Below are 230,686 nucleotides of genomic sequence, written 5' to 3'. Positions count from 1 at the left end.
CCTCGGCTTCGGCGCAACGGAACAACTGCTGACCGACGCCGCGAACCGTCTCGCACAGACCAGGATGTGATCGCAAGTCGCCCTCCCGCTCCATTCAGAGCGCGGAGGGCTGACGTTCCCAGGCTATGCCACTACGTTGATCCGCCTCACCGCAGACTGCTGACTGACGTCATCCAGGCGTTCAACGGTGTAAGCAATCTCGACCGTTGTCCCATGATGTTCACGCCAGAACCGGTGAGGGACAATGAAACTCAGCGGTCGCCCGGCCATCTCCGAAGTGATTTCAAGATCATCCCGGTGACTGAAAAATTCACCGTCAAGCTTGAGATAGACCAACTCATCCTCCTGCACTTGCGCGTCCTCAATGCGAATGCAAACCCCGTCTACCGAATCCTTCACTGATAACACGTCTTCAATCGCTTCAACGACATCCGGCGCAGCGAGTTGAGCACGCACCGCAGGCCCGATGAAAACTTTCGCTGGCTCCGACGTGCGAACCGTTCCACAGGGATATTCAACACGGTAGGCGACGACGACCTCACCACCGCGATGCGCTTCGATGCAACTGCCCGGCACCCAAAACGACAGATTCTGTGCAACGGCATAGGCCTCCACTTTCAACGTATCGGTAAAAATCTCGGGTGAGGTATCTCCATGCCAGGACAACATCACCCGATCACCCGCAGACATTCGCGCATAAGGCTGCAACATAACCAATGTGCCCTCGGTCACTCGCGACGGCTCCAGCGCTCCGTTTACCGATCCTTCTATCTGTGGCGCCAGCAATTGCGCGCGGACATCCCCCACTGATAACTGCAGGCGTGCGGATTCCACGGGGCTGGTCGTCCGCGCACTTTGCAGTGACCAGTAGACCTGCAGTGACCCCCCATCCAGTGCAGCTACATGCATGCCCTTGATGACGAAGATGACTTCTTTGCCAATCTGGGCCTGACTGACGAATCGAACCTTCTCGTATTGATAGGCGAAGCCTTCGATATCCAGTCCCTCCCAGTTCAACGTCAGCTGATCACCACAATGCATGTTGGCATAAGGGGCAATGCGAACGACGGCCCTGGCCAGCGAAGGCTCCAGGACGCTGCCCTCCAACCCGTCAATCGTCGGCGCGATCAGAGGCTCGATAGATATTTCGGCAACTGCGGACTGACGCATCCGCCAGCAAAACTCGATTTCATGGCTGTTCATTTCGTCTCCACTCCCTGGAAAACGTGCCGTTCCGAATGACGGCACTGACATCTACATTGAGGACCTCTTTGGGTGTTCTGGATGTCAGTCGAATACACCGCGACAACGGCGTAACCGCCACTCGCAAAGTAGGCAACTACGGCGTTCGCACTGTTATGCCGACAAACGACCCAATGAACTTCCGATTCGGATTTCACGCGTCTCCGAAATTTCGTACACCTCGTAGTCCATTTTCAAACACCAAGTGAAGCCTCTTCGTACTTCTTCAACGAGATGAGTGTTTTAGAGTGGCCCGGTGATTTCCCGATGAACTTCTACGAAAAAGGTAAGAACATGCAACGGAATGCTACAACTCGTTATCCAATCCTGTTGGTCCACGGTCTGTTCGGGTTCGAGCGTATCGGTCATTTCGAGCTGTTCCATGACGTCAGGTGCGCGCTTAAAGCGGCCGGCTGTCGATTGTTTGTTCCACACCTTTGCGCCACTCACAACAACGAAATCAGGGGTGAGCAATTGCTGTCACAGATTGCCTGCGTGCTGCGAGGCACAGGTGCGAAAAAAGTCAATCTGATAGGACACAGTCAGGGCGCCTTGGCTGCTCGCTATGCAGCAGCGCTTGCACCAGACCTCGTCGCTTCAGTTACATCCGTCAGTGGCCCGAATCATGGCTCGGAGCTCGCCGATTTTCTGCGCAAGGCACTGATTCCCGGCAAGCTGCCGGAAGTCGTTGCGCAGAATGTCGCGACACAATTTGCCGATCTTCTGTGCCTGCTCAGCGGCAGCGTGGCATTACCGCAGAATGCGCTGTCCGCCCTCAATGCGCTGACGACCGTTGGCGTTGGTCAATTCAATGACAAGTACCCACAAGGTCTGCCGCAAACATGGGGAGGCCACGGCGCCGAGCAAGTCAACGGCGTGCGTTATTATTCATGGAGTGGAGTTGTTCCGCAATCGACGCAGCCAGCACTGGATCCCGTCCAGGGCATCTGTCGGGCCCTGGCGCAATACTTCACCACCGAACCCCAGCAGAATGACGGTTTCGTCGGACGGTTCAGTACGCATCTGGGGCATGTAATACGCTCTGACTATCCAATGGATCATCTGGCCAGCCTGCGGCGTACCGCTGGGGCAGCGGTGCCTTCACCCGATCCGATTGAGCTGTATGTTGAACATGCACGGCGCCTGCGAGCGGCGGATCTCTGAACCGGATCCGCCATCAAGAATGGAACTTTGCCGAGAATTCGCCCACTGATTCCGGTAGGCTCCACCTTTTATTGAAACAGTTCGGAGAATTTCCCATGGCTAAAGCCACTGCCCGCCACATCCTGGTTTCCAGCGAAGACAAGTGCAACGAACTCAAGACTCAGATCGAAGGCGGCGCCGATTTCGCTGAAGTCGCCAAAGCCAACTCCACCTGCCCGTCCAGCCGTCAGGGCGGCGATCTGGGTTCGTTCGGTCCAGGCCAGATGGTCAAGGAGTTCGACACCGTGGTGTTCAGCGCGCCGATCAACGTCGTGCAAGGCCCGGTAAAGACTCAGTTCGGTTATCACCTGCTGGAAGTCACCAGCCGTCAGGACTGATTCGTCGTCCGATCGCTACAACGGCCCGCCTTCTGGCGGGCCGTTGTGTTTCAGTTACATATACGGCTGGCGAGTGGCGCGCGGCTCGCGTACAACTTGCGCTTATCGATTTTCCGTTCCAAGGCTGACGATGCGACTGGTTTTTCCCACACTGATGCTCACCGCCCTCGCCCTGCTCACGGGTGCCGCCGGTGTGACAGCTGCGCCGCAACACGCTCTGACCGTCTACGGCGAACCGGCCAAGTACCCCGCCGGCTTCAGCCATTTCGACTACACCAATGCGCAAGCGCCGAAGGGCGGGACAATGCGTCGTTCGGCGATCGAAATCGGGCACTTCGACCATTTACTGCCTTATATAGACAAAGGCATCGGTGTAACACAAATCGACGGGCTCCTTTACTCTCCACTGGCGCAGCGCTCGCTGGACGAGCCATACACCGTCTATGGCCTGGTCGCACAACAGATGGAACGCTCGGACGACGGTCTTTCGCTGCGTTTCTTCATCAATCCAAAGGCACGTTTTGCCGATGGCAAACCAATCACCGCCGAAGACGTTCGCTACACCTACAACCTGCTGATGACCCAGGGCAGCCTGCGTTATCGCACCCAGTTCGCCGACGTCAAAGGCGTTGAAATCGAAGGCCCACTGACCGTGCGCTTCGACTTCAAAAGCAACGAAAACCGCACCTTGCCGCTGGATATCGCGACCCTGCCGGTGTTTCCCGAACACTGGTGGAATAGCCGCGATTTCGCCGGTGGCGGTGGTTATGAACCGCCGCTGGGCAGCGGGCCGTACCGGGTCGGCAAGGTCGATTCCGGGCGCAGCATCACCTTCGAACGCAATGGCGACTGGTGGGGCAAAGATCTGCCGGTCAGTCGCGGCCTGTATAACTTTGACCACTTCAGCATCGAGTACTTCGGCGACACCGACGTCGCCCGCCAGGTTCTGCGCGGCGGCGCCTATGATTACAACCGCGAGTTTTCCGCGACCGGCTACTCGATCGGCTACGACAGCCCTGCGCTGAGCGATGGTCGCTTGCAGAAAGCCCACTTGGCCACCGAAGCACCACAGTCGGCCCAAGGCTTCGTGTTCAATCTGCAAAAGCCGATGTTCCAGGACCGTCGCGTGCGCCAGGCTCTGGCGATGCTCTGGGATTTCGAGTGGAGCAACCGGCAGATGATGCGCAACGTGTATATCCGCCAGCAGAGTTACTTCTCCAACACCGACCTGGCCGCCCGACAGTTGCCCGACGCACAGGAACTGAAAATCCTTGAACCACTGCGCGATCAGATTCCCGAAGAAGTGTTCACTAAAGTCTTCGAAGCGCCGAAGACCGATGGCAGCGGCATCATCCGTGACAAGCAATTGCAAGCACTCGATTTGCTTGAGCAGGCCGGCTGGAAACCGGACGGCGATCAACTGGTCAACAGCGCCGGTGAGCCATTGAGCTTCACCTTTCTGGTCAGCCAGAACGGCATGGACCGCCTGCTGCTGCCATACAAGCGCACGCTGAAGCAGATCGGCATCGAACTCAACATCCGCCGCATCGACTCCTCGCAGTATGTAAATCGCCTGATGAGCCGCGATTACGACATGATCGTCACCGGCTATCCCGTCACCACGTCCCCTGGCGGTGAATTACTCAACTACTTCGGTTCAGTGGCAGCCAACGATCCGGGCGCGAACAATTACATGGTGCTGAAAAACCCGGCGGTCGACACGTTGATAAACGGCCTGATCCGCGCCTCGAGCCAATCGGACATGCTGCATTACGCCCATGCGCTGGACCGGGTACTGCAATGGAATTACTACTGGATTCCCAATTACTACCCGCCGGGGACCTCAACTGTCTGGTGGAACCGCTTCGGTATTCCTACGGTACAGGCGAGTAATGACGAAGCCATCGAGAGCTGGTGGGAAATCAGCCGGACGCCGCTGACCAATCAGCAAATGACCGCTGAAAAAATCACTCGCAGCAGACCCGGAGGGCCGCACTGATGTGGGGTTACATACTGCGGCGCCTGCTGCTGATCATTCCGACGCTGGTGATCATCCTGCTGGTCAATTTCGTGATCATTCAGGCCGCGCCCGGCGGACCGGTGGAACAAGCGATCGCCCATCTGCAAGGCATTGGCGGTGCCAGTGTCGGTGGCGGCGCCAGCGAGACATCGAGCAACGCTTCGCGCGCCAGCCGTGGCCTCGACCCGCAACTGATCAAGGACATCGAAAAGCAGTACGGTTTCGACAAACCTGCCCACGAACGCCTGTGGCTGATGCTGAAAAACTACGCGCAGCTGGATTTCGGCAAGAGCTTCTTCCGTGGTGCAACGGTCACCGACCTGATTCTGGAAAAGATGCCGGTGACCATTTCCCTCGGGCTGTGGGCGACGCTGATCACCTACCTCGTTTCGATTCCGCTGGGCATCCGCAAGGCGGTGCACCACGGCAGCCATTTCGACATCTGGAGCAGCACAGCGATCATCATCGGTTACGCCATGCCGGCGTTTCTGTTCGCGATGTTCCTGATCGTGGTATTTGCCGGCGGCACTTCGCTGAACTGGTTTCCGGTGCGCGGGCTGGTTTCGGACAACTTCGAATCGCTATCGACGCTGGGCAAGATCGCCGATTACTTCTGGCATCTGGTGCTGCCGGTCACCGCGCTGGTGATCGGTGGATTCGCGACTTTGACGATCCTGACGAAAAACTCGTTTCTCAATGAAATCACCCGACAGTACGTAGTGACGGCCCGGGCCAAAGGCTTGAGCGAACGTCGCGTACTGTACGGGCATGTGTTTCGCAACGCGATGCTGCTGGTGGTCTCAGGGATACCTCAGGCGTTCATCAGTGTCTTCTTCGCCGGTTCGTTATTGATCGAAGTGATCTTCTCCCTCGATGGCCTTGGGCGCATGAGTTACGAAGCAGCGGTATCGCGGGACTATCCAGTGGTGTTCGGCTCGCTATTCATCTTCACGCTGTTCGGCCTGCTGATAAAACTGATCGGCGACCTCTGCTACACCCTGGTCGACCCGCGTATCGACTTCGCCGCGAGGAATGCCTGATGTTCAAGCTCTCGCCTCTGGGTCGCCGACGTTTCGAACGTTTCAAGAAAAACCGCCGCGGCTGGTGGTCGCTGTGGTTGTTCATTGGCCTGTTCATGCTGACACTGGGTGGCGAGTTGATCGCCAACGACAAGCCGTTGATGGTCAGTTATCAGGGCCAGTGGTACTTCCCGGTATTCAAGCGCCACACCGAGCAGGAATTCGGTGGGCAACTGCCCTTTCAGGCCGATTACCGCAGCGAGTACGTGCAGAATCTGATTCGCAAGGACGGCGGCTGGTTGCTGTTTCCGCCGATTCCGTTCAGCGACGACACACCCAACTATGATCTGAACAAGCCAGCACCGAGTCCGCCGACTTCAGTGAATTGGCTGGGTACCGACGATCAGGCACGCGATGTGCTGGCACGGGTCATCTTTGGTGCTCGGGTGTCGATTCTGTTTGCCCTGATGCTCACATTTGTCAGCGCGCTGATCGGTATCGCAGCCGGCGCGTTACAGGGCTATTACGGTGGCTGGGTCGATCTGCTGGGTCAGCGGGTGCTGGAAGTCTGGTCCGGACTGCCAGTGCTTTACCTGCTGATCATTCTCTCCGGTTTCGTCGAGCCGAATTTCTGGTGGCTGCTGGGGATCATGGCACTGTTTTCCTGGTTGGCGCTGGTGGACGTGGTGCGCGCCGAGTTCCTGCGCGGGCGCAATCTGGAATACGTCAAAGCCGCACGTGCCCTGGGCCTGACTGACCGCAAGGTGATCTTCCGGCACATTCTGCCCAACGCAATGAACGCGACGCTGAGTTACCTGCCGTTCATTCTGACCGGAGCGATTTCGACGCTGACCGCACTGGATTTCCTAGGCTTCGGCATGCCGGCCGGCAGTGCCTCGCTGGGTGAACTGATCGGTCAGGGCAAGCAGAACCTGCAAGCGCCGTGGCTCGGGTTGACCGCGTTCTTTACCCTGGCGCTGATCCTCTCCTTGTTGGTATTCATCGGCGAAGCGTTACGTGACGCTTTTGACCCTCGATCCTGAAGCGTGACCATGACAGAAAACCTGATTGAAATCCGCAACCTCAATGTCGCCTTCCATGGCCAGACCGTGGTGCGTGACCTGTGCCTGGATATCCGCCCCGGTGAGTGCCTGGCACTGGTGGGCGAATCGGGCTCGGGGAAATCGGTGACCGCGCATTCGATCCTGCAGCTGCTGCCCGATACTGAGGCGCAAACCCGTGGCAGCATCCGCTATCGCGGACAGGAACTGCTCGGTGCAGACCCGAAAGTCTTGCGTGAGCTGCGCGGCAATCGCATTGCGATGATCTTTCAGGAGCCGATGACGTCGCTCAATCCGCTGCACACCATCGAAAAGCAGATCGGTGAAACCCTGTTATTGCACCGTGGCCTCGGCGGCAAGCAAGCGCAGCAGCGCATTCTCGAATTGCTCGGGCTGGTCGGCATCCAGAAACCCAAGGAACGCTTGAAAGCCTATCCGCACCAACTCTCTGGCGGGCAACGGCAAAGGGTGATGATCGCCATGGCCCTGGCCTGCGAACCGGAGTTGTTGATTGCCGACGAGCCGACCACGGCGCTGGATGTCACCGTGCAACGCAAGATTCTCTTGCTGCTCAAATCTCTGCAGCAACGCTTGGGCATGTCGCTGCTGCTGATCAGCCACGATCTCAATCTGGTGCGCAGCATCGCGCAACGAGTGTGCGTGATGAAGGCCGGTGAGATTGTCGAGCAGGCACCGTGCGAGACCCTGTTTACCGAACCCCGGCACCCTTACAGCTGCGTACTGTTGAATGCTGAGCCGGAAGGTGAAGCACTGCCCCGTGACGAACGTGAAAATGTGCTGGAAGTGGCTGACCTGCGCGTCGATTTCCAGGTCGGTGGCGGACTGTTTCGCCGCAAGCAATATTTGCGCGCGGTCGACGGCATCAGCCTGAACATTCAGCGCGGCAAGACCTTGGGAATTGTTGGCGAATCCGGTTCAGGCAAGTCGACGCTGGGACAGGCGATCCTGCGCTTGCTCGACTCCGAAGGCAGTATTCGCTTTCAGGGCGAAGCACTTGATGGCCTCAATCAGAAGCAATTGCGGCCGTGGCGCCGAAAGATGCAAGTGGTGTTTCAGGATCCGTTCGGCAGCCTGAGCCCGCGCATGTCGGTCGCACAGATCATCAGCGAAGGCCTGGAAGTGCATTGGGAATCGACGGCTGACGAATGCGACGAGCAGGTCATTCGCGTCCTCAAGGAAGTCGGTCTGGATCCGGACAGCCGCCATCGTTATCCGCATGAATTCTCCGGCGGCCAGCGCCAACGCATCGCCATCGCCCGGGCTCTGGTGCTGAAACCGGCGCTGATTTTGCTTGACGAACCGACCTCTGCGCTCGACCGCACCGTGCAGAAACAAGTGGTCGCCCTGCTCCGTGATCTGCAGGAAAAACACGGTCTGACCTACCTGTTCATCAGCCATGATCTGGCGGTGGTGCGCGCCCTCGCCCATGACATGATCGTGATCAAGGACGGCCAGGTCGTCGAACGGGGTGCCAGTCACGACGTGTTCGATAACCCGCAGCACCCGTACACCAAAGAGCTGTTGGCGGCGGCGCATCCGGGGTAGGTTTTTTCTGCTAATTCGCGGCGCGGCATTCGCGAGCAGGCTCGCTCCCACATTTGGAATGCAGGCCTCTGTGGGAGCGAGCCTGCTCGCGAAGGGATCGGTACCGGCAACAAACAATCAGGACCAGACTCGATGAACACCACCGAAAGCCTCAAGGACTATCAACGGGTTCGCACCCTGGCGATCCGTTCGCTGTTCGAGATCATCGAGCAATCCAGTGAGGGGACGGTGATTGTCGATCGCGATGCGAATATCGTCTGGATGAACGAACGCTATGCCCGGCGCTTTGGTCTCGAATCGGCGGCAGGCGCTATCGGCAAACCCTGCGAGAGCGTCATCCCCGGCAGTCTGCTGCGCGAGGTGGTACGCACTGGTCGGCCGATTCTGCTGGACATGCAGGACACGCCGAAGGAACCGCTGGTGGTGATGCGCCTGCCGATCCACGACGACGCCGGCAGCGTGATCGGCGCCATCGGCTTTGCCCTTTTCGACGAGTTGCGCACGCTGTCGCCGATGCTCAAGCGCTACCTGAGCATGCAGGAAGAACTCGCCTCGACCCGCTCGCTGCTGCGTGCGCGGCAGACCAAATACAACTTCGCCCATTTCATCGGCACCAGCACCGCCAGCCTCGAAGTCAAACGCCGCGCTCGGCGCAGCGCCAGCGCTGATTCGCCGGTGTTACTGCTCGGCGAGACCGGTACCGGCAAGGAATTGCTCGCGCAGGCAATCCATAGCGCCTCGCCACGGGCGCACAAAGCCTTTGTCAGCATCAACAGTGCGGCGATTCCCGAGGCGCTGCTGGAAGCCGAATTTTTCGGCACCGCACCCGGCGCCTTCACCGGCGCTGACCGCAAGGGGCGCACCGGCAAACTGCAGATCGCTCAGGGCGGCACGCTGTTTCTCGATGAGATCGGCGATATGCCGTTGCCGCTGCAAAGCAAACTGCTGCGCGTGTTGCAGGAAAAGGAGTTCGAACCGGTCGGCTCCAACGAAGTGATCCAGAGCGATGTGCGGGTGATCGCCGCGACCTCGACGGATCTGCAGGCGGCGATCAAGCGCGGCGAATTTCGCGCTGATTTGTACTACCGCCTCAACGTACTGCCGATCCAGGTGCCGCCGCTGCGTGAACGTCTCGATGATCTGCCGGCGCTGAGCGAGGCGATTCTGGAAGAACTGCGCAGCCAGCATGAACTGCACCGCGATGCGCTGGCGTTACTGGCCCAGCATGCCTGGCCAGGCAACATTCGCGAGTTGCGCAACGTACTGGAGCGGGCTGCGTTGCTTAGTGATGATCTGCTGTTGACTGAACAGGATATTCGCGGGGCGATTGGCACGTTTACTCCAGTTGAGCGAACGGCCGAACCGAGCATGCGAGCCTGCGCTGGGGAGACATTTGCACAGGCGCGGGCGCGGTTTGACCGGCAGTTGATCGAGTCGACCCTGGCGCAGTGCGCGGGGAAAGTACCGGAGGCTGCGGCTCGGCTAGGGCTGGGGCGGTCGACGTTGTACAAGAAAATGGCTTCGCTGGGAATCGTTGAGTCTACATAAAGAGATATCGAATCTCTGTATCAAGACATAACAGAAGCTTCGCGAGCAGGCTCGCTCCCACAGGGGAATGCATGTCAACTGTGGGAGCGAGCCTGCTCGCGAAGGCGCCGGCCCATTCAAAGAAAATCTCAACAAAGAGACAAAAACAGCTCCCAGAACGCGACAGAGATCTAAATTCCTTATATTTCAACCAGTTAGAAGATTGGCACAAAACTCGCTACGTCCTCTCCACAACCGTTCCACCCACAAAAATAACAATCCTGGAGAGACACACCATGAGTGTGATCATTGCCTTGGCAGCCCTGACGCTGCTGATGCTCGCCGCCTACCGTGGCTACAGCGTCATCCTCTTCGCCCCGATCGCCGCCCTCGGCGCGGTCCTGCTCACCGATCCGTCCGCCGTTGCCCCCGCGTTTACCGGGGTGTTCATGGACAAGATGGTCGGGTTCATCAAGCTCTACTTCCCGGTATTTCTCCTCGGCGCGGTGTTCGGCAAGCTGATCGAGCTTTCGGGTTTCTCACGCTCGATCGTGGCTGCTGCGATTCGCTTGCTCGGGACTAAGCAAGCGATGCTGGTGATCGTGCTGGTCTGCGCCCTGCTGACTTATGGCGGCGTGTCGTTGTTCGTTGTGGTCTTTGCCGTTTACCCGTTTGCAGCGGAGATGTTCCGCCAAAGCAATATTCCCAAGCGCCTGATCCCGGCGACCATTGCCCTCGGTGCGTTCTCCTTCACCATGGACGCCCTGCCCGGCACGCCGCAGATCCAGAACATCATCCCCAGCACCTTCTTCAACACCACCGCATGGGCCGCGCCTTGGCTGGGCGTGATCGGCACGATTTTCGTGTTCTGCGCCGGCATGCTGTTTCTGCAGCGTCAGCGCAACAAGGCGCAACGTGCCGGCGAAGGCTACGGCACCGAACTGCGCAACGAACCGGAAACCGCAGAAGATCTCAAGCTGCCGAACCCCTGGATTGCGCTGTCGCCATTACTGGCGGTGGGCATCATGAATCTGCTGTTCACCCAGTGGATTCCGCAGTGGTACGGCAAGACCCATAGCCTCGCGCTGCCGGGCATGGCCACGCCGGTCACTACCGAAATCGCCAAGCTCACGGCGATCTGGGCGGTGCAGGCGGCGTTGCTGGTCGGCATCCTCATGGTCCTGGCGTTCGGCTTTCAGGCGATTCGCAGCAAACTCGCCGAAGGCAGCAAAAGCGCGGTCAGTGGCGCGTTGCTCGCGGCCATGAACACTGCTTCTGAGTACGGCTTTGGTGCAGTCATCGCGTCGCTGCCGGGGTTCCTGGTACTGGCCGACTGGCTCAAGCAGATTCCCAATCCACTGGTCAACGAAGCGATCACCGTGACGCTGCTGGCCGGCATCACCGGCTCGGCGTCGGGCGGCATGAGCATTGCGCTGGCGGCGATGTCCGAGCAGTTCATCAGCGCGGCGCATGCGGCGAATATTCCGCTGGAAGTGCTGCATCGCGTCGCAGCCATGGCCAGTGGCGGCATGGACACCCTGCCGCACAACGGCGCGGTGATCACGCTGTTGGCGGTGACCGGGCTGACGCACCGCGAAGCCTATAAAGACATTTTCTGTATTACGCTGATCAAGACCCTGGCGGTTTTCGTGGTGATCGGCACTTTCTACGCCACTGGCATTGTGTGAGGTATTCATGACCACTCTTTCCGGCAAGACAGCTTTGGTGACCGGCTCCACCAGCGGCATCGGCCTGGGCATTGCGCTGGGCCTGGCCAAGGCCGGCGCCAATCTGATTCTCAATGGCTTCGGCGACGCCTCGAAAGTGATCGCCGAAGTCGCTCAGTACGGCGGCAAGGTCGGCCATCATCCCGCCGATGTCAGCGACCCGGCGCAGATCGCCGACATGGTTGCTTACGCCGAGCGTGAGTTTGGCGGCGTCGACATTCTGGTCAACAACGCAGGTATTCAGCACGTTGCGGCGGTGGAAGAATTTCCAGTGGAGCGCTGGGATTCGATCATCGCGATCAATCTCTCGTCGGTGTTTCACAGCACGCGGTTGAGCCTGCCGGGCATGCGCAGCAAGAACTGGGGCCGCATCATCAATATCGCCTCGGTGCATGGTCAGGTCGGTTCTACCGGCAAAGCCGCGTATGTCGCCGCCAAGCATGGTGTGATCGGCCTGACCAAAGTGGTCGGGCTTGAAACCGCCACCAGCAATGTCACCTGCAATGCGATCTGCCCCGGCTGGGTATTGACGCCGTTGGTGCAGAAGCAGATCGATGATCGCGCGGCCAAGGGCGTCGACCCGCAGCAGGCGCAGCATGATCTGCTCGCCGAAAAACAACCGTCGCTGGAGTTCGTCACCCCGCAGCATCTGGGTGAGCTGGTGCTGTTCTTGTGCAGCGAAGCTGGCAGCCAGGTGCGCGGCGCGGCGTGGAATATCGATGGTGGCTGGCTGGCGCAATAAACACCTGGCCATTGTGGGGGCGATCTCCCTGGCCTGTACGAATCAGATAAGAAGAGGCAAGCCCATGTCCGACATTCTCTGGCAACCCGACGCCCAGCGCATCGCCGGTTCGCGTATGGATGCCTTCCGGCGCGATATCAATCAGCGGCATTCGCTTAAGCTCGACGGCTACCCTGCCCTGCACCAATGGAGCATCGATCAGCGCCCGGCGTTCTGGCAGGCGATCGTCGATTTCTTCGACATCCGCTTCCACACTCAGCCCGACGCCGTCTTGCGTGAAGGTGCAGAAATGCCCAGCGCCGAGTGGTTCCCCGGCGCGACCCTGAACTTCGCCGAACACCTGTTGCGCCGCCGCGACGATGCCGTGGCCGTGATCGCAGTTGCAGAGAATGGTCAGCGCGAACAACTGACCTGGGCCGAGTTGGCCGAACAGGTCGCCGGGTTTCAGGCGAGCCTGCGCGCTGCGGGCGTCGGTCGGGGTGATCGCGTGGCGGCTTGCATGCCCAACACCTGGCAAACCCTGGTGGCGATGCTGGCCACCACCAGCCTCGGCGCGATCTGGTCCTGCTCGTCGCCCGACTTCGGTACCCACGGCGTGATCGATCGCTTTGGCCAGATCGAACCGAAAGTGCTGCTCACCTGTGCCGGTTATCAATACGCCGGAAAAACTCTGGATCAGACCGCCAAGCTCAACGAAATCCTTGCACAACTGCCGTCACTGCAGCAGTTGATCATCGTCCCGTACGCCCGTCCGCAAGCGCGCATCGAGGATTACCAAACCCTAGCCGATGTCTGCTTCTGGGAAGATTTTTATCAACCCGGCGGCGAACCGGATTTCACCCCGGTGCCGTTCAATCATCCGCTCTACGTGCTGTACTCCAGCGGTACCACCGGCGTGCCGAAATGCATCGTCCACAGCACCGGCGGCGTGCTGCTGCAACACGTCAAAGAGCACGGCCTACACTGCGATCTCGGTCCCGGTGACCGTTTGTTCTACTACACGACCTGCGGCTGGATGATGTGGAACTGGCTGGTCTCGGCACTCGCAGTCGGCAGCGCCGTGGTGCTCTACGACGGCTCGCCGTTCCACCCGGATCACCAGCGCCTGCTCGACCTGATCGACGATGAACGCATCAGCGTGTTTGGCACCAGTCCGAAATTCCTCGCGACGCTGGAAAGCAGCGGCGCCAGGCCCCGCGAAAGTCATGACTTGAGCAGTTTGAAAACCCTGCTGTGCACAGGCTCGGCTTTGTCACCGCAAAGCTACGATTTCGTTTATCGCGACTTCAAAACCGAGGTGTGTCTGGCCTCGATGTCCGGTGGCACCGACATCGTTTCGTGCTTCGTCAATGGCAACCCGCTGTCAGCGGTACGGCGCGGAGAAATCATGGGCAAGAGCCTGGGCATGGCCGTCGAGGTGTGGAACGACGCTGGCCAGCCGGTTGTCGGTGAGAAAGGTGAACTGGTCTGCACGCGGCACTTCCCGGCGATGCCGATCGGGTTGTGGAATGACCCCGACGGCACAAAACTCCGCCAGTCCTACTTCAGCCTGTTCCCCGGCGTCTGGGCACAAGGTGATTACGCCGAACAGTTGCCCCATGGCGCGATGATGATCCATGGCCGCTCGGATGCGGTGTTGAACCCGGGCGGCGTACGCATCGGCACGGCGGAAATCTATCGGCAGGTCGAGAAAATCACTGAGGTACTGGACAGCGTCGCCATCGGTCAGCAATGGCAGGAGGATGTGCGCGTCGTGTTGTTCGTGCGTTTGCGCGACGGCGTCGAGCTGGATGAAGGGCTTGAACAGCGAATCCGTGAAGTGATCCGCGCCAACACCACGCCCAGGCATGTTCCCGCACGCATCGTCGCAGTAACCGATATACCGCGCACCATCAGCGGAAAAGTCGTGGAGCTGGCGGTGCGCGACGTCGTGCATGGGAGGCCAGTGAAAAATACCGACGCACTGGCCAATCCCGAAGCGCTGGAGCAGTTTCGGGATCGGCCGGAGCTCGGCGACTGAGCGCCGCCAACATCACTGCCCCATGCCAGCGTGGGGCATCGATACAGATCATTCGCCGTTCAGTTGAATGAGAACCTCTTTCTCTATTGTACGACCGGTGTGACTGGCAACAGCTGCCTTCAGGATTTCGATGTTCTTGAAGTACGCAGCGGCATCACTTCCCACTTGACTCAGCAGAGCAGTCAGCAACGCATAAGAGTCGGCATTCGACCGGGCTTCATATGCACTATGAAAACCTCCGCCCGCCTTGGGCAGGCGCCCCGCCGCAAGATTCAGCAAAGGTGCTACATCCAATACCGCAGCGCTGTTCTGCATACTCGCCGTGGCGACAATCAAATCGGTCTTGCCTGACCCTGCACGGAACATCTCATGAAGCAGATCGTCAGCAACCTCACCATAATTGAAACCTGCTGCGTTGAAACGGCGATTGAGATTTTGATTACTGATGCTCAGGTACTGTAAATTTTCCTTCTCGTGCAAACCGGCTTTCTTCCATTCGCTGTATTGTGTCTGGTTGACTTGAATGGTTTGATCATTGACCTTCGCACTGTCCAATACGAAATTGCTGACCGACGTGTCGAGGATGTTGAGGCGGACAGCCGTCAATGCAGTCGCAAACTCATCACGCCCTCCAGGGGAGCTACCTAAAAATAAGCCAATAGCAAGATCAGTCTTGGTATTGAGCTTTGGCTGATTGAGAAGTTTGATAGCCGCGTCAACCTTTTCCCGCATAATCGGCAAACTGTTCTGAATGATATGCCGCGTATAGCTCTCGGGACGCACGCTAGGCACAGTGAATGCTTGCTGGAACTGAAAGTCCGCAAGTTTTTTTCCCCACGGTGTACCGCGTGTACTGATCGCATACCATTGATTGTTTCTACTCATCGCACATACGTTAACCACATCGGCGGCACTGGCACGCGGTCTCCATTTACCTTGACCGGTTTGGGGCAAACTCGCTAATTGAACAAAGTCTACGGATTGACGCCTGCCAGTCATTCGATGTAATTGAGAGGTAGCCGTTTCAAGCAGTTTGAGGCCATCCTTGCTTAATTCAAGTCCGCTTTTCAAAAGTGACTTGGTCGCGAGGTATCCGGCCGTCGGAAGACCATCTATAGGGTTTAATGTCGACACTGTCAGCTTCAATGAGTACTTCACGACGCTAGCTAGTTTCGCCGTCAACGAAACTGTTCTTGCTGCAATTGTCAGAATTTTTGCCGGGGCGCCCAATATGGTAAAGAAAATCCCGATAGCATCCATCGTGCAAGCATAAATGCCATCCACGACTTTGTCGCGCTCGCCCGAAGCAAGGTCTTCAATGCATCGTTTGAAAGGCACAATCAGATCAACTACAAATGTCACCCATTCGTCGGTTTTCTTGGTAAGAGACTCTCTTTGTGTGAGCTCAGTAAACGCTAATGTGAGCTCATCAATACTACCGACAGGCCGATGGGTAACCACGAATTGCGCAATATTATTTATATGCTCGCTGATAAAAAACTGATAAAGGCTGTGCTTTTTTTCTGGCGCAGTTGTCGGCGCTGCGAGCGTACCCAGCTTTTCTATGACCATGATATCGGAGGCATCAGGACGGGGGCGTTTACCCTGTGTATAGCTCTGGAAGTCAGTCGGAACATGATGGGTTTCAGGCAGAGGAAAAAAGGCATCATTGCTATTACCTTTAAAATCCAGCCTGGCTGGCATATTCATCTTTTGCGTTTTCAGAACCAAGTCACCCAGAGCATCATTTCTTCGACACTCGCCCACGAGACTGAATAACTCATAACACAGAAATTTATTGTCACCACAAGAGGCGATCATAATCACCGCGAAGCGACCCCTTGCCTGATCTTTCTTTGCTTGAACCTCGACAAGTTGAGGCCCCTTGTTGCCTACGCCAATCAAGTTGTAATTGCTAGCTGGATAGACTAGCTCAGTGACTGGCGCCCGAACAGTAAAGAAAGTTATCTGGCTTTTGGAAAATACGTCGCGATCCTGACGTGGCATGCCCGACAACGCCAGTTTTATATTGGAAGCTATCGCCTTGTGAATGTTCCGGTGATACTTTCGAACCTCATCCTCAAAGACACTTTGATTATTCGCCAGCCCCATCAATTGTGGATACTGGCTCAGAATGTGTGGTGTTTCATTCCAGTCCCATACGCCCGAAGTCAGTTCACCCTCAATATGCAAATCCAGCATGGATACTCTTGTGTTGGAAAAGGTCTCCGGCCGAAGTATCGGATCCTCAAGGAAGTCACATTCCGGTACAGCTTTTTGCAAAGCCGTCAGCGCTAGTTTCTTCCGATTGGGTACAGGCGTGGAAAACGCCTCTACGCCGTTGACCATCGTTTCTACATGCATTCGATAAGCACCCAAAGCCCTCTCGGCAGCACTCGCGACGCAAGCATTCAGATCACTCTGGACGATTACCTCGTTTATCAACGCCCAATCGATGATGACACCAACTGCCGCCAGGCCCTGAAGCTGGCTCAATGCATGACTGATCGAACCCATGTCGGCAAATAGCATCACGTCATCGTAATCCACAAAGCGTGACGCTCCTCTGACGCTGAGCTCGATCATGCCGACCGCCTGAGTAAAGGTTACCCATCCGATTGATCCAGCCGTGAGCCACTTCGGCACATTATTGATCAGCAGCGCCGGGGCCCGCGCCGACAGTAGCATGTGTGAAGCTAAAGGCACCAATACGCGGGTCACGCTTTTTTGGCTGACAAGATGCTGCTCAAAGCTCTGCCGAATACTGGCCAAGCTCTTATCAGCGGCAACAGCAGGATGATAGAGATCATAGCCAGCGATCAGGTTGCGCTGTGTTTCGCTGCCGATACCTGGATCAAGCTGAAGAAGAACGGCCGTATAGAGAACTTGCGCGTAGTCATTCGCGTCGCACGCCTCCCCGGCACCAGCGCCCCACCACGCGAGTGCGTCAATATACCTCTTCGCCAAATCGTAGGAATAATCATGATGCACGAGTTCCTGCAAGACCTCATCGGCAGTTTCCCAATCAATACCATCGTGTAAAACAGGCTTGACGTTTTCATACAACATGCTCAGCAAGCTCTTTCCATCAGGAACCAGCCTTCCGGTCAAAGTTCGAATCTCTCGACATTGAGCCTCGGTCAATGCGGCTGAGCCACCCTCATGCCCGTTTATGTACTCCCAGTAATTGGCGATACGGTTGCTACTTCGAAATTCCCATTGCAGAAAAGTCAATAGACGTTCCAGTTGTTCGACATCAGTTGGGACGAGCAGTCCATGAAAACGCAGCCACTGAGCATAACTGGCGTCATCCACTACCGAGCGGACTGCTCCACCCGTTTGCTCCGCACCCTGCATAATCAGTTTCAGGACCGTTTGTGCACTCGGATCAGAATGGATTTGCTGTCGAATGCTATCAGCGCCACTGCCGTTATCGATCCAAACGTCCAGTCCGGCGCTGGTGACGATTGCAACTGCATCACGATGGTAAGACTTGATCAGATTCGCCAGCATCCCGCTGAAAGTCTTGTGCACATAATAAAAAGACGAGTCTTCGTGCAGGGTCAGAGTGATTGCGTCCATATCGAGCAACACCGCACTTTGTCGCACCTTATAGAGTGCGTAAAGCACTGAAGTTATTCTCTTCCGCTCCACCGCATCAGCTTTGATACATAGTTGATTGTCCTGCACAGTCGTAACTGCACCACCAGCAACACCACTTCTTATCTTCACGCCCTATCCTTATTTAAATTCAGTCACGCCACAATCGGCGCCTCAAACTTTAGACAGAACAGAACATCAATCAACCAGTTAGTTATTAGTCAAGATTTCAGAATACAATTTTAAGCCAAACAATTATCAACCCAGCAAGAACTCCCTCAATCAACCAACCCCCAATCGCCCGGCGAACTATCATTAACCCTATCGTCCGAATGCAGCTTTATTCGCAGCCTTAAATTATTCACAGAATCTGCGTATTTAATTGCCTCGTCCACGCTAACAACACCTTCTACAACCAGTTTATAAAGTGCGGAATCAAATGTTTGCATGCCTGCAACTTCCGACTTTTCCATGACGCTTTTAAGTTCTCCCAGTTCATTCCGTCGAACCAGATCTCCCACCGTTGGCGTGCCTAATAACACCTCCACAGCCGCCCTGCGTTGTCCGTCAATGGTGCGCACCAAACGCTGAGAGACAAATGCTTTCAGGTTGTTGCCCAATGTCTGCAAAAGCTGTTCGCGCTTCTCCTCGGGAAACATATTGATAATTCGATCGAGCGCCTGATTGGCATTGGTCGCATGTAACGTGGACAACACAAGATGGCCGGTATCAGCGAATGACAAGGCATGCTCCATGGTTTCGCGATCGCGTATTTCGCCAATCAACACCACATCCGGTGCCTGGCGCAGAGTGTTCTTCAGTGCAGCATGAAAGCTGCGCGTATCGACGCCAACCTCACGCTGATTGATGATCGAGCGCTTGTGCCGATGGATATATTCGATCGGGTCTTCGATGGTGACGATGTGCCCGGCACTGTGGCGATTGCGGTGATCGATGAGTGCCGCCAGCGAAGTCGACTTGCCTGAACTGGTAGCGCCTACAAACAGAATCAGCCCTCGCTTGAGCATCACCGTTTCGAGCAACACCGGCGGCAGCTTCAGGTCTTCGAATCGGGGTATGTCGACCTTGACGTTGCGGATAACGATCGAAACGTCGTTGCGCTGCTTGAAAATGTTCACCCGGAACCGGCCGACGCCCGTTCGGGAGATTGCCAGGTTCATTTCCAGATCCCGGTCGAACTCCCGGCGCTGCTCGGCGTCCATCAGGGAGGCGGCGATGGCTGCGGTTTCGCCGGGTTTGAATGGCTGATCGCTGAGCGCCGTCAGCACGCCATCAATGCGCGCACTCGGCGCTGCGCCGGTAGAGAGGAACAGATCAGAACCGTTTTTTTGCGACAATATTGTCAACAGTGCATCGATTTCCATGGCTGAAAGCACCCGCGAAGCATTGGATGAGCAGATTTGGCCTACGCTTGGCGCGGCTCCTGCAACAATGATAGACCCCGTCTCACCGAACCACGCTCAGGATTGAAACATGAACGCTGTACCCACCACCGATGACGCTCAGGCCCTGATTGCCCGCACCGACTGGAGCCGCAGCCCGCTGGGCGCCGCCGGCACCTGGCCGCAGAGCCTGCGCACGGCGGTGGATATCGTCATTCATTCGCCGATGCCGATGCTGCTGTTGTGGGGCCCGCAACTCACGCAGATCTACAACAATGGCTTTGCCCTGCTCGCTGGGAGCAAGCATCCCGAAGCGTTCGGGCAACCGACGCATGAGGTCTGGCCGGAAGTGCGGGATTTTGCCGAGCCGATTTACCAGGCGGTGCTGAAGGGTCAGGTGCGCAGCTTCAGCGAGCAGCGCTTCAGCGTGCAGCGGGACGGCAAAAAAACCGATTTCTGGCTGGATCTGACCTACAGCCCGATTCGCGACGAAACCGCACAGGTCGCCGGGATTCTGATCACCGCCATCGAAACCAACGAGCGCCGACGCATCGCCCTGGAATTGCAGCGCCGTTCCGAGGAAAGCCTCAAGGCCCAGCGCCAGTCCGAGGAGCGTCTGCAACTGGCGCTCGCTGCCACCGACGCCGTCGGCACCTGGGATTGGGACATTGGCGAAGACCGTTTCATCGCCGATGCGCACTTCGCCGAATTGCACGGCGTCGATCCGACCAGGGCCGGGCAGTTGCCAATCAGCGAATATATGCACGGGGTGCACCCCGAAGACCGCGCCATGGTCGCGCGCGGCATCAAGCACTGCATCACCCACGGCACCGAGTACGCTGAGGAATATCGCCTGCTGCAGGCCGATGGCACACTGCGCTGGGTATTCGCACGCGGGCGCTGCTACAAGGATCACCATGGTCGGCCGACGCGCTTTCTCGGCGCGGCGCTGGACCTGACCGAGCGCAAACACACTGAACAGGCGCTGCGTCAGAGCCAGACCGAATTGCAGTTGATCATCAACGCCATGCCGATCCTGATCAGCTACGTCGACGCCGAAGAACGTTTTCGCCTGAACAACGCGGCCTATCTCGACTGGTACGGGCTGACCCCGCAAGAGCTGTACGGCCGCACAATTCGCGAAGTCATCGGCGAAGAGGCGTATTTCCTGCGCGCACCTTTTATCGCTGAAGCGCTGGCCGGACGCTCCTGTTCCTTCAGTTTCTACACGCCGCACCGCGACGGCAGCACCCGTCACGCCTTGATGAACTATCTGCCCCGTCATGGCGCGGACGGTGCGGTCAAAGGTTTTTACATTTTTGTCATCGATGAGACCGAGCGCAAAAAAACCGAAGAAGCCCTGCGCAATCTCAATGAAACCCTCGAGGAGCGGGTCAGTGCCCGCACCGAACAACTGGCCCAGGCCAACCAGCGCTTGCAGAACGAGATGTTCGAGCGCGAGCGCGCCGAAGATGCTCTGCGCCACGCGCAGAAAATGGAAGCGGTCGGCCAGCTCACCGGCGGTATCGCTCACGACTTCAACAACATGCTCACGGGCATCATCGGCAGTCTGGATTTGATGCAGCGCTATATCGCCAACGGTCGCGCCGACGAGATTGGCCGGTTCACCGAGGCGGCGGTGTCATCGGCCAATCGCGCAGCGGCGCTGACCCATCGCTTGCTGGCGTTCTCGCGGCGCCAGTCGCTGGACCGCAAACAACTGAACGTCAATGAACTGGTGCACTCGCTGGAAGACCTGATCCGGCGCACCAAGGGCGATGCCATCGATCTGCAATTGCGCCTGCCCGACGACGTGTGGCCAGTCAGCACCGACGTCAGTCAGCTGGAAAATGCCCTGCTCAACCTGGTGATCAACGCCCGCGATGCGATGCCGGAGGGCGGCGCGTTGCTGATCCAGACCGCGAACGTGTACCTCGACAGCAGTGACATCACCATTCTCGAAACGGTGAAGGCAGGGGAATACGTCATGCTCGCAGTCAGCGATAACGGCACCGGCATGACGCCGTCAATTCGCGCCAAGGCGTTCGACCCGTTTTTTACCACCAAGCCGATCGGCCAGGGCACCGGACTCGGGCTGTCGATGATCTACGGATTTGCCCAGCAGTCCGGCGGTCATGTCAGCCTCGACAGTGTGCCGGGGCAAGGCACCTGCGTACGTCTGTACTTACCGCGTTTGCTTGAACTGGATGCCGAGGCGGTGTCGGTGAAGAATGCCGAACCGATCGCTTCATCATCGACCGGTGAAACCGCGCTGGTCGTCGAGGATGATCCGGCGGTGCGCATGCTGGTGCTCGATCTGCTCAAGGAACTGGGCTACAAAACCTTCGAAGCGGAAAACGCCCAGACCGCCCTGCCCTTGCTCGAATCCGCACAACGCGTCGATCTGCTGGTCACTGATGTCGGGCTGCCGGGCATGAATGGTCGCCAGTTGGCGGAGATCGCTCGCCAGCATCGTCCGGACCTGAAAGTGCTGTTCATGACCGGTTACGCGCAAATTGCTGCCGAGCGCCAGGGCTTTCTCGAAGCAGGCATGGACATGGTCGCCAAGCCGTTTGTCCTTGAAGTGCTGGCGAGCAAGATCCGCAAGTTGAGCACCCCGACCCCGTGACTTGAGGCATAATCGCGCGCCCCGCCGTCACCCCGTTATCAGGTATCGCACGATGAAAGCCCAAGCCCGCCACATTCTGGTGAAAACTGCCGAAGAGGCCGAACAACTCAAACAGCGCATCGCCAAGGGCGAAGCGTTCGATGTGCTGGCGAAGAAATTTTCCACCTGCCCGTCCGGCAAACGCGGCGGCGACCTGGGCGAAGTGCGGCCGGGGCAGATGGTCGGCGCGATTGATGCAGTGATTTTCAAGAAACCGCTGCGCACCGTGCATGGGCCGATCAAGAGCAAGTTTGGTTATCACCTGGTGCAGGTGTTTTATCGGGATTGATCGGTGCTCCTGTGTAGGAGCTGACGAGTGCGACGAGGCTGCGATCTCTTGACCTTGGCGTTGCGGATCAAGATCAAAAGATCCGCAGCCTTCGGCAGCTCCTACAGGGAGTGCATTTCAGGCTTTGGGGATCAGCGCCCCGGGCACCTGAATCACCCGACTGGCCAATTCATGTCCCGCTTGCGCCGCCTCTGCCGGACCGCCGCCGAGCAAGCGCCTGGCCAGATACGCGGCGCTGAAAGAATCCCCCGCCGCCGTGGTGTCGACGACCTTGTCGACCTTGTGCGCCGGCACTTCAAACGCCTCACCATTGCAACGGATCAGGCACGCCTCGGCGCCACGCTTGAGCACGACTTCCGGTGTGCCGAACTGGGCATACGACGCAAACACCTCAGCGCAATCGGCAAACCCGAACAGCGCCTGTTCGTCATCCACGGTGAGTAACGCCAGATCCACATATGGCAAGACGCTGCGATATGCCGCCCGCGCCTCTTCCACCGACGCCCACAGGCGTGGGCGGTAGTTGTTGTCGAAGACAATACGCGCATCACGCTGCCGGGCTTCGCTCAATGTCTTGATCAAACGGGCGCGGCCTTGCATGCCAAGCACGGCGAGGGTGATGCCGCTGAAATACAGCACGTCGTAATCCGGCAAGGCCGCGAGGATCGGCTCGGCCGCAGGCGTGGTGAAGCAATCGCGTACAGCCGCTTCGTTGCGCCAGTACAGGAAACGCCGCTCGCCGCTGGCGTCGGTCTGGATGCAGTACAGACCGGGCAGCCGACCGGGCAAACGCTGCACCAGATCAAGGCCGATGCCTTCGCTGCGCCAGATCTGGCACATCGCGTCGCTGAAACTGTCGTCGCCCAGCGCGGTGACGTAGTCGACGTGCGCCTTATCGCCCAGCGCACGGGACAGATACACCGCTGTGTTGAGGGTATCGCCACCGAAGCTTTGCTGCAGACTGCCATCGGCGCGTTGCTGCAGTTCGATCATGCATTCGCCGATCAGGGCGATGCGTGGGGTGTTGCGGAGGATTTTCATTGGGTGGGATCTCGGGTGGTTCAGTGGAGGCTAAGCGGGCCTCTTCGCGAGCAGGCTCGCTCCCACAATGGAACGCATTGATCTTGTGGGAGCGAGCCTGCTTGCGAATAGCCGCCGCAACGCAATCTCAAGCCTTAGAAGCAAGTCTCCATGGCCTCGATAACCGCCAACTGCTCATCCACCAGCAACCCTACCCGCCACTTGTCAAACGTCAGGCACGGATGCGATGTACCAAAGGAAATGATGTCGCCCACCCGCAACTCGACACCCGGCGCCACGGTCATGAACGCATGCTGATCCATCACCGCCGTGACTTTGCAGGCGCCGACATCATCACCCGCCGCCGGCACCACGCCGGCCTTGTAGCGCAACAACGGCACCGGCAAACCGGCATCGAACGCGACGTCACGCTTGCCCAGAGCAATCACCGCAAAACCCGGCTCCGGCAGCGACTGCACATGGGCCCAGACTTCCAGCGCCGGACGCAGGCCTTCGTGCAGGTCGCTGCGACGGTCGAGCACGCAGCACTGCGCCTCTTTGTAGATGCCATGGTCGTGCGCCACGTAACTGCCCGGGCGCAACACGCTGAGGAAACGGCCAGCGGCGTTCTGGGTTTCGAAGGATTCGGCGATCAGGTCATACCAGGCCGAACCCGACGCTGTGATGATCGGTTTGGCGATAGCAAAAGCGCCGCTGTCCTGCAACTGCACCGCCAGGCGTACCAGCGACGCGGCGAACTCGCGAATGCCACTGACCGCATGATCGCCGTGGATCACGCCTTCGTAACCTTCGATGCCGGTGAGGGCCAGCGCCGGTTGCGCGTCGATGGCCTTGGCCAGTTCGATGACTTCCTGCTCGCTGCGGCAACCGCAGCGGCCGCCAACCACGCCGTATTCGATCATCACGTTGAGCTTGACCCCACGGGAAGCGAAGTAAGTCCCGAGGTCGGCGACGTTGTCGGGGTGATCGACCATGCAATAGAAATCGAACGCCGGATCAGCGAGCAGATCGGCAATCAGCGCCATGTTCGGCGTGCCGACCAATTGATTGGCCATCAACACCCGGCGTACACCGTGGGCATAAGCGGCGCGGGTCTGGGTAGCGCTGGCGAGGGTGATGCCCCAGGCGCCGGCCTCGAGCTGTCGCTTGAACAGTGCCGGGGTCATGCTGGTTTTGCCGTGGGGCGCCAGTTCGGCGCCGCTGTCGCTGACAAATTTCTGCATCCAGTGAATGTTGTGCTCCAAGGCCGCGCGGTGCAGCACCAGCGCCGGCAGGCTGACGTCGCGGGTCAGTTGCGCGCCGATCACGGCATCGCCTTTTTCCACAGCAGAGTTGATGGCAGTCGTCATGGTCCAATCCTCACAGTCGCGGCCGCAGGCAGCCGCGGTTATTCGTTGATACGCCGGGCGAGGCTGTTGGCGCTCTCGATCAGCACCCGGCGATAGTCGTTGTAATTGTTTTTCGCGTCGGCCCGTGGGGCGACGATGCACAACGTGCAAATGGCCACGCCTTGCGGGTCTTTGACCGGCGCGGCGAAGCAGTGGGTGAAGGTGTCGGCGACGCTGTCGAAGGAGAAGAAGCCATCGATACCGGCCTGGCGAATCTCCGCCAGAAAGCGTTCCAGTGGCAGGCGTTCGCCGTCCGGCAGGATGTAGTCGTCCTCGTCGATCAAGTCGATGATCTGCTGATCGCTCAAATGCGCGAGCAGCAGGCGCCCAGAGGCCGTCCACGGGATCGGCGCGTTTTCGCCAATATCGGAGGAAATGCGGAAATGCCGTTCGCCCTCCTTCATCAACGCTACCGTGTACTTGCGCCCGTTGAGCAGGCACATCTGCGCGGTTTCGCGGGTCTGGCTGACGATTTCCTGCAGGGCGTGATCGGCCTCACGGCTGAGGTCGAAATGGCGCAGATGCGCCTGGCCGAGGAAGTACAACTGGCGGCCGAGATAGACGTGGCCGTCCTTACCCACCGGCTCGAGAATCCGCCGCTCCAGCAAAGATGCGACCAACTCGTAGACCGTGGATTTCGGACTGCCGATGCCGTTGGCGATGTCATTGGGGCGCAAGGGCTGGCCGATTTCCTTGAGAAAATCGAGGATATCGAACGCCCGGTCCAGACCGCGTGCCCGGCGTTTGATGGTGTCTTCGGTCATGTCATTACTCACTCGATATTTCCTGTAGGAGCTGCCGCAGGCTGCGATCTTTTGATCTTGCCTTTCTGGCGCATCCAAAAATGCCAAAAGATCGCAGCCTTCGGCAGCTCCTACAAGAGCCGCGGTGTATCAGGCCTTCTTCTTGTAGGCAATGCAGTCGATCTCGACCTTGCAGTCAACCATCATGCTCGCCTGCACACAGGCCCGCGCCGGGGCGTGTTCGGGCTTGAAATACTCGGCGAAGACCTTGTTGAAGCTACTGAAATCCCGTGGATCGTCCAGCCAGACGCCGGCGCGGACCACGTCTTCAAGGCCATAACCAGCTTCCTCGAGAATGGCGATCAGGTTCTTCATGGTCTGGTGGGTCTGCTCGACGATACCGCCAACGATGATCTCGCCATCCACCGCCGGTACCTGGCCGGACACATGCAGCCAGCCGTCCGCTTCGACAGCGCGGGCGAAGGGACGTGGCTGGCCGCCGGCGGCGGTGCTGCCGGTGCCGTAACGCGTAATGCTCATGGGTGTTTCTCCTGATTGCAAAAGTGCAGATTCAAAACCGCGTGCTCTTGAGAAATTCCGCCAGACGCGGCGATTGCGGGCGTTCGAACAGTTCCTTGGGAGGCCCCTGCTCTTCGATGCGCCCTTGATTCATGAAAACGATCTTGTCCGACACCTCGAAGGCAAACCGCATTTCGTGGGTCACCAGCAACATGGTCATGCCGTCCTCGGCCAGGCCCTTGATCACGTTGAGTACCTCGCCGACCAGCTCCGGATCGAGGGCCGAGGTGACCTCGTCGAAGAGCATCAGGCTCGGGTTCATCGCAATGGCCCGGGCGATGGCTACGCGCTGTTGCTGACCACCGGACAATTGACCGGGAAAGTGATTGCGTCGCTCCAGCAGGCCGACGCGCTCCAACCATTTTTCGGCGAGTACCACGGCTTCGTCCTTGTGCATTTTCTTCACCTTGAGCAGGCCCAAGGTGACGTTCTGCAACGCGGTCAGGTGCGGAAAGAGATTGAATTGCTGGAACGCCATGCCGGTCATCGCACGATGCCGGGCAATGACCTTTTCCGCATGGCGCACGCGTTTGCCGTTGAGCTCCTCGTAGCCGATGGACTCGCCGTCGAGCAGGATCTGCCCGCCCTGGAATTCTTCGAGCATATTCACGCAACGCAGCAGCGTGGTTTTACCCGAGCCACTGGAGCCGATCAGCGTGACGACGTTGCCGCGCTGCATGCTCAGGTCGACACCCTTGAGCACTTCCACCGCGCCGTACTGTTTATGCAGGCCGCGAATGTCCAGCAATGCCTGATCCTGTGAAGCAACTTGAGCTTGAGTCATGGCAGGGCCACCCGCTTTTCAATGTGCCGGCCGAGTAATTCGATGCCGTAGTTGATGACGAAGAACAGAAAACCGGCGAACAGGTAGAACTCCAGGGTCATGAAGTTCCGGGCGATGATCTGTTGCGTGCTGAGCAGCAATTCGGCGACGCCGATCACCGAGAGCAAAGTCGAAGCCTTGACGATTTCGGTGGACGAATTGACCCAGGTCGGCAGGATCTGCCGCAGTGCCTGAGGCAACAGGACGTAGCCGAGGGATTGGTAGAAAGTCAGACCGATGGCGTTACCCGCCTCCATTTGCCCGCGCGGCAAGGCTTGCAGCGCGCCCCGGACGATCTCGGCGACGTGCGAACCGCAGAACAGCGTCAGGCCCAGCGCGCCGGCCTGAAACGCGCTGATCTGCCAGCCCAACGCCGGCGCCATATAGAAGCAGGCCAGCACCAGCACGAATACTGGCGTGCCGCGAATCAGATCGACGTAAACGCGGAACGGTGCGCGCATCCAGAATTTGCCATAGGTCAGGACCAGACCGGCAACCACGCCGAGCATGGTGCCGAGCACAATGGCCAGCGCCGAGACCTGCACACTGGTCAGAAAACCCTGCCACAACGGCTCGCGGGCGAGCCACAATTCATGCAACCAACTGGGCGATTGGTACATCGCAGCCTCCTATCGGCGGATCGCCAGACGCTGCTCGAGGTAACGCAGCAGCATGGCAATGAGGTAACAGGCCGCGACATACAACGCCGTGGTCACCAGCCAGGTTTCGATCACCCGGTAGCTTTCGACGTTGATCTTGCGCGCGTAATAGGTCAGCTCCGGCACTGCAATCGCAGCCGCCAGCGAGGTGTCCTTGAACAGCGAAATGAAATTGTTCGACAGCGCCGGCAACACGTTGCGCAGCATCACCGGCACCGTGACGTACGCCTTGACCTGCCATTCGCCGAGGCCGATCGCCAGCCCCGCTTCGCGCTGGCCTTTGGGTATGCTCAGCAAACCACCCCGAAAGACCTCGGTCAGGTACGCGCCGGCATACAGCGACAGCGTGATGATGAACGACGGAATCTTGTCCAGACGAATCCCCAGACTTGGCAAGGCAAAGTAGATCAACAGAATCAACACCAGGATCGGCGTGTTGCGCACCACCGTAACGTACACCGAGGCCAGCACCCGCAAGGCGCGATGCCTGGAAAGCAAGGCAAACGCCATCAGCAGGCCGATCACGCAGCCGATGGCGATCGACACCAGCGCCAGCTGCAAGCCCAGACCGAGCCCCGCCAGCAAGGTGTCGAAATCGCGCCACACGGCGGCAAAGTTCAACTGATAGTTCATGGTCAGCAGCACCTTGAGCGGGGCGACGGCAATCGCCCCACTCTCACGGGATCATTTGAATTCGACTGGGAAACCGATGGCTGGAGATGGCAGATCAACACCGAACCATTGTTTGAACGAGGCGGCGTAGGTCGGGAACTCAACTCCGGTCATGGCTTCATGCAGCGCGGTGTTGACGAAGTTCAGCCAGTCCTGATCGCCACGTTTGACTGCGCAAGCGTAGGTCTGCGGGCTCCAGGCATAGCTCGGGCTGCGGTAACGGCCAGGGTTCTGCACCATCAGGTATTTGACCGACGATTGATCGGTGGCGGCGGCATCGGCGCGGCCGGAGTTCACCGCCTGATACATCAGGTCAACGCTGTCGTACTGGTCGACCTTGGCTTTGGGCAATGCCTGATGTACCAATTCTTCGGCGTAGACGTTCTGCAGCACCGCAACGGTGACGTCATCGCCCGCCGCTTGCAGGTCTTCGATTTCCTTGTATTTGCTGTTGTTCGGCAACAGCAGGCCGACGCCTTCGCGGTAGTACGGCAAGGTGAATGCCACCTGCTGCGCGCGGCTGGCTGTGACGGTGATGAACTGGCAGCTCATGTCGACCTTGTCGGTGAGCAGATTGGGAATCCGTGCATCGGACGACTGCACCACGAACTCGACTTTGCTCGGATCGTTGAACAGCCCCTTGGCCACCATCCTGGCGATGTCGATATCAAAACCCTGCAACTTGCCGTCCGCGCCCTGAAAGTGCCACGGCGCATTGGTGCTGCCGGTGCCCACGATCAACTTGCCACGGGCCAGAACACTGTCGAGCTTGCTGTCGGCAGCCTGGGCAACGCCCATGACCGAGGAAGAAGCCGCAAGAATAAAAACACACGCTTTGAACAACGAAGGACGGCGATGCATGGCAAGCACTCCAGAATTGTGTTTATTCCGCTATACCGGAACACGGCTTGTTACTACGGAATAGACAGCAGAAAGTGTGCCACAGGAATCAGGAGAAATCTGTAGTCGCGGTGAATGCTTTGGTAATCAAGGAGATATGGGTTTGCGGACTCACTGATTGGTCCGACCCAGCACGCAGGAAGTTTCCTGCGATCACTGATGAAGGGGTGATTCGTTCCCAACTTGGGTCAGATGGCGTCGTCATGGTGCGAAGCAGGGTTACAGTTGAGCAATACCTGTGTCAGCGTTTGAGTGCCTGCCTGTACACATCACCACCCTGCCGTTTCCCGGTCGCTATCACCGTAACGGCCAGTACCTCGTCCCTGACCCGATAGACCAACCGATATCCAGCGCTTCGAAGCTTGATTTCATGGGCGTTACTCAATCCTTTCAGACGAGCCGCCGGAACGTGCGGATTTGCCAGCCTTTTTAATCTCGTGGCTACGGAGGCCACCTGTAATTTCTGACAGTAGACCGCGACGCCCCAACTCCTCTAACGTCAAGGAGCCTACTCGCTCGTTGAAAAGGACCCTTCGATGAACGCCTCAAACACAACCCCCACACTGGCCCCGGTTTACCGCAAAGCCCTGAAAACCTGGCGCCCGGTCATTCTGTATTTCGCCAATAATCACCGCCCCGCCTGCGAATGGACCGGGCCTATCTTTCGGCGGATTGCCGAGCCTTATTGACTGCGCGCCAACATTTACATGCTCGACACCAGCCAATCGCCTCGCCATCCGAACGTGACCGGCACGCCTACAGCGCTGTTCTACAAAAATGGCAGGCTGCTCAAAAAACTCAAAGGTATTGGCACTGAAGAAACCCTTGCACGGGATTTCGCGATGCATATCGGCAAGACCAAAGCGCCCGTTGCCGCGCGCAAACGAACGCATGACCTGCCTTGGCTGCGTCAGACACTCCGTACTTTGCGTACCGTTCCACGTGGACGCCTGCGCCGGATGTTCTGAACGACGCTCCCCAGAGCTGTGAAGTGCCTGCCAAATCACCTTCGCGAGCAGGCTCGCTCGCACATTGAACCGCGTTGCAATATGGGAACGAGGCTGCTCGCGAAAAGGCCGGCACAGCTTGTAGAAAACGCACGGATTACGCGGCAGCGCGCTCCAGCAACACCCGCGTCACCCGCCGCTCTTCCACCGCTTTGACGGTCAGTTGCCAGCCTTCGTATTCGAGCCGATCGCCGGTCATCGGCAAGCGATCCAGCAGGCTCATGACCAACCCGGCCATGGTCTGATAATCCTCGGTCGGCTCAGCATCGAAGCCAGTACGCTGGCGAACGCGAGCCAGGGGCAGCGCGCCGCTGACCAGAAAGCCGCCGCGCTCTTCGACCACGTCCGGGCCTTCGATTTCGCTGGCGTCGGGTAACTCGCCGGCGATCGATTCGAGGATGTCGGTCATGGTCAGTACCCCGACGAAATCGCCGAACTCATTGACCACAAAAGCGATGTGCGTCGATGCCGCGCGCATTTGCTCCAGCGCATTGAGGATCGAATAACTGTCGAGCAGATTGATCGTCTTGCGTGCCAGATGCTCAAGACTCGGCTCGTTGCCGGCCAGATATTCCTTGAGCAGTTCCTTCTTGTGTACGAAGCCCAGCGGCTCATCCACCGCACCATTGCGAATCAACGGCAAGCGCGAGTAAGACGAATGCATCAACTTCGTGCGAATGGTTTCGACTTCGTCGCCGAGGTCGATCAGATCGACATCGGCGCGCACCGTCATCAGGTTACGAATCGGCCGCTCCGCCAGTTGCAGCACGCCGCTGATCATCACCCGCTCACGACGATCGAACAGCTCGGCAATCGGCGCTTCACCGTTGTCGAGCAAATCGGATATCTCCTCGCCGACCTCCTCCACCGCCAGCTTGCGCCCGCCGAGCAAGCGCATCACCGCATGCGCGGTGCGCTCGCGCATGGGTCGCAAGCCCTGCATCGAACGTTTGCGCCGTGCCCGGGCGATCTGGTTGAACACCTCGATGAGGATGGAGAAACCGATGGCCGCGTACAGATAACCTTTCGGGATGTGGAAGCCCAGGCCTTCTGCAGTCAGGGCAAAGCCGATCATCATCAGGAAGCCCAGACACAGCATGATCACGGTCGGGTGCGCGTTGACGAAACGGGTCAGAGGTTTGCTGGCGACGATCATCAGGCCGATGGAAATGATCACGGCGATCATCATCACCGCCAGCTCATCGACCATACCCACGGCGGTGATCACCGCGTCGAGAGAGAACACCGCATCGAGCACCACGATTTGCGCCACGATCGGCCAGAACAGCGCGTAGGCGGCATTGGTCGAGCGCTCACCGACATGGCCTTCGAGGCGTTCATGCAGCTCCATCGTCGCCTTGAACAACAGGAACACACCACCAAACAACATGATCAGATCACGCCCGGAGAAACTCTTGTCGAACACCTCGAACAACGGCTGCGTGAGCGTGACCAGCCAGGAGATGCTCGCCAACAGGCCCAGGCGCATGAGCAAGGCGAGCGACAGGCCGATGATGCGCGCGCGATCACGCTGATGCGGCGGCAGCTTGTCGGCAAGAATTGCGATGAACACCAGGTTGTCGATACCCAGCACCAATTCCAGCACGATCAGAGTCAACAGGCCTAACCAGGCCGTGGGATCCGCTAACCATTCCATAAAACGTCTCGATCTCTCTTCAGTGAATTCAGGCTGCCGGACACGGCGAAGTGCAACGCGAAGGCTCAAGAGCCGCGTTATCAACCATAGTCGGGAGTCGGAAGACGGGATGCTGCGAATGAATCAAGACCGCGCGAAGGCGTGCTGGAGAATGTTGACTGGGAGGCTCCGAGAGGGTGTCCATGTAAATCCTGAATGAAAAATGGCCTTGGAGCGTACAAGGTCGACGGGGCTGTTCCCCAGCGGCAAATCATTTCAAAATTTGTATGAATGAACTCAACCGGAGATTTTCAGCGCTGCTGAAGAAGCCTTCGCGAGCAGGCTCGCTCCCCCAGGGTTTGAGCGGCGCGGCGGATTTCAACGTAAACCCGGCTCATCGATATGCTGATACTGCGCCTGCAGCGCGGTCGCCAGATCTTTCGCTCGGCCCAGTCGAATCGGCCCGCGCTCGATGTCGATGAGCAATCCGGGGCACGCCAGCACGGGCAACCCCGACACGTCTTTCAGGCGACCATCGGTCACGATCAGGCAACGCTGCAATTCGGCGGGAAAGCGCTTGCGCCGCACTGTCAGCCACTGCTGCGCCTGCGCCAGCGCCGCGAGCAACGGCGTACCGCCACCGGCACCGAGACCATCGAGCCAGACACTCAGGCCGCTTGAGGCCTTTAATCCTTGCACCTGCCACTTCGGTGCAGTACCACTGGCCGTCAGCAGAGCCAGCCGCGCCCGCTGGCGGTAAGCGTCGTCGAACAGTTGCGCGAGCAGACCCTTGGCATCGCTCAAGGCCTGATGGCGGCGGGTCGATGCCGACGCGTCGACGATCACCAGCCAGATCTCATGGGGTGAACGGGTGCGCTGTTGAAACAATAGATCAGCGCGGCTGCGAGGGCGACCATTGAGCAGCGTGCCCGGCCAGTTTACCGAACCGCTGCTGGCGCTCTGCCGTTGGCCCTGGCGGCCATTGTCGAGTTGTCCGGCCCGGGAACTGGCATTCGCCCCCGCCTCGGATCGGGGGCGAATGCCTAGGGCTTTTTTGCCAGCGGCGGCCAGCCCGGAACTTCGCGGCGGGCACCGGTGGCTTGCGCCGTCGCCGGCAACTCGCCCCATTGGCCCTGCCCTTCGCTGGGTTTGCTCTCTGTACCTGACGGCGCTGACGCAGACGATTCTGCCTGGGTCGAGGGTTGCTCGCGACGGCGATGGCGCAAGGCAAATTCGGCCACTGCGTCGATATCCTCTTGCGCAATCGCATCCGCCCCACGCCACGCCGCATGGGCGCGAGCTGCGCGCAACCACACCAGATCGGCGCGCAAGCCATCGACGCCAGCGGCGAAGCAACGCTCGGTAATCAGCGCCAAAGCCGCATCATCCAGCGGGATGGCTGCCAAGCGCTCGCGGGCGTTTTCACAACGCGAACGCAACATCTGCTGCTGGCTTTCCCATTGCGCGCAGAACCCTTGTGGATCACTGTCGAAATCCAGCCGCCGGCGAATGATCTGTCCGCGCTCGGCAGGCGCGGTATGCCCGCTGAGGGCGACATTCAAACCGAAACGGTCAAGCAGCTGCGGCCGCAATTCGCCCTCTTCCGGGTTCATGGTGCCGATCAGGACAAACCTCGCCGAATGCCGGTGGGAAATGCCGTCACGCTCGATCAGGTTGGTGCCGCTGGCGGCGACATCGAGCAGCAGGTCCACCAAGTGATCGGACAGCAGATTGACTTCATCGACATAGAGCACGCCGCCATCAGCCTTGGCCAATACTCCGGGGGAGAATTGCGCGCGACCGTTGCTCAGGGCAGCGTCGAGATCGAGGGTGCCGACCAAGCGCTCTTCAGTAGCGCCCAACGGCAAAGTCACGAACTGGCCACTGGCGAGCAGATCCGCCAGGCCCCGGGCCAACGTCGACTTGGCCATCCCGCGCGGCCCTTCGATCAGCACGCCACCGATTTTCGGGTCGATGGCAGTCAGGCACAGGGCGAGCTTCAAGTCATCAGCGCCGACCACGGCGGAGAGCGGGAAATGCGGGGTGTCGATCATGGGTTTCTCTTTCGTGGTCGTGGATGGTCATCACGTTGTGGTGTGTCAGTTGTTGCCCTCACCCTAGCCCTCTCGCAGAGGGAGAGGACTGGGGTGAGGGTAGCTTTTTAGCGGCTACATATCTTCCTCGATATCCAACAGCAGATTCTCCAGCGCCTCTTTATAAGCCCCCGGCTCCTGCCACATCCCGCGCTGCTGCGCTTCGAGCATGCGTTCGGTCATGTCACGCAACGCATGGGGATTATGCTCACGGACAAAATCCCGGGTCGCTGGATCCAGCAAATAGGCATCTGCCAGCAACGCGTACTGATGATCATCGATCAACTGTGTAGTCGCATCGAAAGCGAACAGATTATCTACCGTCGCGGCCAGTTCGAACGCGCCTTTGTAGCCGTGACGCTTGACCCCGTCGATCCACTTCGGGTTGGCCGCGCGCGAGCGCACCACGCGGTTCAGCTCTTCTTTCAGGGTACGAATCTTCGGCAGATCCGGCTGGCTGTGATCGCCGTGATAGCTGGCCGCCGCCTCGCCTCGCAGGCTCTCCACCGCCGCCAGCATGCCGCCCTGGAACTGGTAATAATCATTGGAATCGAGCAGGTCATGCTCGCGATTGTCCTGGTTTTGCAGCACTGCCTGCACCTGGCTCAGGCGCTGACTGAATTGCTCGCGGGCGGCCGTACCTTCGTCAGCGCCGCCATAGGCGTAGGCGCCCCAGTTCAGGTAGACATCCGCGAGGTCTTCGCGGGTTTGCCACAGGCGCCCGTCGATAGCGCTTTGCACCCCGGCGCCGTACGCCCCCGGTTTGGCGCCGAAGATGCGCCACCCGGCCTGACGCCGCGCGGTGTCCTCATCGGCGCCCGATTGCAGCAGCGCTTCACGTTCAGCGCGCACTTTGGCGGCCAGCGGGTTCAAGTCGTCCGGCTCGTCCAGCGCGGCCACCGCTTGCACGGCGGCGTCGAACAGGCGGATCAGATTGGCAAAGGCATCACGAAAAAACCCCGAAACCCGCAGTGTCACGTCAACACGCGGGCGATCGAGCAGACTCAGCGGCAGAATTTCGAAATCATCCACGCGCTGACTGCCCGTGGCCCAGACCGGACGCACGCCCATCAGCGCCATGGCCTGGGCGATGTCATCGCCACCGGTGCGCATGGTTGCGGTGCCCCACACCGACAAGCCCAACTGGCGCAAGTGATCGCCATGATCCTGCAAGTGTCGTTCGAGAATCAGCGTTGCCGACTGGAATCCGATGCGCCACGCGGTAGTTGTCGGCAGGTTGCGTACATCGACCGAGTAGAAGTTGCGCCCGGTGGGCAGCACGTCAAGGCGGCCACGGCTGGGCGCGCCGCTGGGGCCGGCGGGGACGAAACGACCGTTCAAGGCGTCGAGCAGACCGCGCATTTCGGCCGGCCCGCAGGCGTCGAGACGTGGAGCGACGACTTCGCGCAGATGATCGAGTATCGAATCAACCTCAGCCCACCCCAATCCCTGTAGGAGTGAGCCTGCTCGCGATAGCGGTGTGTCATTCAACATTGAATTGCCTGACACACCGCTTTCGCGAGCAGGCTCGCTCCCACAGGGTACATTCAGTGATTGGGAGATCAGGTCTGCGGCAAACAATTCGAGGCGCTCGCGGGTGTCGCCGGCGGTGCGCCAGACTTCTTCGCTGACGGCCTGCAACTCGGTCGGCCGCGGGCCATTCCAAGGATCTGCCAACGCACAATCCAGGGGGTCGAAGCCCAACTCAAACGCCTTGGCCAACGCTCGCAACAAGCTCGACTGCGCGCCCTTGCCGTCACCGCGCGGGATGCGCAGCAACGCCAGCAACGTGTCGATGCGCAAGCGCCCGCCCGGCGATTCGCCGAAGATGTGCAACCCATCGCGAATCTGCGATTCCTTCAGATCGCAGAGATAAGTGTCCAGACGCGGCAACCAGATCGCCGCATCGGCGTCGCTGTCCAGCGCGGCATCCAGTTGCAATTCGCGGTCGATCTGCGTGTCACGCACCAGTTGCAGAATGTCGCGCTGCAACTCACGGGCGCGGCGTGGATCGAGCAGTTGCGCCTCGTAATACTCGTCGGCGAGCAACTCCAGATTGCGCAGTGGCCCATAGGTTTCGGCGCGGGTCAGTGGCGGCATCAGGTGGTCGATGATCACCGCTTGCGTGCGCCGTTTGGCCTGGGCGCCCTCGCCCGGGTCGTTGACGATGAACGGATAGATATTCGGCAGCGGCCCGAGCAGCGCGTCCGGCCAGCAATTCTCCGAAAGGCCAACGCCTTTGCCCGGCAGCCATTCGAGATTGCCGTGCTTGCCGACGTGGATCACGCCGTGGGCGCCGTAGGTGTTGCGCAACCAGAAATAGAACGCCAGATAGCCGTGCGGCGGGACCAGATCCGGGTCGTGATACACCGCGCTCGGATCGACCTGATAACCCCGGGCCGGCTGAATGCCGACAAAGGTCAGACCGAAACGCAGACCGGCGATCATCAGACGGCCGTCGCGGCACATCGGATCGTTGTGTGGCGATCCCCACCGTTCGACCACCGCCGCGCGATTGGTCTCCGGCAGCGCGTTGAACATTGCCAGATAATCGTCCATCGCCAGGCTCTGCTGACAGGGGCGCAGATCGAGGCTGTCGAGGTCGTTGCTGACGCCGCCGAGCAGTTGCTGGATCAGCTCGGTGCCGCTATCGGGCAACTCAGCGGTGATCGGATAACCCTCGTCGCGCAGAGCACGCAGGATGTTCAGCGCCGCCGCCGGCGTATCGAGACCAACACCGTTGCCGATACGGCCGTCGCGAGTCGGGTAGTTGGCGAGGATCAGCGCGATGCGTTTTTCGCCATTGGGCACACGCGCCAGAGCGATCCAGCGCCGCGCCAGTTCGGCGACGAAATCCATGCGTTCGGGCTGGGCGCGATAGCAGACCACATCGGACTGACTGCGCTCGCTGCGCCAGGCCAGATCCTTGAAGCTGATCGGTCGGCTGATGATGCGCCCGTCAAGTTCCGGCAAGGCAATGTGCATCGCCAGATCGCGCGGCCCCAGGCCCTGTTCGCTGTCGCGCCAGCCGGGCTCATTGTCTTGGGCGCAGATGGCTTGAATCACCGGAATGTTGCGGCGGAACGGGCGCAAATGCGGCGCTTCGGGGCTGGACTGAGCGAAACCGGTAGTGTTGAGGATCACCCCCGCTTCGACCTCGTCGAGCCAATCCTCGACCGCCGACAGGCAACCGGCTTCTTTCAGACTCGCCACCGCGATCGGCAGCGGATTGAGTCCGGCCGCCTGCAAACGCTGACAGAACACATCGATGAAAGCGGTGTTCGCCGCTTGCAAATGCGAGCGATAAAACAACAGCGCCGCCACCGGTTGAGCGGGTCGCCATTCGGTTTGCCAATCGCTCAGGGCTGCGCTGGTTTTCTGTGGGTGATAAATCGCCGTGCGCGGCAGGGTGTGCGGTTCGCTCCACGGGTAATCGCGGGCGAACCATTGGTTGCCCAGGCAACGGAAGAAATCCAGCGCGTTGCCCATGCCGCCTTGACGCAGAAATTGCCAGAGTCGATCGCGCACTTCGGCGCTGACTGTGCTCAAGTCGCTGAGCTCGGGGTCCGGGCGGTCATCGCCGGGCACCAGGATCAGCTGTACGCCGCGCTCCGACAACTCGACCAGCCGCTCGACGCCGTAGCGCCAATAGGCAATGCCGCCATGCAGCGAGATCAGAATGACCTTGGCGTGGCGCAGCACTTCGTCGACATACAGGTCGACCGAGGCATGATTCTGCACCTGCATCGGGTTGGCCAGACGCAGGCTCGGATAATCATCGGGCAGTTGCTGCGCAGCCTCGGCGAGCAGCGCCAGGCTGGAATCGCCGCTGCACAGGATCACCAGCTCGGCGGGGGTTTGTCCGAGGTCGGCAATGTTGTCGTCCGAGACGAATCCGCCAGGCTGGGTCCTGAGCAGGTGCATGGCTTAAACGCTGAGCGCAGCGCGCAATTGCGCTTCGAGTTGTGCCGCATCAAGCTCCTGACCGATCAGCACCAGGCGCGTGACGCGCGCTTCCTCGGCACCCCACTGGCGGTCGAAATGCCTGTCGAAACGTGTACCGACGCCCTGGATCAGCAGGCGCATTGGTTTGCTCGGGATAGCGGCGAAACCTTTGACGCGCAGGATGCCGTGCTGCACCACCAGTTGCGTCAGAGCATCGAGCAGCAGGCTTTCATCGGCTTGCGGCAGTTCGATGGAGATCGAGTCGAAGGCGTCATGATCGTGATCGTCGTCATCACCGTCGTGATGGTGATCGTGGTGACTGTGGCGGCTGTCGATGTGCTCCTCGGAGCCGGCACCGAGACCGATCAGCACGTCCAGCGGCAGGCGGCCGTTGCTGGCCTCGATGATTTTCACCGCTGGCGGCAGCTCTTCGGCGACTTCAGCGCGTACCCGAGCGAGATCTTCCGGGCTGGTCTGGTCGGCTTTGTTGAGGATGACCAGGTCAGCACTGGCCAGTTGATCGGCGAACAATTCGTGCAGCGGCGACTCGTGGTCGAGGTTCGGATCGAGTTTGCGCTGGGCATCGACCTGATCCGGAAACGCGGCGAACGTACCAGCAGCAACAGCCGGGCTGTCGACCACGGTGATGACAGCGTCGACGGTGCAGGCGCTACGGATTTCTGGCCACTGGAAGGCTTGCACCAACGGCTTGGGCAGGGCCAGACCGGAGGTTTCGATAAGGATGTGATCAAGATCACCGCGACGGGCGACCAGTTCGCGCATTACCGGGAAGAATTCTTCCTGCACCGTGCAGCACAGGCAGCCGTTGGCCAGCTCATAAACGCGGCCACTGGCCTCTTCTTCGGTGCAGCCGATGGTGCATTGCTTGAGGATTTCACCGTCGATGCCGAGCTCGCCGAACTCGTTGACGATCACCGCGATACGCCGGCCCTGAGCGTTGTCGAGCATGTGCCGCAGCAGCGTGGTTTTGCCCGAACCGAGGAAACCGGTGACGATGGTGACGGGGAGTTTGGCCAGTGTTTTCATCGGTATGCCCTTTGGCAAGCGGCGGGCATACGGGACGAGAACCGGCAGCGCGCGTGCACGCCGGAAGCATTCGCCACCGGATCACCCCGCCCGGTTGTAGTGAGAATCTGTGACGAGGCAGGTCTCCTGGCTGACGGCGTTCAGGCGCGGGGCCTGGCATTCGCTGCGCCTTCCCGCTGCTCATCGGTTGAGCTGGCAGTGGCGTGGCAACGAACATCACCGTTCACAGTTGCGGGGGCAGCCGCGGCTTCGACCGCGTTCCCTTCTTAGCTTCGGCAAGTGCCGAAGAACCTCGAAAGCGCAAGGCTACGCATGCCCGGGGGGCGGGTCAACATCTGCAACGATCTCGTTATATGGAGATGAACTTTCATATATATACGACGAACCCCTGTCAGTTATTTGTAAGTTATTTCCTACATACATGAATACGCACACTAATAACTCAATCACGCTAAAGCCTGAACCAGAGCCATTAATCCAACGAATTACATTTCTTTACAAAAACCAAATTGATAAATCGAAACAAGATATGAACTATAAATATTCATACGGATTATGAATCACACATAAAAGGATTTTCGGCATGCCTGATTTTCGTCAGCGTTCAATCCTGTTTTTTCATACCCACTCTGTCAGCGAGCCAGCACCATGAGTGCTGGCAACGCATTACGGCAATCAGACGCAGCCGTATTAAAACAACTTTCCGAATTACTGGTTAATTGCCACTACGCGCACAGTTACGATTATCCATCGGCCGAACTTGCATCGCTTGGCCAAACAGAGTTCCGCAATTTCAATGCAACCTGGGAGCGTTTGTGCCCGGATACGTATTTGAGCGTGCAGCACGGTAGCCGCGAGAGGCGCATCTGCAAATTCGAATATCGCCACCGCGAAGGCAAGTGGGCGCCGCTGCCCGATTGCCACTTCTTTCAGACCGAAGCGCACAACCCGCTACTGGGCGGCGTCCAGCGCACCTACCAGCGCAGCGAAGCGACGTTCATCGAGTCCGCAGTGTTGCGCTCGTTGCTGGCCGCCGATCTGGCGCTCATGGAGTTGACGGTCGGGCGGCGCGACTGGCTGGTGACCTGCCACCAGTTCCGCATTCTCTGCGATCCAGGCACTGACGGGCACGCCACGCCGGAGGGCCGGCATCGGGATGGGCATGACTTTGTTTTTCAACACCTGATTGATCGCCAGCATGTCATCGGCGGCGAAAGCCGGGTATTTCATGACGAACGCGGCTGTGTGTTCAGCGCAACGCTTACGGACTATCTGGAAACTATCGTCCTGAATGACCGAATACTTACGCACGAAGTTTCTTCCTTGCAAACATCAGGCATTCATTCCGATCGCGGCAGCCGCGACATGTTGATTATCGACTTCGACCTGGCGGACTACTAATGAATCATTCAAATCATGCACTTCCCATTGCCATGCCTGACACACATGATTTTATTCTGAAGCAGTTCCAGCAAGCCTGGTCCAGGCGAACTTGCACTTTGTCATTGACGGCCAATGAAAACATCTTGTCAGATACTGCGCGCACGCTCGGGCAAAACCGCCACTACGAGCGCTATCTGTTCAATGCCAAGACCATTGACGGGCAGCGCTACGCCGCCGAATTCAACGGTATGCAGGTCGAACATTTTCCTGAAGTCGAAACATTGAAGGCGTTGGCAACGCAAGCCGCGCAGGCAATGTTCAACGCGCCATTTGTCGAATACCGCGTGCTATCCGGCGTCCATTGCACCTTGAGCGTATTGGCTGCCCTGACTGAATCAGGGGCCACCATTGTGTCGCTGGCCCCCGAGAGTGGCGGGCATTTCGCCACTGGGCCACTGGTACGACGAATCGGCAGGCACTGCGTTTATTGCCGGCTGACAACAGACGGGCAAATCGATCTGGCGTATTTCGAGCAGGTCGTTCGGTCACTCGCTGCGCCTCCTTCGGCAGTGCTGCTCGATCATGGCCTGACCATCCGCGCCATCGCTATCAAGCCGTTGCGCGCGTTACTCGACCGCTGCGGCCTCGAGCACACCCTGATTCTTTATGACGCCTCACACACCTTGGGACTGATCGCAGGTCAGGCATTCCCGAATCCGCTCGACGAAGGTGCCGACATCCTGCAAGGCAATACCCACAAATCCATGGCCGGTCCGCACCGGGCGCTGATCGTCACGCGCCGCGCCGATCTGGCGCGGTCGATCGAGCAAACGCTCAGCGGCGGGCTGGTGTCATCGCCGAATCTGCCCGGTTTGCTGCAACTGTTCGTCACCCTCATCGAAACCGAGTGTTTCGGCCAGGCCTACGCCCGGCGCATGTGTGCCAATAGCCAGCAACTGCACGACGCGCTGGCCGACATGCCAGGCTGGAGACTGCACCCCACCGACACCCACTTGCTGCTGCTCGAAGGTGAACAGGCCAGGCAAGCGGCGCAGCAGCTCAATGAGCTGGGCATCCGAGTCAACAACAAGCAAGTGAACGGTCGCGACTTCCTGCGCTTCGGGCTTCAGGAAATCACTCGTCTGGGCATCACCACAGAGGATCTCGAGGCATTGGCGCAAATCATCCGTAACGTCCTGATCCGTGGTGCGAATGGCATCGACCGCATCCGCCTGGCACATATTTGCCAGCGTTTGAATCAGGTTCATTACAGCTTCGACCGGGAGAGTCGCCAATGAGCGCGCCAGCCTGCCTGATTCTGGGCAACGTCCGTGATGGCGAGTACGAGGGCCTGCTGGCCGAGGGCATCAAACCACTGCTGATTGCCGACAGCCGCGTAACCAGCAAGATTGCCGACGCGAAGCGGATTTCGCCGGTCGCGCTGTACGACTTTTCCAAAGGACTGACCGCCGAACTGGTTGAACTGACGCAACAGTTGCTGCACGAGCACCGCTTCACCAGCGTGCTGAACTTCCGTGAAAGCTACGTCGCAACCACGGCCCGGCTGTGCACGGCGATTCCGGCACTGGCTCATTTGCACCGCAACGTCGAAAACACGCTGGACAAGCTCCTGCAGCGTCAACGCTTTCAGCAATCGGACAACCCTGATCTGCACGTGATGTCGCGCGAGGTACGCATCGACGATCTGCTGGCGCGCCCCGCCGAGCTGCCCTACCCGTTCATTCTCAAACCGGCCAGCCTTTACAGCAGTCTGTTTGTGCGCTGCATTCATGACCAACGGGATCTGCTCGACTATGCCAGCCACGAATGGCCACTGCTGCAGCGTTATGTCGCCGGCAAGGACCGCGAGAGCGATCAACTGCTGCTGGAAGAATTCCTTCACGGCTCCAACCACTCCATTGACTGCGCGATCGAACCTGACGGCACGATCCACAGTTTTGCAATCGTCGACGTCATCGCTGGCGTCGATATCGGTCGCGCAGACTTCCACCACTTTGCCCGTTACACACCCTCGACGCTTGCAGCCGATGCGGATCTGCACGAGCGCTGCCAGCGTCTGGCCCACGATGCCGTCAAAGCGCTTGAGCTCAAGGGCACCTTTGCCCATGTCGAATTCATTCTCACCGCCAACGGCCCCAGAATCCTTGAAGTCGGTGCACGCCCGGGAGGCAGCCGGATTCACGTCATCCGGCAAGCCTGGGGCGTGGCGCTGGACGTCTGCTACCACCGGGCGCTCAGCGCACAAACGCTGCCGTCGGCCAGTGACACGCCTACACCGTTCGGCATCGCCACACCCTTCGCCCGCTCTGACCGTCTCTTTGATGGGGTGTACGACGCCGAACGTCTGACCGATGTGCCGGGTTTTCAGCGCTGGTATGCCTACGTGAATCCGGGAGATGCCATCGGCCCGGTCAGCCACGGCTTTCAAAACTATCTCTACGTCGAATTCAAACAGCCCGACACGGCAAGCTTGCGTCAATCACTGCTGGCGGTCGCCGACATCGATGTCTACGGCGAAAACGCTACTGCAACCAATACCAGGCATGTTCTGGTAATCGGCGGGCGCGATTCAGGACTGGATTGGGACACTGCGCGCCAGCTGCGCTTTACCCTTGTGCAACAGCCGACGGCGGTCACGGACTACCAGCGTCAACATGCCACCCTGGTGCTGACGACGGACATCGCCGATCTGTCGGCCTACAGCGAAACCATTGCGCGGCTGCACCGGCAACGCCCCTTCGACGCCGTTGTATCGTTCTCGGAACTGGGTCTGTTGCCCGCCTCGCAACTGGGGCAAAAGCTGGGCATCAGCCACAACAACGTGCGCAGCGTCGAAGTCAGCCGCGACAAATTGCGCTTCCGCCAGTTGCTCCAGGGCAGCCGCTACGAACTGCCGGCAGACGCGGTCAGCAGCGTTGAACAAGTTCGCGCCTTCGTCCTTCGCCACGGCCCGGCCATTGTCAAACCCGTCGATGGCTCAGGCAGCCTGGGCGTCTACGCCATCGACACGCCGGAAGATGCCGAGCGTCTGCCGCTTGCAGGCAACAATCTGATCGAAGCGTTCGCCCGGGGTGACGAATACAGTGTCGAGTCCCTGAGCCTGGACGGACACCATCAGATTCTCGGTATCACCCGCAAACACACCAGCGGCGCGCCGGGCTACGTTGAGACCGGACATGATTTTCCCGCCACGCTCGACAGCGCCAGTCGCGCCCGGATCGAAGAGGCAGTGCTGTGGCTGCTTGAGCGCATGGGCAATCGTTGGGGGCCGGCGCATACCGAGATCAAGCTCGACGGTTCACGCCTGCATTTCATCGAAACCCAGACCCGCTTCGGCGGTGACCAGATCTGGGAAATGGTCTGGAAAACCACCGGCGTGCATCTCGCCGCCAGCACGATCGCCGGCATGACCGGCATTGCGCTGCCGACGCCCGCAAAACAGTTTGTGAAAATGGCCATCCGCTACATCGAAGCGGACCCTGCAACCGATCCGCAGCCACTCAAGGCAAGCCTGCTGCGACAACCATTCGCCTTGCGGGCAAGCCTCAATCACGAGAAGTTCGGCCACCCCATCCACCGCTCCGCCGATCGCCACGGCTACGTATTGCTCGCCTGCTGTGAAGCGGATGACCCGGTGCTTTTCAACGCGGCGATTTCCAACCCACCTTTCAATCCCCAAGGACAGGTGCAATGAGCAGAGACGAAACGCTGTACCACATCGATGGACCGATCAGCCCTGACTTTCCGCTGATCTCGTTTTCAACCAATGTGTACGACAATCCCGCAGACATCCTTGGTTCGATCACTGATCTGGCCCGGCACTTCAAGGCAGTGGAGTTTGAAATCGGCGAGGACGCCGAACAGGTGTTCTGGTCTCTCGACACCGGGCAGCGCGCTGAACTTGCCCGGCAGATTCACCACTTCATCCAGCACAAAGGCATCACGCTGACAGTGCATGCCGGGTGGTGGGGGCGACAGTACAACCTGTGCTCTGCGGATCAGGCCGAGCGTGCCCAGGCCGTCGACTGCCTGAGCGCAGCCGTGGAGTTCTCGCGCGCGGCCGGTGCGACCAGCGTGACTTTTCATCCCGGTTACAAGGATCATCTGGAAAACGCTGAATTGCTCGACAACCTCATCGCGTCCATTAATCAGGTCAAGGCGCGTTGCAACACGACGGGCATCGCTTTGTGTTTGGAAAACATGGGTGGCCAGCGTCCGAAGTTCCCGGTTTTCACAGTCGAGGAACACTTGCGTTTCCATCGCGAGACCGGTTGCTTCGTGACCATCGACGTAACGCACCTCTGCTCGCTGATGCCCTACGGCGAAGATTTGTTCGCAGCTATCGCCACTTTGGCACCGGTGACCCGCCATCTGCACATTGCCGACCTCAACGACACGCACCACCAACATCTGCCAATCGGCGAAGGCAATCTGCGCTTGAGCGACGTGCTCAATCGCTTCGCGGTCAATGGCTATCGAGGCGTGGCGGTGGTGGAGGAATTCATTCCGCGCTTTTCCACCGAGTATTACCTGGAGAAGGCGCTGGCCTACAAACAAGGCGTAGAGACCTTGCTTGCCGACGCGCGACAGAACACCCATGCCGGCTGAATCCAGTCTGGCGAAAGCTGGATCACAGAGCGAGATAGCGACGGGCATCCGCGACGCGCTGCCCTTCGTGTTCTCGCTGTTGCTGACGTTCACACTGATCGGCATGCTCGGGCGCCGTCATGGTCTGGAACTGCCGGCCATGGTGGTGTTCAGCGGCACGGTGATGGCCTCGCCGTTGCAACTGACGCTGCTGGAGACGCCCGCGCACCTGCTCAATGCCTTTGGCGTGCTGGTCTCGGCGCTGAGTATCAACCTGCGTTTTCTGGTATTCACTCTGAGCCTGAAATCCAGCCTCGACGGCCCGGTCAAAGCGTTCATCCCGGCGCTGGCGGTGATGGCCAATGCAGCCTTCACGCTGATGTCGATTCGCAAGGAGCAGCAATCGATCAGCCGTCCGTACGCCAACACTGTGTGTTTTTTGCTGTATGGCGCCGCTCTGCTTGGCACCGTGGCCGGCTACTGCTTCGCCAGCCTGGCCGACAATGCCTTGATGGATCACGCCAACGTGGTGATCGCGATCTTTCTCAGCGCTTCGCTGGGCAAGATGGCCCGCGACCGTCAGAGCTTCCACGGCCAATGGATTGCCGGCCTGGCCAGCGTTGCAAGCTTGTTATGGCTCGGCGAAATCAGCCTGCTGCTGGTGCTCGCCGTCACGGTACTGACGAGTTATGCCTATGACCGACCCTAGTACGTTCTGGCTGTACGTGTCGATTTGCGCGCTGGTGTCGGCAATCTGTCGTTTGCTGCCCCTGGCGGTCGACGTCGAACGGCTGTCCGGCGGTGCGCGCACGTTCATTGACCGACTGGGCAAATACACCTCGGTGGCGATGCTGGTGAGTTTGCTGGCGGCAGCGCTCTATCCCTTGGCCAGCCAGCACGCAGAGAACCTGCCGTGGATGGCGCCAGTGGTGCTGGCCTGGCTGCTGAGCCTGACGCCACTCAAGTCCTACTACGCGTTTCTGATCGCTTTGGCGCTCTACGTGCTGCTCGTAATGCGCTAGCGGTCGATTGACGACAATCGCCGCCCATGTTCTCCTGCACACCTTGTTACGGGTGCCCTTCACAGGGTGAAACGGGAAACCGGTGAATCATGTGCTTTACTCAAAGCCATGTCAGTCCGGTGCTGCCCCCGCAACGGTAAGCGAGCGAAGCGTCAAATCCACTGTGCCCCGGCATGGGAAGGTGACGCTTGCAGGTCGGCGACAAGCCAGCCCCTCGCAAGCCCGGAGACCGGCCCGCAACATCCAGCGCGCACCAGCGCCGCTGACCACAAACAAACCCGCGGTGGGCGGGCGCTGTTCGAAATCCCTGCGTGCCCGGCTCGCGGGGTTTTTCATGCGCTCTGTTTACCCGCTGACATTTCAGAGGGAAGCGCTATGTCGATCATCAGCAATACCGTCAGCCACACTGACCACATCTCCAGCAGCACCACCCTGGGCCAGCGCGTAGCTGCCGCCCTCTTCGCCTCGATCCTCGGTGCCAGCCTGGTCTGGTTCGCCGGTTTCTCGCACATCGAAGCGGTGCACAACGCCGCCCACGATACGCGCCACAGTGCCGCGTTCCCGTGCCACTGAGGCCTGCCGACATGATCAAGCGTATCGCGCAAACCGCAGGATTCACCGGCTTGCTGGCCGCCCTGCTCCTGACTTTGCTGCAGAGTTTTTGGGTCTCGCCACTGATTCTTCAGGCCGAAACCTTCGAGAAATCCGAACCGGTCGCGCAAGTCCACGAACATGCTGCTGGCACTGCCGCCCACAGCCACGATGGCGAAGCCTGGGAGCCGGAAGACGGCTGGCAGCGCGTGGTCTCGACCACTGGCGGTAATCTGGTGGTGGCGGTGGGTTTCGCCTTGATGCTCGCCGGCCTGTACACCCTGCGCGCGCCGACCAAGACCTCGCAAGGCCTGCTCTGGGGTCTGGCCGGTTATGCCACGTTCGTTCTCGCACCGACGCTGGGGCTGCCACCTGAATTGCCGGGCACTGCGGCTGCTGATCTGGCTTCTCGGCAGATCTGGTGGATCGGCACTGCCGCTTCGACCGCTGTCGGTCTGGCGTTGATCGCCTTCAGCCGCCACTGGCTGATGAAGCTTCTCGGTGTGGCGATTCTCGCCGTGCCGCATGTGATCGGCGCACCACAACCGCAGGTGCATTCCATGCTCGCGCCAGAGGCACTGGAAACCCAGTTCAAAATCGCTTCGCAGCTGACCAACGTCGCGTTCTGGCTGGCCTTGGGCCTGATCAGTGCGTGGTTGTTCCGCCGCAAAAGCGCAGGCCAATATCAGGCATGACCGATGACCGCGCAGCGCCGACCCTCGTGGTCGGCCTCGGCTGCCAGCGCGGCTGCCCGGCCAGTACGTTGCGCGCGTTACTCGATCAGGCGTTGCAGGCGCATCGCATTGAACTGCGAGCAGTCAGGGCTTTGGCCAGTATCGATCTCAAACGCGACGAACCGGGTCTGCTGGAACTGGCCACACAACTGAACCTGCCACTGCAGTATTTCAACAGTGCCGAGCTGGCGCCCTATCAACAGCGTCTCAGCCATCAATCGCAGATCGCCTTTGAGCGCACCGGCTGCTACGGCGTGGCGGAAAGCGCCGCGCTGGCGCTGGCCGAGCAACTGATTCAGGCACCGGTGAAACTGCTGATACCCCGGCAGAAATATGCGCAGGCCACGCTGGCCTTGGCTGGCGCCGGTTAAAATCCCGATAATCCCCGCCATCGATCATGAGCACGCTTCATCTGAGGTGCGGCTGCGCTTCTTACCAAGGATTCAACGATGACCGTCTACTTCATCGGCGCCGGCCCCGGCGACCCCGAACTCATCACTGTCAAAGGCCAGCGCCTGATTCGCAACTGCCCGGTGATTATCTACGCCGGTTCGCTGGTGCCGACGGCGGTTCTGGAAGGACACCAAGCCGAAATCGTGGTCAACAGCGCTGAGCTGCACCTTGAGCAGATCATCGATTTGATCAGGAGCGCCCATGCCAAAGGCCAGGATGTGGCCCGTGTGCACTCCGGAGATCCAAGTCTGTACGGAGCGATTGGTGAGCAGATTCGCTATTTGCGTGAGCTGGGCATTCCTTTCGAGATCATTCCCGGCGTGACGGCTACAGCGGCATGCGCAGCGCTGCTCGGCGCCGAGTTGACCTTGCCGGACATCTCGCAAAGCGTGATTTTGACCCGTTACGCCGACAAGACCGCGATGCCGGCCGGCGAAGAACTGGCCAGTCTGGCGCAGCACCGCGCGACCATGGCGATCCACTTGGGGGTCAATCATCTGGAGAAGATTCTGTCTGAACTGCTGCCGCACTACGGCGCGGATTGCCCGATTGCCGTTATTCACCGCGCGACATGGCCGGATCAGGATTGGGTGGTTGGTACGTTGGCGGACATTGCCGACAAGGTCGAGGCCAAAGGCTTTCGACGTACGGCGTTGATTCTGGTCGGGCGGGTGCTGGGCAGTGAGGTGTTCAGCGAATCTTCGCTGTATCGCGCCGGGCATGCACATCTTTATCGCCCTTGAAGGCGCTTTGGCGAGCAGGCTCGCTCACACATCGGATTGCATCTCATTGTGGGAGCGAGCCTGCTCGCGAATGGGCGGCAAATGTTGCCCATAAAAAAACGGCGCTCACGGGGCGCCGTTTTTCATGTTCGCAGCGAACGCCTTAGTAGTAGGCGTTTTCTTTCTGCGTATGGTCGGTCACGTCGCGAACGCCCTTGAGCTCAGGAATGCGCTCGAGCAAGGTGCGCTCGATGCCTTCCTTCAAGGTTACGTCGGCCTGGCCGCAGCCCTGGCAACCGCCCCCAAACTGCAACACGGCAATGCCGTCCTCGACCACATCGATCAGGCTGACCTGACCGCCGTGGCTGGCCAGCCCCGGGTTGATCTCGGTTTGCAGGTAGTAGTTGATGCGCTCGTTGACCGGGCTGTCGGCATTGACCATCGGCACTTTGGCGTTCGGCGCCTTGATGGTCAGCTGGCCGCCCATGCGGTCGGTGGCATAGTCGACAACGGCGTCGTCAAGAAACGCTTCGCTGAAGGAATCGATGTAGGCAGTGAAGCTTTTCAGCCCCAGCGCGGTATCTTCAGGCTTCTCTTCGCCCGGCTTGCAGTAGGCAATGCAGGTTTCGGCGTACTGGGTGCCAGGCTGGGTGATGAAGACGCGGATGCCGATGCCCGGGGTGTTCTGCTTGGAGAGCAGATCGGCCAGGTAATCATGGGCGGCGTCGGTAATGGTAATAGCGGTCATAAAAACTCCTCGCAGGCTTGGGCGCAGTTTACGCCAATCGGCGCGGCTGACAAAGTCCTAGTATTTTTGTCAGGAAAGAATCTCGGCACACGCCGGCGAATGCTCAAAGGTTCTCGTACCGGTTCATATCCAGCACACCCTCTTCCACCGGATCGGTTTCGTGGATGTACTGGCTCAGATCATGGAAATACCGCCAGAACTGCGGATGACTGCGGCGAATGCCCCAGCGTTCGACGATTTTTTCGAAGCGATTGGCATCCCTGGCGTTCTCCATGGCATCGACAAACGCCGGCACCTGCTCGGCCGGTACGTTGAACATGAAGTTCGGGTAACTGGTAAGTACGCCCGGATAGACAGTCAACGTGTCGAGCCCCGGCTGATAGCGCCGCGACTCACCCAGCAGAAACGCCACGTTGCTGTGCGCACGGTTGCGCAGCAGGCTGTAGACCTCGCGCTTGCCGCTGGCAGTTTCGACGCGCAGCAAGGTCGCCTCGGGCAACTGGTCGATGACTTTCAGCCCCGCTGCCGGTCGCGAGGCCAGACGGCTCAAGGCCTGCTCGGCGTTCTGCAATGCCGGATCGATATTCGGCCGTGAGCAATAAGCGCCGTCGCAGCGATTGATCGGGTCTGGCCGCGCGTTCAGATCGCCGTAGCGCGCCAGCAATTGCATGGCGAAATCGCGTTTCGGGTCATTTCCGTCAAGTTTCAGCGCGGTCGGTTTGTCGTCGTCGATGGCCTCGTAATCCAGCCACATCTTGAACTGGCCGCCGTCCTGATACCAATCGTTGAGGTAATCCTCGCGCGAGTCGGCGGGCATCAGGCGCAGGAAGTTCTGTTCGGCACCGTTGCGGATCAGGTCGAAATACAGACGAGTCTGCGCCTGATGGGAGACGTTGCCGAACACATCGAAGTTGACCGCTAGCTGGTAATAGGTGCGCTCGAGCAGCGGATAGTCGAATAGCCACATGGTTTGCGGCACTTCACCGATCAAACCCTTGGTAACCGAGGCGCTGTCGAAATGGCGGAAAATGCTCAGCAAGGCGTTGTCGTTGCCGGCCCACAGCGTCGACCAGCTCGGCGCCGGCAGATCGGCGTAGCTGTCGCGGCGCAGGGCTTCGTATTCGTTGCGCTTGTCGCGGTAGTCGCGCCACAGGCTCAGCACGCTGCCGACGTCGTCGTTCTGCCCCGGCATCGCCAGCAGCGGCGTGGCCTGGCCGCGGTAGTTCGGGTCGGTGATATAGAGGTCATGTTCCGGCGCCTGGAACAGCGCCCAGAAGTTGTCGCGGATCACATCGGTCGCGATCTGCCCACGGCACACCGGCCCACGAATGAAGGTGCGGACGAAGTATTCAGCGTTATCGAGCATGAACTGATAGCGCGCCTGTGCCGGAATCGCCTCGAAGGTGGCAAATGGATTGGCACGGCTTTGCGGCCCGTAACCCGGCAGCGCATTGACCTGCCAGTTGCCGCTGTAGAACAGGCTTTTGATGCGGGCCATTTTCGCCGCGCTCAGCGGGTAGGTGATGTGCGTCTTGTGCACGATCACCCCCTGCACCGGCCACAAGCGGTAATACACCTGCGTGCCCGGATCGTCGTTGGGACGGCGAGTGGCGATCAGGTCGATCGGTTGGCCGCTCGGCGTACGCGAACGCACCCACTGGAAATAATGCCCCGGCTCACCATCCTTGAAATAGATGTGCGCCAGGTACCAGTGCTCGAACAACCAGCGCCCGACCAGACTCTGCCGGGCACCGGGGGCGTTGAGCAGGTTTTCCCACTGCAGAATTTGCATGGCCTCTTTGGCACTCGGCGCCAGGCTCTGCTCGTCAATCGGCGCGCCAGACGCCAGCCAGCGCTGCAAGGTCTGGTATTGCTGGTCGGTCAGGCCAGTGACCGCCAGCGGCATGCCCTCTTTCGGGTGCGCGCCGGCATATCCGTCGAACTCCGCAGGCATTGCGCATAGATTATTGCGATTGAGCCCCAGGACAATGTCTTCGGGCAGCTTGGCGTTCGGCGTCAGCGGCGTCTTGTGGCCGAGTTCAAGCATGCGCGCCATCAGTGCGGCCTGACTGCCCTGGGCGTCGAGGACCGAATAGAAGTCTTTCTGCTGCCAGGCGCGCTTGCCGAAGGCGTCGTAAAACAAACGCGTGGTCGGTGCAGCCTGGGTGCGTTCGCCGTCGTACACCGGCATCTTGCTCGCGCCACGGGCGGCGCCTTCGCCACTGCCCAGATTGAGCTGACAGGCCGAGTCATAGCAGGCATGGCAGGCTACGCACTTCTCGGTGAAGATCGGTTGGATATCCCGGCTGTAGGAGATAGCAGAAGAAATGGCAGGATCTTGCGCCGCGACGCTTCCACTCAGGACCAGCAACCATAAACTGATGAAGCGGTGCGGCATGCTGCTGGTCTCGATTGTAAAAAAGGCTGCAATTCTACCGTTATGACGCTCGTACCAACATGAGCGATATTCATGCAAAAGCTGCGCATGCTCCAAAAGCGCACAGGTTTGCTATGATCGCGCTCCTTCGTAATGGTCTTTTCGAGTAGTCCACATGTCCGATCGCAGCGTCCGCCTTCAAGCTCTCAAGCAAGCCCTCAAAGAGCGCATCCTGATTCTCGACGGCGGGATGGGCACGATGATCCAGAGCTACAAGCTCGAAGAGCAGGATTATCGCGGCAAACGCTTCGCGGACTGGCCGAGTGACGTCAAGGGCAACAACGACCTGCTGGTGATCACCCGTCCGGACGTGATCGGCGGTATCGAAAAAGCCTATCTGGACGCCGGCGCCGACATTCTCGAAACCAACACCTTCAACGCCACGCGCATTTCCATGGCCGATTACGGCATGGAAGAGCTGGCGTACGAGTTAAACGTAGAAGGCGCACGCCTGGCGCGCAAGATTGCCGACGCCAAGACCGCCGAAAACCCGGCCAAGCCGCGCTTCGTTGCCGGCGTGCTTGGCCCGACCAGCCGTACCTGCTCGCTGTCGCCCGACGTCAACAACCCCGGTTACCGCAACGTGACCTTCGATGAGCTGGTGGAAAACTACACCGAAGCCACCAAAGGTTTGATCGAGGGCGGCGCCGACCTGATCCTGATCGAAACCATTTTCGACACGCTCAACGCCAAAGCGGCGATTTTCGCCGTGCAGGGCGTGTTCGAAGAACTGCACCTCGAACTGCCGATCATGATTTCCGGCACGATCACCGATGCCTCCGGTCGCACCCTGTCCGGCCAGACCACCGAAGCGTTCTGGAACTCGGTGGCTCACGCCAAGCCGATTTCCGTAGGCCTGAACTGTGCCCTCGGCGCCAGCGAATTGCGCCCGTACCTGGAAGAGCTGTCGAACAAGGCCAGCACCCACGTTTCGGCGCACCCGAACGCTGGCCTGCCCAACGAATTCGGCGAGTACGACGAACTGCCCTCGCAAACCGCCAAAGTCATCGAAGAATTCGCCCAGAGCGGTTTCCTCAACATCGTCGGCGGCTGCTGCGGCACCACGCCGGGCCACATCGAAGCCATCGCCAAAGCCGTGGCCGGTTACGCGCCACGTCAGATTCCGGACATTCCCAAGGCCTGCCGCCTCTCCGGTCTGGAGCCGTTTACCATCGATCGCAGCTCGCTGTTCGTCAACGTCGGCGAGCGCACCAACATCACCGGTTCCGCAAAATTCGCCCGCCTGATCCGTGAAGACAACTACACCGAAGCCCTTGAAGTCGCTCTGCAGCAGGTCGAGGCCGGCGCGCAGATCATCGACATCAACATGGACGAGGGCATGCTCGATTCGAAGAAGGCCATGGTGACCTTCCTCAATCTGATCGCCGGCGAACCGGATATCTCGCGCGTGCCGATCATGATCGACTCGTCGAAATGGGAAGTGATCGAAGCCGGTCTCAAGTGCATTCAGGGCAAGGGCATCGTCAACTCGATCAGCATGAAAGAAGGCGTCGAGCAGTTCATCCATCACGCCAAGCTGTGCAAGCGCTACGGCGCTGCGGTGGTGGTGATGGCCTTCGACGAAGCCGGCCAGGCCGACACCGAAGCGCGCAAAAAGGAAATCTGCAAACGCTCCTACGACATTCTGGTCAACGAAGTCGGCTTCCCGCCGGAAGACATCATCTTCGACCCGAACATCTTCGCCGTCGCCACCGGCATCGAAGAGCACAACAACTACGCCGTCGACTTCATCAATGCCTGCGCCTACATCCGCGATGAACTGCCGTATGCACTGAGCTCCGGCGGCGTGTCCAACGTGTCGTTCTCGTTCCGTGGCAACAACCCGGTGCGTGAGGCGATTCACTCGGTGTTCCTGCTCTACGCGATCCGCGCCGGGCTGACCATGGGCATCGTCAACGCCGGCCAACTGGAGATCTACGATCAGATCCCGGTCGAGCTGCGCGACGCGGTCGAAGACGTGATCCTCAACCGCACCCCGGACGGCACCGACGCCCTCCTCGCCATTGCCGACAAGTACAAGGGCGACGGCAGCGTCAAGGAAGCCGAGACCGAAGAGTGGCGCAACTGGGACGTCAACAAGCGTCTGGAACACGCGTTGGTCAAGGGCATCACCACGCACATCGTCGAAGACACCGAAGAGTCCCGGCAGTCGTTTGCGCGGCCGATCGAAGTGATCGAAGGCCCGCTGATGTCCGGCATGAACATCGTCGGCGACCTGTTCGGCGCCGGCAAAATGTTCCTCCCGCAAGTGGTGAAATCCGCCCGCGTGATGAAGCAGGCCGTGGCGCACTTGATTCCGTTCATCGAACTGGAGAAAGGCGACAAACCGGAGGCCAAGGGCAAGATCCTCATGGCCACGGTCAAAGGCGACGTCCACGACATCGGCAAAAACATCGTCGGCGTGGTGCTTGGTTGCAACGGCTATGACATTGTCGACCTCGGCGTGATGGTCCCGGCCGAGAAGATCCTGCAGGTCGCCAGGGAAGAAAAATGCGACATCATCGGCCTTTCCGGCCTGATCACCCCGTCGCTGGACGAGATGGTCCACGTTGCCCGTGAGATGCAGCGCCAGGATTTCCACCTGCCGCTGATGATCGGTGGCGCAACCACCTCCAAGGCTCACACGGCGGTGAAGATCGAGCCCAAGTACAGCAACGACGCGGTGGTCTACGTGACCGACGCCTCACGCGCCGTTGGCGTGGCGACGCAGTTGCTGTCCAAGGAGCTCAAGGCCGGTTTCGTCGAGAAAACCCGTCTGGAATACATCGACGTGCGCGAGCGTACCTCCAACCGTAGCGCCCGCACCGAACGCCTGAGCTACGCTGCCGCCATCGCCAAGAAGCCGCAATTCGACTGGGCCAATTACCAGCCAGTCAAACCGACCTTCACCGGCAGCAAGGTGCTCGACAATATCGATCTGAAGGTGCTGGCCGAATACATCGACTGGACGCCGTTTTTCATCTCCTGGGACCTGGCCGGCAAGTTCCCGCGCATTCTCGAAGATGAAGTGGTCGGTGAAGCCGCCACCGCGCTGTACAAGGACGCCCAGGAAATGCTCGCCAAGCTGATCGACGAAAAGCTGATCAGCGCCCGTGCCGTGTTCGGTTTCTGGCCGGCCAATCAGGTCAACGAAGACGACATCGAGCTGTACGACGATAACGGCAAGCCGCTGGCCAAACTGCATCACCTGCGTCAGCAGATCATCAAGACCGACGGCAAACCGAATTTCTGTCTCGCCGACTTTGTGGCGCCAAAGGACAGCGAAGTCACCGACTATGTCGGCGGCTTTATCACCACCGCTGGCATCGGCGCCGAAGAAGTGGCCAAGGCCTATCAGGACGCTGGCGACGACTACAACTCGATCATGGTCAAGGCCCTCGCCGACCGTCTGGCCGAAGCGTGCGCGGAATGGCTGCACCAGCAAGTGCGCAAAGAGCACTGGGGTTACGCCAAAGACGAGACCCTCGACAACGATGCGCTGATCAAAGAGCAATACCGTGGCATCCGCCCCGCTCCCGGCTACCCGGCTTGCCCGGATCACACCGAGAAAGCCGCGCTGTTCACCTTGCTTGACCCCGAAGCAGCTGAAATGCGTGCCGGACGCAGCGGCGTGTTCCTTACCGAGCACTACGCGATGTTCCCCGCCGCTGCGGTCAGTGGCTGGTACTTCGCCCATCCGCAGGCGCAGTACTTTGCCGTGGGCAAGATCGACAAGGATCAGGTGCAGAGCTACACCGCGCGCAAAGGCCAGGACCTGAGCGTCACCGAGCGCTGGCTGGCGCCGAACCTGGGTTACGACAGCTGATACACAGCGAAAGCCTGGGAGCCGTGCGCTCCCAGGCTGCTTCAGGCATCAGGTTCGGGGTTGAGAAGGCCCGGGTTGCGGTGACGATGAGCCCGCTTGCGTGGTGCTCGCCGGGGTTTGTGCCACCGCCGTACGTGTCAGCTCCTTGAGTTTGAGGTTCCGTGCTTCGGCGGTTTCGATTTCCAGTTGATTCATTGCAGCCAGATATTGATCAAGCACGTCCTGACTGTCATCTCTGCGCGCATACGCATCTTCAACCTCCTCCTGACGTCGGGTCGCGTTGCGTTCCAGCTCATCGAACACTTCGGGATGCTGGTCGCGCAGGTAACGCACCCAGTAGTCACGGGAAATCAGGTCCTCGATAAACAGGTCGGACGCCTCGTCCGCCAGTACGGAGGCGCGGGCGTTGAGCAGGGTCCGCCCGCGAATCGGCGTGGCGTACAACATGTGTTCCGGTTGCGCGGGCAATTCCAGGCCGTCAGGCCAGCCGCGGATCATGCCGATCCGGTACTGCAGGCGGATCTCCGCCCGATCCTTGTTTTTCCCGGCCGCCTCGGCAAGCCGGTCGACCCGCTCCAGACGGAACAGACGCCGGGTCAGGTCCAGCAAGGCTTTGCCGCGCTGTTGCGGACGATGGAGCGGTACGTCGCGCAGAGCATTGAATTCATAGACGCGGGTTTCCAGTTCACTGAACGACAGAATCCGGCCATCGCCACAGGTGCCATGGGTATCGGCGTTGGCAAACAGCAACTGGCGCAACTCGCTGTCTTCTGTCGCCGCCTGTATCACCTGCCATACCCGGTGCGTCAGGTCGGCGCCCGACAGCTGGTACTCGGCGGTATAGCGCAATGTCGAGAGCAAATGGAAAAACGACTCATGCCCGACCTGTTCAGCCAACTGCAGCCAGAGCGCATATCGCTCCACACGGACATCCGAAGGCGTGTAGGTCAGCCAGATGTCCATGGCCGGAGCAGCCACATCCTGCAGCGGGTTATCGATGACTTCATCGGCCTCGACAACTGCGTGAGTATCATGGCCGTCGCTGTCCGAATCTGAATCCGAGTCCGAGTCCGAACCGGATTCACTTTCAGAAACCAGCCGCTGCGCCATTTCCTGGTCCAGCGTCGTACTCGAATAGCCCATCACGTCACGGTTGCCGTGAGCCGCACTGTGATCACGCAGTTGTTCCAGACTGTTGAGCGTCAGGGTGTTGTCGGAAAGGTCGGTGCCCGCCACCAGGCCCTCGTGATTGCCACCCAGCAGCCGGTCCGGAAACTGCGTGATGTCATTGCCTGTCAGATTCAATGTGCGCAGCTGTGCCAGTTCCAGCACGCCGTCCGGCCAGGCATCGAGACCGTTATGAGCAAGGTCGAGGGTTTCGAGCTGAACGAACACGCTGGCGTCGAAAACGTCGAGCCGGTTGTGACTCAAATCCAGCAAGCGCAAGCGAGGGGTAGCGACCAGGCTTTGCAACGTTAGCGCGTCCTCCAAGCGGTTACCGCTGAGTTCCAGACGCTCAAGGCGGCTCAGGCTTTTCACGGCATCCGGCAGCAGCTGTAACGCGTTGCCGTTGAGTTTCAGTGCGGTCAGTTCAGGGAACGCGGTGCAGAACAGATTGAAACTGTCGACGGTGAACCCGAGGCCGGTCAGGTTCAGTGTCCGGACATGCGTAAACACCGTCTCCAAGCGGGGCAACTGGCCGATCTGCAGTCCGGTGAAGTCCAGCGTGTGGCCCGCCCCTGTACCAGATCCGGTCAATCCGTCCTGCCAGCAGTCACGAATTTTCTGCGCCACCGATTGCCGGCTGAACGCCGACTCCCGATTGCCGTTGATTTGCACCTCGCGGGTGAATATCCAGTCGTTCAGCTCACGAACCAATGCCTCGCTCGCCTGAAGCCATTCAATGAGCCGGGTGTCGATCTGGGCCTCGGTCATGCCCGCATTGCGCAATCGCGTCACACAGGCTGTTGCCTGATCTGCCGAGAGCGCCGGGTTCAGGTCCTGCACTCGACTGACAAATCCCTGAGCGCCCTCCAGCGCCGGCGTCCGCCGAGGCAGCGGCAGTAGGTATTCGGCCAGAGAGCCTGCGGTTTCGGGAGACATGCCGATGGTTGAAAATGGCGGTGAGCCGCGCTCGAAGCGCTCCAGCGCGCCGGCGGGCAAACCTCTGATACCTTCGATCCGGCGCTGCGCAACCGTGAGCGCTGCCCTTCCTTCGGGGCTGAAGGCATTGTTGGCCAGATCGGTTCTGAGCAAAACATCCTCGTGAGCGAGCACGTGCTCAGGCAGCGCGCTGATCGAGTTGTAACGCAGATCGAGCCATTTCAGCTGCGGCAGACTTTCAGCGCCTGATGGCCACGCATGCAGTCCGGTCGAGGTGAGCCTGAGTGACTGCAGCCGGGTCAGTGCGGACACGTCGATTGCGGCCAGCGGATTGAGGAAAGCGTTGAAGTGTTGCAGCTGTGCCAACGCGCTGAGCTGGCGCTGCACCGTGGGAGTGACGACGATGCGGTTGTACGAAAGGTCCAGACTCGTCAATTGGACAAAATCCTCCGGCGCGATCGGCACCTCAGTAAGGCCACAGGCTGTAATTTCCAACGTCTTGGCCCCGCTGAATGCCTGAAGGAAGCCACGGACCTGCTCGGCCGGTACCGCCAGACGATCCAGGCGAACGGTCTGCACCTGGGAAAAACTGCCAGCCGGTAACCGGGGCAATTCGCTCACAGACGATTCACCTTGAATCCAGGCGGTATCGAGCAACTCGAAAATCGTCGCATCGTTGCCATCTACCCGGGGCGCCCAAGTGAAAAAATTCGCTGGTCGAGCATCGGCATTTACGCCGTAGCGCTGACGAACAGCGGCACGCCAGTGTTTCTCCAGCGCGCGGACCACTCTGATATTGGGCGGCAGGCTCCAGCTTGGCAGCGGTGCAGCCTTTCTCAATCCGCTGGACAGCGTCGGCTGGTAAAACTGGCGAAAAATACCCGCGTGCTCAAGCCGCAACGCCTCGACAGCGGCGAGGCGGGTCTGCGGTGTATCCCACAGATTCATGATCCGCTGCGGCAATGGATTCACATGGCCCGCCTCGCCTGTCAGGAACTCCAGCTCCCCGGCGCAATACCTGCGTACCATCAAGTCAAGATCGACCAGATGCCCCCAAGGGCCGAGGTAATTTTTCACGTAGTCGTAAGCGGGCTTGAATGCCTCGTGGGAAAACTTCGACCAATCCAGCGACAGGCCCACCCACACCTGTTCATGCCCGGCATAGAGTGTCGGGGGGACAGTCGCGATGGCTGTCTGTGACAGGTCCAGCCTTTGCAGGTTCGGCAGGCTTTCCACAGACACCGGCCACTGCGTCAGGCCCGGCGCGGCAATTCTGAGTCTTTTCAGCTGCTGCAGCGTACCCAGCTCAAGCGCTGGCGCGTCGGCGTCCAGCCGTACCAGTTCGAGATCAAGCTCTTGCAGCGTCGTCATTGCGGCCAAACCCTGCGAAAAACCAGCATTCAGGGACTGCGCGCCGGTTCTGAACCGCAGTCTTCTCAGCGAGGGCATGGCACTCACCGCTGAGGGCAGTCTGGTCAGTGATTGCTCCCGCCCTATGAAGGAGCCGAAAGCGCTGCCTCGCTCGCCGAGGGTCAACTGCACCACGTTGGGAAAGCGCGACAGAAACGCGTCGGCGTCGATATCCGTCATGCCGTCACCGCTCAGGGTCAAGTCGCGAACATGGGAAAAATCTGCCTCAATCGTTGGCAATGGGTAATAGCTTACGATCGTCAGCCTGGCGGCACTTTGATCGTCAGCGGCTAGCGGGGCCCTGCGCCAGCATGCTTCCAGCGCACTTGCCGTTTGCGATCTCTGGAACATTGCAGATAAATCACTGGCCGCCGTGTGCGAAGGTCCCACCCATCCTTCAAGCGTCGCTTTGAGCCGCTCCCATTCCTGACGGCGCGACTGCACCATTTCAAAGATTTCACCGTTGCTTTTGCCCAGGCGTACCTGCTGCAGAACAAACCCGTTCGCTTGTTCAACTGTCAGCTCTGGATAGACCTCGCGCAATCGATCGACCAACTCGGGATTAAACGCGGCGCCACGCCCGCTGGCCCGATAGCCGATCGCCCTTTCGCTGATGCGCGCCGGAGGCCTGAGCCACTTCGCCTGCGGCTCCAGTAAAAAGAGCGCTTTACTTTGATGTTGATCGGCGTACGCAATGATCGCTTGCTGCAGCTCAGCCCACTGGCCGACTGCCGGCAGCCCGAGGCTGCGGCGTGCCTCGTCGGGCAAGGCGTGCATGATCGATGCGTAAAAATTGTCGCCGTGGCGCGGCAGGCTGTTGAGCTCTTCGCCACGGTCATTGAAAGCCTGGAATTGCGCACCTTTTTTGATCAGGTACTTTTTCTCGCCACCGGCCTCGGTACCCACACTGTCGAGCAGCGAACCTTCGAGACTGCCTTCGCGCACCTCCAGCCGCAAACCAGCAGGCCAACCGGGCAAGTTTTCCAGTGTCTGCAGTGCCAGACGCCGGCTATCTGCCGTAGCGATATTCTCACTGCGCAGGCCGGCGAAAGCCCTGACCTGTCGGCTTTGCCGTGTGTACCAGCGCGCTTGCTCGAGCATGCGCAGCGGCGCGCGTTTTGTGGTCGTCAGCTGTTCCAGTTCACCAGAGCTGGCGTGGGCGAGGACGTCCAGAGCAGCCGACTCGGTGAGTCCCACGCAGGCATTTTGCAATCGCTTGACCAACGGGTCCGCAGGTTCGGTCCCTTTGTAGATGCTGTCGTAGATCGCCGATTGTCGGGTTTGTGCGTAATCCGCTATCTGCCTGGCAAATTCGCCAGGCCTGTCCTCAGGCACCCGTGCGCCCTGCTCCCCAAGCAGCCCGGTGATTTCAGCTTCGTCAAGTGCTGCCAGAATGACGGCCGGCAGTTCTCCGCTGAGGATATCGGCCCGGGAGACTTGGATCGGTGCTCTGACACGACTGCCCCGTACCCGACGCGCACCGCCGTACTTCACGGATTTGCCGGACACGTACGCGCCGTCGAATACCTCAAGCACCCGATTGGCCGGCCATAGCGGCATTTCAGTAACCAATGGCAAGGCATACGAATACATCTCGTCGATCGGTTGCGTACCGCGCAACTGCTCGATGACCCGCCCGGCGCCAGAATCGGCCTTGAGCATGCGCATGGCTTGCAGCAGCTGCGGCGGTGGCGATGCGTGATCGAGGTGCATCTTGCGCAACGCGTCATCGCTGACGCCACTGATATCGGCGGCCCTGATCAGCTCGCTGTCGGAAAACGCTTCGCTGCGCGGCCCCATTCGCCGCAGCAGGGTCAGACGGTCCCACGCCAGAGGTCGCTCCAGGGTAAAACGCCAGGCCCCCACACCATTGCTCTCCAGCACAGGCTGATACGCGCCGGCATTGGTTGGATGCTGGATGCGCCATTTACCGAGCGCTTGATCGTACCTCTGTTGGTAAAGCTTGCCGTCGAGCCGGATGTACGTGTTGCCGTCTACCACATACTGGCCCGCTTCATTCGGGGCGAGGCTGGCGTCCAGGCTCACGCTGGATTGATAAGCGCCAAGATCAGGCTTCCACAGCCGGGTTTCACCAGTGGGCAGCGACACCGGGCTCAACTGTTCGAGCACCGGCACAGCCCGGGCGCCGGTAAATGTCTGCACACCGGCGCCGACACCCGCCATGACGCCGATCAGCGCCAGATTCTCCGCCACGTCGATCAGATGGTCTTTTGCTGCCCGGCGATCACCTTCACTCCATTCGACAGCACCCTCAAGGGTTTCGTAGAGCAGCTGACTGGCCATGGCCACCATCATCACTTCGCCGAGTACCGGGACGAACATCGACACCAGGTTCAAGCCGAGCATGCCAACCTGCATCAGGTGGGCGAGCTTGGCGTCACGGGCTTTCGTATCGACGTCGGCCGTCGGCACGGCGTGACTTCGCGCATCGGCAATCGCTTTGTCGCGGTTCTGGGTGAACAGATACTCCCAGAGATCTTCATTCGCCGCCCACAGCCCCCGCCCCGCGCGCCCGATTGTCGACGGAGCGATATAAGGATCAGCCACCGGTTCGAGTTTGACCTTGCGCTCAGGGGGCACTTCACTGATTTTGGTGAAGGCCGAACCGGGGCTGATCGCATCGATGACAGTGGCCCAGGGCGAACGCCAGAATTGCCAGACATCTTTGGGCGAGTCGGCCGCCTCTTGGGTGAATTGACTGAAGTAGTAAGGGCGCTGGTCGCAGGGCAGAAACTGGCTGAGAAACTGTTGGTACCGGGTCGGCGCTGCGCCAGACGCCTCGGTCGCATCGCGGGCGGTCAGCAGGCGTTTGAATTCGCTACGCATCTGCTCATAGCTATAGCGCTTGAGCGGGTGATGTGGATCGTGAGGGATGTACAGGAGCAGCTCATCGCTGTAGCGGTACTTCTCGCAGATCACGAACGCGACGCAACCGGTCAGGCGTTTCTTCATCAAGCCCAGGTCTTTGAACCAGACCTGTTTGTCGCCCATCCACGGATGCATCTCGCCATTGATAACCGACAGGATCATCGTGTAATCCGCCGGTTCGATGTCTTTTTGCAGCAACGCCTGTTCAGCCGCCGCGCGCATCGTGGCTTTCTGGCTGGCTATGAACGGATCGCGGAGTGCGTCTTCTGCCGCCGCATCGGCCGGATGAAAGAATGCCTGCAGATACGTCTGATATTGCTTGCCGATATCCAGGCTGCGGCAAAGCCCCAGGAACTGGCTGACCGTCACGCCAATGCTCACTGATTCGAAAGTGGCCGCAGTCTGGGTCGCCACGAGGAAACCGGACGTCTCGTGATAGGCGCCCGCTTCGCATTCATAGGCTTCAAAATTATGCAGCGCCGCATCGAGCATCGACAGCTTGAGGAACTCAAACGATGCCAACTCTATTTTCAGCACGCCAACATCCACGGGGCGCTTGAGGCACAGCTGGGTTTTGTCGACGTCCACCTGCACCTGATACTGGTCCTTGAGCGCCTTGATCAGCAAGGGCCGGGCAAAAGCCTCGATTTGCTGGAACGACGCCAGACTTTCGTCCAGAGCGTTCTGCGCGGTGACGCTGGCGATAAAACTGTCGGTCAGGGCGGTGCGCTGCGCGGGCATGGCGTCCTGATACCAGGCCGGCAGCGTGGTCGAAACACCTTTTAATGCCTGACGGCGTTGCGTCGATGCGCCGCTCAGCCATGCCGGGACGGATTTCTGCAGAAACCCGCTGTGAATGCTCTGTGTCGCGCTGAGTCTGGCGGGCGGGGTCGACGCCTCGGGCGGCGCCGGTGAATGAGTCGGGATAGCGTCCATGGTCACTCCTTGTTAATGGAGTGGTTAGCAGACCATCTGCCGCTATCCCTTCGGTGGTAGCCGGCTATCGCTCAAGTGTCGATAGGTAAGCGGAGGCAAATGTCCCAGCCGAAGCGCAAACGCCCGGCGCGCTAGTCAAATCGGTGATGAAGGACCCGGTCGTGGCGAATGACGGCGCAGTCGAGAGGAAGGTGTTGCGACGGGTTTGAACCGTCGGGTGCAGAGTTGACTATGCTTGTAACGCACGATTTTGCGGAGAGGGATTTATGGACGATCCAGTCGACAACAAACCGCCGACCTTCTGGCAGATGCTGCACAGCGTCATGGCCGCAGCATTCGGCGTACAGAGTGGCAAAAACCGGGAAAGGGATTTCACCCACGGCAAGCCCAGCCATTTCCTGATACTGGGCGTTTTGTTCACAGCCGTTTTCGGTCTGACGCTGTTCGGTATCGTCAAACTGGTGCTGCATCTGGCCGGCGTTTGAAGTGGATATGAGAAATCCGGGCCTTGGCAAAGCGATCGAGCCTTGTCACTGGCGAACCACCGGCTACAGGCGTGCGGTCAGACCCGGAGTTTCGCTCACTGGTGGCTGACCCAGAAGACCGCTGTTCCTACAACGAGAATAATCAGGAACAAAATGGCCCACGCATCGACGCTGCTGTCGCTTTTCCTGGCTTTGGTCGGGTTGCTCATTGCATCGCCTCTTGTCGGTTTTATCGGTGATTGCACATAGACTCGATCAGAGTAAAGACGATGATTGTCCGCACGACAAATGTGGATTAGTTGCAAGCCATTCGCGTTAGGCGATTTGGTTCTTTACATATACTCAAACATCACTTTTGCGCATAACTGCAAACGGGTATATTGCCCCGGCTCCGTGACGGAGTGCGCGGCCGTGCGCGCAGAATTGCAGAGGCAACATCGGACTCCAGCAAGCGAAAACGCAGCGTTTTCCGAGTAGCCCAAGCCTGAGAACAGGACTTATATGTACGTATACGACGAGTACGATCAGCGGATCATCGAGGACCGCGTCAAGCAGTTCCGTGATCAGACCCGACGCTATCTGGCAGGTGAGCTGAGCGAAGAAGAATTCCGCCCCCTGCGCCTGCAAAATGGCCTGTACATCCAGCGCTTTGCGCCGATGTTGCGCGTGGCGGTGCCTTACGGCCAGCTCACTTCGCGCCAGGTGCGCATGATGGCCAAAATCGCCCGCGACTACGACAAGGGCTACGCCCACATCAGTACGCGGCAGAACGTGCAGTTCAACTGGCCGGCGGTGGAAGACATCCCGGACATCCTCGCCGAACTCGCGACCGTGCAGATGCACGCTATCCAGACCAGCGGCAACTGCCTGCGCAACGTTACCACCGACCAGTTTGCCGGCGTCGCCGCCGATGAAGTGATCGACCCGCGTCCATGGTGCGAAATCGTCCGTCAGTGGACCACCTTTCACCCGGAATTCGCTTACCTGCCGCGCAAATTCAAGATTGCCGTGAATGGCTCGACCAGCGACCGCGCTGCCATTGAAGTTCACGACATCGGTCTGGAACCGGTCTACAACGCCGCTGGCGAGCTGGGCTTCCGCGTGCTGGTCGGCGGTGGTCTCGGTCGTACGCCGGTGGTCGGCGCGTTCATCAATGAATTCCTGCCGTGGCAGGACCTGTTGAGCTACCTCGACGCCATTCTGCGTGTGTACAACCGCTATGGCCGTCGTGACAACAAATACAAGGCGCGGATCAAGATCCTCGTCAAGGCGCTCACGCCAGAAGTGTTCGCGCAGAAAGTCGACGCGGAAATGGAGCATCTTCGCGGTGGCCAGACCACGCTGACCGAAGCCGAACTGCATCGCGTCGCCAAGCACTTTGTCGACCCGGACTACAAGGTCCTCGACAACCAGACCGCACAACTGGCCGATCTGGACAAAGAGCATCCGGGCTTCGCCCGCTGGCGTAGCCGCAACACCTTGGCGCACAAGAAGCCGGGCTATGTCGCTGTAACGCTGTCGTTGAAGCCGACCGGTGTTGCCCCGGGCGACATCACTGACAAGCAGCTCGACGCTGTGGCCGATCTGGCCGACCGCTACAGCTTCGGTCAACTGCGCACCTCTCACGAGCAGAACATCATCCTCGCCGATGTCGAGCAGAGCCAGCTGTTCACCCTGTGGGGCGAGTTGCGAGAAGGCGGTTTCGCCACGCCGAACATCGGCCTGCTGACCGACATCATCTGCTGCCCGGGCGGTGACTTCTGCTCACTGGCCAACGCCAAGTCGATCCCGATTGCCGAGTCGATCCAGCGTCGCTTCGACGATCTGGATTACCTGTTCGACATCGGTGAGCTGGACCTGAACATCTCCGGTTGCATGAACGCCTGCGGTCACCACCACGTTGGCCACATCGGCATTCTCGGCGTCGACAAAAAAGGCGAAGAGTTCTATCAGGTTTCCCTCGGCGGCAGCGCCAGCCGTGATGCGAGCCTGGGCAAGATCCTCGGCCCGTCCTTCGCACAGGAAGCCATGCCTGACGTGATCTCGAAGCTGATCGACGTGTACGTTGAACAACGCACCGAAGACGAGCGCTTCATCGACACCTATCAGCGTATTGGCATCGACCTCTTCAAGGAACGCGTCTATGCAGCGAATCATTAAGAACAACGAAGTCGTCGACGAGACCTGGCACTTGCTGCCGAAGGATTTCAACATCGATGAGATCAGCAACTGCGACGATCTGATCGTTCCTCTGCAGTTGTGGCGCGAGCACAGCCGCATGCTCAAGGCCCGCGACGGCGGTCTCGGCGTATGGCTGGATGCTGACGAGGAAGCAGAAGAAATCGGTGAAGACGTCGGTGAGTTTCAAGTGATCGCGCTGAATTTTCCGGCGTTCACCGATGGCCGCAGTTACTCCAATGCCCGTCTGCTGCGTGACCGTTATGGTTTCAAAGGCGAGTTGCGCGCGATTGGCGATGTACTGCGGGACCAATTGTTCTACATGCATCGCTGCGGTTTCGACGCCTTTGCCATTCGCGCGGACAAAGACCCGTACGAAGCACTGGAAGGTCTCAAGGACTTCTCGGTGACCTACCAGGCCGCCAGTGACGAACCACTGCCGCTGTTCCGTCGGCGCTGAGCCTAGAGCTTTTGTTGCGGACACAAAAACGCCGGTCATATGACCGGCGTTTTTTTATGCCTGGTGTTTACCAAAAGCGTTGCTGGGTAAGACGACTCCACCAGCTCAACAGCACGCGGTCCACCGAGCCACTGGCAGCCATGCCGATGCGTTCCTGCAGGCTTTTGCGCTCGGCGTAGTGCAGGTGATAGACCTCCGCCTGTTTGGCTTTCTGCGCCAGGTATTCATCGCTGGTCTTCAGTTCGTCCACCAGTTGGTTTTCCAGCGCAGCGATACCGAGCCACACCTCACCGGTAGCCACCTCATCGATCGCCAGTTGCGGGCGATAACGGGCGACGAAGTTTTTGAACAGGCGATGGGTGATGTCGAGGTCCTCCTGAAACTTCTCGCGGCCCTTTTCAGTGTTTTCGCCAAACACGGTCAGAGTGCGTTTGTATTCACCAGCGGTCAGCACTTCGAAATCGATATCGTGCTTTTTCAGCAGGCGATTGACGTTGGGCAATTGCGCGACCACGCCGATAGACCCGAGGATGGCGAACGGAGCGCTGATGATCTTGTCGCCGATGCACGCCATCATGTAACCGCCACTGGCTGCGACCTTGTCGATACAAACGGTCAACGGCACGCCCGCATCACGGATTCGGGCCAGCTGTGACGACGCCAGACCGTAGCTGTGCACCATGCCGCCGCCACTTTCCAGACGCAGAACCACTTCGTCTTTCGGCGTGGCCAGGGTCAGCAGCGCGGTGATCTCGTGGCGCAGGCTCTCGGTGGCGGAAGCCTTGATATCGCCGTCGAAGTCGAGCACGAACACCCGAGACTTGGTCTCAGGCCTGTTCTTCTGTTTCTTCGCGCTTTTTTCCGTTTTCGCTTCGCCCTTGCGTAAAGCCTTGAGCTGATCCTTGTCGAGCAGGGTCTGCTCCAGCCGTTCACGCAGACCCTTGTAGAAATCGTTGAGTTTACTGACCTGCAACTGGCCCGCCGATTTGCGTCGACCCTTGCTGCGCAACGCGGCGAAACTGGCCAGCACCACCAGAATGGCGATCACCAATGTGACAGTCTTGGCCAGAAAACTGGCGTATTCGGTGAAAAAATCCACAGAGACTCCTCAAAGCAATGCGTGAAACTGTAATACACGCGGAATGGCTCCAGCATACCCATGCGCCGGCTCATCGGCCAGCCGTGAAACCTCTGGCAACATGCCTGTAACGGGCATTTCAAACAAGCGTATGTTTTTTCATTGACAGCCTTACGCCATCCTCATAACCTCGCCTGACCTTCAACGTACCGGGACGACGCGGACGTGGGCAGCATCTACTTGATACGACATGGCCAGGCCTCCTTTGGTGCAGACGATTACGACGTGCTGTCACCCATCGGTGTGCGTCAGGCAGAAATCCTCGGCCAGCACCTTGCCGATCTCGGCATCAGCTTTGATCGTTGCCTTGCCGGTGACCTGCGTCGTCAACAGCACACGGCCACCAGTGCACTGGAGCAATTCAGCGCCAGAGGCCTGCCGGTACCCGTTCTGGAAACCGATTCCGCCTTCAACGAATTCGATGCCGATGCGGTGATCCGCGCCCTGCTCCCGGCCATGCTGCCGGAAGAGCCGGAAGCCCTCGACATCCTGCGCAACGCCGCGCAAAACCGCGGTGAATTCCAGCGCATCTTCGCCCTGATCGTCGAGCGCTGGCTTGCTGGCACCTACGACACACCCGGACTGGAAAGCTGGCTGGGTTTCGTCGAGCGGGTTCAGGCCGGGCTGCACCGCATCCTCGACCTGGCGGAAAAGAACCAGAAAATTGCCGTGTTTACCTCCGGCGGTACCATCACTGCCCTGCTCCATCTGATTACGCAAATGCCTGCCAGACAGGCCTTTGAATTGAACTGGCAAATCGTCAACACCTCGCTCAACCAATTGAAGTTTCGTGGTCGCGAGGTGGCTCTGGCTTCCTTCAACAGTCACGCACACCTGCAACTGCTGAAGGCCCCGGAACTCATCACTTTTCGCTGAGTCCGGCTTACTGTGACCCTGGCTGTAACCACCCAGCTCCCATGACCAAGAAAGGATCGAACCATGACCTCCGTAGCTGATGCCGTAAAAGCAATGCAAGCCAAGTTCAACCCAGCCGCCGCTGCCGGTCTGGACCTGGTCTTCGGTTTCAACATCACCGACGAAGACAAGCAATACGCACTGATCGTCAAAGACGGCACCTGCGACATCCAGGAAGGTGAAAACCCGGACGCCAACTGCACGCTGGTGCTGGACAGCCAGACCCTCAAAGACATCGTCAGCGGCGAAACCGACGGCATGCAAGCCTTCATGGGCGGCAAGCTGCGCGTTGAAGGCGACATGATGCTGTCGATGAAACTGTCCGAGCTGTTCCCTTCGTAAGAAGCTGCCTGGTCAAACACAAATCCCGCCCTTTTGGCGGGATTTGTCGTTGTTGCAAGGGGAATCAGCGCAGGGCTCGGCTTCGCGCTCCGCTCGCGGAGGTACGATCAACCCTCCTGCAACAACCGCGTATCCAGCCCAAACCGCTCTTGCGAAACCATCCTGAACTGACCCTCCGCCAGATCGCAACTCACCAGTAAATTCCACGAGTGCCGCGTTGCCACCGAAGGCACCAGAACAAATGGATGTTCAGCCAACAGTGCATCGGCAAACTTTCGCTGGTTGGGCGAGGTTTTGATCGGGGTGAGCCACTGCGGGTTGGGCACATCCTCAGGCTGCACGATTCTGACGCTGGCGTCGTGGGTGATCTCAAAACAGGTCAACACATAGGGCTCCTGATCAAGCGCATCAAAACTGCCGTGGGCCGCCACTTCCAGAATCGCCGTGGATGGGTCGACCGACGCATAAACGACTCTGCGCCCAGGCGTATTCCAGCGGCCGCCGTCCAGTTTCGAACCCAGCCCGCTATTCCAGGTAGCGCTGTACATCTCGCGATCCAGCCGCCAGGCATACCAGCGATCATCCCAGGGCAAGGGATTCATTGATAAACCCCGTATTTGATCTGGTTCAGATACTCCTCCACCATCCTGAATCCCAACGCATGCCCGACCAGATCGAGCGGCACATGACCATAGAAGTATGTGGCGCTTTGCTGCAGCCATGACTCGGCCTTGGCCTGTCGCCCGAACACCTCAATGGCCAGCTCCAGCGCCGCGGCATATTGGTAGGCGATGATGCTCTGTGGCGTGTCCAGGCGCACCGGAACGCCCTCCTTGAGCAGACGTCGCACAGTTCTCACAGATTTGCCGGTGATACGTTTGACCATCTCTCCCTGTTGGTACAGCGCGGAGGTTGCGATCATGTTGACCACATCGAGCAGCTCAAATCCTTCGCTTGTGCAGCGCAGGACGAGCATCGGGTCGTCGCCGGTGTCCTGCCCACGCAGAAGCAACTCCGAAGGCGTACCCTCGAGCTTCTTCAAGCCTGTGAGCCGCGGCGCTTTGGCGGTTGGCATGGCGACGTCCTCCGAGGGGCATCTGGCGCGATCGTCGCGCCAGTAGTGGCGAGGGGAGTAAGCAGGCGTGTGGTTTTCAATCAGTGGGATTCGCATAGTCCATCCTTTGTCCGGTCCAGAGCGATCTGTGCGCTCGATGACTTCAATGTCAGGACTGATGCTATAGACCCAGCGTCCGACGACCAACCTGAAAAAGTCGTCAGAAATATCCCCTCATCTGATCAAAACGCTCCTGTTTCCGTAGGACCCAAACGCAATTTTCAGCGGTGTAATCCGTTGCTGCTTTCAAGTTGGGGCTAGGGACTTTTGACTTACAATGCGCTCCACCTCCAGATACCGGCCCTGCTCCATGGACATCGACCTCGCCCGCACTTTCCTCGAAATCGTCCGTCACGGCAGCCTCGCCGCCGCCGCGCAGAAGCTGTTCGTCACGCAAACCGCGATCACCGCACGGGTGCAGAAGCTCGAAAGCCAGTTAGGCAGCACGCTGTTCGTGCGCAATCGCGCCGGAGCGAAGTTGACGGCCAATGGCGAAGCGTTCGTGATTTATGCCAATCAATTGGTACAGACCTGGGAAGCCGCGCGCCGCGACTTGCCGCTGCCCGAGGGTTATCACAACGTTCTGCACATCGGTGGCGAGGTCAGCCTGTGCAATCCGCTGATGCTCAGTTGGGCGGCGGAACTGCGCGAGAAAATCCCCGGCCACGCGTTGCGTATGGAAATCCGCGATGGCGAAAATCTGTTGCGTCAGCTCGAACTCGGTGTGCTCGATGCCGCGCTGGTTTATCAACCGGAATACTGGCCGGGCCTGCAGGTCGAGCAAGTGCTGGAAGAAAAACTGATTCTGGTGCGCGCGCCCGAGCGTCCGGAGCCTTACGTCTACATCGACTGGGGCCCGGATTTCCGCCGTCAGCACGACGCCGCCCTACCGGAAAAAGCCAAAGCCGCGCTGAGCTTCAACCTTGGCCCGCTGGCCCTGCAATACATCCTCGAACATGGCGGCAGTGGTTATTTCCGCACCCGGGTCGTGCGCACTTATCTGGAAACCGGCGCGCTGGAAGCCGTCACCAAAGCGCCGGAATTCGGTTATCCGACCTACTTGGTGTACTCGCGTGATCGCGACTCGGCCGTGCTGCAACAGGCCTTCGATCTGTTGCGCGAAGTAATCCGCACCGATGACGACTGGTCGCAACGCTGGAATCCGTTGAGCTGACGGACAGCTTCAGTCCAGAGCATGGCGCTTAAGGCCGCAACGTTCGCCCTGCACAAGTCAGCGGATCGGCTAATCTGCCGGGTATAACAACAATACCCGCAGGTGAAACGCATTGAGGCAGACCACCGAGGCATTCCGCGGCCGTTACCGCGCGGCCATTCATCCTTTATACAACCCGTGGCTGCATGGCGCGTTCGTGCTGCTGTTCGGGATTCTCGCGATTGCTGCGTTCTGGCACACAGTAGATTCGGTGAGCTGGCTGGAGTGGCTGACCGTGCCGCTGAGCCTGTTGTTGTTCAACTTCGGCGTGTACATGGTCCATCGTCATTTGGGTCATCACAAAAAAGCTTTCGCGAAGATGTTCTACGCGCGGCATGCCGGCGACCATCACAGTTTTTTCACCCCCGGCAACATGAGCTACGACAGCGCTCGGGACTGGCGGGTGATTCTGTTTCCAGCCTGGCTGATCGTCATTCATACGCTATTGATCACCCTGCCGCTGTGGTGGCTGCTCGCGCAGATCAACGCCAATGTCGCCGGGCTGTTCGCCGGGTGCATGGTGCTTGGCTATCTGCTCTACGAAGTGTTCCATGCCTGCGAACATCTGCCGCCGCAAAATCCGTTGGCCCGTTTGCCGTGGATCCGCCAGATGCGCCGTCTGCACGAATTGCATCACCGCCGCGAGCACATGCAGGAGCGCAATTTCAACATCGTTCTGCCCTTGATGGACTTCCTGTTCGGCACGCTGTACCGCGAGCCGGAACCCGCCCCTTTGAGTCATTCGAAAATGCCCATGACGCGCATGCAGCACCAGATCGATATCCCCGGCGAACCGGTCGCCGTGCTGGCCTATGCCGCCAGCGTCAGTCACTGGCCGGAATGGCATCCCTCTTCATTGAAGATTGACGGCCCGCAAGGTCCACTGCATGCCGGGGCGCGTTTCGAAGAGGATATCCATGCCGGCGGACGTGCCGGTCACTTGCGCTGGGAAGTCACTGAATATCTGCCGGGACGGCGCTGGTGCGCACGCGCGCAAAGTGATCATGGCCTGTCCCTGCGGCTGACTTACGAGTGTTCGGCGGAGGCTGGCGGCACGCGATTCCTGCGTACGCTGGAGTATCGCTTTGACGGCTTGCTCATGCGTCTGGCTAATCGCCTGTTGCTCAAGCGGCGCATCGAGCGCGAGTCTGCCGCGTCCATGCTCGCCCTGCGCTACAAGGCTGCCGAGCGTATCGGCACGGCGAGGGCCAGCGTGTGAAACTACGTTATGTGCTGTGCCTGCTGATCGTTCTTGTCATCGCCTTCTTGTTATTGCTGCCGACCAAAGTCGAACCGGTGGCCTGGACGCCGCCACCGGCGCCGTCGTTGAGAGACGGGATCTACGCGGACAACCAGCGCCTCAAAGGTGTGGCGAAGGTCGGGCCGAGCGACATCGAAGGGCCGGAGGCGTTGCTACTGGAAGACGAATTCCTCATCACCGGATTGCACGACGGCCGATTGATTCGCAGCAGCCTCGACGGTACGCAGCGCAAGGTTCTCGCCGACACCGGCGGCCGCCCGTTGGGCCTGGCCCGTCATCCGAACGGCATGCTGGTGATTGCCGACGCGGTCAAAGGTTTGTTGTCTCTCGATGCACAGGGCCGCGTGATCCCCTTGACCACCGAAGCCAACGGTTTGCCATTTGGCTTCACTGATGATGTAGCGGTCGACAAGTCCGGCCACTATGCCTATTTCAGTGATGCCTCGAGCCGCTGGGGCTATGGCCATGACGGTGAGGCAATCATCGAGCACGGCGCCGACGGCCGTTTGCTGCGTTACGACTTTCAGAGCGGCAAGACCAGCGTGCTGCTCGACAAGCTGCAGTTCGCCAACGGTGTCACCCTGGGCCCCGACGAAGCCTACGTGCTGGTCAACGAAACCGGCGCTTATCGCATCAGCCGCTACTGGCTGAGCGGACCGAAGGCCGGCACCAATGATGTGTTCATCGACAACTTGCCGGGGCTGCCGGACAACCTCTCGTTCAATGGCAGCAATCGTTTCTGGGTAGCGCTGTACGCACCACGCAATGCCCTGCTCGACGGCACGGCTGAACATCCGTTTTTGCGCAAGATGATCGTGCGGGCGTTGACGGTTTTGCCCAAGCCTGTCGAAAAGCGCGGGTTTGTGCTGGGACTGGATCTGGACGGCAAGGTAATTGCCAGTTTGCAGGATGCGAGCGATGGCAATTATTCACCGATCACCACGGTGCGCGAGTATGGGCAGTGGTTGTATTTCGGCTCGTTGAAGGCGACGCATATGGGGCGGATGGGATTGGATTCGGCGCTGAAGTAAAACAGTAAAATTTTCACCATATGGACCGACGCTATCGCTGGCAACCCAGCTCCCACAGTGTCCATGTGAACTCCAAATATGTGTTCACCAGAAGAACCTGTGGGAGCTGGCTTGCCAGCTCCCACAGTGTCCAGGTGAACTCCAGATATGTGTTTACCAAAAGAACCTGTGGGAGCTGGCTTGCCAGCGATAGCGCATTTCAATGTGGGAGCGAGCCTGCTCGCGAAGGCGGTCTGTCAGTTGCCGGAACGGTCGAACTTCTCCGGATCTTCATCCTCCGGCAGCTCTTTCACGGTTTTTTCCGGATGCGCAGTGGTATGCGCCGGGCTGTTCGGTTCAGGACGGGTAGGAATCGGGTCGAAGCCGCCCTGCTCTTCACTGGGGAATTTGGGGTCGTTCATGAGGCACCTCGCAACGAGTCGATGGTTTGCAGACTCTGCACATTGGAGGTGCCATTGACCGTTGCCGTTCCCTTCAAAGTGTGACCGCAGGTCGGGCGATTACTGTCCCGTCAGCGGCTGCCCGGCCAGTTGGGCAACGATCTGTTCCTTGACGATCACACGCTTCTCTTTGAGCTTCTTCAGCTCGTCGTCAGTGGGGGCGTCTGACTGCGCGTTCTCGGCTTCGACCACAGCCTTATCCACGTCGAAATACTTGTTGAGCAGCGAGTCCAGCTTCGGATCCTCGGAGCGTTTTTGCTCGATCTCTTCCTTTTTGCACCCCAGGTCCTGATACAGATCATGTGAAACCGGCATGAAACACCTCCATCAAATTGATCGACAACCAGCGCGACCGATGCGCTGACTCTTTATCAGCATGGCCTTGCGCAACGGCTTCTGTCGACACCCTGTCAGACCAGCGGTTGCCGTTCGTCGCCCTGTCGGAAATGCGATAAAACCTTTGGCTTCTGCGTTCGCTCCATTGGATAACGCTCACAAAAACCTGCGTGGAGATACCCAATGGACGGATTCAACCTGCGTCATCTTGCTCTGGCTGTTGCCCTGTCTGCCGGCATGGGCAGCGCCTTTGCCGCGACCGACAACGATTTTGTCGATAACGCCGCCGCCGGTGGCATTGCTGAAATCGAAACCAGTCGCCTGGCCCTGGAAAAAAGCCAGTCCGCTGACATCAAAGCCTTTGCCAACCAGATGATCACCGATCACAGCAAGGCCAACGACGAACTGGCGGCGATTGCCAAAGCCAACGACATCGAAGTTCCGGACACCACCACCCTGGTCAAACAAGCCAAGGAAAAGATTCTCGACATGCGCGATGAATCCTTCGATGCGGCCTACGCCAACAACCAGGTCAAGGCGCACGAAGAAACCATCGAGCTGTTCAAGAAACAGGCGAACACTGTGACCGATGACAAGGCCAAAGGCGCAACCGAACTGAAAGCGTTCGCGCAGAAAATGCTCCCGGCGCTGGAAAAACATCTGGCCCACGCCAAAGAGCTGCAAGCCAAACACCCGAGCAAGTAACCGCCCGGCAATAAAAAGGCCGCATCATCCGATGCGGCCTTTTGCGTTTTGGCGATCAACCGCCATCGGTGTCGATATCGGCGTCGGTGCTTTCGCCCGGTTCAGGACGATCCGGGTCAGGCTTGAATCCAGGGCTGAAGTCGTTGCTGTTGTCATTGTGATGCTGTTTCTGATCGACCTCGGCAGCCGCGCTGTCCGCCCGTCCTTCTTCGGCCGGTGCAGGCTGGAATTGCCCCGGCGTTTGCGGGTCGATGGCCGGGTCGTTGCGGTTAATTGACTCTGAGGACTGATTTTGCTGTTGCGGCGCTTGCTCGTTCATATCCACCTCATTCATAGTCCTGCCTCCTTCTTCCAGCGCGACTGGAAAACGTCGGGCATGCAGATTCGAAGCCTGACGCCGTAGATTCGTTCAAAAGATCGTTGCCTGCCGCCACGCCGACTAGAGTTACCGGGGCGTTCGACGCGGCAGGCAGAAAAAATCACCGCTGGCTGAACAACTATTTCAAGCGGCAAATGTCAGTCAAATCGCGCCGCTCATTTCGCCGAGCCGGCCCCTATACGTAACGGAGCGACACGCACATGGCAGCACTGCAGAACAGCACAGTTGAAGCAATCAAGAACAATCAGGCTCAACTGTTGAGCGAATGGACCAAACGCCTCGAGGCCAGCGGCGCCACGCGCAATCTCAAGGAACACGACCTCGCTCAGCAAACCCGCGACCTGCTGAGCCTGCTGCTCACCGGTCTGGAAAACGGCAACGGCAGCAAGATTGCCGCCGCTGGCTGGGAAGATACCCGTCAGTTCCTTGAAAAGCTGTCGCAGAGCCGCGCCCTGCTCGGCCAGGATTCCCAACAAACCGCCAACTTCATCTTCGCCTTGAAAGGTCCGCTGTTCGCCCTGTTGCAAAATCATTATCAGGATCAGCCGGCACTGCTCGCCGAGCAACTGCTGGAAGTTTCCGAACTGCTCGACACGGTCGGCATGCACACCATCGGCACCTTCCAGAAATCCCGTGAAGCGGTGATCAAGCGTCAGCAGGAAGAATTGCTGGAACTGTCGACGCCGGTGGTCAAGCTGTGGGATGGCGTCCTCGCCCTGCCAATGATCGGCACCCTCGATTCGCAGCGCACCCAAGTGGTAATGGAATCGCTGCTGCAACGCATCGTCGACACCGGTTCGGAAATCGCCATCATCGACATCACCGGCGTGCCGACCGTTGACACCCTGGTCGCCCAGCACCTGCTGAAAACCGTGACCGCAATCCGTCTGATGGGCGCCGATTGCATCATCAGCGGCGTGCGTCCGCAGATTGCGCAAACCATCGTGCACCTGGGTCTGGACCTGCAAGGCGTAGTGACCAAGGCCAATCTGGCCGACGCATTGAAACTGGCCCTGACTCGCCTGGGCATCAGCCTCGGCAAAGCGGTCTGAGCCGATGGAGCGTATTCCGATTCTTCAGATGGGCGATTTGCTGTTGGTGACCATTCAGGTCGACATGCACGATCAACTCGCCATGACCCTGCAGGACGATCTGTCCGAGCGCATCAGCCGGACCTCGGCGCGTGGGGTGTTGATCGACATCTCGGCGCTGGACATGGTCGATTCTTTCATCGGGCGCATGATCGGCACCATCTCGGGTTTGTCGAAAATCATGGACGCCGAAACCGTGCTGGTCGGCATGCAGCCGGCGGTGGCGATCACACTCGTCGAGCTGGGCATGACTTTGCCGGGCGTCAGCACGGCCCTCAACGTCGAACGCGGAATGAAACTGCTGCAGGATCGAGTACGCGAGCAATGACCGTACGCAGCAGCGGCACTCAACCCATTCTCATTGAGCAGGACGTCGTGCTGGCCCGCCAGACCACGCGCAAGCTCGCCACCGAATGCGGCATGCGCCTGATCGACCTGACCAAACTGGTCACCGCCGTCAGCGAGCTGGCACGGAACACCATGGTTTACGGCGGTGGCGGCGACATGGACTGGCAGATCCTCGAGGAAAACGGCCGGGTCGGTTTGCGTATCACTTTCCGCGACGAAGGCCCGGGCATCCCCGACATCAAACTGGCGATGACCGACGGCTGGACCTCCGGCAGCGGTCTGGGTCTGGGCCTGACTGGTGCCAAGCGTCTGGTCAATGAATTCGAACTCGACACTGAGCCCGGCAAAGGCACACGCATTACGATCACCCGATGGACATGAATATCACCGGGTCGTTGACCCAGGTTCTGCCGATCGAGGACAGCAGCCAGATCGGCCACGCACGGCGCACCGCGCAGAAACTCGCCGAGCAGCATGGCTTCGACGAAAACGATGCCGGCCGTGTGGCGCTGGTCGCGACGGAACTGACGAGCAACGTACTCAAGCATGCCCAGCGCGGTGAGTTTCATCTGCGTGTCCTGGCTCGGCCGGATAACGGTTTCGGCATCGAAATGCAGACCGTCGATCGGGCTCAGGGCTTTGATCTGGATGCCTGTCTGGCGGATGGCTTTTCCACTGGCGGCACACAAGGCATCGGCCTCGGCGCCGTATCGCGGCAGACCAATGTGTTCGATGTCTACGCCGACCACCGTGGCGCGGTGTTGCTGGCGCGAATTTTTCCGCGCAACGATCGTCAGGCCGATATCCGCTTCGGGGTCAGTCAGCATTCGCTGCATGCCGATCCAGCCTGCGGCGATGTCTGGCACCTGGCGTATCAAGACTGTCGAATCAGCGGGCTGGTGGTCGATGGCCTCGGCCATGGCGAGGACGCCGAGCGTGCGGGCCTGGCCGGGGCACAGGCATTCGCCCGGGCACCGTTTGCCGATCCTGTGGTATTGATGGAAGACCTGCATCAGGAAATGCTCGGCACGCGCGGCGGCGCAGTCGCTTTCGCGCAGTTCGACAGCCAGCGCGATGGCCTCACGTTCGCCGGTGTCGGTAATATCGGCGCCAGCTTGCTCGACCCGGCAAAGTCACGCGGGCTGGCCTCGCATCCCGGCATCGTCGGCGGCCAGTACCGTAAAGCCAAACCCTTTGACTATGCTCACGTGAACGGACATTTATTGATCATGTACAGCGACGGCTTACAGTCCCGTTGGAATCTCAAAGACTACCCCGGCCTGGTGCATCGCCATCCGTCCGTGATAGCCAGCGTCCTGCACCGCGATTTCTGTCGTGGCCGCGATGACGTGACGGTGCTGGTCGTTGACCTGGAGGCCACCCATGGCTGAATCGACAACCCTGAGCCCTGCTGAACAGGCGGTGCTCATCGCGCAGTTGCAGCGTGAAAACACCGCCCTGCGCGAAGAGCTCGATGAAACCAACCAGGGCGTGCTGGCGCTGTATGCCGAACTTGATAACCAGGCCGACGAACTGCGTCAGGCGTCGGATCTCAAGAGCCGTTTCCTGTCGTACATGAGCCATGAATTCCGCACGCCGCTGGGTTCGATCCTGAGCATCAACAGTCTGCTCGCTGACGAACTCGACGGCCCGCTCAGTCCTGAGCAGCACAAGCAAGTGGCGTTTGTCAGCACGGCTGCCCGCGAGCTCAGCGACATGGTTGATGACCTGCTGGATCTGGCGAAGATCGAAGCCGGGCGCATCAGCATCTCGCCGGCCTGGTTCGACATGTTCGACCTGTTCTCGGCCCTGCGCGGGATGTTCCGGCCGATCGTCGATGCTTCGGCGGTGGATTTGATTTTCGAAGAGCCGCTGGGCCTGCCGCGTCTGTATACCGATGACAAGAAGCTCGGGCAGATCCTGCGCAACTTCATTTCCAACTCGCTGAAATTCACCACCCGTGGCGAAGTGCGGGTATCGACGCGCATGGAAGGTGAAGACAAGGTGCGCTTTGCCGTCAGCGACACTGGCATCGGCATCGCGACCGAGCTGCATGACACGCTGTTCGAAGATTTCTCACAGGTCGATTCACCACTGCAGAAACGTCTGCGCGGCACCGGTCTGGGTCTGTCACTGTGCAAGCGTTTCGCCGCCCTGCTCGGCGGTGAAGTCGGGGTAGACAGTACGCCGGGCGTGGGCTCGACGTTCTTTGTCATCATCCCGCTGGCGATCGCTCTGGAGAACGTCGATGAATCGTGACATCCGCCTGTTGATCGTCGATGACAACGTCGCTACCCGTTACGCACTGCGTCGGCGCCTGGAGCGCCATGGCTACACGGTGCTCGAAGCCGGCACCGGCAGCGACGGTCTGGCCCTGATCGAGAGCGAAGCCCTCGATGCGTTGATCCTTGATGTCAACCTGCCGGACATGAGCGGCTTCGACATCGTCCGCCTGCTGCGCGCCGACCCGCGCACTGCGCTGTTGCCGGTGATTCATGTGTCAGCGGCGTCGATCCAGACCGGCGACATCATCACCGGCCTCAACGCGGGCGCCGATGCCTATCTGATTCACCCGGTCGACCCCGATGTGCTCTTGGCGACGTTGCGTACCCTGCTGCGGGTGCGCGACACGGAGAATGCCCTGCGCGAGAGCGAGGCACGTTTCCGCGAGATTTTCGCCAATGTCTCGGCACCTATCGCGGTGCTCGATGCCAACCTCAAAGTACATGAATGCAATCACGCCTTTGCTCAGTTGATTGTCGATAACCACGATCCGCAGGCGCTGCGAGAATGCTTCGCTGAGGATCAGTGCTCGATTCTCGATGAGTTGCGCTTGCGGCTGGTCGACGGCGAGCGCTGGAAAGGCACGCTGAACATGAGCGTGCAGGGTGAAATTCGCGAAACCGAATGGCAGATTTCGCCGTATCGCACGCCAGAGCTGAGCCTGGTGTTCGTCGAGGACGTCACCGAACACCGCCACCGCGAGCGCTCGCACCTGGCGCGGCTGGATGACACCACCACGCAACTGGCCAAGGAGGTCGCCGAACGCGTGCATGCCGAAGCGCAATTGCTGCAAGTGCAGAAAATGGATGCACTGGGCAAGCTCACCGGCGGTATCGCTCACGACTTCAACAATCTGCTGACCGGGATCATCACCAGTCTGGAACTGATCCAGAAACGCGTGGCCGATGAGCGTCTGGACAAAGTGCAGTTCTATACCGAAGCGGCGCTGAACTCAGCGATGAGCGCGGCCTCGCTGACCCATCGCCTGCTGGCATTCGCCCGTCAGCAGCCGCTCGATACGCGGCCGGTGGACATCAACGAGCATGTCCGCTCGCTGGAAGAATTGCTGGTGCGCACCATCGGCGAGCGCATCACCCTCAAGCTGGAACTGACCAACAAACCGGCGATTGCGCTGGTCGACCCGGTGCAGCTGGAAAGCGCGGTGCTCAACCTGGTGATCAACGCCCGCGATGCCCTGCCCTCCGGCGGCAATATCTGGGTCAATACTTACGCCGCTTATTCCCACGGCGATCCGAATCTGGCCGATGGCGCTTACGTGGCGCTGTCGGTACGCGACGACGGCACCGGCATCGAACACAACGTGATCGACAAGGTGTTCGAGCCGTTCTTCACTACCAAGCCGCTGGGCCAGGGCACCGGGCTCGGTCTGTCGACGATCTACGGTTTTGCCCGTCAGTCCGGCGGTGACGCGCACATCCGCAGCGTCGCCCGCCGTGGCACCGAAGTGACCATCATGCTGCCCGGCACCAACGACCCGACCGGCGCCGACGCGCCAGTGCCGGTGCCCGACGCCAAAGGCAGTGGCGAGCATGTGCTGATCGTTGAGGACATGGCCACGGTGCGCTTGTTCGTTACCGAAGTGCTGGAAGACGCCGGCTATCGCTGTACGCAAGTGGCGGATATCGAATCGGCGCTGGAGCGCTTGCAGAATGACCCGTCGATCGACCTGCTGCTATCTGACGTCGGCTTGCCGCGCATGAGCGGCCGTGAACTGGCGGATGTTGCCCGTGGCTGGCACGAAGGGCTGCCGATCCTGTTCATGACCGGCTACGCCGAAACCGCGCTCAACCGCCAGGTCTTCCTTGGCACCGGCATGGACATGCTGGTCAAACCGTTCCAGATCAGTGAACTGCTCGACAAGGTCCGCCGCACAATCGATGGCGCCTGAACTGACGCCAATCCCCCTGTGGGAGCGAGCCTGCTCGCGAAGGCGTCCGTCCAGTCAGCTCATCTGCGACTGACACTCCGCTTTCGCGAGCAGGCTCGCTCCCACAGGGGATCCGGGTGTAACAACCTTTTCCGGGTACACCTTTCAAATCTGTGGGAGCTGGCTTGCCAGCGATGGCGGCCAGCAAGGCGCTGCAGTTATCGGCTCAAAGCCCGAGCCAGAAACGGCGCAGTCTTGCTCTTCTTGCTCGCCGCAACTTTCTGCGGTGTGCCGGCGGCGACGATCCTGCCGCCCTGATCGCCGGCCCCGGGGCCGATGTCGATCACCCAGTCGCTCTGCGCGACCACACGCATTTCGTGTTCGACGACGATCACCGTGTGCCCCGCCGTCACCAGCGTATCGAGTTGTTCCAGCAAGCGATCGACATCCCTCGGGTGCAATCCCGTGGTCGGCTCATCCAGTACATACAAGGTCGCGCCACGCTGGCTGCGCTGCAACTCGGTCGCCAGTTTGATTCGCTGCGCCTCACCGCCGGACAGTTCCGTGGCCGGTTGCCCCAGGCGCAGGTAGCCCAGGCCAATATCGCGCAGCACTTCCAGCGAACGACGAATCCCCGCCTGCTCGGCAAATACCGCCACCGCTTCATCGACGGTCAGTTGCAACACCTGAGCGATGCTCAAGCCTTGCCAGAGAATCGCCAGGGTCTGCGGGTTATACCGCGCGCCGTGGCACGTTGGGCACGGCGCATACACGCTGGGCATGAACAGCAATTCCACGCTGACAAACCCCTCACCCTCGCACGTGGCGCATCGGCCCTTGGCGACGTTGAAGGAAAACTGCCCGGCGTCATAGCCCGCCGCTTGTGCCTCGGGAGTCGCGGCGAACAGCTTGCGCACGTTATCGAACAAACCGGTGTAGGTCGCCAGATTGGAGCGCGGTGTACGGCCGATCGGTTTCTGGTCAACCTGCACCAGCCGTTTGATCGACTCCAGGCCAGCGCTGATCTGGCCAGTGCTGGGCGGTGGCGTGTCATCTTCCAGGCTCGGTTCTTCTGGCTCGGCCTCGGCCACCGGACGGCCCAACTGCGCGCCGACCAGTTCCAACAAGGCCTGACTGACCAGACTCGACTTGCCAGAGCCCGATACGCCGGTCACCGAGGTGAAACAGCCCAAGGGGAATTCGGCGCTGAGATTGTTCAGGTTGTTGCGCGTGACACCATCCAGTTTCAGCCATCCGCTCGGCTTGCGCGCGCCGCGCTCAGGGCGTTGGTTTTCCGCGAACAGATAGGCGCGAGTCTGCGAGTCTGCAACATCAGCAAGCCCCGCAGGCGGACCGCTGTACAGCACGCGCCCGCCCTTCTCGCCTGCCGCCGGACCGACGTCGATCAGCCAGTCGGCGCGGCGCATGGTTTCGACATCGTGCTCGACCACAAACAGCGTATTGCCGTCCGCCTTCAACCGTTGCAAGGCCTCGAACAATGCCTCGCCATCCGCCGGATGCAGGCCGGCAGATGGTTCATCCAAAACATAAATCACCCCGAACAGCTGCGACCCCAATTGCGTGGCAAGGCGCAAACGCTGCAATTCGCCAGACGACAAGGTTGGCGTACTGCGTTCCAGCGCCAGATAACCCAGGCCGAGATCGGTCAGGGTGCTGACCCGCTCCAGCAGATCTTCAGCAATGCGCTGCGCCGCCAGACGTTTCTCCAGCGACAGGTTCGGCGTGTGGCGCACGTCCGGCGCGCTGGCATGACCGCTGGCGCCATGCGCGACCCGTTGCTGACGGGCCTCGCGGGTTTGCGCATGACTGAGGGTGTCGCCTTTCTCCTCGGCCTGTTCAAGATAATTCGCCGCTGCCACCGGCCGCAGTACATCGGCCACTTGCAGCAACGGCATCTGCGACAGCTCACCAATGTCGTAACCGGCAAAGGTCACCGACAACGCCTCGCGCTTGAGCCGTTTACCCTCGCACACTGGGCACGGGCTGCCGCGCATGAACTGCGAAACACGCTTCTTCATCAGCGCACTTTGCGAGTGGGTGAAGGTGTGCAGGATGTAGCGCCGCGCGCCGGTGAAGGTGCCCTGATAACTCGGTTCCATCTTGCGCTTGAGGGCGACGCGGGTTTCTTCCGGGGTCAGCCCGGCGTACACCGGCACCGTCGGCGTTTCTTCAGTGAAGAGAATCCAGTCACGCTGCTTTTTCGGCAGTTTTTTCCATGGAATGTCGACGTCGATGCCCATGGTCACGAGGATGTCGCGCAGGTTCTGCCCCTGCCACGCCAACGGCCAGGAGGCCACCGCGCGCTGGCGGATGGTCAGGTTCGGGTCCGGTACCATCAGCGCTTCGGTCACTTCATAGACGCGGCCAAGTCCGTGACACTCCGGGCAGGCGCCTTGTGGTGTGTTCGGTGAAAAGTCCTCGGCATACAACATTGGCTGCCCCGGCGGGTAACTGCCGGCGCGGGAATAGAGCATGCGAATCAGGCTCGATAACGTCGTCACGCTGCCCACCGACGAACGCGCGCTCGGCGTGCCGCGCTGCTGTTGCAAAGCGACGGCGGGCGGCAAGCCTTCGATGGAATCGACATCAGGCACGCCAACCTGATCGATCAGCCGCCGCGCGTACGGCGCAACCGATTCGAAATAACGCCGCTGGGCCTCGGCGTACAACGTGGAGAACGCCAGCGATGACTTGCCTGAACCGGAGACACCGGTGAACACCACCAGCGCATCGCGCGGAATATCGACGTCAACGTTCTTCAGGTTGTGTTCGCGGGCCCCGCGCACACGGACCATGCCGGCGGGTGCTTTGGAATTGCGCTTGGAAGTCATCGACCTGCCTTGGTTGGAAAACAGTGGCAGCGCTCGGCCTCAAGTGCCGAGCACCTCGCAAATCATCTGCAGTAACGCTTGCGGGCTGTAGGGTTTGCCGAGCAGATGCGTATCGGGGCTGAGCTGGTGGTCGCGGGAAATGATGTCGCGGGTATGCCCCGAGGTGAACAGCACTGGCACCGGCGGCGTCTGCACCTTGGCCCATGCGGCCAGATCCGAACTCTTGATCAGGCCGGGCATGACCACGTCGGTGAAGATCAGATCGATCTCGATGCCTTCCAGCAACATCTGCATGGCGACGTCGCCATTACAGGCGGTCAGCACTCGATAACCTTCTTCGCGCAGCAACTCGACTGCCGAAGCGCGCACTGCGTCATTGTCTTCCACCACCAGAATGGTTTCGTGGCCGCCGCTCTTGCGTTCGCCGACACTGGCGGCCTCTTCGCGAACCGGACGCAGGCTGCGCGGAAAATACAATTGCACCCGCGTGCCGGCGCCGAGCTTGCTGTCGATCTCGACGTGGCCGCCGCTCTGTTTGACGAAGCCGAAAACCATGCTCAGACCGAGCCCGGTGCCCTGCCCATCGGCTTTGGTGGTGAAGAACGGTTCGAAGACCTGTTCGAGCATCTGCGGGGCAATGCCCACGCCAGTGTCGCTGACCGCCACACGGACATACTCACCGGCAGAAATGCCTTTGCCTGCACAGAACTCGTTGTCGAGACGAACATTGGCCGCGCTGAGGCCGATAACGCCCTCGCCCTTCATCGCGTCGCGGGCGTTGATGGCCAGATTGAGGATGGCGTTTTCCAGTTGGTTGCGATCGACGTTGATGTGCCACGGCTGCGGCGGCAGTTGCACGTCGATCTGAATGGTTTCGCCCAAGGCGCGTTGCAGCAATTCGCCGACGCCTTCGAAAATCTGTTCCGGGTTGCACACGGCGGGTGAAAGCGGTTGGCGTCGGGCAAACGCCAGCAGTTGCGAAGACAGTTTGGCGCCGCGCTCGACCGCTGCCAGCGAAGCCCCGACCCGGCGCTGTACGTTGGCATTGTTCGGCTCATGGCGGGCAAGCAGATGCAGGTTGCCGGCGATCACTTGCAGCAGATTGTTGAAGTCGTGGGCGACGCCGCCGGTGAGGCCGCCGATCGCTTCAAGTTTTTGCGATTGACGCAATTGCTCTTCCGCAGCCAGTCGCGCATCCACTTCGGCGGCCACGCGCTGTTCGAGGTTGCGGGTGAATTTGAGCAGTGATTCTTCGGCGTTCTTGCGCTCGTGGATGTCAATCAGCACACCGGGGAAGCGAAACGGCTTGCCATTTTCATCGAACTCGCAGGCACCACTGGCCAGCACCCAAAGGTACTGGCCGTCGCCACGCTGCACGCGGTATTCGGCGTTGTAGGGTTCGCCAGTGCGCACGCAATGGGCGACCCGCTCCTGCACCCACCGATGATCCTCGGGATGGATGCGCGATTCGGCGATTTCCTGTGGCAGATCGCTCAGATCCTGGTCTGCGGGATAGGAGAAGGTACGGGCGAATCGCTCATCGGCGGACAAGCGATTGTTCTTGATGTCCCAGACAAACGAGCCCAGCAATGCGCCGGCATTCAAGGCCAGACGCACGCGCTCGTTGTCGGCGCGATAGGCGTCTTCCGCCGCTTGGCGCAGGCGCTCGGAATGCACCAGTTCGGTGGTCTCGACCACCATCGCCATGACGCCGCCGGGCACGCCTTCATCGTTGGCCACCGGGCTGTAATACAAATCCATCCAGACATCTTCGGGCACGCCATCACGCAGCAATACCAGCTCTTTGTTGCGATAGGACAAGGTGCCGCCGGCCAGGCAGGTGTCGACGACGTGACGGTTGAATTCGGCGACTTCCGGCCAGCCCAGTTCTACTGGCACACCGAGCAGATAGGGATGGCGACCACCGGCGAATTCGGAATAGGCGTCGTTGTAGATCATGTAGCCGGCGTGGCCCCAGAGCATCACCATCGGCAACGGCGAAGCCAGCATCAGTTGCACAGTGTTGCACAGGCTGGCCGGCCAGTCGGTGAGCGGACCCAGTTCCGTGTGGCTCCAGTCGAACGCACGGATGCGTTCGGCCATTTCGCCTTTCCAGCCCTCACAGCCGTGGCTTTCGGATAAAAACTGCATCGCCTGACTCAGTGTCCTTTTTTGCGGTTTTCCGATCTATCGCAACGCTACAACGACGCGACGCCCGTGTGTTTCGAGGCTCTGAAAGCGCATTGGTTTCATTGGAGGTATAGCCGATTTGCAACGCCGGGCCATTCAGACGCCAATCAAGTGTTTGAGCGGGTGATAGCCGGTTTTCATTTTTGCAGCAGCGTCAAGAATCGCTTTCTCGATTCCGTTGAGGTGCGTGCAGGTCAGCTCGATCGCGGCGCTCTGATTGCCGGCCTCAATGTACTCGAGCAGGCGCAGGTGTTCATCGTCGCGGCAGGCCTGGTGACTGTCGTCGTCGAGCGCGGCGGCATACAGCGAGGCGCGCGAGATCAGCTTCTGGAACCAGTCGAGCAGCACCGGATTGTTCAGGCTGCGCGCCAGTTTGAGGTGGAATTCGCCAAGCAAGTGGATCAGCCGTTCATGGTCGCCGGCCGCATGGGCCGCATCCTCCAGCAATAAGTGCTCGCGCAGGTCCTGCATGACAACGGTGTCTTTGCGTCGGCACAGTTCGGTGACGATGCCGATCTCGATCAGCCGCCGGGTTTCGAACAGCGAACGCAGCTCTGCGTCACTGGGCAAAGAAACCGACGCGCCTTTGTTGGGCTCGGTCGTCACCAGGCCATCGGCCTCCAATTGCTTGAGCGCAGCCCGCACCGAGGTGCGGCTTACATTGAACAGCTCAGCCAGCGAGGCCTCGCCCAGCTTCATGCCCGGGCGCAACGAACGCTTGCTGATCGCCGCGTAAACCCCCTGGTAGACGCGGTCGACCGTGGTTTCCAGCTTCTTTTCGCTCATTCGAACACTCCTTTGGCCTCGGGCAATTCATCCTGGCAGTGGCCGGCCATGGAGATTGATGGGATTCCCGTGCCCGTGTGAAGCGCAGAATATCTGCCTTCGGCCCAAAGGTGCAGCCTTTTGATTTGTATCTGTTTTGAACACTGAGCCCAAAACCTGTGGGAGCGGGCTTGCTCGCGAAGGCATCGGCACATTCAACATCGACATCGCCTGACCCACCGCTTTCGCGAGCAAGCCCGCTCCCACAATAATCCGGGACAAACCCACAATCTTCAGCGCAACCAAAATCCCTGTGGGAGCGGGCTTGCCCGCGAAGGCGTCGGTACATCCAACACCATCATCGCCTGACCCACCGCTTTCGCGAGCAAGCCCGCTCCCACAATAATCCGAGACAAAGCCACCATCTTCAGCGCAACAACAATCCCTGTGGGAGCGGGCTTGCCCGCGAAGGCGGCGGCACATTCAACATCGACATCGCCTGACCCACCGCTTTCGCGAGCAAGCCCGCTCCCACAATAATCCGGGACAAAGCCACCATCTTCAGCTCCACCAAAATCCCTGTGGGAGCGGGCTTGCTCGCGAAGGCGGCGGCACATTCAACATCGACATCGCCTGACCCATCGCTTTCGCGAGCAAGCCCGCTCCCACAATGATCCGGCGCAAAGCCGCCATCTTCAGCGCCACCAAAATCCCTGTGGGAGCGGGCTTGCTCGCGAAGGCGGCGGCACATTCAACATCGACATCGCCTGACCCATCGCTTTCGCGAGCAAGCCCGCTCCCACAATAATCCGAGACATACCAGCGATCTTCATCCCAAACAAAATCCCTGTGGGAGCGGGCTTGCCCGCGAAGGCGGTGGCACATTCAACATCGACATCGCCTGACCCACCGCTTTCGCGAGCAGGCTCGCTCCCACGATAATCCGAGACAAACCCACCATCTTCAGCGCAACCAAAATCCCTGTGGGAGCGGGCTTGCTCGCGAAGGCGTCGGTACATTCAACATCATCATCGCCTGACACTGCGCTTTCGCGAGCAAGCCCGCTCCCACAATAATCCGGGGCAAACCTACAATCTTCAGCGCAACAACAATCCCTGTGGGAGCGAGCCTGCTCGCGAAGGCGGTGTGTCAGGCAACTCGATTGGGACTGTCACAGCGTTTTCGGTGCAGGCTTTCTCACAAAGGATCAGTGAAAATCCCGGCTCTGCACGTGAATGCCATTGAGCAGCGGGCTGAGGTCGCTCATGCGCCCGGCGATCAGGTGGCGCACATCGCCTTCGCGTTCCCAGCGGCCGTCGACCTTGAGCAATTGCGAACCCACCAGCACCTGTCGCTGACGCTCGGCCAGGTCACGCCAGACCACCACGTTGACGTTGCCGAACTCGTCTTCCAGGGTCACGAACGTCACGCCGCTGGCCGTACCGGGGCGCTGTCGGCCGGTGACCAGACCGGCCACGCTGACCGGCCGGCCATGTTCGATATCCATCAATTCCCGAGAGCTGCGGCAGCGCCGGGCCTGCAACTCGCCACGCAACAAGGCCAACGGGTGCGGCCCGAGCGTCGTCCCCACTGTGGCGTAATCAGCATGCAAGTCTTCGCCGACGCTGGGTTTGGGCAGGACGATTTTGACTTCTTCCTCGTTGGGCAGGCCGGCAAACAGGCCGAGTTGTTTCTGTACCCCAGCCACTTCCCAACGCGCGCGATGACGATGCCCGGCCAGGCCGCGCAAGGCGCCGGAGTCAGCCAGCAAGGCCTGCGCACGACTGTCGAGGGCGGCGCGCTCACCGAGATCAGCGACATCGGCAAAGGCGCCGTGTCGCCGCGCGGCTTCGATGCGCCGTGCGTCCTCTTCGCGAAAACCCTTGATCATGCGCAGGCCCATCCGAATCGCCGGCTGCCCGGCACTCAGCGGTTCGAGGCTGCAATCCCAGTCGCTGGCGCGCACGTCCACCGGACGGATCTGCAATTGGTGCCGGCGCGCGTCCTGCAGAATCTGGTCCGGACTGTAGAAACCCATCGGCCAACTGTTGATCAGTGCACAGGCGAACGCCGCCGGCTCGTGACACTTGAGCCAGCAACTGGCGTAGGTCAGCAAAGCAAAACTGGCGGCATGTGATTCGGGGAACCCGTAACTGCCGAAACCCTTGATCTGCTCGAAGATCTGCGCGGCAAATTCCGGCGTGTAGCCGTTCTTTTTCATGCCAGCGGCGAGGCGTTCCTTGTGCGGTTCCAGTCCGCCATGGCGTTTCCACGCAGCCATGGAACGGCGCAGCTGATCGGCCTCGCCGGGGCTATAGTCGGCAGCGACGATAGCGATCTGCATGACCTGTTCCTGAAACAGCGGCACGCCCAGGGTTCTTTCCAGCACGACTTTGAGCGCTGGCGACGGATAGGTTTCCGCCTCTTCGTTATTACGTCGGCGCAGGTAGGGATGAACCATGCCACCCTGAATCGGCCCGGGCCGGACGATCGCCACCTCAATCACCAGATCGTAGAACGTCTTCGGTTTCAGGCGCGGCAACATCGACATCTGTGCCCGCGATTCGATTTGAAACACCCCGACCGTATCGGCACGGCTGATCATCTCGTAGGTCGGTTTGTCTTCGGGCGGGATTGTCGCGAGCGTCAGATCCAGATCGCGATGCCGGCTCAGCAGGTCGAAGCAACGGCGAATCGCACTGAGCATGCCCAAGGCGAGAATATCCACCTTGAGCAGGCCGACCGCATCGAGGTCGTCCTTGTCCCACTGAATGATCGTACGGTCGGCCATCGCCGCGTTTTCGACCGGTACCAGGGTGTCCAGCGGTTGCTCGGAGATTACAAATCCACCGGGATGTTGCGACAGGTGCCGGGGGAAGCCGATCAGTTGCCCGGTCAGGCTCAGTACACGGCGCAGCACCGGGCTCTGCGGATCGAAGCCACCTTCGCGCAAGCGTTCCAGCGGCGGCGTTTCATCGCTCCAGCGACCGCAGCAGTCGGCCAGCGCGTTGACCTGATCCGGCGGCAGGCCGAGCGCCTTGGCCACATCGCGCACGGCGCCGGTGGCGTGATAGGTGCTGACCACCGCCGTCAACGCCGCACGCCGCCGGCCGTAACGGTTGAACACGTATTGCAGGACTTCCTCGCGGCGCTCGTGCTCGAAATCAACATCGATGTCCGGCGGCTCGTTGCGTTCCTTGGACATGAAGCGTTCGAACAATAGCGTGGTGCGCTCCGGGTCGATTTCGGTAATACCCAAGGCATAACACACCGCCGAGTTGGCTGCCGAACCACGCCCCTGACAGAGGATTTTCTGTGTGCGGGCAAAGCGCACCACGTCGTGCACGGTGAGGAAATAGCTTTCGTAGCCGAGTTCGGCGATCAATTGCAGCTCGTCATCGATCTGCTTGAGCACCTTGGCCTGAGGCCCTTTCGGCCAGCGCCAGGCAATGCCCTCCTCGGTCAGATGGCGCAACCAGGAACTGGCATTGTGACCAGCAGGCACCAGCTCTTTCGGATATTGATAGCGCAGCTCGCTCAGATCGAAGGTGCAGCGCCGGGCAAGGTTGGCCGACTCTTCGAGCAAGGCTGGCGGGTAAAGCTCGCGCAGCTCATCAAGGCAACGCAAATGCCGCTCGCCATTGGGGTGCAGGCGCAGACCCGCTTCGGCCACGGGGACGTGATGACGGATCGCGGTCATGGTGTCCTGCAAGGCACGGCGGCCACGGGCGTGCATGTGCACATCGCCGCTGGCCACGGCTGGTACCTGCAACTCAGCCGCCAGAGCCAACAATGCCGCCAACCGCTGCTGATCGTCCTGGCCGCGATGCAGTTGCACCGAGAGCCACAGGCGGTCGCCGAAGATTCGTTTCAGCCAGCGCCCTTCTTCCTGGTCATCCACTGAATCGGGCACCCACAACACCAGCAAACCCGGCAGCGCTTCGGCGAAGTCTTCGCGCAGCACCTGATACTGGCCTTTTTGCGTACGCCGCCGAGCCTGGGTAATCAAGCCGCACAGGGCCTGATAACCCGCAAGGTTTTCCACCAGCAGCACCAGTTTCGGGCCGTTTTCGATACGCACCTCGCTGCCGATGATCAGCGGCAACTCGACGGACTTTGCCGCTTGCCAAGCACGGACGATTCCGGCGAGGGTGCATTCGTCGGTAATCGCCAACGCCTGATAGCCGTGCTTTTTCGCCCGCTGAAACAACTCCAGTGCGCTTGAGGCGCCGCGCTGGAAACTGAAATTCGACAGGCAATGCAGTTCGGCGTAATCGGCACTCATGCGAACCAGCCCTGCAGCCACAACGGACCGCCCTCACCCACCGCCCGCCAGGCCCAGCCTTGCTGCCCGGCGCGGTTCTGGATCAGGTAATAATCACGCCGCACGTCACCCCCGTCCCACCAGCCGGATTCGATGCGCTCCGGCCCCATGAGAATCCGTGCCGAACCTTCCGGCACGCTTTGCGGTTCGTTGAGCAGCCAGCCCGGGCGCTGGACACTGGGCAACCCCGTGCAAGGCTGTTTGTCGACGGCGCTCTGCCAAGCGCACTCAGGACGATGATCGGGCTGAAAGCGCAAGCCCTGCACCGCGTCATCACCCAGCCGTGCGCGCAGACGTTCGCGCAATTGCTCCCAGGGCAAGGTTTGCTGCGGGCGATCGTCGAACAGTTCCTGATACTGCGGAACGAAACTCGGCAGGTCTTCGGCGCGCAAGCGGAAACCACGCACCGGCGCCTCGACCTGGACTTGCTCCAGCCGGCCACGGGCCAGTTCGAAGAGCATCGCCGCGTCACGTTCGGCGCTGAGCAGGCCGACCTTGATCACCGTATCCGGCAGCCCGGCGTGTTCCAGAAGCAAATCGAAACGCTGCACGCCACTGTCTCGCCCGCAAAGAAACGCTGACAGATCGCCGGTCAGACGCCGTAACGGGAACAACAAGGCCTGATGGGACTGCACGTCGTAATTCAGCTCGATGCGAATATCGAAACGGTCGGGCGGAAGATAGAAGGCCAGCGCCAGAGGGCGTGCGCCGAACAGCGTGTCGAGGTGCTTGAGCATCTGCGCTTCGAAACGCCGGGCCAGTGCCTGGCGTGGCAGGCTTTGCACCTGACTGAGATTGCGCAGCCCCATGCGCGTCAACGCCGTGGCGACATTCGGCTCCAGCCCGACACGATCAACCGGCAATTGCCCGAGATGATGCTGCAAGGCTTCGCCGTCCGGCACTACCAAGCCATCGTAGGCATTGGCCAGCACCCGCGCGGCCACCGGGTTCGGCGCGGCGACGATGCGGTGACGAAAGCCGAGGTCTTTCAACTCCTGGCGCAAGCGAGCTTCAAATTGCGGCCAGGTACCGAACAGGCCCAGGCTCGATTCGATCTCGAAGACCACGGTGCGCGGGTAATGCACGCTGACCTGTGCGCTGAAACGATAGGCCCACGCGGCGAGAAACTGCTGCCAGTGCTCAACCTCGGCCACCTCGTAATCGGCGGTGGCAAAGCCTTTGCTCATGGCTTGCGCGGCGGTCATCGACATACCGGGACGCAGACCGAGTTTGCGCGCCGCCGGATTCACCGCTTGCAGCACCCGGCGCTGGGCCGGGCCACTAAGCAGGACCAGCGGCTCCTCAGGGTCTGGGCGCTGCCGCAGCACAGCGTCGAGGGCCAATTGCGGAAAAAGGATACATACCCAGCGCATGACGGTCAGTGCCCCACGGCAAAGGCAATCGGCGTCGCACGCGACAGCCCGCCTCGGCACTTGAGCACGCGTAGCTGCGCCGGTTTGGCATCGATGGCAATGCGTAACGCTGCCGGTGACGGGTTGACCGCCTCGCTTAACGGGCGCCAGGCAAAGGCCAGGGTCTGGCCGGTTTCCGCCGCCACCTGCATGCGCCGCAAGGCGCGGTCATCGGCCTTGTTCGGCCAGCACAGCACCGCGCCGCAACTGCCCGAGCGCAGGCACTGCTCCGCAGCCCACAAGGCATCGCGTTCGCTGGCCTGTATAACGGACAACTGGCGCAGATCGACTCCGGCGTTGGCCCAGGCCTGCGGGTACGGCACGAACGGCGGCGCCACCAGAACGATGCGCTCACCGGCCGCGGACAATCGCGCCAGGGTCGGCCAGACCAGTTGCAACTCGCCGACACCGGGGCCGGCCAGGAGAATTTCACTCAACGCCGCTTCCGGCCAGCCACCGCTGGGCAGCGCTGCGTCCAGTGCCGCATGCCCGGTCGGCTGCGGGCTCGCCGCGGGTGGCGCAGGCCTGCCGCGCCAGACCTGGCCACCATTGAACAGCGTATCCAGTGCAACGACGGCGCCCATCAGCCTTGCCTCACCAGACCACAGAACACGCCTTCGATGGCCAGATCCTGATCATCACGCACGACAATCGGTTGATAGGCCGGGTTGCGCGGCAGCAGGCGCACTTCATCCCCTATTCGTTCGAAACGCTTGATGGTGACTTCACCGTCCAGACGCGCAACGACGATCTGGCCGTTGAGCGCCTCGGGATTGCGCCGCACACCGACCAGATCACCGTCGAGGATGCCGTCTTCGATCATCGAGTCGCCCTGCACTCGCAGCATGTAATCCGGGGTGCGGGAGAACAATGCCGGATCGAGTAGCAAGCGGTTATGGATGTCGGCATCGGCGCCAATCGGCGCGCCAGCGGCCACGCGACCAAGTACGGGGATCTCCAGCAGCTCCGGACGCGCCGGCTGACCGAGCAAACGAATGCCACGGGCCTGATGCGGGTTGACCTCGATGAAACCGGCTTCGGTGAGCGCCAGCACATGCTTGCGCGCCACGCTGCGTGAGGCAAAACCAAAAGCCTCGCTGATTTCAGCGAGGCTTGGGGGCTGACCGTGTTCGGCGATGCGATCGCGGATGAAGGTCAGAATGGCGGTACGGCGGGGAGTCAGATCAGTCATGGAGTACATTTGTACTCCTGTAGGAATTTCCTGACAAGAACCGCCAGTCGGCGCAAGCCGAAGCAGGAGCTGCCATCTGATCAATCTGTGAACACAGTCCCTGTGGGAGCGAGCCTGCTCGCGAAGGCCTCGGCACACATTCAACATCATCGCCGCCTGACCCACCGCTTTCGCGAGCAAGCCCGCTCCCACACTGATCCGGGGCAAATCGACAATCTTCAGCGCAACCAAAATCCCTGTGGGAGCGAGCCTGCTCGCGAAGGCCTCGGCACATTCAACATCATCATCGCCTGACAGCCCGCTTTCGCGAGCAGGCTCGCTCCCACACTGATACGGGACAAATCGACAATCATCATCGCAACCAAAATCCCTGTGGGAGCGGGCTTGCTCGCGAAGGCGGCGGCACATTCAGCATCATCATCGCCTGACAGCCCGCTTTCGCGAGCAGGCTCGCTCCCACACTGATACGGGACAAATCGACAATCATCATCGCAACCAAAATCCCTGTGGGAGCGGGCTTGCTCGCGAAGGCGTCGGCACACATTCAACATCATCGCCGCCTGACCCACCGCTTTCGCGAGCAAGCCCGCTCCCACAATGATCCGGGACAAATCGACAATCTTCAGCGCAACCAAAATCCCTGTGGGAGCGGGCTTGCTCGCGAAGGCCTCGGCACATTCAACATCATCATCGCCTGACACGGCGCTTTCGCGAGCAAGCCCGCTCCCACAATAATCCGGGGCAAAGCCACCATCTTCAGCTCCACCAAAATCCCTGTGGGAGCGAGCCTGCTCGCGAAGGCGTCGGAACATTCAACATCATCATCGCCTGACACTGCGCTTTCGCGAGCAAGCCCGCTCCCACAATAATCCGGGGCAAAGCCGCCATCTTCAGCGCAACAACAATCCCTGTGGGAGTGGGCTTGCCCGCGAAGGCGGCGGCACATTCAACATCATCGTCGCCTGACAGCCCGCTTTCGCGAGCAGGCTCGCTCCCACAATAATCCGGGGCAAAGCCACCATCTTCAGCGCAACAACAATCCCTGTGGGAGCGGGCTTGCCCGCGAAGGCCTCGGTACATTCAACATCATCATCGCCTGACACTGCGCTTTCGCGAGCAAGCCCGCTCCCACAATAATCCGGGACAAATCGACAATCTTCAGCGCAACCAAAATCCTTGTGGGAGCGAGCCTGCTCGCGAAGGCCTCGGCACATTCAGCATCATCATCGCCTGACAGCCCGCTTTCGCGAGCAAGCCCGCTCCCACAATGATCCGGGGCAAAGCCGCCATCTTCAGCGCAAGCCCGCTCCCACATTGACAGGGGACAAATCGACAATCTTCATCGCTCCCACAGGGGGCCAGGAAAAGTCAGGAACCCAGTTGCGCCAGATACGCCCACGGGTAAATCCCGCGTTGATGCCCGTCGCTGAACACCAGTTGCACGCCATAACCCTGCGGGGTGACCTCGATCAGGCGCACGCGATCATCAACCAGCGGCGTGACGCCGCGCAGGCGAAACGCGCTGCATTGCGAGCACGGGCATTGCCGGCGCAGATCGGCATGCGTGAGCAGCGATTCACGCCCGTCCGGCCAGCTCAGGCGCAACGTGCGTGCACTCTGCGAGTTGCCTACCGCCAGCGGATTCATTGCAACTGACTCAACGCGATGCGCACGGCTTTACGCACTTCCGGATCGCCGTCGTCCTGCGCCGCCTGCAACGCGGCCATGGCGCCGCGATCGTTCAATTCACCGAGGGCCAGCGCAGCTTCCTTGCGCAGGTTGCTGATGCGATGGCCGAGGGTGTCGATCAACGCGTCGAGCGCCGGGACGAAACGCAAACGGCCGAGGCTGCGAGTAGCGCGCAGGCGCACTTGCCAATAATCATCGCTCAGCGCATCGACCAAGGCCGGGCCGGCGTCGCTGTGGCCAACCTTGCCCAGCGTGGTCGCAGCTTCTTCGCGCACTTGCCAGGCAGGGTCGTGCAAAGCCTGGCGCAACGCCGGCAGCACTTCGGCATCGCTGGCCAGACCGAGCGCACCGGTGGCGGCGCGGCGCACTTCGGTGTCCGGGTCGTCGCTGGCCAGGCGCGCCAGGGCTGGCAGCGCGTCGAGCTGTTTGAGCCAGCCGAGCACGCCCACCGCTTCGCGACGCACATTGGCATCGGCATCCTCCAACGCGGCGACGGCAGCCGGCGCGGCCTCGGCGAAGCGCAATTCGCGTAACGCCCGAAAGGCGGCGATGCGCACACTGATATCGGCATGTGTGGTCCACGGCAGAATGACCCGCCCCGCCGCCGCAGTCTTGAGCAGGCTCAGACTTTGCGCAGCCGCCGATTGCACCCCGGGCGCCGGGTCCGTCAGCGCTTCGCACAAGGCTTGCACGACCGCTTCGTCCTCCCACGCTTCGAGCAATCGTGCGGCCTCAGCGCGAACGTCCTCGGCGGGATCCTGCCGGAGTCGATCAACCAGCCAGAGCAAACCATCCGGCTCCTCCAGATCGGCCAGATCGATCAGGGCAATGCGCCGCACGCCGGCGTCTTCAGCCGTCAGGCGCGGTTGCAGGGCGAGTATCTCTTCGTTGTCGGTCACAGCAAAAATAGAGGTCATAGGGCAAATCGCGGCAAAGGGTTTTCAGGAGGCAGGCCGAGCGGATTGAGGCGCGGCAGCGGTCGGTCGTTGTCGTGGCGCAGCAGGTCGAGGCAATGGCGTTTCAGGCGCGCGAATTCCGGGCTGGTCACCAGTCCACTGGTACGCGGACGAAGGAAGTCCAGACGCAAGTCTTCGATGATCCGCCCCGGTCGCGCGCTCATCACCAGCAAGCGATCGGCGAGAAACAATGCCTCATCGATGTCGTGGGTGACGAAAACCACCGTGGTGCGGATGCGCGTCCAGATGTCCAGCAGCAGTTCCTGCATGTTCAAGCGGGTCAACGCATCCAGCGCGCCGAACGGCTCGTCCATCAGCAACAGGCGCGGGCGATTGACCAGCACCCGGGCGATCTCGACCCGTTGCTGCATGCCCCCGGAGAGTTGATCCGGCCAACGTTCGGCAAAGCCTTCGAGGCCGACCAGTTTGAGGATTTCATCAGCGGCGCGATGCCGCTCAGCCTTGCCGACGCCGCGCATCTTCAGGCCGAAGGCGACGTTGTCGCGCACCGTGCGCCACGGAAACAGCGTGTGATGCTGGAATACCATGCCGCGCTGTGGTGATGGGCCGGCCACCTCGGTGCTGTCGACTTTCAGGCTGCCGGATTTCGCGCTCAAGTGGCCGGCCAGGGCGCCGAGCAAGGTCGACTTGCCACAACCGGACGGGCCGAGAATGCACACGAACTGGCCGGGTTCGATCTGACAATCGAGGCCCTGCACCGCTTCGAAAGCCTCGCGGCCCTGGCCGAGGACGATGGACAACTGGCGAATGTCGATCCGCCCTTCCGGGGTTTGCATGACGCTCATCAGGCTTTGCCTCGCGGTCGATGCCAAGGCGTGAACAAGCCGCCCAGGCGTTTGATCAGCCAACTGCTGCCCATGCCCAACACGCCGATCAGGAGCATGCCGACGACAATGTCGGCGTAGTTCTGAATGGTGTAGGACTCCCAGGTGTAGTAACCGATACCGAACTGCCCGGAGATCATTTCCGCCGTCACCAGACAGAACCACGAAGTGCCCATGCCGATCGCCAGACCGGTAATGATGCTCGGCGCAGCGCCCGGCAGAATCACTTCCAGCAGAATCGCCCGACGCCCTGCCCCGAGGCTCTTCGCCGAGGCAATCAGGCGCGGATCAACGCCTTCGACGCCGTGCACGGTATTGAGCAGGATCGGGAACAGCGCGCCGGTGAAAGTGATGAAAACCATCGACAACTCCGAGGACGGAAACATCAGGATCGCCAGCGGAATCCACGCGACGGCGGGGATCGGGCGCAGGACTTCCAGTGGCGGCAACAGCAAATCCTCAGCCCATTTCGACCGGCCGATGGCCAGGCCCAGGGCGATGCCGATGATCAACGCCGCCAGATAGCCGGCGAAGACGCGGCCCAGGCTGCTGCTCAGGTGCTGCCAGAGTTTGCCGGAGTCGCCCAGCCCCAGCGCGGCTTCGATCACCGCCAGTGGCGTCGGCACGTTGGCGAAGGTGACCAGGCCGAGGTTCCAGTGGTGGCTGGCGGCGAGTTGCCAGAAGAGCAGGCAGAGCAACAGCGAGCTCGTCCTCGGAATCCAGCGCAAACAGGATCGATACACGAATATTCCTCTCAACCAGATCCCTGTAGGAGCTGCCGAAGGCTGCGATCTTTCGATCTTGATCTTAAAAAACAAAGTCAAAAGATCGCAGCCTTCGGCAGCTCCTACAGGGGGAATGCAGTGTTTTTTGGGGTTAGCGCGCAGCAACGACCTGCGCAGTGGCATCGCTGAAATCGAACACTTTGCCACCCTGCGTCGCAGCGTATTGTTGGGCCTGGCCCTTGAGCAGAAATGCGCTGAGGCGACCCTTGGCATCGCTGGCAAACCACGCCTGCTCAGCGAGCAACTTGATCCCACTGTCACTGGCCTGCGCATACACCGCCCGAACGTTCTTGCCCTCCTGCTTCAACCCCGCCAACGCGGTGAACGCCGCTTCAGCCGAGCCGTAACGGCGGACTTTTTCCTCGCCACGCACCCAGATTTCCGCGACATGGCTGACATCGGTGATGGCTTTGCCCGTCGCCGCATCCACACCCGGCAACGGCGTCTGCGCGTAGTTGGCCAGTTGCGCGCTGTAATCGAGGTTCGAAGCCTTGAAGGCGGCGCGGATGTACTGGTCGTCGATGAAGCTGTTCAGGTCGAGGCCGCGATCGGCTTTCTTCAGCAGCTTCAAGGTATCGATGGCGGTGCCGACGGCCTGGCGGTATTCAGGTTTCCAGCTCAGGTCGCGGGTCTGCACGCCCAACGGGCCGTGGAACAGGTAGTTGACCTCAGCATCGACGCCGGTGACTTTGGCGATCAGTTCGCTGTACTTCTCCGGTTCGGCCGCGAGCAGTTGGTTGGCTTCGATGCTGGCACGCAGGTAGGCGACGACGATTTCCGGATACTTCCTGGCGTAGGCCTGATCCACCAGTGCGCCATGGAAGGTCGGTGCGTTGGCCTGGGCGCCGTCGTAGATCTTGCGGGCGAAGCCACGGCTCGGGAACAGCTCGGCGAAGGGCACAAAATCGGCGTGGGCGTCGATTTTTCCGGCCTGCAACGCCGAGCCGGCGACTTCCGGTGGCTGGGCGATGATATTGACATCCTTGAGCGGGTCCCAGCCCTGCTCTGCCACGGCGCGCAACAACATGCCGTGGGCGGTGGAGGCGAACGGCACCGAGATGGTCTTGCCCTTGAGCTCACTCAAGCTCTGCACGGCCGAGGCGCTCGGCACGACGATGCCGTTACCGCTGCCCTTGATGCTGCCCGACAACACGCTGATGAACAGGCTGTGCTTGCCCGCCGTTTCGAATGCCACACCGTTGAACGCACCGGGGAAATCGGCCATGGCACCGAAGTCGAGTTTGCCGGCGACCATCTCGTTGGTCAGCGGCGCGCCACTGGTGAAGTTCTTCCACTGCACGTCGTACTTCGCGTCTTTGTAGACGCCGTCGTGGGGCAGGTATTTTTCCAGCAGACCGAGTTCACGGATCAACAGGCCGCCGGCGGCGCAGTTGATGGTGGTGTCCTGTGTGCCGATGGCGATGCGGATGGTTTCGGCCGAGGCCGACAAGCTGAATGAAGCCAGTACCAGACCGGCGAGTGCTGCACGCAACATGAGTGTTTCCCCTCGAATCATTTGTTAGAAGTTCGTCTCCGCCGCGATCAGGGCGCGGTGGGAAACGAGGGGTTTTCGGTGAATCCAGCGTCCGGGTTTTCCGGGTAGCTAATGGCTTGCCACACCATTGAATGTGGGAAACCTTTGTGGGAGGGGGCTTGCTCCCGAATGCGTTTTTTCAGTCAAGGGTGATGCCAGCAATGCCGGCCTCTTCGGGAGCAAGCCCCCTCCCACCTTCGACCGGGTTTCAACGCAGGAGATAAGGGATGTCGACCTTCACCGCGCCCGTCGGGCAATCCTTCTCGCACGGCATGCAGTACCAGCATTCATCGAACGCCATGTAGGCCTTTTGCGTGGCCGGGTTGATCGCCAGCAGGTCCATCGGGCAGACGTCGACACACACGGTGCAACCCTTGTCGGCGATGCATTTGTCCTCGTCGACGGTGACCGGCGCGTTGGACCGGAAGAAAATTTCCTGAGCTTGATAAGCCATGGTTCGGACTCTCTGAAAAATGATGTCTCAAGCGGCGAAGGCACCGACCCGCAGGCGGTCATAGGCCTGCATTTCTTCGGCATCGAGCGGGATGATGTAAGGCTCGACGGCTTTCTTGAAACTGGTCATCTTGCCGTCCTCGCCCTTCTTCAGATGGCAATGGCAGAACCACTCGGTGTCGTTGCGTTGCGGATGATCGACACGGTAGTGGTACAGGCCCCAGCGGCTTTCAGCGCGGAACAACGAGGCGCGGGCGGCCATTTCGGCGCAGTCGCGGATCACGCTGGTTTCCATCGCACGCATCAATTCGTGAGCGTTGTTGGCCTTCATCTGTTCAAGATCGCGCTCGATGTCGCTGAAGCGTTGCAGGCCGATCTGCATTTTTTTGGTCACTTTCGGCGGTTGCAGGTAATCGTTGACGAAGCGCCGCAGCTTGTACTCAACCTGCGCCGGCGGCAGACCGTCTGCGCGATCGAGCGGCGCATAGACCCGGGCTTTCTCCTTGGCGATCTGCTCGCTGTCCAGTGCCGAAAACTCGCGACCGGCGACAAAGTCCGCCGCGTTGTGCCCGGCGAACCAGCCATAAGTGAACGCGCCAAGCATGTAATTGTGCGGCACCGCAGCCATGTCGCCGGCCGAATACAAGCCTTTCACTGAAGTCTCGGCACGCTCGTTGACCCACACGCCGGACGCCGAGTGGCCGCTGCAAAAGCCGATTTCCGAAATGTGCATTTCAACCATCTGCGTGCGGTAGTCGGTGCCACGGTTGGCGTGGAACTGGCCACGGCTCGGGCGCTCGTTGCTGTGCAGGATTTCCTCGATGTTCTGGATGGTTTCCTCGGCCAGGTGATCGAGTTTGAGGAACACCGGACCGTTGCCGCTCTCCAGTTCCTGATGGAACTCCCACATCATCTGTCCGCTCCAGTAGTCGCACTCGATGAAGCGTTCGCCCTTGTTATTGGCGGTGTAGCCCCCCAGCGGGCCGGTGACGTAGGCGCAGGCCGGGCCGTTGTAATCCTTGATCAACGGATTGATCTGGAAGCACTCGAGATTGGCCAGCTCAGCGCCGGCGTGATACGCCATCGCGTAGCCGTCACCCGCATTGGTCGGGTTTTCGTAGGTGCCCATCAGGTAGCCCGACGACGGCAGACCCAGGCGTCCGGCCGCGCCGCAGGCGAGAATCACCGCTTTGGCCTTGATCACATGGAAGTCGGCGGTGCGGCAATCGAAGCCCATCACACCGTTGACCGCGCCCTCCTCGTCAGTCAGCAAACGCGTGCAGACCAGGCGATTGGTAATGCTCACCCGCGCACGTTTCAACTGCCGATACAGAACTTTCTTGATGTCGTGCCCTTCCGGCATTGGCAGTACATAGGCGCCCATGTGGTGGACCTTTTTCACCGCGTAGTCACCGGTTTCGTCTTTCTCGAATTTCACGCCCCAGCGGTCGAGTTGTTCGATGGTTTCAAAACTGTGCGTCGCATAGGCATACACCGCAGCCTGATTGACGATGCCGTCGTTGGCGATGGTGATTTCCTTGGTGTATTGCTCCGGCGTCGAGTGGCCGGGGATGATCGCGTTGTTCAGGCCGTCCATGCCCATGCTGATCGCGCCGCTGCGTTTGACGTTGGCCTTGTCGACCAGCAATACGCGCAAATCGCGGTTCTTCTCTTTGGCCTTGATCGCCGCCATCGGCCCGGCCGTACCGCCGCCAATCACGACGATGTCGTATTCCTGTTCTAGAACGTTGCGGGTCATGCCTGCTCCCCTTTTTGCCGGTCGATCCGCAGGCGGTACTGGAACGCATCGCCACGGTAATAAAGGTGTTCGAAGTCCAGCGGCTGGCCTTGCGCATCGTGGGTCAGACGCTCGATGCGCATGATCGGCGATCCGGCTTCGACGTTGAGCGCCTGGGTCAGATCGCTGTCGGCCAGTACCGCGTCGATGGCCAGATCGGCGTGGCCGAGGGCGATGCCGCAATCGTTTTCCAGAATCAGAAAGATGTCGCGAGTGACCAGATCGGCCTTCTCTAGCCGTTCGCCGACCGCTTTGGGCAGGTAGGTGATTTCCAGCGAGATCGGCTCGCGATTGATCAGCCGTACGCGTTTGATCTGCGCGACGATCTCGCCTTCAACCACCTGCAGGCGCTCGGCCACACGCTTGTCGGCCGGAATGAATCTGAAACTGCGCAGGCGGTTGATCACCTCATAGCCGCGCCCGGTCATCGACTCGGCAAGGCCTTGCAGGCTGCTGACGTTCTGAAAGGTTTTCGGCTTGGCGACGAAGGTGCCCTTGCCGTGGATCTTGAAGATCAGCCCTTCCTTTTGCAGATCGCCCAGCGCCTGGCGCACGGTGATGCGGCTGACTTTGAACAGCGCACCCAGCTCGCTTTCGGAAGGCATCTGGCTGTCTTGCGGGTATTCACCGTCGAGAATCCGCGCACGCAGGACATCACGCAGTTGGGTGTGCAGCGGAACGCTACTGAGGGAGAGAACGTTATCGGTCATCGCGGGATCACTTGTTATAACGAGTTATGACGTGATCTTAGAGACGTTATGACGAGGTTGAGAAATATTGTTTGGGCATAACCTTAGATGCGCGTTGCGCCGGAAGACCTGTGGGAGCGAGCCTGCTCGCGAAAGCATTCTGTCAGTCAATACCTCCGTGACTGACACACCGCTTTCGCGAGCAGGCTCGCTCCCACAGGGGATTGTGAGCTATTCAGCGTCTGAGGATCCGGTCCATGACCCAGTCGGTCTTGACGGCTTGCTCGGCCACGGCAGGATGGTCGGATTCACCCCGAATATGCGCATTCATCGCCAGCACGTGATGCCACTGGATATGCTCGTGATGGGCAATCTCCAGGCTGAGTTGCTCATCGGCATCCAACTGCACCGGATGCTCGTCAAACACGGAAAAACCGATGCGCCCTTTGCTGCCGATGATCTCGACGCGATCCTCACGGCGGTCCGCAACAAAGTTCCAGCAGCCCATGCCCAGCGCCCCGGAGGCGAACCGCCAAGTGGCGCTGACCGCATCTTCCGCCGCGTACAAACCCGCCTGATGCGAAGTGAAACCAGCGACTTCGACGATGTCGCCAAGCAGATACTGAAACAGGTCCAAACCATGGCTGGCCAGATCGGCAAAGTAGCCGCCGCCCGCCACCGCCGGATCAGTGCGCCAATTATCGCGCCCTTCGAGATCCACGAGTGACGGCGCTTTGGTCAGCGTCCAGCTCAGGTGGCGGACGTCACCTATGCGCCCCTGCTCCAGCCATTGCCGAACCTGGGCAAAACGCGGCAGCGAGCGGCGGTAATACGAAACGAACAAGTGCAGACCGGCTGCGGCAAACGCTTGCTGCATCGCGCGGCTTTGTCCGGCGTTGAGCGCCATGGGCTTTTCCACGCAGCAATGCTTGCCGGCGGCGGCGACTTTCAGGCTGTAGGCGTGGTGGCTGTCGGGTGGCGTGGCGATGTACACCGCGTCCACTTCGGGATCGTTGATCAGTGCATCGACATCGGTGTAGACGCGGCTGATACCGTGACGCGAAGCGTAATCGGTGACGGCTTCGAGGCGTCGCCCCATCACCGCGACCAGCGCCGAACCCGGGGCCTTGTAGAAAGCCGGCCCGCTCTTGCGTTCAGCGACGCTGCCGCAACCGATCATGCCCCAGCGCACCACATTCATATTCAGTCCTCAGCCGATGCGCAACGCGCGCAAATCAAGGCGTCCGTCCTTGAGTGGCGGACACCAGTAGTAACCGCCGGTGATCGGTCGGCTGATCTGGTACAGGCCATCGGCGATACCGTCCTCCAGGCCGCTCATGCGCCGCAGCTGTGCTTCGAAGGCATCGAGGGAGAAACCGAAAGCGAGGAACATCAAACCGGCACGATCGCCTTCGATCCACGGCATCGAGCGGCGCACGACGAACGCTTCCGGCGCGAAGCTCTCCTGCGCGGTGCGTTTGACGTGGGCGGAGATTGGCGCGTCGTCGATTTCTTCGTTATCGCTCAAGCGCCGTCCCATGATGTCGTCCTTGGCGCCGGCAGACAGGCGATGAAAACCCTTGAGGTCGTGCTGCCATTGCTGGATCGCGGCGAAGCTGCCACCGACCAGCCCGTCAGCGCCTGAGCTCAGCAGCGCGGCGGCGACAGCGGCGTCATCGTGGGGGTTTTCCGTGCCGTCCTCGTAACCGGTTAGGTCGTGGCCGTCCATGTGGCGGAAGGCTTCCTGCATCTCGACCAGACGCAAGGCCGGGGCCAGCGCGGCTTCGATAGCGTTGCAACGATTCAGCAGCTCACCCCGGTCGACACCGTGCAACCAGATCCACAGGGCGTGCTGGGTCGACGGGTTGTTCACGCCGACGCCAGTCAGCGCCGGGAAGCTGCGCAGGCCGGCGACTTCGACATTCAGCGCCTTGGTCAACGACTCACCAAAACCGAGCACCGCCGACTTGCCATCCACCAGCATCAGCAGGCTGTCGATCGCTTGCGGCAAGGCTTCAACCGACGCCAGGGCGAAAAACAGATGACGTGCTTGCGCAGGAACAGGGTGGCGAGAATGCCCGGCTGGTAGTAACTCATGTGAACTCCTTGAAAAAGTGCGCGGAGTTTACCTGTAGCCGGATCGTTTGTGTGGGTGGCGAGAGCGTCGTCGTTCAGCCTTCAACGCCTTCGATCAACGCCTTCAAAGCCAGCGCATCGGCTGTGGCGGCACCGCTGGCGGTGTTATCGAAGATGCACCAGATGTCTTCGCCGTCGGCCCTGGCGCGCCGCAGGTTCTGAGCAAGCTGTTGCAGATAGGCCGCTTCATAAGCGCTGTGATAAATCCGTGGCGAGCCGTGTAGGCGCCAATACTGCAGACCTTGCCAGCCACCCGGCGCGGTGTCGGTGCTGATCCGCGAGGGATCGACCACCGCTTGCGCAATCTGCAGATCCACCAGCATTGCCTCAGCCTCAACCCACGATTGGTGTCGTGGCTCCAGCACCACACTGCCTTTGAACCGCTCGCGCAGGGCACGAAAAAACGCCTCGGCGACCGGCGCCTCAAAGGCCAGTTTCGGTGGCAGTTGCACCAGCAGGCAGCCCAGTCGATCACCCAAGCCTTGGCACTGTCCGAGAAACTCATCAAGGGCAGCTGCGCTGTCCGCCAGCCGTTGCTCATGAGTGATGAGCTTCGGCACTTTGACTGCGAAGCGAAAGTCCGGCGCCACCGTGTCGGCCCAGCGCTCGTAGGTCTGGCGCCGATGCGGACGGTAGAACGAGCTGTTGATCTCCACACAGTTGAAGCGCGCGGCGTAGCGTTGCAGGTGCGAGCCATCGGCGGGGAATGCCGGCCAGTGCTCGCGAGCGAGACTCCAGCCGGCGCAACCGATGTAGATCGATGGCGCGTTCAAGCGCACACCTTCACTTCTTCCCGGGCAACACGGCGCCCAGCACCTGCTTGGCAGTCTGCACGATCACCCCGGCTTCGTCCGGATCGCCTTTGAGCAGGGTCGTGGCGAATTTCTTCGCTTGCTCAAGCTTGATGTGCGGCGGAAGCGGCGGCACGTTGGGGTCGGTCTTGAACTCGATCAGCACCGGTACTTCCGAGGCAAGCGCCTGTTCCCAGGCCGCCGCCACCTCTTCTTCACGATCAACGAAGATTCCCTTCAGGCCAATGGAAATCGCGAACAGGTGATACGGCACGTCGGGAATGCTTTGCGACGCCTCGAACTTCGGATCCCCCTCCATCACCCGCTGCTCCCAAGTGACCTGATTGAGGTCTTCGTTGTTGAATACCGCGCAGATCCATTTCGGGCTCTGCCATTGGCGCCAGTATTTGGCGACGGTGATCAGCTCGGCCATGTTGTTCATCTGCATCGCGCCGTCGCCGACCAGGGCGATGACCGGACGCTCGGGAAAGGCGAATTTCGCTGCGATCGCATAGGGCACCGCCGCGCCCATCGAAGCCAGGCCACCGGACAACGAGCACTTCATGCCGCGACGGATTTTCAGGTCACGGGCGAACCAGTTGGCGCAGGAGCCGGAATCGCTGGTGATAATCGCCTGCTCGGGCAAACGCGGTGACAACTCATAGACCACCCGTTGCGGGTTGACCGGATCGGCTTTGGCCATCGCGCGTCTTTCCAGGGTTTTCTCCCAAGTGCTGCGCCAGCCTTCGATCTTCTTGCGCCATTTATTCGAGGTTTTCTGTTCCAGCAGCGGCAGCAACGCGGCGAGAGTTTCTGCTGAATCGCCGACCAGATTGACCTCCATCGGATAACGCAGGCTGAGCATGTCCGGCTGCAAGTCGATTTGCACCCCGCGCGCCTGGCCTTCCTTGGGCAGAAACTCGGAATACGGGAAGCCCGAACCGATCATCAACAAGGTGTCGCACTCGCTCATCAGCTTATAGCTGGGCTCGGTGCCGAGCAGGCCGATGCTGCCGGTCACCCACTGCAAATCGTCGGGCAATGCGGCTTTGCCCAGCAGCGCTTTGGCGACACCGGCGCCGAGTTTTTCCGCCACGGCGATGACTTGATCAGTCGCCTCCAGCGCGCCTGCGCCGACCAGAATCGCGATTTTCTCGCCGCTGTTGAGGACCTCGGCGGCGCGTTGCAGATCGCTTTCATAAGGCACGACTTTCGGCTTGCTGTAACCGACGCCGGAATGCGCGGTGCCATGGGCGCGCGCCGGTTGCTCGTAGGGCAGATCCTGCAAATCGTTGGGCAGAATCAGTGCGGTGACGCGGCGCTCGCCTACCGCAGTACGCACCGCACGATCAAGCAGATGACGCACCTGCGACGGCGCCGAGGCCTGCTGCACAAACGCACCGGCGACGTCCTTGAACATCGATACCAGATCAAGCTCCTGCTGGTAGTGGCTGCCCAGCGCCGTGCGTGCCTGCTGACCGACAATGGCGAGCACTGGCATATGGTCCATGCGCGCGTCGTAGAGGCCGGTGATCAAGTGCGAAGCGCCGGGGCCGGAGGTGGCGATGCACACGCCCAGCTCGCCGGTGAACTTGGCGTGGGCCGAAGCCATGAATGCAGCCATTTCCTCGTGCCGTGCCTGAACGAATTCGATCTTGCCTTTGGCCCGACTCATGGCACCGAACACGCCGTTGATGCCATCGCCCGGATAGCCAAAAATCCGCGTCACGCCCCATTCGCTGAGCCGTTCAACCAGAAAATCCCCTACTGTCATCGTCATCTCGTTCCTCGCCATTGGCCGGTGCATGGACATGTAAGGGTCTGGACAGCCCGTTGCGCAGTGAAGTTTCGCTGGATTGTCCGGGCATCAACTTCGGCGCCGTGTTTGCGCGGCAATGATTTTTGAGGCGTGCGCCCTGCTCTGTGGTCGATTGAGAAATGATCTAAGGAGGATGGGCCATGACTGAAGTGCAAACCCTGCTGCTCGAACGCCATGACTGGGTACCGAACAATCCGCGTTTGCCGGTGCTGATCTATCGCGGCGCGGTGGCCATCGAGGGCGACGACCCGGCGGCGCGCTTCGAGCAGACGTTCGGCGCCAATGGCTGGCCGGCGCAGTGGCGCTACGGGATTTACGACTATCACCACTACCACACCGAAGGCCATGAAGTGCTTGGCGTGGCGGCGGGTCAAGCGCGGTTGATGTTGGGCGGGCCTGACGGGCAAATTGTCGACGTCAGTGCCGGCGATGTGTTGCTGCTGCCGGCCGGGACCGGGCACTGCAATCTGGGATCGAGCAAGGATTTTCTCGTGGTGGGTGCTTATCCGCCGGGGCAGCAGGCGGATATTTGCCGCGCCGCGCCGAGTGATGCGCAGTTGGCGCGGATCGTGGGGCTGGCGTTTCCTGAGACAGATCCGGTGCAGGGAGTCGGGGGTGCTGTTGGGCAATATTGGAGCCGTTAGGCGCGGCGACCCTGGCGACGCTGGCGACGCTTTCGCGAGCAGGCTCGCTCCCACACTGAATTCGGGTGAACCCTGTCTCTCTGTCCAATACATACCCCTGTGGGAGCGAGCCTGCTCGCGAAGACGGCGGATCGGTTTGCATCATTCGATATGAATAACCGCACTCACCGCTGGCACCCGGCGGAATTTTTCCCTACGGTGTCCATCTGTTCTCTCCCAGCATCGACGAGGTCCGTTTCATGAGCAATGCGTCTTACGTTCCGCCCAAGGTCTGGAAACACGAAGCCCCGTCCGGCGGCCACTTCGCCAGCATCAACCGCCCGGTTGCCGGGCCGACTCATGACAAAGAGCTGCCGGTCGGCAAGCATCCGTTGCAGCTGTATTCGCTGGCCACGCCCAATGGCGTCAAGGTCACGATCATGCTCGAAGAGTTGCTCGCGCTCGGGCACAGCGAGGCCGAATACGACGCCTGGCTGATCCGCATTGGCGAGGGCGATCAGTTCTCCAGCGGCTTTGTCGAGGTCAATCCGAACTCGAAAATCCCGGCGCTGCTGGATCGCAGTGTCGAGCCGCCGATCCGGGTGTTCGAGTCCGGCTCGATCCTGCTCTATCTCGCGGAAAAGTTTGATGCCTTGCTGCCCAAGGATCCGGCCGGTCGCACCGAAACCCTCAACTGGCTGTTCTGGCAAATGGGCTCGGCGCCGTATCTGGGTGGTGGCTTCGGGCACTTCTACGCGTATGCGCCGGATAAACTCGAATACCCGATCAACCGCTTCACCATGGAAGCCAAACGGCAACTGGATGTGCTCAACCGCCGTCTCGCCGACAACACCTATCTGGCGGGCGACGAGTACACCATCGCTGATATCGCCGTGTGGCCCTGGTACGGGCAACTGGTGCGCAACAATGTTTACTCGGCGGCGGAGTTTCTCGCGGCGCATGAGTACACCCACGTGCAGCGCTGGGCCGAAGAAATCGCCAAGCGGCCGGCGGTCATGCGTGGGCAACGGGTGAACCGCACCTGGGGTGATGAAGACAGTCAGGTGCCGGAGCGGCATTCGGCAGAAGATCTGAATTGAACCAGACGCGGTCTGTCTGACCGACCACCGGGCAAAAATGTGGGAGCGGGCTTGCTCGCGAATGCGGTGGATCATTCAACCAACGTGTTGTCTGACCCAACCCTTTCGCGAGCAAGCCCGCTCCCACATTTGCTTGCGGAGGCCATCAAATCCAATTGTGAAAAAATCATTAACTAACTGACCCGTACGGGTTTATTCCCTCGGAAACTTCCTACATACTAATGCGAATAATTCTTACATGCACTCGCATCAGTTTCGTTTGGGTAATCTGGGGAAGCAGATAGATGTCGTTTCACACGATCCACCGCCGTTCGAACCTTTCACCTAACCTCCTCGCAATCGCCATCGGCATGGCCAGCATCGCACCTGTGCTGGCGGAGGAAGCTGCCTCGACTGCGCCCGCCAATGGCCCGCTGGAACTGCAAGCGACCGAAATCGGCGCCACGCAGATGAGCAGCACCACCGAAGACTCGCAGTCCTACACCACCGGCCCGATGCAGACCGCGACCAAGCTGTCGCTGACCATGCGCGAAACGCCGCAGGCGGTGACAGTGATCACTCGCCAGCGCATGGACGATCAGAACATGACCAGCGTCAACGATGTGGTGCGCGGCACGCCGGGGTTGTTCCTCAGCGAGGCCAGCGGCCCGGGCCGGCAGACTTACAAGGCGCGCGGTTTCGACATCGATAACATCATGTACGACGGCCTGCCCAGCTCGTATTCGCCATTCACTTTGGCAGTGCAACCGAACCTGGCGATGTTCGACCGAGTGGAAATCGTCCGTGGCGCAACCGGCCTGGTCACCGGTGCCGGCAATCCGTCGGCGGCGATCAACATGGTCCGCAAGCGTCCGACCGCCGATCAGCGCGTAACCCTCACCGGTGCCGCCGGCAGTTGGGATGACTACCGTGGCGAAGTCGATGCCTCCAGTCCCCTGAACGAAAGCGGCACCCTGCGTGGCCGGGTGGTGACTTCTTATCAGGGCGCGGACAGTTTCCGCGACAAGGAAGAAAATGATCACGGCCTGTTTTATGCCATCGGTGAAGCGGACCTGAGCGACAGCACCACCGCGACCCTCGGCTTCTCGCGGCAAAACGATCAGACCAACTATTTCTGGGGCGGCCTGCCGATCGGCGAAAACGGCCACCACCTCGACCTGCCCCGCTCCACCTACCCGGGCACCGATTGGGAAAACCGCAAGCTGCAAGTCGACACCGTGTTCGGTGAAGTCGAACACCGTTTCGACAACGACTGGAAACTGCACCTCGGCGGCTCGACGTCGACACTCGAGGGCGAATTTTCCGGCACGTACCTGTCGCGCTACAACGGCCCGCTGGAAACCACCGCCTACCAGTCGCATCACACCGACAAGCAACGCGCCTTTGACGGTTTCGCCAGCGGCCCGTTCGAAGCCTTCGGCCGCACCCACGAATTGGTGGTCGGCGCGAGCAATCGCGTGTACGACGCCACCACCAGGGAATACTCGCCCTACGACACCGGCCTGCCGATCGCCGCGCCCAAGCCTGACTTCGTCCGTAGCGGCAAGTCGCGCAACGTCACCACCCAGGATGCGGTTTACCTGACCACGCGCTTGAGCCTGGCCGACCCGCTGACGCTGATCCTCGGCAGCCGCCTGGACTGGTACGACTACGACGATCGCAGTGCCGACGGCGACTTCAAGGTCACGCGCAACCTGACCCGTTACGCTGGCCTGATCTACAAACTCGACGACCATCACTCGGTCTACGCCAGCTACACCGACATCTTCACCCCGCAAACCCAGAAGGACCTCGGCGGCAAAGTGCTGGAGCCGATCGTTGGTGAAAACTATGAAGTCGGCATCAAGGGCGAGTATTTCGACGGAGCGCTGAACGGCAGCCTCGCGGTGTTCCAGATGGACCAGACCAACCGCGCCACCCAGGCAGCGACGCAGCTCGGCTGCCCGGAACTGACCTGCTACGAAACCTCCGGCAAAGTCCGCGCTCAAGGCGTTGACATGGAACTGCAGGGTGCACTGACCGAGCAATGGCAAGTCGGCGCCGGCTACACCTACACCCGAGCCCACTACATCAAGGACGAAAACCCGGCCAACAATAATCAGAAGTTCGACACCGATATGCCGGAGCACCTGTTCAAGGTCTCCACCGTCTACCGCTTCAAAGGCCCGCTGGAAAAACTGCGCGTGGGCGGCAACATCTACTGGCAGAGCCGCATGTACAACGACATCGCTCTGGCCAATGGCAGCAGCTACCGCCTGCAACAGGGTGGCTATGCGACCACCGACTTGATGGCCGGTTACGAGGTCAACAAGCACCTCGACCTGCAGGTCAACGCCAACAACATCTTCGATCGCAAGTACTACTCCTCCATCGGCACCGACGTGACCTGGGGCTCGACCGACAACTACGGCACCCCGCGCAGCTACATGATGACCGCGAAGTACAAGTTCTGAGTCGATAGCGTTCAGCCTGTAACACCAAGGGCGCCGGGACTTTCCCGGCGGCCTTTTTTGCATGTTCATTAGGCATGGCCGGGAATTACCGATAGTCTCTGGCGACACTATCGCGAAGCACCGGCCATGTCCCAGACAGATTTCACTTCCGACCTCGAAGCCATTGGCAGCATTGACGCTGTGCCAGTGATCCTGAGCATGGTCAAGCACATCACCGGCATGCGCTTCGCAGCGGTTGCACGGGTTACCGAGAGCAAATGGATTGCCTGCGCCGTTGATGACTCGATCGACTTCGGATTATTACCCGGCGGCGAGCTGGTGCTCGAATCGACCATCTGTCATGAAATCCGTCAGCATCATCAGCCGGTGATCTTCGGCCATGCCAGCCAACATCCGGTGTTCTCCACGCATCACACGCCGAAAACCTACGGCCTGGAAAGCTACATTTCCATTCCGATCATCAAGGCCGATGGCGAGTTTTTCGGCACACTCTGCGCCATTGATTCGGTCCCGGCGAACCTAGATGATCCGGCCGTCGAGAAAACCCTCACCCTGTTCGCCCAATTGATTGCGATGAGCCTGGATACCCAAGGCCATTTGCACGCGACCAAAACCGCGTTGGCCGATGCCAATGAATTGGGCCGTCTGCGCGAGCAATTCATAGCCGTACTGGGCCATGACTTGCGCACGCCGCTCAGCGCCATTCGCATGAGCGCCGACCTTTTACAAAGCAAAGCCGAGGACAAGCGTTCGCGCACGCTACTGTCGGCGATCCGTACCAGCTCAGTGCGCATGGGCGTGCTGATCGAAAACATCCTCGACTTTGCCCGCGGCCGGCTCGGCAGTGGCATCCCGGTGCAGCGCAAACTGGTCGATGATTTACAGCAAACGCTGCGCCAGACCCTCGAAGAAATCCAGGTGGCGTACCCGCAGGCGAGGTTTGTTGCCGCGCTTGAGGTGCCGGCCGGCGTCTATTGCGACCCGCTGCGCATCAGTCAGTTGTTGTCGAATCTGCTGGGCAACGCGGTCACCCACGGTTCCATCGCCGAACCGATCGTGCTCAAGGCCTGTGCCGAGGGCGACGAAATCGTTATCTCGCTGACCAACCAGGGCACGCCGATCCCGCCTGCGCTGATGCCGCTGCTGTTCGAACCGTTCTCGCGTTCCGAAGCAGGCCAGCGTCATGAAGGGTTGGGATTGGGCCTGTACATCGCCGGGCAGATTGCCAATGCGCACAACGGCACCTTGAGCGTGACGTCCGACCGTGAAGCGGGCACCTGCTTCGTGGCGCGCTTCCCTGCGCGCTTCAAGTGGGTCTGAGCGCCGTTCTAAGTATTCAGGGGAGTCTGCGGCGTGTCCGGGTTGAGCTGGCGGCGACGGAACTGGCCCGGCGGCTGGCCATGAATCTGGCGAAATCGCCGGGAGAAATAAGCCTCATCGGCGAACCCGCACAACCGCGCCACTTCGCCCACCGAGCGCGTGCTGTTGAGGAGGAAATTGCGCGCCGCGTGCATGCGCCGTTCCAGCACCAGCTCGGTGAAGGTCTTGCCGATTTCCTTGCGCAGCCAGTGCGTCAGGTAAGTCGGTGACAGATAGGTCGCAGCAGCGACTTTGATCAGGTTGAGATCAGGATCGGCGATGTTCTTCCGCAAGTACTCGAACATTCGGCTCAAGGCGTCGCGACGGCTGTTCTCGGCAGCATTCTCTTCCGCCAGGCGCTTGAGCGGCTCGGCATAGAGAAAACACACGCTGCCGATCATCTGCAGCAAGAGCCCCTTGAGCATTTCCCGCGTGCCGAACTGACGGTTCTCATCAAGTGCGCGCATCTGCTCGATCAAACCGCAGACTTGAGCGAAATCCTCATCGTCCAAAATGAAATCCAGGTGTTCCTGAAAGCGGAACGGCGACAGTTCAGGCGCGAGCAGGATCGACACTTCTTCCAGATCCATCGGGTCGCACTGTAGATGCGGCAAGAGAAACGTCTGGGAAAAATTGATGACGATGAAATTGCTGTCCTCGGGATGCGGAATCACATGTACCCGATGCGGCAGGATGAACGCCAGGGTGTTGCGCGGAAATGGCCGCTGCACGCTGCCGATGTGCTGCACGGTGTCGCCACCGAGGTTGATCTGGATCTGGAAGTACTCATGCCGGTGAGGAGCGGTTTCGGCGCGTCGGCCCTTTTTGTCGCGAATGTAGAAATCGGTCAATTCGCTGCGTTGCTGCATGACGTAGGTCGGAATACGGCTGGGTGAAGACATGGGTAGGAGGTCCTCCGGGCAGTGAGGTGGCGCTTGTCATCTTGCAGGGTTGAGCGGTGGTCGGCAATGAGTCATACGATGACGACGGCGTTTGCAGTTGTTTTCTGATGATGGGTGCCGAAAGCGCGTGTCCAAAAGCACAAATAGCTAATTCTCAAAGCAAAGGTATTTAATTCAATAGATTAGGTGATCTTTCTAATTCCAATTATTAAAACTTAACGTATTTATCTTTTTGGACACTCTCGCCAAATCCGCTTTTTTCAAGAAAAAACGTTCTAACCCGCCGGTTGATTTAGAAACGTTGTACGACCACTGTAATGATCAACGCAGCCCAACCTCTTTCAAAAACAATCAAAGGTGCGCACGTCATGATCCTGCTATTTCCCCTCGCCGCCCCGCCCGACCTCCCCTTGAAGTCAATTGCACAAAGACGTTCCTGAACGTCTGAAACCCGCGCTGCAACCCGTTCGATTGCCTTGCCCCACACGTTGCGGGCAACGGCATCGGCTGCTCGAAAAATCTCGACTCTTCTAACAATAACGAGGTCTCCGCATGTCCAACTCCCATTCCTCCAGTGCCACTGTGCCGCCGGTGATAGCCGGCGCACGCGATGCCGTTTCGGCGCAGCGTCTGCCTACCCGGCGGCGCTGGTTCATGCTGTCGTTGCTGCTGATCGCGACGATCATCAATTACATCGACCGGGTGAACATCTCGATCGCCGCGCCGTTCATGGCCAAGGATCTGGGTCTGGACAAGATCGAGATGGGTCTGATTTTCTCCGCCTTCGCCTGGACCTATGCGCTGGCGCTGGTGCCGGCGGGGTTTATCGCTGACCGGTTTGGCTCGCGCTTCACCTACGGCGTATCGCTGATCAGCTGGTCGACCGTCACCGTTTGCCAGGGTTTCGCCACGGGTTTTGCCTCGCTGTTCGGCCTGCGGCTGGCAGTCGGCGCCATGGAAGCTCCGGCTTTCCCGGCCAACAGCCGCGCCGTGACGGTGTGGTTCCCGGCGCGGGAACGCGGGATGGCCAGCAGCATTTACGTGTGCGGTCAGTACCTCGGCACGGCGCTGTTCACCGGCGCGCTGCTGTGGCTGGCGACCACTTTTGACTGGCGCCACGTGTTCTACAGCACCGGCGCACTCGGCATCGTCTTCGGTGTGCTGTGGCTGTACCTGTATCGCGATCCGCTGAACTGCAAAAAAGTCAGCCAGGAAGAATTGAAGTACATCGAAACCGGCGGCGGTCTGGTCAAGAGCAGCCAGGAGCGCACCCGTTTCAACTGGCGGCAGATTGCCGAGCTGTTCAGCTATCGGCAGATCTGGGCGATCTGCATCGGCAAGTTCGCCAGCACCTCTGCGCTGTACTTTTTCCTCACCTGGTTCCCGACCTACCTGATCGAAGAACGCAAACTGACCATGATCAAGGCCGGGATCTTCGCCGTGCTGCCCTTCGTCGGTGCCACCGTGGGGATTCTGCTGGCCGGCATCGTTTCCGACCTGCTGATCCGTCGCGGCTACTCGATGTCGTTTGCGCGCAAGCTGCCGCTGGTGGTCGGTTCGATGCTGGGCATGTCGATCGTGCTGGTGAACTTCACCGACTCCAACCTGATCTGCATCGCCGTGTTGACCATCGCCTTCTTCGCCCAAGGCATCGCATCTTCGTCGTGGGCGGCCGTCTCGGAAGTGGCGCCGAAAGAGCTGATCGGCCTCACTGGTGGCATTACCAGCCTCGCCGCGAACATCGGCGGCATCGTCACGCCGATCGTGATCGGCGCCATCGTTCACGCCACCGGCACCTTCGCCTATGCCTTCTGGTTCATTGGCGGCGTGGCGCTGATCGGCACGCTCTCCTACTCGTTGCTGCTCGGGCGCCTGTATCGCATCGAACTGAAGGTGCGCTGAGCTCAAAAAACCGGATTTGTCCAAACGCAGGCGGCTTTCGTCCAACTTCGCCGACGCCAGCCGCCGTACGCTGCCCTTTCAAACAGGATGACCCGCAGGATGAACATGACTGAATACGTCTTTACCCCGGATCTGCCCGTGACCTTGCCGGTACTCGGCACCGAGCAACGCTTCCCGGTCGGCCGGGTGTTCTGTGTCGGCCGCAACTACCCATGGCCGGACACTCAAGGCCAGTCGCGCCAGCCGCCGGTGTTTTTCATGAAACCGCCGAGCTGCGTGGTCGATGCCGTCGGCGACGTCGCCTTCCCAACAGTGTGCGAGGACTTCGTTCACGAAATCGAACTGGTCGTCGCCATCGGTGAAGGCGGCGCCAATATCCCCGAGGATCAAGCGCTCGCCTACGTGTGGGGCTACGCCGCCGGCCTCGACCTGACCCGCCGCGATGTGCAACGCGCGGCCAAGAGCAACGGCCTGCCGTGGGAAGGCGCCAAGGTGTTCGACGGCGCCGCGCCGATGACCGCCGTGGTCCCGGTGAGCCGCTGCGGCCATCCCGAAGGCGAGTTGTGGCTGAACGTCAACGGCGAAGAACGCCAGCGCGACAACCTCGACAGCCAGATCTGGTCGGTCAGCGAAGTGATCAGCCGCATCTCGCAATCCGTGGCCCTGCGCGCTGGCGACCTGATCATGACCGGCAGCCCCGCCGGCGTTGACAGTCTGCAACCCGGCGACGTGATCAACGCCGGCATCGACGGCATCGGCCACCTGGAAATGCGCGTCGGCCCACGGTCCTGATACCAGCGGATTGAGAAAAAAGGAGAACAACAATATGACGACCCCTTTGAAAGTCGCGCTGGTCACCGGCGCCGGCAGTGGCATCGGCCGCGCCGTGGCGCTGGGCCTGATGGCCGACGGTTTCACCCTTGTACTCGCCGGACGCCGGCCCGAGCCGTTGCAAGCGCTGGTCGAACTGGCGCAGAGCCAGGGTCATCAAGCGCTGGCGGTACCCACCGACGTGCGTGATCCGGCCAGTGTCGACGTGCTGTTCGCGACGATTGCCGAGGTCTACGGGCGCCTCGATGTGGTCTTCAACAACGCCGGCGTCAACGCCCCCGCCGTGCCGCTGGACGAGCTGACCTTCGAGCAGTGGCGCAACGTGATCGACACCAACCTCAACGGCGTCTTCCTGTGCGCTCGCGGCGCCTTCGGGCTGATGCGCAAACAACAGCCACAGGGCGGGCGGATCATCAACAACGGTTCGATTTCCGCACACACGCCGCGTCCGTTCAGCAGCGCCTACACCGCGAGCAAACACGCCGTGCTCGGCCTGACCAAATCCCTGGCGCTGGACGGCCGCGAATTCAACATTGCCTGCAGCCAGATCGACATCGGCAATGCCCTGACGGAAATGTCGGTGCGCATGACCAAAGGCGTACGCCAGGCCAACGGCAGCATCGCCGTCGAGCCGATGGTCGACGTCAAACACGTCGCCGATGCAGTGCGCTACATCGCCGGCCTGCCGCTGTCGGCCAACGTCCTGAACATGACCGTCATGGCCAGCGCCATGCCGTTTGCCGGCCGCGGTTGAGCCGGCCTTTTTATTGCGTAACGAGGTAGCCATGAAGCCAGAAATCCTGCAACTGAGCCCGATCCTGATCCCGGAAATCAACGCACGTCTGGACGAACTGTTCAGCGTACGCCGCTACTTCCAGCAAGCGGACAAACCCGCCTACATAAAAGAACACGGCGCCAACATCCGCGGCGTGATCACCGGTGGCCACACCGGCATCAGCCAGGCGCTGATGGCGCAACTGCCGAACCTGGAAGTGGTCGCGGTCAACGGCGTCGGCACCGACGCCGTCGATCTGGCCTACGCCCGCGATCGTGGCATCCGCGTCACCGCCACCATCGGCGCCCTCACCGAAGACGTCGCCGACCTCGCGATCGGCCTGCTCATCTCGGTCTGTCGGGGCCTGTGCACCAGCGACCGCTACGTCCGCTCCGGCCAATGGCCGCAAAGCCCGACCCCACTCGCGCCCCTGCCGCTGGCCCGGCAAGTCTCAGGCATGCGCATCGGCATCGTCGGCATGGGCCGCGTCGGCCGCGCCATCGCCACCCGCGCCGCCGCCTTCGGCTGCCCGATCAGCTACACCGACCTGCAACCAATGAGCGACGTCCCCCACACCTTCATCGCCGACCTCAAACAACTGGCCCGCGACAGCGACGCCCTGATCCTCGCCGCTGCGGCGGACAAGGGCGAAGCGATCATCGACGCGCAAGTGCTGCAAGCGCTGGGTAAAGACGGTTATCTGGTCAACGTCGCCCGGGGCAAACTGGTGAATGAGGCGGATCTGGTGGCCGCGCTTGCGGCTGGCGAGATTGCCGGGGCTGGGCTGGATGTGTTTGTCGATGAACCGAATGTGCCTGAGGCGTTGTTTGGTAATGAACAGGTGGTGCTGCAACCGCATCGGGCCAGCGCCACGCTTCAAACACGCACGCGGATGGGGGAAATGGTCGTGGCGAGTCTGGTAGATACGTTTGCGGGAAAAGTGCCGGTTGGGTGTGTGACGGGGTGAACCGGTTCCGGAGCGCTGTTCGCAATCGCGGCACATACCGCTTTCGCGAGCAGGCTCGCTCCCACAGGTTTGATTGCGTACATTCAGTGAGAACCGGGTCGGCTGTCAGGCCGCCTTCGCTGGCAAGCCAGCTTCCACAGAAAAGCAAAAGCAAAAGCAAAAGATCGCAGCCTTCGGCAGCTCCTACACACGATGAGCGTTAGCTCGAGTAAAGCTTTTGATCCTGGAGCCCGTCGGCAGGCTGAGTGGAGGGATTGATCCGGGGGTGGGAGCGCAGCGACCGTACGACGCAGTCGTACACAGCGCAAGGAGGTGCAGCGAAGCAAACCGGAGCCGCTGCGCCCGGATCGATCCCGGAGCGAAGGAACCCCGAGCCCCAGCGAGCGGGCCGAACGTCAGGGCGCAGCCTTTTGGTTACTTTTTGGCGTTTGAAAAAGTGACCCGCTGTAAGAGCGGAACCGTAATCAGTCACACCCGCAGAAACGGATATACACCCAAAACCCGAAGAGCATGGTCGGCCCAAAGGCCGCCAAGTCCACAAAAAAAACCCCACAACCGAAAACCAGTGTGGGGCCAAAAAATTGGTTGGTTGCGGCCAACCAAAGGAGCTCTATCAAAAAACCATCCAGGCGCTCAGATCAAATGCACTCCTGAGCCGCCCGCTCAAAACTCGAAGGCAACAGATTCGACGCCAGCAAATGCCGCTCATAAATGAACACCTTGCCACCCTTCCCCGCCTTGTACGCCTCCAGCACGTTGTCCGCCGCCACCTTGCTCGGCACCACAATCCGATAACTGCGCTGACTCTGCGAAACCGTCGGATTCAACGCACTGCCCTGCAACTTCGGCACCACGCAATCGGCGTACTGCGCCGGCGTCTTGCTGGTCTGCAACGTCAGAGTCGGATCGTTCGGCGCCGAAGCACAACCGCCGAGCAAAAGGGAAACAAAAGCCATGGCTGGCACGAATAAAGGACGCATCGGGGTAATCCTGAAAATAAAGGTTCGGTTCAACCGGCAACGGTTCGACTTCACGGGATCGCCGCTGCCATTCAATTTTTTGGAGAATCAGCTCGACGCCACCAGGGCCTTGAGCGACACATCGAATTGCTTCAGCGCATTGAGTTGCAGATCACGCTGCTGATTGATCTGTGCCGCGATCTGCGGCGCCGCCCGGTCATGCACCCAGACCGAAGGCAGCTCCTGCTCGATTGCCCCCTCGGCCTTGCCGATGTATTGCAGGTCGGCGTCGTAGAACCGTGCAGAGAAGCGCGCCTCGACCAGACTGTTGCGTTGGGTCAGCAAGCGATTGAAGGTATCGAGCTTGACCACCACATCCGGATGGGCCTGAAGCAGCTCATCCAGATTGTCGTAAACGGTCACCGAGACGAACTGTTGCTGCAGCGAACTCACCAGCCAGTCGAGCGCCAGTTCCGGGTCGGAGCTCCCAACAAAGGCGTCGCGAATTCGCGAATCCAGCGCATCTTTCGCGCCATTGAGCGCCATGTCGTGGTAGCGCTCCAGATATTGCAGGTTCTGCAGTGTGTTTTCGCTCAACAACACCCCAACGGTCTGCGTATGCTGCAACGCCGAGGCACTGGCGGCGATGGGTTGCAGGTGACACGACCGGGCGTCGTCTGCGTAAGCCGGTGCGGTAACCACCCCGCCCATCAGCAGGGCGATCATTGCCAGTCGAGTCAGAATGTTCATCGCGCAATTTCCTTGAGCTGCGTCTTCGATGGAGGCGATTTTCCGCCGATCGCTGACAAAGCAGAACTTGCGTTTCTTGATGGTCACTATTACTTCCAGCAATAGTTGCGTGTCGCGCAGACTGATGCACACTGGATGCATCCAAGAAAAATGATGAGGGTCTCGCCTTGAGAACGTTCGATCTGATCCGTGACGCCGTGCTGCCCGATTTCCGCGAGCGCGTGGCCGAATATCTGGTGCAGTACGAAAGCATCCTGCTGGACAAAAACACCCGCGATGCGCAACTGATCCGCGACACTGCCCAGCAACTGCGCGGTTACCTGCGCGGGCTCAACACCACACGAGTGCTGGGCATGGCCTATTGGGAAGAGCTCGATCGCCGCGTGGTAGACACGTGGCTAAGCCCGAAAGAGTGACCGCCGGAGCGCCAGTGGTCTGCCCGGCGACGCGCCCCCTGCGAAAAACCTGACCAAACGCTTACAATCGCAGGCCTATTGCCATACATACAGGCTTGCCCGGAAATGCCGCTCGACCCGCCAACGATGCTGACCATCACGATCGCCCTCGCAGCCGCTGCCGCGCTGTATCTGGCGGTCGAATGGCGCAGCATCCGTGAGCCTTCGCTACTGTTCTGGAGCGCCGGTTTCGCCACCATCACCATCGGTTCCACCCTCGCTCTGCTGCGCAGCAGCGGTTTTCTGCTGCTGGGCATCTGGTTCGCCAACGGCCTGCTGGTGACCGCACATTTCTTTTTCCTGCTCGGCGTGGCGCGTTTCACCCAGACCCGACTGTCGCCGGCGTGGTATCTGATTTTCGCGACGTGGCTGATCATGTTGACGTTGCCGGACGGACCGCTGTGGTCCAAGGCCATGCTGGTGGCCAACTCGCTGCTGGTAGCCATCCCCACGCTGAAGGCCAGTTCGCTGCTGCGTCCGCACGGCAAGTCATTGAGCGTCGGCGCGGTGCAACTGCGCTATGTGCTGCTCGGCCACGGCATCTTTTATGTGGCCAAGGCTCTGACCGTAGTGATCCCCGGCACGCTGATCGATCTGGCGGCGTTTCGCGGCGAGATCATTCAGATCTCGCTGGTCGAAGGCGCCATGGCGATCATGTTGATTGCGCTGTCGATGACCGGCACCGAGCGTTATCGCCGGGAAAAGCAGATCGCCCGCCTCGCCGAGCGCGATCCGCTCACCGCCCTCTACAACCGCCGCGCCCTGGAAAAACGCACGCCACGCCTGTTGGCCGGGGTATCGGCGCAAAGACCGGGTGCGCTGCTGTTGATCGATATCGACAACTTCAAACTGGTCAACGACCAGTACGGGCATATCGCCGGCGACCGCTTGCTGATTGCCTTGAGCGAGATGATCCGCGCCCAGCTGCCGGCGAATGCGCTGACCGCGCGCCTGGGTGGCGATGAGTTTTTGATGTTGCTCAACAACGCCTCGCCCGAAGCTATCCTTGAACTGGGCAATGCCTTGCGCGAACAGTTTCTGGCCCTGGCGTCGCACACCTATCCCACGTCCGCTGCGGTGACCTTGAGTATCGGCGGCGCCCTGTTCGACAAACCACCAGCCAGTCTGGATGCGCTGATCGAACTTGGCGACGCCGCGCTCTACGAGTCCAAACGCGGCGGCCGCAACCGCTTGCGCCTGTCCGGCCTCGCCACTCCAGGATGACCCACAGCATGTCCAGCCACGACACCCCGCTGCAAGACCTCGCCGCCCCCGAAGGCGTTTGCTACGGCTGCGGCGGCCGCAACCCGCACGGCCTGCACGTCAAAAGTCGCTGGGACGAAGACGGCAGCCATGTGATCGCCGAACACGTGCCCGAAGCCCAATACTGCGGCTGGCCGGATCTGGTCTACGGCGGGCTGATCGCCATGCTGGTCGACTGTCACTCCAACTGGACCGCCATGGCCTGGCACTACCGCGCAGAAAACCGCGAAGCCGGCAGCCTGCCGCGCATCGACTGCGTCACCGGTAACCTTGGGATCAAGTTCATCAAACCGACACCGATGGGCGTACCACTGCTCTTGCGCGCGCGGGTCGAAGGTGAGGTCGGGCGCAAGACCCGAGTGATTTGCGAGGTGTATGCAGGGGAAGTGCTGACGGCGGCGGGCGATTCGGTGTTTGTGCGTGTGGATACGGGGCAGTTGGCCAATGCGGCGCATGGCCGCTGAGCTTGGCTCGCTCTGTAGGAGCTGCCGAAGGCTGCGATCTTTTGATCTTGCTTTGGTCAAAAAAAATCAAAGTCAAAAGATCGCAGCCTTCGGCAGCTCCTACATTTGGATCGCCTGCTCTCAACGCGACAAGGTTGTCGCATTCGCCCGCGCCGCATGCAGCTTCTTATAGCTCTCAATCAAGCGCAAATGCCGATCCAGCTCTTCCAGCTTCATGCTCGTCGGCGTCAAACCGTAAAAGCGCACACTGCCATTGACCGAACCAATCGCCGCATCCATGCGTTCGTCGCCAAACATCCGACGGAAGTTGGCCTCGTAGTCTTCCAGCTCGAGATCCTCGTCCAGCTCCATTTCCAGCACCACATTCACAGCCTGATAAAACAAGCCGCGCTCAACGGTGTTGTCGTTGTATTGCAGGAACGCTTCGACCAGATCCTTCGCCTCGTCAAACTTCTGCAGCGCGAGGTAGATCAGCAGGCGCAGTTCGAGAATCGTCAATTTGCCCCACGGAGTGTTGTCGTCGAACTCGATGCCGATCAGCGTGGTGATATCGGTGTAGTCATCCTGCTCGCTGCGTTCCAGGCCCTGGACCAGATTGCGCAGGCCCACCTTGCTGAGGTTGTGCAGGTTGAGAATGTCGGCGCGAAATTGCAGGGCTTTGTTCGTGTTGTCCCAGATCAGGTCTTCGATCGGGTAGATCTCCGAGTAATCTGGCACCAGGATGCGGCAGGCCTTGGCGCCGATGTGCTCGTAGACGGCCATGTAGACTTCCTTGCCCATGTCTTCGAGGATGCCGAACAGGGTTGCTGCTTCTTCGGCATTGGAGTTTTCGCCTTGGCCGGAGAAGTCCCACTCGACGAATTCGAAGTCTGGTTTGGCGCTGAAGAAGCGCCACGACACCACGCCGCTGGAATCGATGAAGTGCTCGACGAAGTTGTTCGGCTCGGTGACTGCCTGCCCGGAAAAGGTCGGCTGCGGCAAGTCGTTTAGGCCTTCGAAGCTGCGGCCCTGCAAGAGTTCGGTCAGGCTGCGTTCCAGCGCGACTTCCAGGCTCGGGTGCGCGCCGAACGAGGCGAAGACGCCGCCGGTGCGCGGGTTCATCAGGGTCACGCACATCACCGGGAATTCACCGCCCAACGAGGCATCCTTGACCAATACCGGGAAGCCCTGCTCTTCCAGGCCTTTGATGCCGGCGAGGATGCTCGGGTATTTCTCCAGCACTTCTTGCGGTACGTCCGGCAGGGCCATTTCGCCTTCGAGAATCTCGCGTTTGACCGCGCGTTCGAAAATCTCCGACAGGCACTGCACCTGCGCTTCGGCCAAGGTGTTGCCGGCACTCATGCCGTTGCTCAGGTAGAGGTTTTCGATCAGGTTCGACGGGAAGTACACCACTTCGCCGTCCGACTGGCGCACGAACGGCAGCGAGCAGATGCCGCGCTGGGTGTTGCCGGAGTTGGTGTCGTACAGGTGCGAGCCACGCAGTTCGCCGTCGCGATTGTAAATGCCGAGGGTGTAGTCGTCGAGAATCTCGCTCGGCAATTCGTCCTTCGGCCCCGGCTTGAACCATTTCTCATCCGGGTAATGGACGAATTCGGCATTGGCGATGTCTTCGCCCCAGAACTGGTCGTTATAGAAGAAGTTGCAATTGAGGCGCTCGATGAACTCGCCCAGCGCCGAAGCCAGTGCGCCTTCCTTGGTCGCGCCCTTGCCGTTGGTGAAGCACATCGGCGAATGCGCATCGCGAATGTGCAGCGACCAGACGTTCGGCACGATGTTGCGCCACGAGGCGATTTCGATCTTCATGCCGAGGTCGGCGAGGATCTTCGACATGTTGGCGATGGTCTGTTCCAGCGGCAGGTCCTTGCCGGCAATGTAGGTGCCCGCCTGGGAATCGGACTGCGGCATCAACAAGGCCTGGGCATCGGCGTCGAGGTTGTCGACTTCTTCGATAATGAACTCGGGGCCGGTCTGCACCACCTTCTTTACCGTGCAGCGGTCGATGGAACGCAGGATGCCCTGGCGATCCTTGTCGGAGATATCGGCGGGCAACTCGACCTGAATCTTGAAGATCTGGTTGTAGCGGTTTTCCGGGTCGACGATGTTGTTCTGCGACAGGCGAATGTTTTCCGTCGGGATGTTGCGGGTGTCGCAGTACAGCTTGACGAAGTAAGCCGCGCACAAGGCCGACGACGCCAGGAAGTAGTCGAACGGCCCCGGTGCCGAGCCGTCGCCTTTGTAGCGGATGGGCTGATCGGCGATCACCGTGAAGTCGTCGAACTTGGCTTCAAGTCGAAGGTTGTCGAGAAAGTTGACCTTGATTTCCATGCGGGATTACCAGAATACGGCTAAACGAATGGCGGCCATTATCCGGTTTTTGTGCGGGAAGTCTCGCCCTTTCGGGATTCGCCGCCGGCCGGCGGTGCTGGAAATTCCAACGGATTCGCTACACTTTGAAAAAATCCAGGCGATACCAATAACACAATCTGAACATTGTGCGTTCGCCATTGTTCTAGATTCACAAGACACCGGATCAAGGACGAGCACATGGTCGTTACTCTCCCTGCGCAGCCAATCCCAACACCGCAACGCGCCGTGACCCGGCGCCTGGCCATCGCCGTTGGCGCTTTGTTCGTCGCTGGCGTTATCGCCGCGATCAGCACATTACTTGGCATCGCCAATACCCTTGACGCGAAAGACCTGGAACAGAACCAGTTCTATTCCGTGCGCGCCGTGGAAAACCGCATCACCGCGTCGAAAAACTACATCACCAGTTATGCCTACTGGACCCGCGCTTACGAGGCCTTGAGCGGGCCGATCGACATCAACTGGGCCTACACCGAACAGAACATGGGCAAGACGCTGTTCACCAGCGATGGCTACGACGGTGTGTTCGTCCTTGATCGCAATCGCACCAAGTACGCGGTGATTCGCGGGCAGATGGTTGAAACCGACGTGGCCACGGTGCTGCAAGCGCCCGCCCCGGCGCTGGTCGAGCAGGTGCTGAGCCAGCCTGATCTGACCAAGCCGATCAGCAGTTATTCACTGTTCGAAGGCTGGCCGGCGCTGATCACCGCTGCCGCGATCATTCCCAACGACGAGCGCCCGCTGGATGAACTGAAAAACACCTCGGTGCTGGTGTTCGTCGACAAGCTGACTCCGACCAAACTGCGCAAGATCGGCAGCGGTTATGGTCTGACGAACCTGACCCTGGTCCCGGATGACACCATTGAGAAGGGTCAACCAAGCGTGCCGCTCGACAGCACCGGCTACAGCCTGGTTGCCGACTTGCAACGACCTGGCCAGCAATTGTTGTGGACGCTGGTGCCGCCGCTCGGCGCGACCTTTCTGGTGCTGATGCTGCTGACCGCCTATTTCTTCCGTCACGCCTTGCGATCGTCCCAATACGTCGACAACAGCATCCATGCCATGCAGGCGTCGAATCAGGCCCTTGAAGCCGCCAATCATGCGCTCGAAGCCAGTGAAGAACGCTTTCGCGCCGTGGCCGAAGCGGCGTCGGACTGGATCTGGGAAGTCGATGGTCACTTGGCGCTGACCTATCTGTCGGCGCGCTTCAGCGAGGTCACCGGCTACCCGCAAGCCCTGTGGCTGGGCCAGGACATCGGCGAATTATTGACCTGCGACACCACACCTCTGGAGCTGTGGCTGCGCAAACTCAGCGAAGAAAACAGCGCCGGCGATTTGCGTTGCACCTATCGCGATCACTCCGGCCAGCCGCGCCATTGCCGGCTCTCGGCACGGCCGATTTTCGACAAGGACGATGTCGTCGGTTATCGCGGCACCGCCAGCGACATCACCGACGAAGTCGCTGCCCACGCGCAGATTCAGCACCTGTCGATGCACGACGCCCTGACCGGTCTGCCCAACCGCAACAAACTGGCGCGCTATCTGGATGAAGTGCTGCTCTTGAAGGAACACGCACCGCCTCTGTCGCTGCTGATGATCGATCTGGACAATTTCAAACCGATCAATGATTCCCTCGGTCATCCGGCCGGCGACGCGGTGCTGCAGGAAGTCGCCACGCGTCTGCGTGAATGCACCCGCGAGCACGACCTAGTTGCCCGCCTCGGCGGTGATGAATTCGTCGTGGTGCTCAACGGCATGGACAGCCATAACGAGATCGACAAATTCTGCACACGGCTGATCGGCAGCCTGCATCAACCGATCAATTATGAACAACATCCGCTGCACATCGGCGCCAGTGTCGGCATCGCACTGAGTCGTCGACACGGCTTCGTCGTCAGCGATCTGATCCGCTACGCCGATATCGCCCTGTATCAGGCCAAGTCCGAAGGCAAGAACACCTGGTGCTATTTCGAAGCACACATGAGCGATCAGATCCAGACGCGCCGGCAAATGGAAGATGACCTGCGCCATGCGCTCAAGCACAACGAGTTCGTGTTGCACTATCAGCCGCGCTACAAGGTCGACGGAAAGCACATCGTTTCAGTCGAAGCGCTGGTGCGCTGGCAGCATCCGACACAAGGCTTGCTCGGGCCGGACGTGTTCATTCCGCTGGCCGAGCAGACCGACCTGATCGTGCCGCTGGGACGCTGGGTGCTGCGCGAAGCCTGCGAAACTGCGCTGGAATGGCCGTCTGACATTCTGCTGTCGGTGAACCTCTCGCCAGCGCAGTTTGCCCTCAGCGATGTGGTCGAGGATGTTCGCGAAGTGCTGGTGCAAACGCGTTTCCCGGCCAGCCGCCTGGAGCTGGAAATCACCGAGAACGTGATGCTGAACGACACCGATGGCGCGCTGACGACCATGAATCAGCTCAAAGAACTCGGCGTGCGCCTGAACATGGACGACTTCGGCACCGGCTATTCGTCGCTCGGTTATCTGCGCGCCTATCCGTTCGACGGGATCAAGATCGACAAACGCTTTATCGCCTCGATCAGCAGCGGCACCAATGATCGTGCCGTGGTGCAGGCGATCATTGGCCTGGGCAAAGCCATGGGTTTGACGGTGACTGCCGAAGGCGTCGAGACCGAGGAGCAACTGGCGATTCTCGGCAAGGATCAATGCAACGAGGTGCAGGGCTACTTCATGAGCCGGCCAATCGACAAGGCGGCTTTTGCTGACTTGTTGCGAGCTTCGCGACTGTCGCTGGTGAGCAAAAGAGGTCGGGTGACGTGACCCTCAGCCATCGCTGGCAACGCGCACCTTGCCGCTGAACACGCGGAAACCGAAAGTGTTGTAGGCCAGCGTGATGGGGATCAGCACGGCGAATCCGATAAGCATGAAGATCTGGCTGTTCGGGCTTGAGGCGGCTTCGCCCAAGGTCAGATCCGGCGGAATGATGAAGGGAAATAGCGCGACCAGCATCACCGCGAAAGCCAGGACGAAGACGCCCAATGCGGCGAACAGCGGGATGAAGTCGAAGCGGCTGTGAAAACCTTTGCTGAACACCCATCCTAGAGCGCTGACGATCAGCCCTGCCGGCAACCACAGCCGAATATCGGCGAGCCGCCGGGCATATTGCGGCTGCAACGTCGCCGTCCATGCGATCAGCACCAGCAAGAGTGCCGCGACGACCAGCGCCAGCACGCGGGCCTGGCGGGCCGAGTGCCGCTGCAGTTCATCCAGGGTGCGCCAATACAACCAGCAGGTCCCCAGCCACACGTAACCGAGCACCAGCACCAGACCACAAAACACGGGGAACGGATTCAGCCAGTCGCGGCCATCGCCAATGTACTGACCGTCCTGATGCGCAACACCCTGCACCAAAGTCCCCAGTACCACGCCCTGAACAAAACCCGTCAGCAGCGAAGCCAGCGCCAACACGCCATCGACGACTCTTTTGCGCTGTTCGTTCGCTGCGTAGTCACGAAACTCCAACGCCATGGCCCGCGCGATCAGGGCCAGAAACATCACGATAAACGGCACGTACAACGCCGGCAGCAGAATCGCGTAGGCCAGCGGAAACAACGCCAGCAGCCCTCCGCCGCCGAGTACCAGCCAGGTTTCGTTGGCGTCCCACACCGGCAGAATCGTCACCGCCATCGCCCGCCGCTGCTCGCTGCAACGCGTCAGACCCATCAGCATGCCGACGCCCAGATCAGTGCCGTCAAGCAGCACGTAGTTCATCACCGAGAACGCCAGCGCCGCCGCGCACAAAAGGGTCAGCCAATCCGTGTCCATGTCTGCGACTCCTCAGTGCCCGGTTTCGTCGCCAAGGGTGGGCTGCGGCCCCGGTTGATCCTGCTGCGGCGGCTCGCGCAACAAGCGCAGCAATACCCACAGGCCGATGCCGAAGATCAGCAGATAAAACAGCAGAATCAGCCACGTCGACCCGACGACTTGAGCCCTCGACACCGACGAAAGACTGTCCGCCGTGCGCATCAGCCCATAGACCGTAAACGGCTGACGACCTACTTCGGTGACGACCCAGCCGCTGAGCATCGCCAGAAACCCGGCCGGTGCCAGCAGCACGCAGGCGCCCAGCCAGCGACGCGCCGTGTACAGGCGATTACGCCGGCGCAGGATCAGGCTGACCACGCCCTGCCCGAGCATCAACAGCCCCAGCCCGACCATCAGCCGGAAGGCGAAAAACACCGGTGTGACGGGCGGGATGTCCTCAGCCGGAAATTCATCAAGCGCGGCGATGGTGCTGGTCAGGTCGTGCTGCAGGTAGAGGGAGCCGATGCGTGGAATGGCCACCTCCAAGTGGTTGCGGCGTTCTTGCATATCCGGCCATGCGAACAGCCGCAGTGGCTCCCCTGCCCCTTGAGCCGGGCGCGTCCATGAGCCTTCGATCGCCGCCACTTTCTGCGGCTGGGCGTGCAAACTGTGCCGGCCATGCAGGTCCCCGACAACGATCTGCACCGGCATCAGCAGCGCAATCACCCACAGCGCCATGGAGAATTGCAGGCGAGCACGCGGATTTGCCGAGGCCTTGCGCAATTGCCAGGCGCTGATGCCGGCAATCAGCGTCGCACTGCCGATAAACACGGCAAGCAGCATGTGCGCCAGGCGATAGGGAAACGAAGGGTTGAAGATGATTGCCCACCAATCCTCGGCGAGGAAACGCCCATCCGCGCCAATCGAATAGCCGGCGGGGGTTTGCATCCACGAATTGGCGGAAAGAATCCAGAAAGCGCTTATAACCGAACCGACGGCCACCGCGCAGGTGGCAAAAAAATGCAGACGCGGGCCGACCTTCTTCAGGCCGAACAACATGATGCCAAGGAATCCCGCTTCGATGAAAAACGCCGCCATCACTTCATAGAACATCAGCGGACCAAGGACATCACCGGCCTGCACCGACAGCCGCGACCAATTGAGGCCGAACTGATATTCCAGAATCAATCCCGACGCCGTGCCCACTGCAACGTTGAGGGCGAATACCTTGAGCCAGTAACGATAAACATCCAGATAAACCTGGCGCCCGGTTTTCAACCACATCGCTTCCAGCACCATGAGGAAATTCGCCAGACCAATGCTGAACGCCGCCAGCACGATATGGAAACTGATCGTGATCGCAAACTGGGCACGGGCCGCCATCAGGGCCGAATCGACAGCCTCCATCCATCAACCGCTGTAGAACACAGCAAGCTTGTTGCCTTCGGGATCGCGCAGATAGGCCACGTAAAAGTCCGGCGTGTAGGCCTCGCGCGTGCCGGGCGCGCCCTCATCGCTGCCGCCATGGTCGAGCCCGGTCTTATACACCTGATCAACCTTATGCCGCGAGTCGGCGCGAAACGCCGGCATCATGCCGTTGCCCGGAGTTGCCGGCTCGCCATTGAACGGTTGTGATATGTGCACGCTGCCGGGGCCGTTGGACTTGTCGGCGCAATCGGGCAGGTAGAAACAGTAGTGTTCTTCGCGATCATGCCGGTAGCCGAGCGGCGTCAGGATCGCCTTGTAAAAAGCCGCCGAACGCTCAACATCGTTGGCGCCGATAAACAGATAACTGAGCATGGGACGTCCTCCGATGGCAGCTGTCAGCGCTGTGGCTGTTCCTCGTTCAGGGTAAAAACGTTACCGGCGTCGCGTACCAGTTGGCGCCATTCGGCACTGGTGATCAGGCCTTGCTCCTCCATCTGATCCGCAGCCTTGAGCAACTCGTCATATTGCTGTTCCGGATCCAGATCGCCCTCGGCCTGCTCCGCCATCTTGCGCCATGCCGCCAGTGATGCCTTTTTTTGCTGATCGAACATACGGGAATCTCCTGAGGGACTTACCCGGTAGAAAAATCAGTGCGAGAGAGGTTCAGGGCAGACGACGGATGGACGGTTGATGCGCAAAACCCTGTCGGAGTGAGCCTGCTCGCGATAGCGGTATATCTGTCAAATTAAATTTGAATGTTCCTCCGTCATCGCGAGCAGGCTCACTCCCACAGAAAAGCAAAATCAAAAGATCGCAGCCTTCGGCAGCTCCTACACAATGAGCGTTAGCTCGAGTGCTTTTGATCTTGCTTTTGATCCACCGGCGACGTCGGAAGGCTGAGTGGAGGGATTGATCCGGGCGTGGGAGCGCAGCGACCGTCTGGCGCAGCCAGACACAGCGGAAGGAGGTGCAGCGAAGCAAACCGTAGCCGCTGCGCCAGGATCGATCCCGGAGCGAAGGAACCCCGAGCCCGCGAGGGGCCGAACGTAGGAGCAAGCCTTTTGGGTTACCTTTTCGGCGTTTGGAAAAGGTGACTCGCCGTAAGGGCGAAACCGCCAGCCGCAACACCCGAAAAAACGGATATACACCCAAAACCCCAAGAGCCTGGTCGGCCCAAAGGCCGCCACGCCCCAACAAAAAAACCGCAAATGTCAGAACCGCTCCGCCACCCGCTTGTAGGGATAATCCGGCTCCCGATACTTGCCCGGCTTCTGCCGTTTCGGCAACTCGACCTTGTCGCGCTTCACCTCTTCATAGGGAATGCGACTGAGCAGATCAGTGATGATGTTCAGCCGTGCACGACGTTTGTCATTGGAATCGGCAACCCTCCACGGCGCCCAATCGGTGTCGGTATGCTTGAACATCTCGTCCCGCGCCCGTGAGTAGTCATACCAGCGGCTGTAGGATTTCAGATCCATGGGTGTCAATTTCCAGATCTTGCGCCCATCATTGATTCGCGCTTCGAGCCGGCGGGTCTGTTCCTCCGGACTGACCTCAAGCCAGTACTTGAGCAGGATCACCCCCGAATCGACGATAGCGTTTTCTACCCACGGGATCGACTTGAGAAACTTGTCGGCCTGTTCTTCCGTGCAAAAGCCCATGACCCGTTCGACACCGGCGCGGTTGTACCAACTGCGGTCGAAAATCACCACCTCGCCGCCCGCCGGCAGATGCGGCAGATAGCGCTGTACATGCATCTGACTTTTTTCTCGATCGGTTGGCGCCGGTAATGCCATCACCCGGAACACCCGTGGGCTGACGCGTTCGGTGATCGCCTTGATCACCCCGCCCTTGCCCGCACCGTCGCGCCCTTCGAAAACAATACACACCTTGACACCTTTGGCGATGACCCACTCCTGCAGCTTGACCAGTTCAATGTGCAGCTTGCGCAGCTGTTCGAGATAGTCCTTGTTTTTCAAGCGTGGACGTTCGATTGCCTTTGCAGGTTTCTTCTTGTCTTTCGCCATGAACCTGTCCTCGCGCTTCAACAGCCCGCTGAAATTGTTTATTGACCCGATGGCCCTGATCCGTGAGGTTAGTTGACGCCGGGTTGTTTGCCATCACCGGGCAAAAAAGCCCTGTCGCCATGTGTTTCCTGGGTTTGTTCCGACGTCGCACTGTTCATTGCCCGATCCCCTGTTTGCTGGAGTTTCTCGATGCCGTCGCCCAAATCATTGCCCACTGCCCTGCTCGGTCTGGCCCTGGCCTGCCCAGTGATGGCCGAGACCCAAGGTCTGGAGCTGGGGCAGGTATTGATTTCGGCGGATCAGCGCAGTGGCACCGATGCCTCGGTCGAAGAAGCCAGGGAACGCCTCGAACAGGTAGCCGGCGCCACCAACGTGGTCGATATGCGCCAGCCGTTGCAGGGCCGCGTTGCCAGCAATCAGGATGTGCTGGCCTATCAGCCGGGGGTCTATGCCCAGTCGGCGGGCAACGAAGGTGTGAAGATTTCCATCCGTGGTTCAGGCATCAACCGCGCACCCGGCGCCCACGCCTCGGGGCTCTACACGATGCTGGATGGCTTGCCCCTCACCGGCCCCGGCGGCACGCCGTATGAATTGCTCGAGCCGCTGTGGGTCGACCATGTCGAAGTGCTGCGCGGCGCCAACGGCTTCGATCGCGGCTCGCTGGCACTGGGCGGCGCTATCGATTACGTCAGCCACACCGGTTACACCGCGCCAAAGCTGCAAGTGCGCTACGCCACCGGCAGCCATGGCTATCAGCAGCGCCAGGTCAGCTCCGGGCAAGTGCTGGGAGATTTCGATTACTACGTGTCCCTGACCGATGCCAACGCCGACGGCTATCAGGACCACACCGTCAGCGAGAGCAAAGGCCTGATCGCCAACTTCGGCTATCGCTTCAACCCGAATCTGGAAACCCGCTTCTACTTCCGCTATCGCGAAACCGACAACGACCTCGCCGGTCGCGTGACCAAGCATTCCATCGAACACAGCCCACGGGCAGCCAACCCGGCGTATGTGGCCCGCGATGACAGCCGCAAGCAACCCGGCAGTACCTTCATCGGCAACAAGACCACGTTCTATCTCGATGACGATTCGAGCATCCAGACCGGCCTCGCCTACCACGACTACCCGATGGATCTGCGCGAAGGCCCCAACCGGCTGAAGGTGGCATACACCGACGTCAGCGGCACCTTCGACTACAAGCGCCGCGACACTTTGTTCGGCATGGAAAGCCGCAGCAATGTCGGCCTGCGCGTGACCAAGCACCTGCCCAACGATGGCGCCAGCGAGTTCGTGCGAATCCCGAGTGGCAACACCGCCAGCTATGCCCCCGGCACGCGAATGCGTAATTTCACTTATCAGGGTTCGGATACCGTGCTGCATTTCGGTAACGATCTGGAAATTGCCGACGACCTGTGGCTGACCACCGGCCTCGCCGCCATCTACACCCGCCGCGAAAGCGCCGTGACCTATCCGCAGGGTGGCGGCAAAACAAGTCTCAGCGACTGGGACTATGCACCGCGCATCGGCCTGCGCTACCAGATCACCCCGGACGTACAAGTGTTCGGCAACCTCAGCCGCTCCGTCGAAGCACCGCACCCGTGGTCGCTGATCTACAGCTCCAACGTGCGCTTCCCTGCCGGCAGCGGCGCCGCCACCGGCACCCAGCGCGACCCGATCGAACTGCAAAACCAGACCGCGACCACCCTGGAACTCGGCGGCCGTGGCGACAGCGCCTTCGGCGAATGGAGCCTGGCCTGGTACTACGCGCAAGTTCGTCACGAATTGCTCTCGGTACTGCCGGACGCCAACGCCGTCACGCCCTACGAACTCAACGCCAGCCCGACAGTGCACCAAGGCATCGAGGCCAGCCTCAACACCAAACTCTGGACCGCCGCCGACGGCCGCCAGTTGAGCTTGCGCCAGGCCTACACCTTCAGCGACTTCCACTACCGCAACGACGAACGCTTCGGCGACAACCGCCTGCCGGGCCTGCCAATGCATTATTACCAGGGCGAACTGCGTTACGACTGGCCGCAGGGTTTCTTCGCCGCCGTGAACACGCAACTGGTGTCCAAAGTTGCCGCGGACTACGCCAACAGCTACTACGCCGACCCGTACGCCCTGTTCGGCGCCACCCTCGGCTACAACGCCCCGAAGGGCGACTGGCAAGGCTGGGTCGACATGCGCAACCTGACCGGCAAACGCTATGCGGCAACGGTCACGCCGGGGTATGACGACAAAGGGCTGGATGCCGCACGGTCGACGCCGGGTGAAGGGATGGGGGTTTATGTCGGGGTTTCGTGGAGTTTGTTGTGAGGCCTGTTGGCTGTAGACGGACAACTCCAGCCAATCTGCACTACGCTGGCTAGCGATATGAGACAGCTTGCGGAAGGTTCGCTCAATGACAGTCTGCTGCCCTGATTGTGGGTTCACCACCGATAACCTTCCGCCCACGCATAAATGCCCTGAGTGCGGAGAGTTTTCCCACGATTGGTTGATTTACGACTGGGAAGAATTTGTTGCGATCAAACGTCGGCACATCAAGTACAACGTCGCGATTCTTGGGGCATTGCTGATCAATGTGCTTCTGGCCCTCGCGCTTCAGTCCAGCAATGCTTTCCAGTGGTTTTTGACGCTATTGGCGATACCGGCGATCATCAGCTGGCTTCGTTGTCGCAGACAATTGCGGGCGAGGTCAGCATATAAAGGCCATGAATCTGGCGTTGTTTTTCCATGGTTCAGCGGGTTGGGTGGTCTTTAATGGCTGTGCAATAAGGAGCTTTTGCCAGCCCGACGTCCTCTTGCAATACGAATCCGAAACGCAACAAGCAGTGGCAAGCCCTTCAAGGAAGATGTAGATGCGCGAACGCAAAGCAGCACGATTACTGGTCATAAGTCCCTCGCAAGAAGTTCTGCTTTTCAGATTCATCCATGAGAACGGCGCCTTGGCCGGCAGAAATTACTGGGCAACCCCAGGCGGCGGCCTTGAGGCCGGTGAGACATTCCATGACGCTGCAATACGTGAGTTGCGTGAGGAAACCGGTATTGAGGTCCTCACGGTTGACGGACCTGTAGCTCACCGTGATTTTTCCATGCTATTACCCAACGGCGAAACTGTACTCGCGGTCGAACAATATTTCGTCGTGCATACGCCAAGCGAGCGGCTATCCAGAGCTGGCTGGACTCAGGAAGAAACCGAGGTCATGGCCGATCATCGTTGGTGGTCCGCTGAATCGCTACGAGGCATCGACGATCAGATATGGCCCGAGAAGCTGGATGAAATGCTGGTGAATGCAGGCATCTTCGAGTCGGTCAGGTAATCATCGCTCTCCACTGAAAATAACGGATTAATCTCATGGATACTTCCCAAGAAAACCCTCTGGAGACATCACTCCGACTGGCCGCGGACGAACCCGCGCATCGCCCTGAGTTCTATCGCACCCTGCTGGATTCGACCGTCTACATCCTCGGCACCGCCGGTGCGGCGCAAGGTCATGTCAATCTCGAAGCCGGTAGCAACATCAGCATCGCTCATTGGCAGAAGCCCGATGGCACGCCGGTCATTCCGTTCTTCTCCTCGCTGCCCACGCTGCAACAATCCATCGACAGCGAGCAGAGCTATGTGGAGATACCTGCCCGATCATTGTTAGAAATCACGTTGGGCGCACTGCTCTTTCTGAATCCGAAGTCGCCGTACGGCAAGGAATTCCTTCCGGATGAAGTGCAACGCCTGCTCTCAGGCGAAATCGGCCGGCCCGCCACGCAGCGTACCGTCGAAAAAGAAACCAACGTGTTGCTCGGACAGCCTTCGGACTACCCATCGACGATGGTCCACTCGCTCTCGCAACTGCTGGCCAAACACTGCAATGTGAAACGCGCGTTCCTGGCGCTCATGCACGACGCCTCGGTTGATGAAAAGCCGCACCTGGTCGTCGGCATCGAAGCGGATGGCGATATCGAACAGGTCATGCGCGAAGCCGGCAATGTCGCTGCGGACACAGCCCCTGATGGCGGGCCAGTTGATTTTTGCCGCGTGCTGACGGGACAAGCCGGGCTGAGTGATTACTTCCTCAAGGAGACCAAGCCATTCTACGAACGCAAGGCACCGAGCAAGCTGCGTTCGCTCTTTGGCTTTGGTTGACAGTCGCCTGCGGGCCGCTTGATCAGCGGGCCAGTCGTCGATTCTGATGAGCGTGACCTTGGATTCTCTCAACCCGCCCTCATAACAGTGGGTATCCCCCATCGTCTCCGAGAGGAAGCACACACCATGACCACTCAAACCGAAACTGCCATTCTCGCCGGCGGCTGCTTCTGGGGTATGCAGGATCTGTTGCGCCGCTACCCCGGCGTGCTCAAGACCCGCGTCGGCTACACCGGCGGCGATGTGCCGAATGCGACCTATCGCAACCACGGCAACCACGCCGAAGCCATTGAGATCGAGTTTGATCCGGCCGTGATCAGCTACCGACAGATCCTCGAGTTCTTCTTCCAGATCCACGACCCGAGCACGCCTAACCGTCAGGGCAACGATCTTGGCCCGAGCTACCGCTCGGCGATCTACTACCGCAACGACGTGCAGCGCGCCGTCGCTGAGGACACCGCCGCCGATGTCGACGCATCGAAGTTGTGGCCGGGCCGAGTGGTTACGGAAATAGAACCGGCCGGCCCGTTCTGGGAAGCGGAACCCGAGCATCAGGATTACCTGGAGCGCATTCCGAACGGCTACACCTGCCACTTCATCCGACCAAACTGGAAACTGCCGAAGCGCGGTTGAAAAAGCTGCTGGCGGGGTTCAATGCCCCGCCACCACCGAAGTTCCTACAGATCGCTGGCCCGACTTGAAACCGTGGGCCCGGGCACCCCAGGCAATGGCGAAGGCGATAGCGACCAGTGCCAGCATGGCCCACGGAAATGAGGCAACGCCCCACTGATCGAGCAGCACGCCGCCGACGACACCGCTGCCAGCGATCGCGCTGTTCCACGCCACTACATTCAACGACAAGGCGACATCCGCTCCGTCGCCCGCCGCGTCAGCCAGCGCCGTTTGCAACAGCGTCGCCGCGCCGCCGAAGGTCAAACCCCATACCGCCACGGCGAGATAAATCACCTCTGGGTTGCCTCCGCCAAAACCCAGCGCCACGCAGACGGCGGCAAAGGTCGCCAAACTCAGCAGAACAGTCGAGCGCAGCAGCGGCTCGACCAGCTTCGCCGTCAGCCATATCCCGACCAGCGCGGCGATGCCGAAGATCAACAACACCACATCCACCCGCTCGGCCATGCCCGCCGGCGCAACGAACGGAGCGATATAGGTGTAGAGAATGTTGTGCGCCAGCATCCAGCTGATCACCACTGCAAGCACAGGACGCACGCCCGGGGTAGTCAGGACTTTGCTCAGCGATCGGCGTTGATGGGCCGGCTGCGGCGGGTAGTCGGGCACTTTCACCAGCACCCAGACGATCAGTACCAAGGTCAGCGCCGACATCAGGCCGAATGTAGTGCGCCAACCGACCAGCCCACCGAGCCACGTACCCAGAGGCACGCCCAGCGACAGCGCAATCGGTGTGCCGACCATCGCCAGTGCCAACGCCTTGCCCTGCTGTTCGGGCTCAACCATGCGTCGCGCATAGCCGGCCAACAGACTCCATGCCAAACCCGCCGCAACCCCGGCGAAGAACCGCGCGACCAGCGTCACGCCGTAGTGCGACGACAGCGCGGTAATCGAATTGAACAGCAGGAAACCGACAATCGTCAGCAGCAGGACGTTGCGGCGCCGCCAGCCCCGGGTGGCGATGGTCATCGGGATCACCGCCAGTACGGAACCCAATGCGTACGCGGTAACCATTTGCCCAGCCATGGACGGCGAAATCGCCAGGCCTTCACTGATCAACGGCAGCAAGCCCGCCGGCAGGGTTTCGGTGACGATGCAGATGAAGCCAGTCATGGCCAGCGCCAGCAAAGCGCCGATGGGCAGGCCTTTTGGCGTAGCCGTTAAGGTGATTGAAGGTGTCACTGGAAGCTCCTCGAAAAAACCGAATCAGATTTAAATACCGATCGTTCTAGATCCTGAGGGTGCATGCGCAGCGTTGTCAACAATTTCTGTATCGACTAGTCTTTATATGAAATCAATGAGGAGTCAGGTCATGGCGAGAACCGGTCGCCCCCGTCAGTTTGATCGCGACGACGCCGTCGATCAGGCTCTGCAACTGTTCTGGCAACACGGCTACGACGCGACATCGCTGGCCCAGTTGAAGGCAGGCCTGGGTGGCGGTATCTCTGCGCCTAGTTTCTACGCCGCGTTCGGATCCAAGGAAGCGTTGTTCGATGAATGCGTGCAACTTTATTTAGCCACCTATGCGCAAGTCACCGAGTGCCTGTGGGACGACAGCCTGCCACCACGCCAGGCGATCGAGACCGCTTTGCGCCGGTCGGCACGCATGCAATGCGACGACACGCACCCCAAGGGTTGCATGGTTACCCTCGGTGTCATGAGCGCACCGAGCCCGGAAAACGCCCATGTGGTGCAAGCCCTGACCCGCTCACGGCAGCGCACCCGTGCCGGCATTCAAGCCTGCGTCGAACGCGCTGTGAATGCCGGCGAGCTGGCCAGCGGCACAAGTACGGCGGCGATGGCGACGGTATTCGACAGTTTCCTGCAGGGCATATCCATCCTCGCCAGAGACAATACCGCGCTGGAGAACATTGATGCTGCCATCACTCAGGTCATGCAGACCTGGGACATTGCCGCCTCGCGTAAGGCGGATTGATCAGATCACAAATGCACCGGTGCCACCGGCGCCGAACCCGGCTCCGGCACATCGACATTGACCTTCAGTGCAATCAGCAGCGCGGCCAGCAACATCAGCATTCCAGCCGCTACAAACACGCCATTGATACCGCTGAAACTGAACACCGAACCGCCGGCGGCGGCGCCTGCGGCAATCGCCGACTGCACGGACGCCACAACCATGCCGCCCGCGCTTTCGGCCTGATCGGGTATCGAGCGCGCCACCCAGTTCGACCATGCGACCGGCACGCCACCGAAGGCCATCCCCCACAGCGCCAGAAGCAACACCTGCCCGGTGAGCGACGCCGGTAACCCGACCAGCGCCAGAGCAGCAACGCCCACCAACACCGGCATCAGCACCAGTGTTGCGCGTGGATTGCGCTGCAACAGCCAGCCGGCGAACAGCGTGCCGGCAAAGTTCGCCACGCCGAAACCAAGGAGCATCAGTGCCAAGGTCTGCGCGCCGACGCCGGTGGTGCTTTCCAGAAATGGCCTGATATAGGTGAACAACGCAAAGTGACCGGTGTGTACCAATACGCAGCCGAACATGCCGACGGCAATGCCCGGTCGCAGCAACACCTCCAGCACCGTGCGCAGGCGTGACGGACGATGCGGCGCCAGACTGGGTAGCGTGAACATCTGAAAAATCAGCGTCACCACGCCCACCGCTGCAGCTGCGAAAAACGCACTGCGCCAGCCAAACTGGCCGCCGAGATAACTGCCCAACGGCACCGCCACCACGGTACCCACGGCGATCCCGCTGAAGATGATCGACAACGCGCGGGGCAGCAGCGCCGCCGGCACCAGGCGCATCGCCACGGCCGCCGCCATGCTCCAGAATCCGCCGAGGGCTATGCCCAAAAGGATGCGCATGATCAGCAACACCGCGAGGCTGGACGACAACGCCACCAGCAGATTCGAGGCAATCATCAGCGCCGAGAAACCGAGCAAGACCAAGCGCCGATCAAGGCTGCGCGTCAACCCAGGTACGAGCAATCCGGCAAACAGCGCGACCACCGCTGTCACGGTCACAGCTTGCCCGGCCAGCGCTTCGCTGACGCCGAGATCCAGCGCCATCGGTGTCAGCAGGCTGGCCGGCAGATATTCCGCAGTGAGTAAACCGAACACCCCCATCGCCAGTGAGAAAACCGCCATCCACGCAGGCACCAGCGGCTCCCCGTCAGTTCGCCCATCACCTACACATTCATTCATTTCAATACTCCCTCGGACATTTCAAGAGGGCAGTCTATTGACGGCAAACCGGATGATCTATGATGCGAAGTCTTGAACTTTTGATCGAAACCCCGAACATGAGCAGCACCGATCCCTTCTCTGTGTCCTCAGACCTGATCACAGAATTGCTGCGCAGCATGCGTCTGCGTGGCGTGCAGTATCGGCAAATCCACGCCGGTCCACCGTATGGCCTGGGTTTCAGCGACAAATCCGGCCATGCGTATTTCCACTTCGTCGCTGCTGGATCGACGGTGTTGCGACTAGAGGACGGCAGCCTGTACGCATTGTCGGCGGGCAATGCGGTATTCATTGCCCATGGTGCCGCGCACCAGTTGCTGTCAGACCCGGGCGCCGAAGTGCAGGACATTGACAGCGCCGTCGCCGCGCCACTCGGCGATACGGTCTGCGCGGTGCAGGTCGGGCACAGCGCCGATTCGCCCGATAGCGCCCTGCTCTTCAGTGGCTGTATGGAGTTCGAACTCGGCTGCCTGCAAGGCCTCGGTCGGTTGATGCCGGGACTGATGCTGATCGACGCAGGCGGCCAGCGTTATCCGGGACTCATGCCGATTCTCGCGACCATGGAACGCGAAGTCAGCGCAGCGCGCATCGGCTTCGCCGGGATTCTCGCTCGCCTTGCCGACGTAGTGGCGGCAATGATCGTTCGTGGCTGGGTCGAATGCGCTTGCGGCAATGCCTCCGGTCTCGTCGCCGCCCTGCGCGACCCACGCCTGGCGCAGGCCTTGCTGGCCTTGCACCAACAACCGGGCCGCGACTGGAGCGTCGCCGAACTGGCAACGCTGTGCAACACCTCACGCTCGGTCTTCGCCGAACGCTTCCAGACCACCCTCGGCACCCCGCCGCTGCGCTACGCCACCGAACTGCGGATGCGCCTGGCCAGTCAGTGGCTGACACTGGAAAGACTGCCGATCGAAGAAGTGGCGCAGCGCTTGGGCTACACCTCCCAAGCGGCGTTCAGTCGTGCGTTCAAGCGTATAACAGGCGCCTCGCCGGGAGCGAGTCGGCGCCAGCGCGCACTATAGGAATTGCATTAACAGGGCGGCAATGAATCCGAGCCGCCCTCACCGCTGGATTTTGTCCAGCCCCGCGCCCACCCGCTCAGCAGCCTGCAAATCCCCACGCGCCTTCAACTCGTGCGCTACTTGCCGCAACTGCTCAACCGTCAACCCGACATTCAGACTGATCTTCAAATGTGACTCCAGCTGCGATTCCACCCCAGCCATTGCCGCCAGTGCGCCAACCGTCGCCAGTTCCCGATCCGTCCATGCCAGGTTGTCGCGGGCGAAGATGTCACCGAACAAGTGCACTTTCAGAAACTGATCGATCGCCGGGGCGAATTCGAACAGTGGACCGGCGACTGGCGCGCCGACCAGACGGGTCTGATTGTCGGTGCCGAGTTCGGTGAGCGCATATCCCGACGGAACCGGACCCGGCTCGCGTCCCGGCACGTCTTCGATGCCCCGAGCAGCGCGTTCCTGCAAAACCTTCATCAGCAATGACAAGGCGTTGAGGCTGCGCGGGAACCCGGCGTAGGCGTACAACTGGACCAGAATTTCCTTGGTTTCACTGATGCTCAGCCCGGCATCGAGACCTTGATCGAGTGCGTAGTGCAAACGCGGCATGTCGCCGATTGCGGCGTTGGCGGCAATCGGGGCGATCGCCAGTTGTTTAAGCGTCAGAGGCTGTTCTTGCATGATCGGTTTCTCCGGTGATTGGGAAGGATTGGCGCAAAGAGGATTCACACAGGCTGCGCTGGCGAGGACCGCACAGCCGAGGGCCACGATGCGCAGAAGACGCCCTTGATTTAACGATTTCCGGTTCATCAATGACTCTCCTCACTCATGCAGAGTGAACGTCACCCGCACATCGCCGCGCCCCAAGGCTTCGGCCAAGTCCTGCGGTCGGTCGATGCGACCAAGGCGCGAATAGCGGTAAGACGAATCGAAGGTTTGGTAGAAGACCACCAGCGTATCGTCGCCATACAAAAGGAAATCGCCGTTGTGGATCGTGCCCGGCAGGTAGGGCTGGGTAGGTAATGGCGGCTGCACGGTGGCGTATTTTTCATTGCTGTGCAGGTCGGCCATGTCCAGGCTCAACGGCAATCGCGTGAGCAATTGCCGAGTGCTCGGGTTGTCATCCAGGGCAATGGCAAAGCGGTGTTCTCCGACAGTCATCCACATCGTGCGGTCCTCCATAGCGGTCGGTGCAGACAGAGCAAAGGGCAGCCATGCCATCAGAACGAATCCCTTCCAGCCGTTGGCAAAAATCCGCATCGCTTTGCTCCGTCGCGGTGAAAGTTACTTCAGGTTGCTCTTGAAGAACTGCGTCAGCTTGGCAAAAGGAATCAGCTCGACCCGGTCGTACAGATCGACATGGCCGGCATTCGGCACGATCACCAGTTCTTTTGGCTGTCCCGCCAACCGGAACGCCTCTTCGCTGAACTCGCGCGAGTGCGCGTCGGCACCGGCAATAAACAACATGGGGCGCGGCGAGATGCTCTCGATATCGACGAACGGATAGAAGTTCATGAACTTGGTATTGCTGGTCAGCGTCGGCCGTGTGGTCTGTTGCGGCGTCGAGCTGGCCGGGGTGAATTCGCCGCGCGGGGTGCGGTAGAAATCGAAGAATTCACGCTGGATCGGATGTGTGTCGGCCTTCAGTTCCAGCACGGTGCCGCCGGTGTATTCAACCTTGCCGCCAGTGAACTCTGCGTAACGCTGCTCGGCCGCTTGCGCAATGATCTGCTTGCGCTGCGCAAGGCTTTGCGAATGCTTTAGGCCGTCACGGTTGGCCGCCCCCATGTCGTACATGCTGACCGTGGCGATGGCTTTCATGCGCGGGTCGATTTTCGCCGCGCTGATCACGAAGCTGCCGCTACCGCAGATGCCCAACACGCCGATGCGCTCGCGGTCGATGAATGGCCGTGTGCCGAGGTAATCGACGGCCGCGCTGAAGTCTTCGGCGTACATATCCGGCAGCACGGCATTGCGCGGCGCGCCCTCGCTTTCGCCCCAGAACGACAGATCCAGCGACAGGGTGACAAAGCCCTGCTCCGCCAGTTTCTGCGCATACAGATTGGAGCTCTGCTCCTTTACGGCGCCCATCGGATGGCCAACGATAATCGCCGCGCTGCGCGCTGCCGGGTCGAGTCCTTTGGGGACAAACAGGTTGCCGACCACGGTGAGTTGATATTGATTTTTGAAGCTGACCTTCTGCACGGTCACCTTATCGCTCTTGAAAAAATTGTCAGCACCGTGGGACATGTCAGCTCCGAATGCAGTAAATGAACTCAGGAGAAACCCGAGCAGTATGAACAGTCGTTTCATGGGGGCGTCCTTGATCGAGAAACCAGGCGAGGCCGGGATGGAGGTATTGTTGCGCAGGCTCGAGGCTTTGATTAGCTAATGAGTGCTTAATGCGGTTATAAACACTGCTAATCAATAAACCCGAGCGCGCGCCCATGGCCAAACCCAATTTCAACGACCTGCTCGCCTTCGTCACCGTTGCCCGCAGCGGCAGTTTCACCCGCGCGGCGGTGCAACTGGGCGTGACGCAATCGGCGGTCAGCCAGGTGGTCTCGGCGCTGGAAGCACGTCTGAAAATTCGCCTGCTGACCCGCACCACGCGCAGCGTGTCACTGACGGCGGCCGGCGAACGCTTGCTGCAAACCGTGGGTCATCGTTTCGATGAAATCGAAGCCGAGCTGGACGCTCTCACCGAGTTGCGCGACAAGCCTGCCGGCACCGTGCGGATCACGTGTGGCGACAACATCATCAAGACCACTCTGCTGCCCAAGCTGACGCCGCTACTGCTGCAATACCCGGACATCAAGCTCGAATTCGATATCAACTATGGTTTCCGCGACATCGTTGCCGACCGCTTCGATGCCGGCGTACGCTTCAGCGACACCGTCGCCCAGGACATGATCGCTGTGCCGATCGGCCCGCCATTGCGTATGGCCGTGGTCGCTTCGCCCAGCTACTTTGCCCAGCACCCTGCCCCGCAACATCCGCGCGATCTGGCGGCGCACCGCTGCATCGACATCCGCTTTCCGACCTACGACGGTGTCGATGCCTGGGAATTCGAGCGTCAGGGCAAAAAGTTGAAAGTGCGGGTCGACGGCCAACTGGTGTTCAATTCGACTGTGCACATCGCCGACGCCGCTGTGAACGGCTTAGGGATTGCCTACCTGCCCGAAGACGAGTTCGGCGCGCACCTGGCTGAAGGGCGTTTGGTCAGAGTGCTGGAAGACTGGTGCGAACCGTTCGGTGGCTTCCACCTCTACTACCCCAGCCGCCGCCAGCCGTCGCCGGCGTTTTCCCTGGTGGTGGAAGCGCTGCGCGTGGTCAGAGACCCAGCCCCGCTGTAGGAGTGAGCCTGCTCGCGATAGCGTCGGCACATCCAACTGAGTGAGTGCCTGACCCAGCGCTTTCGCGAGCAGGCTCGCTCCCACCTGATTCGTAAGTCGATTGACTTCTGGGATATGACGCAAAACCCTGTGGGAGCGAGCCTGCTCGCGAAGACGCCAGACCAGGCAAATCATCTCTGCATGCCACCCCGCGCGCCCCTCACAACTTCGACACATCCCCGGTAGCCTCGGCTATCGTCGCCAGGGTTTCCTCCATACTGGCGATGTCTTCATGGAGCTTCTGAAACACCAGATCCAACGACTCGGGGGCGTCCACGGTCTGATGCCCACGCAGCGACTCGACCCTAGCGCTCTCCACGTGCTGGAGAATGTCGACACTTTCTCGCAGTGCCAACAGCTGATCGAAGATCGCGGCAATCTGCGCCTGGCTGCGGGCGCTCATCGCTTCCCCGGCTTGCAGAGCAGTGATCCCCATCCCAGACATGCGATAACCATAAATCAGACCCTCCTGAAGAAACGATGAACACAGAGCAGAACAGGCGGCTTAGCCTTTGGCTTTTTCGTGGGTCGGCGGCGCGCGGAAAAGTGCGTTCTTGCGTGAATGATCAAGACCGTTAATGGATTGACCTTGAGCGTTTCAGAGAGTTTGAAAGAATTGATCCCCACTCAATACGCGAACTCGTGCCCCAACTCGCTCTCCATCCACGCCAGAAAACGCCTCACCCGTGGAAAGCTCGAATGCGCCTTGGGATACACCAAATGGTGCGCCGCCACCGCAGCACTCAGTGATTCAGGCGCTACTTCAACCAACGTGCCCGCTGCCAGATACTTCTGCGCAAGCAATGTGCTTTCCAGCGCGAAACCCAAGCCGTGACTGGCTGCTTCCAGCGACATATACGAGCGATCGAAGCTCAATGCGTAAGGCCGTTCCGGACGCGCCAGGCCATGCTGGGCAAACCATTGCGGCCATTTGAGTAGCGTCGCTTCCGACAGAATCAGATCGCACTCCAGCAGGTCCGCCGCGCCGCGCACCGGGCGTTGCGCGAGCAGTTTCGGTGAAGTCAGCACCGCGAATGTCTCGTTCCTGACCGTACGCACCTCATAACTGGGCCAGTTCGGCAGACCATGGCGGATATCGACGTCGATCTTGTCGCGACTGAAGTGCAGCGATTCATAGGAGCACGACAGGTTGATCTGAATGTCCGGATGACTCGCGCGAAACGCTTCCAGGCGTGGCATCAGCCAGAGCAGGCCGAAGCTCGGCGATGAATGCAAGCGCAGGCAATCGAGGCTGACATCGCTGGCCGCCCGCTCGGTGGCAACGGCGAGACTGTGCAGAATCCCGGAGACTTCCTTGAGGTACTGCTCGCCGACCGGCGTCAGCGAGACGCCCCGAGCGGCGCGAACAAATAATTGCCGGCCGATCATCCCTTCAAGTTTCGCCAGTTGATGGCTGACTGCCGAGGGGGTCAGGTCCAGCACTTCCGCTGCCCTGGCGACATTGCCGAAGCGCGCGGTTTGCTCGAAGGCCTGAATTGCTTTCAGCGGTGGCAGGATGATCGGTGCCTCAGTGTCTGAGCGCATGGGGACTCCGTGGTGATTTCTTGTGATGTACGGACCGGTTTCATTCAAGCATTTGCGAAACGGCCTGACGAGTGCTGAATTTTTTTCAGCATTGAGTGACTTCCGCGTTATTGCTCACGCTCGCCCCGGAGGACAAGCTGAGTCATCGGTTACTTACACACCGACCCAATAAAAACAATTCGAGGGAATCCTCCATGCTTCTTCAAGGCAAAGTCGCAATCATTACCGGTGCCGCATCTGCCCGTGGCATTGGCCGCGCTACCGCCAGCACATTCGCGCAACACGGCGCTCGCGTGGTCATCCTCGATCTGGATGCATCCGCAGCACGTGACGCCGCCGCAGCACTGGGCGAAGGTCATCTGGGCCTGGCGGCCAACGTGGCCGACGAAGCGCAGGTTCAGCAAGCCGTCGCTACCATCATCGAGCACTTCGGGCGCATCGATATTCTTGTCAACAACGCCGGCATCACCCAGCCACTGAAGACCCTCGATATTCGCCCTTCGGACTATGACAAGGTGCTGGACGTCAGCCTGCGCGGCACTTTGCTCATGTCCCAAGCGGTGATTCCGCTGATGCGCCAACAGTCTTCCGGCAGCATCGTCTGCATGTCGTCGGTGTCGGCACAGCGCGGCGGCGGCATCTTCGGTGGCCCGCATTACAGCGCAGCCAAGGCTGGGGTGCTGGGTCTGGGCAAGGCCATGGCGCGGGAATTGGGGCCGGACAATATTCGCGTCAATTCCATCGCACCGGGGCTGATTCACACCGACATCACCGGTGGCCTGATGCAGGATGACCGCCGTCACGCCATCATCGACGGCATTCCGCTGGGTCGCCTGGGTCAAGCGCAGGACGTCGCCAACGCTGCGCTGTTTTTGGCCAGCGACCTGTCCGCTTATCTGACCGGCATCACCCTCGATGTGAACGGCGGCATGCTGATTCACTGAGTCACTCTGGGCGGGCCTGCGTGGCCCGTGCGGTTCTGGATCGATGACGGAGCCGGGCCTGATGGCCTGGCGGTCAATAAAAACAAGAGATCAGACCATCATGACTACCCTGTCGCTCGAAGCGGTTTCGACCGTGCGCTCTTCTGCCTACCGCAAAACGGCCTGGCGGCTGATGCCGTTCCTGATGCTGTGCTACCTGTGCGCTTATCTGGATCGGGTAAACGTCGGTTTCGCCAAGCTGCAAATGATGAACGATCTGGCCCTCAGCGAAACGGTCTACGGACTGGGCGCGGGGGTGTTTTTCATCGGCTATTTCCTCTGCGAAGTGCCCAGCAACATCATCCTGCACAAGGTCGGCGCGCGGGTGTGGATTGCGCGGATCATGATCACCTGGGGCATCGTTTCGGCGCTGTTCGCCTTCGTCGAAACCGCTTGGCAGTTCTATGCCCTGCGCTTTCTCCTGGGGATCGCCGAAGCCGGTCTGGCGCCGGGCCTGCTGCTCTATCTCACCTACTGGTTTCCGTCCTATCGCCGGGCCCGCATGACCGTGTTGTGGTTTATCGCCATTCCGCTGTCGGGCATGGTCGGTGGCCCGCTTTCGGGCTGGATCATGAACCACTTTGCCGGCGTGCACGGCTGGGCCGGCTGGCAGTGGATGTTCGTTCTCGAGGCGGTGCCCACGGTCATCGTCGGCCTGCTGGTGCTGAGTTATCTGAAGGACGGCGTGCATCAGGCGACATGGCTCAATGACGAGGAAAAAGCGCTGATCACTCGCGAGCTGGCCGAAGACGACCAGCAAAAGGTCACCCACGCCTCGATCGGCGAGTTCATCCGCGACCGGCGCTTGTGGCTGCTGGCGGCGATCTACTTCTGTGTGGTCATGGGCCAATACGCGATCACCTTCTGGCTGCCGACACTGGTGCGTAATGCAGGGGTTTCCGACCCATTGCACATCGGTTTCCTGACCAGCCTGCCCTATCTGTGCGCCATCGCCGCCATGCTTCTGGTCGGCCGCAGTGGCGACAAACATCGCGAGCGCCGCTGGCACCTGATCGTGCCGATGATCGCCGGTGCGATCGGTTTGAGCCTGGCAGCGATGATGGGTGGCAACCCGACCTTGTCGATCCTCAGCCTGTGTCTGGCCGCTTCCGGCATTCTGTCCGCCACCTCGTTGTTCTGGATGCTGCCCACCACGCTGCTCGGCGGCGTGTCTGCGGCGGCCGGCATCGCGGCGGTCAACAGCTTCGCCAACCTCGCCGGGTTCTGCTCGCCTTATCTGATCGGCTGGATCACCACCCTGACCGGTTCCAGCGCCATCGGCATGTACCTGATCACCGGTGTGCTGTTCCTCGGCGCCAGCCTGGTCCTGCGTATTCCTGCCGCTTTGGTCAATCGTTGAGTCAACGGAGTTTCATCATGACGACTAATCTTTCACACGCTGCATCGCTGAGCCTGACCCAGCGCGCGCACAACATTCGCCGCCATGCACTGCGCATGGGCCAGGTTCAGGGCCAGGGCTATGTGGGCCAGGCCCTTGGCGCGGCTGACCTGCTGGCGGTGTCTTACTTTCATGCAATGAACCATCGTCCGACAGATCCCGAATGGGAGCAGCGCGATCGCTTCTATCTCTCCATCGGCCACTACGCCATCGCGCTGTACGCAGCGCTGATCGAAGCCGAGATCATTCCGCTCGACGAGCTGGAAACCTACGGCTCGGATGACAGCCGCTTGCCGATGTCGGGTATGGCCGCCTACACGCCAGGGATGGAAATCACCGGCGGCTCGCTAGGTCAGGGCCTGGGTATCGCGGTCGGGGCCTGCCTGGGCCTCAAGCGCAAAGGCTCGACCTCGTTCGTCTACAACCTGCTGTCCGATGGCGAACTCAATGAAGGCTCGACCTGGGAAGCGGTGATGTCGGCTTCGCACTGGAAGCTCGACAACCTGATCGCCATCGTCGACGTCAACAACCAGCAGGCCGACGGTTACTCCAGCGAGATTCTTTCGTTCGAACCGATCGTCGATCGCTGGCAAGCCTTCGGTTGGTTCACCCAGCGCGTCGACGGCAATGACCTCGACGCCTTGGTCGCTGCATTCGATGCCGCGCGCAATCACCCCGGCGGGCAACCGCGCGTGATCATCTGCGACACAAAAATGGGCAAAGGCGTGCCGTTTCTTGAGAACCGGGAAAAGACCCACTTCATTCGCGTCGAAGAGCACGAATGGGACCTGGCACTGAGCAACCTTGAAGAAGGAAAAGACCAATGAGCAACGCCGCCAATACTGCGACTTCGACTTCTCCTGGCGCGCCGGTGAAAAAGCGCCTGACCACCTCGGCGATGATTGCCTCGATTGCTTCCGAGGGTCAGGCGACCCGCTCGGCACCGTTCGGCCATGCGCTCGCGGCGCTGGCAGAGCAGCGTGCAGACATCGTCGGTTTGTCGGCTGACCTGTCCAAGTACACCGACCTGCACATTTTCGCCAAGGCGCACCCGGAGCGTTTCTATCAGATGGGCATGGCCGAGCAACTGCTGATGAGCGCAGCTGCGGGCATGGCGCGTGAGGGGTTCGTGCCGTTTGCCACCACCTACGCGGTGTTCGCCTCGCGCCGTGCTTACGACTTCATCTGCATGGCCATCGCCGAGGAAAACCTCAACGTCAAAATCGTCTGCGGCCTGCCCGGCCTGACCACGGGTTACGGGCCGAGCCACCAGGCCACCGATGACCTCGCTATTTTCCGCGCCATGCCCAATCTGATGATTGTCGACCCGTGTGATGCGCTGGAAATCGAACAGGCCGTGCCGGCCATCGCTGCTCACCAAGGCCCGGTGTACATGCGTTTGCTGCGCGGCAATGTGCCGTTGGTGCTGGACGAGTACGGCTATCAATTCGAGATCGGCAAGGCCAAGACCCTGCGCACGGGCAACGACGTGCTGATCATCTCCACCGGGCTGATGACCATGCGTTCGCTGGAAGCGGCCAAGCAATTGCAGGCCGACGGCATTGATGTGGCTGTGCTGCACGTGCCGACCATCAAGCCGCTGGATGAGCAAACCATTCTCGCCGAAGCACGCAAATCCGGGCGTCTGGTGGTCACCGCCGAGAACAGCTCGATCATCGGCGGTCTGGGCGAAGCCGTCGCCGGTTTGTTGTTGCGCAATGGCGTGACGCCGACCTTCAGACAGATCGCGTTGCCCGACGCCTTCCTCGACGCCGGCGCCCTGCCGACGCTGCATGATCGCTATGGGATTTCGACGCCGGCCGTTTGCGCACAGATCAAGGCCTGGCTGTAACTCCATCATGAGCGGCGCCTCCATCCGAGGCGCCGCTCATTCGAGAACAGGAGGCAGAACGTGAAAGCACATGAATTGCTGGATCCCGACTTCCAAAGCTTTTTAACCCCCGGCGCACAAGCCTGGACTTTGGAAACGCTGCCCGCGATCAGGGAGCGTGTTCACGCGACGTTCAAATCTGCAGAACAAGCGCGCTGTGAAAGCCTGTGGACCAAGGCCCACGACGGTGAGGATTTGCGCCTGTGTCTTTACCGGCCCGCAGGCGCGGCACCGGACGGTGTTTTTGCGGTGATCCTGTACATCCACGGTGGGGGCTTCGTCCTTGGTTGTCCCGAAATGGCCGATGACTATCTGGCTAACCTCGCCGAAGAACTTCAGACGATCATCGTCGCTGTCGATTACCGTCTCGCGCCTGAACACCCCTTCCCCATTCCTCTCGAGGACTGCTACACCGCCCTCGCCTGGGTTTGCGCCCACCAGCAATCGCTGAATATCGACGCCGCCAAAGTAATCGTCATGGGCCACAGTGCCGGCGCCGGGCTGGCAGCAGCGCTGGCGATTGCGGCGCGGGATCGCGGCGAATACTCCATCGCCAGCCAGGTGCTGGTTTATCCGATGCTCGATTACCGTTCGGGCAGCGCAGCCTCGCCTCACCAAAACAGCACGACCGGCGTGATTGGCTGGCCGGCGCAAACCAACCAATTCTGCTGGCGGTGCCTGCGCGCTGACCACGCGCTGGATGATCAGCAACTCGGCTGGTTCTCCCCGGCCCTGCAGGATGATCTGGGTGACTTGCCACCGGCGTTTCTGGCCGTCGGGGCGTTGGATCTGTTTCTTGAAGAGGACGTCGCATTTGCTCTGCGCCTGTCGCGCGCCGGGGTTGCCGTCGAGCTGCACGTCTACCCCGGGGCGCCACATATGTTTGATCAGTATCCCGGCGGTGTTACCGAGCAATCTGCGCTGGATATCGTCCGATCACTTCGACGAACGATAGCTAGCGCATTAACTGCCAGGCGACGGCAAGAAGAGCTGAAACGGTAAAACCGGATTTCTTATACAAAGCCTTCCTCTGCTTTTACGCTTATTGATTAATACCTTCGCAGACAGGCAAATGCGGAGGGTGGCTCAAGCTTTGAGAAATTCAATATCGCTTAGCCATCACCCTCTTCGGGTCCGCCCGCACTTTCTCCACCGCCACTTTTGATAATGTCGAAAACGACACATTTTGTTGCGCCCAAAAATTGCTTGGATCCAACATCCCGACAAACGGTAGCGTGTGAAATAAAGCTATTTTTCAAATAGATAAGCGTGGGCAAATTGCCAATCCCGACGCTCGCCAAAAATCAGGCAGCCCCATCTGACACTCCCTATCTATGGTTTTAAAACCACACGTGGACGTCCGCCCACCCATTTACAGGGAGTAGTAATGGACAACATCGTCATTGCCGACAAAGCCAATTCTCAGCTCACTGCCCAGAACTGGGGCAATGTTCAGCTCAGTCAGCCTTCAGTTGTACAAATGCCGGTCCGTCCCGATCAACTGGCGTCGACCAGTCGCAGCGGTCAGGATTTGATCGTCAATCTGAAGTCTGGCGAGCAAATCAAAATCTCCAATTTCTTCGTCACCAGCCCTGACGGCGTGCCCAATGACATTGTCTTTCAGGGTGACGACGCGACGCTGTGGCAGGCGCGCTACAGCGCCGAGCCGTTCAACGGCTTTACCTTTGACGAAATCAATTCGCTGGACGAGCTGATCGCTGGCGTCGGTGTGGTGGATGGCGCGACGCCGGCCTGGGCGATTGCCGGGCTTGGCCTGTTGGGCGCGGGTGGTGCGGCAGCCGCTGCCGGCGGAAGTGGGGGCGGCGGAGGTGGTGGCGGCGGTGGAGACGCGACGCCTCCCGCGCCCGCGACCGGGTTAACCTTGTCGGCCGATGGCCGGGTACTGAGTGGTTTTGGCGAAGCTGGCAGTGTCGTTCAGGTACGCGATGCAGCCGGCAACATTTTGGGTTCCGGAACCGTTGCCGCCGATGGCAGTTTCCAGGTCGATCTGGGTACGCCGCAGAACAATGGCCAGCCGCTCGACGTGACGCTCACCGACCCTGCGGGCAACGTGTCGACACCGGGCTCGATCACCGCGCCGGATACCACCGCGCCTACCGCCCCGGGCAACCTCAGCGTAAGCGCCGATGGCACGCAACTCGGCGGCACCGGTGAAGTCGGCTCGACCATCCAGGTGCGCGCCGCCGATGGCACCCTGCTCGGCAGCGCCGTCGTCGCGGCGGACGGCACTTTCAGCGTCGGCCTCAGCCCTGCGCAAACCGGCGGTCAGCCACTGACGGTGAATGCCACCGATGCGGCAGGCAACACGTCCTCCGGCGCAACGGTCAGCGCGCCGGAGATCGTCGAACCGACGACACCCACCAATCTCGGTTTGAGCAGCGACGGCAGCCAACTGAGCGGCACCGCTCGGGCCGGCACCACGATTGAAGTGCGTGCCGCCAATGGCGAATTGCTCGGGCGCGCGGCGGTGGCCGCTGACGGCACTTTCCTGCTGACGCTGATTCGTGCGCAGGCCAACGGCGAAACATTCAGTGTCGTGGCGGTCAACAGTTCCGGTGCGCAATCGCCGAGCGCAACCTTCAATGCCCCGGACATCACCGGCCCCGGCGCTGCGACAGATGTGGCCGTGAGCAGCGATGGCCTCTCGGTCACCGGCCGTGGCGAACCCGGCAGCACAGTCAGCGTCACCAATGCGCAAGGCACGCTGCTCGGCACGGCTTTGATCGGCGCCGACGGCTCGTTCACCGTGCAACTCAACGCCGCGCAAATCGATGGTCAGGTGCTGAGCGTGCAGGTCACTGACGGCGCCGGCAACCCTTCGCCAGCAGCGACCGTTATCGCCATCGATCTCGATGGTCTGACTCAACCCAGCGACATCGCGGTAAGCGTCGACGGCACACAGTTGAGCGGACGCGGCCAGCCCGGTTCGACCGTGACGGTGCGCGACGCCAACGGCAATGTGCTCGGTTCAGCCGTGGTGGCGGCGGACGGCACGTTCAGCCTGCAACTGAGCAGTCCGCAGAACAATGGCGAAACGCTGCAGATCAGCGCCAGTGACGCCGCTGGCAACACCTCTGCGCCGCTGAGCTACGTCACGCCGGACACCCAGGGACCGGCAGCGGTATCCGACCTCGTCCTCGATGGTCAGGGTCAGACGCTGACCGGCAAAGGTGAGTTGGGTGCGTCGATCACTGTGCGCGATCCGGCGGGCAACATCATCGGCACCGGCACGGTGGGTGCCGATGGCAATTTCACCGTCCCCCTTTCAACACCACAGACCGATGCACAACAGTTGCAAGTGATCCAGACCGACGCAGACGGCAATCCTTCGGCGCCGGTCAACGTGGTCGCACCCGATCTGACCACACCGGTAGCCGTAACCGATGTGAGCATTTCCGCCAATGGCGCCGTGGTCTCTGGCGCGGGTCAGGCCGGCGCGACCGTGACCGTCACTGACGCCGGTGGTGCGGTGTTGGGCACCGCCGTCGTCGGCAGCAACGGCCGTTTCGAAGTCACCCTGTCGTCGCCACAGACCAATGGCCAGAACCTTAGCGTCGTGCAGACCGATGGCTCGCCCTCAGGCTCCCCGGCAGTTCCAGTTGAAGCACCGGATATCCAGGCCCCCACTGCCCCTTCCAATCTGTCGCTGAATGCAGGCGGCACTGAACTGAGTGGCACAGGCGAACCCGGTGCCACGGTGTCGGTCAAGGATGCGGCCGGTAACACGCTGGGCACCGCGATCGTCGACGGCAGCGGTGCATTTACGGTGACGCTGAACAGCCCGCAACTCAACGGCCAGCAACTGCAAGTCAGCCAATCGGATGGCGTGAACGTTTCCCCCAGCACACCACTGACAGCAACGGACACCACCGCGCCGCTAGCCCCGGACAATGTCGTGCTCGCCAGCAACGGCGTGACGTTGACCGGTACCGGGCAAGCCGGCAGCACCGTAACCGTCAGCGCACCGGACGGCACGGTGCTCGGCACTACGGTGGTCGCCAGCGACGGCAGTTTCAGCGTTAACCTGAGTCCTGCTCAGCTCGACGGTCAGGTACTGAGCGTGATCCAGACCGACGCGAGCGCCCTGCCCTCACCGGCCACTCCGGTCACCGCACCGGACATCACCGCCCCACCTGCACCGAGCGGTGTGCTCATCGATCCGGCGGGTGCCACGGTCACCGGCACCACGCAGCCCAATAACACGGTGCAGGTGCTGGATGCCAACGGCAACGTCATCGGCACCGCAACCGCTGACGGCACGGGCGCCTTCACGGTCAACCTCGATACTGCACAGATCAATGGCGAAGCCTTGCAAGTCGTGGCGTCGGACGGCACCAACAGTTCGCTTCCCGGCAATGTCACCGCGCCTGACAGCACGCCACCGGCGCCAGTCAGCGATCTCGCGCTCAACCCGGCCGGCACGCAAGTGTCGGGACTTGCTGAACCGGGCACGACGGTCACCGTCAGCATCGCTGGCGGCGGTCTCGTGCTGGGTACCGCAACGGCGGATGAGGACGGCCGCTTCGTCGTTACCCTGAATCCACCGGCCGAGCCTGGCGGCAATCTGGAAGTCATCAGCACGGATGGCGGCGGCAATGATTCGCCCGTTGTGCCGCTGGCGGGTCTGGACGGTACGCAAGTTGCGACCCCGACCGATCTGGCCTTGAGTGCCGATGGTTTCACCCTGACCGGCGCCGGCACGCCCGGTTGCACCGTGACCGTGACCAGCAGCAGCGGCACGGTGCTCGGCTCAGGTCTGATCAACAGCTTCGGCCGGTTCACCCTGTTGCTCAGCAGCAAACAGATCAACGCGCAAGTTCTCCAAGTGACGGCCACCAGTCCCGACGGTGACGTCTCGATTCCAGGCACGGTGACGGCGGTCGATGGCACGGCGCCGGACGCGGTGACCGATCTGGCGCTGAATACCAACGGCACGACACTCACTGGACGCGGTGAGGCCGGAGCGACGGTCAGTGTCACCGACGCCACAGGCACCGTGCTCGGTACTGCACTGGTCGCCAGCAACGGCACGTTCAGCCTGACGCTGACGCCGGCGCAGCTCAATGGCCAGGCGCTTACCGCGATCCAGAGCGACGCCGCCGGCAACCTGTCGCAACCCGCCGGCATCATTGCCACCGATCTGCAACCGCCAGCCGCAGCGACTGGCGTTACGATCAATGACGTCGGCACCGTGGTCAAAGGCCAGGGCGAAGCCGGCAGCACCGTAACCGTGCGGGATGCCGCCGGTAACGTGTTGGCCACCGGCGTGGTCGATCAGAGCGGTAACTTCCAGGTCACCTTGCCCAACGCGCAGAACACCGGCGAAACCCTGCAGGTCACCCTGACCGACGCCAACGGCAACGCCTCGATTTCCACTGGCGTGATCACCGTCGACGGCACCCCGCCGGCCGCCGTGCAGAATCCACTGATCAGCGCCGATGGCAGCACCCTCAGCGGCACGGGTGAGGCTGGCGCAACCGTCAATGTCACCACCGCCAACGGCACCCTGCTGGGCAGCGCCGTAGTTGGCGCGGACGGCTCGTTCAGCGTGACCCTGGCGCCAGCGCCGACCAATGGTGAAGCGCTCGCGATCAGCCAGACCGACCCTGCCGGCAATGTTTCACCGTCGGCCAGTGTCAACGCCCCCGACATCAGCCCGCCGGCAGCGCTGACCCAAGTCGCGGTGAATGCTGACGGTGTCACCGTCACTGGTCATGGCGAACCGGGCGCCACCGTTTCCGTGCGCAGCGCCGACGGCACGTTGCTTGGCACGGCGCAGGTCGGCAGTGGCGGCGCGTTCACGGTCACCCTCAACGCAGCACAACTGAATGCCGAAGTGCTGACCGTCACTCAGGAGGATCCGCCGGGCAACGTTTCGACGGCGGTGGAAGTCACCGCCGTGGATTTGACCGCGCCGGCGATTCCGAGCGCATTGACCCTGAACGCGGCTGGCGTGCAACTGGCCGGTAACGCCGAGGCCGGCAGCACAGTGACCGTGCGCGACAGCCAGGGCAATATCCTCGGCACTACCACAGCGGCCGCAAACGGCACTTTCCAAATTACCCTCAACAGCCCGCAAACCAACGGCCAGGCACTCAACGTGACAGCCACCGACGCGGCGGGCAATCCGTCTGCACCGGCTATCGTCAATGCCCTCGACAGCACCGCGCCGTTGGCGGCCAGCGATCTGGCAGTCAGCGCCAACGGTGCAACCCTGACCGGTATCGGTGAGGCTGGCGCCAGCGTGGAAGTGCGTGATGCCGGTGGTGTTTTGCTGGGTACCGCCACCGTTGCCAGCAACGGCAATTTCAGCGTCACGTTGTCCCCGGCGGCGGTGGCTGGAGCGAATCTTTCCGTAGTGCAGATCGATGCTGCCGGCAATACCGGGCCGGCAGGTCCGGTGACCGCGCCGGGCAATCTTGCGGAAAGCGCACCGACCAATCTGGCCCTCAGCGCTGACGGGCTGACCCTGACCGGCTCGGCCACCGCCGGCAGCACCGTGAGTATTCGCAATGCGTCGGGTGTGTTGCTCGGCAGTGCGCTGGTGGCGGCCAATGGCACTTTCAGCGTCACGCTAAATGCCGCACAACTCAACGGCGAACAGCTGTCTGCCGTGGCGACGTCGAGCACCGGCATCAATTCCTCCCCGACCGATTACACCGCAGCCGATGTCGCCGCGCCAACGCCGCTCAGCGAACTGAGCCTGGCGCCGAACGGCACGGCCCTGACCGGGCGCGGTGAAGCCGGCGCCACGGTGACCGTGCTCGGCACGGGCGGAGTGGTTCTCGGCAGCGCCGTGGTGGCGGCCAACGGCACGTTCAGCGTCTCCCTCAGCCCGGCCCAGACCTCGGGCCAGACCCTGAGCCTGAGCCAGGCCGACACCGCCGGCAACGAATCCAACAGCGTCAACCTGATCGCGCCGGACCTGCTCGCGCCCAATCCACCGGCGGCGCTGGTGGCAAGCGCTGACGGCACCTTGCTGTCGGGTACCGGCGAGGCCGGCACCACGGTCAACGTGTACAACGCCGCCGGAGCGCTGGTCGGGACCGGTACCGTGAGCATCGACGGCACATTTGCAATCACCCTGACCACGCCGCAAGCCAACGGCCAGGCGCTGGCCGTGTCGCTGACGGATGCGGCGGGCAACACCTCGGCAGCCACGCCGTTCACTTCGGTCGACAGCACACCGCCAGCGGCCGTTTCGCAACTGAGCATCGGCGGCGACGGCGCAAGCCTGACCGGGCGCGGCGAACCGGGCGCGCAGGTGCGCGTCATCGACAGCGACGGCAACGTGCTTGGCACCGCCGTGGTCAGCGCGACCGGTACCTTCACCCTGCCACTGAACCCGGCGTTGACCAACGCAGAAGTCATCACCGTGGTGCAGGCCGACGCGGCGGGCAACGACTCGCCTGCGGTGAGCCTGACCACACCGGACTTCACCCCGCCTGATCCACTGGACAACGTCGATATCAACTCGTCCGGCGCGTTGGTCATAGGTACTGGCGAACCCGGCGCGACCGTGACCGTGCGCGATGCCAATGGCACCTTGCTCGGCACCAGCGTGGTACTCGGCGACGGCACCTTCAGCGTCACCCTCAATCCGCCGCAGATCAATGAACAGATCCTCAGCGTGCAGCAGGCCGATCCACCCGGCAACGTCAGCGCGCCGGTGTCGATCACCGCACCGGATCTGACCCCGCCAGCGACGCCGGCCGATCTGCAACTGAATGCCGATGGCGACACGCTCACTGGTACCGGCGAGGTCGGTGCCATTGTCCGCGTGACATCGGCGGACGGCACCGAACTGGGCACCGGTACGGTGGGCAGCGATGGGCGTTTCCAGATCACCGTGACCCCGGCGCAGACCGATGGCCAAGCGCTGTTCGTGGTGTTGGCGGATGCGGCCGGCAATGCCTCGCCTGCCGGCACCCTGACCGCGCCTGACAGCACGCCTCCTGCCGCGCTGACCGATGTCGATATCGACGCCAGCGGCAGCCTGATTACTGGTTCCGGCGAGGCTGGCTCGCAAGTGATCGTCACTAACGCGGTGGGCACCATCGTCGGCACCGGCACCGTCGCGGCCGATGGCAGCTTCAGCGTGACTCTGGATCAACCGCTGCTCAACGGTGAAGCCTTGTCGGTGATCCAGCGCGATGCGGCGGGCAATCCCTCGCCTATCGTGCCGGTCACTGCACCGGACACCACCGTGCCTGTCGCGCCTGCCAGTCTTGCCCTCACGCCCGATGGCGTGACGCTGACCGGTACCGGTGAAGCCGGCGCCACGGTGCGCGTGCTCAGCGCGACTGGCACGGTACTGGGCTCGGCAACCGTGGCCGCCAATGGCTCGTTCAGCGTGACTCTCAACCCGCCGCAAGTGAACGGCGAGCTGTTGAGCGTCAATCAGACCGATCTGGCGTCGAACACTTCGCCAGCCGCGCCCCTACAGGCAGGCGACAGCACTGATCCGCTGGAAGTGGCCGACCTCAATGTCAGCCAGGACGGCTTGACCGTGACGGGTACCGGTGAGCCCGGGGCGATCGTCACCGTGCGTGACGGCACGGTGGTGCTCGGCACAGCGACCGTGGCCGCAGACGGCAGTTTCAGCGTGACGTTGTCGGCTGCGCAACTCGATGGTCGCGCACTTTCGGTCGTACAGGCCGACGCACAAAACAACGAGTCCGAGCCCGTACTGGTCGACGCACCGGACAGCACCGCACCGATCGCACCGACAGTCACATCGCTGACCGGCGCCGGCACCCTGCTCGCCGGTACCGCCGAAGCCGGCAGCACCGTGACTGTGCTGTCCGCCACCGGCACCGTGCTCGGCACAGCGGTGGCACTGGGCGACGGCACCTATACCGTTACGCTGAATCCAGCCCAGGCCAACGGTGAGTTGTTGTCGGTGATCGCGACGGACGAGGCGCAAAACTCATCGCCGACATTCCTCTTCCCGGCACCTGATATCACTCCTCCCGATGCCGTTACCGGCCTGACCATCAGCGGTGATCTGACCCAGCTCGCCGGTCGCGGCGAAGCCGGCGCGAGTGTCGAAGTGACCGATGCGCTGGGCAATGTTGTCGGCACCGGCACGGTCGCGGCCAACGGCACATTCCTGATCGATCTGGACCAGGGCATCACCGCCGGCCAAGTGCTGACCGTGAAGCAAACAGATGTCGCGACCAACGTGTCTGCAGACGCCGACCTGACTGTTCCGGCAGTGCCAGCCCCGGCTGCGCCGGACAATCTTGTGCTGACAGCCGACGGCGTGACGCTGACCGGCACAGCGGCGATCGGCACCACCATTAATGTTTATGGGCCTGACAACAGTCTGATCGGCACCGGCGTCACCGGCGGGGATGGCACGTTCAGCGTGGTGCTGACGCCCGCGCAAACCAACGGCCAAAGCCTCGAAGTCACCGCCAACACTGCGTTGGGTGGCGCCTCGCTGCCGACTGAAATCACCGCAGGTGACACCTCGGCGCCGGCGCCACTCAGTGATCTGGCGGTCAATGCCAGCGGCACAGTCGTTACCGGTCGCGGCGAAGTCGGCGCGTCGGTGACCATCACCGGCGCGGGCGGCGTGGTGCTGGGCAATGCGACGGTCGGCGCCAATGGCACCTTCAGCGCGCAACTCAATGCACCGCAGGTCAATGGTCAGGTGCTCAATGCGACTCAGACCGATGCGGCACTCAACACTTCGCCGGGGCTTAACGTAACCGCGCCAGACATCACCCCTCCGGCGGCTCCGACGGCTCTCGTACTCAGCGGTGCCGGCCTGGTGCTCGGCGGGCTCGGTGAAGCCGGCGCCACCGTTACCGTGCGCGGTGCTGGTGGCACGGTGCTGGGCACCGCGACGGTGGCGGGCAATGGCTCGTTCTCGGTGACCTTGTCATCGGCGCAACTCAACGGCCAGCAACTGAGCGTCACGCAGAGTGATGCAGCCGGCAACATCTCACCGGCGACCAACCTCAGCGTCGCCGATACCACCGCGCCAGCGCCGCTGAGCAATGTGAGCCTGAACGGCACCGGCCTGGCCGTCAGCGGCACGGGTGAAGCCGGCGCGACCGTCAGCGTGACCAACGCAGCCGGTACCGTCCTCGGCACCGCCGTGGTCAATGCTGGCGGCACCTTTACCGTGCAACTGTCCAGCGCGCAACTCAACGGCCAACAGCTCAACGTGCAACAGGCCGACCCGACGGGCAATCTGTCGGCGGTATTCAACCTGACGGCCCCTGACGTACAGGCGCCGATCGCGGCCAGCGGTTTGACGCTTGCTGCCAACGGTCTGACCTTGAGCGGTACAGGTGAAGCCGGTGCCACGGTCAATGTCTACGGCCCCGGCGGCGCGCTGCTCGGCACCACCACGGTGGGCAGTGGCGGCACGTTCAGCTTCAACCTGAACACAGCGCAATTGGACGGGCAGCTGTTGACCGTGCGTCTGGTCGACCCGGCCGGCAACCTGTCGCCCAATGCCAGCGTGACGGCGCCGGACAGCACCGCCCCCGGCGTGCCCACCGGCGTCAGCGTCAATGGCAGCGGCACCGTGCTCACTGGCGTCGGTGTGCCCGGCTCAACCATCAGCGTGCGTGGCGCCGGCGGTGTGGTGCTTGGCACCGCGACCGTCGCCGCCAACGGCAGCTTCTCCGTGGTACTGGCCTCGGCGCAGATCAACAGCCAAGTGCTCAGCGTCACCCAGGCCGATCCGAGCGGCAACGTATCGGCAGCGGCGACCGCGACGGCGCCAGACCTCACGCCTCCAGCCGCAGCCACGGCTTTGCTGGTCGGTGCCGATGGCCTGACCGTCACCGGTACCGGCGAAGCCGGCGCCACTGTCACCATCAAGTCGGCCAACGGCAGCGTTCTGGGCACCGGCACAGTCAACAACCTCGGCGTGTTTACCGTCACCCTTAGCAGTGCGCAGATCAACGGCGAAAAACTCACCATCAACCTCAGCGATGCACGCGGCAACGTCTCGCTCGCCGCCAACGTCACCGCGCCGGATATCGACGTCAATGCGCCCGTGGTCGCCAGCGATAACCTCGCCGTCGGCACCGTCACCCTGGCCCCGGTCACCGCGTCGCAGACCTTCAACGACTCGTTCACCACGCTGCTGGCCGGATTCTCGAAAACCTTCACCTTCACCGTGGCCGGCGGCACGCGTCTTGATCCGACCCTGACGCTGACCACCAGCAGCCTGATCTCGCTGATCGATGGCGTGGTCTACACCCTGCAAGTGAAAGATGCCAGCGGCAACTGGGTGACTCTGGATGTCAACGGCAGCGGCGGCCTGCTTGACCTGATTGCCTTGGCCGGCCAAGGCGTGCGAGTCGATATCGGTAACCTGCTGTCAGGCGATTATCGACTGACGGTTTCGAGCACCGGCATCGGCGTGCTGACCACGGTCAATACCCAGCTGCAACTGGATGTCAGCAGCCTGACCCAGTTCAACGGCATTGCCGGGCCAGCGGTGACTGGCAACGTCATCACCAACGTCGGCGTCGATGGCACGGCCGATCAGACCGGCCCGGACAACGGCGCGCAGTTGCAGATCTTCAAGAACGGCGCCTGGGTCAGCGCTGGGGCCGGCACCACGGTGCAAGGGTTGTACGGCACGCTGACCATCGACGCCAACGGCAACTACAGCTACAAACCGAACGGCAGTGTTGGCAGTGTCGGCAAAGTCGACGTGTTCAATTACCAACTGGTGCACCCGAACGGCTTGAGCGACACCGCCAATCTGTACGTGCGCATCGACAGCCCGCAAGCCAGCGAAGTGTGGAATGACGCCAACCTTGGCAGCCCGGCATTGGTGGTGGATGCCACAGCGGACATCGCCTCGACTGACGTCACCCTGATCAACCGCGAAGTCACCACCAACTCCGCCCTCGGCACGTTCAATGTGCTGCTGGGCGGCGGCAGTGGTAACTACAACACGGTGGTCGCGGCGGACACCGTCAGTGATCTGACCGTGGTGGTCAATTCGAGCAACCTGTTGGCGCTGCTCGGTTCGATGACGGTGGGCCTGTACAAACTCAACACGGCGACCAACCAGTACGTGCTGGTGAAAAGCTACGGCGGCAATGCCCTGCTCAATCTCGGCGGCGGCAACTACGGGATCAAGTTCGACGACCAGACCGCTGGCAGTTATCAAGTGCGGGTGGCAGTGGGCGGCCTCGGTCTGCTGACCAGCGTCAACACCAGCCTGATCAACGTCGCGACCTACAACAATCAGTTCGTGGTCGGCAGCTACACGCCAGTGTCAGGCAATCTGCTCACCGACACCGCTGGTGGCGGCGCCGATGTGTTGGGCTCGGTCTACACCTTGCTCAGCGTGCTGGTCGCCGGCAGTTACGTGGCGCCGGGTTACAACGGCGTGTCGCTGGTCGGCAACTACGGGACATTGGTGGTTCAGGCCAACGGCAACTACACCTACACGCTCAAGGCCGGGCTGACCGATGCGGTGATCGGCCAGGAAGACACCTTTACCTATCAGCTCACCCACCCCAACGGCACGGTCGATACCGCGACACTGACCATCGACCTGAACAAGGCCGGCGCTTTTGCTACCACGGCATTCTCGGCACTGGCCAGCGATGACCTCGGTCTGGCCCATGCCACTGGCAGCGAGTTGATCCAGGGCACCGAGGGCAACGACACCCTCGACGGCTCGCACGGTGGCGCCGTGACCCTGCAAGGTGGCGGTGGCGACGACACGCTGATCATCGCCGACCAGCAGTTCACTTCAGTCGATGGCGGCAGCGGCACCGACACCCTGCTCTGGGCCGGTGGCGACGTATCGATCAACCTCGGCGATCTGCAGAGCAAAATCCACAACGTCGAGATCCTCGACCTCAACCATTCCAGTGCGGTTGCGCTGACACTGAATCTCAGCGATCTGCTGGCGATTACCTCTTCGGACAACAACACCCTGCTGATCAAGGGTGACGAAAAGGACAGCGTGCACATTACCGATGGCTGGGTCGCTGATGGCACGCAACAGGCCGACGGCATCGACTATGTTCAATACACGGCACAGGAGGATCCGAGCCATCACTTGTGGGTGCAGAACGGCATTCAAGTGGTTTGAAACAAGACATCAAACGTTGGTCTCTCAACAGTAAGGGAAGTCTGTGGAGTCAGTTTTTCGCCAGAAATGGCCGGTGGTCCTGTTGACCATCGGCCTCTACCCCGCTTTCACCGTCGGCGTCCGCGCCGACGACAATCTCGACAGCAGCTTGCGCAGCATCAGCCCGTCGCAACTGCAACAACCGGCAGGCAATGAAAGCCGTCAGCGCCCTGCCCTTGCTCTGAAAGCGTCCGCCGATGCGGACGCGTTGGGGCTGGAACAAGCGGTCAGGCTGGCCGTGGACTGGCACCCACGGATCGGCGAGGCCATCGGCACCCTGTTCCAGCAAGGCGAAGGGGTCAACGTCGCCGAATCCGGCTATTACCCGCAGGTCACCGGCGGCATCAAGGGTGGCTACACCAGCGGTTACGGCAGCGATGCCGGCAGCCAGTCGGTGAACATTTCCCTTAAGCAGATGCTGTACGACTTCGGCAAGGTTTCCAGTTCGGTCGACGCCGCCCGCGCCCGGGTGGCGCGCAGTCAGGCCGGGATTCTACTGGCGATCGACGACATTGCCCGCGACACCGCCAAAGCCTATATCGAAGTGCAGCGTTATCAGCGTCTGCTCGAGGTTGCGCGTGAGCAGATTCAGGGCATCGGCGGCATCGTCGACCTGGCCAAACAACGCAGCGACATGGGCGCCAGCACCCGTTCCGATATGGTCCAGGCGCAGTCCCGGGCCGAAGGCGCGACGGCCACATTGCAGGAATTCAAGGCGCAATACGCGCGTTGGCAAGCGACGCTGACCAGCCTGCTCGGACGGCGCACGCCGCCGGGAGTCAGCGACGCGCCCGCGCCGACGCTGACTCAGGCCTGTGACGCCTCGCAGATCTCCGACACCCTGCCCGCTGTCCTCCAGGCCGCCGCGCAACGCACGCAGGCCCAGGCCGAACTGGCCCAGGCCAAAGCCGAAGCCTACCCGACCCTGTCGCTGCAACCCTCGGTCAATCAATATCTGGATGACCACTACGACGATCAGAACTCGCGCGCCGACCGCACCCAGGTGGGGATCTTCCTCAACCTCGAAGTGCCGATCTATCAGGGCGGCGCTATCAGTGCGCGCAGCCGCGCGGCCGGCCATGCGCTGACCGCAGCGGACTCGGCCGAAGACTTCGCCCGGCTGCAAGCGCGCCAGGGTCTGGCCGAAGCCCAGGCGCAAACCTCGGGGCTGAACCGGCGGCTGCGCTCGCTGGAATTTCGCCAGACCAGCATCACCGAGGCGCGCATGTTGTATGGCCGCCAGTACCTGGAGCTGGGCACGCGGCCGCTGCTGGACTTGCTCAACGCCGAGCAGGAAATCCATCAGTCGCGCTTCGATCTGGTCAACACCCAGGCTGATCTGCAACGCCTGCAGATCGACTGCTTCTACAACAGCGGTGCGATTCGCCGGGTCTTCGGCATCGACCACAGCGCCATCCAGAATGTCGAGATCCTGCCATGACCAATGCCAGCATCACTGTTCCCGAACCCGCCGCTGCCGAGGCTCGCGAAGATTATTCGCCGTGGCTGGAAGCGGTGCTCAAGGTCGCCCGCCACTATCGCCTCGATGTCTCGCCGGAAAGCGTACGCCTGGCTTCGGTGCACAGCGAAGGCCGCGTCGAAGAAGTGGTTCGGCACATGGCGCGTCAGGCTGGGTTGAGCGTGAAATTCGCGGCATTCGACAACAAGAGCCTGAGCCGCTGGCGCACGCCGCTGGTGGTGCAACTGCGTGACGGTCAGGTCGGCGTGCTCGAAAGCATTGGCGAGACCGGCGAGCTGGGCATCTGCTTCAGTGGTGATCAAGGTTTGCAGAGTCGCATGGAGGCCGGCGCTCTGACCGAGCAGGCCCTGCGCACGGTGATTCTGCGTCCGACGCAACCGGTGGCCGACGTGCGCACCAACGATTACATCAAGCCCTACGACGAGCACTGGTTCCGGCGCATCGTCCTCACCGATCTGCGGCCCTACAGCCAAGTGATGATCGCCTCACTGGTCGCGAATCTGCTGGGCATGGCCGGGGTGCTGTTTTCCATGCAGGTGTACGACCGGGTGATTCCGGCCGAGTCGCTACCGACCCTGTACGTGTTGTTCGGCGGGGTGATGCTGGCGCTGCTGTTCGACTTCGTCATGCGCATTCTGCGTCTGCGCATCACCGATGTGCTGGGCAAGCGCGCCGACTTGCGCGTTTCCGATCTGGTCTTTGGCCACGCCTTGCGTCTGCGCAATTCGGCGCGGCCGAAATCCACCGGTTCGTTCATCTCACAACTGCGCGAGCTGGAGCAGATCCGCGACCTGATCACCTCCAGCACCGCCACGGCACTGGCGGACATGCCGTTTTTCCTGCTGTTCCTGCTGGTGTTCTATTTGATTGGCGGGCCGCTGGTGCTGATTCCACTGGTGGCGCTGGTGTTCATGTTGCTGCCCGGAATCATCGCGCAACCGCGTCTGGCGCGACTGGCCAATGCGTCGATGCGCGAGGCGGCGCTGCGCAACGCCATGCTGGTGGAAAGTATTCAGGGCCTGGACGACATCAAGGCATTGCAGGCCGAGCAGCGTTTCCAGCAACAGTGGAACCAGTACAACGCCGCCTCGGCGGACAGCAGCCTGCGCCTGCGCACCTTGACCAACAGCCTGGTGGCGTGGACGCAGAACGTGCAAGGCGGAGTGTTCGCGGTGGTCATCGTGTTCGGCGCGCCGATGGTGATTGCCGGCGACCTGACCACCGGCAGTCTGGTCGCGGCGTCGATTCTGTCGTCGCGGATGATGGGACCGATGGCGCAACTGACCCACGTGCTCACCCGATGGCAGCAGGCCAAGGTTGCGCTCGAAGGCTTGAACCGGATCATGCAGATGCCGGTGGATCATCCCGAAGGCAGCCAGCGCGTGCACCTGCCGGCGATTCGCGGCGACTACCGCCTGCGTCAGGCCAGTTTTCGCTACAGCGAGGAAGCGACCCCGGCGCTCAACAACCTCGACCTGAGCATTCGCCCCGGCGAGCGCATCGCTCTACTCGGCCGCAACGGCGCCGGCAAGTCGACGTTGCTGCAAGCACTGGGCGGCGCGATGGATCTGAGCAGTGGTGAAACCACCCTGGACGGCATTGCCCTTGCGCATCTGGATCCGGCCGATCTGCGCCGCGACGTCGGCCTGCTGTCGCAACAGGCGCGACTGTTTCACGGCACCCTGCGCGACAACATCACCCTCGGTGCCGGTCAGGCCAGCGATCAGGAAATCATCGCCGCGCTGACCGTTACCGGTGCCCTGGACTTTGTTCGCCAACTGCCCAAAGGCATGGATCACCTGGTGCTTGAGGGCGGCCTGGGTTTGTCCGGAGGTCAGCGTCAAAGCCTGTTGCTGTCGCGTTTGTTGATCCGCCAACCGCAAGTGCTGCTGCTCGACGAGCCGACGGCCGCGCTGGATGACGTCACCGAGCGTTTGCTGCTGGAAAAACTCGCGACCTGGACCCAAGGTCGAACGCTGGTGGTCGCCACGCACCGGGTCAGTGTGTTGCAACTGGTCGAGCGGATCATCGTCCTCGACAACGGCCGCATCGTCATTGACGACCATCGCGACGCGGCCCTCGCGCGGTTGCGCGCACCGGGCAAAGGAGTGGCGGTATGAAGCCGATGATGACCGACGTGCCGGACCCGATGTCCTACCTCGACGGCCGCGATGAGCGCGCACTTGCCGGTGGCGCAAAGGTGATCTGGGGTTGCGCGCTGATGCTCGCCTGCTTCATTGCCTGGGCGGCGTGGTTTGAAATCGTCGAGGTCTCGACCGGCACCGGCAAAGTCGTGCCCAGCTCGCGCGAGCAGGTGATTCAGTCGATGGAGGGCGGCATTCTCGAACAGCTCAATGTCAGCGAAGGCGCTATGGTCGAGCGCGGCCAGATCCTCGCGCAACTGGACCCGGTGAAGAACCAGTCCAACGTCGGCGAAAGCGCGGCCAAGTATCGTGCAGCGCTGGCCAGCGTCAATCGCTTGCAGGCCGAGGTCAGCGAAAAGCCCCTGACTTTTGACGCCTCGCTGCAGGAGTTTCCTGACCTGATCCGCGCCGAAACCGAGCTCTACCAGACCCGGCGCAAAGGTCTGGCGGAAACCCTCGACGGTATTCAGAGCTCGCTGAAACTGGTGCGCAGCGAACTGGCGATTACTGAAAACCTGGCGAAGATCGGCGCCTCGAGCCGGGTTGAAGTGCTGCGCCTGACCCGTCAGCGCTCGGAGCTGGAATTGAAGGCCACCGAAGCCCGCTCCGATTACATGGTCCGCGCCCGCGAAGACCTGGCCAAAGCCAACGCCGAAGCGCAAATGCTCGAAGCGGTGATCCGTGGGCGCACCGATTCACTGTCGCGTCTGACCCTGCGCTCGCCGGTGCGCGGCATCGTCAAGGACATCGAGGTCAGCACGATTGGCGGCGTTATTGCGCCCAACGGCCAGGTCATGCAGATCGTGCCGCTCGATGAACAACTGCTGATCGAGACGCGCATCTCACCGCGCGACATCGCTTTCATTCACCCAGGTCAGGCGGCGAAAGTGAAAATCACCGCTTACGACTATTCGATCTACGGCAGCCTCGACGGCGAAGTGGTGACGATCTCGCCGGACACCATCCAGGACGAAGCCAAACCGGAAATCTTCTACTACCGCGTGTTCATCCGCACCGCTTCGGATGAACTGCGCAACAAGGCCGGCAAACGCTTCGCCATCGTCCCCGGGATGATCGCCACGGTGGACATTCGTACCGGCGAAAAAACCGTGCTGGACTACCTGATCAAACCGCTCAACCGCGCCCGCGAAGCGTTGCGCGAACGCTGATCAGCGGCTGGCCAGTTTGGTCGCTGGCGGCGTCGCTGGAGTGATGCTGGCCTGATAGCGCGACCACTCGCGATTGATCTCCGCGTACGGCAAAAAGATGCTTACGCGCGGTTGATCGAGCAAGTCTTTACGCTTGAGGCGGCTGACGTCGTCACGGGTGAGGAACGCTACGTTGATGCCGACCACTTTGCCATCGGCAGAAAACACCGGCCCGCCGGACATACCTTTGGCCAGTGCGCCATTGTGGGTGCCGTAAAGCACGTTGCCCTCTTTGACGTCGAGGCGAACCATGGCCGGTAAAGCCTCGCCAGTGCCCTTGATCGACATATACAGCGAATTGAAGCCCACCGAAGTCAGCTCTTCGCCCGGCGTGTAGCCGCGCCACGCCGGCACGCTACTGGCCTTGTGACGGAAGAACTGCACGTCTGCCTGCCCCTGGAAAACCGTGCCCGACAAGTAAGGAATGTGCTTCACCGTCACGGCGAAATCCTCATTCCATTGCACAGCCGAACCCATCAGCAGGTAAGGCAAAGGTGCACCGGAGTGGACGACGAAGGCTTGGTCTAAAACAGGATCCTGAACAAAAGCGACTGGCATTCCATTGCACCCGCTGAGCAGCAACGACGCTGCAACAAGTGACTTGAGGGGGCGCATTTTCGGTACATCTTGAGGTGAGGAAAGGTGCTGCAATATGTCATTGCGCCATCACTTTTAGCAATAGGCTCAGCCTACCGCTTGTCGGCGAGCGATATAGTGAGTCAATCATTGGATCCAGGATCCGAAATGGAAGCGCTGCGAGCGTCTATTTTGATATCACCTCTGAACGGAACGACCACTGATGTGCAGAGTCATCTGCAACGCCCTGCATCAGCGTACAGAGGGACACGATTCGCTGAGATCGTCCTGAGGAGATTCATATGACAGACAAGGCCGACCCAAAAGCCACGCCTACACTCAACCCACCGGTTTTTTATACATCGGGGATCATCCTGCTATTGCTGGTCATCTATGCCAGTGTTTTCCAGGCCAACGCTCAGTTGGTGTTTGCCGAGGTTCAAAGCTGGATCATCACCAATGTCAGCTGGTTCTACATTCTTGCTGTAGCGATCATCCTTGGGACCGTTGTGTTTCTCGGTATCAGCCGATACGGCGATATAAAACTCGGTCCCGACCACAGCAGCCCCGATTACAGCAGCACAACCTGGTTCGCGATGCTGTTCTCGGCCGGTATGGGGATCGGCCTGATGTTCTTTGGCGTGGCTGAACCGGTCATGCATTTTCTCAACCCGCCAGTCGGCGACGGCAACACCGTCGAGGCTGCACGGGAAGCAATGAAGATCACCTTCTTCCATTGGGGCCTGCATGCCTGGGCGATCTACGCCATCGTGGCGATGATCCTTGCCTATTTCAGTTATCGTCACGGGCTGCCGCTCACGCTCAGATCAGCGCTGTACCCGTTGATCGGAGATCGTATCTACGGGCCGATAGGCCATGCCGTCGACATCTTCGCCATCATCGGCACGGTGCTCGGGGTCGCGACGTCCCTGGGCTTCGGTGTTGCGCAAATCAACACAGGTCTCAACGCGTTGTTCGGCGTCCCGATCAACACCACCGTGCAGATCATCTTGATCGTCGTCACAACCGGGCTCGCCACTGTTTCGGTTGTCACCGGTCTGGACAAAGGCGTGCGCCGCCTCTCGGAACTCAATCTCGGATTGGCGGTGCTGCTGTTGTTGATGGTTATCGTCCTCGGGCCTACGGTGCTGATCCTGCAGACTTTCGTGCAGAACACCGGTGGCTATCTCACCGAAATCGTCAGCAGAACGCTAAACCTATATGCCTACCAACCTACCGACTGGATCGGCGGTTGGACATTGTTCTACTGGGGTTGGTGGCTGGCCTGGTCGCCCTTTGTCGGACTTTTCATCGCACGCATTTCCCGAGGCCGCACCATCCGTGAATTCGTCATGGGTGTGTTGCTCGTTCCCGCAGCTTTCACTCTGTTGTGGATGACCGTGTTCGGTAACACTGCCATTCATATGATTCTCACCGAAGGCATCACTGACCTGGGCGCAGCCATTGATAAGGACACTTCCCTCGCGCTCTTTGCGTTCCTTCAGCATTTCCCGTTTTCCGGCGTGATCTCGCTGGTCGCCGTGGTAATGGTCGTGGTGTTCTTCGTCACCTCGGCAGACTCCGGTGCGATGGTGGTCGACATGCTCGCTTCGGGCGGATCGGCAAGCACGCCGGTATGGCAGCGCGTGTTCTGGGCGTCGAGCATGGGCCTGGTTGCCATTGCTCTGCTTCTGGCAGATGGTCTCAAGGCTTTGCAGACCGCGACCATTGCCAGCGCATTGCCCTTCACAATCACCCTGCTTTTCAGCATGCGAGGTCTACTCAAGGCCTTGAAACTCGATGCGACCAAACGCGGACTGCGTTATCAGTCAATGTCGCCCGGCGTCAGCCGCAGCCCGGGGAGCTGGCAACGCAGGTTGCGGACAATGGCCATGTTCCCGCGGCGTTCACATGTGCTTCGCTTCATTACCGAGACGGCGAAACCGGCTTGTCTGTCGGTGGCTGAGGAATGGCGAAAGCAGGGCTACGTGTGCAATGTCGAAGACCTGGAAGACAGCAGTGTCCGACTCAGCGTCGGCGGTGCGGACAATCCGCAGTTCATCTATGAAGTGCGCCCTCACCCCTACGCGATGCCGAGCTTTGTCATGGGTGACACACAGGATGAGGATCGCAAGTACTTCAGGGCCGAAGTGCATTTGCGAGAAGGTGGGCAAGACAAGGACATCATGGGCTGGTCACGCGAAGAGGTGATCGGAGATATCCTCGATCAATACGAGCGGCACATGCAGTTTCTTCATCTGGTGGGCTGAACCCGACGACGGCAGGCGGCCTGAAATTTCTAATCCACGCACGTTTCAATCCAGGAAAAATGAGGAGGATTCATGCCACTTCATCCCATTCTGTTCATGGGCGGTTCCGGCGCCATTGGCCACCAGACGGCTCGCGCATTGCGCGCAGCGCATCCCGACGTACCCTTGCTGATCGGCGGGCGCGACCTCGCCAAGGCTGAGCAAACCGCCGAGCAAATCGGCAATGCCCAGGGTGTGGTCATCGATGCTCGCGCAGATGATCTGGGGCTGGGTGATCGCCCGGTCAGCGCCATCGTCCTGTTCTACATGGACCACGCCCTCGCCGGGCTGCGCTTTGCGCAAAAGCGCAAGGTGCCGCACCTAAGCATCTCTTCCGGCGTGTTCGAAATCGCCCCGCAAATCGCCAGTTTCATGCACACGCCTGACGCGTCGCCCATTGTCCTCGGCTACGAATGGATGGTCGGCGCCACCACGGTAGCGACGCTGCACATCGCCAAGGCATTCGCCCGCGTGCACGACATCCGCATTCATGCACTGGTCGACGAACAGGACGGCGGCGGCCCGACCGTAGCCGCCGATTTCGAGCATCTGAACAAAATGCTGCCCGCCGCGCTGACCCGCAGAGGCGGCGAATTCATCTGGCGTGAAGGCGACGACGCCAAGGTCAGCTTCCGCGCCATCGACGGCACGACCCTGCAGGGCGCCGGCTTTTCCTCGATCGATGTCACCGGCCTCGCCGCCGCCACCGACGCCCCGAACGTCGAGTTCAACCTTGCCAGCGGCATCAGCTCGACCCGGCGCCAGGGCCAGCCGATGTCGACGGAAATACTGATTGAAATCGAAGGCACGGATCACAAGGGATCTGCGTTGCGCACCCGCCACGCCGTGGTTCACCGCGACGGTGCAGCGGCGTTGACCGGGCTCAGCGTGGCCATGTTGCTGGAGCGACTGGTCGGGCTGAATGGACAGCCGCCGGTGAGGCCGGGGCTGTATTTTCCGTATCAGTTGCTGGAGGCGCAGGGTTTTTTGCAGCGGTTGGAAAAGGACGGTGGCGAGTTGATTGAGCTGGACGGAGAAGTGAATGGATAAAAAATCGTAGCGACCAGGCTGGTCGCTACTAAAAAAGACAGAAGCCAGGGTCGCTGGCGAGCAACCGAAGCTTCAGTTTTACTTTTCCTGCATCTGCACAGGATCAGAGCTTGCGACCAAGCTGAGCGTAGCCCTGCCTTGAGCTCAAGGCAGGGCGCAGAGCGCTGGCAGATATCACTTTTTCTTTTTCGCTGGCTTGTCGGCCTTCTCTGATTTCTTCGCCTTCTCCGGTTTGCTGTCAGCTTTCTTGGCGGAATCCTTGGGTTTGGCGTCTTTTTTCTTTTCTTTCTTGTCAGAGGGCTTTTCTTTCTTGCCGGAGGACTTCGATAGCGTCGAAGCCGCATCCGATTTCTTCGCCGATGACGACTTTTTGTCTTTCAATTCTTTACTGGCTTTCGAAGTCTCACCTTTGCTCTTTTTGTCATCTTTAGCCACGTTAACCACCTCTCGGAGTAGTGCCGACATTAGCGCACCGCCAGCGGAATTGCCCACAGGCTCAGTATTAGGCGTGGCTGGTGAAATGCCGTTCAATTTTTCTCAAACGTCGACAATCGCAGGTTGAAAGCTCAAAAGGTGTTGGCGATCTGGAAGCGCCTTGCACTACAAGGCGCATCCTGTTCTTCGTCCCGATTTCGACGAAAGAAATCGCGCATCAGCTCGGCAGTAGCTTGACGCTGCCACAAACCCTGCTCGCGGGTCTGCCAGTCATTCCTTCACCTGTTGCGCCAGTGCGGTGGGATAAATGACTTGCTGGGTGTCCAGATTGCGAATCTCGGATTCGATGCTGATGGTTGATATCTCACGTCCTGGGGGTCCGCTGATGGAGTTGCTGGTGGAGAAGTCCACTACGTAACGCTGACCGGCGCGGAACTCGACATCGCGCGCACCGAAGCCGCATTTGGCACCGCCCGTACCCAGCCCGTTCATCGATACCCAGCACCAGCCCAATGAGTGCTTCCCGGGCGTAAGGCGTAGCGCCTGCTTGCCGGAAACATCGAGAATTGACGCACGACCGGCGCCCGGCAATGGTTGGCCATCCACTTGCGTGGCCAGCAGCAGTCGGTGAAAAGGCACACCGATAGCGCGAAATTGAGTGGTCGCGAAGTACACAAGCGCGGCGTCGGGAGCGTTATTGGAAAGATCATAAGGCGTCATCGATTCCGGCGCCCATTCGCCCTGGTAATCCTTGTAGTGATAGTTAGAGCAGGCGGTGGTGAAAATGGCCGCCAGCAGAACAGCGGATAGCTTGAGTTGTGAATTGAAAAACGACGAACGCATTGTTCTTCCTTGCTGAGATACCTACGGCCGCTTCGTCAACAGCGGCCGTCTCCGGCGAAAAGTGATATCGCTATGCTATCACTTCAACTATCCCAAAGCCTCTGCGTCCTGTTCTTGTGCGAGAAAAAAGACCCGCCGCACGACGGGCCTCTTATGCCTTTACTTCGATTCAGGCTGATTTCACCGTGTCAGCCTCTTGGTTGTTCTCAGGCCGAATCCTGAACCAGATCGCATACATCGCCGGCAGAAACACCAGCGTGATGATGGTGCCAACAAACGTGCCGCCGATCAGCGTGTAGGCCAGCGTGCCCCAGAACACCGAGTGGGTCAGCGGAATGAACGCGAGAATTGCCGCCAACGCGGTCAACAATACCGGCCGCGCCCGTTGCACTGTCGCTTCGACCACGGCATGGAACGGCGCCAGCCCTTCCTGTTCGTTGTGATGGATCTGCCCGATCAGGATCAGCGTGTTGCGCATCAGAATCCCCGACAGCGCGATCAACCCGACCAGCGCATTGATACCGAATGGCTGGTTGAAGATCAGCAGCGTCGGCACCACACCAATCAAGCCTAACGGCGAGGTGAGGAAGACCATGATCATCGCCGAAATCGAGCGTACCTGAACGATGATGATGAGCAGCGTCATGGCGATCATGATCGGTAGCAATGGCAGGATCGCCTTGCCCGCCTTGCCGGACTCTTCGATGGCGCCCGCCTGTTCAATCCGGTAGCCGGAAGGCAGGTTTTCGATGATCGGCTGCAACTGCTGGGTGATTGCGCCGGAAACATCCGGCGGTTGCAAACCTTCGGCGATGTCGCCACGCACGGTGATGGTTGGCGTGCGATCGCGGCGGCGCAGGATCGGATCTTCCATGCGCACTTCGACCTGGCCGATCTGCGACAGCGGGATGCGCTGCCCCGCCCCGCCGACCAGGGTGAAGCCCTCGATCTGCGCCGGATCAAGGCGGATATTGCCCGCCGCACGGCCGATGACCTGCACGGAACGGATGTCTTCGCGCACCGCCGTGATCGGCACGCCGCTGAGCAGAAACTGCAACTGCTGGGCGACTGCGCTGGACGCCAGTCCCACCGCCTGCAAGCGGTCCTGATCCAGGTTGAAATGCAGCGTCGGCGTCAGCGGCCCCCAGTCAGTGTTGACGGTTCTCATCATCGGGCTGTCCTGCATCACCGCCCTGACCTGCTCGGCGACGTCGCGCAGCTTCGCCGGATCCGGCCCCATCACCCGGTAGGCCACCGGGAATGGCGAGTACGGGCCGAAGACGATTTGCGTCGCCCGGACGCGCGCCTCTGGAGCAAGCCCTTCGGCGACCGCTTCGCGCAAACGCAACTTGAGGGTTTCGCGTGCGTCCTGGTTGTCGGTCAGCACAACGATTTTGGCGAACGATGGATCCGGCAGCTCCGGCGCCATCGCCAGGAAAAACCGTGGTGCACCCTGACCGATATAGGCGGTGACGATTTTTGCCTCTTCCTGCTTGTGCAGCCAGGCTTCGACTTTGGCCGCAGCGGCGCTGGTCTGCTCGATGGAAGTGCCGTAGGGCATCTGCACTTCGATCATCACTTCCGGGCGGTCAGAGGTCGGAAAGAACTGCTTCTTCACCAGACCCATGCCCGGAATCGCAACGGCAAACAGCGCGACCACCGCACCGGCCACCAGCCATTTACGCGTGATCACCCACGTCAGAATCCGCCGGAAGCGGTTGTAGCGCGGCGTGTCGTAGATTGCCGCGTGCCCGCCTTCGACTTTCTGGATATCCGGCAACAGCTTCACGCCCAAGTACGGCGTGAAAGCCACGGCGACGACCCACGAAGCGATGAGCGCGATGCCGACAATCCAGAACATGTTGCTGGTGTATTCGCCCGCCGTTGATTGCGCGAATCCGTTGGGCAGAAAGCCAATCGCGGTGACCAGCGTACCGGCCAGCATTGGCGCTGCCGTGTGGCTCCAGGCATAAGCGGAGGCCTTGATGCGGTCGTAGCCCTCCTCCATCTTCACCACCATCATTTCAATGGCGATGATCGCGTCATCCACCAGCAGCCCCAGCGCAAGAATCAGCGAGCCCAAGGTGATCCGGTCAAAATTTTTGCCGGTAGCCGCCATCACCACAAAAACGATCGCCAGGGTCAACGGCACTGCCGCTGCGACCACCACGCCGACACGCCAGCCCATGCTGAGAAAACACACGAGCATGACCACCAGCAGCGCGACAAAGAACTTGACCATGAACTCGCCGACCGCCGAGTCGATATTCACCGCCTGATCGGTAACTTTCGAGAGGGTCATGCCCAAGGGCATTTCCTCATTGATCTTCAGTGTCTCGGCATCCAGCGCCTTGCCCAGATCCAGACCGTTCCAGCCCTCGCGCATGATCACGCCGAGCAATAAAGCCTCCTCACCGTTGTTGCGTACCAGAAAGGTCGCCGGGTCTTCGTAGCCGCGCTCGACCGTGGCCACGTCAGACAGCTTGAGTGTTCGGCCCTGAGCGACAACAGGCGTGTCACGAATTTTCTGCAACGTGTCGAACGCGCCATCGACGCGCAGAAACACCTCCGGCCCTTTGGTTTCGACCGATCCGGCGGGGGTCAGCACGTTCTGATTGTTCAGCGCGGCAAAGATGTCCTGCGGCGACAAGCCCAGCGTCGCCAACCGATCATGGGAAAACGAGACGAATATCCGCTCGGCCTGCTCACCAATGATGTTGACCTTTTTCACTCCCGGTACGTGCAACAGGCGTTGGCGTAAAGTCTCCGCGTCGCGCACCAACAAGCGCTGCGGCTCGCCCTTGGCTTTCAAGGCGAACAGCGCGAAGGTCACGTCGGAAAACTCGTCGTTGACCATCGGCCCGACGACACCCGCCGGCAGCTTGATTGCTTCGTCGTCGAGCTTTTTCCGTGCCTGATAAAACTCTTCCTGCACTTGCGACGGCGGTGTGCTGTCGAGCAACGAGACCATGGTGAACGCCAGTCCCGGGCGCGTGTAGGTTTCCGTGCGGTCGTACCACTTCAGTTCCTGCAAACGTTTTTCGAGGGGTTCGGCAACCTGATCCTGCATCTCTTGCGCGGTCGCCCCCGGCCACGCGGTGATGACGGTCAGCTGCTTGACCGTAAACGGCGGGTCTTCCGCCCGGCCCAATTTGAAGAACGACAGGACGCCGGCAACGGCGATCAGAAAAATCAGAAACACCGTGATTGCGCGCTGGCGCACGGCGATAGCAGAAAGGTTGAAGCGGCCCTCGCTCATGGACGACTCCCGGCAACCTGGCCCTCGTCGCGCGCAAGCAAACGCACTTCCTCGCCATCGCGCAGCAGATGCGCGCCCAGCGCGACAATCGGATCACCGACATTGAGCTCGCCAGCGACACGGGCCGAATCATCGCTCAAGCCCAGGACCTCGACCGAGCGCCAGCTCACTGTCGCCGGAGTGCCGGCGATGACCCATACGCCGGGGCCTTTGCCCGGGTTGTAGATCGCGGCGACGGGCACCTTCAGCGCCTGATCTGGCGAAGATCCCTGGGCAATTTCGACGGTAACCGTCGAGCCGATTGGCGCATTGGCCAACCTGCCTTCGAGCACATAGCGCGCCTCAAAAGTACGAGTTGTGCTGTCAGCCGAATCGGAAAGCAGACGCAGTTTTGCGCTGACGGCCGCCGATGTATCGCCATACTGTTTTGCCTGAGCGATGGAGCCCGGTGCGGGCCGCAAGGTCTCGGGCAGATGGACGATGGCCTCCCGCTGACCGGCCCGCGCCAACCGCACCACCGGTTGTCCCGGGCTGACGACTTGTCCGGGCTCGGCGAGGGTTTCCACCACCACGCCATCAGCGTCCGCCACCAAAACCGCGTAACCCGAGGCGTTGCGCGCGACGTCCGCTTGCGCCACAGCGGCATTGAGCTGCGCCTTGGCGGTGTCGGCTGCGGCTTTGAACTGATCGTAGGCCGATGCCGAAATAGCGCCGGCGGCGACGAGTTTGCGATTGCGCGCTTCGTCACCGGCAGTCTGTAGGGCTCGAGCACGAGCGGCACTAACCGCTTCTTGCTGGGCTCGCGCCTGCAGGCCGAGGTCGATCGGGTCCAGCCGCATCAGTGGCTGGCCGCGCTTGACCGTCTGACCGGTATCAACCAGACGCTCGAGCACCTTGCCAGAGACGCGAAAGCCCAGATCGCCCTGGGTGCGCGCAGCGACGACGCCGGTGAATGATCTTGTTCCATTTTCTGCCGGTTGCACCGCCGCCGATCTGACAATCGGCGCCAAGGTACGTGGATCTTTTGCGCTGGAGGAATCCCCGCACGCCGTCAGGGCCAAGGGCAGCAAACATACCGCGAGGGGGAAAGGTCGGAGCCGGCGCATGGAATTCCTTTACTTAAAATAGGATGACCATCATATTCTCAGTCTTGTGACCATCATCGTCAACAGTCACTACGTCGCCGGCCCGATTTTCATCGCTGAATCAGAAGCGATAGCTGACAGAAGTACCGAGGCCGCTGGCGCTATTCTTGTATTTGGCGCTGTACGAACCCTTGCCTGCCGAGGCGTCGTTGAATACGCGGTCCGCGAGCGGTGTTGTTGGCCGGAGACTGATCAACCGAGAACCCGGTACGCAGTACTGAAATAACCAAACTGCGGCGGCCATGTTGTCCTAGTGACCATGCCATTCAAGAGTCACAATCAGAACAGCGGAAATGCCGTTGCGTCAGGAACAGGATTGGGTTGGGGCGACTGATCCGACTCCTCGGATCAGCAGAGGATCAAGGCATCAAGCTGCGCAAGATGAGGTTCGAAGTCAGCGTCGGCGCCACTTCGATGAAATCCAGGTTGTGTTGCAGCATGAGTGGATTGACGAAGGGCCGCAGCGCCAGGTGGATCGATTCGACCGTTTCATCCAGCGGCGTCCTGCGCTCGAACTCACCGGCCTCGCGCCCTTCGCGGACAATGTCGGTGATAAAGCGCTTGATCTGCGCATCGTAACGCTGCGCACTCGGCCAGTTTTCGCCAGCGGCGAATGCGGCAATGTCGTAGAGCTTGCGGTCGTTGAAGAACAGGTTCACACCCGTGGCGATCACGGTTTTTACCAAACGACGGAAACGCTCGGTAGGCGTCAGGTCTGCTTCGTTGATCGCCTGCTCGACCGCTGCAACGATCTGCCCCAGACAATTCGCACAGATCGCTTCGCCGATCGCCTGTTTGGAATCGAAGAATTTGTAGATGTATGCCTTGGAGAAACCGATGGCCTTGGCCAGATCGGACACCGTGGTTTTGGCGTAGCCGTACTGGCTGAAATGCTCGTTGGCCGCCGCGACAATCTGATCACGAATATCGTGATCGACTGGACCACGCGGGCCGGGGAAGGATGGGGAAACTGAAGTGTGATTCATGCCGGCAGCTTACTCACCCGCCCGCCGACTGACAACGTGTTACACATCCTGAATATCACCACCCATCCACTGTGGGAGCGAGCCTGCTCGCGAATACGCCCGCCCAAACAACACAAATCTCCCGCCCATCACCTGCCAGGAAACGTGACGCTAACCAGCCTTACTGATCGCAGAAAAATTGATACGAGAACAGCCGTGCAGCAACATCCCGACAAGGATCAACGCCCCCGCCCGCAACCAGGTTTCCAAACCCTGCTGACTGAGCAGCACCAGACACGAAACGATCGCAAGCACCGGAACGAAGGTCGGCACGCGAAAGTGGTCCTCCTCCACCCTGTCACGACGAAGAACAAGCACCGCCACATTGGTACTCAGAAAAACGAACAGCAACAGCAAGACCACCGTCTCTGCCAAGGTTGCCAGCGTCCCTGTGAGTGTCAGGGCAATAGCGACCACGGTCGTTGCGACAATGGCAGCCCACGGGGTTTTTCGTCGAGGCAACACCGCGCCCAGCACGCCCGGCAACAGACCGAGGTTAGCCATGCCATAAGTCAATCGACTGGCCATGATCATGGTCAACAGCGCACCGTTGGCCACAGCGATCAGCGCAATAAAAGAGAACAGCGCGGGCGGGATTGCGAGGGTCGACGCGCGGACAACTTCGAGCAAAGGCGCCGACGTGGCCACCAACTTCTCGGTAGGCAGCACCGAAGAAGCGGCCACACCCACCGCCATGTAAACCACCCCAGCGGTAAGTAAAGCCGCGAACAAAGCACGCGGGTAAACCTTGCGCACGTCTTTGATTTCCTCGGCCAGATTGGCCGAAGTTTCGAAACCGACGAAGGAATAGAAGGCCAACAACGCCGCCCCCAGCACCGCCAGCACGGGACTGACGCCCGGTTTGAACGTGAGCGTCCGCCCCAGATCCGCATCGCCTGTGCGGAAATACCAGACCGCAGCCACGATCACCAGAATCAACCCGGACAGCTCAATCACGGTCATTACCAGGTTTGCCCCAAGCGATTCCTTGATCCCTCGCGCATTGAGCAGGCCGATTGCCAGAAGAAACACCAAGGCTGCAATGTGCGGCGATACGTCGACAAAGGCGTTGAGGTAATCACCGGCAAACGCCAGCGACAAACCCGCAGCGCTGGTGACCGCAGCCGCCAGCATGCAGAAACCGACGAGGAAGGAAATGAGCGGTGACTTGAACGCCTTTTCCGCGAACACCGAAGCCGCGCCGGCGTGAGGATATTTGGTCACCAGTTCTGCGTAGGAACCCGCCGTCAACATGGCGAAGAACAGCGCAATCAGCAGCGGCACCCAAATCGCGCCGCCCACCTCCCCTGCGATCGTTCCGGCGAGTGCATAAACGCCCGCCCCCAGAACATCGCCGAGAATAAACAGAAACAGCATCGGGAAAGTGATAGCCCGGCGCAGAGAAGTTTTGTCAGTGGGAGCCGTCACGGTCATTCCTTGATTCAGGTGTGGAGGAGCTGGAGGGTTGTCACCTCAAACAATGGAAATGGCGCCGAAAGCAAAGTTCAAAATCTGTGATGGGGCTTGTCGGCACGACGCTATAAACATTGCCAACTCGACACCTGTGGGAGCGAGCCTGCTCGCGAAGAAGCCAGCCCGATCAACACAAAACATCAGCCAAAACCAATTCCCTAAACACCCCGTTTAAAACCGACATCCAGACTATTCCAGCAAGCTACAACACCTTGCGCCATTGCCTACGACTACGCCAGAATCCGCCGGCTTGTGCGCCTCGGGCCGGGGTTCTATCGTTGGCCGGTCACTGAAAAACAGTGATCGGGTTTGGTAGCCCGCTTTCTACATGGCGCATAACGTCATCCCATGCAGATGCTTTCGCATCGGTTTTATGGTGGCCATGCGCAGGGCGCTTTCGAGCGCGCCGGTTTTTCCATGTGGGCCGGTCTACCAACCTTCGTATGGCCACCACCCTTCGTTTGGTAGCGAGAGTGATGGCTCCCTTGGTCACATATGGAGCTTCACCATGTTCAAAGTAACGCCTAACCCGCCAGCGTCGGACGCAACATCACCCTACGAATCACTCGATTCAAAAAAACTCCACGAAGCCGCCGACCGCGCCCTCGACCACTACCTCAAACCCACAGACACCCTCAAAACCACGCCCTACCAAACCAGCAGCATGTTCCTCGCCAACCCGAAAACCGCGACCGAAGAATTGCTGGTCAACGCCAGCGAATCGCTGGGCTCGGCTTCGGTGATGTTGAGTGATGTGATTGGGATGGTTGAAGGATCTGCGCGCAAGACACTGCAAGGTATCGCGCAGGTCGTCATGCTCGGCGAGCTGGCGGTTAATCAGGCGTTGGATAACGTCGTGCCGGTCGAGTAAACGAAAACGCCCTGTGACGACTTTCTCAGCTCTCACAGGGTTTCCAATCTTCAGATCTGAAGGACAAGAGATGACCGACCAGAACAACCCATCGGCATACCCGCGCGGACTTAAAAAATATCTCCGCATCGATGCAGCTCTTTTTATAGCAAGCATGCTGGGCGCTTTCACCCTTAGCGGTTTCGCTCATCTGGAAAAGTTTTATCTAACGCTCGATGTCCCCATCGAACGATTGAACATCAGCGCCCAGCAATACCTTTCCTATGGTGCTTCCGGGTTCGGATCTTTTCTCTCTGCTCTCTTCTTCGCCATGGCTTTGGTGGGAATTGTTTCCCTGCTGATACTGCTTTTTGAAAAACGCAAACTGGACGCGCCCCAACCCGTCCCACCGTCAAAATGGGTCGCCGATGTGCGTGAACGAGCCGCAGAAAACCGCGGCATGTTTATCATCGTGGGTTCTATTTTCCTGCTCGCGTTTTTGTTGATGACCGCCTGGTATCTGTTGGTCCGAGTGCCTTCAAACGCGGGACGGGCAGCAGCGCTGGAACTGGCAACCACGTGCGAGGTCCGGCAGCTTACCTACAAAAATCTCGACCAGTTCAGCGGGTGCAAGATTTCAGAATCTGACGACATGCTTTATCTACTGAAACGAGTCAAGGTTGACGCAGCTGGCATTCAATTTCAGACATTCGAACTACCGAAGACAGGGCTCAAAAGCATCTCTGGCGAGGTCCAGAGTTTCAAATACAAGCGGTGAAGGTTTGTACTTTATGCCCCTTCGTATGGACCCTGTCCTTGAATGCTCGGCGCCTCAGTCCGCAGGGCAACCGTGGCCCAGTCATCCGCTCGACACCTCGACTGCCCTGCGCAGCCGCCAGGCGTCTTTCGCCGGTGGCATGCCGAACAGACGGGCGTAGTCTCGGCTGAACTGCGAGGGACTTTCGTAACCGACTGCATATCCCGCCTCTGCGGCATCGACCGCTTCGGTGACCATCAGCCGGCGTGCTTCCTGTAGCCGCAACTGGTTACGAAACTCCAGCGGGCTCATCGAGGTGATCGCCTTGAAGTGCGTGTGAAACGAAGAACGGCTCATGCCGGCGATTTCGACGAGTTCATCTCTTCGACACGCTTCGTTGTAGTGGCTGCGCAGCCAGGCAATAACCTTGGCGATCTGGTTCAAGCGGCTGTCTGCTTGTGCCATCTGCCTAATGATGCTGTTGCCGTTTTCGGTTAGAAGGCGATAAAGCATTTCGCGAATCACCAGCGGAGCGAGCGCTTCGATATCCCGTGGCCTGTCGAGCAGCCCGGCCAGCCGAACCGCAGCATCCAGCAGTTCTGGAGTCGTATCGTTGAGCGTAATGCCTGCCGGCGGTGCACTGTCGCTCTCTTCTCTTAGCGGATGGCGCAGCGCAAGTTCACTCAACACAGCGGTATCGAGATCCAGCGCCAGGCACAGATAGGGAACAGCCTCACTCGCCTCGATGACCGAGCCCATCACCGGAAGGTCTACCGATGCAATCAGGTACTTGGCCGGATCGTAAACATAGACGGTAGTACCCAGCATCGCTTGTTTACGTCCCTGAGCGACAAGGCAGAGTGTTGGCTCGTACACCACCGGCATAGGCATCGTGGGCGTAGCCGAACGAATCAGGCTGACACCCGGAATCGCGGTGCTGTGAATGCCGTCATCCAGGACGTGACGACCAACGATATCAACAAGCTTTGAAAGGGAATTCAAACACAACTCCATAACGAGGGCATGCGGCGGTTTAACAACTGGTATCGGATGATCAAGCAAGAAATCAGGACGATCCTGCAACAGCCCTCCTCCGCTCGTAAGTCACACTTCAGATGAAGCCCAGAGGTACTGCCGCCCACTCCATGTCCCGCGTCGATGGCTCTTTGCCGATGCCCCATATAGAGCAACGGCGCGGGAAAACGCAACTAGCGGCTTACAGATAACAACAACAGCCCATCCAACTCGACGGGGCTCATCCGACAGAATAAGGAGCACAGGAAATGACGTTTGTTCAACGCCTCTCTACAGCGCTAGCACTGGTCCTCACCACACTCATCGCAGGGCCGGCGCCCGCCGTGGCCAGCGAACCGACTACGGAACGCAATCGCCAATTCATTGCGCAAGCGTTCAACCAGTGGGCTCAGGGCGGCCGGACGTTCTTCACAGATGTGCTATCTCCCGATGTGATCTGGACAATCAAGGGGACGAGCCCTTCGGCGGGTACTTATCGGGGCCGGGATGACTTCTTGAAACGGGCAGTCCAACCCTTCGCAAAACGGCTCGCCTCGCCCGTCCGCCCGACGGTGACGGATATCTGGACTGAAGGCGATGACGTCGTTGTGCACTGGGACGGCACCGCCACCGCAGCCGACGGCGCGCCTTATCGCAACAGCTACGTATGGATCATGCGCATGCAAAATCTGCAGGCAGTTGAGGTCACTGCCTTTCTCGATCTGGTGCCTTACGACGACGTTATCAGGCGAATTCCGCTTCAAGCGGGAGATCTTGAATAGATAAGCCTGCCAGAATCGGCTGAAGGATCTGCCTGTAGGAAACTGCGAGATATTACGTGTGGGCAGGTCACCGGATGTCGGCTTTCGGCCAGAAGCGGACGCTCCCAAGTGGCCACTAACGGCTACAAGCAAAAGTCTTTCCTTTCAGATTATTAATGGCGAACGCTTACGGACTTCTGGTCAAACCGCACCAAAAGCAATTCGCCACTATTGGCCTATACTCGGTTCGTCCGCGGTGTCTTCAAGGAGAGATCTCAATGGTCGTACCAGATTTGAATGGGCTAGACGCTCCCGTTGCCGACGATTTTGAAATTTGGCTCGGCGAAAGAAGCCGGTGGTTACAGACAGCTGCCAAGAACCTAATCGAGACCAAGAAGCCACCAACAGACGACCAGATCCGAGAGCTTGCCCGGCTGTGCATGATTGAATCGAAGAAGGAACAGGACCCAGGCTTCTGCACCGTATCGCCAGGCTCGTTGGCACTCGCTGCCAGTCGTCCTGCCATACGCATAGAAGGGATCTCAGATGTCTACGGGTTGAATGCGATCAAATCAGGCGCAGCACTACCATTTGGCTCGGGCAACATCACAGTGTTCTACGGTCAAAATGGTTCAGGAAAAAGCGGATATGCACGCCTCCTGAAACAGGCATGCGGCTCAAGGTCAAAAGACGAAATTCACCCTAACGTCTTCATTGAAGAACCTGAGGCCTGCAAGGCGAATTTCCAAATATCGGCAGGAGAAAAGAAAGGAACTATTGAATGGACGCTGGCACAGGGTGCAGATCCTTTACTTCGTCACGCCCAGATTTTTGACTCCAGAACGGCCACCCAGTACATGGGTAAAAACGAGGCCAGCTACGAGCCAAGCCAAATGAAATTCGTGGCGTCATTGATCGCAGTGTCAGACAGGGTTAATCAGCACCTCACCGCATCGAAAAATGCACTGCTGAGCGTATTGCCACAATTCCCAGCGGACTTGGAAATCACTGAGGAAGGTAAGTGGCTTGCGAGTATTAAGTCTGCAACGACTGATGCCGTCATCGACAGATTCTGTACGTACACTCCCGAGCACGATGCTGAGCGGATTATCACAGAAGGTGCGCTGGCCCAGAAGGACGTGGCGGGGCGACTGGCATCAATCACGAAAGAAAAGCAGGGGTTGGCAACAGTTCGGCTAGCTATGAGCCAACTCAAGGATAAGCTCTCCAACGAAACAGCGCAGATCATCGTAAGTGCCAACGCTGATGCAAAGGGCAAGCGGCAAGCGGCTCAAAAATTTGCTCAACAACTTTTTTCCGAAACTCCACTCGAAGGAGTCGGCGAAGCGGTGTGGCAACAGTTATGGGCCCAAGCTCGATTGTTTTCTCAAAATCATGCTTACCCTGGTCAACCATTTCCTGTTGTGGGTGAGCAGGCAAGGTGTGTGCTCTGCCAGCAAGAGCTCAATGAGGATGCTGGCCATCGGTTGACCCACTTTGAGCAATTTGTTACCGAAGGTTTAGAGTTAAGCGCAAAACAAGCAGAAGACAAACATAAGGGCTTTTTACAAGCCTTACCCCAATCACCGAAGGAACAGGACTGGTTAGCTCATATGGCCTTGATCAAACTGGATCAAAAGCAGGCCATCGAACTGCATAAAACTTTGGTGGAAAGACGTTCCGATCTCGAGACCGCTGAAAAAGTCGAAAATGTGACCCCATTCGACTGGTCACTAGTAGATCAAGCACTGGCAGAAGTAACAGATCAGTTAGTTGGCGAAGAAAAGTCGTTGAACGAGCTTTCTCAAGACGGCAAACGACAGCAAATGGAGGCGCAACTTCTTAAGCTGAAGGCTCTGCAATGGCTGTCGCAAAACAAACCTGCAGTCGTTGCCGAACGGGACAGGTTGTTGGCTGTTGACCAGTACGGAAAAGCCATCCGGCTTGCTGCAACCAACACGCTCACTATCAAGAACAACGAGTTGGCGAAATCCGAGGTGGAGGCAGGATATCAAACTCGCTTCGCCGCCGAACTGAAACTATTAGGTGGCTCGAGGTTGCCTGTAGCCCCTCAAAGCAAAACAGTCGGTAAAGGCAGAACCACATTCGGACTGATACTCGTTGGCGCGAAAGGAGCCCGCCCACCAGAACAAATTCTCAGTGAGGGCGAGACAAGAATTGTAGCGTTGGCTGCATTCCTAGCTGATATTACTGGCTCCAATCAAGTAGCTCCCTTTATTTTCGATGACCCGATTTCCTCACTCGATCAAGATTTTGAGGAGCGAGTTGTCGCGCGCCTTGTAGATTTGGCGCAGTCCCGCCAGGTCATCATCTTCACCCACAGGCTTTCGCTGGTGACACTTCTGGAATCCGCAGTAAAGAAAGTGAAGGAGCATCCAGATATACAAGACATCGTCTTTAACGTTCAGACGCTTCGACGTCTCGACAAAACGTCCGGCATTCTGACAGGACAAAGTGCTCGAGACTCGAAACCGAAGCCGGCTATCAACAAGCTACTTAACGAGAACTTAGCCCAACTCAAGAGGCACCAGGCACAGGGCGATGCTGAAAGCTACGACCTCATGGCCAAGAGTGTTTGCAGTGACTTCAGGATCATCGTGGAGCGCACTGTTGAGGTGGTAATGCTGAACAGTGTCGTGCTGCGATTCCGCAGGGAAGTGATGACCAAAGGGCTACTGAGGCAGCTAAGTAACATCACTCAGGAGGATTGCGATCTGATAGACGACTTGATGACACGATATTCTGTGTATGAGCATTCTCAAGCAGACGATCTTCCAGCGGTACCCCCCGAACTCGCCCAGCTCGAAACAGATATGCGATCGCTTGCGGACTGGATAGAGGGGTACTCGAAGCGAGTGGCCTGACCCACATTGAAACGCCGACTGCTTGTTACCTATAGCCCATGCCATACGGCGGCCGGAGCGAAGCTTACACTTCACTCTGGTCGCACTGGTGACTGAAATAAGTATTTAGAGATCTTTACTAAAGGCTGTAGCTGCATCAATCTTCCAGAAGATTCTTCTTTTCAATTTTATCTTTATAAGCGTCGTGCAAAGTTTTTAGGAATGCATTACCAATACCTGTAATTTCGTAAGCAATTTTAATGTATTGTTCTTTTTCCTGACTAAGCAAGTTTCTGTCTCGACTTGCAAGGTTGACACTGCGCTTACAAATACGATGATTTACCAAGATATCTCCCAAGCCATCGTCAAAAATGTACGGATTATGATACCCATGCATAAATGTAAAAATATCAATTATATATATGCTGTTTATAAAGCGCACTTGATCTGCAAATTGACTTCGATTTATTTTATCTCTAACAAGTCTGCGGAACGTAACGCCGATCATTTTGGCTTTCTGTTCGGATTCTGCGTGTTCAATAAGTTCTAATAGATGTTCGGAGAGTAAAGGATCATCTTTAGGATCCCTAGCTGCTATGAATTTTGAGATTTCCCCCTGCTTTAAATCATCAGCACCTTCAATAAATCCCTTCAGCTTTTCTTTGAGCCTCTCTTTTTTGTATGTTCTGAAAGCCTTAAAAATACCTATTGCGGACCCCGCTATGGGAAGTTCGCCAAAAGCCTCATTGGTTACGAAGGTGTCGATGAATGCCTCTACTGCGTCTTCTAAAGGCAACTCTTTACTGGCCTTGACTATTTTAATGTCCTTCATGCACGCTCACTTTTCTCAACCCATTGATGGCTTGTCCCGCAACCGCTTAGAAAGGTATACCAGCGATTAACGCGAAAAGGCAGTGCTATCCTTGAAAGAAAAAGGTAGAAGAACAAAATCTAGCTCATTGGAATCCAACATTTACACATGCCTGAATGCGACGGTTGGTCTAACACTAGAAAATGGTTCTATTTTTCACTGAAAAAACTTCGGTTATCACATCATCGAACGTTGAATTATGGCAGGTAGCGGTCGCTTGTGAGCGTCCGCTAATGGCCGATTGCTCCCCGTCGCCATGGGCGCTCTGCTGCCAGGCCATGTATTCGCCTCACGAAACGGCGCTTCAAACACCTGCACTCTCCGCAATGTCCCCTTCCCCCCGCAAAAAATCCACAAACGCCCTCAGCGGCGAAGGCATGTGACGGCGGCCGTGGTAGTAAAGAAACGGGCCGTCGAAGGTCTGCCACCAGTCCTCGAGAATCGGCACCAGTCGACCATCGGAGAGTGGCTCGCGCAGAAAGTCCTCGAAGGTATAGACGATGCCCAGCCCGTTGATGGCAGAGCGAATTTTCAGATCGTGCGACGACGTCAGCAGTTGCCCCTGAGGCGGGATACGCACGATACGGCCGTCTCGATGGAATTCGAATACGCCTACTTTGCCACTCTCGAACCGATGGCCAAGCAGGTCATGGCCCGGCAGTTCTTCGGGGTGAGTGGGCGTACCGCGTTCAGCCAGATAGCCCGGGGCGGCGGCTGCAACGAAGCGTTGGCGACGCGGGCCGATGGGCACGGCGATCATGTCCTTGGCCAGGCTCTCTTCATAGCGCACGCCGGCGTCATACCCGCCAGCGTTGACGTCGACAAAGGCGTTGTCCATGACGACTTCGACACTGACTCCTGGATAAAGGCGCAGAAAACGCGCCAGCAGGTCGGGCAACAGAAAGCGTGCCACCGGCACTGGCACATTGAGTTTGAGCGTGCCGACCGGGCGCTGAGCGTCGTCGTCCAGATCGTTGAAAGCGGCGTCGATTTCCTGCAAGGCCGGGCGCAGGCGCTCGAGCAATCGCTCGCCGGCGGCCGTCGGCGTGACGCTGCGCGTGGTTCGATTGATCAGGCGCACGCCCAGGTCGCTTTCCAGCCGACGCATGCAGTCGCTCAGCGACGAGGCGGACAGCCCGCGCTTTTGCGCGGCAGCACGAAATCCCCCCGCCTCGACCACCGCAGCAAATATCGACACATCGGTAAGGTTGGGTTTACGCATGAATGCTTCCTCCGCAAGCGGCTGACTGTACGCCATACCGTACGGGCCATCCACCAATGCCCGGCTTATCCTCGCGCATTCGTACACCGATACTGCTCACTCGCCCCGCCAACCGGGAACCTGTCACGCGAATGAGATTTCCCCGATGAGCCATTCACCCGCTACGCCGAGCAATACCGCGACCCAACGCTTCCTCAAGGCCGCCCGAACGCTGTTCGCCATTTCCGCGCTGATCGGCACACTGGCTGCGCAGGCGAATCCCCAAACGGAGCCGAAGCCGGACTGGTCAACCCACGACATGCCCAACCAGAAAGGCCGCATCGTGCTGGTCACTGGGGGAACCAGCGGCATGGGCTATGAAGACGCGCTGGCTTTGGCGCGAGCCGGTGCCGAGGTGATCATAGCCGCACGCAACGCCGAGCGCGGCCGCGAAGCGATCACGAAGATCAAGCAAGCCGTGCCCGAGGCGCGCGTGCAATTCGAAACGCTGGACCTTGCCAATCTGCAATCGGTGCGCGACCTCGCCAACCGTCTGCAAGGGCGCCTGCCGAGGCTGGACGTGCTGATCAACAATGCCGCGATCATGTCGCCGCCTGTTCGAGGCGTTTCCGCCGATGGCTACGAGATGCAACTGGCGACCAATTACCTGGGGCATTTCGCCTTGACCGGCCTGCTGATGCCCCTGCTACGCAAAAGCGACGATGGTCGGGTGGTCAGCCTGTCGAGCATCGCCGCCGGGCGCGCAAGCCTGAACTTCGATGACCTGCAGGCTGAGCGCAGTTACGACCCTTTTGCCAGCTACAGCCAATCGAAACTGGCGGTTCTGAAGTGGAGTATTGAGCTGCAGCAGCGCAGCGATGCCGCCGGTTGGGGGATACGCAGCATCGCCGCTCACCCCGGCGTTGCCGTGACGGAGCTGATCGCCCGGGGGCCTGGCCTGGACAGCCAATTCGGCAAACAATGGGCGGTAGAGCGGGACATGTATCATTCCGCAGCGCAGGGCGCGCTGCCCACCTTATATGCGGCGACGGCGCTGGAGGCGGTTGGCGGTGCCTACTACGGGCCTACTGGTGATAACGAGAAGCGCGGGCCGCTGGGCTTCGCCAAGATGCCGCCGGCCGCTGCCGATCGCTCGAATTCGGCCACACTGTGGCAACTCTCCGAGCGACTGACCGGCGTCACCTACCGCTGAGCCCGCTGGCACGGGCAAGCCCCGTGCCATTGCCTCCACACTCCTACAGGAGCGCAACATGGATACGTCTCTTCTCGCCCACCGCGCCGGCGCCATCATCAATGCCGAGGCTCACGAGCTGCGCCCTGCGCTCAACGGCTTTCTGCTGTTCGTTTGCCTGTTCGCCGGCTATTTCATGCTCCGTCCGATCCGCGAATCGATGGGCATCACTGCCGGCGTCGAGAACTTGCAGTGGCTGTTCACCGCGACCTTCCTGGTCATGCTGGCGGCCGTTCCGCTGTTCGCCTGGCTCAGCGCACGCGTGCCGCGCCTGCATTTCGTGGACTGGGTATACGGATTCTTCTGCACCAATCTGTTGTTGTTCGCCGCCTTGTTCCTGGGCGAGGAAAGCCCTTGGCTGGCGCGCGTGTTTTACGTGTGGATATCGGTTTACAACCTGTTTGTCGTATCGGTCGCCTGGAGCCTGATGGCCGATGTATTCGACAGTGCCCAGGCCAAACGTCTGTTCGCGTTCATCGCGGCGGGCGCCAGCGTCGGTGGCCTGAGTGGCCCTGCGTTGAGCGCTTTGCTGATCGGTCCGCTGGGTGAGTCCGGCCTGATGTTGCTGGCCGCTGTTCTGTTGGGCGCTGCGATGTGGTTCAAGCGCCAGCTGATGCACTGGCGTGAACGGGGTGGCGCAGGGCGCCCCGATGCCGCGCCGAGTGAAAGCCCTCGCAGGCCGTTGCCGGGCAATCCGTTCAGCGGTATGACGGCCGTTTTGAAATCACCCTATCTGCTCGGCATCTGCGGTTTTGTGGTGCTGCTGGCGACAGTCTCCACCTTCCTTTACTTCGAGCAGGCACGCGTCGTCGCCGAACACTTCCCGAACCGCGAGGCGCAGGTGCGGGTGTTCGGCATCATCGACTTCGTCGTGCAGGCGGGCGCCCTGCTCTGCCAGTTGTTCATCACTGGGCGCCTCGCCCAAAAGCTCGGCGTCGGCGTGCTGTTGGCCATGGTGCCGCTGGTCATGTGCGCGGGGTTTATCGGGCTGATCTTCGCCCCAAGCTTTGGCCTGATCGCCGCGCTGATGATCGTGCGCCGCATCGGTGAGTACGCCTTCGTGCGCCCAGGCCGGGAGATGCTGTTTGCCCCGCTCGATGCCGAAAGCAAGTACAAGGCGAAGAACTTCATCGACACCGTGGTCTATCGCGCCGGCGACGCCATCAGTGCCTGGGCGAAAAGCGCGCTGGATGCCCTCGGCCAAGGTGCTGGCATGGCAGCGCTGGTCGGCGCGTTGTGTGCACTGCTGTGGGGGCTGCTGGGATGGCGGCTCGGCGAACGGGCGGACCGCCGAGCCAGGGTGTCGGGAGCACGGCAAACCCCCGCCTAGTGTTCAAGAGTCATTGACTGAGACAGGCATTGCCGTAGAATCGCCCGCCCAAAAAATCAGCTTGCAGAGCGAGAAGGAGCTTCGATGCAACGGGTGATGATTGTTGGTCAGCCTGGGTCTGGCAAAAGTACGTTGGCGCGCAAGCTGGGTGAGCGCACGGGGTTGCCGGTCGTGCATATCGACACGATCCATTGGCAGCCAGGCTGGATCGAGCGAAGCCCGGATGAGAAGACCCGACTCTGCCTGGAGGTCGAGGCGCGTGATCGCTGGATATTCGAAGGTGGCCATTCAACCACTTGGGAAAACCGCGTCGTACGCGCAGATCTGCTGATCTGGATCGATCGTTCGCCACCGCTTCGATTCTTGCGCGTCTTGCGTAGAACGCTGCTCAACCACGGTCAGTCTCGGCCCGACTTGGCGGAAAACTGCCCCGAACAGCTGGCGAACCTGCCGGAGTTTCTAAAGTTCATGTGGCGGACGAGAAAAACCTCGCGAGCCAAAATGCGCCAATTCGTGTCAACGGCGCCATCGGCTTGCCGGGTGGTTCATCTGCGGTCCAATCGAGAGACGAGGATTTTTCTCGAAAGTATTGGCCATTCAACGGGCCAGACTTTGCAGACTGACTGACGGCTGACCGCCCCACCAGGGAACTGCCGGTGCAAGGCATCGTCCGAGCTTAAGCGTTTAAGCAAACAGCTCGCCACGAGGTTTCCGTTTGAAAGCTGCCATCGTCAAAAAATACCGTCTGATCATCAAGACCCTGGGTTACGTGGGCTGGTCTTTGTTCTGGTTGCTGCTCTGGGACATCGCCGTCACCGTCGACTTCATGCTGTTTCTCAACGCCAAGCTGAACCTGCCGTTGATGCCGCTGACCTTGCTCGGTTCAGCGTTGATCGTGTTGATCAGTTTTCGCAACAGCAGCGCTTACAACCGCTGGTGGGAAGCGCGGACGCTGTGGGGATCGATGATCAACAATTCCCGCAGCTTCGCCCGGCAGGTGCTGACGCTGCTGGACGACGCTGGTGGCGAGGTGAATCCGGTCAAATCCACGCTGTTGCGCCGCCACGTCGCCTACGTCAATTGCCTCGCCGCGCACCTGCAAGGCCAGCCATGTCCCGACGAGGTGCGGGCGTTTATTCCCGCCGAAGAATTCGCCCGCAGTGGCACAACCAATAACTTTGCCAACGATATCCTCACCGGCTCGGCGACTTTGCTCGCTCGCGAATACAAGGCCGGACATCTGGACAGTATTCGCTTGGCGCGGCTTGAGTCGACGCTGGTGGACTTGTCCAACAGCCAAGGCGGCATGGAGCGGATCGCCAATACCCCGCTGCCCTACCCTTATGTTTATTTTCCGCGTCTGTTCATTTCGCTGTTCTGCCTGATTGTCCCGATAGGACTGGTCGAATCCCTCGGCTGGTTCACGCCGCTGGCGTCGACCGTGGTGGGATTCATGCTGCTGGCTATCGAGCGCATCGGCACCGACCTGCAAAGCCCGTTTCGCCACAGCGAACACCAGATTCAGATGGAAGCGCTGTGCGAAACCATCGAAAAGAATTTGCAATCGATGCAGCGTGATTCGTTGGGGGATGTGCGCAGGGTTGAGGAGCCCGCTTGAGGCGCTGCTTTAGCAGCAGCGCTTTTCATCAGATGCGGAGCGGCTATTGACGAGTGTCCGCCTCCTCGGCCGGGTAAAACTCGCCCTGCTTACCCATTTCTTCGAGTCGTTCACGCGCTACCGCCTCAACACGGGCAACTGCGGCACGATCGTCGGGATCCACCAATTGCAAGCACAGGCGTCGAACATTTTGATCATGTGTCCCCTCGCTAAGCATTTCGTGGGTGAAGACCTGTTCAGCACGCCAGAGGCATAACTGGGTATGGGTCCCGCCGAGCCATATCTCGTTGATTGATCCAAGATCAGTGGTTGCCAGTTGATCCACGGTGATTGTCTTATCCATTGCGCCGTACCTGAAGAATGCTCGTAGACAGGTACGACTAGCAGGCACAGTGGGTCGTTCCAACCGACGACAGTTTGACCGCGCCCATGATGGTGCAGGAGATCGCATACCAACTTCTGTTGTACGGAAAATTCTTATGAAAACACTGATAATCGATGATTACATCGCCAGCTGGCCTTTGCTGGGCTCGGGCTCGACTGCCCCTTGGGCGGTGACCCAGGATTGCGAGAACCGGATCCTCGCATTGTTCGAAACGCTCGGTTCCGGATACCGGCGTGAAGGCAATATCGCAGTTCATGAAACCGCCGTCATCGAGCAAGGCGCTGTTCTGAAAGGCGCGATCATCATCGGCGAGGGCTGTTTTGTAGCAGCGGGCGCTTATCTTCGTGGTGGTGTGTATCTCGGCAGAAACTGCATTGTTGGCCCCAGCTGTGAGCTGAAAAGTACCTTCATGCTCGATGGCAGCAAGCTTGCCCACTTCAACTTCGTCGGCCACTCATTGATCGGCGAAGCGGTCAATATTGAAGCCGGCGCGATCATCGCCAATTACCGGAACGAACTGGACGGGGCCGATATCAGGATCCGCCATGAAGATCAGGTGATCGACACAGGCGTCAGCAAGTTCGGAGCATTGGTGGGTGACGGCTGCAAGATTGGCGCAAACGCCGTGGTCGCTCCTGGTGCTTTGTTGCGGCCCCACACACGTGTTTCTCGCCTGGGGTTAGTTGACCAGTTTGCCTACGATTAAAACGAAATGTTCCTGCGGAACTGAATCGCTATCGCGCGGGGCCGTACCACTCAGCAAATCCTCCATAAAAAAACCCGCAAAGCGGGCTTTTTCATGCACAGGTAAAAGCGCTGATCACTTATTCCTCAACAGTACATACGTCTCACCGCCCTTGCGGTCATGCTGAAGAATGAAGTTGTGGTCCTGGATACGCACCTTCGTCGGCACGCGATCAGCAACCGGCGTTTGCGAATAAGTTTGCGCTGCACTCACCAATTGCCGGGTCAGGCTGTCGTCCGACTGACTATCAGTGGCGACGACGCACTCCTTTTCGGAAAGTTGCACGGAAAGATTTTTGTCTGCGGTGAAGCCGATGCGTGTGAAGCCCATGTCCACAAGGTCGGTGATGCCATTCATCTTGGCTGCTTCAGCCGAGCCGGCGAACGACGGGGCGGTCTTCAGACAAATGTCGATAAAAGCTTCAATGGCTTTGGAAGTGACAGGTGTCGGTGCGGTTGGCGTCGCAGTGGTGCAGCTGGCGAGCACGAACAGACTGGACAAAGTCAGTGTGCGGAACAACGTATTGGACATGACGCGGGAATCCTTCCATTTCAATTTCGTAATGCAGCCGTTGGGCTGAACGCCGCCGGAACAGGCGACGTGCGAATGGTAAATGAAAACGCGATATCAGGCGGGACACCATTGCAGCTTACTGTTCGCGTGTCAGATCACCTTGTAGTGCACTGAGACCCGCCGGGCTTGAATAGAGGTTTTCCAGAGCCGATATCTCAGCCAATTGCTGCGGCGAAAGTGTTTTCTCTTCCTTCTCAAGCTGCTCGCGCATGGGGCCTGCAATATCATTCGGCAGCGCTTGTTTGAGCGCCACGCGCAACAATCCGCAAGCCTTGAGCTTGTTACGCTGGACGCCCTGCCCATTATCCAGATGAACGGCGAGGGCAATCTGCGCCATAGCGTTTCCTTGAATGGCTGCCTGCAACAGCCAGTGATTGGCAAGTGGATAGTTCACGGGTACATCACCGCCACTGCTGTAGAGATAACCGAGGACATACTGGGCGTTGACCCGGCCCTGATCGGCGGCACGGGCATACCAACGCAATGCGGTGGGTACGTCTTTCGAGGTACCGGTGCCTTCTAAAGTGACCGCTCCCAATAATTCAAATGCAAGGCTATCGCCAGCATTGGCCGCTTGGCTGAACAATGTCACGGCGTGTTGAGGGTCGGCTGGAACTCCTTGACCGGAAATATAGAGCGTGCCTAATAGCGTAAGAGCCTCGGCATCTCCTTGGGCACCCGCCTTGCTAGCCCATTTGAAGGCCTGTTGGTCGTTAGCCTCAACGCCGTAACCTTTGTGATAAAAGATAGCGAGTTGTCGTTGAGCCTTGGTATGACCTTGTTCTGCTGCCTTGATGAACCATTGTGCACCTTGGACAAAATCACTGGCCACATCTCCGCCCGCGATGCTTGCAACCCCCATGTAATATTGTGCGTCCGCGTCTCCCTGATTGGCCGACTCCGTTATCCACTGCATACCTTTTGGTCGATCAACTTCGACGCCTCGACCGTAGTATTGAATGATGCCGAGCTTGTACTGCGCCACAGGGTCGCCTTTTTCGGCAGCGCTCAAGTACCAGTCTGCGGCTTTGCCAGGGTTGCGGCTGACTATCAGACCCTCCTCATAAGCTGAGGCGATCAAGACAGGGAGGCCATAAGGGCTTCGCCATAGTGCGATCACGAAGGTAACAAGAAGAAAGGCCAAGAGGCTGAGGCATAGAGCAATCGAGAACTTGCGCAATTTTGAATCCGTTCATGACTGGGAGGACAACGCTCGGGGCCGAGTCGCCCGACAGGTTATCGCCAGGTTTCATGCTCGCTGAAGGGCAAATCTACAAAAAGAGCTTGTACACATGGTGAGCTCCCGCAGGTTCGCAGAGTCGGCTCTCATGGTTCACTCATAGAATTTGCCAGCTAACAGAATGGATGCACGCCGCTGCCATATATTTGTTTTTGAAGAGCTCGGAGAACTCCGAGCACTAGCGGTTGCCCAGGCAGCTGCTGCTTCAAGAAATGTATCAACAGAACCGTTTACCCACTGCGAAAAGCCAGCCTCATCGCGCTTCAATGGCGTCGCTTTATCAAGCAAGGGTTGACTGGCAAAATCCGAACCCAGAGCCTCGATAAATGCGATGAGCGAATCAGAGATTACAGTGATGCTGCTACGCAGAAGGAAAACCAGTCAACTTCATTTTATGAGGGACGCGACGGGGCTGAAGTGGGGACAGGAAGGAGTTCATAGATCACACCTGCCTCATGAAAACACGTTCGCCACTCTAGAAATCCGGGGCGACCCTCGCACAGAAGCAGAACGTTCTGCCCACCCTCTGAGCTAAAAACCTCTTCAACTAAAGCGATATCTCCCGGTGTCGGGCCTCGAGAGTTTATCCAATCTGTATAAATTACTTTTGATTGATCGGCGCTGATCAGCTTTATGAGATCGCCTTTACAAAGTGCCATGTACTCTCGCCTGGATTTTCACTGATAAGACCTTTTTGCCCCGAGGGCGTCTTTTGGGCGATCCGCTTTTGGCCGGCTGCCACCCTTCGTGTCAGATAAAAAAGACCGAAGTCAATTTTTCCGAGCCCAACTCCCAAACATCACATCGCCGACGTAGATGCCCGAAGAGGCTGAACGCTCTTGATCCAGACGCGCCTGCAACGTTTCAATTTCTACCTCTTCTGCACTGGCCACACCTAACGCAATGATTCGCGGCAAGCATGCTCGAATGATGGCGCCAAGGCTGTAGGGCGTATCAGGCGTTTGTATCAGGCACTCAGCGCGCACGCTTTCAACGGTCAAGCCTGCCTGGGTGAAAATGCCGTGCAGGTTAAACCCGATGTGCAAATCCGCTCCTTCGCGAGCAAGCATTTGCTGTAACCAGCGTTGCGCTCTTTCATGCAAAGGGAAATGCTCGACGCTGGCAGGCGCCAGCGTCGTATCGTGTTCCTGGAAGACCATGATCCCGCCGGGACGCAGACACTTCGACAGCGCTCGGATCGTCGCCACCGCATCCTTCTGATACATCAGAACGCGCCTGCCGACGATGGCGTCAAAAGTGCCGACAGAGTCTGGCAATTCCTGCAGGTCTCCCTCGAGAAAGGTCAGCGCATGTCCTGCGGTGCGCTGGCGTGCAACGGCAATGGCAGCGGCGTCGTGATCGACTCCGATGATTTCCCCGTTTTCCACTAGATCACACAGCAGCAAAGAAACATCACCCGAACCGCAGCCTACGTCGAGGATCCGCATTCCTTTGCCGATGCCCGCGTCAATCAGCAAACGTGTGGTGAAGTCGAGTCGGTTGAGCGGCATTATCAAATTCCCTGAGTTTTCCGAAAAATCATGGCAGGCACATCAGTCATCTGGCCCCCCGACAGCGCTTCATCCTTCGCCACCGCACGTTTGCAGGCGTCGCGGGTGGTCAACTTCTGGGCATAGGCGAGAAACGCAGGCCTGGGCGGCAAGGTTTGCAAGCCTAACCCCCAGCCAATGTGGGAGCCAACATAAACGTCTGCAGCGGCGAAGCGTTCACCGGTACTAAAAGGATGCCAACCGCGCGTTGCAGTTGATCGTCCGTGCGCTCGTAGCGTCCGTAACGACGCCAACCGAACCCTTGCCGTTGAGCATCGTCCGATGTCCAGGAGAACAAATCGCCTAAATGATCTCTTCTTCAATTGGCAATAAACTTGTTATGGGTTTTATTCGTCACATTATCAACAAACCAAATTGCAGACCCATCACTCAAAACCCTGCTGCATTCCTTGCCGTACTTTTGATAGGTAATGCAGATCACATCTTCTGTGACAACCCAGCTCCCCGACTGCATGGACTCGCTTGATATCTTAATTTGTGCAGTTCCGTCAGCGCTTAATACTTGAGAAAAAGGATAGCCAGTGGACGTTACGCTGGAATGTTTTCGGCCTATGACCGTAGTTTTTATTTCGCTGCCCGTTAGCTGCTTTGCGGTCGCCGGTGCGTCCGCATGGGCGTCGAGTGCAGCTTGATTACCGGACGAAGCGCAGCCAATCACAAATAGAATGGCAACCGCACAAAAAATAAGATTTTTCATAACTATCACCCTTTCGCTTATGGGAATGCAATTAAAGTGTCGAGCTGATAATAGATAAGGAAAACATCGACAATATATTCGATCACGATAAAGCCAATAGCACTCCCAGCTATATCTCACCAAACTGTAAAGCATTCGGACACAGTCCTAATTAGTTTGGTAGCGTCGCCGCTATTCAATGTTTCGAACTCGCACACCATTTAACTTGACCATGTAGTGATGGCTCCGAATGGGTAATTTTTTGCGATGCTCACCGGAGGATTCCCAGGCCGCGCCGACGATGCTCCAAAGCCTTGTCACCAGAAAGTCACGCCAATTTCCTAATCTTCATCCCTTCCGTCGCCCCAAGAGCCCGCATTCCAAAATGCCGCCCATCACCGTCAACTCCCCACCCCGCCAAAAGATCATCCTGCGCTCCGACAACCTCACCTCTTGCGACTTCGGCGCGCTGTTTTCCAGGCTCTTCGGCAACCGCTACGCCGATACTCCGCCGCCGCCCTCCAACATCATCATCGGCGGTGTCTACGGGCGGCACGACGGGGTGAGTTTCCGGCGTATGCATTACCACGGCGACTTCAGCGTCACCCTCCCCGATCCGCAGAACGAAATCACCTTCGTCATCCCCACCGCCGGCAAGATCGTTTTCAATCACGTCACTGAATCCATTGGCATGGCGCACATCGGTCTGGCAATCGACAAGGCGGATATCCGTTCGATGCGCTTTGTTGATGATCACGCGCACCACGGGATTTCAATCAACCGTCAACAACTCACCGAGCGGTTGTCGGCGCTGCTGGAGAAACCGGTCGTGCAGAAGATCGTGTTCGAGCCAAGCGTGGATCTGAATACCCCGGCATTTCAGGGCCTCAAGGCGTTGATCGATCTGGCCACGGGCACTGAGTTCGATGCCTTGATCAACAGCGGCACGCTGATGCCGTCACGGTTGCGCGAGATGTTGATCGATGCGGTGCTGGAGGCGTGGCCGCACAACTTCACCCAGGCATTACGGGGGCCTGCGCCGTGTGTGGCGCCGCGACATGTGAAGGTGGCGATGGAGTTTATTCAGGCGCATCCGCAACAGTTGGTCAGTGGCGTGGATCTGGCGCGGTTGAGCCATGTCAGCCAGCGCGCGTTGCAGGAAGGTTTTCGGCGCTTTGTCGGAATGTCGATCGTGGCGTATCAGCGGCAGGTGCGTTTGCAGCGCGCCTATGAGGCGTTGGTGCGCGGGCATGCAGCCTCTGTGACGGAGGTGGCGTTGCGTTTCGGCTTCAGCAATGTCGGGCGCTTTTGTCAGTATTTTCAGAGTGCTTACGGCGTAAGCCCAGCGGAGTTGAAGGCCAGGCGTTGACCATTCGGTCTGGCGAATGCTGCATTTGATTGAACAGCAGGAATCTCAGGGCGACTAACCCAGACAGGTCGTTTGACGGCACAGCCGATTCAGGCGGCGTTTACCTGGCTGCGACCGGCGGTGCGTTTCTGCGCTTGTCGGTGCAGGCTTCGCAAGGGGGTTTCCATGACCGAGGATTTCATCGGCTTTTTCACGACACACACGATTTTAGGAATATCACTGGCGAACTGGGTACTGGCGTTTCTCGCCGCGACGCTCAGTTATCTGCTGACCACCACGGCGATCCGTTTCGTTTTCCGCAAGGTGCAGGCGCGGGCCAGCGCCGGCAATGGGCATCTGACCTACATGGCCAGCGAAGTGCTGGCGGCGACCAGTACCACGTTGCTGCTGTTGGCGTCGATTCTGGTCGGCATTGGTTTGCTGGATTTGCCGGAGCGCTGGCTCGGGCGGGTCAGCAGTTTATGGTTCGTAGTGGCGGCGTTGCAGGTCGGCCTGTGGACCAACTGCGCGCTGGCGCTGGGGCTGCATCGGTATTTCTCGCGGCATAACGCCACCGGCACTTTTCAGGCGAGCGCCCTGGCGACCCTGAGCCTGTGGGGCGTCAAGGTGTTGCTGTGGGCGGTTATTCTGCTGGCGATGCTGTCGAACCTGGGCGTCAACATCACTGCGTTCGTCGCCAGCCTGGGTGTCGGCGGTATCGCGGTGGCGCTGGCGGTGCAGAACATTCTCGGCGACGTGTTCGCCTCGCTGTCGATTGCCGTCGACAAGCCGTTTGAGGTGGGCGACTTCATCGTGGTCGGCACGCTGGCCGGTACGGTCGAGCACGTCGGCCTGAAGACCACGCGCATCCGCAGTCTTGGCGGTGAGCAGATTGTCATGGCCAACGCCGACATGATCGGCAGCACCATTCAGAACTACAAACGCTTGCAGGAGCGTCGAGTGGTGTTCGAATTTCGTCTGACTTACGAGTGCACCAGCGAACAGATCCGCCAGATCACTCAACGCGTTGAAAGCATCATCAAGAACGAAAAACAGGCGCGCTTCGACCGCTGCCATTTCCGCAGTTTTGGTGAAAGTGCGCTGGAATTCGAAACGGTGTACATCGTGCTGGACGCCAGCTACAACGTCTACATGGACGTGCAGCAACGCATCAATCTGGCAATCATGGAAGCGGTGGCCGAACTGGACGCGACGTTCGCCTTTCCGGCGCGCACCGTGCATGTCGCCTCGCTGCCCGAACCCACCACGCAGCCGGCCCGCACGCAGCAACCGTCGCGTGCGCAGCATGCTTGAACTGAAGAGCCCGGCAACCTGCCGGGCTCGCTGTGTTCAAAACGCGTAACTGGCTTTCAGTCCGCCATTAAAACCATGGCTGTCACCGCCACCGCTGGCCCCGACCTCAGCGCCCACACTCAGGGCGCCGAGGTTGGCCGTCAAGTTGACGCCGCCGCTGAACTGATCGCGGTTGTCGAACGCCGCGCGCTGCTCGATATCCAGCCCCAGCAGGTGGCCTTCGCTGTCGACTTGCTGATCGCCGAGCGCACGTTCATAGCCCACGCGAACGCCCGGGACCAACTGCCACGCACCCAACACCACAGGGGCGAATGACACGTCGAGATTGGCCACTGCGCTACGGCGGGTCCGCTCGATGCCATCGACGTCGAGCGCCAGTTCACTGCCCTTCTCTTTGAAACCTTGCAAGTCGAGCTGACTGACGCGAAAGCCCAGGCTCGGTTCGACAATCACGCTGCTGAGCGGCAGGCGATAACCCAACGCCACGGTCGCGCCAGTGAGATTGCCGTGAGTGTCGCCCTTGGCAGTGCCGAGACCACCGCCAAGCTCGCGTTTGCTGTCGTAGTCGACGTATCCGGCGCTGGCGTTGGCATCGACAAACATGCCGCGCTCAAGGCTGGTGAGGCCGTAACGCGCACCGAGGTTGAGGAAGGTGAAGTCAGTATCGGCCTCGCCTCCCGCGCCGCCCACGCTGCCCTTGCTGTAGCCAAAGCCGCCGCGTGCGCTGAGTTGTTCGTTGAAGCGCTGGGTGATGCCGAGCATCAGGCCTTGGCTGTGCTCGTTGCTGCTGTCGGCGTGGGCTGAGCCGTCGGTGCCGACGTAGCTGGCGAGCGCGGTGCTCCAGAGGCGGTATTGGCCGACCTTCAAATCGCTACCGCTGGCGAACGCTGCAGCGGCTTGTTCGATCATCGCGTTCTGCCGCAGCAGGTAGCTGGCCGCATCGGCGTGAACCTGCCCGCCGACCTGCGATTCGACACCGCCCAGGCTGCCGGCGTCGATCGCCGATTGCAGGTAATAGTTGTAGGCACTGTAGGTGCCGGACAGCTCGGAGTTCTGCAACTGCCGCAGCAATTCGGCACCAGCGGCGGCATTGCCGATCAGCCTGGCCTGCCCCGGCAAGCTGTTGTACTCGACCAGCTTGCCGCGCAGCACGTAAATGGTTTCCTGGGACAGACCGAGGCCCTGCTTGAGGTAGTTGTCCATGCTGCCGTACTCGGCGGCGACCTGGTCGAGACCGGCCTGCAAGTAACTGGCCTGGACCCCGAGCAGCGGCTCGTAGACAGCGGCCATGCTCGGCGGCAAGGCTTTCAAGGTAGCGGCGACACGGGCGGCGGTGTAGTCGTTGGTCGCCAGATAATTGGCCATGATCGTCGCCTCATCGACGCCAGCGATGCTCTGCAACACGGCGGCGGTCCAGCCGGTGCGGTCCTTGCCGGCGGTGCAGTGGAACAACTGCGCGGCGTCGACACTGGCCAGCTCATTGAACAACTGGCCGAATTGCCCGCGCATGCCGGCATCGCTGACGAAAGCGCGGTTGGTCTCTTCCATCATCGCCACGGCCTCGGCGGCGCTGCGGAACGAGATGTTGGTGATGTTCGAACCGGACGTGGTGCTGCCGATAATGTCGATATTGCGATAGGCCGCGCCGCTGATCATGGTGTCGGGCGTGGCGGCGATTTCGCTCGGGGTGCGCAAGTCGTAGATCGCTTTGATGCCGAGGCCATTGAGTGTCGCCAGGTCCGCCACCGACGGCGTCAATGCGTTGGAGCGGTAGAACACGCCGCTGCGCATAACGCCGTCGTGGGCGGTGGAGTACGCGGTGGTGGTGCCGGCAATGTCGCGAAAGTTGTCGATGCCGAACAAGCGCGGCGTGTCGAGGGTGACAGGCTCGGCCCCGTGGGCAGCGGCAATGGACAGACTCAGAACGGACAGCGAACACAGAAGACGTTGGAACACAGTGCAGCCTCATGAAATCAGCGTTGGGCTGGTCACTATGGGCAGGCGAGCGGGAAGGAATATGACAGTTTCAGGGCGCGACAAAATGCCTGCGCGAATGGGCCGTGGGGTGCGTGATTGGTCCACAAATCTCGAAATTGGTGAGGATCCTTGTGGGAGCGATCCGGCTCATGAAAGCGCTGTGTCAGCCGATTATATTCAAACTGAAAAAAAGCTTTCGCGAGCAGGCTCGCTGCCACAGGGCTTGGGGAAGTATCCGTTTTTTCAATTTGTCGCACGCAATGACTACCCCTTATAAGACTGCCATCACTCCCGATAACAAGAGGCTGTACCCATGAGCAACGCCTGGAACGAAGGTTATTTCACCGACGAAGGCTACACCTACAGCTATAGCCGGGAGATCAATCCGGTGTTCCTGCGTTACTGCCTGTTGTTGCGCGGTTTCGCCACGCTGGACAGCAGCGATGGCGTGCACTGCGAACTGGGCTTCGGTCAGGGCGTGTCGATCAACATCCACGCCACCGCCAACCCGGGCTCGTTTGTCGGCACGGATTTCCATCCGGGTATGGCCGCCCATGCCGTCGACCTCGCCAACGCCGCCAACAATGGCGCGCGTCTGTATGACGACAGTTTCGAACAGCTGCTGGCGCGCAATGATTTGCCGCAGTTCGACAGCATCAGCCTGCACGGTATCTGGACCTGGGTCAGCCGTGACAATCAGAAGCTGATCGTCGAATTCGCCCGCCGTCACCTGAAACCGGGCGGCATGCTCTACGTCAGCTACAACTGCTTCCCCGGATGGTCGCCGTCGGCGCCGCTGCGCAACCTGTTCAGTCTGCACGATCGCTTTGCCAATGCCTCGGCGCGCTCCGATGGGCGTATTGACGCAGCGCTGCAGTTTTCCGAAGCGCTGCTCGCGGCCAATCCGAAGTATGCCGCTGCGGCGCCGAGCCTCGGCGCGCGGCTGCAGAGCATCAAGGGCCAGGATCGTCACTACGTCGCCCACGAATATTTCAATCGCGACTGGAACTGCATGTACTTCTCCGACATGGTCGATGCGCTGGCCCCGGCCAAACTCGACTACGCCACCACGGCAGTGCCGCTGGATTCGGTCGACCCGCTCAACCTGAGCGCCGAAGGCATGGACTTTCTGGAAACCATCGAACACCCGATCATGCGTGAGCAAGCGCGGGACTACTTCGTCAACCAGCACTTCCGCCGCGACCTGTACGTGCGTGGCGCGACGCGCCTGTCCGCTGCCGAACGCCGGGCGAGGATGCTGCACAGCCGTTTCGCGTTGCTGCAACCCTGGGAAACCGTCGCGGGCTCGGTCACCGGCCCTGCCGGCGAAGCGACCTTGCAAGCGGAAATCTACGGCCCGGTGTTCGATGCCTTGGCGGCGCAGAACTATGCGGCCAAATCCATGCGCCAATTGCTCTCCGAGACTGCGATGGCTTACGACGACCTCGAACAAGCCCTGGCCGTGCTGATCGGTATGGGCGCGGTCGCTCCGTGCCAGAGCGAGGCCGCCGAGTCGCAGGTCAGCGGTCGCTGCGCCGCGCTCAATCTGCAACTGTGCAAACGTTCGCTGTACGGCGCCAATATCCAGACCCTGGCCAGCCCGGTCACCGGTGGTGGCGTGACGATCTGCCGCTTCCAGCAGCTGTTCCTGATCTCGATCAAGCAAGGCAAACAGCACCCGGCCGAGTGGGCGCAACTGGCCTGGGGTGTGATCAGCGAACAAGGTGAAGTGCTGGTCGACAATGGCCAACCACTGCTCACGGCAGAAGCCAATATCGCCGCACTGACCACACAGGCGCAGGTGTTCGCCCAACAAACGCTGCCTGTGCTCAAGGCGCTTAAAATCGCTTGATTGCAAAACGAACCCATGTGGGAGCGAGCCTGCTCGCGAAGACGCCGGGTCAGCCGCCAAATCGGTGACTGACGCTCCGCATTCGCGAGCAGGCTCGCTCCCACAATGGTCGTAGAACGGGGTTAAGCCAGCCGTCCTGTTTTCGGAACTTTCCGCCCTCTGCCGCCCGTCCTGCCACTCTGCAAAAAACGAAATTTCCGCTGCGCGCCCTCCTCACAAACTATGCATGCGCTAACGCCCATCAGGGCAAAAGCGCGATAGCCTGGTCTGAGGAAAATTTGAATGTTCATACATAACAAGCGACTTCAGTACACCGTTCGCGTGGCCGAGCCCAACCCGGGTCTGGCCAATCTGCTGTTGGAACAGTTCGGCGGCGCCAATGGCGAGCTGGCGGCGGCAGCGCGCTATTTCACCCAAGCCTTGGCTGAAGAAGATCCGGGGCGAAAAGACCTTCTGCTGGACATCGCCACCGAAGAGTTGAGTCACCTGGAGGTGGTCGGCTCGATCATCGTCATGCTCAACAGGGGTGCCAAGGGTCAACTTGCCGAGGGCGTGCAAGAGGAAGGCGAGCTGTACCGCGCGTTGAATGGCGCCGGCAATGACTCGCACATCACCAGCCTGCTCTATGGTGCCGGCGCGCCGCTGGTCAATTCGGCCGGGGTGCCGTGGACGGCGGCTTACGTTGACTCGATCACCGAGCCTACCGCCGACTTCCGCTCCAACATTGCCGCCGAAGCACGGGCAAAAATCCTCTACGAACGCTTGATCAACATCACCGACGATCCGGGCGTGAAAGAGGCGCTGGGCTTCTTGATGACGCGGGAAATCGCCCATCAACAGTCGTTCGAAAAAGCTCTGCACTCGATCCAGCCGAACTTCCCGCAGGGCAAACTTCCGGGGATGCCGGAGTTCACCAATAAGTACTTCAACATGTCTGGCGAGCCCAACGTTCGTGGGCCGTGGAACGAGGGCGGTGCGTGGGAGTACGTGGAAAACCCAGAGCCTGCGGTCGACGGCGGCGATGGTCTGGCGACCGTCAGCCTTCCGGCCGAAGACCAACAAGTGCTTGAGGCGATGAAGATCCGCACGGCCTCCGACCCACTCAGCGAACCGGTGACCGGTGCTGATCTGGGCTCCGGTTATGTGCAAGGCAAAGATGTCTGAACCCAGTCCGGCGGCCCCGGACCGGGGTCGCCACTCGCTCAAGGTGAACAACATGAAAAGCAGCAAAGTCCTGGCACTGACCTCTGAACATTTTCAACGTTTGATGGAGCACGCATACGCCGGTTTTGAGCTGGACTGCAAACAGGCCTGCCGAGGATTGAAAGTCAGCATGGCGGTGAATGTTTTTGGCCTGGGTACCCTGCTGCCGAATAATTTCGCTGAGGAGACTGCCGTCCCGCCAGCGGACGAACATTCAGCCGTCGACGACGCCTTGCCCACGATGCCAGTAGTTGCCAGGCGCGCATTGGCGGCGCGCAACCGTTCAATCGACGAACGTTTTCATCGGTAAGAGGAGCGCGACATGAGAACGCTTAAAAATCCCGGTTGGTCCTCAAGGCCGATCATCGCACCCGGCCTCCAGTTTCTGCTGGGCTGCGCGATATTCGCCGGCGGAACGCTGATCATGATGAGCGAGCTGGCGGGACAATTTATTGCTATGTGAGCCTGTGTTGCTGCTGCACATTCAAAACAACACACCAGCCGCTTCCCTCATGAAGATCTCAACGGTCATCGGCCCTATCCCCTCGAACTCGGACAGGCGCTTCTCCAGCGCCTTACGATCCGCGCTCGCCGCCACGATATTAGTGACCTTACCGGCGTACTCGCTGTTGAGCTTGTTGGCCAAAGCGAGTAATCGCGACGCCGTGCTCTCGTCATAGCGCACGTAACGTGCCTGCCCCAGCATCGACACCAGTTGACGGTGCGTACACTGCGCAAGCTTTTGCGGGGTGTCTTTGTGATGCTGCTCTACTATGACTTGATACGCCTTGGCGGCGATGGCGCCCTGAATTCTTTTGCCCATCAGAAAACTGGCCAGCAGCCATTTGAACAGGCCGGGTTCGCTGGCGTTTTGCAGGTCGATGTTCAAGTCTCGGGCGGTGATGATTTCACTCACAAGTCTCACCTCAAGGCGCGCTGCAGTTACAGATGTTGACCCGGCACGGCTTTGAACGATCCAATGACCGCCGCCTGACCGGGGCAATAAATTGAATCCCCAGTGGAAATGGATGGTCATCTTTCAGAGATGCGAGAGATGACAAGCATAAGGACCTTCAAATGCTCGGTCGTAAGATGCCCAAAACCAAGGGGCATGACGCCGCAGAAACCGCTCCCATCAAAGCTGCCAGCGAGATCGCCGCTTTCCGCCTGACAGTCATCTTCATGCTGACGGTCATTCTGGCGTTTCTCGGCGTGGAGGGATGGCGAACCTGGCGTGACTATCATGCAGCCTTCTCGTCGGCGCGTGATTCGGTCACCAACCTCGCGCGGGCAACTGCGCAACACGCCGAAGACGCCATCCGCCAGGTCGATGTACTGACCGCCGCCCTGGGCGAGCGCGTCGAAGGTGACGGCTTGCAGAACATCGACGTACCGCGCATCCACAACTTGCTGGTACAGCAGGCCAAATTGATGCCGCAGTTGCATGGGCTGTTTATCTACGGCCCGGACGGCAAATGGATCGTCACCGACAAGGAAATGATCCCGGACCCTGCGAACAACGCCGACCGCGACTACTTCCAATATCACCGCGCCAACACCGATCGAAATGTGCGTATCGGTGATGTCGTCAAGAGCAAATCCACCGACGACCTGATCATCCCGATTTCCCGCCGCTTGAACAACCCGGACGGCTCCTTCGCCGGCGTGCTGCTGGGGACGATCAAGGTCAGTTATTTCGTCGACTATTACGGCGATTTCAAGATCGACGACAAGGGTGCGCTGGTACTGGCGTTGCGCAACGGAACGATTCTTGTACGTCGTCCCTTCATCGCCTCGGTAATCGGTCAGAGCCTCGCCGACAGTGAGGTTTTCAAGAACTACCTGCCCTATTCCAATCAAGGCATCGCCGAGGTCAGAGCCGTCGTCGACGGCACCCAGCGTCTGTATGGCTACAGAGCTTTGAGCACCTATCCGCTGGTGGTGGAAACCGGCCTTTCCCGCGAATCGATCATCGCGCCGTGGCGCTGGGACCTGATCAAAACCGGCTTCGTGCTGATGTCGGTGATTACTGCGTTCACAGTCTTCGGATTGATTGTGTTGAGGCAACTGCGCCAACGGATGGTGATGGAAAAGGATCTGCGCAAGGCACACCAGGCCATGAAAGACATGGCTTTGACCGACAGCCTGACCGGGCTGGCCAATCGTCGGCGACTGGACACTGCCTTGGTTGACGAAATACGCCTGGCCAGACGACAGGGGTCGTCGATTTCATTGATCATGATCGACGTTGATCACTTCAAACTCTACAACGACAGCTATGGGCACGCGGCAGGTGATGATTGCCTGAGCGCCGTCGGCCAAGCGATCGCGCAAGCGGTAAAACGGCCGGGTGATCTCGCCGTGCGCTATGGCGGCGAGGAGTTTTCCGTGCTGCTGCCCAACACGGGTATTCGCGGGGCGGCGCTTGTGGCTGAGGAGATTCTTGAGGCCATTCGCTCCTTGCGGCTGGAACACAGAGCCCATCCGCAGGGTCACGTCACTGCCAGTGCAGGTATTGCGGTGGGCAAGCCGGCCGAACATGAAGTGACCCCCGCCACTCTCATCGAGTCGGCTGACAAGCTGCTTTATGCAGCGAAGCAGCAAGGCAGGGATCGCTACTGTCTCGGCGATGAAGTGCTCGGCGCCTAGCCACCGTTGCTCAACGGGAGCGCAGCATCACGGCTGCGCGAACTCGCTGGACGCCAAACACCGTCATGCGCAGAAACTCCTGGTGACTGACCGGCAAGTGCTGGCAGTCCAGGCCGCGCTTGAGTTTGCTGTGATCGACATCAGGATCGTGCAAGTAAACGAAGTCCTCGTCACACCCGGTGATGATGACCCAATGCGGCGCTTTCAAGCGGGTGAATCGATAGCTGCTGATCAGCACCAGCGGTTTGTATCCGGCCGCCAACGCAGCGCCGATCTCCAGATAATTCCCCAGCACCTGCTCAACTTGCGTGGCCGCCAGGTCTTGGGCAAACCCGTCCTCGACCAGTTTCATGATCGACTTCTTCTCCGTACTGCGTACGCCGTGAAGAAAAAGCGAGCCCTTGTGACTGACTTCCAGGCGCACATCGAAACCGCGCCGCCAAGCCGCCAATGCCAGACCCTTAGGACTACAGCCACCGTGCCCCGCCGTCATGAAAATGGTGGTTGCCTCGCGCCACAGCTGGATTTCCTCCGCTCGGGTCATGCCACGGCTCGAATCGATGGCAGACATGGCCATCAGCAGACACGCGGCGCCGCAGGTGAACTCGGTGGTCTGCTGGTAATACGGCACTTGGCGCGCGGGCGCTGGTGTTTCGCGCAGGATACGTTTTTCGTAGCGCAACGCCTCGCAGTGGTCCTCGTAGTAGTCCTCGACGCTGGCAAAGCGCTGGTAGCCGTTGGCTTCGTAGAGGCGGATGGCAGCGCTATTGTCAGCGCGCACCTCCAACCGCAGCCATGCACAGTTGCGCGCCAATGCACAGGCCTGGGCCTGTTCCAGCAGACGCTGGCCAAGCTCATGTCCGCGCCACGCAGGGCTGACGGCAATCGAATACAGGCGTCCAAGTGAGGTGCCACGGTGAAAAAGCACCAGTGCATAACCGCAGAGGATTGCGCCCGAAGTAACGACAATCAGCGCGGCATTGGCTCGGCTGAGCATCCAGCTGAAGTTGCGCTGATTCAACCGGTCGAAGGTAAAACACACCCGCTCCAATTCGACCAGATCGTCGATATCGTCCATGGATGCAAAGCGAAAATCAAAAGACATGACCGCACCGTAAAGTTTGAGTAACGAACCGGGACAGACCGAAAGGCCCGTGATTTATTGAAGTGGCGTCTTCTTCAACAGGGATTCATTACTCATGTCAGCGGTGCAAGCCAACGTGAACGAAGTATTAGACAAAACCGAGCATTCGACAATCTCCCTCAGCGAGGAACCTCCCAGTCTCAAACCCTCGGGAAGTCGATTGCTCATACTGGTCGAACGCAAGGATGACTGGGCTGATTACCTGCCCAGCGAGAGCCTGATGCTCGCTCAGGATTACCTTGAACACAGCGATGATTTTCCTCATCGCACCCAGGTCATCAACCTCTGCCGCAATTACAAATACCTCGGTCAGGGCTATTACTGCTCATTGCTCGCCGAAGCGCGCGGGCACAAGGTTTTTCCCTCGGTGCGCACCGTTAGCGAGCTGGCGCGCAAAGCGCTGTACGGGGTCGGGCTGAATGATTTGCAACGCACCCTGGAGCGGGCGCTGGCCAACCATCCATACGGCGAAACCGAGGCGTTCACGCTGTCGCTGTACTTCGGCAAGGCCTCGATCGAGCCGCTGCAAGAGATCGGTCGTCAGCTGTTCGAGGCGTTCCCCTGCCCTATCCTGCTGGTGGAGTTTCGCCGCGGTGAGAGCTGGCAGATCGCAGGCATCAAGGCCGGTGCACTGCACAAACTTCGCGATGAACAGCAGCATGTTTTCGCTGATGCGCTGGATGCGTTCAATCGCAGGACGTGGCGTCAGCCAGCCTCCAAACGTGTGGCCCGCTATGACTTGGCCATCCTGCATGATCCTGACGAAGCCCTGCCGCCGTCTAACTCCGAGGCATTGCAGCGTTTCATCGCTGCGGGCGAACAGCTGGGTATCGATGTCGAGCTGATCGAGAAAAAGGACTACGCACGTCTCGCCGAATTCGACGCGCTGTTCATCCGCGAAACAACGCGAGTGGACGATCACACCTATCGGTTCGCCAAGAAGGCCGAAAGCGAAGGCCTCGTGGTGATTGACGATCCGTCGTCGATCCTGCGCTGCACCAACAAGGTTTATCTGGCCGACCTGCTCAAGCGTCGCGGGCTGGGCATGCCGGCAACGGAAATCCTCTACAAGGATCGTCCGCAGGAGCTCGAAAACGCAGGGCGTCGCCTCGGTTTTCCCTTGGTATTGAAAATCCCCGATGGCTGTTTTTCACGGGGTGTGATCAAGGTCGCCGATGCACAAGCGCTGGCTACTGCCGCGCAGGAGTTATTCGAACACTCGGTGCTGTTGCTGGCGCAGGAGTATTGCTACACCGAATACGACTGGCGCGTCGGCGTGCTCAATGGCGAGGCGCTGTATGCCTGCAGGTACTTCATGTCCAAAGGGCATTGGCAGATTTACAACCATAAAGCGCTGCCCGGCGAGATCAACGGGATGTGCGAGGCGGTGCCCGTCGAGCAAGCCCCGCCCGCAGTCGTGCAGCTCGCCGTGCAGACGGCGCGGCTGATCGGCGACGGCCTCTACGGCGTCGACCTCAAGCAGGCGGGTGATCGGGTCCTGGTCATCGAAGTGAACGACAACCCCAACCTCGATGCGGGCATCGAAGACGCGGTGCTGGGCGACGAACTCTATCGGCGCGTGCTGCAAGCGTTCACGCAAAGGCTCGAGCTCAAACACCGTGGCCAAGCGTGGTGAGCAATGATTGAAGGCTATTGCATTGATTGCGGCGCCCTGCACAGGACATCGGAGGACCAGGCGACTGTCTGGCTGTGTGTCGCCCCCGACGCAGCCGAGCAACTGGATCTGCACAGACGCCTGGGCATCGGCGCGCAAGCGATAGAGTCGTCGCTGGACCCTGACGAGGTGGCCCGCATCGAGGTCAAGCCTGATCACCTGTTTATGATCTGGAAGCGCCCGGAAAGCTTCGACGGGCGCGCATTCAACGTTTCGTCCTTCGGAGTGGTGCTGAGCGAAAAACGCCTGGTGGTTATTTGCGCGAGCAACTCGCTGCTTTCAGGTCTTGAGCACGATGCGCAAATGACCGGGCCGCTGGACGTGCTGATGGCGTTACTCGCTGAAAGCGTTCACCACTATCTCGGGCATTTGCGCGTGGTCAAACAGATCGCTCGGGAGATCCAACAGCAATTCACCAGTGCGATGGACAATCAGCAATTGGCGCAGATGTACAACCTGAGCGAAAGCCTCGTCTACTACGTCAATGCGATCCAAAGTAACGGAGCGGTGCTGACGCTGCTGCGCAACCACGGTCAGCGTCAGGGCTTCAGCGACGGTCAACTGGCTGCGCTGAACGATCTGATCGTGGAAAACGAACAAAGCTTCCAGCAGGCCAGAATTCACGCCAAGGTGTTCGCCAACCTCATAGAGTCCCACGGTAATCTTGCCAACAACAGCATGAACCGGGCCCTGCGCAAGCTTACCCTGATCAACGTCGTGTTCCTTCCCTTGAACCTGATCGCCGGCATCGGTGGCATGTCGGAGTTCAGCATGATGACGTCCGGCGTTCCATGGTGGATGTCCTTTCCCGTGCTGATCGCCTGCATGGGCCTCGTGGGCGCGGGGATGGTGCTGGTATTGCGGCGCATGGCCTGAATCCAGAGCACATTCTGCTAACGCCTGCGCCGCATGCGAGGGTCAATTGGTGCGGCTGACCACCCGGATATGTGTAATCCCTACCCGCTCGGCCTGCTCGAGAATCTGTTCTGGCGTCGAATCCGCCGTGGGCATGACCAGGCTGTTTTCGGCATCGCCCAGATGCAGTTCGAGCAGATGCATCGCCGCGTCGTGCTCGGCCAGTTGCGCTTCCTTGAGTTCGAGCAGGTAAGTACGAGGCTCGCCGTTGAAACGGTATTCGATGTGATAGGTGTACATGATGTCGTCCGCGTCGGTGGGAAAAGGCAGTGTTTATCCTGACGCGACGGTCAGCTTTTAGTTCAACCCGACTGCCATTTTGCGTTTGCAAACAAACTTTTTGCGCAGCGAAGCGTCCTCTTCTTAACTCTCCATAACAGCTGATCACAGCTAAGGACTGGCAATGACCTTTTTCATATTCCTTTTGGCCTGCGCGGCGGCGGCAACCACTGGCGTGATGTTCAAACCGGGCCCGTGGTACGAATCGCTGACCAAACCCTCTTTCACCCCGCCCAACTGGGCCTTTCCTGTGGCCTGGACGATTATCTACCTGCTGCTGGCCTGGGCCGGTTATCGCCTGAGCCTGATCCCCGGCAGCCAAACGGTGCTGGCCTTGTGGGCCGCGCAAATCGCCCTGAACACGCTGTGGACGCCGGTGTTCTTCGGCGCGCATCAGGTGCTGGCGGCGCTGGTGATTCTGGCGGTGCTGTGGGTGGTGGTCGCGGTGATGGTCGTGCTCGCCCTGCAACTGGACGTGGTCACCGGGCTGATTCTGTTCCCGTATCTGGCGTGGCTGTGCGTTGCGCTGGCGCTGAACTGCTCGATCCTGATGAAGAATCGCCTGTGAGCGATTTTCCATGGCCGCAAGGCGAGCGCGAACTGGCGCAGATTCGCGCGTTCAACAAAAAGCTCGCCTGGCTGCCGCGCTTCAAGGTGCGCAATCGAGTCACCCCACGGCTGATTCAGGCGTTGCTGCGGGCGGGTCAGATCGGCGGCGCTGGCAAGCTGCACCAACATGGGCTGACCGCCGAGCGGAAGATCATCGATACGGTGCCCGTGCGCATCATTCGCCCCAAGGGCAAAGCCAGAGGCGTGGTACTGGATTTCCACGGCGGCGGCTGGGTAATCGGCAATGCGCAGATGAACGACAACTTCAACATCGCCATCGTCAACACTTGCGACGTGGCGGTGGTGTCGGTGGATTATCGGCTGGCCGTGTCGACGCCAATCGAGGGCTTGCTGGAAGACTGTCTACGGGCCACTCGCGGCGTCTTGAGCGATGCTGAATTTGCCGGGCTGCCCGTAGTCGTCGTCGGTGAATCGGCTGGCGGCCATCTGGCGGCGGCTACCCTGCTCGCGCTCAAATCTTCGCCCGAAGTGCTGCAACGGATCTGCGGCGCCCTGCTGTATTACGGCGTCTACGACCTGACCGGCACACCCAGCGTGCGCACCGCGCCAGCCGATACGCTGGTGCTCGACGGCCCCGGCATGGTCGAAGCGTTGCGCCTGCTGACGCCGGATATCAGCGACGAACAACGCCGCCAGCCACCGCTGTCGCCGCTGTATGGCGATTACAGCGGGCAGCCCCAAGCGTTGCTGTTTGCCGGTGAGCTCGATCCGCTGCTGGATGACACGCGGCTGATCGCTGAGCGCTGGCGACACGCGGCGCCGGTGGAGATGTACGTGCTGCCAGAGTGTCCGCATGGCTTCATTCACTTCCCCACGGCCACTGCTGACCATGTGCTGGCTTACAGCAGGCAGTGGATTTCGGCACGAGTGGCGAGCTACTCAGTGAAGTCCGCCGAAATCAGCCCGGCACTTTCGTAGCTGCCGATCAACTCATCAAACAACGCAATATCCCCTCGGCTGCGCGCAATCAACTGCGCGCCAGCCACCGCCGCGTAAATCGCCCGCGCCCGCGCCTTGCAGCTGTCTTCGTCGGCAGATCCAGCAGCGATCAACACCTGGGTCAGCCACCCGATATTGACCTCTGCGAACTTCTTCACCTGGTCCTTCACCGGGTCTGGCAGATCCTGGTATTCGGCAGCCATGAAGCTGACCAAGCACAGCCGATTGCCGTTTTCCAGCGAGGTGCGAAAGATCGACGGGTACAATTTCAGGGATTGTTGCGGCTCGGGATTGGCCTCACGAATGTCATCCAGCGCCTTGGCCGCGTCTTGCCAGTAACGCTCGGCAACTGCCGCGCCGAGGTCGGCCTTGCTGGGAAAGTGGTAGTAGATGCTGGCGTTCTTGATGCCCACCACTTCGCCGATGCTACGGAAGTTGATGCCGTTGTAGCCGTGGGTCTGCGCCGCTGTTTTGGCGGCTTCCAGAATCGCTTCGCGTGCGTTCACGCTCATGTCTGTGTCCTCGATGGCCATCGATCAATGGGGCGGATTGTACCCGCGAAAGATTTACCTGCCAATTGGCAGGTAGGGGATTGACAACAATAAATTCTGGTCGCAATCTTTGCCTACCAACTGACAGGCAGGGACAACTGCAATGACCGCTACCTCTACTCACAACGATGCTCAATCCATTTGCGCCTTGAAAATCTACGACTGGTACAACGGCCCCTACCCGGCCCGCGTACGCATCGCCCTGGCGGAAAAATCGCTCTTGGCGCGCACCGAATTCGTCTCGGTAAATCTGTGGAAAGGCGAACACAAGAACCCCGAGTTCTTGCGCTTGAACTACTCCGGAACGCTGCCAGTGCTAGAGCTGGAAGACGGCACGCTGCTCGCCGAATGCACGGCCATCACGCAATACCTGGACGTACTCGACGGCAACCCCCTGCTCACCGGCCGCACACCGGTTGAGCAAGGACGTATCCACATGATGACCAAGCGTGCCGAGATTGAATTTCTCGATGCGGTGAGCGTGTATTTCCACCATGCAACCCCGGGACTTGGCCCGGAAGTGGAGCTGTACCAGAACGCCGAATGGGGCATGCGCATGCGGGACAAGGCTGTGCGCGGCATGCGCTATTTCGACAACTTGCTGCGTCATCAGCCGTTCGTGGCCGGCGCGAGTTTTTCCATGGCCGATATCGCCGTATTGGGCGGGATGATCTTCTCGGCGCTGGTTGAGTTGGAAGTCCCGGAAGACTGCACGGCACTGCGCGAATGGTACGCGCGCATGCAGCAACGTCCGAGTGTGCAGCAGTGGCGCGCGATGGTTGAGCGCGGCGAACCGTAAAACCAAGACCAAAAAAAGGCGCCCTCACCGGCGCCTTTTTTGTTTGCGCTGAACCCTGCGCGATCGTTCACCCCATGCCGATTGTGGCTCAAACCGTAAACAGTCTTTACCCGATCCGCGCCTGTTTCCCCCGCCAGCCGCCGCATAGAGTTCGCTCCAGCAGCACACTCAACTTCAGCAAAGGAAAATACCCATGAAAGTCTCAATGCTCGTCCTCGCACTCTTCGGCTTCAGCTCGGTGGTCATGGCTCAGGACTCGACTACCACGCCTCCCGTCGAGCAATACACCTACGCCAGTCACCTCGACGTCGCCAAAATCATCTCGGAAGATCCCGTGCCGGATGTCTGCGCCGTAGTGCCGGTGCACATGACTTATCAGGATTCCCAAGGCAAACAGCACATCATGCAATACGAGGTCATGGGCAGCGGCTGCAGCAACGGTTGATCAGGCCAATACCTCGCACACCCATTGCGTCTCAGAGTTGGCTCGCTGAGACGCAAATGCTTTTACCGCTTCAATCGACAAGCGCCTGAGCAGTGCTCGCCAACTGCGCGCCGACCCGACTTTTCAAGGTATCGATGAATCGCGTGATCTTCGCATCGACAAACTGGCGAGACGTGTAGACCGCATAAACATTGCGCTCGTAGGTGTGGTAATCAGGCAGTACCCGCACCAGCCTGCCGGCACGCAAATCGTCGATCGCCGTGAAGCCTGCCAACAGACCAATCCCCGCCCCTTCGCGAATGGCCACGGCCATTGCGTCCATATCGTTCACGCTGAAACTCGGCCCGCTCGGGATGAACGTCGCGTCGCCCGCCTTGCTTTTGAGCTGCCATTCATCGCGCACGTAATCCACGGTACCGAGCAGCAGGCATTGATGATCGCAAAGCTGCTCCGGCGTTTCGGGTGCTCCATGCCGCGCCAGGTATTGCGGGGAGGCCACCAGTACGCAGTGACTGATGCCGATCTTTTGGCTGACATACGCCGAATCCGGCAGCGTTCGCGCGATCAGAATGGACACGTCCAACTGATCCTCAAGCAGATTGGGCATGCGTTGGGAGAGCATCAAATCGACCGTCACTTCGGGGAACGCCTGGCGATATTCCAACACCGCGCCGGTCACCAATTGCCGGGCCAGTCCGGGCACGCAGTGCACGCGTAACGTCCCTCGTGGTTGCAAGGCGGCATTGCTCGCCTCGGCTTCGGCGCTTTCCAGCTCAGCGAGAATCTTCACGCAGCGTTCATAAAACCGCCGGCCCGCGTCGGTCACCGAGAGACGCCGGGTCGAGCGTTGCAACAGGCGGGTGTCGAGCACGTTTTCCAACGCCGAGACCGCACGCGATACGTTACCGACGGTGGAGTCGAGATGGTTGGCCACGGCAGTGAAACTGCCCATCTCGACTACCTTGATGTACACCGACATGTTTGAAAGTTTGTCCATCCTGATCGTCCTGTAGACCTGCCACTCACTGCGGATACGTCGGATGCTACACGCTCGCTCCTGCGCTCGATATTACCTTCTGGGACAACAATGATTCCCTCGCGGCCGGCTAAATCAAACGGCGCGCCTTCCATAGACTGGATTCCACGGGACGCCTGAACCACTGCGTACAAGGCGCCGAATGAATCCTCAACCATGAAGGCGACATCCATGAACACTCCTTACGATCCGCTCTATCTCTTCATCGGTGGTCAATGGCTCACCGCCCAAGACCGCGCGACCGCTGCGGTGGTCAACCCGGCGACCGGCGAGGAAATCGGCCAGGTGCCACTGGCCACCGCCGAAGACCTGGATCACGCCCTCGAAGTGGCCCGACTGAGCTTCGACCAATGGCGCCAGACCGTGCCGGACCAGCGCGCAAAAATCCTCAAGCGCGCCGCCGACCTGATCCTCGAACGCGCCCCGCACATCGCTGCGCAAATGACGCTGGAAGAAGGCAAGCCACTGCGCGAAAGCCTCGATGAAGTGACCCGTGCGGCGGAATATTTCGAGTGGTTCGCCGAAAGCGCACGACGCATCGACGGCCGTGTCGTACCGGCCAATCGTCCGGGTGTACTGCAACTGGTCAAACGCCAAGCCATCGGCCCCGTCGCAGCGTTCACACCGTGGAATTTCCCGGCCATCACCCCGGCGCGCAAGCTCTCGGCTGCACTGGCCGCCGGTTGCAGCGTGGTGCTCAAGCCCGGCGAGGAAAGCCCTTCCACCGCCCTGGCCCTGGCCCGGGCGCTGGACGATGCCGGCCTGCCGAAAGGCGTGCTGCAAGTGGTGTTCGGCGTGCCGGATCAAGTTTCAAGCCATCTGATTGCCTCACCGGTCATTCGCAAAGTGACGTTCACCGGTTCGGTGCCAATCGGTCGGCTGTTGTCGGCCCGCGCTGCCGAAGGCGTCAAGCCGATCACCCTGGAACTGGGTGGCCACGGCCCGGTTCTGGTGTTTGCCGACGCCGACATCGAAAAGGCTGCTGTGGAAGGCGTCGCCAATCGCTTTCGCGGCACCGGCCAAGTGTGCATTTCCTCGACTCGTTTCCTGATCCAGCGCGAGGCCTATGCCGAGTTCGTCGCGCACTTCGTCGCGGCCACCCAGGCGTTGAAAATCGGCGATGGCATGGATCCGCAAACCCAGGTCGGCCCTCTGGCCAACCCACGGCAACTGGCGAAGATGGAGCAACTGATCGCCGACGCCGTCGAGAAAGGCGCGCGGGTGCTGGCCGGTGGCGAAGCGTTGCCGGGCGCAGGCTTCTTCTTCCAGCCCACTGTTCTGGCCGATGTGCCGATGAGTGCGCGAATCATGCACGAAGAACCCTTTGGCCCCATCGCGATACTGATGCCTTTCGATGAACTGAGCGACGGGCTGCAAGAAGCCAACCGCCTGCCCTATGGCCTCTCGGCCTACGCGTTTACCTCCAATGCGCGCACCGCGATCGACGTGGCCGATGGCCTGGAAGCCGGAATGATCGGCATCAACCAGTACCGCATCGTCGCCACTGAGTTGCCGTTCGGCGGCATGAAGGAAAGCGGCCACGGTTCTGAAGGCGGCATCGAAGGCATCGAGCACTACCTCACCAACAAATTCATCAGCCAGGTTTAAGGGGATTTCCATGTCGACTATCGATTTCAGCAGCCCACGCGAAGCCGCCCGCGCCTTCACCCCGAAACTGGCGCAATTCGTTGACTCAACGCTGTACCCGCAGATCTGGAATGACCCCGCCTTGTCACCCCGCGAGCGCAGTCTGATCACTGTCGCTGCGCTGATTGCCGGCGGCCACTGCGAAGAATTACCCGCGCACCTGCGCCGCGCCGTCAGCAATGGCGTGAGCCATGAAGAGTTGTCGGCGGCGATCACTCACCTGGCCTTTTACGTCGGATTCCCGGGCGCCATCACGGCCTCGGCCATCGCCAATGCCACCCTTGCCGACACGGAGCAACGCTGAGATGAAAGCCATCAAGTTGAAAGAATTCGGTTCGGCAGAAGTGCTGCAACTGGGCGAAGCACCCGACCCTGAAGTGCGCCCGACCGATCTACTGGTGCGCGTCTACGCGGCCGGCGTGAACCGTGCTGACCTGACGCACCGAACCGGCGGCTACGGCCATGCGAACTTTGGTGACTCGCTGATCATCGGTCTGGAGATTGCCGGGGAAGTGCTCGAGACCGGCAGCGAGGTCAGCGGATTCGCCGTCGGCGACCGGGTGATGGGCGTGGTCGGCGGCGGTGCCTACGCCGAACTGGCGCGCATCGACTACCGCATGGCCATGCCGATTCCGGCGCAGCTCGACTATGTGCACGCAGCGGCGATTCCCGAAGTGTTCGTCACCGCCCACGAAGCGATGCTGCACCTGGCCCGACTCAAGTCAGGCGACTCAGTGCTGATTCATGCCGCCGCCGGTGGCGTCGGTTCCGCTGCCGTGCAACTGGCCTACGCCACAGGCGCCACGGTGTACGCGACCACCGAGGGCAGCAAGCTGTCACGTGTCGAACATCTGGGCGCCGATGTGGCGATCGACTACAAAACCGAGGATTTCGCCGCAGTCATCGCCGACAAAACCAACGGGCGCGGCGTCGACGTGATCATCGACTTCATCGGCGCACCCTACTTCGCCCGCAACATCGCCTCGCTGGCCCACGGCGGCCGCCTGGTGCAGGTCGGCATCCTTGGCGGCGGCGGCAAGGTCGACGTGGAGCTCGAGCACATCCTCTATCGACATCTGCAAATCATCGGCACGGTGATGAAGTCGCGCACCCAGCCGGAGAAGCACGCGATGATCCAGCGCTTTCGCGAACATTGGCTGGAGCGCTTCGCCGGCGCGGCGAGCCTGGAACCGGTGGTGGACAGTACCTTCGCGCTGTCGCGCGCAGCCGACGCGCATCGGCGGATGGAGTCTTCGCAGAATGTCGGGAAGATTATTCTGACGATGCAGCCGGAGGATTTGCGCTAAGACAGACGTAAGAAAGGCCAGTCAGTTGAGCTGACTGGCCTTGGTTTGTCTGACGTTTGCGCTGATCAGCCCACCTTGATCACCACCTTGCCAAACGCCCCCTTCGCCAGATGCTCATAGGCCTCGCGCGCCTGTTCGAACGGATACACATGGTCGATCACCGGGCGAATGTCGTGCTCGGCGAGGAACACGTTCATCCGGTCGAACGATGAACGCGGTGCCACCGCAATGCCGCGAATCGTGGTCTGGCGGAAGATCAGCGGCATCAGGTTCAGCTCGACGGTCTGCCCTGTCAGAAAGCCAATCTGCGCAATCCGCCCCGAGGCCTTGGTCGCTGCTACCGACTGATTGATGCCATTGCCTCCTGCCACATCGAGCAGCAGATCCACACCCTTGCCCTCGGTGAGTTTCAGCACCTCGTCCGCCCAGTTCGGCGTGCTGCGGTAGTTGATACCGGCGACCGCGCCCAGACGTTTTACCGCGTGCAGATTGTCATCGCTGCTTGAGGTTGCGATGACTTTGGCGCCCAGCGCGGTGGCGATCTGCACGGCGAAAATCGATACGCCGCCGGTGCCCTGCACCAACACGGTCTGGCCCGGTTGAATAGCGCCGAAATCCACCAGTGCGTACCACGCGGTCAGTGCGGCGATAGGCAGCGTCGCCGCCTGTTCATCGCTCATGTTGGCCGGCGCGCCGACGGCGCTGTCCTCGTGAATGATCATGTACTCGGCGAGGCCACCGGGCAGCGGTGAACCGAAGCAATAATCCGGCTCGTTCGGCCCCGGCTCGCCGTCAAGCCAGCGCGAGTACAGATGCGAATTGACCCGATCGCCAACCTTGAAACGAGTAACGCCGGCGCCGATTGCAACTACGGTACCGGCGGCATCGCTCACTGGAATCAGCGGTTTCGGCACCAGGTGCGGCTCGTAGATACCGTCAACGATGGCCTTGTCGCGGAAATTCAGCGAGACCGCGCCGACCTTGACCAACAGCTCGCCAGCCTTGGGTTGCGGCGTTTGCGTCTCGCCGAGTTGCAGATTGTCGAGCCCGAAATCTTTCAGTAACCACGCTTTCATGGTGAGTCTCCAAATGCGTTATTGGCTGCAAACCCTCAGCAGGTTTGCCTTGGGTCCATGATTGGCTTTTACTGCAGCGCAATAAATGCTTGGAAACAGATAGGATTGTTCTATTCTCAGGCAACAAATTCAGATACTGAGCTCAGCGGAAAAGCCATGGAATTACTGCAATCGATGCGCCTGTTCGCCCGACTGGCGGAACTGGGCAGCTTCACCAAAGCCGCTGAGTCGCTGGACATCGGCCGGCCGCAGGTCACTCGCTATATTCAGGAACTGGAAACATCGCTGGGCGTGCGCCTGTTCCAGCGCACTACGAGGAAAGTGGCACTCACCGCCGAGGGTGAACTTTTCTATCAGCGGGTCCAGGAAATTCTGGCCGAGATCACCGCCGCTACCACCATGTTCGATCGCACCGGAGCCACGCTGTCCGGCCGCCTGCGCATCGACATTCCCACCGCGTTCGCGCAGCTGGAATTCATCAAAAGCCTGCGCGAATTCACCGACACCTACCCCGGCATCGACATGGTACTGGGCGTCACCGATCGTGCGGTTGATCTGGTCGGCGAAGGCATCGACTGTGCGCTGCGCATCGGAGAGCTGCCCGACTCAACCCTGATTGCCCGCCCTATCGCCCTGGCGACCATGGTCACCTGCGCCGCGCCGGAGTATCTACGCGAGCACGGCACACCCGAAACGCTTGGAGATCTGGCGAACCATCAAGGCGTGAACTTTCTCTCGGGCCAGAACAACCGCACTCTGCCCTGGCAATTTTCAGTTGAGGGCAAACAGAAAACCTACGTCAGCCGCAAAGGCATTACCGTCACGGAGTCGAACGCCTACGTGCAGTGTGGCGTGTCGGGCTTCGGCATTATCCAGGCGCCGGGCATCGCGGTCGCCGAGCATCTGGCTAACGGAGCATTGGTAGAGATTCTGCAACCGCTGCGCCCGACGCCTCGGCCGGTATCGCTGCTGTACCCGAGCCGCACGCATTTGCCGGCGCAGGTGCAGGTGTTTATCGAATGGCTGCAGGTGCGGTTTGTGCAGTTGCATGGGGCGTGGGTGCAGAACTGAAGGCGGGCCTTCTCACTCCCAGCCGTGCGCTTCTTCGATAAAGTGCAGCACTGCACTGGAACGCTCATCGATGCGCGAAATCAGCGACAGCTCACTGACCATTTCCGCCTGATTCAGCGGGATGATGCGAATGCCCGGCATGCTCAACCGGGTGACTGCCTCAGGCACGATACTCAAGCCGATGCCCGCCGCCACCAGGCCCGGGATGCTCATCAGTGACGGCACATACATGATGTTCTCGGGATGCAGCTGGTTCTGCCGACACGCCTGTAGCGTATGCGAGGTCAGGCCGATGCCCGCGCTGTCCTGCAACAGCACGAATTTCTCGTGACGCAGTGTCGCCAACTCGCCGCTGAAGCGGTCCGCCAGTTCATGGTTGTCCGGGATCAGCAAGACCAGGCGTGACTGGCTGAAATGATGGGTACGCAGACGATCCGGCAAGTGATCCTTGAACACGCGGGCAAAGGCCAGATCGAGCTTGTGGTCGAGCAACATGTCGAACTGCGCGCGGATCCCGGCATCGACCAGCGACACTTTGACTTCGGGGAATGTGCTGAAGTAATGCCGCAGCAATTGCGGCAGGTTGGCTTCGAACAAAGCCGAGTGATAACCGATGTTGATCTCGCCGACCTCACCGCGCCGTGCACGTCGCGCGGCGGCCGTCGCCCGTTCACTGGCCTCTATCGACTGCCGCGCGTGTGGCAGGAACGCCTCGCCGGCGGCCGTCAACACGACGCTACGGTTTTCCCGGCGGAACAATGCCAGCCCCAGCTCGGCCTCCAGCGTACGCATCAATTGGCTGAGCGCCGGTTGCGCGATGTCCAATTGTTCGGCTGCCCGGCTGAAATGCTGAAGCTCGGCGGCGACCACAAAGGCCTTGAGATGACGCAATTCCATTTCAATGATCCATAAGGCTGGCTTATCTATTTATCGTAATTTCGATAATTATTCTCTAGGCCGGATGGGCTACTGTCTACTGACTTCGACGATCTGCCCAGGCCAGCGCTGGCCAGAATCGTACGGGGACCCCGTAACCATAAAAATAATGACGAGCCCCCCAATGAGCACAACCAGTCACGAGACTCATGATTTGCGCATGCCTCGCAAAGCGGTGACCGCTGCGACCATCGGCACTGCGCTGGAATGGTTTGACTTCACCCTCTACGGTGCGGTGTCGGCAACTATCCTGCCCAAGCTGTTTTTTCCTGCCATGGAACCGACCGCCGGGCTGCTGGCATCGTTGGCCACGTTCGGCGTCGGACTTGCCGCCCGCCCCCTGGGCGCGATTACCTGTGGCTACCTCGGCGACAAATTGGGCCGTCGCAACCTGATGCTCGCCACGGTTACCCTGATGGGCCTGGCGTCGGTGCTGATGGGCTTGTTGCCCACCTATGCACAGGTGGGGATTCTCGCGCCGATTCTGTTGGTGCTGCTGCGCATCATCCAGGGCTTCGCGCTCGGCGGTGAATCCACCGGGGCGCAACTGATGGCGCTGGAACATGCCACTCGTGATCGTCGCGGTCGCTATTCCGGGTTGCTCGGTCTGTGTTCACCGCTGAGTCAGATATTGGCCAACGGCGTGCTGATGGGCCTGGCTGCCACCCTCTCCAGCGAACAGTTTGAAAGTTTCGGCTGGCGGATTCCATTCCTGCTCAGCTTCGTGCTGGTTATCGTCGCGATCTATATCCGCCTGAAGGTCGATGAAACCCCCGCCTTCGTTGCCTTGAAGAAAAACCCCGTCAAGCAGGAAAAAAGCCCGCTCAAATCGGCCATGGGCAGCCACTACAAAACCATCCTGCGTTTGATGCTGTTTTTCTGCTCGCCCGCTGCGCTGTTCTACCTGATTGTGATTTTTTCCCTCAGCTACCTGACCAAGCATCTCGGCTTCAGTCAGTCGACGGGTTTCATGTCGCTGATGGTCGCCAACCTGTTCGCGATTGTCGGAGCGTTGGCCGGCGGCTACCTTTCTGATCGCTGGGGACGCAAAAAAGCGCTGGCGTTCGGCTCGTGCATGACCTTGTTGATCCTGTTCGTCTACTTCCCGATTCTCAACACGCTGAACGTTGCCGCCATCATGGCAATCATGGGCCTGTTCCTCGGCTTCACTCAGTTTCAAAGCGGCATCCAGCCAGTGGCGTTTGCTGAAGCCTTTCCCACCCAGGTGCGCTATTCCGGCTCGGCCCTCGCCTATACCGGCGCCAACCTGGTGATCGGCGGCCCCATGCCGATGATTGCCGTGTGGCTGATGAGCCAGTCCAACAATTCACCATGGCCCTTGGTGACGCTGTGCGCGGTGATCAATCTGATTTCGCTGGCGATGATCCTGATCGGTCCCGAAACCCGGGGCGTCGACCTGAACGCCGTGACGCCAGACAACGCCGACGCAACGGCCACATCGCCTTTCTCTCCAAATAACGCTGCAGGACGACCATGAACCGCACTGTCTTTATTCTCAACGGCCCGAATCTGAATCTATTGGGCCGCCGTGAACCGCATATCTACGGGCACACCACTCTTGAGCAAATTCGTCTGAGCAGTGAGCAACTGGCCGGGGAACTTGATCTGCACTGCGTGTTTCGCCAGACCAACCACGAAGGCGTGATGGTCGATTGGATTCAGGAAGCCTTTGATCAAGGCGCCGCAGTGATCATCAACCCGGCCGGCCTGTCATTTCATTCCATCCCGGTGCTCGATGCGCTGAAGTTGCTCAGCACACCGCTGATCGAACTGCATCTGTCGAACATCCACGCACGGGATGAATTGCATCGCCACTCGATCATGTCCGGGGTGGTCAATGCTGTGATCTGTGGCATGGGCGCCGACGGTTATGCGCTGGCGATACGTGCGGTCGACAACTTGTTGCGTCGGTAAAAAGCTCGGTGGGCTCGTTCAGAGAACTCTAACGGGCCCCACTTTCTTTGACTGATTCCACATCAATCTGACCGGACTCACCCAGGGCACGATATTGATTGCGCAGTTTTCTAAGCTCGCGCGCTTCCATTTTCTCCAGACCCAGGCTGGCATTCTGGGCTTCTTTTGTGGCGCGTATCAGTTCATCGATCTTCAAATGCAAAATGTCGTTGTCCCGGTTCTGCGTATTTTGAATGAGGAACACCATCAGGAAAGTAATGATCGTCGTCGAGGTGTTGATGATCAGTTGCCAAGTGTCGTTGTAATGAAAATATGGCCCGGTTCCCGCCCACGCAACGATCAGAAGGATTGCCGTCAGAAAGGTTTTGGGGCTGCCTGCCCAATTGGAGAGTGCCTGGCAAAAGCGTGCGAATTTCATCTGGATACCTCTAGATAGACTCATGCACTTGACCTCGCCCATCACTGAAATACTTAGTCACATTTCCAACCGTTCGTCGTGACTGTCGTTTTATCGCCAGCACCTCATAAACAGAATCAGGCAAATCGCCAACAGTATCCGCCTAACGCCGACAGCGCCCTGCCCCCTAATCTGAACCCATGCAGAACACACCACTGCAACGGGTTAACCAGAGACTGATCTGAACGACCCGGACCTCAATCCCGATTTGACCGGAGTCACCGCCATGAAAACTGTAAGCCAACTGATCGCCGTCGCCACTTTCGCCCTCAGCGCCAGTGCATTCGCCGTACCGAGCAATCAGGAAGATCGCTTCTTCACCCAGGTCAGCGAACCACAGCAAACCGTTGCAGCCGACGGTTCGCAACGTACGCCCCAAGGCCCGGCCATCGCTGCCGACGGCTCAGACCGCACCCCACTGGGTGAGGCCCTGGCCGCTGATGGATCCGACCGCACACCGGGTCGTCGCGCAGCCTAAGCGCGTAATACTGAGACCAGAAAAGTCCTGCGGGTTTGAGACCTGCAGGACTTTTCCGCCTTCTGGGGGCCAACGCTGAACAACTGATCCAGAACCTTATTGATAGGAACAGGCAATACTCGGATCCGATCCGGCATCGCCCACCAGCGCGTTCCGCCCTAGCATGGCCTCTCCAATTGCCTGCAAGAGTACTGATCCATGAAGACCCTTTTCATCACCGGTGTCAGCAGCGGCTTTGGCCAGGCTCTGGCCAAAGAAGCGCTCGCTCGAGGTCACAGGATTATCGGCACAGTGCGCAGTGAATCCGCGCTGGCAGCTTTCGAAGCGCTGTCGCCCGAGCGTGCGCATGGGGTGCTGCTGGACGTTACCGATTTCGATGCCATCGATGGGGTGGTTGCTGCGGTGGAAGATCGTCACGGCCCGGTGGACGTGCTGGTCAACAACGCAGGTTATGGCCATGAGGGGATTTTCGAAGAGTCGTCACTGGAGGAAATGCGCCGCCAGTTCGATGTCAACGTGTTTGGCGCAGTGGCGGTGACCAAGGCTTTCGTACCGTATTTCCGCCAGCGCCGTGCGGGGCATATCCTCAATATCACCTCGATGGGCGGCCATATCACCATGCCCGGGATCGCGTATTACTGCGGCAGCAAATTTGCGCTTGAGGGGATCTCCGACACCTTGAGCAAGGAGCTTGCGCCCTTCAATATTTTTGTCACCGCTGTGGCGCCGGGATCGTTTCGCACCGACTGGGCAGGCCGCTCGATGCAGCGCACGCCGCGTAGCATCAGTGATTACGACGCAAGCTTCGATCCGGTGCGCAAGACCCGGGAGGAGAAAAGCGGCCGTCAGCTGGGCGATCCGCTGAAAGCTGCACGGGCCATGCTGACGATAATCGACAGTCCAAACCCTCCGGCTCACTTGCTGCTTGGCAGTGATGCTCTGGCCCTGGTGCGTGACAAGTTGCAGCAGACGGCGGAGAGTATTGAGCAATGGCAAGCGCTCAGCCGCTCGACGGATGGCTGAGCAACGCGGAGAACCTAAATGCCGAAACCGAAAGACCCGATCACGGCACGCATGGTCCGGTTGATGAGCCAGCTCGCCCCGCTGGAGGGTTACAACCTGAGCCCGCTGGAGGACGTGCGTTTCCTGCGCTCCAACCGCCCGCTGACACGCACGCCGGTGCTGTACGAACCGGGCATCGTGATCCTTTGTCAGGGGCGTAAACGCGGTTATCTCGGCGATGAAGTCTACGTCTACGACGCTCAGCACTATCTGGTGGTGTCGGTGCCGGTGCCCTTCACCATGGAAACCGACGCCAGCGAAGCCGAGCCAATGCTCGCGGTGTACGTGCGTCTGGATTTCGCCTTGGCCGGCGAGCTGATTCAGCAGGTCGATGAACTGTGGAATTTCCCCAGATCCCAACCGATGGGCATGTACGCCTCGCCGCTCGACGAACCGCTACGCCAATCGACCTTGCGTTTTCTCGAAGTGATGAACAACGATGCCGACGCGCGAATCCTCGGCCCGGCGATGCTGCGCGAGCTCTACTACCGTATCCTCACCGGCGAACAAGGCGGCACCCTGCGCGCCGCCATCGCCCAACAGGGCCAGTTCGGCAAAGTGACCCGCGCCATCCACAAGATCCACAGTTGCTATCACCAGCATCTCGACGTAGAAACCCTGGCCGATGAAGCGCAGATGAGCGTGCCGAATTTTCATCTGCACTTTCGCAAGGTTACCGATTCCTCGCCGATGCAGTATCTCAAGTCGACGCGGCTGCACCAGGCGCGATTGCTGATGCTGCGTAACGATCTGACTGCGGCAAAAACTGCATTTCTGGTCGGCTACGAAAGCGCCTCGCAATTCAGCCGCGACTTCAAACGCCTCTTCGGCCGCACCCCGCTAGCGGAAGTTGCGTGGATGAAACAGGCCTATGCGCTGCCGGCACCGACGACTGCTTCGCCGTTTGTGTCGTCGCACTGACTTCACCCGCGTCTTGAACACACACAAATCCACATTGAAGGGAAGAACGTGAATCTGAGAGCTGAGATCGAAAACGCATTTGGACCCCAGGCATTCGCCCGTCCGCTTTTCTATTCCTGGCCCGGAGGATTGCGTTTCGAACTCTCCGAAACGGGCGGAATGATCGAGCAATTCCTGACCGCTATGCGCAAATCCATAACCATCTGCGGCGACATTTTCCAAGGGGACGCATCGTTTGCCGCATGCCTGCGCATTCATTCCGGTCGCAATCGATTCGCCCACCGCAGCACTCTTCGCGCCCTTAAATCTGCTGGCATCGATACTCCATCAGCGCTGTGCATCTGGAGCGAAGAAATAGATAACGAGGAATGGTTCAGTGAGGAAGAGCCGGAATATTGGGTCAACGTCGCCTTCGAAGCGTCTGTCGCGAGCATTCAAGCATTACTCTGGTGCGCATTGGCCAAGGACTTCGGTGCTATCCAACCGCGTGCGAACTGTGCTGTCTACCTGTTCAATCTGCCCAAGCGAGTCATGGTCTTTCCCTATGACGACAGAGGCATGGACGTGGTTGGAGCCAACGCCGAACTACTTTTGCAGCTTTATCAACGACATCATGCCTGGTTGCTCGACCATGACCGGGCAGCGATGGAAGCCACATTCGGCAGGCTTAAACGTTAGGTGAACGCTATCGTTTCAACTTCTTCGCCATGATGATCGTGCGCTCCGTCTGATGAAACTCATCTCTGATTTTCTTGAAGCCGAGGGAAGCATAGAAGCCTTCTGCGGTGACTGAAGAAGGAACGCGCAGCAGATTGAAACCTGTGTCCATGGCGAGTGATTGAATGCTCTTCATCAGCTGTCTTCCGACACCCATTCCTTGAAAGCCCGGGTCGACAAAAACGCTTCGAACAACGTCTCGATCGAGACTTGCCGTTGCGACGATTTGGCTGTCGAGCGTAGCGACCAGCACCTGACGCTCAGTCAAAAAACGAAGGATCTTCGAGGGCGAAAAACTTTCAATCACTCGATCAATGATTTCGGGAGGATAGTCGCGGGCATTGCTCTCACGGAGCGTCTTGATGATCGTTTCACTGATAGCCGATGCATCCGCATCTCTCGCGATGTGAATTTGAATATCCACCCAGTAGCTCCTTGCTTGTCAGTTCCGTGTACAGCACTTATCGCAGCAAATTCCCCATCCGCATAGTGCTTGCCCCCTTCTGTGTTTCCTCGCCCAATCACACAGGTCAGCCACCTGCATCAGGATGGGATCATGAACACCACGGCCATTCCCGAAGGCTTCACTCCATTCACCCGCAGCAGTCCGTTGCTGGATCTGCTCGGCCCGATCTACGCCAGAGGCCACGGCCTACAATTGGAACTGGGTTTACTGACCGACTCCCGCCACGCCAATGGTCGCGGCACTTTGCATGGCGGTGTATTGGCGACATTGGCGGATGTGGGGATGGGCTACGCCATGGCCTTCTCCAGCGATCCGCCGCAGCCGTTGATCACGGCGAGCATGACCCTGGATTATCTCGGTGCGGTGCAAATCAACGAATGGCTCGAAGTGCGTCTTGAACACTCCAAAAAGGGACGTCAACTGGCGTTTGCTGGCGTCAGTCTGCACGTCGGAGAGCGAACGGTTGCGCGCGCCAGTGCCGTGTTCGCGGTGCCGCTGAGCTGAAGCGCGAAACCTCAGTCTGACGCTTCAGGATCGTCCCGCGCCGGCACAGGGATTTGCCACGAGGGTTTCTTGCCGGTCTGGCTATCGAACGTGCGTCGCGCTTCGCGGAAACCCTCGACGTTTTCCACCACCCAAGTCCAGATCGGCGACATCCGCACCAGCAATCCCATCCCCAATGGCGTCAGTTCGTACTCGACGTGCGGCGGCACCTGGTCGAGCTCGCGCCGGGTCAGCAGGCCGTCGCGTTCAAGCGCACGCAGGGTTTTGGTCAACATGCGTTGAGTCACGCCGGTCATCTGCCGTTTGATCTCGGCGTGACGCATGGTGCCGTAGACACCCAAGGCATGCAGGATGCCCAAAGACCAGCGACTGCCGGCGTGTGCAAGCACTTCGCGGCGCACGCCATCATCGTCTCGTCTGAGCGTCTGGCAGATCGCTTCTGCCTCACTGAGCGCTTGCTGATCAGTCATTTCTTCACCTGGTATCACGCGTGTGCCTTCTTCTGAGTGCTGCCCGATCGTGCCAGCATTTGCCGATCTTACATGCAGATCTGAGGAGACATCATGACCGAATCGAACCACCCTTCCGCGCAATCCATTCTCGTCCTGGGCGCAGGCGAGCTCGGCCTGCCGGTTTTGCGCAACCTTGCACGAGCAGCAAAGCGCTCGCCCGGCAGCACGATCAGCGTCCTGCTCAGGGCCTCGACGATCAACAGTCAGGTGCCGGAAAAGAAAGCCGGAATCGATGAACTGCGCAGTCTCGGCGTGCAGATGGTGGCGGCAGATCTGGTCAACGATTCAATCGACGAACTGGCCGAAGTCTTCGCACCGTTCGATACCGTCATTGGCTGCGCCGGCATGGTCGCTGGTCGCGAGACGCCGATGAAGCTGGCGACCGCCGCGCTCAAGTCCGGCATCAAACGCTACTTTCCCTGGCAGTTTGGCGTGGATTTCGAGGTGATCGGCCGGGGCAGTCCGCAGGATCTGTTCGACAGTCAGCTCGACGTGCGCGAACTGCTGCGCGCGCAGGACAAAACCGAATGGGTGATCATCTCGACCGGCATGTTTACCAGCTTCCTGTTTGAGCCAGTATTTGAAGTCGTTGATTTCGACAACGACACCGTTAACGCCCTGGGCAGCCTGGACACCAGCGTGACGCTCACGACTCCGGACGACATCGGCAAGCTGACCGCAGAAATCGTTTTCTTCGAACCGCGTTTTCGCAACGAGATCGTGTACCTCTCGGGTGACACGCTGACCTATGGACAGGTCGCGGGCCTTCTCGAACGCGTGCTCGGACGCCCCTTCAAGCGTAACGTCTGGACAGTGCCGCACCTGATGCAGGAACTGGAAAAAGACCCCACTCACCACATCAAAAAATACCGCGCTGTATTCGCCCAAGGCCGAGGTGTGGCGTGGCCTATAGCGGGCACGTTCAATGAGCAGCGGGCGATTCAGGTCACGACGGCTGAGCAGTGGGCACGGGAGAAACTTGGGTTGTCTGAATCATGTAAAGCTTAATAGCATGTGGCCACTTTTCGGTATCATCTGCTTTTGAAAAGTCCGATGGTATCCAGGAGCAGTACATGTACGGGAATGGCAGATTTGGCTTGACGCTTTTGGCTGGAGCATTGGCACTGAGCGGTTGTACTTCACTGTTTCAGGGTAAACAGTATCAATTTCCCCGACAGGATGAGCCGTCTGCGACGGTCAGGCTTAAATATGAAAGCGGCACTAATCTCGACGCGATGACCTTCAACGAATCGGGATGTTACGCGGGCTTCACGCCTTTGCCCTATACCGAGGGTTTTATCCAATCGCCGGTAGCTGCCGACAAAGAGCTGGTTTTGACTTACCGGCAAACAGTTGGTGGAAAGTTTTGCCAGATACCCTTCTCTTTCACCCCTCAGGCTGGGGCCAGCTATACGTTGAAGTCGGGCTACTGGACTGAACCCAAGGCTGGCCTTCTCCCGATCTTCACCTTCAATCAACAATACTGCGGCCTGGGCGTAGTCAAAAAAATCGGATCTCAGGAAAGCATCGAACCCATCAAGCAACTGCGTATCAAAACCGCTTTTGCATGCCTCAGATTCGTCGAGTGAAAACAACGATCTGTCTCGCTCGGCGCCCAGTAAAGAACATCCGGGTCCATCATTCTGCGGTGGCCCTTTGTAACTAGGAGCCGACACAATACTTCGCTGGCGACCGTTTACTGGCTGGAAACACCTTGGCGCTTGG

At 60.0% G+C, this 230,686-nt stretch carries 193 protein-coding genes, 3 pseudogenes and 2 riboswitches (2 of these 198 cut by a window edge); of the genes and pseudogenes, 106 read left to right on the top strand and 90 right to left on the bottom strand.

The window, feature by feature from the left end; all coding sequences use genetic code 11:
* Positions 1–70: the 3' portion of a 3-deoxy-7-phosphoheptulonate synthase gene (locus AB4N53_RS05490; protein WP_460118842.1), read on the top strand. The gene continues 1,004 nt to the left of window position 1, outside the view; only the last 70 of its 1,074 coding nucleotides appear in the window; its start codon lies off the left edge, out of view; the stop codon is at positions 68–70.
* Positions 71–123: 53 nt separating this feature from the next.
* Here the strand turns inward: AB4N53_RS05490 and AB4N53_RS05485 are convergent, their stop codons facing one another.
* Positions 124–1,203, bottom strand: a complete 1,080-nt coding sequence (locus tag AB4N53_RS05485) for a hypothetical protein (protein ID WP_460118840.1) — start codon at positions 1,201–1,203, stop codon at positions 124–126.
* Positions 1,204–1,536: 333 nt separating this feature from the next.
* Here AB4N53_RS05485 and AB4N53_RS05480 point away from each other — a divergent pair, with 333 nt between their 5' ends.
* The 10 genes from AB4N53_RS05480 to AB4N53_RS05435 all read left to right on the top strand — a co-directional run bounded on the left by AB4N53_RS05480 (position 1,537) and on the right by AB4N53_RS05435 (position 14,465).
* The gene (locus AB4N53_RS05480; protein WP_460125337.1) at positions 1,537–2,406 is read left to right on the top strand and encodes an esterase/lipase family protein; all 870 of its coding nucleotides are present in this window, start codon (positions 1,537–1,539) and stop codon (positions 2,404–2,406) included.
* A 95-nt stretch (positions 2,407–2,501) separates the two neighbouring features.
* A complete protein-coding gene (locus tag AB4N53_RS05475) occupies positions 2,502–2,783 on the top strand; it encodes a peptidylprolyl isomerase (RefSeq protein WP_122590857.1) in 282 nt (93 codons plus the stop codon).
* Positions 2,784–2,913: 130 nt separating this feature from the next.
* The gene (locus AB4N53_RS05470) at positions 2,914–4,782 is read left to right on the top strand and encodes an extracellular solute-binding protein (protein WP_460118837.1); all 1,869 of its coding nucleotides are present in this window, start codon (positions 2,914–2,916) and stop codon (positions 4,780–4,782) included.
* Positions 4,782–5,843 (top strand): microcin C ABC transporter permease YejB, encoded by a 1,062-nt coding sequence (locus AB4N53_RS05465; RefSeq protein WP_039758569.1) that lies wholly within the window; start codon positions 4,782–4,784, stop codon positions 5,841–5,843. Before AB4N53_RS05470 ends, AB4N53_RS05465 begins: the two co-directional genes overlap by 1 nt.
* Positions 5,843–6,865: an ABC transporter permease gene (locus AB4N53_RS05460; RefSeq protein WP_460118835.1), complete on the top strand. Its 1,023-nt coding sequence runs from the start codon at positions 5,843–5,845 to the stop codon at positions 6,863–6,865. The genes AB4N53_RS05465 and AB4N53_RS05460 overlap by 1 nt, the downstream gene beginning before the upstream one ends.
* A 9-nt stretch (positions 6,866–6,874) precedes the next feature.
* Positions 6,875–8,449 carry an ABC transporter ATP-binding protein gene (locus tag AB4N53_RS05455; protein WP_460138974.1) on the top strand — a complete coding sequence of 525 codons (1,575 nt, stop codon included), beginning with the start codon at positions 6,875–6,877 and terminating at the stop codon, positions 8,447–8,449.
* A 132-nt stretch (positions 8,450–8,581) separates the two neighbouring features.
* A complete protein-coding gene (locus tag AB4N53_RS05450; RefSeq protein WP_460118833.1) occupies positions 8,582–9,997 on the top strand; it encodes a sigma-54 interaction domain-containing protein in 1,416 nt (471 codons plus the stop codon).
* A 275-nt stretch (positions 9,998–10,272) separates the two neighbouring features.
* Entirely contained in the window at positions 10,273–11,664 is a 1,392-nt protein-coding gene (locus AB4N53_RS05445) for a GntP family permease (protein ID WP_460118831.1), read from the top strand.
* Positions 11,665–11,671: 7 nt separating this feature from the next.
* On the top strand, positions 11,672–12,445 hold the full coding sequence (gene hbdH / locus AB4N53_RS05440) for a 3-hydroxybutyrate dehydrogenase (protein ID WP_460118829.1): 774 nt from the start codon (positions 11,672–11,674) through the stop codon (positions 12,443–12,445).
* A 64-nt stretch (positions 12,446–12,509) separates the two neighbouring features.
* Positions 12,510–14,465, top strand: coding sequence for an acetoacetate--CoA ligase (locus AB4N53_RS05435; protein WP_460118827.1), 1,956 nt, complete (start codon positions 12,510–12,512; stop codon positions 14,463–14,465).
* Positions 14,466–14,513: 48 nt separating this feature from the next.
* Here AB4N53_RS05435 and AB4N53_RS05430 read toward each other — a convergent pair whose 3' ends face one another.
* Positions 14,514–18,197 carry a hypothetical protein gene (locus tag AB4N53_RS05430; RefSeq protein ID WP_460145099.1) on the bottom strand — a complete coding sequence of 1,228 codons (3,684 nt, stop codon included), beginning with the start codon at positions 18,195–18,197 and terminating at the stop codon, positions 14,514–14,516.
* A gap of 146 nt (positions 18,198–18,343) precedes the next feature.
* Complete coding sequence (locus tag AB4N53_RS05425; protein WP_460118821.1) at positions 18,344–19,450, bottom strand: PilT/PilU family type 4a pilus ATPase; 1,107 nt, start codon at positions 19,448–19,450, stop codon at positions 18,344–18,346.
* A gap of 109 nt (positions 19,451–19,559) precedes the next feature.
* Here AB4N53_RS05425 and AB4N53_RS05420 point away from each other — a divergent pair, with 109 nt between their 5' ends.
* A complete protein-coding gene (locus AB4N53_RS05420) occupies positions 19,560–22,097 on the top strand; it encodes a PAS domain-containing hybrid sensor histidine kinase/response regulator (protein ID WP_460118819.1) in 2,538 nt (845 codons plus the stop codon).
* 52 nt (positions 22,098–22,149) lie between these two features.
* The gene (locus tag AB4N53_RS05415) at positions 22,150–22,425 is read left to right on the top strand and encodes a peptidylprolyl isomerase (protein WP_007912322.1); all 276 of its coding nucleotides are present in this window, start codon (positions 22,150–22,152) and stop codon (positions 22,423–22,425) included.
* Positions 22,426–22,542: 117 nt separating this feature from the next.
* Here the strand turns inward: AB4N53_RS05415 and AB4N53_RS05410 are convergent, their stop codons facing one another.
* The 8 genes from AB4N53_RS05410 to AB4N53_RS05375 form a co-directional block, all read right to left on the bottom strand.
* Positions 22,543–23,466, bottom strand: coding sequence for a sugar kinase (locus tag AB4N53_RS05410; RefSeq protein ID WP_460118817.1), 924 nt, complete (start codon positions 23,464–23,466; stop codon positions 22,543–22,545).
* Between the two features lie 134 nt (positions 23,467–23,600).
* Complete coding sequence (locus AB4N53_RS05405; RefSeq protein ID WP_460118815.1) at positions 23,601–24,815, bottom strand: amino acid deaminase; 1,215 nt, start codon at positions 24,813–24,815, stop codon at positions 23,601–23,603.
* A gap of 38 nt (positions 24,816–24,853) precedes the next feature.
* On the bottom strand, positions 24,854–25,618 hold the full coding sequence (locus AB4N53_RS05400; protein WP_415762646.1) for an IclR family transcriptional regulator: 765 nt from the start codon (positions 25,616–25,618) through the stop codon (positions 24,854–24,856).
* Positions 25,619–25,747: 129 nt separating this feature from the next.
* Positions 25,748–26,137 (bottom strand): RidA family protein, encoded by a 390-nt coding sequence (locus AB4N53_RS05395; protein WP_016774497.1) that lies wholly within the window; start codon positions 26,135–26,137, stop codon positions 25,748–25,750.
* 31 nt (positions 26,138–26,168) lie between these two features.
* Positions 26,169–26,960, bottom strand: coding sequence for an amino acid ABC transporter ATP-binding protein (locus AB4N53_RS05390; RefSeq protein WP_460118813.1), 792 nt, complete (start codon positions 26,958–26,960; stop codon positions 26,169–26,171).
* The gene (locus AB4N53_RS05385) at positions 26,957–27,619 is read right to left on the bottom strand and encodes an amino acid ABC transporter permease (RefSeq protein ID WP_460118811.1); all 663 of its coding nucleotides are present in this window, start codon (positions 27,617–27,619) and stop codon (positions 26,957–26,959) included. Before AB4N53_RS05385 ends, AB4N53_RS05390 begins: the two co-directional genes overlap by 4 nt.
* Positions 27,620–27,628: 9 nt before the next feature.
* Entirely contained in the window at positions 27,629–28,291 is a 663-nt protein-coding gene (locus AB4N53_RS05380) for an amino acid ABC transporter permease (protein ID WP_126362776.1), read from the bottom strand.
* 51 nt (positions 28,292–28,342) lie between these two features.
* Entirely contained in the window at positions 28,343–29,191 is an 849-nt protein-coding gene (locus tag AB4N53_RS05375) for a transporter substrate-binding domain-containing protein (RefSeq protein ID WP_460118808.1), read from the bottom strand.
* Positions 29,192–29,766: 575 nt separating this feature from the next.
* Between AB4N53_RS05375 and AB4N53_RS05370 the strand changes: the two are divergent.
* A pseudogene (locus AB4N53_RS05370) lies at positions 29,767–30,198 on the top strand (thioredoxin family protein).
* Positions 30,199–30,334: 136 nt separating this feature from the next.
* Here the strand turns inward: AB4N53_RS05370 and AB4N53_RS05365 are convergent.
* The 5 genes from AB4N53_RS05365 to cobW all read right to left on the bottom strand — a co-directional run bounded on the left by AB4N53_RS05365 (position 30,335) and on the right by cobW (position 38,958).
* Positions 30,335–31,894, bottom strand: a complete 1,560-nt coding sequence (locus tag AB4N53_RS05365; RefSeq protein ID WP_460118806.1) for a TerC family protein — start codon at positions 31,892–31,894, stop codon at positions 30,335–30,337.
* A gap of 357 nt (positions 31,895–32,251) precedes the next feature.
* A complete protein-coding gene (locus AB4N53_RS05360) occupies positions 32,252–33,001 on the bottom strand; it encodes a vWA domain-containing protein (RefSeq protein ID WP_460118804.1) in 750 nt (249 codons plus the stop codon).
* Positions 32,917–33,927: an ATP-binding protein gene (locus AB4N53_RS05355; protein WP_460118802.1), complete on the bottom strand. Its 1,011-nt coding sequence runs from the start codon at positions 33,925–33,927 to the stop codon at positions 32,917–32,919. Before AB4N53_RS05355 ends, AB4N53_RS05360 begins: the two co-directional genes overlap by 85 nt.
* Positions 33,928–34,041: 114 nt before the next feature.
* Complete coding sequence (gene cobN / locus AB4N53_RS05350; RefSeq protein ID WP_460118800.1) at positions 34,042–37,890, bottom strand: cobaltochelatase subunit CobN; 3,849 nt, start codon at positions 37,888–37,890, stop codon at positions 34,042–34,044.
* A gap of 3 nt (positions 37,891–37,893) precedes the next feature.
* Positions 37,894–38,958 carry a cobalamin biosynthesis protein CobW gene (cobW, locus tag AB4N53_RS05345; protein ID WP_460118798.1) on the bottom strand — a complete coding sequence of 355 codons (1,065 nt, stop codon included), beginning with the start codon at positions 38,956–38,958 and terminating at the stop codon, positions 37,894–37,896.
* A 99-nt stretch (positions 38,959–39,057) separates the two neighbouring features.
* Positions 39,058–39,268: riboswitch (cobalamin riboswitch) on the bottom strand.
* A gap of 338 nt (positions 39,269–39,606) precedes the next feature.
* Here cobW and AB4N53_RS05340 point away from each other — a divergent pair.
* The 10 genes from AB4N53_RS05340 to cobM all read left to right on the top strand — a co-directional run bounded on the left by AB4N53_RS05340 (position 39,607) and on the right by cobM (position 48,492).
* The gene (locus AB4N53_RS05340) at positions 39,607–40,359 is read left to right on the top strand and encodes a 2OG-Fe dioxygenase family protein (protein WP_460118796.1); all 753 of its coding nucleotides are present in this window, start codon (positions 39,607–39,609) and stop codon (positions 40,357–40,359) included.
* Complete coding sequence (locus tag AB4N53_RS05335; RefSeq protein ID WP_460118794.1) at positions 40,359–41,639, top strand: PLP-dependent aminotransferase family protein; 1,281 nt, start codon at positions 40,359–40,361, stop codon at positions 41,637–41,639. The genes AB4N53_RS05340 and AB4N53_RS05335 overlap by 1 nt, the downstream gene beginning before the upstream one ends.
* Entirely contained in the window at positions 41,636–44,056 is a 2,421-nt protein-coding gene (locus AB4N53_RS05330; RefSeq protein ID WP_460118792.1) for an ATP-grasp domain-containing protein, read from the top strand. Before AB4N53_RS05335 ends, AB4N53_RS05330 begins: the two co-directional genes overlap by 4 nt.
* Complete coding sequence (locus AB4N53_RS05325; RefSeq protein WP_460118790.1) at positions 44,053–44,970, top strand: sugar phosphate isomerase/epimerase family protein; 918 nt, start codon at positions 44,053–44,055, stop codon at positions 44,968–44,970. The genes AB4N53_RS05330 and AB4N53_RS05325 overlap by 4 nt, the downstream gene beginning before the upstream one ends.
* Entirely contained in the window at positions 44,960–45,658 is a 699-nt protein-coding gene (locus AB4N53_RS05320; RefSeq protein WP_460118788.1) for an AzlC family ABC transporter permease, read from the top strand. The genes AB4N53_RS05325 and AB4N53_RS05320 overlap by 11 nt, the downstream gene beginning before the upstream one ends.
* The gene (locus tag AB4N53_RS05315; protein WP_460118786.1) at positions 45,645–45,971 is read left to right on the top strand and encodes a hypothetical protein; all 327 of its coding nucleotides are present in this window, start codon (positions 45,645–45,647) and stop codon (positions 45,969–45,971) included. Before AB4N53_RS05320 ends, AB4N53_RS05315 begins: the two co-directional genes overlap by 14 nt.
* A 33-nt stretch (positions 45,972–46,004) precedes the next feature.
* Positions 46,005–46,223: riboswitch (cobalamin riboswitch) on the top strand.
* 123 nt (positions 46,224–46,346) lie between these two features.
* Entirely contained in the window at positions 46,347–46,544 is a 198-nt protein-coding gene (locus AB4N53_RS05310; protein WP_016774486.1) for a CbtB domain-containing protein, read from the top strand.
* An 11-nt stretch (positions 46,545–46,555) separates the two neighbouring features.
* Positions 46,556–47,257 carry a CbtA family protein gene (locus AB4N53_RS05305; protein ID WP_095179739.1) on the top strand — a complete coding sequence of 234 codons (702 nt, stop codon included), beginning with the start codon at positions 46,556–46,558 and terminating at the stop codon, positions 47,255–47,257.
* Positions 47,254–47,667 carry a cobalamin biosynthesis protein gene (locus tag AB4N53_RS05300; protein WP_460118784.1) on the top strand — a complete coding sequence of 138 codons (414 nt, stop codon included), beginning with the start codon at positions 47,254–47,256 and terminating at the stop codon, positions 47,665–47,667. Before AB4N53_RS05305 ends, AB4N53_RS05300 begins: the two co-directional genes overlap by 4 nt.
* Positions 47,668–47,745: 78 nt before the next feature.
* Entirely contained in the window at positions 47,746–48,492 is a 747-nt protein-coding gene (cobM, locus tag AB4N53_RS05295; protein ID WP_460118782.1) for a precorrin-4 C(11)-methyltransferase, read from the top strand.
* A gap of 142 nt (positions 48,493–48,634) precedes the next feature.
* On the opposite strand, the gene nfuA is transcribed toward cobM, so the two are convergent.
* Entirely contained in the window at positions 48,635–49,219 is a 585-nt protein-coding gene (gene nfuA, locus AB4N53_RS05290; RefSeq protein WP_003225494.1) for a Fe-S biogenesis protein NfuA, read from the bottom strand.
* A 103-nt stretch (positions 49,220–49,322) separates the two neighbouring features.
* Positions 49,323–51,617: a fatty acid cis/trans isomerase gene (locus AB4N53_RS05285; protein WP_460118780.1), complete on the bottom strand. Its 2,295-nt coding sequence runs from the start codon at positions 51,615–51,617 to the stop codon at positions 49,323–49,325.
* A 154-nt stretch (positions 51,618–51,771) separates the two neighbouring features.
* Between AB4N53_RS05285 and metH the strand changes: the two genes are divergently transcribed.
* Positions 51,772–55,482 carry a methionine synthase gene (metH, locus tag AB4N53_RS05280; RefSeq protein ID WP_460118778.1) on the top strand — a complete coding sequence of 1,237 codons (3,711 nt, stop codon included), beginning with the start codon at positions 51,772–51,774 and terminating at the stop codon, positions 55,480–55,482.
* A gap of 48 nt (positions 55,483–55,530) precedes the next feature.
* On the opposite strand, the gene AB4N53_RS05275 is transcribed toward metH, so the two are convergent.
* Complete coding sequence (locus tag AB4N53_RS05275) at positions 55,531–62,820, bottom strand: NEL-type E3 ubiquitin ligase domain-containing protein (protein WP_460118776.1); 7,290 nt, start codon at positions 62,818–62,820, stop codon at positions 55,531–55,533.
* Between the two features lie 266 nt (positions 62,821–63,086).
* Between AB4N53_RS05275 and AB4N53_RS05270 the strand changes: the two genes are divergently transcribed.
* From AB4N53_RS05270 to AB4N53_RS05260, 3 genes are all read left to right on the top strand, one after another.
* Positions 63,087–63,305 (top strand): DUF2970 domain-containing protein, encoded by a 219-nt coding sequence (locus tag AB4N53_RS05270; protein ID WP_460118774.1) that lies wholly within the window; start codon positions 63,087–63,089, stop codon positions 63,303–63,305.
* A gap of 501 nt (positions 63,306–63,806) precedes the next feature.
* Complete coding sequence (locus AB4N53_RS05265; RefSeq protein WP_460118772.1) at positions 63,807–65,465, top strand: nitrite/sulfite reductase; 1,659 nt, start codon at positions 63,807–63,809, stop codon at positions 65,463–65,465.
* Positions 65,449–65,943 (top strand): DUF934 domain-containing protein, encoded by a 495-nt coding sequence (locus AB4N53_RS05260; protein ID WP_041478697.1) that lies wholly within the window; start codon positions 65,449–65,451, stop codon positions 65,941–65,943. The genes AB4N53_RS05265 and AB4N53_RS05260 overlap by 17 nt, the downstream gene beginning before the upstream one ends.
* A gap of 67 nt (positions 65,944–66,010) precedes the next feature.
* Here the strand turns inward: AB4N53_RS05260 and sohB are convergent, their stop codons facing one another.
* Complete coding sequence (gene sohB, locus AB4N53_RS05255; protein WP_460118770.1) at positions 66,011–67,042, bottom strand: protease SohB; 1,032 nt, start codon at positions 67,040–67,042, stop codon at positions 66,011–66,013.
* Positions 67,043–67,246: 204 nt separating this feature from the next.
* Between sohB and AB4N53_RS05250 the strand changes: the two genes are divergently transcribed.
* Positions 67,247–67,957 (top strand): histidine phosphatase family protein, encoded by a 711-nt coding sequence (locus AB4N53_RS05250; protein WP_460118768.1) that lies wholly within the window; start codon positions 67,247–67,249, stop codon positions 67,955–67,957.
* A gap of 63 nt (positions 67,958–68,020) precedes the next feature.
* Complete coding sequence (locus AB4N53_RS05245) at positions 68,021–68,338, top strand: SCP2 sterol-binding domain-containing protein (protein WP_016774477.1); 318 nt, start codon at positions 68,021–68,023, stop codon at positions 68,336–68,338.
* Between the two features lie 107 nt (positions 68,339–68,445).
* Here the strand turns inward: AB4N53_RS05245 and AB4N53_RS05240 are convergent, their stop codons facing one another.
* Positions 68,446–68,940 carry an RES family NAD+ phosphorylase gene (locus tag AB4N53_RS05240; protein ID WP_460118766.1) on the bottom strand — a complete coding sequence of 165 codons (495 nt, stop codon included), beginning with the start codon at positions 68,938–68,940 and terminating at the stop codon, positions 68,446–68,448.
* Entirely contained in the window at positions 68,937–69,413 is a 477-nt protein-coding gene (locus tag AB4N53_RS05235) for an antitoxin Xre/MbcA/ParS toxin-binding domain-containing protein (RefSeq protein ID WP_460118764.1), read from the bottom strand. The genes AB4N53_RS05240 and AB4N53_RS05235 overlap by 4 nt, the downstream gene beginning before the upstream one ends.
* 349 nt (positions 69,414–69,762) lie before the next feature.
* On the opposite strand from AB4N53_RS05235, the gene AB4N53_RS05230 reads away from it, so the two are divergent.
* The 3 genes from AB4N53_RS05230 to AB4N53_RS05220 all read left to right on the top strand — a co-directional run bounded on the left by AB4N53_RS05230 (position 69,763) and on the right by AB4N53_RS05220 (position 72,957).
* Complete coding sequence (locus AB4N53_RS05230; protein WP_024012724.1) at positions 69,763–70,626, top strand: LysR family transcriptional regulator; 864 nt, start codon at positions 69,763–69,765, stop codon at positions 70,624–70,626.
* Positions 70,627–70,738: 112 nt separating this feature from the next.
* Positions 70,739–71,884 (top strand): sterol desaturase/SRPBCC family protein, encoded by a 1,146-nt coding sequence (locus tag AB4N53_RS05225; RefSeq protein ID WP_460118762.1) that lies wholly within the window; start codon positions 70,739–70,741, stop codon positions 71,882–71,884.
* A complete protein-coding gene (locus AB4N53_RS05220) occupies positions 71,881–72,957 on the top strand; it encodes an SMP-30/gluconolactonase/LRE family protein (protein ID WP_460118760.1) in 1,077 nt (358 codons plus the stop codon). Before AB4N53_RS05225 ends, AB4N53_RS05220 begins: the two co-directional genes overlap by 4 nt.
* Positions 72,958–73,193: 236 nt before the next feature.
* On the opposite strand, the gene AB4N53_RS05215 is transcribed toward AB4N53_RS05220, so the two are convergent.
* Both AB4N53_RS05215 and AB4N53_RS05210 read right to left on the bottom strand, forming a co-directional pair.
* Positions 73,194–73,358 carry a hypothetical protein gene (locus AB4N53_RS05215; RefSeq protein WP_016774471.1) on the bottom strand — a complete coding sequence of 55 codons (165 nt, stop codon included), beginning with the start codon at positions 73,356–73,358 and terminating at the stop codon, positions 73,194–73,196.
* A 99-nt stretch (positions 73,359–73,457) separates the two neighbouring features.
* The gene (locus AB4N53_RS05210) at positions 73,458–73,712 is read right to left on the bottom strand and encodes a DUF465 domain-containing protein (RefSeq protein WP_041478686.1); all 255 of its coding nucleotides are present in this window, start codon (positions 73,710–73,712) and stop codon (positions 73,458–73,460) included.
* Between the two features lie 204 nt (positions 73,713–73,916).
* Here AB4N53_RS05210 and AB4N53_RS05205 point away from each other — a divergent pair, with 204 nt between their 5' ends.
* On the top strand, positions 73,917–74,438 hold the full coding sequence (locus AB4N53_RS05205) for a DUF4142 domain-containing protein (RefSeq protein WP_016774469.1): 522 nt from the start codon (positions 73,917–73,919) through the stop codon (positions 74,436–74,438).
* Positions 74,439–74,493: 55 nt separating this feature from the next.
* On the opposite strand, the gene AB4N53_RS05200 is transcribed toward AB4N53_RS05205, so the two are convergent.
* Positions 74,494–74,757, bottom strand: a complete 264-nt coding sequence (locus AB4N53_RS05200; RefSeq protein ID WP_460125332.1) for a hypothetical protein — start codon at positions 74,755–74,757, stop codon at positions 74,494–74,496.
* Between the two features lie 260 nt (positions 74,758–75,017).
* Between AB4N53_RS05200 and AB4N53_RS05195 the strand changes: the two genes are divergently transcribed.
* Genes AB4N53_RS05195 through AB4N53_RS05170 form a run of 6 tightly spaced genes read left to right on the top strand, consistent with a single transcriptional unit; the run spans position 75,018 to position 80,448 of the window.
* Positions 75,018–75,869, top strand: a complete 852-nt coding sequence (locus tag AB4N53_RS05195) for an STAS domain-containing protein (protein ID WP_460118758.1) — start codon at positions 75,018–75,020, stop codon at positions 75,867–75,869.
* A gap of 4 nt (positions 75,870–75,873) precedes the next feature.
* On the top strand, positions 75,874–76,236 hold the full coding sequence (locus AB4N53_RS05190; RefSeq protein ID WP_460118756.1) for an STAS domain-containing protein: 363 nt from the start codon (positions 75,874–75,876) through the stop codon (positions 76,234–76,236).
* A complete protein-coding gene (locus AB4N53_RS05185; RefSeq protein ID WP_016774465.1) occupies positions 76,233–76,637 on the top strand; it encodes an anti-sigma regulatory factor in 405 nt (134 codons plus the stop codon). The genes AB4N53_RS05190 and AB4N53_RS05185 overlap by 4 nt, the downstream gene beginning before the upstream one ends.
* Positions 76,634–77,647 (top strand): ATP-binding protein, encoded by a 1,014-nt coding sequence (locus tag AB4N53_RS05180; RefSeq protein ID WP_460125329.1) that lies wholly within the window; start codon positions 76,634–76,636, stop codon positions 77,645–77,647. Before AB4N53_RS05185 ends, AB4N53_RS05180 begins: the two co-directional genes overlap by 4 nt.
* Positions 77,640–78,515, top strand: a complete 876-nt coding sequence (locus tag AB4N53_RS05175; protein ID WP_460118754.1) for a sensor histidine kinase — start codon at positions 77,640–77,642, stop codon at positions 78,513–78,515. The genes AB4N53_RS05180 and AB4N53_RS05175 overlap by 8 nt, the downstream gene beginning before the upstream one ends.
* Positions 78,505–80,448: a response regulator gene (locus AB4N53_RS05170; protein ID WP_460138977.1), complete on the top strand. Its 1,944-nt coding sequence runs from the start codon at positions 78,505–78,507 to the stop codon at positions 80,446–80,448. Before AB4N53_RS05175 ends, AB4N53_RS05170 begins: the two co-directional genes overlap by 11 nt.
* Before the next feature lie 197 nt (positions 80,449–80,645).
* Here AB4N53_RS05170 and AB4N53_RS05165 read toward each other — a convergent pair whose 3' ends face one another.
* The 20 genes and pseudogenes from AB4N53_RS05165 to AB4N53_RS05070 all read right to left on the bottom strand — a co-directional run bounded on the left by AB4N53_RS05165 (position 80,646) and on the right by AB4N53_RS05070 (position 106,618).
* On the bottom strand, positions 80,646–83,279 hold the full coding sequence (locus AB4N53_RS05165) for an excinuclease ABC subunit UvrA (RefSeq protein WP_460118752.1): 2,634 nt from the start codon (positions 83,277–83,279) through the stop codon (positions 80,646–80,648).
* Positions 83,280–83,318: 39 nt separating this feature from the next.
* The gene (locus AB4N53_RS05160; RefSeq protein WP_460118750.1) at positions 83,319–85,430 is read right to left on the bottom strand and encodes an ATP-binding protein; all 2,112 of its coding nucleotides are present in this window, start codon (positions 85,428–85,430) and stop codon (positions 83,319–83,321) included.
* A 135-nt stretch (positions 85,431–85,565) separates the two neighbouring features.
* Entirely contained in the window at positions 85,566–86,255 is a 690-nt protein-coding gene (locus tag AB4N53_RS05155) for a GntR family transcriptional regulator (RefSeq protein WP_460118748.1), read from the bottom strand.
* Positions 86,256–87,441: 1,186 nt separating this feature from the next.
* Complete coding sequence (locus tag AB4N53_RS05150; protein WP_460118746.1) at positions 87,442–90,519, bottom strand: error-prone DNA polymerase; 3,078 nt, start codon at positions 90,517–90,519, stop codon at positions 87,442–87,444.
* Complete coding sequence (locus AB4N53_RS05145) at positions 90,516–91,931, bottom strand: Y-family DNA polymerase (protein ID WP_460118744.1); 1,416 nt, start codon at positions 91,929–91,931, stop codon at positions 90,516–90,518. The genes AB4N53_RS05150 and AB4N53_RS05145 overlap by 4 nt, the downstream gene beginning before the upstream one ends.
* Before the next feature lie 5 nt (positions 91,932–91,936).
* Entirely contained in the window at positions 91,937–92,554 is a 618-nt protein-coding gene (gene imuA / locus AB4N53_RS05140) for a translesion DNA synthesis-associated protein ImuA (RefSeq protein WP_460118743.1), read from the bottom strand.
* A complete protein-coding gene (gene lexA, locus AB4N53_RS05135; RefSeq protein ID WP_460118741.1) occupies positions 92,554–93,171 on the bottom strand; it encodes a transcriptional repressor LexA in 618 nt (205 codons plus the stop codon). Before lexA ends, imuA begins: the two co-directional genes overlap by 1 nt.
* Positions 93,172–93,380: 209 nt before the next feature.
* Positions 93,381–93,974, bottom strand: coding sequence for a hypothetical protein (locus tag AB4N53_RS05130; protein WP_460118739.1), 594 nt, complete (start codon positions 93,972–93,974; stop codon positions 93,381–93,383).
* Between the two features lie 556 nt (positions 93,975–94,530).
* The gene (locus AB4N53_RS05125) at positions 94,531–94,809 is read right to left on the bottom strand and encodes a DUF971 domain-containing protein (RefSeq protein WP_460118737.1); all 279 of its coding nucleotides are present in this window, start codon (positions 94,807–94,809) and stop codon (positions 94,531–94,533) included.
* Positions 94,806–95,768, bottom strand: a complete 963-nt coding sequence (locus tag AB4N53_RS05120) for a HEAT repeat domain-containing protein (protein WP_460118735.1) — start codon at positions 95,766–95,768, stop codon at positions 94,806–94,808. The genes AB4N53_RS05125 and AB4N53_RS05120 overlap by 4 nt, the downstream gene beginning before the upstream one ends.
* On the bottom strand, positions 95,765–96,613 hold the full coding sequence (locus AB4N53_RS05115; RefSeq protein WP_460118733.1) for an ABC transporter ATP-binding protein: 849 nt from the start codon (positions 96,611–96,613) through the stop codon (positions 95,765–95,767). The genes AB4N53_RS05120 and AB4N53_RS05115 overlap by 4 nt, the downstream gene beginning before the upstream one ends.
* On the bottom strand, positions 96,613–97,395 hold the full coding sequence (locus tag AB4N53_RS05110) for an ABC transporter permease (RefSeq protein WP_460118731.1): 783 nt from the start codon (positions 97,393–97,395) through the stop codon (positions 96,613–96,615). The genes AB4N53_RS05115 and AB4N53_RS05110 overlap by 1 nt, the downstream gene beginning before the upstream one ends.
* Before the next feature lie 133 nt (positions 97,396–97,528).
* A complete protein-coding gene (locus tag AB4N53_RS05105; protein WP_460118729.1) occupies positions 97,529–98,953 on the bottom strand; it encodes an ABC transporter substrate-binding protein in 1,425 nt (474 codons plus the stop codon).
* Between the two features lie 226 nt (positions 98,954–99,179).
* Entirely contained in the window at positions 99,180–99,425 is a 246-nt protein-coding gene (locus tag AB4N53_RS05100) for a 4Fe-4S dicluster domain-containing protein (RefSeq protein ID WP_042559450.1), read from the bottom strand.
* Positions 99,426–99,452: 27 nt separating this feature from the next.
* On the bottom strand, positions 99,453–101,183 hold the full coding sequence (locus AB4N53_RS05095; RefSeq protein ID WP_460118726.1) for a fumarate reductase/succinate dehydrogenase flavoprotein subunit: 1,731 nt from the start codon (positions 101,181–101,183) through the stop codon (positions 99,453–99,455).
* Positions 101,180–101,932 carry a GntR family transcriptional regulator gene (locus AB4N53_RS05090; RefSeq protein ID WP_460118724.1) on the bottom strand — a complete coding sequence of 251 codons (753 nt, stop codon included), beginning with the start codon at positions 101,930–101,932 and terminating at the stop codon, positions 101,180–101,182. Before AB4N53_RS05090 ends, AB4N53_RS05095 begins: the two co-directional genes overlap by 4 nt.
* Positions 101,933–102,146: 214 nt before the next feature.
* The gene (locus AB4N53_RS05085; protein WP_460118722.1) at positions 102,147–103,112 is read right to left on the bottom strand and encodes a Gfo/Idh/MocA family protein; all 966 of its coding nucleotides are present in this window, start codon (positions 103,110–103,112) and stop codon (positions 102,147–102,149) included.
* 9 nt (positions 103,113–103,121) lie between these two features.
* Positions 103,122–104,008: pseudogene (locus tag AB4N53_RS05080) on the bottom strand (Dyp-type peroxidase).
* A 74-nt stretch (positions 104,009–104,082) separates the two neighbouring features.
* Positions 104,083–104,820, bottom strand: a complete 738-nt coding sequence (locus AB4N53_RS05075) for a DUF72 domain-containing protein (protein WP_460118720.1) — start codon at positions 104,818–104,820, stop codon at positions 104,083–104,085.
* 10 nt (positions 104,821–104,830) lie between these two features.
* Complete coding sequence (locus tag AB4N53_RS05070; RefSeq protein WP_460118718.1) at positions 104,831–106,618, bottom strand: thiamine pyrophosphate-requiring protein; 1,788 nt, start codon at positions 106,616–106,618, stop codon at positions 104,831–104,833.
* 179 nt (positions 106,619–106,797) lie between these two features.
* On the opposite strand from AB4N53_RS05070, the gene AB4N53_RS05065 reads away from it, so the two are divergent.
* From AB4N53_RS05065 to AB4N53_RS05050, 4 genes are all read left to right on the top strand, one after another.
* Entirely contained in the window at positions 106,798–107,301 is a 504-nt protein-coding gene (locus AB4N53_RS05065; RefSeq protein ID WP_460118716.1) for a cupin, read from the top strand.
* Positions 107,302–107,540: 239 nt separating this feature from the next.
* Positions 107,541–108,380 (top strand): glutathione-dependent disulfide-bond oxidoreductase, encoded by an 840-nt coding sequence (gene yghU / locus AB4N53_RS05060; protein WP_460118714.1) that lies wholly within the window; start codon positions 107,541–107,543, stop codon positions 108,378–108,380.
* 284 nt (positions 108,381–108,664) lie between these two features.
* Positions 108,665–110,833 carry a TonB-dependent siderophore receptor gene (locus AB4N53_RS05055; RefSeq protein WP_460118712.1) on the top strand — a complete coding sequence of 723 codons (2,169 nt, stop codon included), beginning with the start codon at positions 108,665–108,667 and terminating at the stop codon, positions 110,831–110,833.
* 126 nt (positions 110,834–110,959) lie between these two features.
* Positions 110,960–112,153 (top strand): GAF domain-containing sensor histidine kinase, encoded by a 1,194-nt coding sequence (locus AB4N53_RS05050; RefSeq protein WP_460118710.1) that lies wholly within the window; start codon positions 110,960–110,962, stop codon positions 112,151–112,153.
* Positions 112,154–112,161: 8 nt separating this feature from the next.
* On the opposite strand, the gene AB4N53_RS05045 is transcribed toward AB4N53_RS05050, so the two are convergent.
* Positions 112,162–113,094, bottom strand: coding sequence for a helix-turn-helix transcriptional regulator (locus tag AB4N53_RS05045; RefSeq protein ID WP_460118708.1), 933 nt, complete (start codon positions 113,092–113,094; stop codon positions 112,162–112,164).
* Positions 113,095–113,646: 552 nt separating this feature from the next.
* Between AB4N53_RS05045 and AB4N53_RS05040 the strand changes: the two genes are divergently transcribed.
* The 4 genes from AB4N53_RS05040 to AB4N53_RS05025 all read left to right on the top strand — a co-directional run bounded on the left by AB4N53_RS05040 (position 113,647) and on the right by AB4N53_RS05025 (position 117,569).
* On the top strand, positions 113,647–114,996 hold the full coding sequence (locus AB4N53_RS05040) for an MFS transporter (RefSeq protein WP_056785134.1): 1,350 nt from the start codon (positions 113,647–113,649) through the stop codon (positions 114,994–114,996).
* Between the two features lie 99 nt (positions 114,997–115,095).
* Positions 115,096–115,788 (top strand): fumarylacetoacetate hydrolase family protein, encoded by a 693-nt coding sequence (locus tag AB4N53_RS05035; protein WP_460118705.1) that lies wholly within the window; start codon positions 115,096–115,098, stop codon positions 115,786–115,788.
* Positions 115,789–115,822: 34 nt separating this feature from the next.
* Entirely contained in the window at positions 115,823–116,581 is a 759-nt protein-coding gene (locus AB4N53_RS05030; RefSeq protein WP_056785129.1) for an SDR family oxidoreductase, read from the top strand.
* A gap of 31 nt (positions 116,582–116,612) precedes the next feature.
* Positions 116,613–117,569 (top strand): 2-hydroxyacid dehydrogenase, encoded by a 957-nt coding sequence (locus AB4N53_RS05025; RefSeq protein WP_460118703.1) that lies wholly within the window; start codon positions 116,613–116,615, stop codon positions 117,567–117,569.
* 638 nt (positions 117,570–118,207) lie between these two features.
* Here the strand turns inward: AB4N53_RS05025 and AB4N53_RS05020 are convergent.
* On the bottom strand, positions 118,208–118,549 hold the full coding sequence (locus AB4N53_RS05020) for a YajG family lipoprotein (RefSeq protein ID WP_150742604.1): 342 nt from the start codon (positions 118,547–118,549) through the stop codon (positions 118,208–118,210).
* 87 nt (positions 118,550–118,636) lie between these two features.
* Positions 118,637–119,278, bottom strand: coding sequence for an ATPase (locus AB4N53_RS05015; RefSeq protein WP_460118701.1), 642 nt, complete (start codon positions 119,276–119,278; stop codon positions 118,637–118,639).
* A gap of 167 nt (positions 119,279–119,445) precedes the next feature.
* Between AB4N53_RS05015 and AB4N53_RS05010 the strand changes: the two genes are divergently transcribed.
* From AB4N53_RS05010 to AB4N53_RS05000, 3 genes are all read left to right on the top strand, one after another.
* The gene (locus AB4N53_RS05010) at positions 119,446–119,694 is read left to right on the top strand and encodes a hypothetical protein (protein WP_460118699.1); all 249 of its coding nucleotides are present in this window, start codon (positions 119,446–119,448) and stop codon (positions 119,692–119,694) included.
* Between the two features lie 105 nt (positions 119,695–119,799).
* Positions 119,800–120,957 carry a GGDEF domain-containing protein gene (locus AB4N53_RS05005; protein ID WP_460118697.1) on the top strand — a complete coding sequence of 386 codons (1,158 nt, stop codon included), beginning with the start codon at positions 119,800–119,802 and terminating at the stop codon, positions 120,955–120,957.
* Positions 120,958–120,965: 8 nt separating this feature from the next.
* The gene (locus AB4N53_RS05000) at positions 120,966–121,460 is read left to right on the top strand and encodes a PaaI family thioesterase (protein WP_460118695.1); all 495 of its coding nucleotides are present in this window, start codon (positions 120,966–120,968) and stop codon (positions 121,458–121,460) included.
* Positions 121,461–121,580: 120 nt separating this feature from the next.
* Here the strand turns inward: AB4N53_RS05000 and AB4N53_RS04995 are convergent, their stop codons facing one another.
* Positions 121,581–123,785: an OsmC domain/YcaO domain-containing protein gene (locus tag AB4N53_RS04995; RefSeq protein WP_460118693.1), complete on the bottom strand. Its 2,205-nt coding sequence runs from the start codon at positions 123,783–123,785 to the stop codon at positions 121,581–121,583.
* A gap of 219 nt (positions 123,786–124,004) precedes the next feature.
* On the opposite strand from AB4N53_RS04995, the gene AB4N53_RS04990 reads away from it, so the two are divergent.
* Positions 124,005–126,614 (top strand): bifunctional diguanylate cyclase/phosphodiesterase, encoded by a 2,610-nt coding sequence (locus AB4N53_RS04990; RefSeq protein ID WP_460118691.1) that lies wholly within the window; start codon positions 124,005–124,007, stop codon positions 126,612–126,614.
* A 3-nt stretch (positions 126,615–126,617) separates the two neighbouring features.
* Here the strand turns inward: AB4N53_RS04990 and cydB are convergent, their stop codons facing one another.
* From cydB to ppk2, 5 genes are all read right to left on the bottom strand, one after another.
* Positions 126,618–127,619 carry a cytochrome d ubiquinol oxidase subunit II gene (cydB, locus tag AB4N53_RS04985; RefSeq protein WP_460118689.1) on the bottom strand — a complete coding sequence of 334 codons (1,002 nt, stop codon included), beginning with the start codon at positions 127,617–127,619 and terminating at the stop codon, positions 126,618–126,620.
* A 12-nt stretch (positions 127,620–127,631) separates the two neighbouring features.
* The gene (locus tag AB4N53_RS04980; protein ID WP_460118687.1) at positions 127,632–129,005 is read right to left on the bottom strand and encodes a cytochrome ubiquinol oxidase subunit I; all 1,374 of its coding nucleotides are present in this window, start codon (positions 129,003–129,005) and stop codon (positions 127,632–127,634) included.
* 3 nt (positions 129,006–129,008) lie between these two features.
* Positions 129,009–129,398, bottom strand: a complete 390-nt coding sequence (locus tag AB4N53_RS04975) for a VOC family protein (RefSeq protein WP_460118685.1) — start codon at positions 129,396–129,398, stop codon at positions 129,009–129,011.
* Between the two features lie 23 nt (positions 129,399–129,421).
* On the bottom strand, positions 129,422–129,637 hold the full coding sequence (locus AB4N53_RS04970) for a hypothetical protein (protein ID WP_073474890.1): 216 nt from the start codon (positions 129,635–129,637) through the stop codon (positions 129,422–129,424).
* Positions 129,638–130,237: 600 nt separating this feature from the next.
* Positions 130,238–131,053, bottom strand: coding sequence for a polyphosphate kinase 2 (gene ppk2 / locus AB4N53_RS04965; protein ID WP_460118683.1), 816 nt, complete (start codon positions 131,051–131,053; stop codon positions 130,238–130,240).
* 189 nt (positions 131,054–131,242) lie between these two features.
* Between ppk2 and AB4N53_RS04960 the strand changes: the two genes are divergently transcribed.
* The 5 genes from AB4N53_RS04960 to msrA all read left to right on the top strand — a co-directional run bounded on the left by AB4N53_RS04960 (position 131,243) and on the right by msrA (position 135,827).
* On the top strand, positions 131,243–133,369 hold the full coding sequence (locus AB4N53_RS04960) for a TonB-dependent receptor family protein (RefSeq protein ID WP_460118681.1): 2,127 nt from the start codon (positions 131,243–131,245) through the stop codon (positions 133,367–133,369).
* A gap of 85 nt (positions 133,370–133,454) precedes the next feature.
* Positions 133,455–133,814 carry a hypothetical protein gene (locus AB4N53_RS04955; RefSeq protein WP_122699165.1) on the top strand — a complete coding sequence of 120 codons (360 nt, stop codon included), beginning with the start codon at positions 133,455–133,457 and terminating at the stop codon, positions 133,812–133,814.
* 97 nt (positions 133,815–133,911) lie between these two features.
* Positions 133,912–134,373: an NUDIX hydrolase gene (locus AB4N53_RS04950; protein WP_460118679.1), complete on the top strand. Its 462-nt coding sequence runs from the start codon at positions 133,912–133,914 to the stop codon at positions 134,371–134,373.
* 35 nt (positions 134,374–134,408) lie between these two features.
* Positions 134,409–135,194, top strand: coding sequence for an enhanced serine sensitivity protein SseB (gene sseB, locus AB4N53_RS04945; RefSeq protein ID WP_460118677.1), 786 nt, complete (start codon positions 134,409–134,411; stop codon positions 135,192–135,194).
* Positions 135,195–135,320: 126 nt separating this feature from the next.
* Positions 135,321–135,827: a peptide-methionine (S)-S-oxide reductase MsrA gene (msrA, locus tag AB4N53_RS04940; protein WP_460118675.1), complete on the top strand. Its 507-nt coding sequence runs from the start codon at positions 135,321–135,323 to the stop codon at positions 135,825–135,827.
* Positions 135,828–135,845: 18 nt separating this feature from the next.
* On the opposite strand, the gene AB4N53_RS04935 is transcribed toward msrA, so the two are convergent.
* On the bottom strand, positions 135,846–137,063 hold the full coding sequence (locus tag AB4N53_RS04935; protein WP_460118673.1) for an MFS transporter: 1,218 nt from the start codon (positions 137,061–137,063) through the stop codon (positions 135,846–135,848).
* Between the two features lie 130 nt (positions 137,064–137,193).
* Between AB4N53_RS04935 and AB4N53_RS04930 the strand changes: the two genes are divergently transcribed.
* On the top strand, positions 137,194–137,817 hold the full coding sequence (locus AB4N53_RS04930) for a TetR/AcrR family transcriptional regulator (RefSeq protein ID WP_460118671.1): 624 nt from the start codon (positions 137,194–137,196) through the stop codon (positions 137,815–137,817).
* A gap of 5 nt (positions 137,818–137,822) precedes the next feature.
* Here the strand turns inward: AB4N53_RS04930 and AB4N53_RS04925 are convergent, their stop codons facing one another.
* Positions 137,823–139,049 (bottom strand): MFS transporter, encoded by a 1,227-nt coding sequence (locus AB4N53_RS04925; RefSeq protein WP_460118669.1) that lies wholly within the window; start codon positions 139,047–139,049, stop codon positions 137,823–137,825.
* 98 nt (positions 139,050–139,147) lie between these two features.
* Between AB4N53_RS04925 and AB4N53_RS04920 the strand changes: the two genes are divergently transcribed.
* Positions 139,148–140,110, top strand: coding sequence for a cupin domain-containing protein (locus AB4N53_RS04920; RefSeq protein WP_460118667.1), 963 nt, complete (start codon positions 139,148–139,150; stop codon positions 140,108–140,110).
* 39 nt (positions 140,111–140,149) lie between these two features.
* Here AB4N53_RS04920 and AB4N53_RS04915 read toward each other — a convergent pair whose 3' ends face one another.
* The 3 genes from AB4N53_RS04915 to AB4N53_RS04905 all read right to left on the bottom strand — a co-directional run bounded on the left by AB4N53_RS04915 (position 140,150) and on the right by AB4N53_RS04905 (position 142,414).
* On the bottom strand, positions 140,150–140,911 hold the full coding sequence (locus AB4N53_RS04915; protein ID WP_460118665.1) for a carboxymuconolactone decarboxylase family protein: 762 nt from the start codon (positions 140,909–140,911) through the stop codon (positions 140,150–140,152).
* A gap of 12 nt (positions 140,912–140,923) precedes the next feature.
* On the bottom strand, positions 140,924–141,322 hold the full coding sequence (locus tag AB4N53_RS04910) for a cyclophilin-like fold protein (RefSeq protein WP_460118663.1): 399 nt from the start codon (positions 141,320–141,322) through the stop codon (positions 140,924–140,926).
* Positions 141,323–141,385: 63 nt separating this feature from the next.
* Positions 141,386–142,414, bottom strand: a complete 1,029-nt coding sequence (locus AB4N53_RS04905) for an alpha/beta hydrolase (protein WP_460118661.1) — start codon at positions 142,412–142,414, stop codon at positions 141,386–141,388.
* A 134-nt stretch (positions 142,415–142,548) separates the two neighbouring features.
* On the opposite strand from AB4N53_RS04905, the gene AB4N53_RS04900 reads away from it, so the two are divergent.
* Positions 142,549–143,457 (top strand): LysR family transcriptional regulator, encoded by a 909-nt coding sequence (locus AB4N53_RS04900; protein ID WP_460118659.1) that lies wholly within the window; start codon positions 142,549–142,551, stop codon positions 143,455–143,457.
* A gap of 199 nt (positions 143,458–143,656) precedes the next feature.
* Here AB4N53_RS04900 and AB4N53_RS04895 read toward each other — a convergent pair whose 3' ends face one another.
* Both AB4N53_RS04895 and AB4N53_RS04890 read right to left on the bottom strand, forming a co-directional pair.
* Positions 143,657–143,941 (bottom strand): hypothetical protein, encoded by a 285-nt coding sequence (locus AB4N53_RS04895; protein WP_460118657.1) that lies wholly within the window; start codon positions 143,939–143,941, stop codon positions 143,657–143,659.
* A 182-nt stretch (positions 143,942–144,123) separates the two neighbouring features.
* Positions 144,124–145,041: a LysR substrate-binding domain-containing protein gene (locus AB4N53_RS04890; protein ID WP_460118655.1), complete on the bottom strand. Its 918-nt coding sequence runs from the start codon at positions 145,039–145,041 to the stop codon at positions 144,124–144,126.
* Positions 145,042–145,235: 194 nt separating this feature from the next.
* On the opposite strand from AB4N53_RS04890, the gene AB4N53_RS04885 reads away from it, so the two are divergent.
* The 9 genes from AB4N53_RS04885 to AB4N53_RS04845 all read left to right on the top strand — a co-directional run bounded on the left by AB4N53_RS04885 (position 145,236) and on the right by AB4N53_RS04845 (position 167,254).
* Entirely contained in the window at positions 145,236–145,985 is a 750-nt protein-coding gene (locus tag AB4N53_RS04885) for an SDR family NAD(P)-dependent oxidoreductase (RefSeq protein WP_460118653.1), read from the top strand.
* A 100-nt stretch (positions 145,986–146,085) separates the two neighbouring features.
* Positions 146,086–147,384: an MFS transporter gene (locus tag AB4N53_RS04880; RefSeq protein ID WP_460118651.1), complete on the top strand. Its 1,299-nt coding sequence runs from the start codon at positions 146,086–146,088 to the stop codon at positions 147,382–147,384.
* Between the two features lie 17 nt (positions 147,385–147,401).
* Positions 147,402–148,250: a transketolase gene (locus AB4N53_RS04875; RefSeq protein WP_460118649.1), complete on the top strand. Its 849-nt coding sequence runs from the start codon at positions 147,402–147,404 to the stop codon at positions 148,248–148,250.
* Entirely contained in the window at positions 148,247–149,275 is a 1,029-nt protein-coding gene (locus tag AB4N53_RS04870) for a transketolase family protein (RefSeq protein ID WP_460118647.1), read from the top strand. Before AB4N53_RS04875 ends, AB4N53_RS04870 begins: the two co-directional genes overlap by 4 nt.
* Before the next feature lie 60 nt (positions 149,276–149,335).
* Positions 149,336–150,316 carry an alpha/beta hydrolase gene (locus tag AB4N53_RS04865; RefSeq protein WP_460118645.1) on the top strand — a complete coding sequence of 327 codons (981 nt, stop codon included), beginning with the start codon at positions 149,336–149,338 and terminating at the stop codon, positions 150,314–150,316.
* A 385-nt stretch (positions 150,317–150,701) separates the two neighbouring features.
* Positions 150,702–162,422, top strand: a complete 11,721-nt coding sequence (locus AB4N53_RS04860; RefSeq protein ID WP_460118643.1) for a BapA/Bap/LapF family large adhesin — start codon at positions 150,702–150,704, stop codon at positions 162,420–162,422.
* Positions 162,423–162,465: 43 nt separating this feature from the next.
* Positions 162,466–163,902, top strand: coding sequence for a TolC family outer membrane protein (locus AB4N53_RS04855; RefSeq protein WP_460118641.1), 1,437 nt, complete (start codon positions 162,466–162,468; stop codon positions 163,900–163,902).
* Positions 163,899–166,061 carry a type I secretion system permease/ATPase gene (locus AB4N53_RS04850; RefSeq protein ID WP_460118639.1) on the top strand — a complete coding sequence of 721 codons (2,163 nt, stop codon included), beginning with the start codon at positions 163,899–163,901 and terminating at the stop codon, positions 166,059–166,061. The genes AB4N53_RS04855 and AB4N53_RS04850 overlap by 4 nt, the downstream gene beginning before the upstream one ends.
* Positions 166,062–166,066: 5 nt before the next feature.
* Entirely contained in the window at positions 166,067–167,254 is a 1,188-nt protein-coding gene (locus AB4N53_RS04845) for an HlyD family type I secretion periplasmic adaptor subunit (protein ID WP_460125323.1), read from the top strand.
* On the opposite strand, the gene AB4N53_RS04840 is transcribed toward AB4N53_RS04845, so the two are convergent.
* Complete coding sequence (locus AB4N53_RS04840) at positions 167,255–167,851, bottom strand: trypsin-like peptidase domain-containing protein (RefSeq protein WP_460118637.1); 597 nt, start codon at positions 167,849–167,851, stop codon at positions 167,255–167,257.
* A gap of 320 nt (positions 167,852–168,171) precedes the next feature.
* Here AB4N53_RS04840 and betT point away from each other — a divergent pair, with 320 nt between their 5' ends.
* Positions 168,172–170,139, top strand: a complete 1,968-nt coding sequence (betT, locus tag AB4N53_RS04835) for a choline BCCT transporter BetT (protein ID WP_460118635.1) — start codon at positions 168,172–168,174, stop codon at positions 170,137–170,139.
* A gap of 72 nt (positions 170,140–170,211) precedes the next feature.
* The gene (locus AB4N53_RS04830; RefSeq protein WP_460118633.1) at positions 170,212–171,228 is read left to right on the top strand and encodes an NAD(P)-dependent oxidoreductase; all 1,017 of its coding nucleotides are present in this window, start codon (positions 170,212–170,214) and stop codon (positions 171,226–171,228) included.
* Between the two features lie 174 nt (positions 171,229–171,402).
* Here the strand turns inward: AB4N53_RS04830 and AB4N53_RS04825 are convergent, their stop codons facing one another.
* From AB4N53_RS04825 to AB4N53_RS04795, 7 genes and pseudogenes are all read right to left on the bottom strand, one after another.
* Positions 171,403–171,672 carry a hypothetical protein gene (locus AB4N53_RS04825; RefSeq protein WP_460125320.1) on the bottom strand — a complete coding sequence of 90 codons (270 nt, stop codon included), beginning with the start codon at positions 171,670–171,672 and terminating at the stop codon, positions 171,403–171,405.
* Positions 171,673–171,933: 261 nt separating this feature from the next.
* Positions 171,934–172,506 carry a hypothetical protein gene (locus AB4N53_RS04820; RefSeq protein ID WP_460118631.1) on the bottom strand — a complete coding sequence of 191 codons (573 nt, stop codon included), beginning with the start codon at positions 172,504–172,506 and terminating at the stop codon, positions 171,934–171,936.
* 169 nt (positions 172,507–172,675) lie between these two features.
* Positions 172,676–175,765, bottom strand: coding sequence for an efflux RND transporter permease subunit (locus AB4N53_RS04815; protein ID WP_460118629.1), 3,090 nt, complete (start codon positions 175,763–175,765; stop codon positions 172,676–172,678).
* Entirely contained in the window at positions 175,762–176,871 is a 1,110-nt protein-coding gene (locus tag AB4N53_RS04810) for an efflux RND transporter periplasmic adaptor subunit (protein ID WP_460118627.1), read from the bottom strand. Before AB4N53_RS04810 ends, AB4N53_RS04815 begins: the two co-directional genes overlap by 4 nt.
* 100 nt (positions 176,872–176,971) lie before the next feature.
* Positions 176,972–177,128, bottom strand: a pseudogene (locus AB4N53_RS04805) (transporter); the annotation flags it as partial.
* Between the two features lie 141 nt (positions 177,129–177,269).
* Positions 177,270–177,896, bottom strand: coding sequence for a TetR/AcrR family transcriptional regulator (locus AB4N53_RS04800; protein WP_460118625.1), 627 nt, complete (start codon positions 177,894–177,896; stop codon positions 177,270–177,272).
* A gap of 150 nt (positions 177,897–178,046) precedes the next feature.
* The gene (locus tag AB4N53_RS04795) at positions 178,047–179,369 is read right to left on the bottom strand and encodes an APC family permease (protein WP_460118623.1); all 1,323 of its coding nucleotides are present in this window, start codon (positions 179,367–179,369) and stop codon (positions 178,047–178,049) included.
* Positions 179,370–179,916: 547 nt separating this feature from the next.
* Here AB4N53_RS04795 and AB4N53_RS04790 point away from each other — a divergent pair.
* Together AB4N53_RS04790 and AB4N53_RS04785 are read left to right on the top strand one after the other, a co-directional pair.
* Positions 179,917–180,279 carry a DUF6124 family protein gene (locus AB4N53_RS04790; RefSeq protein ID WP_041480468.1) on the top strand — a complete coding sequence of 121 codons (363 nt, stop codon included), beginning with the start codon at positions 179,917–179,919 and terminating at the stop codon, positions 180,277–180,279.
* A 70-nt stretch (positions 180,280–180,349) separates the two neighbouring features.
* A complete protein-coding gene (locus AB4N53_RS04785) occupies positions 180,350–181,036 on the top strand; it encodes a hypothetical protein (RefSeq protein WP_460118621.1) in 687 nt (228 codons plus the stop codon).
* An 81-nt stretch (positions 181,037–181,117) separates the two neighbouring features.
* Here the strand turns inward: AB4N53_RS04785 and AB4N53_RS04780 are convergent, their stop codons facing one another.
* Positions 181,118–182,098, bottom strand: coding sequence for an AraC family transcriptional regulator (locus AB4N53_RS04780; protein ID WP_460118619.1), 981 nt, complete (start codon positions 182,096–182,098; stop codon positions 181,118–181,120).
* A 200-nt stretch (positions 182,099–182,298) separates the two neighbouring features.
* Here AB4N53_RS04780 and AB4N53_RS04775 point away from each other — a divergent pair, with 200 nt between their 5' ends.
* Both AB4N53_RS04775 and AB4N53_RS04770 read left to right on the top strand, forming a co-directional pair.
* The gene (locus tag AB4N53_RS04775; RefSeq protein WP_460118617.1) at positions 182,299–182,811 is read left to right on the top strand and encodes a nuclear transport factor 2 family protein; all 513 of its coding nucleotides are present in this window, start codon (positions 182,299–182,301) and stop codon (positions 182,809–182,811) included.
* 257 nt (positions 182,812–183,068) lie between these two features.
* Positions 183,069–185,675, top strand: coding sequence for an AAA family ATPase (locus tag AB4N53_RS04770; protein ID WP_460118615.1), 2,607 nt, complete (start codon positions 183,069–183,071; stop codon positions 185,673–185,675).
* Between the two features lie 136 nt (positions 185,676–185,811).
* Here the strand turns inward: AB4N53_RS04770 and AB4N53_RS04765 are convergent, their stop codons facing one another.
* Both AB4N53_RS04765 and AB4N53_RS04760 read right to left on the bottom strand, forming a co-directional pair.
* Positions 185,812–186,486, bottom strand: a complete 675-nt coding sequence (locus tag AB4N53_RS04765) for a hypothetical protein (protein ID WP_460118613.1) — start codon at positions 186,484–186,486, stop codon at positions 185,812–185,814.
* A gap of 343 nt (positions 186,487–186,829) precedes the next feature.
* A complete protein-coding gene (locus tag AB4N53_RS04760) occupies positions 186,830–187,747 on the bottom strand; it encodes a LysR family transcriptional regulator (protein ID WP_460118611.1) in 918 nt (305 codons plus the stop codon).
* Between the two features lie 145 nt (positions 187,748–187,892).
* Here AB4N53_RS04760 and AB4N53_RS04755 point away from each other — a divergent pair, with 145 nt between their 5' ends.
* The 4 genes from AB4N53_RS04755 (at position 187,893) to AB4N53_RS04740 (ending at position 191,926) form a co-directional block, all read left to right on the top strand.
* Positions 187,893–188,939: an SDR family oxidoreductase gene (locus AB4N53_RS04755; protein WP_460118609.1), complete on the top strand. Its 1,047-nt coding sequence runs from the start codon at positions 187,893–187,895 to the stop codon at positions 188,937–188,939.
* 58 nt (positions 188,940–188,997) lie between these two features.
* Positions 188,998–190,308 carry an NTP/NDP exchange transporter gene (locus AB4N53_RS04750; RefSeq protein WP_460118607.1) on the top strand — a complete coding sequence of 437 codons (1,311 nt, stop codon included), beginning with the start codon at positions 188,998–189,000 and terminating at the stop codon, positions 190,306–190,308.
* A gap of 84 nt (positions 190,309–190,392) precedes the next feature.
* A complete protein-coding gene (locus AB4N53_RS04745) occupies positions 190,393–190,935 on the top strand; it encodes a P-loop NTPase family protein (protein ID WP_460118605.1) in 543 nt (180 codons plus the stop codon).
* A gap of 88 nt (positions 190,936–191,023) precedes the next feature.
* On the top strand, positions 191,024–191,926 hold the full coding sequence (locus AB4N53_RS04740; RefSeq protein WP_024012629.1) for a bestrophin family protein: 903 nt from the start codon (positions 191,024–191,026) through the stop codon (positions 191,924–191,926).
* Positions 191,927–191,969: 43 nt separating this feature from the next.
* Here the strand turns inward: AB4N53_RS04740 and AB4N53_RS04735 are convergent, their stop codons facing one another.
* Complete coding sequence (locus AB4N53_RS04735) at positions 191,970–192,269, bottom strand: hypothetical protein (protein ID WP_460118603.1); 300 nt, start codon at positions 192,267–192,269, stop codon at positions 191,970–191,972.
* A gap of 136 nt (positions 192,270–192,405) precedes the next feature.
* On the opposite strand from AB4N53_RS04735, the gene AB4N53_RS04730 reads away from it, so the two are divergent.
* Complete coding sequence (locus AB4N53_RS04730) at positions 192,406–193,017, top strand: LbetaH domain-containing protein (RefSeq protein WP_460118601.1); 612 nt, start codon at positions 192,406–192,408, stop codon at positions 193,015–193,017.
* 114 nt (positions 193,018–193,131) lie between these two features.
* On the opposite strand, the gene AB4N53_RS04725 is transcribed toward AB4N53_RS04730, so the two are convergent.
* The 5 genes from AB4N53_RS04725 to AB4N53_RS04705 all read right to left on the bottom strand — a co-directional run bounded on the left by AB4N53_RS04725 (position 193,132) and on the right by AB4N53_RS04705 (position 197,137).
* A complete protein-coding gene (locus tag AB4N53_RS04725; RefSeq protein ID WP_460118599.1) occupies positions 193,132–193,587 on the bottom strand; it encodes a hypothetical protein in 456 nt (151 codons plus the stop codon).
* A gap of 118 nt (positions 193,588–193,705) precedes the next feature.
* Positions 193,706–194,809 (bottom strand): tetratricopeptide repeat protein, encoded by a 1,104-nt coding sequence (locus tag AB4N53_RS04720; protein ID WP_460118597.1) that lies wholly within the window; start codon positions 194,807–194,809, stop codon positions 193,706–193,708.
* Positions 194,810–194,962: 153 nt separating this feature from the next.
* Entirely contained in the window at positions 194,963–195,157 is a 195-nt protein-coding gene (locus AB4N53_RS04715) for a hypothetical protein (protein WP_460145096.1), read from the bottom strand.
* 482 nt (positions 195,158–195,639) lie between these two features.
* The gene (locus AB4N53_RS04710) at positions 195,640–196,380 is read right to left on the bottom strand and encodes a methyltransferase domain-containing protein (protein ID WP_460118595.1); all 741 of its coding nucleotides are present in this window, start codon (positions 196,378–196,380) and stop codon (positions 195,640–195,642) included.
* 358 nt (positions 196,381–196,738) lie between these two features.
* Complete coding sequence (locus AB4N53_RS04705; protein WP_460118593.1) at positions 196,739–197,137, bottom strand: hypothetical protein; 399 nt, start codon at positions 197,135–197,137, stop codon at positions 196,739–196,741.
* Positions 197,138–197,501: 364 nt separating this feature from the next.
* Here AB4N53_RS04705 and AB4N53_RS04700 point away from each other — a divergent pair, with 364 nt between their 5' ends.
* Positions 197,502–198,485 carry an AraC family transcriptional regulator gene (locus tag AB4N53_RS04700; protein ID WP_460125314.1) on the top strand — a complete coding sequence of 328 codons (984 nt, stop codon included), beginning with the start codon at positions 197,502–197,504 and terminating at the stop codon, positions 198,483–198,485.
* Between the two features lie 165 nt (positions 198,486–198,650).
* Positions 198,651–199,778, top strand: coding sequence for a mechanosensitive ion channel family protein (locus AB4N53_RS04695; protein WP_460118591.1), 1,128 nt, complete (start codon positions 198,651–198,653; stop codon positions 199,776–199,778).
* A gap of 36 nt (positions 199,779–199,814) precedes the next feature.
* On the opposite strand, the gene AB4N53_RS04690 is transcribed toward AB4N53_RS04695, so the two are convergent.
* Positions 199,815–201,734 (bottom strand): tyrosine-protein phosphatase, encoded by a 1,920-nt coding sequence (locus AB4N53_RS04690; RefSeq protein WP_460118590.1) that lies wholly within the window; start codon positions 201,732–201,734, stop codon positions 199,815–199,817.
* A 334-nt stretch (positions 201,735–202,068) separates the two neighbouring features.
* Between AB4N53_RS04690 and AB4N53_RS04685 the strand changes: the two genes are divergently transcribed.
* From AB4N53_RS04685 to AB4N53_RS04670, 4 genes are all read left to right on the top strand, one after another.
* The gene (locus AB4N53_RS04685; RefSeq protein WP_460118588.1) at positions 202,069–203,607 is read left to right on the top strand and encodes a methyltransferase regulatory domain-containing protein; all 1,539 of its coding nucleotides are present in this window, start codon (positions 202,069–202,071) and stop codon (positions 203,605–203,607) included.
* A gap of 282 nt (positions 203,608–203,889) precedes the next feature.
* Entirely contained in the window at positions 203,890–204,771 is an 882-nt protein-coding gene (locus AB4N53_RS04680) for a manganese catalase family protein (RefSeq protein ID WP_460118586.1), read from the top strand.
* 52 nt (positions 204,772–204,823) lie between these two features.
* Entirely contained in the window at positions 204,824–205,120 is a 297-nt protein-coding gene (locus tag AB4N53_RS04675) for a hypothetical protein (RefSeq protein WP_460118584.1), read from the top strand.
* A gap of 12 nt (positions 205,121–205,132) precedes the next feature.
* On the top strand, positions 205,133–205,273 hold the full coding sequence (locus AB4N53_RS04670) for a hypothetical protein (protein WP_460118582.1): 141 nt from the start codon (positions 205,133–205,135) through the stop codon (positions 205,271–205,273).
* A 21-nt stretch (positions 205,274–205,294) separates the two neighbouring features.
* Here AB4N53_RS04670 and AB4N53_RS04665 read toward each other — a convergent pair whose 3' ends face one another.
* A complete protein-coding gene (locus tag AB4N53_RS04665) occupies positions 205,295–205,726 on the bottom strand; it encodes a DNA methylase (protein WP_460118580.1) in 432 nt (143 codons plus the stop codon).
* Between the two features lie 161 nt (positions 205,727–205,887).
* On the opposite strand from AB4N53_RS04665, the gene AB4N53_RS04660 reads away from it, so the two are divergent.
* The gene (locus AB4N53_RS04660; protein ID WP_460118578.1) at positions 205,888–207,459 is read left to right on the top strand and encodes a sensor domain-containing diguanylate cyclase; all 1,572 of its coding nucleotides are present in this window, start codon (positions 205,888–205,890) and stop codon (positions 207,457–207,459) included.
* A 10-nt stretch (positions 207,460–207,469) separates the two neighbouring features.
* Here the strand turns inward: AB4N53_RS04660 and AB4N53_RS04655 are convergent, their stop codons facing one another.
* Complete coding sequence (locus AB4N53_RS04655; RefSeq protein ID WP_460118576.1) at positions 207,470–208,564, bottom strand: GNAT family N-acetyltransferase/peptidase C39 family protein; 1,095 nt, start codon at positions 208,562–208,564, stop codon at positions 207,470–207,472.
* A gap of 94 nt (positions 208,565–208,658) precedes the next feature.
* Between AB4N53_RS04655 and AB4N53_RS04650 the strand changes: the two genes are divergently transcribed.
* Together AB4N53_RS04650 and AB4N53_RS04645 are read left to right on the top strand one after the other, a co-directional pair.
* Positions 208,659–210,239: a RimK family protein gene (locus tag AB4N53_RS04650; protein WP_122506991.1), complete on the top strand. Its 1,581-nt coding sequence runs from the start codon at positions 208,659–208,661 to the stop codon at positions 210,237–210,239.
* A gap of 3 nt (positions 210,240–210,242) precedes the next feature.
* Positions 210,243–211,154 carry a magnesium transporter CorA family protein gene (locus AB4N53_RS04645; RefSeq protein WP_460118573.1) on the top strand — a complete coding sequence of 304 codons (912 nt, stop codon included), beginning with the start codon at positions 210,243–210,245 and terminating at the stop codon, positions 211,152–211,154.
* 42 nt (positions 211,155–211,196) lie between these two features.
* Here the strand turns inward: AB4N53_RS04645 and AB4N53_RS04640 are convergent, their stop codons facing one another.
* Positions 211,197–211,433, bottom strand: coding sequence for a hypothetical protein (locus tag AB4N53_RS04640; protein ID WP_016774354.1), 237 nt, complete (start codon positions 211,431–211,433; stop codon positions 211,197–211,199).
* Between the two features lie 163 nt (positions 211,434–211,596).
* Here AB4N53_RS04640 and tspO point away from each other — a divergent pair, with 163 nt between their 5' ends.
* Positions 211,597–212,040, top strand: a complete 444-nt coding sequence (tspO, locus tag AB4N53_RS04635) for a tryptophan-rich sensory protein TspO (RefSeq protein ID WP_039758892.1) — start codon at positions 211,597–211,599, stop codon at positions 212,038–212,040.
* Entirely contained in the window at positions 212,037–213,020 is a 984-nt protein-coding gene (locus AB4N53_RS04630; protein WP_460118570.1) for an alpha/beta hydrolase fold domain-containing protein, read from the top strand. The genes tspO and AB4N53_RS04630 overlap by 4 nt, the downstream gene beginning before the upstream one ends.
* On the opposite strand, the gene AB4N53_RS04625 is transcribed toward AB4N53_RS04630, so the two are convergent.
* Positions 212,978–213,553, bottom strand: a complete 576-nt coding sequence (locus tag AB4N53_RS04625; RefSeq protein ID WP_460118568.1) for a TetR/AcrR family transcriptional regulator — start codon at positions 213,551–213,553, stop codon at positions 212,978–212,980. The genes AB4N53_RS04630 and AB4N53_RS04625 overlap by 43 nt on opposite strands.
* A gap of 142 nt (positions 213,554–213,695) precedes the next feature.
* Between AB4N53_RS04625 and AB4N53_RS04620 the strand changes: the two genes are divergently transcribed.
* A complete protein-coding gene (locus AB4N53_RS04620) occupies positions 213,696–214,391 on the top strand; it encodes a glutathione S-transferase (RefSeq protein WP_460118566.1) in 696 nt (231 codons plus the stop codon).
* Positions 214,392–214,584: 193 nt separating this feature from the next.
* Positions 214,585–214,836 (top strand): DUF2790 domain-containing protein, encoded by a 252-nt coding sequence (locus AB4N53_RS04615; protein ID WP_460118564.1) that lies wholly within the window; start codon positions 214,585–214,587, stop codon positions 214,834–214,836.
* Between the two features lie 70 nt (positions 214,837–214,906).
* Here the strand turns inward: AB4N53_RS04615 and AB4N53_RS04610 are convergent, their stop codons facing one another.
* Positions 214,907–215,833 carry a LysR family transcriptional regulator gene (locus AB4N53_RS04610; RefSeq protein ID WP_460118562.1) on the bottom strand — a complete coding sequence of 309 codons (927 nt, stop codon included), beginning with the start codon at positions 215,831–215,833 and terminating at the stop codon, positions 214,907–214,909.
* 210 nt (positions 215,834–216,043) lie between these two features.
* Between AB4N53_RS04610 and AB4N53_RS04605 the strand changes: the two genes are divergently transcribed.
* Genes AB4N53_RS04605 through AB4N53_RS04595 form a run of 3 tightly spaced genes read left to right on the top strand, consistent with a single transcriptional unit; the run spans position 216,044 to position 218,826 of the window.
* Positions 216,044–217,480 carry an NAD-dependent succinate-semialdehyde dehydrogenase gene (locus AB4N53_RS04605; RefSeq protein ID WP_460118560.1) on the top strand — a complete coding sequence of 479 codons (1,437 nt, stop codon included), beginning with the start codon at positions 216,044–216,046 and terminating at the stop codon, positions 217,478–217,480.
* A 10-nt stretch (positions 217,481–217,490) separates the two neighbouring features.
* A complete protein-coding gene (locus tag AB4N53_RS04600) occupies positions 217,491–217,823 on the top strand; it encodes a carboxymuconolactone decarboxylase family protein (protein WP_460118558.1) in 333 nt (110 codons plus the stop codon).
* A 1-nt stretch (position 217,824) separates the two neighbouring features.
* Positions 217,825–218,826 carry an NAD(P)H-quinone oxidoreductase gene (locus AB4N53_RS04595; RefSeq protein WP_460118556.1) on the top strand — a complete coding sequence of 334 codons (1,002 nt, stop codon included), beginning with the start codon at positions 217,825–217,827 and terminating at the stop codon, positions 218,824–218,826.
* A 65-nt stretch (positions 218,827–218,891) separates the two neighbouring features.
* On the opposite strand, the gene AB4N53_RS04590 is transcribed toward AB4N53_RS04595, so the two are convergent.
* Positions 218,892–219,902, bottom strand: a complete 1,011-nt coding sequence (locus tag AB4N53_RS04590) for a zinc-dependent alcohol dehydrogenase family protein (protein WP_460118554.1) — start codon at positions 219,900–219,902, stop codon at positions 218,892–218,894.
* Positions 219,903–220,058: 156 nt separating this feature from the next.
* Between AB4N53_RS04590 and AB4N53_RS04585 the strand changes: the two genes are divergently transcribed.
* Entirely contained in the window at positions 220,059–220,973 is a 915-nt protein-coding gene (locus AB4N53_RS04585; RefSeq protein WP_460118552.1) for a LysR family transcriptional regulator, read from the top strand.
* A 12-nt stretch (positions 220,974–220,985) separates the two neighbouring features.
* On the opposite strand, the gene AB4N53_RS04580 is transcribed toward AB4N53_RS04585, so the two are convergent.
* Positions 220,986–221,870, bottom strand: a complete 885-nt coding sequence (locus AB4N53_RS04580) for a LysR family transcriptional regulator (protein ID WP_460118550.1) — start codon at positions 221,868–221,870, stop codon at positions 220,986–220,988.
* Positions 221,871–222,033: 163 nt separating this feature from the next.
* Between AB4N53_RS04580 and AB4N53_RS04575 the strand changes: the two genes are divergently transcribed.
* Positions 222,034–223,407 carry an MFS transporter gene (locus AB4N53_RS04575; RefSeq protein ID WP_460118548.1) on the top strand — a complete coding sequence of 458 codons (1,374 nt, stop codon included), beginning with the start codon at positions 222,034–222,036 and terminating at the stop codon, positions 223,405–223,407.
* Positions 223,404–223,844: a type II 3-dehydroquinate dehydratase gene (locus AB4N53_RS04570; RefSeq protein WP_460118546.1), complete on the top strand. Its 441-nt coding sequence runs from the start codon at positions 223,404–223,406 to the stop codon at positions 223,842–223,844. The genes AB4N53_RS04575 and AB4N53_RS04570 overlap by 4 nt, the downstream gene beginning before the upstream one ends.
* Before the next feature lie 28 nt (positions 223,845–223,872).
* Here AB4N53_RS04570 and AB4N53_RS04565 read toward each other — a convergent pair whose 3' ends face one another.
* Positions 223,873–224,262 (bottom strand): low affinity iron permease family protein, encoded by a 390-nt coding sequence (locus tag AB4N53_RS04565; RefSeq protein WP_460118544.1) that lies wholly within the window; start codon positions 224,260–224,262, stop codon positions 223,873–223,875.
* A 265-nt stretch (positions 224,263–224,527) separates the two neighbouring features.
* Here AB4N53_RS04565 and AB4N53_RS04560 point away from each other — a divergent pair, with 265 nt between their 5' ends.
* The 4 genes from AB4N53_RS04560 to AB4N53_RS04545 all read left to right on the top strand — a co-directional run bounded on the left by AB4N53_RS04560 (position 224,528) and on the right by AB4N53_RS04545 (position 227,440).
* Complete coding sequence (locus tag AB4N53_RS04560; protein ID WP_460118542.1) at positions 224,528–224,779, top strand: hypothetical protein; 252 nt, start codon at positions 224,528–224,530, stop codon at positions 224,777–224,779.
* Between the two features lie 198 nt (positions 224,780–224,977).
* Positions 224,978–225,802, top strand: coding sequence for an oxidoreductase (locus AB4N53_RS04555; RefSeq protein WP_460118540.1), 825 nt, complete (start codon positions 224,978–224,980; stop codon positions 225,800–225,802).
* 18 nt (positions 225,803–225,820) lie between these two features.
* Positions 225,821–226,762, top strand: a complete 942-nt coding sequence (locus tag AB4N53_RS04550) for an AraC family transcriptional regulator (RefSeq protein WP_460118538.1) — start codon at positions 225,821–225,823, stop codon at positions 226,760–226,762.
* 48 nt (positions 226,763–226,810) lie between these two features.
* Entirely contained in the window at positions 226,811–227,440 is a 630-nt protein-coding gene (locus AB4N53_RS04545; RefSeq protein WP_460118536.1) for a DUF3885 domain-containing protein, read from the top strand.
* A 7-nt stretch (positions 227,441–227,447) separates the two neighbouring features.
* Here AB4N53_RS04545 and AB4N53_RS04540 read toward each other — a convergent pair whose 3' ends face one another.
* A complete protein-coding gene (locus tag AB4N53_RS04540; RefSeq protein WP_460118534.1) occupies positions 227,448–227,903 on the bottom strand; it encodes an N-acetyltransferase family protein in 456 nt (151 codons plus the stop codon).
* Positions 227,904–228,035: 132 nt separating this feature from the next.
* On the opposite strand from AB4N53_RS04540, the gene AB4N53_RS04535 reads away from it, so the two are divergent.
* Complete coding sequence (locus tag AB4N53_RS04535; protein ID WP_130888041.1) at positions 228,036–228,449, top strand: PaaI family thioesterase; 414 nt, start codon at positions 228,036–228,038, stop codon at positions 228,447–228,449.
* Between the two features lie 11 nt (positions 228,450–228,460).
* Here AB4N53_RS04535 and AB4N53_RS04530 read toward each other — a convergent pair whose 3' ends face one another.
* Entirely contained in the window at positions 228,461–228,919 is a 459-nt protein-coding gene (locus AB4N53_RS04530) for a winged helix-turn-helix transcriptional regulator (protein ID WP_460118532.1), read from the bottom strand.
* Positions 228,920–229,012: 93 nt separating this feature from the next.
* On the opposite strand from AB4N53_RS04530, the gene AB4N53_RS04525 reads away from it, so the two are divergent.
* Together AB4N53_RS04525 and AB4N53_RS04520 are read left to right on the top strand one after the other, a co-directional pair.
* Positions 229,013–229,969 carry an aromatic alcohol reductase gene (locus AB4N53_RS04525; RefSeq protein ID WP_460118530.1) on the top strand — a complete coding sequence of 319 codons (957 nt, stop codon included), beginning with the start codon at positions 229,013–229,015 and terminating at the stop codon, positions 229,967–229,969.
* Between the two features lie 65 nt (positions 229,970–230,034).
* Positions 230,035–230,550, top strand: a complete 516-nt coding sequence (locus tag AB4N53_RS04520; RefSeq protein ID WP_460118528.1) for a hypothetical protein — start codon at positions 230,035–230,037, stop codon at positions 230,548–230,550.
* Positions 230,551–230,657: 107 nt separating this feature from the next.
* Here the strand turns inward: AB4N53_RS04520 and AB4N53_RS04515 are convergent, their stop codons facing one another.
* Positions 230,658–230,686, bottom strand: partial view of a hypothetical protein gene (locus AB4N53_RS04515; protein WP_460118526.1) — the 3' end only. Its footprint extends 361 nt past the window's final position; 29 of the gene's 390 nt are visible here — the last part of the coding sequence; the start codon falls outside the window, past its right edge — the gene reads right to left on this strand; its stop codon occupies positions 230,658–230,660.

The organism is Pseudomonas sp. H3_E04, assembly GCF_054668915.1.
Note: the sequence above shows the minus strand (reverse complement) of the source record. Positions and strands in the feature narration are given on the sequence as shown.

Bases quoted from the DNA above. Each gene is read 5' to 3' on its own strand.
- AB4N53_RS05180 (WP_460125329.1), top strand. From the start codon at position 76,634: ATGAATATCACCGGGTCGTTGACCCAGGTTCTGCCGATCGAGGACAGC.
- AB4N53_RS04860 (WP_460118643.1), top strand. From the start codon at position 150,702: ATGGACAACATCGTCATTGCCGACAAAGCCAATTCTCAGCTCACTGCC.
- AB4N53_RS04750 (WP_460118607.1), top strand. From the start codon at position 188,998: ATGGATACGTCTCTTCTCGCCCACCGCGCCGGCGCCATCATCAATGCC.
- AB4N53_RS05025 (WP_460118703.1), top strand. From the start codon at position 116,613: ATGAAGCCAGAAATCCTGCAACTGAGCCCGATCCTGATCCCGGAAATC.
- AB4N53_RS04915 (WP_460118665.1), bottom strand. From the start codon at position 140,911: ATGAACCGGAAATCGTTAAATCAAGGGCGTCTTCTGCGCATCGTGGCC.
- AB4N53_RS05120 (WP_460118735.1), bottom strand. From the start codon at position 95,768: ATGACCTCTATTTTTGCTGTGACCGACAACGAAGAGATACTCGCCCTG.
- AB4N53_RS05315 (WP_460118786.1), top strand. From the start codon at position 45,645: ATGACCGACCCTAGTACGTTCTGGCTGTACGTGTCGATTTGCGCGCTG.
- AB4N53_RS05355 (WP_460118802.1), bottom strand. From the start codon at position 33,927: ATGATCGACACCCCGCATTTCCCGCTCTCCGCCGTGGTCGGCGCTGAT.
- AB4N53_RS04760 (WP_460118611.1), bottom strand. From the start codon at position 187,747: ATGCGTAAACCCAACCTTACCGATGTGTCGATATTTGCTGCGGTGGTC.
- AB4N53_RS04850 (WP_460118639.1), top strand. From the start codon at position 163,899: ATGACCAATGCCAGCATCACTGTTCCCGAACCCGCCGCTGCCGAGGCT.
- AB4N53_RS04575 (WP_460118548.1), top strand. From the start codon at position 222,034: ATGAGCACAACCAGTCACGAGACTCATGATTTGCGCATGCCTCGCAAA.
- AB4N53_RS04980 (WP_460118687.1), bottom strand. From the start codon at position 129,005: ATGGAGGCTGTCGATTCGGCCCTGATGGCGGCCCGTGCCCAGTTTGCG.
- AB4N53_RS05365 (WP_460118806.1), bottom strand. From the start codon at position 31,894: ATGGAATGGTTAGCGGATCCCACGGCCTGGTTAGGCCTGTTGACTCTG.
- AB4N53_RS05385 (WP_460118811.1), bottom strand. From the start codon at position 27,619: ATGTACCAATCGCCCAGTTGGTTGCATGAATTGTGGCTCGCCCGCGAG.
- AB4N53_RS05270 (WP_460118774.1), top strand. From the start codon at position 63,087: ATGGACGATCCAGTCGACAACAAACCGCCGACCTTCTGGCAGATGCTG.
- AB4N53_RS05170 (WP_460138977.1), top strand. From the start codon at position 78,505: ATGAATCGTGACATCCGCCTGTTGATCGTCGATGACAACGTCGCTACC.
- AB4N53_RS05065 (WP_460118716.1), top strand. From the start codon at position 106,798: ATGACTGAAGTGCAAACCCTGCTGCTCGAACGCCATGACTGGGTACCG.
- AB4N53_RS04950 (WP_460118679.1), top strand. From the start codon at position 133,912: ATGCGCGAACGCAAAGCAGCACGATTACTGGTCATAAGTCCCTCGCAA.
- AB4N53_RS04790 (WP_041480468.1), top strand. From the start codon at position 179,917: ATGTTCAAAGTAACGCCTAACCCGCCAGCGTCGGACGCAACATCACCC.
- AB4N53_RS04705 (WP_460118593.1), bottom strand. From the start codon at position 197,137: ATGAAAAATCTTATTTTTTGTGCGGTTGCCATTCTATTTGTGATTGGC.
- AB4N53_RS04565 (WP_460118544.1), bottom strand. From the start codon at position 224,262: ATGAAATTCGCACGCTTTTGCCAGGCACTCTCCAATTGGGCAGGCAGC.
- AB4N53_RS04735 (WP_460118603.1), bottom strand. From the start codon at position 192,269: ATGGATAAGACAATCACCGTGGATCAACTGGCAACCACTGATCTTGGA.
- cobW (WP_460118798.1), bottom strand. From the start codon at position 38,958: ATGAAAACACTGGCCAAACTCCCCGTCACCATCGTCACCGGTTTCCTC.
- AB4N53_RS05405 (WP_460118815.1), bottom strand. From the start codon at position 24,815: ATGACGACTGCCATCAACTCTGCTGTGGAAAAAGGCGATGCCGTGATC.
- AB4N53_RS05380 (WP_126362776.1), bottom strand. From the start codon at position 28,291: ATGAACTATCAGTTGAACTTTGCCGCCGTGTGGCGCGATTTCGACACC.
- imuA (WP_460118743.1), bottom strand. From the start codon at position 92,554: ATGGGCGCCGTCGTTGCACTGGATACGCTGTTCAATGGTGGCCAGGTC.
- AB4N53_RS05005 (WP_460118697.1), top strand. From the start codon at position 119,800: ATGCCGCTCGACCCGCCAACGATGCTGACCATCACGATCGCCCTCGCA.
- AB4N53_RS04600 (WP_460118558.1), top strand. From the start codon at position 217,491: ATGTCGACTATCGATTTCAGCAGCCCACGCGAAGCCGCCCGCGCCTTC.
- yghU (WP_460118714.1), top strand. From the start codon at position 107,541: ATGAGCAATGCGTCTTACGTTCCGCCCAAGGTCTGGAAACACGAAGCC.
- AB4N53_RS04530 (WP_460118532.1), bottom strand. From the start codon at position 228,919: ATGACTGATCAGCAAGCGCTCAGTGAGGCAGAAGCGATCTGCCAGACG.
- AB4N53_RS04895 (WP_460118657.1), bottom strand. From the start codon at position 143,941: ATGTCTGGGATGGGGATCACTGCTCTGCAAGCCGGGGAAGCGATGAGC.
- AB4N53_RS05410 (WP_460118817.1), bottom strand. From the start codon at position 23,466: ATGAAAATCCTCCGCAACACCCCACGCATCGCCCTGATCGGCGAATGC.
- AB4N53_RS05040 (WP_056785134.1), top strand. From the start codon at position 113,647: ATGTCCAACTCCCATTCCTCCAGTGCCACTGTGCCGCCGGTGATAGCC.
- AB4N53_RS04670 (WP_460118582.1), top strand. From the start codon at position 205,133: ATGAGAACGCTTAAAAATCCCGGTTGGTCCTCAAGGCCGATCATCGCA.
- AB4N53_RS05130 (WP_460118739.1), bottom strand. From the start codon at position 93,974: ATGTTCCGACGCCTTCGCGAGCAGGCTCGCTCCCACAGGGATTTTGGT.
- AB4N53_RS05260 (WP_041478697.1), top strand. From the start codon at position 65,449: ATGCAGCGAATCATTAAGAACAACGAAGTCGTCGACGAGACCTGGCAC.
- hbdH (WP_460118829.1), top strand. From the start codon at position 11,672: ATGACCACTCTTTCCGGCAAGACAGCTTTGGTGACCGGCTCCACCAGC.
- AB4N53_RS04610 (WP_460118562.1), bottom strand. From the start codon at position 215,833: ATGGACAAACTTTCAAACATGTCGGTGTACATCAAGGTAGTCGAGATG.
- AB4N53_RS04650 (WP_122506991.1), top strand. From the start codon at position 208,659: ATGTCAGCGGTGCAAGCCAACGTGAACGAAGTATTAGACAAAACCGAG.
- AB4N53_RS05285 (WP_460118780.1), bottom strand. From the start codon at position 51,617: ATGCCGCACCGCTTCATCAGTTTATGGTTGCTGGTCCTGAGTGGAAGC.
- AB4N53_RS04870 (WP_460118647.1), top strand. From the start codon at position 148,247: ATGAGCAACGCCGCCAATACTGCGACTTCGACTTCTCCTGGCGCGCCG.
- AB4N53_RS04900 (WP_460118659.1), top strand. From the start codon at position 142,549: ATGGCCAAACCCAATTTCAACGACCTGCTCGCCTTCGTCACCGTTGCC.
- AB4N53_RS05300 (WP_460118784.1), top strand. From the start codon at position 47,254: ATGACCGATGACCGCGCAGCGCCGACCCTCGTGGTCGGCCTCGGCTGC.
- AB4N53_RS05030 (WP_056785129.1), top strand. From the start codon at position 115,823: ATGACGACCCCTTTGAAAGTCGCGCTGGTCACCGGCGCCGGCAGTGGC.
- AB4N53_RS04730 (WP_460118601.1), top strand. From the start codon at position 192,406: ATGAAAACACTGATAATCGATGATTACATCGCCAGCTGGCCTTTGCTG.
- AB4N53_RS04840 (WP_460118637.1), bottom strand. From the start codon at position 167,851: ATGCCAGTCGCTTTTGTTCAGGATCCTGTTTTAGACCAAGCCTTCGTC.
- AB4N53_RS05085 (WP_460118722.1), bottom strand. From the start codon at position 103,112: ATGAATGTGGTGCGCTGGGGCATGATCGGTTGCGGCAGCGTCGCTGAA.
- AB4N53_RS04800 (WP_460118625.1), bottom strand. From the start codon at position 177,896: ATGAATCACACTTCAGTTTCCCCATCCTTCCCCGGCCCGCGTGGTCCA.
- AB4N53_RS04625 (WP_460118568.1), bottom strand. From the start codon at position 213,553: ATGAGCGTGAACGCACGCGAAGCGATTCTGGAAGCCGCCAAAACAGCG.
- AB4N53_RS05175 (WP_460118754.1), top strand. From the start codon at position 77,640: ATGGCTGAATCGACAACCCTGAGCCCTGCTGAACAGGCGGTGCTCATC.
- AB4N53_RS04765 (WP_460118613.1), bottom strand. From the start codon at position 186,486: ATGAAGGACATTAAAATAGTCAAGGCCAGTAAAGAGTTGCCTTTAGAA.
- AB4N53_RS04795 (WP_460118623.1), bottom strand. From the start codon at position 179,369: ATGACCGTGACGGCTCCCACTGACAAAACTTCTCTGCGCCGGGCTATC.
- AB4N53_RS04620 (WP_460118566.1), top strand. From the start codon at position 213,696: ATGACCGCTACCTCTACTCACAACGATGCTCAATCCATTTGCGCCTTG.
- AB4N53_RS04920 (WP_460118667.1), top strand. From the start codon at position 139,148: ATGAGCAGCACCGATCCCTTCTCTGTGTCCTCAGACCTGATCACAGAA.
- AB4N53_RS04660 (WP_460118578.1), top strand. From the start codon at position 205,888: ATGCTCGGTCGTAAGATGCCCAAAACCAAGGGGCATGACGCCGCAGAA.
- AB4N53_RS04675 (WP_460118584.1), top strand. From the start codon at position 204,824: ATGAAAAGCAGCAAAGTCCTGGCACTGACCTCTGAACATTTTCAACGT.
- AB4N53_RS05425 (WP_460118821.1), bottom strand. From the start codon at position 19,450: ATGGAAATCGATGCACTGTTGACAATATTGTCGCAAAAAAACGGTTCT.
- AB4N53_RS04520 (WP_460118528.1), top strand. From the start codon at position 230,035: ATGTACGGGAATGGCAGATTTGGCTTGACGCTTTTGGCTGGAGCATTG.
- AB4N53_RS05035 (WP_460118705.1), top strand. From the start codon at position 115,096: ATGAACATGACTGAATACGTCTTTACCCCGGATCTGCCCGTGACCTTG.
- AB4N53_RS04580 (WP_460118550.1), bottom strand. From the start codon at position 221,870: ATGGAATTGCGTCATCTCAAGGCCTTTGTGGTCGCCGCCGAGCTTCAG.
- AB4N53_RS04655 (WP_460118576.1), bottom strand. From the start codon at position 208,564: ATGTCTTTTGATTTTCGCTTTGCATCCATGGACGATATCGACGATCTG.
- AB4N53_RS05475 (WP_122590857.1), top strand. From the start codon at position 2,502: ATGGCTAAAGCCACTGCCCGCCACATCCTGGTTTCCAGCGAAGACAAG.
- AB4N53_RS04830 (WP_460118633.1), top strand. From the start codon at position 170,212: ATGCCACTTCATCCCATTCTGTTCATGGGCGGTTCCGGCGCCATTGGC.
- AB4N53_RS05200 (WP_460125332.1), bottom strand. From the start codon at position 74,757: ATGAACGAGCAAGCGCCGCAACAGCAAAATCAGTCCTCAGAGTCAATT.
- AB4N53_RS04700 (WP_460125314.1), top strand. From the start codon at position 197,502: ATGCCGCCCATCACCGTCAACTCCCCACCCCGCCAAAAGATCATCCTG.
- AB4N53_RS05400 (WP_415762646.1), bottom strand. From the start codon at position 25,618: ATGACCGAAGACACCATCAAACGCCGGGCACGCGGTCTGGACCGGGCG.
- AB4N53_RS04960 (WP_460118681.1), top strand. From the start codon at position 131,243: ATGCCGTCGCCCAAATCATTGCCCACTGCCCTGCTCGGTCTGGCCCTG.
- AB4N53_RS04590 (WP_460118554.1), bottom strand. From the start codon at position 219,902: ATGAAAGCGTGGTTACTGAAAGATTTCGGGCTCGACAATCTGCAACTC.
- AB4N53_RS05205 (WP_016774469.1), top strand. From the start codon at position 73,917: ATGGACGGATTCAACCTGCGTCATCTTGCTCTGGCTGTTGCCCTGTCT.
- AB4N53_RS04815 (WP_460118629.1), bottom strand. From the start codon at position 175,765: ATGAGCGAGGGCCGCTTCAACCTTTCTGCTATCGCCGTGCGCCAGCGC.
- AB4N53_RS04890 (WP_460118655.1), bottom strand. From the start codon at position 145,041: ATGCGCTCAGACACTGAGGCACCGATCATCCTGCCACCGCTGAAAGCA.
- AB4N53_RS05105 (WP_460118729.1), bottom strand. From the start codon at position 98,953: ATGATTCGAGGGGAAACACTCATGTTGCGTGCAGCACTCGCCGGTCTG.
- AB4N53_RS04930 (WP_460118671.1), top strand. From the start codon at position 137,194: ATGGCGAGAACCGGTCGCCCCCGTCAGTTTGATCGCGACGACGCCGTC.
- AB4N53_RS04755 (WP_460118609.1), top strand. From the start codon at position 187,893: ATGAGCCATTCACCCGCTACGCCGAGCAATACCGCGACCCAACGCTTC.
- AB4N53_RS04925 (WP_460118669.1), bottom strand. From the start codon at position 139,049: ATGAATGAATGTGTAGGTGATGGGCGAACTGACGGGGAGCCGCTGGTG.
- AB4N53_RS04615 (WP_460118564.1), top strand. From the start codon at position 214,585: ATGAAAGTCTCAATGCTCGTCCTCGCACTCTTCGGCTTCAGCTCGGTG.
- AB4N53_RS05015 (WP_460118701.1), bottom strand. From the start codon at position 119,278: ATGAACATTCTGACTCGACTGGCAATGATCGCCCTGCTGATGGGCGGG.
- AB4N53_RS05095 (WP_460118726.1), bottom strand. From the start codon at position 101,183: ATGACCCGCAACGTTCTAGAACAGGAATACGACATCGTCGTGATTGGC.
- AB4N53_RS05450 (WP_460118833.1), top strand. From the start codon at position 8,582: ATGAACACCACCGAAAGCCTCAAGGACTATCAACGGGTTCGCACCCTG.
- AB4N53_RS05125 (WP_460118737.1), bottom strand. From the start codon at position 94,809: ATGAATCCGCTGGCGGTAGGCAACTCGCAGAGTGCACGCACGTTGCGC.
- AB4N53_RS05375 (WP_460118808.1), bottom strand. From the start codon at position 29,191: ATGCATCGCCGTCCTTCGTTGTTCAAAGCGTGTGTTTTTATTCTTGCG.
- AB4N53_RS05230 (WP_024012724.1), top strand. From the start codon at position 69,763: ATGGACATCGACCTCGCCCGCACTTTCCTCGAAATCGTCCGTCACGGC.
- AB4N53_RS05050 (WP_460118710.1), top strand. From the start codon at position 110,960: ATGTCCCAGACAGATTTCACTTCCGACCTCGAAGCCATTGGCAGCATT.
- AB4N53_RS04695 (WP_460118591.1), top strand. From the start codon at position 198,651: ATGACCGAGGATTTCATCGGCTTTTTCACGACACACACGATTTTAGGA.
- AB4N53_RS04975 (WP_460118685.1), bottom strand. From the start codon at position 129,398: ATGCTCAGTTATCTGTTTATCGGCGCCAACGATGTTGAGCGTTCGGCG.
- AB4N53_RS04645 (WP_460118573.1), top strand. From the start codon at position 210,243: ATGATTGAAGGCTATTGCATTGATTGCGGCGCCCTGCACAGGACATCG.
- sseB (WP_460118677.1), top strand. From the start codon at position 134,409: ATGGATACTTCCCAAGAAAACCCTCTGGAGACATCACTCCGACTGGCC.
- AB4N53_RS04725 (WP_460118599.1), bottom strand. From the start codon at position 193,587: ATGTCCAATACGTTGTTCCGCACACTGACTTTGTCCAGTCTGTTCGTG.
- cobN (WP_460118800.1), bottom strand. From the start codon at position 37,890: ATGCACCTGCTCAGGACCCAGCCTGGCGGATTCGTCTCGGACGACAAC.
- AB4N53_RS04555 (WP_460118540.1), top strand. From the start codon at position 224,978: ATGAAGACCCTTTTCATCACCGGTGTCAGCAGCGGCTTTGGCCAGGCT.
- AB4N53_RS05145 (WP_460118744.1), bottom strand. From the start codon at position 91,931: ATGCGCTGGGTATGTATCCTTTTTCCGCAATTGGCCCTCGACGCTGTG.
- AB4N53_RS05055 (WP_460118712.1), top strand. From the start codon at position 108,665: ATGTCGTTTCACACGATCCACCGCCGTTCGAACCTTTCACCTAACCTC.
- AB4N53_RS04685 (WP_460118588.1), top strand. From the start codon at position 202,069: ATGAGCAACGCCTGGAACGAAGGTTATTTCACCGACGAAGGCTACACC.
- AB4N53_RS04535 (WP_130888041.1), top strand. From the start codon at position 228,036: ATGAACACCACGGCCATTCCCGAAGGCTTCACTCCATTCACCCGCAGC.
- AB4N53_RS05455 (WP_460138974.1), top strand. From the start codon at position 6,875: ATGACAGAAAACCTGATTGAAATCCGCAACCTCAATGTCGCCTTCCAT.
- AB4N53_RS05320 (WP_460118788.1), top strand. From the start codon at position 44,960: ATGCCGGCTGAATCCAGTCTGGCGAAAGCTGGATCACAGAGCGAGATA.
- AB4N53_RS05195 (WP_460118758.1), top strand. From the start codon at position 75,018: ATGGCAGCACTGCAGAACAGCACAGTTGAAGCAATCAAGAACAATCAG.
- AB4N53_RS04585 (WP_460118552.1), top strand. From the start codon at position 220,059: ATGGAATTACTGCAATCGATGCGCCTGTTCGCCCGACTGGCGGAACTG.
- AB4N53_RS04525 (WP_460118530.1), top strand. From the start codon at position 229,013: ATGACCGAATCGAACCACCCTTCCGCGCAATCCATTCTCGTCCTGGGC.
- AB4N53_RS04770 (WP_460118615.1), top strand. From the start codon at position 183,069: ATGGTCGTACCAGATTTGAATGGGCTAGACGCTCCCGTTGCCGACGAT.
- AB4N53_RS05245 (WP_016774477.1), top strand. From the start codon at position 68,021: ATGACCTCCGTAGCTGATGCCGTAAAAGCAATGCAAGCCAAGTTCAAC.
- AB4N53_RS04570 (WP_460118546.1), top strand. From the start codon at position 223,404: ATGAACCGCACTGTCTTTATTCTCAACGGCCCGAATCTGAATCTATTG.
- cobM (WP_460118782.1), top strand. From the start codon at position 47,746: ATGACCGTCTACTTCATCGGCGCCGGCCCCGGCGACCCCGAACTCATC.
- AB4N53_RS05150 (WP_460118746.1), bottom strand. From the start codon at position 90,519: ATGAGTGCCGATTACGCCGAACTGCATTGCCTGTCGAATTTCAGTTTC.
- AB4N53_RS05470 (WP_460118837.1), top strand. From the start codon at position 2,914: ATGCGACTGGTTTTTCCCACACTGATGCTCACCGCCCTCGCCCTGCTC.
- AB4N53_RS05395 (WP_016774497.1), bottom strand. From the start codon at position 26,137: ATGAGCATTACGCGTTACGGCACCGGCAGCACCGCCGCCGGCGGCCAG.
- AB4N53_RS05360 (WP_460118804.1), bottom strand. From the start codon at position 33,001: ATGGGGCGAGTTGCCGGCGACGGCGCAAGCCACCGGTGCCCGCCGCGA.
- cydB (WP_460118689.1), bottom strand. From the start codon at position 127,619: ATGGACACGGATTGGCTGACCCTTTTGTGCGCGGCGGCGCTGGCGTTC.
- AB4N53_RS05235 (WP_460118764.1), bottom strand. From the start codon at position 69,413: ATGCCAACCGCCAAAGCGCCGCGGCTCACAGGCTTGAAGAAGCTCGAG.
- AB4N53_RS04970 (WP_073474890.1), bottom strand. From the start codon at position 129,637: ATGTTCGATCAGCAAAAAAAGGCATCACTGGCGGCATGGCGCAAGATG.
- AB4N53_RS05265 (WP_460118772.1), top strand. From the start codon at position 63,807: ATGTACGTATACGACGAGTACGATCAGCGGATCATCGAGGACCGCGTC.
- AB4N53_RS05000 (WP_460118695.1), top strand. From the start codon at position 120,966: ATGTCCAGCCACGACACCCCGCTGCAAGACCTCGCCGCCCCCGAAGGC.
- AB4N53_RS04820 (WP_460118631.1), bottom strand. From the start codon at position 172,506: ATGCGTTCGTCGTTTTTCAATTCACAACTCAAGCTATCCGCTGTTCTG.
- AB4N53_RS05340 (WP_460118796.1), top strand. From the start codon at position 39,607: ATGAGTGCTGGCAACGCATTACGGCAATCAGACGCAGCCGTATTAAAA.
- AB4N53_RS05240 (WP_460118766.1), bottom strand. From the start codon at position 68,940: ATGAATCCCTTGCCCTGGGATGATCGCTGGTATGCCTGGCGGCTGGAT.
- AB4N53_RS05165 (WP_460118752.1), bottom strand. From the start codon at position 83,279: ATGACTTCCAAGCGCAATTCCAAAGCACCCGCCGGCATGGTCCGTGTG.
- AB4N53_RS05480 (WP_460125337.1), top strand. From the start codon at position 1,537: ATGCAACGGAATGCTACAACTCGTTATCCAATCCTGTTGGTCCACGGT.
- AB4N53_RS05020 (WP_150742604.1), bottom strand. From the start codon at position 118,549: ATGCGTCCTTTATTCGTGCCAGCCATGGCTTTTGTTTCCCTTTTGCTC.
- AB4N53_RS05215 (WP_016774471.1), bottom strand. From the start codon at position 73,358: ATGAACGACCCCAAATTCCCCAGTGAAGAGCAGGGCGGCTTCGACCCG.
- AB4N53_RS04995 (WP_460118693.1), bottom strand. From the start codon at position 123,785: ATGGAAATCAAGGTCAACTTTCTCGACAACCTTCGACTTGAAGCCAAG.
- AB4N53_RS04885 (WP_460118653.1), top strand. From the start codon at position 145,236: ATGCTTCTTCAAGGCAAAGTCGCAATCATTACCGGTGCCGCATCTGCC.
- AB4N53_RS04550 (WP_460118538.1), top strand. From the start codon at position 225,821: ATGCCGAAACCGAAAGACCCGATCACGGCACGCATGGTCCGGTTGATG.
- AB4N53_RS04880 (WP_460118651.1), top strand. From the start codon at position 146,086: ATGACTACCCTGTCGCTCGAAGCGGTTTCGACCGTGCGCTCTTCTGCC.
- AB4N53_RS05115 (WP_460118733.1), bottom strand. From the start codon at position 96,613: ATGAGCGTCATGCAAACCCCGGAAGGGCGGATCGACATTCGCCAGTTG.
- AB4N53_RS05190 (WP_460118756.1), top strand. From the start codon at position 75,874: ATGGAGCGTATTCCGATTCTTCAGATGGGCGATTTGCTGTTGGTGACC.
- AB4N53_RS04775 (WP_460118617.1), top strand. From the start codon at position 182,299: ATGACGTTTGTTCAACGCCTCTCTACAGCGCTAGCACTGGTCCTCACC.
- AB4N53_RS04845 (WP_460125323.1), top strand. From the start codon at position 166,067: ATGATGACCGACGTGCCGGACCCGATGTCCTACCTCGACGGCCGCGAT.
- AB4N53_RS04560 (WP_460118542.1), top strand. From the start codon at position 224,528: ATGAAAACTGTAAGCCAACTGATCGCCGTCGCCACTTTCGCCCTCAGC.
- AB4N53_RS05090 (WP_460118724.1), bottom strand. From the start codon at position 101,932: ATGACCGATAACGTTCTCTCCCTCAGTAGCGTTCCGCTGCACACCCAA.
- AB4N53_RS05330 (WP_460118792.1), top strand. From the start codon at position 41,636: ATGAGCGCGCCAGCCTGCCTGATTCTGGGCAACGTCCGTGATGGCGAG.
- AB4N53_RS05325 (WP_460118790.1), top strand. From the start codon at position 44,053: ATGAGCAGAGACGAAACGCTGTACCACATCGATGGACCGATCAGCCCT.
- AB4N53_RS04710 (WP_460118595.1), bottom strand. From the start codon at position 196,380: ATGCCGCTCAACCGACTCGACTTCACCACACGTTTGCTGATTGACGCG.
- AB4N53_RS05155 (WP_460118748.1), bottom strand. From the start codon at position 86,255: ATGAGCGAAAAGAAGCTGGAAACCACGGTCGACCGCGTCTACCAGGGG.
- AB4N53_RS05445 (WP_460118831.1), top strand. From the start codon at position 10,273: ATGAGTGTGATCATTGCCTTGGCAGCCCTGACGCTGCTGATGCTCGCC.
- nfuA (WP_003225494.1), bottom strand. From the start codon at position 49,219: ATGACCGCTATTACCATTACCGACGCCGCCCATGATTACCTGGCCGAT.
- AB4N53_RS04680 (WP_460118586.1), top strand. From the start codon at position 203,890: ATGTTCATACATAACAAGCGACTTCAGTACACCGTTCGCGTGGCCGAG.
- AB4N53_RS04640 (WP_016774354.1), bottom strand. From the start codon at position 211,433: ATGTACACCTATCACATCGAATACCGTTTCAACGGCGAGCCTCGTACT.
- AB4N53_RS04955 (WP_122699165.1), top strand. From the start codon at position 133,455: ATGACAGTCTGCTGCCCTGATTGTGGGTTCACCACCGATAACCTTCCG.
- AB4N53_RS05185 (WP_016774465.1), top strand. From the start codon at position 76,233: ATGACCGTACGCAGCAGCGGCACTCAACCCATTCTCATTGAGCAGGAC.
- AB4N53_RS04605 (WP_460118560.1), top strand. From the start codon at position 216,044: ATGAACACTCCTTACGATCCGCTCTATCTCTTCATCGGTGGTCAATGG.
- AB4N53_RS04910 (WP_460118663.1), bottom strand. From the start codon at position 141,322: ATGGCATGGCTGCCCTTTGCTCTGTCTGCACCGACCGCTATGGAGGAC.
- AB4N53_RS04745 (WP_460118605.1), top strand. From the start codon at position 190,393: ATGCAACGGGTGATGATTGTTGGTCAGCCTGGGTCTGGCAAAAGTACG.
- AB4N53_RS05435 (WP_460118827.1), top strand. From the start codon at position 12,510: ATGTCCGACATTCTCTGGCAACCCGACGCCCAGCGCATCGCCGGTTCG.
- AB4N53_RS04785 (WP_460118621.1), top strand. From the start codon at position 180,350: ATGACCGACCAGAACAACCCATCGGCATACCCGCGCGGACTTAAAAAA.
- AB4N53_RS05160 (WP_460118750.1), bottom strand. From the start codon at position 85,430: ATGCAGTTTTTATCCGAAAGCCACGGCTGTGAGGGCTGGAAAGGCGAA.
- AB4N53_RS05045 (WP_460118708.1), bottom strand. From the start codon at position 113,094: ATGTCTTCACCCAGCCGTATTCCGACCTACGTCATGCAGCAACGCAGC.
- AB4N53_RS05335 (WP_460118794.1), top strand. From the start codon at position 40,359: ATGAATCATTCAAATCATGCACTTCCCATTGCCATGCCTGACACACAT.
- AB4N53_RS05070 (WP_460118718.1), bottom strand. From the start codon at position 106,618: ATGACGATGACAGTAGGGGATTTTCTGGTTGAACGGCTCAGCGAATGG.
- AB4N53_RS05275 (WP_460118776.1), bottom strand. From the start codon at position 62,820: ATGGACGCTATCCCGACTCATTCACCGGCGCCGCCCGAGGCGTCGACC.
- AB4N53_RS05460 (WP_460118835.1), top strand. From the start codon at position 5,843: ATGTTCAAGCTCTCGCCTCTGGGTCGCCGACGTTTCGAACGTTTCAAG.
- lexA (WP_460118741.1), bottom strand. From the start codon at position 93,171: ATGTACTCCATGACTGATCTGACTCCCCGCCGTACCGCCATTCTGACC.
- ppk2 (WP_460118683.1), bottom strand. From the start codon at position 131,053: ATGGCGAAAGACAAGAAGAAACCTGCAAAGGCAATCGAACGTCCACGC.
- AB4N53_RS05305 (WP_095179739.1), top strand. From the start codon at position 46,556: ATGATCAAGCGTATCGCGCAAACCGCAGGATTCACCGGCTTGCTGGCC.
- AB4N53_RS04595 (WP_460118556.1), top strand. From the start codon at position 217,825: ATGAAAGCCATCAAGTTGAAAGAATTCGGTTCGGCAGAAGTGCTGCAA.
- AB4N53_RS05390 (WP_460118813.1), bottom strand. From the start codon at position 26,960: ATGACTCAAGCTCAAGTTGCTTCACAGGATCAGGCATTGCTGGACATT.
- AB4N53_RS04810 (WP_460118627.1), bottom strand. From the start codon at position 176,871: ATGCGCCGGCTCCGACCTTTCCCCCTCGCGGTATGTTTGCTGCCCTTG.
- tspO (WP_039758892.1), top strand. From the start codon at position 211,597: ATGACCTTTTTCATATTCCTTTTGGCCTGCGCGGCGGCGGCAACCACT.
- AB4N53_RS05485 (WP_460118840.1), bottom strand. From the start codon at position 1,203: ATGAACAGCCATGAAATCGAGTTTTGCTGGCGGATGCGTCAGTCCGCA.
- AB4N53_RS04905 (WP_460118661.1), bottom strand. From the start codon at position 142,414: ATGAAACGACTGTTCATACTGCTCGGGTTTCTCCTGAGTTCATTTACT.
- AB4N53_RS05465 (WP_039758569.1), top strand. From the start codon at position 4,782: ATGTGGGGTTACATACTGCGGCGCCTGCTGCTGATCATTCCGACGCTG.
- AB4N53_RS05420 (WP_460118819.1), top strand. From the start codon at position 19,560: ATGAACGCTGTACCCACCACCGATGACGCTCAGGCCCTGATTGCCCGC.
- metH (WP_460118778.1), top strand. From the start codon at position 51,772: ATGTCCGATCGCAGCGTCCGCCTTCAAGCTCTCAAGCAAGCCCTCAAA.
- AB4N53_RS05210 (WP_041478686.1), bottom strand. From the start codon at position 73,712: ATGCCGGTTTCACATGATCTGTATCAGGACCTGGGGTGCAAAAAGGAA.
- betT (WP_460118635.1), top strand. From the start codon at position 168,172: ATGACAGACAAGGCCGACCCAAAAGCCACGCCTACACTCAACCCACCG.
- AB4N53_RS05310 (WP_016774486.1), top strand. From the start codon at position 46,347: ATGTCGATCATCAGCAATACCGTCAGCCACACTGACCACATCTCCAGC.
- AB4N53_RS04875 (WP_460118649.1), top strand. From the start codon at position 147,402: ATGACGACTAATCTTTCACACGCTGCATCGCTGAGCCTGACCCAGCGC.
- AB4N53_RS04990 (WP_460118691.1), top strand. From the start codon at position 124,005: ATGGTCGTTACTCTCCCTGCGCAGCCAATCCCAACACCGCAACGCGCC.
- AB4N53_RS05100 (WP_042559450.1), bottom strand. From the start codon at position 99,425: ATGGCTTATCAAGCTCAGGAAATTTTCTTCCGGTCCAACGCGCCGGTC.
- AB4N53_RS05415 (WP_007912322.1), top strand. From the start codon at position 22,150: ATGAAAGCCCAAGCCCGCCACATTCTGGTGAAAACTGCCGAAGAGGCC.
- msrA (WP_460118675.1), top strand. From the start codon at position 135,321: ATGACCACTCAAACCGAAACTGCCATTCTCGCCGGCGGCTGCTTCTGG.